At 41.6% G+C, this 230,686-nt stretch carries 179 protein-coding genes and 1 tRNA gene (2 of these 180 only partly in view); 87 read left to right on the plus strand and 93 right to left on the minus strand.

The window, feature by feature from the left end; genetic code table 11:
- The 4 genes in view from moaA to TOL2_RS24035 are tightly spaced (at most 6 nt apart) and all read right to left on the minus strand, a layout consistent with a single transcriptional unit that may run on beyond the window.
- Positions 1 to 316 carry the start of a GTP 3',8-cyclase MoaA gene (gene moaA, locus TOL2_RS05805; protein WP_014956581.1) on the minus strand. 668 nt of this gene lie to the left of the window's left edge, so only the first 316 of its 984 coding nucleotides appear in the window; it begins with the start codon at positions 314 to 316; its stop codon lies off the left edge, out of view.
- A gap of 2 nt (positions 317 to 318) precedes the next feature.
- Positions 319 to 1,851 carry a uroporphyrinogen-III C-methyltransferase gene (gene cobA, locus TOL2_RS05810; RefSeq protein WP_014956582.1) on the minus strand — a complete coding sequence of 511 codons (1,533 nt, stop codon included), beginning with the start codon at positions 1,849 to 1,851 and terminating at the stop codon, positions 319 to 321.
- Positions 1,841 to 2,773, minus strand: coding sequence for a hydroxymethylbilane synthase (gene hemC, locus TOL2_RS05815; protein ID WP_014956583.1), 933 nt, complete (start codon positions 2,771 to 2,773; stop codon positions 1,841 to 1,843). Before hemC ends, cobA begins: the two co-directional genes overlap by 11 nt.
- 6 nt (positions 2,774 to 2,779) lie before the next feature.
- Positions 2,780 to 3,019 carry an FmdB family zinc ribbon protein gene (locus TOL2_RS24035; protein ID WP_083863478.1) on the minus strand — a complete coding sequence of 80 codons (240 nt, stop codon included), beginning with the start codon at positions 3,017 to 3,019 and terminating at the stop codon, positions 2,780 to 2,782.
- A gap of 186 nt (positions 3,020 to 3,205) precedes the next feature.
- Here TOL2_RS24035 and TOL2_RS05820 point away from each other — a divergent pair, with 186 nt between their 5' ends.
- From TOL2_RS05820 to TOL2_RS05835, 4 genes are all read left to right on the plus strand, one after another.
- Positions 3,206 to 4,666 (plus strand): sensor histidine kinase, encoded by a 1,461-nt coding sequence (locus TOL2_RS05820; protein WP_232508083.1) that lies wholly within the window; start codon positions 3,206 to 3,208, stop codon positions 4,664 to 4,666.
- Positions 4,667 to 4,779: 113 nt separating this feature from the next.
- Entirely contained in the window at positions 4,780 to 5,175 is a 396-nt protein-coding gene (locus tag TOL2_RS05825) for a hypothetical protein (RefSeq protein WP_148278064.1), read from the plus strand.
- 67 nt (positions 5,176 to 5,242) lie between these two features.
- On the plus strand, positions 5,243 to 6,601 hold the full coding sequence (locus TOL2_RS05830) for a sigma-54-dependent transcriptional regulator (RefSeq protein ID WP_014956586.1): 1,359 nt from the start codon (positions 5,243 to 5,245) through the stop codon (positions 6,599 to 6,601).
- A gap of 454 nt (positions 6,602 to 7,055) precedes the next feature.
- Positions 7,056 to 7,862, plus strand: coding sequence for an N-acyl amino acid synthase FeeM domain-containing protein (locus tag TOL2_RS05835; protein ID WP_014956587.1), 807 nt, complete (start codon positions 7,056 to 7,058; stop codon positions 7,860 to 7,862).
- 123 nt (positions 7,863 to 7,985) lie between these two features.
- Here TOL2_RS05835 and TOL2_RS05840 read toward each other — a convergent pair whose 3' ends face one another.
- From TOL2_RS05840 to TOL2_RS05860, 5 genes are read right to left on the minus strand one after another with little or no spacing between them, the layout of a single operon-like run.
- Positions 7,986 to 8,930 (minus strand): hypothetical protein, encoded by a 945-nt coding sequence (locus tag TOL2_RS05840; protein ID WP_014956588.1) that lies wholly within the window; start codon positions 8,928 to 8,930, stop codon positions 7,986 to 7,988.
- Entirely contained in the window at positions 8,923 to 9,492 is a 570-nt protein-coding gene (locus TOL2_RS05845; RefSeq protein ID WP_014956589.1) for a D-sedoheptulose-7-phosphate isomerase, read from the minus strand. Before TOL2_RS05845 ends, TOL2_RS05840 begins: the two co-directional genes overlap by 8 nt.
- A 25-nt stretch (positions 9,493 to 9,517) precedes the next feature.
- Entirely contained in the window at positions 9,518 to 10,744 is a 1,227-nt protein-coding gene (locus tag TOL2_RS05850; protein ID WP_014956590.1) for a tetratricopeptide repeat protein, read from the minus strand.
- On the minus strand, positions 10,741 to 12,150 hold the full coding sequence (gene selA / locus TOL2_RS05855; RefSeq protein WP_014956591.1) for an L-seryl-tRNA(Sec) selenium transferase: 1,410 nt from the start codon (positions 12,148 to 12,150) through the stop codon (positions 10,741 to 10,743). Before selA ends, TOL2_RS05850 begins: the two co-directional genes overlap by 4 nt.
- A gap of 4 nt (positions 12,151 to 12,154) precedes the next feature.
- On the minus strand, positions 12,155 to 13,516 hold the full coding sequence (locus TOL2_RS05860) for an HDOD domain-containing protein (RefSeq protein ID WP_014956592.1): 1,362 nt from the start codon (positions 13,514 to 13,516) through the stop codon (positions 12,155 to 12,157).
- A 262-nt stretch (positions 13,517 to 13,778) separates the two neighbouring features.
- Between TOL2_RS05860 and TOL2_RS05865 the strand changes: the two genes are divergently transcribed.
- The 5 genes from TOL2_RS05865 (at position 13,779) to pyrF (ending at position 22,851) form a co-directional block, all read left to right on the plus strand.
- The gene (locus TOL2_RS05865; protein WP_014956593.1) at positions 13,779 to 15,173 is read left to right on the plus strand and encodes an efflux transporter outer membrane subunit; all 1,395 of its coding nucleotides are present in this window, start codon (positions 13,779 to 13,781) and stop codon (positions 15,171 to 15,173) included.
- 95 nt (positions 15,174 to 15,268) lie between these two features.
- Positions 15,269 to 16,453, plus strand: a complete 1,185-nt coding sequence (locus TOL2_RS05870; protein ID WP_014956594.1) for an efflux RND transporter periplasmic adaptor subunit — start codon at positions 15,269 to 15,271, stop codon at positions 16,451 to 16,453.
- A complete protein-coding gene (locus TOL2_RS05875) occupies positions 16,450 to 19,578 on the plus strand; it encodes an efflux RND transporter permease subunit (RefSeq protein WP_014956595.1) in 3,129 nt (1,042 codons plus the stop codon). The genes TOL2_RS05870 and TOL2_RS05875 overlap by 4 nt, the downstream gene beginning before the upstream one ends.
- Positions 19,579 to 19,590: 12 nt before the next feature.
- Positions 19,591 to 22,023 carry a bifunctional acetate--CoA ligase family protein/GNAT family N-acetyltransferase gene (locus TOL2_RS05880; RefSeq protein WP_014956596.1) on the plus strand — a complete coding sequence of 811 codons (2,433 nt, stop codon included), beginning with the start codon at positions 19,591 to 19,593 and terminating at the stop codon, positions 22,021 to 22,023.
- A 96-nt stretch (positions 22,024 to 22,119) separates the two neighbouring features.
- On the plus strand, positions 22,120 to 22,851 hold the full coding sequence (gene pyrF / locus TOL2_RS05885) for an orotidine-5'-phosphate decarboxylase (protein WP_014956597.1): 732 nt from the start codon (positions 22,120 to 22,122) through the stop codon (positions 22,849 to 22,851).
- An 82-nt stretch (positions 22,852 to 22,933) separates the two neighbouring features.
- Here the strand turns inward: pyrF and TOL2_RS05890 are convergent, their stop codons facing one another.
- The 4 genes from TOL2_RS05890 to TOL2_RS05905 form a co-directional block, all read right to left on the minus strand.
- Positions 22,934 to 24,157 carry an aspartate kinase gene (locus tag TOL2_RS05890; RefSeq protein WP_014956598.1) on the minus strand — a complete coding sequence of 408 codons (1,224 nt, stop codon included), beginning with the start codon at positions 24,155 to 24,157 and terminating at the stop codon, positions 22,934 to 22,936.
- A gap of 23 nt (positions 24,158 to 24,180) precedes the next feature.
- Entirely contained in the window at positions 24,181 to 24,645 is a 465-nt protein-coding gene (gene tsaE / locus TOL2_RS05895) for a tRNA (adenosine(37)-N6)-threonylcarbamoyltransferase complex ATPase subunit type 1 TsaE (RefSeq protein WP_014956599.1), read from the minus strand.
- Positions 24,642 to 26,246 carry a bifunctional ADP-dependent NAD(P)H-hydrate dehydratase/NAD(P)H-hydrate epimerase gene (locus tag TOL2_RS05900; protein ID WP_014956600.1) on the minus strand — a complete coding sequence of 535 codons (1,605 nt, stop codon included), beginning with the start codon at positions 26,244 to 26,246 and terminating at the stop codon, positions 24,642 to 24,644. The genes tsaE and TOL2_RS05900 overlap by 4 nt, the downstream gene beginning before the upstream one ends.
- A 104-nt stretch (positions 26,247 to 26,350) precedes the next feature.
- The gene (locus TOL2_RS05905; protein WP_014956601.1) at positions 26,351 to 26,914 is read right to left on the minus strand and encodes a DNA-3-methyladenine glycosylase I; all 564 of its coding nucleotides are present in this window, start codon (positions 26,912 to 26,914) and stop codon (positions 26,351 to 26,353) included.
- Positions 26,915 to 27,196: 282 nt separating this feature from the next.
- Here TOL2_RS05905 and TOL2_RS23475 point away from each other — a divergent pair, with 282 nt between their 5' ends.
- The 5 genes from TOL2_RS23475 (at position 27,197) to TOL2_RS05930 (ending at position 37,627) form a co-directional block, all read left to right on the plus strand.
- Positions 27,197 to 30,265 carry a PAS domain S-box protein gene (locus TOL2_RS23475; RefSeq protein ID WP_014956602.1) on the plus strand — a complete coding sequence of 1,023 codons (3,069 nt, stop codon included), beginning with the start codon at positions 27,197 to 27,199 and terminating at the stop codon, positions 30,263 to 30,265.
- Positions 30,265 to 31,683 (plus strand): sigma-54-dependent transcriptional regulator, encoded by a 1,419-nt coding sequence (locus TOL2_RS05915; protein WP_014956603.1) that lies wholly within the window; start codon positions 30,265 to 30,267, stop codon positions 31,681 to 31,683. The genes TOL2_RS23475 and TOL2_RS05915 overlap by 1 nt, the downstream gene beginning before the upstream one ends.
- Positions 31,684 to 32,065: 382 nt before the next feature.
- The gene (locus tag TOL2_RS05920) at positions 32,066 to 32,578 is read left to right on the plus strand and encodes a chemotaxis protein CheW (RefSeq protein ID WP_014956604.1); all 513 of its coding nucleotides are present in this window, start codon (positions 32,066 to 32,068) and stop codon (positions 32,576 to 32,578) included.
- A gap of 70 nt (positions 32,579 to 32,648) precedes the next feature.
- Positions 32,649 to 34,610 (plus strand): methyl-accepting chemotaxis protein, encoded by a 1,962-nt coding sequence (locus TOL2_RS05925; protein ID WP_014956605.1) that lies wholly within the window; start codon positions 32,649 to 32,651, stop codon positions 34,608 to 34,610.
- 182 nt (positions 34,611 to 34,792) lie between these two features.
- Positions 34,793 to 37,627 (plus strand): cache domain-containing protein, encoded by a 2,835-nt coding sequence (locus TOL2_RS05930; protein ID WP_051012286.1) that lies wholly within the window; start codon positions 34,793 to 34,795, stop codon positions 37,625 to 37,627.
- Here the strand turns inward: TOL2_RS05930 and TOL2_RS05935 are convergent.
- Together TOL2_RS05935 and TOL2_RS05940 are read right to left on the minus strand one after the other, a co-directional pair.
- A complete protein-coding gene (locus TOL2_RS05935; protein ID WP_014956607.1) occupies positions 37,565 to 40,669 on the minus strand; it encodes an efflux RND transporter permease subunit in 3,105 nt (1,034 codons plus the stop codon). The genes TOL2_RS05930 and TOL2_RS05935 overlap by 63 nt on opposite strands.
- A gap of 82 nt (positions 40,670 to 40,751) precedes the next feature.
- The gene (locus TOL2_RS05940) at positions 40,752 to 41,816 is read right to left on the minus strand and encodes an efflux RND transporter periplasmic adaptor subunit (protein ID WP_158406063.1); all 1,065 of its coding nucleotides are present in this window, start codon (positions 41,814 to 41,816) and stop codon (positions 40,752 to 40,754) included.
- Between the two features lie 208 nt (positions 41,817 to 42,024).
- On the opposite strand from TOL2_RS05940, the gene ispF reads away from it, so the two are divergent.
- Both ispF and cysS read left to right on the plus strand, forming a co-directional pair.
- Positions 42,025 to 42,528 (plus strand): 2-C-methyl-D-erythritol 2,4-cyclodiphosphate synthase, encoded by a 504-nt coding sequence (gene ispF, locus TOL2_RS05945; RefSeq protein WP_014956609.1) that lies wholly within the window; start codon positions 42,025 to 42,027, stop codon positions 42,526 to 42,528.
- 117 nt (positions 42,529 to 42,645) lie between these two features.
- A complete protein-coding gene (cysS, locus tag TOL2_RS05950) occupies positions 42,646 to 44,109 on the plus strand; it encodes a cysteine--tRNA ligase (RefSeq protein ID WP_014956610.1) in 1,464 nt (487 codons plus the stop codon).
- A 4-nt stretch (positions 44,110 to 44,113) separates the two neighbouring features.
- On the opposite strand, the gene TOL2_RS05955 is transcribed toward cysS, so the two are convergent.
- From TOL2_RS05955 to TOL2_RS05975, 5 genes are all read right to left on the minus strand, one after another.
- The gene (locus TOL2_RS05955; RefSeq protein ID WP_014956611.1) at positions 44,114 to 45,862 is read right to left on the minus strand and encodes a glutamine--tRNA ligase/YqeY domain fusion protein; all 1,749 of its coding nucleotides are present in this window, start codon (positions 45,860 to 45,862) and stop codon (positions 44,114 to 44,116) included.
- Positions 45,863 to 46,109: 247 nt separating this feature from the next.
- Positions 46,110 to 47,723 (minus strand): ABC-F family ATP-binding cassette domain-containing protein, encoded by a 1,614-nt coding sequence (locus TOL2_RS05960; protein WP_014956612.1) that lies wholly within the window; start codon positions 47,721 to 47,723, stop codon positions 46,110 to 46,112.
- Between the two features lie 103 nt (positions 47,724 to 47,826).
- Complete coding sequence (locus tag TOL2_RS05965; protein ID WP_041279839.1) at positions 47,827 to 49,593, minus strand: adenine deaminase C-terminal domain-containing protein; 1,767 nt, start codon at positions 49,591 to 49,593, stop codon at positions 47,827 to 47,829.
- Between the two features lie 125 nt (positions 49,594 to 49,718).
- Positions 49,719 to 50,672 (minus strand): alpha/beta hydrolase family protein, encoded by a 954-nt coding sequence (locus TOL2_RS05970; protein WP_014956614.1) that lies wholly within the window; start codon positions 50,670 to 50,672, stop codon positions 49,719 to 49,721.
- 20 nt (positions 50,673 to 50,692) lie between these two features.
- On the minus strand, positions 50,693 to 51,055 hold the full coding sequence (locus tag TOL2_RS05975) for a CoA-binding protein (protein WP_014956615.1): 363 nt from the start codon (positions 51,053 to 51,055) through the stop codon (positions 50,693 to 50,695).
- Positions 51,056 to 51,307: 252 nt separating this feature from the next.
- On the opposite strand from TOL2_RS05975, the gene uvrB reads away from it, so the two are divergent.
- From uvrB to TOL2_RS05990, 3 genes are all read left to right on the plus strand, one after another.
- Positions 51,308 to 53,299 (plus strand): excinuclease ABC subunit UvrB, encoded by a 1,992-nt coding sequence (gene uvrB, locus TOL2_RS05980; RefSeq protein ID WP_014956616.1) that lies wholly within the window; start codon positions 51,308 to 51,310, stop codon positions 53,297 to 53,299.
- Positions 53,300 to 53,304: 5 nt separating this feature from the next.
- Complete coding sequence (uvrC, locus tag TOL2_RS05985) at positions 53,305 to 55,128, plus strand: excinuclease ABC subunit UvrC (protein WP_014956617.1); 1,824 nt, start codon at positions 53,305 to 53,307, stop codon at positions 55,126 to 55,128.
- 141 nt (positions 55,129 to 55,269) lie between these two features.
- Entirely contained in the window at positions 55,270 to 56,739 is a 1,470-nt protein-coding gene (locus TOL2_RS05990; protein WP_014956618.1) for a 30S ribosomal protein S1, read from the plus strand.
- A gap of 14 nt (positions 56,740 to 56,753) precedes the next feature.
- Here TOL2_RS05990 and TOL2_RS05995 read toward each other — a convergent pair whose 3' ends face one another.
- The gene (locus TOL2_RS05995) at positions 56,754 to 57,647 is read right to left on the minus strand and encodes an alpha/beta hydrolase (RefSeq protein WP_014956619.1); all 894 of its coding nucleotides are present in this window, start codon (positions 57,645 to 57,647) and stop codon (positions 56,754 to 56,756) included.
- A 99-nt stretch (positions 57,648 to 57,746) separates the two neighbouring features.
- On the opposite strand from TOL2_RS05995, the gene TOL2_RS06000 reads away from it, so the two are divergent.
- Positions 57,747 to 58,613: an HAD-IIB family hydrolase gene (locus TOL2_RS06000; RefSeq protein ID WP_014956620.1), complete on the plus strand. Its 867-nt coding sequence runs from the start codon at positions 57,747 to 57,749 to the stop codon at positions 58,611 to 58,613.
- A gap of 14 nt (positions 58,614 to 58,627) precedes the next feature.
- Here TOL2_RS06000 and TOL2_RS06005 read toward each other — a convergent pair whose 3' ends face one another.
- The 7 genes from TOL2_RS06005 to TOL2_RS06035 all read right to left on the minus strand — a co-directional run bounded on the left by TOL2_RS06005 (position 58,628) and on the right by TOL2_RS06035 (position 65,954).
- Positions 58,628 to 59,056: a response regulator gene (locus TOL2_RS06005; RefSeq protein WP_014956621.1), complete on the minus strand. Its 429-nt coding sequence runs from the start codon at positions 59,054 to 59,056 to the stop codon at positions 58,628 to 58,630.
- Between the two features lie 115 nt (positions 59,057 to 59,171).
- Positions 59,172 to 59,840 (minus strand): sensor histidine kinase, encoded by a 669-nt coding sequence (locus tag TOL2_RS23480; RefSeq protein ID WP_014956622.1) that lies wholly within the window; start codon positions 59,838 to 59,840, stop codon positions 59,172 to 59,174.
- Positions 59,837 to 60,208, minus strand: a complete 372-nt coding sequence (locus TOL2_RS06015; protein ID WP_014956623.1) for a response regulator — start codon at positions 60,206 to 60,208, stop codon at positions 59,837 to 59,839. The genes TOL2_RS23480 and TOL2_RS06015 overlap by 4 nt, the downstream gene beginning before the upstream one ends.
- A gap of 4 nt (positions 60,209 to 60,212) precedes the next feature.
- Positions 60,213 to 61,937 (minus strand): sensor histidine kinase, encoded by a 1,725-nt coding sequence (locus TOL2_RS06020; protein ID WP_014956624.1) that lies wholly within the window; start codon positions 61,935 to 61,937, stop codon positions 60,213 to 60,215.
- A 22-nt stretch (positions 61,938 to 61,959) separates the two neighbouring features.
- Complete coding sequence (locus TOL2_RS06025) at positions 61,960 to 63,186, minus strand: response regulator (RefSeq protein WP_014956625.1); 1,227 nt, start codon at positions 63,184 to 63,186, stop codon at positions 61,960 to 61,962.
- A gap of 27 nt (positions 63,187 to 63,213) precedes the next feature.
- Entirely contained in the window at positions 63,214 to 65,349 is a 2,136-nt protein-coding gene (locus TOL2_RS06030) for a SulP family inorganic anion transporter (RefSeq protein ID WP_014956626.1), read from the minus strand.
- The gene (locus TOL2_RS06035; RefSeq protein WP_014956627.1) at positions 65,349 to 65,954 is read right to left on the minus strand and encodes a TetR/AcrR family transcriptional regulator; all 606 of its coding nucleotides are present in this window, start codon (positions 65,952 to 65,954) and stop codon (positions 65,349 to 65,351) included. The genes TOL2_RS06030 and TOL2_RS06035 overlap by 1 nt, the downstream gene beginning before the upstream one ends.
- A gap of 366 nt (positions 65,955 to 66,320) precedes the next feature.
- Here TOL2_RS06035 and nhaD point away from each other — a divergent pair, with 366 nt between their 5' ends.
- Positions 66,321 to 68,186: a sodium:proton antiporter NhaD gene (gene nhaD, locus TOL2_RS06040; RefSeq protein WP_014956628.1), complete on the plus strand. Its 1,866-nt coding sequence runs from the start codon at positions 66,321 to 66,323 to the stop codon at positions 68,184 to 68,186.
- 178 nt (positions 68,187 to 68,364) lie between these two features.
- Here nhaD and TOL2_RS06045 read toward each other — a convergent pair whose 3' ends face one another.
- The 5 genes from TOL2_RS06045 to TOL2_RS06065 form a co-directional block, all read right to left on the minus strand.
- Positions 68,365 to 69,366 carry a response regulator gene (locus TOL2_RS06045; protein ID WP_014956629.1) on the minus strand — a complete coding sequence of 334 codons (1,002 nt, stop codon included), beginning with the start codon at positions 69,364 to 69,366 and terminating at the stop codon, positions 68,365 to 68,367.
- Positions 69,367 to 69,434: 68 nt separating this feature from the next.
- A complete protein-coding gene (locus TOL2_RS06050; RefSeq protein WP_014956630.1) occupies positions 69,435 to 70,154 on the minus strand; it encodes a pyridoxine 5'-phosphate synthase in 720 nt (239 codons plus the stop codon).
- A gap of 110 nt (positions 70,155 to 70,264) precedes the next feature.
- Positions 70,265 to 70,738 carry an rRNA maturation RNase YbeY gene (ybeY, locus tag TOL2_RS06055; RefSeq protein WP_083863481.1) on the minus strand — a complete coding sequence of 158 codons (474 nt, stop codon included), beginning with the start codon at positions 70,736 to 70,738 and terminating at the stop codon, positions 70,265 to 70,267.
- Positions 70,626 to 73,004, minus strand: coding sequence for an HD family phosphohydrolase (locus tag TOL2_RS06060; protein ID WP_014956632.1), 2,379 nt, complete (start codon positions 73,002 to 73,004; stop codon positions 70,626 to 70,628). Before TOL2_RS06060 ends, ybeY begins: the two co-directional genes overlap by 113 nt.
- Positions 72,979 to 73,929 carry a PhoH family protein gene (locus TOL2_RS06065; protein WP_014956633.1) on the minus strand — a complete coding sequence of 317 codons (951 nt, stop codon included), beginning with the start codon at positions 73,927 to 73,929 and terminating at the stop codon, positions 72,979 to 72,981. Before TOL2_RS06065 ends, TOL2_RS06060 begins: the two co-directional genes overlap by 26 nt.
- Positions 73,930 to 74,036: 107 nt before the next feature.
- Between TOL2_RS06065 and TOL2_RS06070 the strand changes: the two genes are divergently transcribed.
- Positions 74,037 to 74,543 (plus strand): CvpA family protein, encoded by a 507-nt coding sequence (locus tag TOL2_RS06070; protein WP_014956634.1) that lies wholly within the window; start codon positions 74,037 to 74,039, stop codon positions 74,541 to 74,543.
- A gap of 3 nt (positions 74,544 to 74,546) precedes the next feature.
- On the plus strand, positions 74,547 to 75,332 hold the full coding sequence (gene mazG, locus TOL2_RS06075) for a nucleoside triphosphate pyrophosphohydrolase (protein WP_014956635.1): 786 nt from the start codon (positions 74,547 to 74,549) through the stop codon (positions 75,330 to 75,332).
- Here mazG and TOL2_RS06080 read toward each other — a convergent pair.
- The 4 genes from TOL2_RS06080 to TOL2_RS06095 all read right to left on the minus strand — a co-directional run bounded on the left by TOL2_RS06080 (position 75,320) and on the right by TOL2_RS06095 (position 78,022).
- Positions 75,320 to 75,778, minus strand: coding sequence for a hypothetical protein (locus TOL2_RS06080; protein ID WP_041279312.1), 459 nt, complete (start codon positions 75,776 to 75,778; stop codon positions 75,320 to 75,322). The genes mazG and TOL2_RS06080 overlap by 13 nt on opposite strands.
- A gap of 161 nt (positions 75,779 to 75,939) precedes the next feature.
- A complete protein-coding gene (locus TOL2_RS06085) occupies positions 75,940 to 76,239 on the minus strand; it encodes a flagellar biosynthesis anti-sigma factor FlgM (RefSeq protein ID WP_014956636.1) in 300 nt (99 codons plus the stop codon).
- A 13-nt stretch (positions 76,240 to 76,252) separates the two neighbouring features.
- Positions 76,253 to 76,675 carry a DVU0524 family FlgM-associated protein gene (locus TOL2_RS06090; protein WP_014956637.1) on the minus strand — a complete coding sequence of 141 codons (423 nt, stop codon included), beginning with the start codon at positions 76,673 to 76,675 and terminating at the stop codon, positions 76,253 to 76,255.
- A gap of 57 nt (positions 76,676 to 76,732) precedes the next feature.
- Entirely contained in the window at positions 76,733 to 78,022 is a 1,290-nt protein-coding gene (locus tag TOL2_RS06095) for a class II fructose-bisphosphate aldolase (protein ID WP_014956638.1), read from the minus strand.
- Positions 78,023 to 78,322: 300 nt separating this feature from the next.
- Here TOL2_RS06095 and TOL2_RS06100 point away from each other — a divergent pair, with 300 nt between their 5' ends.
- From TOL2_RS06100 to TOL2_RS06115, 4 genes are all read left to right on the plus strand, one after another.
- On the plus strand, positions 78,323 to 78,907 hold the full coding sequence (locus TOL2_RS06100; RefSeq protein ID WP_041279313.1) for a TetR/AcrR family transcriptional regulator: 585 nt from the start codon (positions 78,323 to 78,325) through the stop codon (positions 78,905 to 78,907).
- A gap of 127 nt (positions 78,908 to 79,034) precedes the next feature.
- A complete protein-coding gene (locus TOL2_RS06105; RefSeq protein ID WP_014956640.1) occupies positions 79,035 to 81,098 on the plus strand; it encodes a (Fe-S)-binding protein in 2,064 nt (687 codons plus the stop codon).
- 86 nt (positions 81,099 to 81,184) lie between these two features.
- Positions 81,185 to 81,970: an electron transfer flavoprotein subunit beta/FixA family protein gene (locus TOL2_RS06110; RefSeq protein ID WP_014956641.1), complete on the plus strand. Its 786-nt coding sequence runs from the start codon at positions 81,185 to 81,187 to the stop codon at positions 81,968 to 81,970.
- A gap of 2 nt (positions 81,971 to 81,972) precedes the next feature.
- A complete protein-coding gene (locus tag TOL2_RS06115) occupies positions 81,973 to 82,938 on the plus strand; it encodes an electron transfer flavoprotein subunit alpha/FixB family protein (protein ID WP_014956642.1) in 966 nt (321 codons plus the stop codon).
- A gap of 77 nt (positions 82,939 to 83,015) precedes the next feature.
- Here the strand turns inward: TOL2_RS06115 and TOL2_RS06120 are convergent, their stop codons facing one another.
- The 3 genes from TOL2_RS06120 to TOL2_RS06130 are packed head-to-tail and all read right to left on the minus strand — an operon-like array spanning position 83,016 to position 86,711.
- Positions 83,016 to 84,260 carry a nickel-dependent lactate racemase family protein gene (locus TOL2_RS06120; RefSeq protein WP_014956643.1) on the minus strand — a complete coding sequence of 415 codons (1,245 nt, stop codon included), beginning with the start codon at positions 84,258 to 84,260 and terminating at the stop codon, positions 83,016 to 83,018.
- A gap of 52 nt (positions 84,261 to 84,312) precedes the next feature.
- A complete protein-coding gene (locus tag TOL2_RS06125; protein ID WP_014956644.1) occupies positions 84,313 to 85,260 on the minus strand; it encodes a hydrogenase iron-sulfur subunit in 948 nt (315 codons plus the stop codon).
- Between the two features lie 17 nt (positions 85,261 to 85,277).
- Positions 85,278 to 86,711 (minus strand): FAD-binding oxidoreductase, encoded by a 1,434-nt coding sequence (locus TOL2_RS06130; protein ID WP_014956645.1) that lies wholly within the window; start codon positions 86,709 to 86,711, stop codon positions 85,278 to 85,280.
- A 225-nt stretch (positions 86,712 to 86,936) separates the two neighbouring features.
- Here TOL2_RS06130 and TOL2_RS06135 point away from each other — a divergent pair, with 225 nt between their 5' ends.
- From TOL2_RS06135 to gatB, 13 genes are all read left to right on the plus strand, one after another.
- Positions 86,937 to 88,877 carry an ASKHA domain-containing protein gene (locus TOL2_RS06135; RefSeq protein WP_014956646.1) on the plus strand — a complete coding sequence of 647 codons (1,941 nt, stop codon included), beginning with the start codon at positions 86,937 to 86,939 and terminating at the stop codon, positions 88,875 to 88,877.
- The gene (locus TOL2_RS06140) at positions 88,874 to 90,418 is read left to right on the plus strand and encodes an ASKHA domain-containing protein (protein WP_014956647.1); all 1,545 of its coding nucleotides are present in this window, start codon (positions 88,874 to 88,876) and stop codon (positions 90,416 to 90,418) included. Before TOL2_RS06135 ends, TOL2_RS06140 begins: the two co-directional genes overlap by 4 nt.
- Before the next feature lie 356 nt (positions 90,419 to 90,774).
- On the plus strand, positions 90,775 to 91,080 hold the full coding sequence (locus tag TOL2_RS06145) for a hypothetical protein (protein ID WP_148278067.1): 306 nt from the start codon (positions 90,775 to 90,777) through the stop codon (positions 91,078 to 91,080).
- A 246-nt stretch (positions 91,081 to 91,326) separates the two neighbouring features.
- Positions 91,327 to 92,943: a transporter substrate-binding domain-containing protein gene (locus TOL2_RS23485; RefSeq protein WP_014956648.1), complete on the plus strand. Its 1,617-nt coding sequence runs from the start codon at positions 91,327 to 91,329 to the stop codon at positions 92,941 to 92,943.
- A gap of 60 nt (positions 92,944 to 93,003) precedes the next feature.
- Entirely contained in the window at positions 93,004 to 93,450 is a 447-nt protein-coding gene (locus tag TOL2_RS06155) for a response regulator (RefSeq protein ID WP_014956649.1), read from the plus strand.
- Positions 93,451 to 93,454: 4 nt separating this feature from the next.
- Positions 93,455 to 94,402: a GGDEF domain-containing response regulator gene (locus tag TOL2_RS06160; protein ID WP_014956650.1), complete on the plus strand. Its 948-nt coding sequence runs from the start codon at positions 93,455 to 93,457 to the stop codon at positions 94,400 to 94,402.
- A gap of 322 nt (positions 94,403 to 94,724) precedes the next feature.
- The gene (ftcD, locus tag TOL2_RS06165; RefSeq protein ID WP_014956651.1) at positions 94,725 to 96,347 is read left to right on the plus strand and encodes a glutamate formimidoyltransferase; all 1,623 of its coding nucleotides are present in this window, start codon (positions 94,725 to 94,727) and stop codon (positions 96,345 to 96,347) included.
- A 45-nt stretch (positions 96,348 to 96,392) separates the two neighbouring features.
- Positions 96,393 to 97,577, plus strand: a complete 1,185-nt coding sequence (locus tag TOL2_RS06170) for an ATP-grasp domain-containing protein (RefSeq protein ID WP_014956652.1) — start codon at positions 96,393 to 96,395, stop codon at positions 97,575 to 97,577.
- A gap of 382 nt (positions 97,578 to 97,959) precedes the next feature.
- Complete coding sequence (locus TOL2_RS06175) at positions 97,960 to 99,126, plus strand: thiolase C-terminal domain-containing protein (RefSeq protein WP_014956653.1); 1,167 nt, start codon at positions 97,960 to 97,962, stop codon at positions 99,124 to 99,126.
- Positions 99,127 to 99,129: 3 nt separating this feature from the next.
- Positions 99,130 to 99,561 (plus strand): Zn-ribbon domain-containing OB-fold protein, encoded by a 432-nt coding sequence (locus tag TOL2_RS06180; protein ID WP_014956654.1) that lies wholly within the window; start codon positions 99,130 to 99,132, stop codon positions 99,559 to 99,561.
- A gap of 149 nt (positions 99,562 to 99,710) precedes the next feature.
- Positions 99,711 to 101,831, plus strand: a complete 2,121-nt coding sequence (gene aspS, locus TOL2_RS06185) for an aspartate--tRNA ligase (protein WP_014956655.1) — start codon at positions 99,711 to 99,713, stop codon at positions 101,829 to 101,831.
- Between the two features lie 160 nt (positions 101,832 to 101,991).
- Positions 101,992 to 103,227, plus strand: a complete 1,236-nt coding sequence (locus tag TOL2_RS06190) for an amidase family protein (protein ID WP_014956656.1) — start codon at positions 101,992 to 101,994, stop codon at positions 103,225 to 103,227.
- Positions 103,228 to 103,229: 2 nt separating this feature from the next.
- The gene (gene gatB, locus TOL2_RS06195) at positions 103,230 to 104,657 is read left to right on the plus strand and encodes an Asp-tRNA(Asn)/Glu-tRNA(Gln) amidotransferase subunit GatB (protein WP_014956657.1); all 1,428 of its coding nucleotides are present in this window, start codon (positions 103,230 to 103,232) and stop codon (positions 104,655 to 104,657) included.
- A gap of 170 nt (positions 104,658 to 104,827) precedes the next feature.
- Here the strand turns inward: gatB and TOL2_RS06200 are convergent, their stop codons facing one another.
- From TOL2_RS06200 to hisJ, 4 genes are read right to left on the minus strand one after another with little or no spacing between them, the layout of a single operon-like run.
- Positions 104,828 to 105,298: a ferritin family protein gene (locus tag TOL2_RS06200; protein WP_041279316.1), complete on the minus strand. Its 471-nt coding sequence runs from the start codon at positions 105,296 to 105,298 to the stop codon at positions 104,828 to 104,830.
- Entirely contained in the window at positions 105,282 to 106,037 is a 756-nt protein-coding gene (locus TOL2_RS06205) for an RNA methyltransferase (RefSeq protein WP_014956659.1), read from the minus strand. The genes TOL2_RS06200 and TOL2_RS06205 overlap by 17 nt, the downstream gene beginning before the upstream one ends.
- 30 nt (positions 106,038 to 106,067) lie before the next feature.
- Positions 106,068 to 106,514, minus strand: coding sequence for a D-aminoacyl-tRNA deacylase (gene dtd, locus TOL2_RS06210; protein WP_014956660.1), 447 nt, complete (start codon positions 106,512 to 106,514; stop codon positions 106,068 to 106,070).
- 18 nt (positions 106,515 to 106,532) lie between these two features.
- Positions 106,533 to 107,381 (minus strand): histidinol-phosphatase HisJ, encoded by an 849-nt coding sequence (gene hisJ / locus TOL2_RS06215; RefSeq protein ID WP_014956661.1) that lies wholly within the window; start codon positions 107,379 to 107,381, stop codon positions 106,533 to 106,535.
- Between the two features lie 263 nt (positions 107,382 to 107,644).
- On the opposite strand from hisJ, the gene TOL2_RS06220 reads away from it, so the two are divergent.
- Complete coding sequence (locus tag TOL2_RS06220; protein ID WP_014956662.1) at positions 107,645 to 108,088, plus strand: DMT family transporter; 444 nt, start codon at positions 107,645 to 107,647, stop codon at positions 108,086 to 108,088.
- A 125-nt stretch (positions 108,089 to 108,213) separates the two neighbouring features.
- Here TOL2_RS06220 and TOL2_RS23490 read toward each other — a convergent pair whose 3' ends face one another.
- The 4 genes from TOL2_RS23490 to TOL2_RS06240 all read right to left on the minus strand — a co-directional run bounded on the left by TOL2_RS23490 (position 108,214) and on the right by TOL2_RS06240 (position 113,955).
- A complete protein-coding gene (locus tag TOL2_RS23490) occupies positions 108,214 to 110,559 on the minus strand; it encodes a response regulator (RefSeq protein ID WP_014956663.1) in 2,346 nt (781 codons plus the stop codon).
- A 48-nt stretch (positions 110,560 to 110,607) separates the two neighbouring features.
- Positions 110,608 to 111,480 (minus strand): phosphate/phosphite/phosphonate ABC transporter substrate-binding protein, encoded by an 873-nt coding sequence (locus TOL2_RS23495; RefSeq protein ID WP_051012288.1) that lies wholly within the window; start codon positions 111,478 to 111,480, stop codon positions 110,608 to 110,610.
- Positions 111,481 to 111,975: 495 nt separating this feature from the next.
- Positions 111,976 to 112,332: a hypothetical protein gene (locus TOL2_RS06235; RefSeq protein ID WP_014956665.1), complete on the minus strand. Its 357-nt coding sequence runs from the start codon at positions 112,330 to 112,332 to the stop codon at positions 111,976 to 111,978.
- A gap of 333 nt (positions 112,333 to 112,665) precedes the next feature.
- Positions 112,666 to 113,955, minus strand: a complete 1,290-nt coding sequence (locus TOL2_RS06240) for a radical SAM protein (RefSeq protein WP_014956666.1) — start codon at positions 113,953 to 113,955, stop codon at positions 112,666 to 112,668.
- A 212-nt stretch (positions 113,956 to 114,167) separates the two neighbouring features.
- Between TOL2_RS06240 and TOL2_RS06245 the strand changes: the two genes are divergently transcribed.
- The 11 genes from TOL2_RS06245 to TOL2_RS06300 all read left to right on the plus strand — a co-directional run bounded on the left by TOL2_RS06245 (position 114,168) and on the right by TOL2_RS06300 (position 127,206).
- Positions 114,168 to 115,262: a tRNA-queuosine alpha-mannosyltransferase domain-containing protein gene (locus TOL2_RS06245; RefSeq protein ID WP_014956667.1), complete on the plus strand. Its 1,095-nt coding sequence runs from the start codon at positions 114,168 to 114,170 to the stop codon at positions 115,260 to 115,262.
- 259 nt (positions 115,263 to 115,521) lie between these two features.
- Positions 115,522 to 116,637, plus strand: a complete 1,116-nt coding sequence (locus TOL2_RS06250; RefSeq protein ID WP_014956668.1) for a (Fe-S)-binding protein — start codon at positions 115,522 to 115,524, stop codon at positions 116,635 to 116,637.
- A 44-nt stretch (positions 116,638 to 116,681) separates the two neighbouring features.
- Positions 116,682 to 119,717: a CoB--CoM heterodisulfide reductase iron-sulfur subunit A family protein gene (locus TOL2_RS06260; protein ID WP_148278068.1), complete on the plus strand. Its 3,036-nt coding sequence runs from the start codon at positions 116,682 to 116,684 to the stop codon at positions 119,715 to 119,717.
- Between the two features lie 12 nt (positions 119,718 to 119,729).
- Complete coding sequence (locus tag TOL2_RS25235; RefSeq protein WP_198408357.1) at positions 119,730 to 120,149, plus strand: hydrogenase iron-sulfur subunit; 420 nt, start codon at positions 119,730 to 119,732, stop codon at positions 120,147 to 120,149.
- On the plus strand, positions 120,149 to 120,292 hold the full coding sequence (locus TOL2_RS24795; protein WP_158406064.1) for a hypothetical protein: 144 nt from the start codon (positions 120,149 to 120,151) through the stop codon (positions 120,290 to 120,292). The genes TOL2_RS25235 and TOL2_RS24795 overlap by 1 nt, the downstream gene beginning before the upstream one ends.
- A gap of 3 nt (positions 120,293 to 120,295) precedes the next feature.
- Positions 120,296 to 120,463, plus strand: coding sequence for an FAD-dependent oxidoreductase (locus TOL2_RS06270; protein ID WP_014956672.1), 168 nt, complete (start codon positions 120,296 to 120,298; stop codon positions 120,461 to 120,463).
- Between the two features lie 15 nt (positions 120,464 to 120,478).
- Positions 120,479 to 121,840 carry a 4Fe-4S dicluster domain-containing protein gene (locus tag TOL2_RS06275; protein ID WP_014956673.1) on the plus strand — a complete coding sequence of 454 codons (1,362 nt, stop codon included), beginning with the start codon at positions 120,479 to 120,481 and terminating at the stop codon, positions 121,838 to 121,840.
- 16 nt (positions 121,841 to 121,856) lie between these two features.
- Positions 121,857 to 123,530, plus strand: a complete 1,674-nt coding sequence (locus tag TOL2_RS06280; protein ID WP_014956674.1) for a CoB--CoM heterodisulfide reductase iron-sulfur subunit A family protein — start codon at positions 121,857 to 121,859, stop codon at positions 123,528 to 123,530.
- Positions 123,531 to 123,639: 109 nt separating this feature from the next.
- Entirely contained in the window at positions 123,640 to 124,077 is a 438-nt protein-coding gene (locus TOL2_RS25240) for a hydrogenase iron-sulfur subunit (RefSeq protein WP_014956675.1), read from the plus strand.
- A gap of 166 nt (positions 124,078 to 124,243) precedes the next feature.
- Positions 124,244 to 125,047, plus strand: coding sequence for a 4Fe-4S binding protein (locus tag TOL2_RS06290; protein ID WP_014956676.1), 804 nt, complete (start codon positions 124,244 to 124,246; stop codon positions 125,045 to 125,047).
- 119 nt (positions 125,048 to 125,166) lie between these two features.
- Positions 125,167 to 127,206, plus strand: a complete 2,040-nt coding sequence (locus TOL2_RS06300; protein WP_014956677.1) for a formate dehydrogenase H subunit alpha, selenocysteine-containing — start codon at positions 125,167 to 125,169, stop codon at positions 127,204 to 127,206.
- A 74-nt stretch (positions 127,207 to 127,280) separates the two neighbouring features.
- On the opposite strand, the gene TOL2_RS06305 is transcribed toward TOL2_RS06300, so the two are convergent.
- The 4 genes from TOL2_RS06305 to drmB all read right to left on the minus strand — a co-directional run bounded on the left by TOL2_RS06305 (position 127,281) and on the right by drmB (position 133,649).
- Positions 127,281 to 128,873: an NERD domain-containing protein gene (locus TOL2_RS06305; RefSeq protein WP_014956678.1), complete on the minus strand. Its 1,593-nt coding sequence runs from the start codon at positions 128,871 to 128,873 to the stop codon at positions 127,281 to 127,283.
- A 149-nt stretch (positions 128,874 to 129,022) separates the two neighbouring features.
- Entirely contained in the window at positions 129,023 to 130,618 is a 1,596-nt protein-coding gene (locus tag TOL2_RS06310; protein WP_014956679.1) for a hypothetical protein, read from the minus strand.
- 3 nt (positions 130,619 to 130,621) lie between these two features.
- The gene (locus tag TOL2_RS06315; protein WP_014956680.1) at positions 130,622 to 131,761 is read right to left on the minus strand and encodes an AAA family ATPase; all 1,140 of its coding nucleotides are present in this window, start codon (positions 131,759 to 131,761) and stop codon (positions 130,622 to 130,624) included.
- A gap of 25 nt (positions 131,762 to 131,786) precedes the next feature.
- Complete coding sequence (gene drmB, locus TOL2_RS23500) at positions 131,787 to 133,649, minus strand: DrmB family protein (RefSeq protein WP_014956681.1); 1,863 nt, start codon at positions 133,647 to 133,649, stop codon at positions 131,787 to 131,789.
- A gap of 345 nt (positions 133,650 to 133,994) precedes the next feature.
- Between drmB and TOL2_RS06325 the strand changes: the two genes are divergently transcribed.
- Positions 133,995 to 134,849 (plus strand): DUF4405 domain-containing protein, encoded by an 855-nt coding sequence (locus tag TOL2_RS06325; RefSeq protein ID WP_014956682.1) that lies wholly within the window; start codon positions 133,995 to 133,997, stop codon positions 134,847 to 134,849.
- A gap of 160 nt (positions 134,850 to 135,009) precedes the next feature.
- Here TOL2_RS06325 and TOL2_RS06330 read toward each other — a convergent pair whose 3' ends face one another.
- Entirely contained in the window at positions 135,010 to 138,387 is a 3,378-nt protein-coding gene (locus tag TOL2_RS06330) for a helicase-related protein (protein WP_014956683.1), read from the minus strand.
- Between the two features lie 439 nt (positions 138,388 to 138,826).
- On the opposite strand from TOL2_RS06330, the gene TOL2_RS06340 reads away from it, so the two are divergent.
- From TOL2_RS06340 to TOL2_RS06350, 3 genes are all read left to right on the plus strand, one after another.
- Positions 138,827 to 139,771 (plus strand): methyltransferase domain-containing protein, encoded by a 945-nt coding sequence (locus tag TOL2_RS06340; protein WP_014956684.1) that lies wholly within the window; start codon positions 138,827 to 138,829, stop codon positions 139,769 to 139,771.
- Positions 139,772 to 139,878: 107 nt separating this feature from the next.
- Positions 139,879 to 142,089: a molybdopterin-containing oxidoreductase family protein gene (locus TOL2_RS06345; RefSeq protein ID WP_014956685.1), complete on the plus strand. Its 2,211-nt coding sequence runs from the start codon at positions 139,879 to 139,881 to the stop codon at positions 142,087 to 142,089.
- Positions 142,090 to 142,226: 137 nt separating this feature from the next.
- A complete protein-coding gene (locus TOL2_RS06350) occupies positions 142,227 to 143,243 on the plus strand; it encodes a type I glyceraldehyde-3-phosphate dehydrogenase (protein ID WP_014956686.1) in 1,017 nt (338 codons plus the stop codon).
- A gap of 112 nt (positions 143,244 to 143,355) precedes the next feature.
- Here TOL2_RS06350 and TOL2_RS06355 read toward each other — a convergent pair whose 3' ends face one another.
- From TOL2_RS06355 to TOL2_RS06385, 7 genes are all read right to left on the minus strand, one after another.
- Positions 143,356 to 144,138, minus strand: a complete 783-nt coding sequence (locus TOL2_RS06355) for an ATP-binding protein (RefSeq protein ID WP_014956687.1) — start codon at positions 144,136 to 144,138, stop codon at positions 143,356 to 143,358.
- A gap of 69 nt (positions 144,139 to 144,207) precedes the next feature.
- Entirely contained in the window at positions 144,208 to 144,501 is a 294-nt protein-coding gene (locus TOL2_RS06360; RefSeq protein WP_014956688.1) for a hypothetical protein, read from the minus strand.
- Positions 144,502 to 144,652: 151 nt separating this feature from the next.
- Entirely contained in the window at positions 144,653 to 145,558 is a 906-nt protein-coding gene (locus tag TOL2_RS06365; protein WP_014956689.1) for a dihydropteroate synthase, read from the minus strand.
- An 82-nt stretch (positions 145,559 to 145,640) separates the two neighbouring features.
- Positions 145,641 to 146,981, minus strand: coding sequence for an acetyl-CoA decarbonylase/synthase complex subunit gamma (gene acsC / locus TOL2_RS06370; protein ID WP_014956690.1), 1,341 nt, complete (start codon positions 146,979 to 146,981; stop codon positions 145,641 to 145,643).
- Positions 146,982 to 147,073: 92 nt separating this feature from the next.
- Entirely contained in the window at positions 147,074 to 149,287 is a 2,214-nt protein-coding gene (gene acsB / locus TOL2_RS06375; protein ID WP_014956691.1) for an acetyl-CoA decarbonylase/synthase complex subunit alpha/beta, read from the minus strand.
- A 73-nt stretch (positions 149,288 to 149,360) separates the two neighbouring features.
- Positions 149,361 to 151,397, minus strand: coding sequence for an anaerobic carbon-monoxide dehydrogenase catalytic subunit (gene cooS / locus TOL2_RS06380; protein ID WP_014956692.1), 2,037 nt, complete (start codon positions 151,395 to 151,397; stop codon positions 149,361 to 149,363).
- A 75-nt stretch (positions 151,398 to 151,472) separates the two neighbouring features.
- Entirely contained in the window at positions 151,473 to 153,020 is a 1,548-nt protein-coding gene (locus TOL2_RS06385; protein ID WP_014956693.1) for an acetyl-CoA decarbonylase/synthase complex subunit delta, read from the minus strand.
- A 485-nt stretch (positions 153,021 to 153,505) separates the two neighbouring features.
- On the opposite strand from TOL2_RS06385, the gene TOL2_RS06390 reads away from it, so the two are divergent.
- The gene (locus tag TOL2_RS06390) at positions 153,506 to 155,281 is read left to right on the plus strand and encodes a formate--tetrahydrofolate ligase (protein WP_014956694.1); all 1,776 of its coding nucleotides are present in this window, start codon (positions 153,506 to 153,508) and stop codon (positions 155,279 to 155,281) included.
- 165 nt (positions 155,282 to 155,446) lie between these two features.
- Here the strand turns inward: TOL2_RS06390 and TOL2_RS06395 are convergent, their stop codons facing one another.
- Both TOL2_RS06395 and TOL2_RS06400 read right to left on the minus strand, forming a co-directional pair.
- Complete coding sequence (locus tag TOL2_RS06395) at positions 155,447 to 156,304, minus strand: bifunctional 5,10-methylenetetrahydrofolate dehydrogenase/5,10-methenyltetrahydrofolate cyclohydrolase (protein ID WP_014956695.1); 858 nt, start codon at positions 156,302 to 156,304, stop codon at positions 155,447 to 155,449.
- Between the two features lie 13 nt (positions 156,305 to 156,317).
- A complete protein-coding gene (locus TOL2_RS06400) occupies positions 156,318 to 156,950 on the minus strand; it encodes a cyclodeaminase/cyclohydrolase family protein (RefSeq protein WP_014956696.1) in 633 nt (210 codons plus the stop codon).
- 432 nt (positions 156,951 to 157,382) lie between these two features.
- Between TOL2_RS06400 and TOL2_RS23505 the strand changes: the two genes are divergently transcribed.
- From TOL2_RS23505 to TOL2_RS06465, 13 genes are all read left to right on the plus strand, one after another.
- Positions 157,383 to 158,714, plus strand: a complete 1,332-nt coding sequence (locus TOL2_RS23505) for a sensor histidine kinase (protein WP_014956697.1) — start codon at positions 157,383 to 157,385, stop codon at positions 158,712 to 158,714.
- On the plus strand, positions 158,711 to 160,432 hold the full coding sequence (locus TOL2_RS06410) for a sigma-54 dependent transcriptional regulator (RefSeq protein ID WP_014956698.1): 1,722 nt from the start codon (positions 158,711 to 158,713) through the stop codon (positions 160,430 to 160,432). The genes TOL2_RS23505 and TOL2_RS06410 overlap by 4 nt, the downstream gene beginning before the upstream one ends.
- Before the next feature lie 408 nt (positions 160,433 to 160,840).
- Positions 160,841 to 162,751, plus strand: a complete 1,911-nt coding sequence (locus TOL2_RS06415) for a methyl-accepting chemotaxis protein (protein ID WP_014956699.1) — start codon at positions 160,841 to 160,843, stop codon at positions 162,749 to 162,751.
- A 329-nt stretch (positions 162,752 to 163,080) separates the two neighbouring features.
- Entirely contained in the window at positions 163,081 to 165,207 is a 2,127-nt protein-coding gene (locus tag TOL2_RS06420) for an acetate--CoA ligase family protein (RefSeq protein ID WP_014956700.1), read from the plus strand.
- Between the two features lie 29 nt (positions 165,208 to 165,236).
- Positions 165,237 to 165,776 carry a 4'-phosphopantetheinyl transferase family protein gene (locus tag TOL2_RS06425; protein WP_014956701.1) on the plus strand — a complete coding sequence of 180 codons (540 nt, stop codon included), beginning with the start codon at positions 165,237 to 165,239 and terminating at the stop codon, positions 165,774 to 165,776.
- A 24-nt stretch (positions 165,777 to 165,800) separates the two neighbouring features.
- Positions 165,801 to 166,103: a DUF1844 domain-containing protein gene (locus TOL2_RS06430; protein ID WP_014956702.1), complete on the plus strand. Its 303-nt coding sequence runs from the start codon at positions 165,801 to 165,803 to the stop codon at positions 166,101 to 166,103.
- Positions 166,100 to 166,978, plus strand: a complete 879-nt coding sequence (gene ispE, locus TOL2_RS06435) for a 4-(cytidine 5'-diphospho)-2-C-methyl-D-erythritol kinase (RefSeq protein ID WP_014956703.1) — start codon at positions 166,100 to 166,102, stop codon at positions 166,976 to 166,978. The genes TOL2_RS06430 and ispE overlap by 4 nt, the downstream gene beginning before the upstream one ends.
- 32 nt (positions 166,979 to 167,010) lie before the next feature.
- Positions 167,011 to 167,085, plus strand: a tRNA-Gln gene (locus tag TOL2_RS06440).
- 44 nt (positions 167,086 to 167,129) lie between these two features.
- Positions 167,130 to 168,068 (plus strand): ribose-phosphate diphosphokinase, encoded by a 939-nt coding sequence (locus TOL2_RS06445; RefSeq protein WP_014956704.1) that lies wholly within the window; start codon positions 167,130 to 167,132, stop codon positions 168,066 to 168,068.
- A 56-nt stretch (positions 168,069 to 168,124) separates the two neighbouring features.
- Positions 168,125 to 168,772 carry a 50S ribosomal protein L25 gene (locus tag TOL2_RS06450; RefSeq protein ID WP_014956705.1) on the plus strand — a complete coding sequence of 216 codons (648 nt, stop codon included), beginning with the start codon at positions 168,125 to 168,127 and terminating at the stop codon, positions 168,770 to 168,772.
- A gap of 11 nt (positions 168,773 to 168,783) precedes the next feature.
- The gene (pth, locus tag TOL2_RS06455; protein WP_014956706.1) at positions 168,784 to 169,365 is read left to right on the plus strand and encodes an aminoacyl-tRNA hydrolase; all 582 of its coding nucleotides are present in this window, start codon (positions 168,784 to 168,786) and stop codon (positions 169,363 to 169,365) included.
- Positions 169,366 to 169,893: 528 nt separating this feature from the next.
- Positions 169,894 to 170,418, plus strand: coding sequence for a CarD family transcriptional regulator (locus tag TOL2_RS06460; RefSeq protein WP_014956707.1), 525 nt, complete (start codon positions 169,894 to 169,896; stop codon positions 170,416 to 170,418).
- Positions 170,419 to 170,484: 66 nt separating this feature from the next.
- Positions 170,485 to 171,417, plus strand: a complete 933-nt coding sequence (locus TOL2_RS06465; RefSeq protein WP_014956708.1) for an RluA family pseudouridine synthase — start codon at positions 170,485 to 170,487, stop codon at positions 171,415 to 171,417.
- Positions 171,418 to 171,498: 81 nt separating this feature from the next.
- On the opposite strand, the gene fdhF is transcribed toward TOL2_RS06465, so the two are convergent.
- Entirely contained in the window at positions 171,499 to 174,267 is a 2,769-nt protein-coding gene (fdhF, locus tag TOL2_RS24050) for a formate dehydrogenase subunit alpha (RefSeq protein ID WP_083863495.1), read from the minus strand.
- A gap of 208 nt (positions 174,268 to 174,475) precedes the next feature.
- Between fdhF and TOL2_RS06480 the strand changes: the two genes are divergently transcribed.
- Together TOL2_RS06480 and TOL2_RS06485 are read left to right on the plus strand one after the other, a co-directional pair.
- Complete coding sequence (locus tag TOL2_RS06480) at positions 174,476 to 176,548, plus strand: FAD-dependent oxidoreductase (protein WP_014956711.1); 2,073 nt, start codon at positions 174,476 to 174,478, stop codon at positions 176,546 to 176,548.
- Positions 176,549 to 176,604: 56 nt separating this feature from the next.
- A complete protein-coding gene (locus TOL2_RS06485; protein ID WP_014956712.1) occupies positions 176,605 to 178,566 on the plus strand; it encodes a hybrid sensor histidine kinase/response regulator in 1,962 nt (653 codons plus the stop codon).
- 209 nt (positions 178,567 to 178,775) lie between these two features.
- Here the strand turns inward: TOL2_RS06485 and TOL2_RS06490 are convergent, their stop codons facing one another.
- The 25 genes from TOL2_RS06490 to TOL2_RS06610 form a co-directional block, all read right to left on the minus strand.
- A complete protein-coding gene (locus tag TOL2_RS06490; protein ID WP_014956713.1) occupies positions 178,776 to 179,696 on the minus strand; it encodes a manganese-dependent inorganic pyrophosphatase in 921 nt (306 codons plus the stop codon).
- 177 nt (positions 179,697 to 179,873) lie between these two features.
- Positions 179,874 to 181,547, minus strand: a complete 1,674-nt coding sequence (locus TOL2_RS06495) for a radical SAM protein (RefSeq protein WP_014956714.1) — start codon at positions 181,545 to 181,547, stop codon at positions 179,874 to 179,876.
- Positions 181,548 to 181,550: 3 nt separating this feature from the next.
- Positions 181,551 to 182,801 carry a cell division protein FtsZ gene (gene ftsZ / locus TOL2_RS06500; RefSeq protein ID WP_014956715.1) on the minus strand — a complete coding sequence of 417 codons (1,251 nt, stop codon included), beginning with the start codon at positions 182,799 to 182,801 and terminating at the stop codon, positions 181,551 to 181,553.
- 17 nt (positions 182,802 to 182,818) lie between these two features.
- On the minus strand, positions 182,819 to 184,045 hold the full coding sequence (ftsA, locus tag TOL2_RS06505) for a cell division protein FtsA (protein ID WP_014956716.1): 1,227 nt from the start codon (positions 184,043 to 184,045) through the stop codon (positions 182,819 to 182,821).
- Between the two features lies 1 nt (position 184,046).
- Positions 184,047 to 184,931: a cell division protein FtsQ/DivIB gene (locus TOL2_RS06510; protein WP_014956717.1), complete on the minus strand. Its 885-nt coding sequence runs from the start codon at positions 184,929 to 184,931 to the stop codon at positions 184,047 to 184,049.
- Positions 184,900 to 185,856 carry a UDP-N-acetylmuramate dehydrogenase gene (murB, locus tag TOL2_RS06515; protein WP_014956718.1) on the minus strand — a complete coding sequence of 319 codons (957 nt, stop codon included), beginning with the start codon at positions 185,854 to 185,856 and terminating at the stop codon, positions 184,900 to 184,902. The genes TOL2_RS06510 and murB overlap by 32 nt, the downstream gene beginning before the upstream one ends.
- A gap of 9 nt (positions 185,857 to 185,865) precedes the next feature.
- Positions 185,866 to 187,233 (minus strand): UDP-N-acetylmuramate--L-alanine ligase, encoded by a 1,368-nt coding sequence (gene murC / locus TOL2_RS06520; protein ID WP_014956719.1) that lies wholly within the window; start codon positions 187,231 to 187,233, stop codon positions 185,866 to 185,868.
- Positions 187,234 to 187,237: 4 nt separating this feature from the next.
- On the minus strand, positions 187,238 to 188,344 hold the full coding sequence (murG, locus tag TOL2_RS06525; protein ID WP_014956720.1) for an undecaprenyldiphospho-muramoylpentapeptide beta-N-acetylglucosaminyltransferase: 1,107 nt from the start codon (positions 188,342 to 188,344) through the stop codon (positions 187,238 to 187,240).
- Positions 188,341 to 189,456, minus strand: a complete 1,116-nt coding sequence (gene ftsW, locus TOL2_RS06530; protein WP_014956721.1) for a putative lipid II flippase FtsW — start codon at positions 189,454 to 189,456, stop codon at positions 188,341 to 188,343. The genes murG and ftsW overlap by 4 nt, the downstream gene beginning before the upstream one ends.
- 4 nt (positions 189,457 to 189,460) lie before the next feature.
- Positions 189,461 to 190,816, minus strand: a complete 1,356-nt coding sequence (gene murD, locus TOL2_RS06535) for a UDP-N-acetylmuramoyl-L-alanine--D-glutamate ligase (protein WP_014956722.1) — start codon at positions 190,814 to 190,816, stop codon at positions 189,461 to 189,463.
- A 6-nt stretch (positions 190,817 to 190,822) separates the two neighbouring features.
- Positions 190,823 to 191,902, minus strand: a complete 1,080-nt coding sequence (gene mraY / locus TOL2_RS06540; RefSeq protein ID WP_014956723.1) for a phospho-N-acetylmuramoyl-pentapeptide-transferase — start codon at positions 191,900 to 191,902, stop codon at positions 190,823 to 190,825.
- 22 nt (positions 191,903 to 191,924) lie between these two features.
- Positions 191,925 to 194,888 (minus strand): UDP-N-acetylmuramoyl-L-alanyl-D-glutamate--2,6-diaminopimelate ligase, encoded by a 2,964-nt coding sequence (locus TOL2_RS06545; RefSeq protein ID WP_014956724.1) that lies wholly within the window; start codon positions 194,886 to 194,888, stop codon positions 191,925 to 191,927.
- Positions 194,885 to 196,618 carry a peptidoglycan D,D-transpeptidase FtsI family protein gene (locus TOL2_RS06550; RefSeq protein ID WP_014956725.1) on the minus strand — a complete coding sequence of 578 codons (1,734 nt, stop codon included), beginning with the start codon at positions 196,616 to 196,618 and terminating at the stop codon, positions 194,885 to 194,887. Before TOL2_RS06550 ends, TOL2_RS06545 begins: the two co-directional genes overlap by 4 nt.
- The gene (locus TOL2_RS06555; protein ID WP_014956726.1) at positions 196,618 to 196,935 is read right to left on the minus strand and encodes a hypothetical protein; all 318 of its coding nucleotides are present in this window, start codon (positions 196,933 to 196,935) and stop codon (positions 196,618 to 196,620) included. Before TOL2_RS06555 ends, TOL2_RS06550 begins: the two co-directional genes overlap by 1 nt.
- Positions 196,936 to 196,938: 3 nt before the next feature.
- The gene (gene rsmH, locus TOL2_RS06560) at positions 196,939 to 197,877 is read right to left on the minus strand and encodes a 16S rRNA (cytosine(1402)-N(4))-methyltransferase RsmH (RefSeq protein ID WP_014956727.1); all 939 of its coding nucleotides are present in this window, start codon (positions 197,875 to 197,877) and stop codon (positions 196,939 to 196,941) included.
- 3 nt (positions 197,878 to 197,880) lie between these two features.
- Positions 197,881 to 198,321, minus strand: coding sequence for a division/cell wall cluster transcriptional repressor MraZ (gene mraZ, locus TOL2_RS06565; protein WP_014956728.1), 441 nt, complete (start codon positions 198,319 to 198,321; stop codon positions 197,881 to 197,883).
- 502 nt (positions 198,322 to 198,823) lie between these two features.
- The gene (locus tag TOL2_RS06570) at positions 198,824 to 199,855 is read right to left on the minus strand and encodes a DUF4340 domain-containing protein (protein WP_014956729.1); all 1,032 of its coding nucleotides are present in this window, start codon (positions 199,853 to 199,855) and stop codon (positions 198,824 to 198,826) included.
- Between the two features lie 13 nt (positions 199,856 to 199,868).
- Positions 199,869 to 202,064 carry a GldG family protein gene (locus TOL2_RS06575; protein ID WP_014956730.1) on the minus strand — a complete coding sequence of 732 codons (2,196 nt, stop codon included), beginning with the start codon at positions 202,062 to 202,064 and terminating at the stop codon, positions 199,869 to 199,871.
- 9 nt (positions 202,065 to 202,073) lie between these two features.
- Complete coding sequence (locus TOL2_RS06580) at positions 202,074 to 202,778, minus strand: ABC transporter permease subunit (protein ID WP_014956731.1); 705 nt, start codon at positions 202,776 to 202,778, stop codon at positions 202,074 to 202,076.
- A 5-nt stretch (positions 202,779 to 202,783) separates the two neighbouring features.
- Positions 202,784 to 203,764, minus strand: a complete 981-nt coding sequence (locus tag TOL2_RS06585; protein ID WP_014956732.1) for an ABC transporter ATP-binding protein — start codon at positions 203,762 to 203,764, stop codon at positions 202,784 to 202,786.
- A 268-nt stretch (positions 203,765 to 204,032) separates the two neighbouring features.
- Positions 204,033 to 204,608, minus strand: coding sequence for a hypothetical protein (locus TOL2_RS06590; protein ID WP_014956733.1), 576 nt, complete (start codon positions 204,606 to 204,608; stop codon positions 204,033 to 204,035).
- A 143-nt stretch (positions 204,609 to 204,751) separates the two neighbouring features.
- Complete coding sequence (locus tag TOL2_RS06595; RefSeq protein WP_014956734.1) at positions 204,752 to 205,507, minus strand: energy-coupling factor transporter transmembrane component T family protein; 756 nt, start codon at positions 205,505 to 205,507, stop codon at positions 204,752 to 204,754.
- Positions 205,495 to 206,250 (minus strand): energy-coupling factor ABC transporter ATP-binding protein, encoded by a 756-nt coding sequence (locus tag TOL2_RS06600; RefSeq protein ID WP_014956735.1) that lies wholly within the window; start codon positions 206,248 to 206,250, stop codon positions 205,495 to 205,497. The genes TOL2_RS06595 and TOL2_RS06600 overlap by 13 nt, the downstream gene beginning before the upstream one ends.
- A 26-nt stretch (positions 206,251 to 206,276) precedes the next feature.
- The gene (locus TOL2_RS06605; RefSeq protein ID WP_014956736.1) at positions 206,277 to 206,807 is read right to left on the minus strand and encodes a biotin transporter BioY; all 531 of its coding nucleotides are present in this window, start codon (positions 206,805 to 206,807) and stop codon (positions 206,277 to 206,279) included.
- Positions 206,808 to 206,817: 10 nt separating this feature from the next.
- On the minus strand, positions 206,818 to 207,765 hold the full coding sequence (locus TOL2_RS06610; protein ID WP_014956737.1) for a biotin--[acetyl-CoA-carboxylase] ligase: 948 nt from the start codon (positions 207,763 to 207,765) through the stop codon (positions 206,818 to 206,820).
- Positions 207,766 to 208,096: 331 nt separating this feature from the next.
- On the opposite strand from TOL2_RS06610, the gene TOL2_RS06615 reads away from it, so the two are divergent.
- From TOL2_RS06615 to TOL2_RS06645, 7 genes are all read left to right on the plus strand, one after another.
- Positions 208,097 to 209,650: a sigma-54 interaction domain-containing protein gene (locus TOL2_RS06615; protein ID WP_014956738.1), complete on the plus strand. Its 1,554-nt coding sequence runs from the start codon at positions 208,097 to 208,099 to the stop codon at positions 209,648 to 209,650.
- 274 nt (positions 209,651 to 209,924) lie between these two features.
- On the plus strand, positions 209,925 to 211,427 hold the full coding sequence (locus TOL2_RS06620) for a BCCT family transporter (RefSeq protein ID WP_014956739.1): 1,503 nt from the start codon (positions 209,925 to 209,927) through the stop codon (positions 211,425 to 211,427).
- 81 nt (positions 211,428 to 211,508) lie between these two features.
- Entirely contained in the window at positions 211,509 to 212,930 is a 1,422-nt protein-coding gene (locus tag TOL2_RS06625) for a trimethylamine methyltransferase family protein (RefSeq protein WP_014956740.1), read from the plus strand.
- A 54-nt stretch (positions 212,931 to 212,984) separates the two neighbouring features.
- A complete protein-coding gene (locus TOL2_RS06630; RefSeq protein ID WP_014956741.1) occupies positions 212,985 to 214,439 on the plus strand; it encodes a trimethylamine--corrinoid methyltransferase in 1,455 nt (484 codons plus the stop codon).
- A 139-nt stretch (positions 214,440 to 214,578) separates the two neighbouring features.
- Positions 214,579 to 216,135 carry a BCCT family transporter gene (locus TOL2_RS06635; protein WP_014956742.1) on the plus strand — a complete coding sequence of 519 codons (1,557 nt, stop codon included), beginning with the start codon at positions 214,579 to 214,581 and terminating at the stop codon, positions 216,133 to 216,135.
- A 763-nt stretch (positions 216,136 to 216,898) separates the two neighbouring features.
- Positions 216,899 to 217,507, plus strand: coding sequence for a flavin reductase family protein (locus TOL2_RS06640; protein WP_014956743.1), 609 nt, complete (start codon positions 216,899 to 216,901; stop codon positions 217,505 to 217,507).
- A 255-nt stretch (positions 217,508 to 217,762) separates the two neighbouring features.
- A complete protein-coding gene (locus TOL2_RS06645) occupies positions 217,763 to 218,308 on the plus strand; it encodes a hypothetical protein (RefSeq protein WP_014956744.1) in 546 nt (181 codons plus the stop codon).
- Positions 218,309 to 218,311: 3 nt separating this feature from the next.
- On the opposite strand, the gene TOL2_RS06650 is transcribed toward TOL2_RS06645, so the two are convergent.
- The 3 genes from TOL2_RS06650 to TOL2_RS06660 are packed head-to-tail and all read right to left on the minus strand — an operon-like array spanning position 218,312 to position 221,191.
- Entirely contained in the window at positions 218,312 to 219,091 is a 780-nt protein-coding gene (locus TOL2_RS06650) for an ATP-grasp domain-containing protein (RefSeq protein WP_014956745.1), read from the minus strand.
- A gap of 16 nt (positions 219,092 to 219,107) precedes the next feature.
- On the minus strand, positions 219,108 to 220,130 hold the full coding sequence (gene galE, locus TOL2_RS06655) for a UDP-glucose 4-epimerase GalE (protein WP_014956746.1): 1,023 nt from the start codon (positions 220,128 to 220,130) through the stop codon (positions 219,108 to 219,110).
- Positions 220,127 to 221,191, minus strand: a complete 1,065-nt coding sequence (locus TOL2_RS06660; protein ID WP_014956747.1) for a hypothetical protein — start codon at positions 221,189 to 221,191, stop codon at positions 220,127 to 220,129. Before TOL2_RS06660 ends, galE begins: the two co-directional genes overlap by 4 nt.
- A gap of 150 nt (positions 221,192 to 221,341) precedes the next feature.
- On the opposite strand from TOL2_RS06660, the gene TOL2_RS25870 reads away from it, so the two are divergent.
- Positions 221,342 to 221,659: an IscA/HesB family protein gene (locus TOL2_RS25870; protein ID WP_193787656.1), complete on the plus strand. Its 318-nt coding sequence runs from the start codon at positions 221,342 to 221,344 to the stop codon at positions 221,657 to 221,659.
- Positions 221,660 to 221,713: 54 nt separating this feature from the next.
- Here the strand turns inward: TOL2_RS25870 and TOL2_RS06670 are convergent, their stop codons facing one another.
- Entirely contained in the window at positions 221,714 to 222,544 is an 831-nt protein-coding gene (locus TOL2_RS06670; RefSeq protein ID WP_014956750.1) for a ribonuclease H-like domain-containing protein, read from the minus strand.
- 150 nt (positions 222,545 to 222,694) lie between these two features.
- Between TOL2_RS06670 and TOL2_RS06675 the strand changes: the two genes are divergently transcribed.
- A complete protein-coding gene (locus TOL2_RS06675; protein WP_014956751.1) occupies positions 222,695 to 223,543 on the plus strand; it encodes a flagellar basal body-associated FliL family protein in 849 nt (282 codons plus the stop codon).
- Positions 223,544 to 223,612: 69 nt separating this feature from the next.
- Here the strand turns inward: TOL2_RS06675 and TOL2_RS06680 are convergent, their stop codons facing one another.
- The gene (locus tag TOL2_RS06680; RefSeq protein ID WP_014956752.1) at positions 223,613 to 224,248 is read right to left on the minus strand and encodes a thiamine diphosphokinase; all 636 of its coding nucleotides are present in this window, start codon (positions 224,246 to 224,248) and stop codon (positions 223,613 to 223,615) included.
- Positions 224,249 to 224,342: 94 nt separating this feature from the next.
- Here TOL2_RS06680 and lptF point away from each other — a divergent pair, with 94 nt between their 5' ends.
- The 6 genes from lptF to waaF all read left to right on the plus strand — a co-directional run.
- Positions 224,343 to 225,524, plus strand: coding sequence for an LPS export ABC transporter permease LptF (lptF, locus tag TOL2_RS06685; RefSeq protein WP_014956753.1), 1,182 nt, complete (start codon positions 224,343 to 224,345; stop codon positions 225,522 to 225,524).
- A 3-nt stretch (positions 225,525 to 225,527) separates the two neighbouring features.
- The gene (gene lptG, locus TOL2_RS06690) at positions 225,528 to 226,604 is read left to right on the plus strand and encodes an LPS export ABC transporter permease LptG (RefSeq protein WP_014956754.1); all 1,077 of its coding nucleotides are present in this window, start codon (positions 225,528 to 225,530) and stop codon (positions 226,602 to 226,604) included.
- A 125-nt stretch (positions 226,605 to 226,729) separates the two neighbouring features.
- Complete coding sequence (locus TOL2_RS06695) at positions 226,730 to 227,983, plus strand: 3-deoxy-D-manno-octulosonic acid transferase (RefSeq protein WP_232508084.1); 1,254 nt, start codon at positions 226,730 to 226,732, stop codon at positions 227,981 to 227,983.
- Positions 227,934 to 229,103 (plus strand): tetraacyldisaccharide 4'-kinase, encoded by a 1,170-nt coding sequence (gene lpxK, locus TOL2_RS06700; protein WP_232508151.1) that lies wholly within the window; start codon positions 227,934 to 227,936, stop codon positions 229,101 to 229,103. The genes TOL2_RS06695 and lpxK overlap by 50 nt, the downstream gene beginning before the upstream one ends.
- Positions 229,103 to 229,999, plus strand: coding sequence for a lysophospholipid acyltransferase family protein (locus tag TOL2_RS06705; RefSeq protein WP_014956757.1), 897 nt, complete (start codon positions 229,103 to 229,105; stop codon positions 229,997 to 229,999). The genes lpxK and TOL2_RS06705 overlap by 1 nt, the downstream gene beginning before the upstream one ends.
- A 21-nt stretch (positions 230,000 to 230,020) precedes the next feature.
- Positions 230,021 to 230,686 carry the 5' portion of a lipopolysaccharide heptosyltransferase II gene (gene waaF / locus TOL2_RS06710; protein WP_014956758.1) on the plus strand. The gene runs 384 nt beyond the window's last position, so the window shows 666 of its 1,050 coding nt (coding positions 1-666); its start codon is at positions 230,021 to 230,023; the stop codon falls past the right edge of the window.

Consider the following 230,686-nt stretch of genomic DNA (forward strand, 5'->3'; position numbering starts at 1 on the left):
CTTTTATTTTTTCCCTGGTCAGCAATGATCCATTGGTGGTAATGGAAATATCTTTCAGGCTTTCAATGGCACACAATTTTTTCAGGAATGAAAAGATGTTCTTTCTTACAAAAGGTTCTCCCCCGGTAATCCTGACTTTTGTTATGCCAAGTTCACAGGCAAGCCTGGTAATTCTTAGGATTTCTTCATACCTGGCAATTTTTTCATGTTCGATCACATGAAAGGGTGTGGATGGAACGCAGTATCGGCACCTGAAGTTGCACCGGTCTGTGACTGATATACGAAGATAATTAATGGTACGGTTTCCGGCAATCATTTTTATTCACAGCTTTCATAATATGATGACAATGAATCCACAAGCCCTTGAATGGTATACTCTTTGGCTTCAATGTCCGGTTTGATGTCAAGTAATCTTGCCGTGTCCGATGTGATGGGTCCAATGCTGGCTGTCACGACATTTGCTAAAAGTTTTTTGGCGTCTTTTGATTCAAGCAGGGACATGAAGTTGGATACTGTGGAAGAACTGGTGAAGGTTACTGCATCAATTTCATTTTTTTCCAGAAGGGATATCAACTCTTTTTTTCCTCCCTTTGCAAGCCGGGTTTCATAGGCAATAACCTCATCGACCCTTGCACCCATTTTTGTCAGCTCTTCAGGCAGGATTGTCCTGGCTTTCTTTGCTCTTGGGAGCAATATTTTTTTGTTGTTTATCTCAACAGAGGAGAATGCATCAATTACACTTTCGGCTCTATAGGTTTTTGGCAAAATATCACTGATAATGCCGTAATCTTTCAGCCTTTCTTTGGTTACAGGACCGATACAGGCGAATTTAAGGTGTCCCAGCACTCTCACGTCTTTGCCCATGTCAAACAAAGTATCAAAAAAGAATTTAACCCCATTGACACTGGTAAAGATAAGCCAGTCATAATTTTTGATATTTTCAACGGATGCTTTTAATGGTGAGGTATCTTCAGGAGCGGTAATTTGGATGGTCGGAATTTCAATACAGTTGGCCCCAAGTTTTGAGAGCTTTGAAACAAGATCGCTTGCCTGGGCACGGGCCCTGGTGATCACAATTCGTTTGCCGAACAATGGCCTTTTATCAAACCAGGCCAGTTCATTCCTCAAAGAGACCACATGGCCTATGATGATAATGGATGGAGATTTGAGCTTTGCCTGCTGTACCTGTTCAACAATTGTTTCAAGGGTGCCGGTAACGGTCTGCTGACGGGCCGTTGTTCCCCATCTGACCAGAGCAATGGGTGTGTCGGATGGTTTGCCGTGTTCAATCAGGTTTTTTACAATATTTGCAAGATTTTTAACTCCCATCAAAAACACAAGGGTTGCATTGGATTTTGCATACACATCCCATTGCATACTGGTGTCTTTTTTGGTGGGATCTTCATGGCCTGTAATAAATGATACAAAAGAGGTGTGGTCTCTGTGGGTTACCGGAATTCCTGCATAGGCGGGTGCTGCGATTGCAGAGGTAACCCCTGGAACCACTTCATAGGGCACCCCGTGACCCAGAAGCATCTGAGCTTCTTCTCCCCCACGGCCAAACACGAACGGGTCACCGCCTTTAAGCCTGGCCACATCAAATCCCTGTTTGGCTTTGTCCACCAGCAGCTGGTTGATTTTATCCTGGGAAAGAGTGTGATCGCCCCCTTTTTTCCCTACATAAATAATCTGGGCATCTTTTCCGGCGTAATTGAGTAAAAAAGGCGATGCAAGATAATCATAGACCACAACATCTGCGGTTTCGATACATTCTTTTGCCTTAATTGTTAAAAGACCAGGATCACCGGGACCTGCACCAATCAGATATACTTTGCCAGTCTTATGCGTCATTTGAATTCAAACTCTCCAATATTTTTTTTCCGCCTTTTTCAAGAACCTTGTCGGCAAGTATTCGGCCATTTAGTTCCATTTTATCCATTGGGGAAACAAGTTGCTCTTTAATCAGTTCTTTGCCGTCTTCAGAAGCGACGACCGCAGTCAGAACCACGTTATTGTTCTCAATTTTACCAAAACAGGCCACCGGGATGTGGCAGGAACCCTCAATTTGTTTTAGAAATGCCCGTTCGCCGGTCACACATATTCTTGTGTCATAATGGTCGAGTTTTTCCATGATCAATGCAATGTCGTCATCATTTGCTCTTGTTTCAATGCACAAAGCACCTTGTCCCACAGCCGGTATCATTATGGTTTCGTCCAGGTATTCGGTGATTTGACTTTCCTGTTCAAGGCGGATAAGACCTGCTGCTGCCAGTACAATGGCATCATATTCGCCGGATTTCAGTTTTTTGATCCGGGTATCCAGGTTACCCCGGATGGATTCAATGGTCAGATCAGGACGGATATGCTTTATCTGGGAGGCGCGCCTGAGACTTGAAGTGCCGATTTTTGCCCCTTTTTTATACTCGGCAAGCATGCGGCTGCCGTTTGAAATGAGAACATCAAACGGGTTTTCTCTTTTTGGAATAGCACCAATGATAAGCCCTTGGGGGAGTTCACCCGGCATGTCTTTCATGCTGTGGACGGCAAGATCAATATCGTTATTCAAGAGTGCAGTTTCGATTTCCTTGACAAACAACCCTTTTCCTCCCACCATGGCAAGGGGCCGGTCCGTGATTTGGTCCCCGGTTGTTTTAATGATTTTTAATCCAACTTCCAGATCAGGGAAAAGGCGCTCAATTTCTGATTTTATAAAATTGGCCTGCCACAAGGCAAGCATGCTTCCTCTGGTACCGATGCATATGTTTTTTTTCATGAAAGCCTAACCTATCCCGCAGGAAGAACAATTGGAAGAAGAACAGCCGCTGCATGCAGATGAAGCAGAAGATTTGACCTGGGTTTCACCGCCAGGCCCGGATGATTTTGAAACAAAACCGCAGGCAGACATCAATCTTGATAGATCCTGACTGTCACAAGAGGGGCATTCAGGTTTTGTGCTGCCCATCACAAGAGTTTCAAAGTTATTGCCGCAAGTGTTGCACTTATATTCATAAATTGGCATTTTTTTACCTCATGTTATTCCTGTTTACGTAAGCTTTCTAATATAAGGATTTATTTGAATATTTTCAAGTCTTGATCTTTCTTGCAAAAATAATATTTTTTGTTTATTCTGTGATTCCTGATAAACAAATCTGTAGCCCTCAATAAATAATTTTTGTTTCCCGATGGATATTAAACTAATTAATTTATGATGCCATTTACTATATTTAAACGCCTGGTGATCGGAAATATTATCATCCTTTTGCTTATTTTTACGCTTGGCAGTGTTGTGCTTTTCAATCTTACCAGACTTCAGAAACTTACCCGGGAAATTGTCGTTAAAAATCAGGAAAGCCTCATTGTTGGTGATCGTCTTCTGGATTCGTTTGCTTCACTTGTCAAATTCGGTGAAAAATATTTTGTATCCAGGGATATTGATTATTACAATAGGTTTGTAGAAGTAAAAATAAATCTGGAAAAAGATTTCCAAACAATTGCAGATATTATGGAGACAGACGAACAAAAACATCTGCTTTCCGAATCTCTTGCATCGTTTGAACGTTATTTGGAACGGTTTGAGGAAAACGCAGGACAGGTGATAATCGGTAAAAAAATCAATATTGATTTTTTTTTAACGCAAAATGGACCGGATATTAACACCACAGCCGGGGATTTGAAAAAAATTCTTGCCATTACCAGGAGTATTATTACCGACAAAACAAATTTGTCCAGCAAGATGACCCATCAGATTATTATTGTCACGGTTTTTACTACGGTGTTGACCGTTTTTTTAGGGATGATAATAACAACTTTCAACACTCAGTCAATTACTAAATCCATCACTCGCCTTCAAAAAAAAATCGAAAAAATTGCCCAGGGAGATTTCGAGGAAATCCATACGATCAAAGGCCCGAAAGAAATTCAGGATTTGTCATTGCATTTTAATGCAATGTGCTGCAGGTTAAAAGAATTGGATAGCTTAAAGGCTGATTTTGTAAGCCATGTGTCTCACGAGATGAAAACACCGGTCACTTCAATAAAAGAAGCGTCCGCAATGCTGTCCAAGGGATTCTACTCGGATGACCCACAAAAACTAAAGGAATTGTTTTGTCTGATTCATGAAGAATGCAACCGGCTTTTAAACTCGGTTATGAGAATTCTGGATTATTCTAAAATGGAAGCAAACCGTATGGAATACAATTGTGTAAGGCTCAGTTTGCCTGATGTTGTCCGCAAATCAATTTTGAAACTTGCACCATTGTCACAAAAAAAACAGATTGACCTTGAATTTTTTCCACCTTTACCGAATATTCCGGACGTTTATATTGATGAAAACAGGATTATAGAAGTTTTGGATAACCTGATCGGCAATGCCCTGAAATTTACGCCGGTAAAGGGTAAGGTCGATGTCCAATGCTTTTCTCAGGATTCAGGTAAAAATCTGATGTTAACTGTAGAGGATAACGGGCCTGGAATAAAACCTGAAAATCTTGACAAGATTTTTTATAAATTCAAACAAATTGACAATGGTCTTGGCACTCGAATGGGAACAGGGCTTGGGCTTTCGATTTCAAAATATATCATCAAGGCACATGGGGGAAACATATGGGCGCAAAGCCGGTATTCAAAAGGTACGAAAATATTGGTTACTTTGCCTGCTGCATTGTGATTGGCTTGTTTTTATCCGGTTGTCTGCATGCTGTCTTTTTGCGGGAATTGCCATATTCCATTGATACTAATGAAAAAAAATATCTGATTGCTACACAGAGGTTGGTTTCGGACATGGATTTTCAATCAGCTGAAAGGGAAACTCAACGCATTTTGGAATACTACAGCAGTGTTTCCGGTATGAATGATATTATTTTATCCAATTATATTGAAAATACACGGATCATATCCGACCTGCTGACAAGGATCATGGAGGATGAAAAAAAAAAGCAGGCTTTTATCAGGGAACTTCTTTTAAAGGAAGAGAAGATAAAGGCTTTGACCCTGAAGGCAGGGTCTCTTAAAAAGAAAGCAGATGTTCAACAAGAACAACTGGATGATATGGAGAAGGTGTTTGAAAAATTAAAGCTTCTTGAAAATGAAAAAAAACGCCTTCAAAAGCAGATTGAGCAGTTAAAGCAAATTGATTTGAACCCGAATAAGATTATCGATAAACCTGATCCGGCCTGACCTATATCACCCGGCTAAAAAATTTATACCGGTGATTAACAAAACTTTATAACTTTGGGATTTTAAATTGGAAAACATATTAATAGTAGATGATGACCTTTCTTTGCTCAAAGTGCTTAAAATGAGGCTTGAGGCGGAAAAATACAGGGTGACTGATGTATCAAACGGGTCGGATGCCCTGGGGGCGGCAACTGATGATTCTTTTGACCTTGCCATTATTGATTATCAATTAAAAGATGAAAACGGCGTTGAACTGATGGAAGCGCTCAACAGAATCGACCCAGATCTGCCCGTAATCATATTGACGGCCTACGGCACCATCAACAAGGCTGTATCTGCAATTAAAAAAGGAGCTTACAGTTATCTTACAAAGCCGTTTGAAGATTCTGATTTGATTCAGCATGTCAAAAGATGTCTTGAAAAAAACAAATTAACAAAGGAAGTCAAAGAGCTGCGCGGCATGGTATCTGAAAAGTTCGGGTTTGAAAATATTATTGCCAAAGATGAAAATATGAAAACCGTTCTCAAAAAAATTGTTCAGGCAGCCGGGACAGATTCCAATATATTGATTGAAGGTGAAAGCGGCACCGGCAAAGAGCTGATTGCCAAATCCATTCATGTGTCAGGGACCAGGGGAAAAGGTCCTTTTATTGCCATCAATTGCGCTGCTATTCCTGAATCTTTGTTTGAAAGTGAACTTTTCGGCTTTAAAAAAGGGGCGTTTACAGGTGCTGTAAAAAACAAGAAAGGTTTTTTGCAGCAGGCCCGGAACGGGACTTTTTTCTTTGATGAGATAACGGAAATACCGGTATCCATACAGGCCAAGCTGCTCAGGGTGTTGCAGGAAAATGAATTCTATTCGCTGGGGGGTAATGAAAAAATCAAATTTGAGGCCCGTATCATTGCTGCCACCAATAAAAATTTATTTGATGAAGTATCCAAAGGAAATTTCAGGGAAGATTTGTATTACAGGATTCATGTTATTCCAATAACCCTGCCTCCGTTGAGGGAACGACGGGACTGTATTCCAATCCTGGCCCATTTTTTTTTAAATGAATTCAGGCAGCAGATGAAAAAAAATGTCAGCCAGTTTTCATCGGCTGCCATGAAAAAACTTGTTAACGCGCCTTGGCCCGGGAATGTCCGGGAATTGAAAAATGTTGTGGAATATTGTGTTGCCATGTCCAAAAATCCTGTCATCTCACAGGATCTGATCATGCTGGACCCGGAAGACCTTTGTGATGAACTAAAACCGTTTAAAGAAGCAAAATTGGATTTTGAGAGAAATTATATCATCCAGCTGCTTCGGCTGACCGGAGGAAATGTGAGCCGGGCAGCAAAGCTTGCCGGTAAATACAGGGCGGATTTTTATGACCTGATGAAAAAATGCGGGGTAAAGGCCGAAGACTTCAGGGATATGGTGTAGTGATTTCCATACATGTTTACAAAATCCGGCTCTCTGCAATTGATTGCCGGGAATAATGTCACACAGCGGTTTTTGTATGTATTGTTTTTCATACGCTGATTAATATATAGATATTATTAATATTTTCAAGTATTTATACCAATAATAGGATGAATTGGATTGTTTTTCATACGCTTTTGAGAAAATTTCTTGTTTTCCATCTGTCCTTTTTTCCTGCTTCCTGAAATGTTTTTATTGTCAGCTCTTCTTTTAACTGTCTGAAATCATAATATCTTAATTTAAACATAACAAGCCTTTTCTAAGTTTTATGCATCGAATCAACCTTCTGGTATTGTTATTGCTATAATGTAATATCAAGCTTTGAACAATGTCTTTAAGACAAATATCGGATTCGGGAAAATACCGTTTCACAAGGCTCTGGTTACAGATTAACAAATCAAGGGAAAAGGTAGTTATGACTAAATTTAATAAAGAATCATTTCAAAATGCGGACTTGAGACAACTGATCAGGATAGATGAATTTAAAATGGCTCAATATTATTTTAAACCTGCAAGTTGTATCAAAGACTATTTTGCCGCATTAAAACTCGTTCAGGATGTATATATTGAAGAGGGGTATGTTAATGCTGATGATTCATCCTGTCCATGCAGAATCCTTGAAAATCATTTTTTTGAGAAAACCATTGTATTTATAGGTAAAAAAAAGGAACAAGTGGTTTTTACGGTCAGCCTTTTTCCTGATTCATCAAACAGATTGCCCATGGACCGGATTTATAAAAAAGAACTGGATCATCTGAGATCTCAGGGCAGAATGATCGGTGAGGTGGGATGCCTTGCCACACATCCTGAATTCAGGGACGGATCACAAAATATTTTAATGCACGGCAACAAGATCATGCTCAAATATGCCATGGAACATCTTAAACTGGATGATCTGGTAATTACCGTTAATCCGAAGCATGCGCTGGTCTATAAAGAAATTTTGCTGTTTGAAGAAATCGGGCAAGGAGAAATCAAGGCACACCCCAAAGTGAACGGAAATCCTGCCATTGCAATGAGGTTAAACCTGCATGAGGTGGAGGAAAAATGCAGGCATTTTTATCAGAACAATCCGTTGGAATCAAATCTTCATCATTTTTTGTTTGTCAAACAAAATGATACCCTTCAGCTTCCGGAAAACAACGCAGACCAGTGCAATAATTACTCCCGGTTTTTAGCTCCGCTTATCAGCCAAAGCACATACAACAGCCTGTCTATCTGAACATTACCGTTTATTAATAGGTAAAAATGTTTTTTTATCTGAAAGTCGTAAAAAAATCATACAAAGACTTTCAATTTTTGTTGTGGGCAAATCTGAGCGAAAGACCAGGTCTGCCCGTGTCTGTTATATGGACTCAATGATGCCTGCTGCGATAAGGGGTATCAGGATTTCATGGTGCCCGACAATGCTGAACCCCTTGCCTTTGCCAAGGGTGGGGCGGTTCACCACATTGGTCATGGGCCTGTAATGGCGGATAAAATCAAGATTGAGTGTTGTAAAATCATCCAGCGTATGGCCCAGGTTTCTGACCAGGGTCACGGCCTTCAGAAAAACTTCAGGCATGATGACGGCAGATCCGGCATTGATAAACACGCCTTTTTCAAGACCTGTTATCTGTGAGGCAAACAGCTTGAAATCATAATGGGAGGCTGCGCCACAGGCCGCTGCATCAAAATCGGGATGCATATGTATGATATCAGTGCCAATGGCCACATGAACGGTCACGGGAATATCAAGGGCAGCTCCGGATGCTGTCAAACTCAAATGTTTATAGGTAAGGTCTTTTTCAAGGATCAGCTCTCCTACAGCTTTTCCCAGTCCAATGCCATGTTTTGCTGCATTTTTTATGGCCTGGTTGAGAAAGGCTGATGTCTCTTTTGCCATTCCAAAACTGCCGTTGCCGATTGATTGTGCCACATCTTCCGAAGTCATTCCCGTCATGGCGGTTTCAAGGTCATGGATAATGCCGGACCCGTTCATGGAGAGCATGGTAAAAACATTTTTTTTCATCAGATCAATCACAATGGGAGACATGCCGGTTTTGATGACATGACCGCCCATGGCAAAACAGACCTGTTTGTTCTGTTTTGCAGCACGGCTGATGGCGTCTATCACGGAGCGCAGATCATTTCCGGCCAGAATGGAGGGAAGACCTGCAAGAAAATCTGAAAAATTATTGCCTTTTTTCCACGGTATTGAAAAGTCCTTTATATTCACTTTACTGTGTCTATTCTTGATGGAATAGGTTTTAAGCCTGCCAAAATCCAATTTTTTGAATGAATCACTCATTGAACATTATCCTTTCCGTCAGGTCGCACAGTATGTGGGCCAGCAGGATATGGACTTCTTGTATCCTTGCTGTTGTGTCGCAATCAACACAAAAACAAATATCTGTCAATTGTTTTAATTTGCCATTGTTTCCTGAGAAACCAACACTCAAAATCTCCATTTGCTTTGCTTGCCTAACCGCTTTGATAATGTTTGGAGAATTTCCGGAAGTTGAGATGCCAAGGGCAATATCTCCTTTTTTTCCAAGGGCCTGTATCTGTTTGGAAAAAATATCTTCATAAGAATAGTCATTGCTGATACTGGTGATAACGGATGTATCAGTGGTCAGGGCAATGGCTGCCAGCGGTTTTCTTTCCATCCTGAATCTGTTGACAAATTCTGCGGCAATATGCTGGCAGTCTGCTGCACTGCCGCCATTTCCGAATAAAAGTATTTTTCTGCCTTTTTTCAGAGCTGCTGCCATTATGGAGGCACAGGATTCAATGTTTTCAATATTATCGGAGAAAAATTCTTTTTTTACTGTGATACTGTCGTTAACAGATTGTTGAATAAGATTCTTCATAATTGACTGATTCTTTCAATAAGTGTTATGATGCGGATTTAATTTTTTCTTCCTGACTGGCGTGAACTTCAATTTTTTTCATTATTGCTTTTAATCTGTCTTTGAACAGGCTGTTGGCCGGTTGAATGGCAATGCTTTTTTTTGCAAGGCTAATAGCAATGTTCAGGTTTTTATCCTGAAGCAACATGGATTTTGCATACCCTGACAAAGCAACAGCATCCAGAGGATTGAGTTTGACGGCTTTGTTAAATTCAATCCCGGCTTTTTCAGGCTGATTTTTAGCCAGATAAATTTCCCCCTTTATCCTGAAAACAAGGCCTGATTCAGGATTTATCCGGCTTGCCGCTTCAAGATGAGCCATGGCCCGGTCAAACTGCTGAATTTTAAACAGCAGCTTTCCCAGAAGAAATTCAACTTCAAAAACACAATCATCAATGTCATGGGCTTTGTGCAAACACTGAATTGCCTGGTACAGATTGCCGTTAATCTGGTAAAGAAGGCCTGTATTATAAATGACCATCACTTCATTGGGATTGATTTTCAAGGCTTTTTCAAATTCAAGTTTTGCATTGTCCAGCTTTCCCATGACCCCGAAACAGACCCCCAGGCTGTTGATCAGGTTAATGTTATTGGGTTCTATTTCAAGGCCTTTTTTATATTCTTTGATGGCCATGTTGTATTTGTTCAGCTGATAAAGCCGGTCTGCACTGATATTAATGGATACAGCATCAAAGTGAATCAGGGTGTCAGGCCCGAAAAAGGCTGCGTGATCCGCAGCTTTGAGAGCATTGACAACTGTTTGGGGTTTTGAAAAATCATGACAGGGAAATTTTGCCACCCCCATAAGAATCTCTGTTCTAAAGGCTGTAGATAGCTTTTCTTTTAATGAAACAAGGCGATTTGCAGCTTTTTTTTCACTTTCATAGCCACAGAATGCCATAATAAATGATGTTTTGCTTAAGCATTTCCAGATGCCTTTTTTATGATCAGGAAAGGAGTTAAAAAAGGTTTCAAGTGTCTCTTTTTTGTTCTTTATGATTGATTCAGACCTGTCCGAATTAAGCTCAAGTACTGCACACAAAAAATTATTCCAGGATATGGTGACTTCGGACAGCTTTTTTTGAAAGGCTTTGATCCGGTTTTTTTTTGTCAAAAGCAGATCACTGAAATATGTTTCAGGTGGCTTGATCTTGAAATTATCAGAATCTTTTTTCAGAAAATGAATTTCTTTTGAAGAGAATTTGACAGTCATTTTTTTTTCAATATTTTTGTTAGATTTGACGAGATAATTGCCTCCTGACCATTTTGAATCGTTCTTGGATCCAAAATATATTTATTATCCTCGATCCTGGCGATAACAGCCGGTGTTGACAGGCGCATATGGAGTTCAAGTTTGGATACAGACATATCTTTGGGTTGAATTGTAATACACCTGGTCGGAAGATTCAGTGCAGGAAATGACCCGCCTCCCGGTCTTGAATTCATGTCTGCAACATCAATGTCTGCAAGCATTCCGATATCCTTTTTAATGGTTTTAAATAAAAGATCGGCTTTTTTACTGATTTCTTTAAAGGGCAGGGTAAGCATCCTTAACGTGGGGATTTGCCGGATGGCTTTTTTTTCATCCCTGTAAAGGCTTAAGGTTGATTCAAGAGCTGCAAGGGTAAGTTTGTCAATTCTCAATGCACGGGTTAAAGGGTTGCGTTTTATCTGATCGATGATATGTTTTTTTCCCACAATAATGCCGGCCTGGGGTCCTCCCAGAAGTTTGTCTCCGCTGAATGTGACAACATCCGCACCCGAACCAACCGAATCAGAAACAGTTGGCTCCGGGGGAAGACCATATTTTGAAAAATCAATCAAGGTTCCGGAACCTAAATCTTCCATGACCGGGATGTTTTTTTCTTTTCCCAGCAATACCAGATCTTTTAAGGCAACGCTTGCCGTAAAACCTTCAATTTTATAATTACTGGCATGAACTTTTAAAAAAAGGCCGGTTTCATCAGATACCGCACTCTCATAATCTTTTAAGTGGGTCCGGTTTGTGGTGCCGACTTCCTTTAGGATGCATCTGCTTTTTGACATCACGTCCGGCACCCGGAAAGACCCTCCGATTTCAACAAGTTCACCCCTGGATACAACAACCTGTCTGTCTTTGGCAATGGTGTTCAATGCCAGTAAAACAGCACCTGCATTGTTGTTGACAACAATTGCACTCTGGGCACCGGTCAGTTCGCAGATCAGTTCATCCACTGCTTCATATCGGATACCGCGTTTGCCTGTTTCAATTTTCAGCTCAAGGTTGGAATAGGATTGCGCAATGGTTTTGATATTTTTTAACGCTGCATCACAAAGAAGCGCACGTCCAAGATTTGTGTGGAGAACAACTCCGGTTGCATTGATGACATGGACAAGCCTGGATTTGATTTTGTCTTGTGCAAGTATGCCTGCCTCATCAAGGATTGTTTCATCTGTTATGGGGTGTTCAATATTTTCCGACAGGATATCTTTTCTAGTCCGGTCAAGCGCTTTTCTTATGGAATCAAGAATAACACTTCGGGGGATATCCATTAATTGATCATCTTTTTTTGCAAGTTCCAGAAGATGATCAACTCCCGGCAAATTTTTAAGGAGGTTATGTTTGTTGGAATTCGTCACTTTTTTACCTTTGTGTGGTTAATATATCATCGTCATTGCTGAATGTATTGATGGGAATGACATCAACCAGTTCAGGCAGATCCGCCATTTTAAATCCCAGTTGGTCAAGGGCATTTTCAAGGCTTTGAGTCTGCATTTTTTCAAGGTCAAATCCTACATGAAATTTTTCCATGAGAAGGTCTGAAAGATAGATGATATAAACAAGATCTTTGTTTTTTTTTGCTTTTTCCGGGGTGTGATGCAATTGAATGACTTCAGATAATCCATCTGAAAAGTTCCATTTTCTGGCCAGAAGAGCGCCTGCCTCACCATGGGTAATCCCCAATAGTTTTTTTTCAGCATTTATAAAATTTTCATTTTTTTGATACAGGCTTCTGAAAAAAAGAGGTGATCTGATGGAGACAAATTGATCCAGAATGACTTTGCCGATATCGTGAAGAAGTCCTGCCGTATAAGCCTCTTTTAAAAGGGGACGGCCTGATTTTTCTGCAATTTTTTCAGCAAAGGATGCCACTCCCACTGCATGGAAAAAAAGCCCGCCTTTGCAAAGAGAATAGCCGGATGTCCCTATTTGGTTGTAATACATATCAACCGCAGCGGTGATCACGGATTTGATCAGCATGGTTTCGCCTAATAAAAGCACGGCCTCTTTGAGTGTATCAATTTTTACAGTCCCGGCAAAAAGTGCTGAATTGCATAGCTTTAAGGTTTGTCCTGAAAGAACCTGATCCTTGGAAAGCTCTTCGGTAATATCCGTAATATGGTGTCGGGAGAACTGGAACATCCTGAATATTTTTAATGCTATCTGAGGAATCGGCTTTAATTGATCAATGGTGTTTAAGATCTCGTCCATTGACGGTGCTGTAAAACGGTTTTGTGACTTAAAAGTGTCTTCCAGAGCAGGATTTATAAAGGTTTTGCCCGTGGCCATATTCAATTCAAGAGTGCAGGTAAAAAATCCACCGGTTTCTGATTTTATGGTTTTGATTTTGTAACTTCTAAGTATTGATACGGCAATATCCATGGATCTTCCGCCAATATCAAGGTTTATATCCTGCTGGGTGACTGGCCCTATAAGCGCACCTCCGGCAATTGTGGCCTCTAAATTTTCAGGTTTTGCACCCAGTTTTATCAAATGGTTTATGAGCAGGGGAACACCGGTCGACGCATATTTTTCTGAAAATACTGCACTTGCGATTCCGGTGGGTTCGGGCAGCAGGATATGGATCATTCCTCCAACCTGTGTTGACGCGTCATACAGGGCAATGCCCAGGCAGGTTCCAAGATAGGCCTTGTATATGCTTGATTGTTCTTTGCCGACTTTAAATTGACCTGCTGAAATATGTTCGATTTTCTGATAATTCATTTGAAAATTATAGTTTCCAGTTTTTTCTTATAAGAAAGTCTTTAAAAAATCATACAGAGACTTTCAATTTTTGTTGTGGGCAAACATGGATGAAAGGCCAAGTCTGCCCGTGGCAGTTATATAAAATATTGTTTAGATATCATTAATTATCTAAAGGTTTCAACTATATTTAAAAAACTATTATATCTTTATAAGATCAGTATTGCCTTATCAGTGAATTTAAATTATTTTAAGGGCTTGATACAAGAGGAAAAAATGAATAATGAAGTCTGTTTTTTTTGTTATGCTGGCAAGTGTGGTGATCTTTTCCGGTTGTAAGACCCTTAAACCGGAACCTGGAACTCTTCTTTCCCTGAAAATTCCTGATCGTTTTTCTGTTGATGCAGGCGACAATGATTCCATTGAAAACTGGTGGTTTTTATTTGAAAGTGATGAACTCACTTCATTGATCAATCATGCAGTGGACCACAATTTTGATTTGAAAATTTTAAAAACAAAGGTAATTCAGGCAAAAGCTAACCTTGAAAAAGAAGAAGCATCTTTTTTTCCTGAACTTGGGTTTTCATTTGGAGGGCAGAAAAAAGAAACCCGGGTTAAAAATACATACAGCAGCCCTTCTGACTATGATGGCAGCCATTCATGGGACGGATCATTGAGAGGGGCTTATAATCTTGATGTATGGGGGCAGTCAAATGCCGGGAAACAGGTTGAAATTTTAAGCCTTAAGGCTGCCGAACAGGATTTAAAGTTTTCCACCCTTGAATTGACGGCACAAATTGCAGAAAACTGGATTGATATCATTGCGGCCCGGCATAAGAAGAGCATATTGGGCAATCAGATCAAAATAAACAACACCCTGCTGGAACTTCAAACATTAAGATTTGTGAATGGAAAGGCAAATGCTTTGGATGTGTCTCAGCAGCGCGAAGTTCTGGCAGAGGCAAATTCCCAGTTGCCTTTGCTTGAAAAGCAGGAAAAGTTGTTGTTGAATAACCTGGCCTTTTTATCCGGGAAAACAGATCTTAAGCCTGTTGAAATGACCACCAAAATTCTTCCTGATCCATTGCCCCTGCCCAAGGTCGGGATTCCGTCCGATCTTTTAGAAAATCGGCCGGATATACAGGCGGCTGGAATGCGCTTGTCGTCAGGCCAATGGGAAATTACGGCTGCCAGGGCAGATCGTTTGCCTTCATTTGATTTGACAGCTCAGGCCCTGTTTTCAAGTGGAAAGCTGGATCTTTTGTTTCACAACTGGGTTTCAACCCTTGCCGGCAGCATTGCCGGGCCGATTTTGGACGGGGGGCTCAGAAAAGCGGAAATAAAAAGACTCAAAGCTGTTGCAGACGAACAATTGACCCTTTATGCCAGGACAGTTGCCAAAGCCATTGTCGAGGTTGAAGACAGCCTGGTCAGCATCGACAAACAAGCGGCTTATATCCGATTGCTTGAAGAAGAGCTGGCCGTGGCAAGGTTGACCTTGAAAGATGCCGGGGTGCAATATCAAAATGGCCAGAGCAGTTATCTGGCTTATCTTACTGCCTGGACTCATATTGAGCAGCTGGAAAGAAAATTGGTGGGTGAGCGAGCAGCACTTATCAAAGAAAGGATCGGTCTTTACAGGGCACTTGGCTGGAATCCGATTCCTGGAACAACATAAATCAAGGACACATCTGATTATGGCTTAAGTTTTAAATTTGAGTTAATAACTTAAATCGGTTTGACGATATCAAAATGTTATGGAGTAAGCTTAAGATGAGTGGTTTAAAAAAAAGGGGGCGCGCAGTCAGACTGATGATAAAAATCGTTCTGCCACTTTGTCTGATTCTGGCAGGCGTTTCAGGTTGGAATTATTTTAAGGCCCAGGAACCGAAAATGAAAAGAAAACCACCTGAAAAACAGGCCGCTGTGGTGGAGACCATTTCCATGGAACCGGGCAATTATCAAAGTTCGGTTATGGTTATGGGGACTGTCATGCCGGACAGAAAGATCATATTAAAGTCCAAAGTCGCAGGAGAAGTGGTTGCCATCTCCAAAAAGTTTGTTCAAGGCGGGTTGATAAAAAAAGGAGAGACGCTTTTAACTCTGGATGATTCAGATTATCGAATAGAAGTTTTAAAAGCCAGGAGTGCTTTTGATAAGGCGTTATCAGATCTTGCCATTGAAAAAGGCAGCCAGATGATTGCAAAAGAGGAACTCAAATTAATCAACCAGGCTTCCCAGGGCGAATTAAAAGCCACGGATCTTGCCTTGCGAAAGCCCCAGCTTGTCAAGGCTAAGGCCGCAGTGGACAGTGCCGGAGCTGACCTTGAAAAAGCACAATTGAACCTGTCCCGGACAAAGGTAATTGTTCCGTTTAATGCACTTATTCTTGAAAAACAGGTCAATTTAGGGTCTCTTGTGACAATACAAGGAGTCCTGGCTACACTTGTGGATGTTGATGCCTACCTGGTGGAAGCATTGGTTCCGCCTGACCGGCTGGCTTCCATCATGATCGGTGAGACAACCGGCAGCAGGGCCATTATTCAGTCCCAATATTCAAACCAAACCTGGCAGGGAAGAGTGGTGCGAACTACCGGAAAGATAACCGGCAAAAGCCGTATGGCAGGCGTGATTATTCTAGTATCCGATCCCTTAGGATTAAACCGCAGGGAAAATATACCTCAATTATTGCTGGATGATCATGTGAATGTGCGGATTATGGGCGAATTGTTTGAAAATGTTTTTTCCATGCCCAGATCAGTATTGAGGGATAACAATACTGTGTGGGTTATTAATTCAGGTATTCTTGAGATCAAGGAAATAACTCTTGCCTGGAAGGAAGACGGGAGGGTTTTTGTAAAATCCGGTATCAGGGCCGGGGATACCGTGATTACATCAGACCTGCCGGCTCCGGTAAAAGGGATGGCCCTGCAACAGTCATCAGGAGACCGCTCATGAGCCATGATACGGATCAAAAGATAACAAAAGGCCCGATTGCCTGGATGGCAGGCAATAGCGTTGCGGCCAACCTTATCATGGCAGTGTTGCTTGTTGGCGGACTTTACATGGGATTTAATATCAAGCAGGAGGTGTTTCCGGAATTCAGCCTTGACCTGGTTAATATTTCAGTGGCTTATCCAGGTGCAAGCCCGGAAGAAGTGGAAAACGGAATTTTGCTCGCCATTGAAGAGGCTATCCAGGATCTGGAAGGAATTGACGAAATTACGGCCACGGCCAGTGAAGGCATTGCCTCCATCAGTGTGGAAGCAATGGAAGGAACCGATATCAACCGTTTGTGGCAGGAGATCAAAAGTGAGGTTGACCGCATTGGAACCATGCCGGATGAGGCTGAAGAACCCCAGGTGTCAATTGCAGCCAGAAAAAGAGAAGTCCTCAGACTTGCCCTGTACGGGGATGCAACGGAAACCACAATGCGTGCCCTGGCAGATCAGATTCGAGATGAGCTGCTCATGGATGACGGCATAACCCAGGTGGAGCTTGACGGGGTAAGGGACCGGGAAATCCAGGTGGCTGTTTCAGCACAGACCCTGAGGCGCTACGGCATTACCCTTCAGGATGTGGCACTTACCTTGTCAAGAGCTTCTGTGGAGCTGGGCGGCGGCAGCATCAAGACCCTGGGAGGAGATATCCTGTTGCGGATCAGGGATAGAAAAGACACGGCCCGTCAGTATGCACAGCTTCCCGTCATTACATTGGAAGACGGCTCAAGGGTTCTGCTTGAAGATATTGCAACGGTTACCGAGGGGTTTGAGGCGTCTGATAACTGGGCCTCTTTTAACGGAAAAAGGGCTGTTATCATAGAGGTTTACCGGGTGGGAGATCAGACTCCAACCCAGGTTGCAACAGCCGGGAAAGCAGTGGTTGAGCGCATCAATGCGTCATTGCCGGATGGAGTGGCACTGACCGTTTTAAGGGATCTTTCCAAAATTTTTGCCCAGAGAGCGGATCTGTTGCTTCGCAATGCCTATTTCGGGCTTGGACTGGTATTTTTTTTTCTGGCTCTTTTTCTTGAAATCCGGCTGGCCTTCTGGGTAAGCCTCGGGATTCCCATTTCCTTTCTGGGTTCTTTTCTTTTTCTTGCTCCGACCGTGTTTTCCATTAATATGGTCAGCATGTTTGCCTTTATCGTTACCCTGGGCATTGTTGTGGACGATGCCGTGGTCGTGGGAGAAAATATTTATTTTTGCAGGCGGCAGGGAATGCCGGTGCTGGATGCTGCAGTCAAGGGAACCAAAGCCGTTGCCATACCCGTTGTGTTTAGTGTGATCACCAATATGGTTGCCTTTGTTCCTTTGATTTTTATCCCTGGTTTTATGGGAAAAGCGTTTAAAACCATCCCTTTTGTTGTGATTGCTGTATTTGCTGTTTCCCTGATTGAAAGCCTTTATATTTTGCCTGCCCATTTGGGTCACAACCGCCGTAGGCCCTTGTTTTTCCCCTTAAATTATCTTGAAAAATGGCAGGAACGGTTCAGCATGTTTTTTGAAACACTTGTCAAAAAATATTATGGCGGATTTTTATTTTGGCTGTTGGATCATAGGTATACGGTTATTGCCTTTGGCATTGCCCTGCTCATGACAACTGCTGGCTTTGTCTCTTCCGGCAGGATGGGCATGGTTATGTTCCCCAAAGTGGAATCTGATTATGCATTTTGTGAAGCTTTTTTACCCTATGGCACGCCTGCCCAAACCTTAAAAAATGTTGAACAGCATCTTGTTCAAAAGGCCCGTGAGGTGGTTGAAGAAAATGGAAAACAAGGCCTTTCCACTGGGATTTTTTCCCAGGTCAGCGACAACCGTGTCCGGGTTAGAATTTATTTGACTGATCCCGAAGAGCGACCCTTAAATACGTCACAAGTAACCAATATCTGGCGAAACAAAACAGGTACGATTCCCGGACTTGAAACCATTACCTTTGAGTCTGACAGAGGAGGGCCGGGGTCAGGGAAAAATTTGACTGTGAGCTTAAGTCACAGGAATAAAAATATGCTGGACAGGGCAGGGGAGGATCTGGCCAAAAATCTTTCCGGGTATCCCATTGTCCATGATATTGATGACGGATCAGCCAAAGGTAAAAAACAATTTGATATTACAATGACTCCGGCAGGAAAAAGGATGGGATTGACCTCCAGGGAAGTGGCCAACCAGATCCGTCATGCCTTTCAGGGAGTGACTGCCTTAAAAAACCAGCGGGGCAGAAATGAGGTCACCGTAAGGGTATGGCTGCCTGAAGAAGAAAGAATGTTGGAATCTACTTTTGAAGAGTTGGTTCTTCAGGCACCTCAAGGAGAGGTTCTGCTTCGAAATGCTGTGGAAACCATTACAGGCAGGGCCTATACAACCATAAAAAGGACGAATGGAAGGCGGGAAATTTCTGTCACAGCCAATATCAGACCCCCTTCCCAGGCAGAAAATGTTTTAAGGGACATGAAAAAAGAAATTCTGCCGGATCTTTTAAATAAATATCCCGGACTTTCCTATAGTTTCAAAGGACGCCAGGCAGATATCCGGGAAAGCATAACAGCTCTTTTAAAGGGTCTTGGCATTGCTTTGTTCTGTATTTTTGCCCTTTTGGCCATACCTTTTAAAAGCTATCTTCAACCTTTTATCATTATGTTCTGTATTCCTTTCGGTATAATCGGTGCAATTGCAGGTCACATTATAATGGGATACTCTCTTTCCGTCATGAGCCTTTTCGGACTGGTAGCCATGTCCGGTGTGGTGGTGAATGATTCGCTGGTGCTGATTGATTTTGCCAACCGGCGGTATCTTCAGGGGGTGCCCGTCTTGTATGCAGTTCATTCAGCCGGGATACAGAGGTTCAGGCCTATTTTATTGACTACATTGACCACTTGCGGGGGGCTGGCCCCCATTATTACGGAAACATCACGGCAGGCAAGATTTTTAATTCCCATGGCTATTTCCCTGGGGTTTGGTATTTTATTTGCCACTTTCATTACTCTTATCATGGTGCCGTGTCTGTACATGATTCTTGAGGATATTAAAGGTATTTTTGAATCAAAAGAAAATCAGCAAGAAAAGATATATTTAATGGAAGAATAGGAAATATAAATAATGAGTACACTTAATTTAAACCGGGTGATAAATCCAGGATCAGTTGCTGTTATTGGTGCCAGTACAAAAAAAGGCAGTGTGGGTGCTTCCATTATAAAAAATATGTTGGCAGGCGGATTTAAAGGGAATATTTTCCCTGTGAATCCAAAGTATAATAGTATCTTTGGAATTAAAACCTTCCCGGATGTAGAAGATCTTCCAAACGATATCGACATGGCGGTTATTGCCGTCCCCCTTGCCAGTGTGCCGGATATTCTTAAAACCTGCAGCCAACAGAATATGGGGGGAGCCGTTATTATTTCTGCAGGGGATGAGATTCCCGGCGGGTTGAGGGAAAAAATTGAAGCTCAGATTAAAAATATTTCTCAAAAAACAGAACTGCGGATCATCGGTCCTGACAGTGTCGGGATAGTAAATACGGCTTTGGGAATGAACGCAAATTTGATGCACAGGATACCGCTTCCCGGAAAGGTTGCATTTTTATCCCAGAGTGGCGCAGTCTGTTCCGCAGTTTTGGATATGGCCATGCGTGAGAATGTCGGGTTTTCTCATTTTGTGAATCTCGGGTCCATGCTGGATGTTTGTTTTGCGGATATGATTGATTTTCTCGGGTCAATATATGAGGTGGAAAGTATTGTTATGTATGTGGAAAGTCTTGTGGATATGCGTAACTTTATGAGCGCTGCAAGAGCTGTGTCCCGTGTAAAACCAATAATTGCATTGAAATCAGATCGTTCAGATCCCTATTCGCCGACATGTGAAAATGATATCTATGATGCGGCATTCAAGCGGGCTGGTATTCTTAGGGTAAAAGAATTTGAAGAACTTTTTGATTGTGCTCAATTTCTTGCAAAGCAACGTCGTCCCAGAGGGGCGAGGCTGGGCATTGTTTCCAATGGCAGCGGGATTGGTGTGATGGCACAAGATGCCCTGGTCGAACATGGACTTAAGCCGGCACAGCTTTCAAGGCAGACGGTTATCTCTCTTGAAAAGGTGTTAAAGGAAAAGTGGAGCCGGACCAATCCAATTGATCTGTCAAGAGCTTCGTCAGACAACCAGTATATTGAGACTGTAAAAATATGCATGAATGCCCCTGAAATTGATGGTTTACTGCTGTTGAGTTCTCCTGTGGGTGCCTATGACTCCGAACCCCTTGCAAGAGAATTGGCAATGCTTTTAAAAACAAGTCCCTGTCCTGTATTTACTTCCTGGATGGGCGGACTGGATATTGATCGTTCCAGACAGATTTTCAAGCAGGCAGGCATGGTGACTTATGAAACGCCTGAACGTGCCGTACGGGCATTTATAAATCTGTATAAATATGGGAAGAATATAGAAATTCTTCAGGAAATTCCGTATCGTAAGGACAAACGGCTTGAAATAAACCGGTCCAGGGCGAATCAAATAATTGAGCAGGGCATCATAAAAGGCGGGCGGCTTCCGAAACATCTGGCAAGAGATCTGGTTGCATCTTATGGGATTCCCGTGGGTGATACCAGGGTTGAACAGGACTCGGATTATGAACTGAACATAAAAACAATCCGTCATAAAATATTTGGTCCTGTTATTCGGTTTGGCGTGGGCGGTATCATGACGGATGTGTTCAAGGATTTTTCCATGTCATTGCCTCCCCTGAACCGTCAGCTTGCCGTGACAGCCATAGCAGAGACACGGATTTCAAAAGTGTTTCAAGGGTGTAAGAATATTGAAAAACTGGACGTGGCATTGCTTGAAGAACTATTGATTCGTCTGAGCCGCCTGGTGACGGATTTTCCAGAGATAAAAGCACTGGATATCAATCCTGTGCTGGTGAAAAATGGGCAGATCAGGGCTGTGGATGGTCATGTGATATTGGATAAGACAAACTTGAAATCTCCGGCTCACCTTATTATCAGTCCTTATCCCTATTGGCAGGAAACAACATTCAGTATCGGGGATGATGAAAATATTTTTGTCAGGCCGGTACGGCCAAGCGATGGTCAGCTGATGTTTGACCTGTTTTTTGATCTGTCTCCTGAAACCGTTTATTTGAGATTTTTTTCCCCCATTAAAAAGATATCCAAACCCATGCTCATTAAATTGACCCAGATTGATTATGACAGGGAAATTGCCCTGATCGCATTTTCAGGGTCAAGTCAGAAGAGAAAAATAGTGGGCGTATCCCGTATCATATTTGTGCCTCACCAGAAAAAAGGGGAGTTTTCCATTGTTCTGGCCGATGCATTACAGGGAAAGGGTCTGGGAAAAAAATTGCTTTGGCATGCCTTGGTATGTGCCAAGCGCTTTGGGCTTGAACAGGTCTGGGGACCGGTTATTACAACCAATACTGGTATGCTCAGGCTGGGTCAGAAACTGGGGTTCCGCGTTGAAAGAGATCCTGATTCTTCAGAATATAAATTGACCATTGATCTTGAAGACCTGGATAAAGTTTGAGGACATTTGTTTTTCAGAGAGACTTTTTGAATCGACTGTAAAAACCGGAACAATTTTAAAAATCGGAACGACTGCAAAAAAAAGAAAGGTGAAGTGATGCAAAAACAAGGTAAGGATTATATTGTTTTTCCGTTGGATTTTTCTTCCTTAAAGCAAGCAAAAGAGTATGTGAAGCTTCTTGATGGAAATGTGGGAATGTTTAAAATCGGTCTGGAGCTGTTTATTGACCAGGGGCCTTCCATTATTCAAATGGTTAAACAAAACAGTGATGCAAAAATATTTCTTGATCTCAAGCTTCATGATATTTCCGCCACGGTTCAAAGAGCCATGGGGCGGGTGGCAAATCTGGGGGTGGATCTTGTGACTGTGCATTGTTCATCATCCATGGCAATGCTTGAACGGGCAGTTGCAGGAGGAAACGGGAAAACCAACGTTCTGGGCGTTACTCTTTTAACGGATAATGATGCTGCTACGGTTGAGGCTGCCGGGTTTAAGGATGAGTTTGTAAAAGACACCGATCTTCTGGTCATGCACAGGGCAAAGATGGCATATGCGGCCGGGTGTAAAGGTGTGGTCTGTTCTGGAAAAGAAGTTCAACAGATAAAGACTGTTTTTGGAAAAAAATTTCTGGCAGTAACACCGGGGATCAGGCCTGCATGGTCTCTGCTTGAAAATGATGATCAAAAAAGGGTAACCACACCTGGTCAGGCTGTTGCACTTGGCAGCGACCTGATTGTCATTGGCCGGCCCATAAGGGATGCCAATGATCCTGTCAGGGCTGCCCAAAACGTCATTAAAGAAATTGAAGCAGCCCTGAATCTGTCTTGACCTGAACCTGTCGTTATTGGATAAGCTTGAGCAGTAAGGCACTCAAAATCCAATTTATTTTTCCTGGTTTATTTTTCCTGGTTTATTTTTTTTGGTCAAGTCCAAATGCTGAGTGAAGCGTTCTTACCGCAAGCTCGGCATACTTTGCCAGGATGATGCAGGATATTCTGATCTCGGAAGTGCTGATTAACCGTATATTTATATTTTCAGATGCCAGGGCCTGGAACATAGTGGCTGCAACACCTGAATGACTTTTCATTCCCAGTCCGATAACCGAAACCTTGGCAATATCTTCTTCAGCCGTGAGAATCTCAGTAGCCCCAACTTCCTTGCCCACTTTTTGTGAAATCTCTTTGGCCCGTTCAAAGTCATCTTTGGTAACCGTAAAGGTCAAGTCTGTCTCACCACCGGAACGGGTGTTCTGGATGATCATGTCCACACCTATTTCCGCTTCTGCAAGCGGCATGAATATTTTTGCGGAAACACCTGGTTGATCCGGAACCTTTCTCAAGGTTATTCTTGCCTCATTCATATCACAGGTAATACCTGATACAACAGCGCTTTCCATATCAGCACTCTCGTTGACGACCATAGTTCCTTCCTCCTCGTTAAATGATGACCTGACATGCACGGGCACATTATATTTTTTTGCAAATTCAACCGAACGGATTTGAAGAACCTTGGCACCCAGTATGGCCATCTCAAGCATTTCTTCATAGGATATTCTGTTGATTTTTCTGGCATTGCTGCAGATTCTCGGGTCTGTTGTATAGACACCGTCCACATCTGTAAATATTTCACATACATCGGCTTTCAGGGATGATGCAATGGCAACTGCTGATGTGTCTGACCCTCCCCTGCCAAGGGTTGTGATGTCGCCGTTTTCATCTGCACCTTGAAATCCTGCAACAACGGCAATATATCCTTTTTCAAGGGATTGCCGGATGCTTTTGCCGTCAATTTCCTGTATTCTTGCCTTGCCCGAGGTTTTATCTGTTTGAATTCCTGCCTGAAACCCTAAGAAAGATTTTGCCTTGTATCCCCTTGACTTGAGGATCATGGCAAGAAGGGCCGCCGTTGTCTGTTCGCCAGTGGCAAGAAGTACGTCAAGTTCCCTTTTGTCAGGCGTTTTTGAAGCTTGTTTCGCAAGGGAAATAAGACTGTCGGTCACACCTGACATGGCAGAGAGGACAACAACAACCTTGTCTCCTTGATCGTATGCTTTCTGGACCCTGTCTGCAACATTATTGATTCGTTCAATGTTTGCAACCGAGGTTCCACCATATTTTTGTACTCTTAAAGCCATAACAACTCCGATATTGGTAACTATTATAAAACTAATTTATCTAACAAATTTGATCCTGGTTGTCCAGATGCAAAAAAGGATATAATTCTATTATAGTGTTCATCAAATTTAAAATTTATTTCAAGATCAAAGCTAAATAATACATCCTTTAAAATCTGGGGCCATTCAACAACCATAATATGGGTGTCATCAACAAGGTCGTCAAATCCTATATATTCGAGTTCATCTGCAGATCCAAGCCGGTAAAGATCCAGGTGACAGAGGGTAAACAAACCTGCTGGATACTCATTGATGATGGTGTAGGTTGGACTTGTGATATAGTATTTTTCAGATACGCAAAGTCCTCGGGCAAGCCCCTGGACAAAGGTTGTCTTGCCTGCGCCCAGATCACCGATAAGGGCAATTGATATTCCCTGGGAAATGTTTTGCCCCAGGGCCATGCCCAAGTTATGCGTTTGTTTTGAACTTTTTGATGTCAGTATTTTCATATTTTGGCGGGGATTGATTTTAAATGTGTCCCCTTTCCCAAGACGTATTGATGAATGGTTTTTGGAATGGTTTGGATTATATCTGTGGCAATAAAACCAAATCCGCCCATGTCACGGCAAAGAGTGTCAGCACACAGGCCATGAATGTAAACGCCTGCAAGGCTTGCGTTTTCAGGAGAAAATCCCTGGGCGCAAAAACCTGCGATCATACCGGTCAGCACATCGCCCATTCCGCCGGAGGCCATGCCTGGATTGCCGGTGGGACAAATACAGGATCTGCCGTCCGGGAAGCTGACAATGGTCTGGGCTCCTTTTAAGATCAAAATTGTATTAAATTCACTGGCAAATCGTGAAGCAGTACCGATCCTGTCTGCCTGGATATCAGAAGGGCTTGCCTTGCACAGCCTTGCCATTTCACCCGGGTGGGGGGTCAAAATGGCTGGTACTTTTTTTTGCTTTAAGATGTTTGAGTCGTCTGCAATGCAATTGATGGCATCTGCATCAATAATAAGGGGAACTTGACTTGTTTGAATAAGCTTTTTGACAAGTTGTTTCGTACCGGCCCGGGTGCCGATACCAGGGCCAATGGCAAGTGCCTGTTTTCCTTTTAAAAGTGTTTGAATCTCATCAAAACAATGATCAGATAAAAATCCTTTGTCCTGTTCCGGTAACGGATGGGTCATTGGTTCTGCGACCAGCGTTTCAATGTTCTGATTGAGGCTTTGGGCAACCCCAAGGGTGACCAGGCCGGTTCCGCACCGCATGGCGGCATTGGCGCAAAGGGCGGCAGCCCCTGTTTTTCCAACAGAACCTGCAATGACCAGCAGATGGCCGAAGCTGCCTTTATGACTTTGGAACTTTCGTGGAGTAAAGCAGGCGGCAACCTCTTTTTTTTCAATCAATGAGAGCTGAATGGACTGCTCTTGGGCAATAAAATTTGGAATACCGATATCAATGACCTTAAGATCACCGGTGTAAACATTTCCCGGATACAGAACATGGCCCGGCTTGGCCAAAGCAAATGTGGCTGTGGCATCTGCCTTGACTGATGCACCAAGGGGCTGTCCTGTATCCGAATGAAGGCCCGATGGGATATCCACTGAGAAAATAGGTTTTGAGGAAGTATTCATCACTTCAATGGCATCCTTGAAAAATCCCCTGACATCTGAATTCAGGCCGGTTCCCAAAATGGCATCAATGAAAAAATCATGATGGAGAATTTTGACTCTTTGTGCTTCAAACGCCTCTGCATCAGGAATTTCAACAATGGAACAGGTTTGGGAGAGGTTGCATAATTTTTGAGCAAGATCCATATTGGCTTTTGCATCCCCGGTTACCTTTTTTTTTGAAGATAATAAAAAGATGGTCACGGCAATTTTTTTTTCCATTAGATATCGTGCAATGACAAACCCATCACCTCCGTTGTTGCCTCGACCGGCCATAACGGCAATTTTTTTTGCTGTAAGATTTTTAAATTTTTTGAGCAGGAAATCAAATGCGCCCTTTCCCGCGTTTTCCATTAAAACGCGTCCGGGAATACCAAAAGATTCTATGGTCTGTTTGTCCATATCCCTCATTTGATTTGCCGTAACAAGAATCATGCTATTGCTCCTCCATTTATTTGAATTTTATTTTAAAAAATACCCCTGACCCCATACCTGAAACAATCTTACACGATTTTATTTAAATTAAAAGCCCATTGTCTTTATGTCATGACCTCTTTATGCCTGAAGCAGGAGACAAGATGATCATTGACCATGCCGACGGCCTGCATATGTGCGTAGATGATGGTTGAGCCGACAAATTTAAATCCCCGCTGTTTAAGATCCTTTGAGAATGCGTCGGATTGCTTTGTGTTTGCCGGCACTTGATCAGGCGTTTTAAAATGGTTTATTTTGGGTTTATTGTCAACAAACCTCCAGGAATATGTGTCAAAAGATCCGAATTCTTCCTGGATTTTAATAAATGCCCGGGCATTTGTCACAGCCGCATTGACTTTGAGTCTGTTTCGGATAATACCCGGGTCCGAAAGAAGATATTTGATTTTTTCAGGAGTGAACCGGGCCACTTTTTCAACATCAAAATCAGCAAATGCTTTTCTGTATCCCTGTCTTTTTTTGAGTATAGTCAGCCAGGAAAGACCTGCCTGCGAACTTTCAAGTATAATAAATTCAAAGAGCTTTTTATCATCATGTACCGGCACTGCCCATTCCTCATCATGGTATTTGATATATGCCGGATCACTTGTTACCCATCCGCATCGTTTCATTTTAATTCCTTATGTTTGTCAATGGTTTTATTCTAATAGCTTGTGTGGTTATGCTATATTCTTTTTGAAAAATAAACACATTGTTTGAAGAACTGACACATCCGGATCTGGTATTTCTGTTTGGTTGCTCGCAACAAAACATGAAAGTTATAGTTTGGGTTTTAGAAATGTTTATTATCAAGCAGATTCAAGCCCTGACATCCTGAATTAAATTGTTTTTGCAAATAATTGAATTGGTATGATATAGGAATTTAAAATATCGCAAACAGGAGTTTCCAGATAATGACTGAAAAACTTGATTATGAAGTATTGGAAAAGCGCATTCAGGAACTGGAAAAGGAAAATTCCACCTTGCGTCTCTTTAAATTCGCAATTGATAACCTGTCTGATTCCAGGTGTGCCATCGTCAACAGGGACTGTCGTTTTGAAACGGTGAGCAAAGGGTATTATGAGGCATTTAACAAGAATGCCGACCAGATTGCTGGAAAACACATCAGCGAAATACTGGGCAATCAGATGTTTAAAACCATTGTTAAGCCTAATTTTGACAAGGCGTTAGCGGGTGAAATTGTTAATTTTTCAGGCTGGTTTGATTTGCCGGGCGGCAAAAAAAAATTTATGGATATTCAATATTTTCCTGTTTACAGTGGGGATCAAATAAATTCTGTTGCAATTTTAGTTCATGATCTTACCCGGATCAAGAAGGCCGAAGGATTATTGCGTGAAAGTGAGGCTAATCTTATAAAAGCCCAGCAAATTGCCCATATCGGAAACTGGAATTGGGATATGACAGAAGACAGGATATCATGCTCCAAAGAGTTTTATAGGATTTTGGGTATAGTTCCTGAATGTTTTTGTCCAACCTATGAAGGCTATATGAAATATGTCCATCCTGAAGATCTTGAGATGTTTCAATATTCCGTTAAAAAAGCTTTAACAGAGACAAAGTCCAAAACTATAAAATATCGCATTGTCCGGCCGTATGGCATTATCAGGACTGTCCATGAACGGGCTGAGGTTACGGTTGATTCTGCAGGCAATCCAATTAATGTTTTTGGAACAATTCAGGACATCACAGAGCAGGTTCAGGTTGAAGAACAATACCAGACAATTCTCAAGCTGGCTATTGACGGGTTCTGTCTTGTTGACAAACAGGGGCAATTGTTTGATGTAAACGATTCGTATTGCAAAATGCTGGGGTATGAGCGAGATGAACTCCTGAAGTTGAGTATTTCAGATATTGACGTTGTTCAAACATTGGAACAAAGAGTTCAGCAGTGTAAAAAAATCATTAAAACCGGTCAGGACCGCTTTGAAACAAAACACAGATGCAAAGATGGAACACTCATTGATGTTGAGATAAACACCCAGTACTCAGATATGAAAAAAGGGATGTTTATTTGTTTTATACGGGATATTACAGAAAAAAATAAAATTCGTGAAGCGCTTAAAAAAGGTGAAATACGCTATCGAAACCTGTTTGAGGGTGCGCCGGTGATGTATGCGATAATTAAAAACCAAAAAGAGTCGACAATTATTACGGACTGCAATAAACAATTTTTGACTACATTGGGATACAGCCGCTCCGAGGTGATCGGAAAATCCATATCTGAGTTTTACACTCAAGAATCACAAAAAAAATTAATCAAGGAAGAGAGCTTCAGGCGGTCTATGGAAAACAATTTCACCGCTTCAGAAAGGGAACTGATTGGTTCTGACGGACGGATCATCAATACTTTGATTCAAGCCGTGCCTGAATATGATGTACAAGGAAATATAATCGGAGGCCGTTCCATGTATATTGATACAACTTCCCAGAAAAGGGCGGAAGAACAGCTAAGAGAAAACCACGAATTGCTCCTGATGATTGTTGACGGAATTTCAGACCCCTTGATGATGGTGGATGAAAAAATGAATCTGATGATGATGAATGCTGCGGCGGAAAATTATTTTAAAAAAAACAATGAGACTTGTCTGGGCCGAAAATGTTACCAGGTATTCAAGATGCGCCAAAGTCTGTGTGAAGGTTGCAAACTGGCCAAGGCAATTTCAAAGGGCCGGCAGAAGAGTTTTGAAAGAAAAGGCCTGATGAACCCTGAAAAGCTTGAAAGAGTTTGTGTATATCCTGTCAGGAAGAAAGGGGATAACATAAGGACGGCTATTCTCAGGATAAGTGACATTACAAGGGTAAAGCGAATAGAAAAAGAATTGATCCAGGCTGATAAGATGATTTCACTGGGGGTTCTGGTGTCAGGTGTAGCACATGAAATCAACAATCCCAATCATCTTATCATGTTGAATACCCCTATCTTGTGGGAAGCATGGGAAGATATTGTTCCGGTTGTGGAAAAATATTATCATCAAAATGGTGATTTCAGTCTTGCCGGCGTCTTGTATAGCGAGATGAGGGACGAAATTCCCTTGTTGTTTGCCGCAATAAAAGAGGGTGCGGTAAGAATTCAGCGGATTGTTCAGGACCTGAAAGATTTTTCCCGGCAGGATGATACCCATATGGACCAGCTTGTAAATATCAATCAGGTTATTGAAAATTCCATTCGGCTGACTGAAAATCTTATTAAAAAACACACGGAACATTTCAAAATTGAATACAGTCAAAACCTGCCAATGGTCATGGGGGATCAGCAAAAGCTTGAACAAGTTATGATAAACCTTATCCAGAATGCCTGCCAGGCCGTTTCAGATAAGAAAAAAGCAATTTTTATAACCTCATTTTTTGATGAAAAAAAAGCAATGATTGAGGTTGAAGTGCGGGATGAAGGCGTGGGGATTCCTCAAGAGATGCTTGATCGTATCATGGATCCTTTTTTTACCACAAAGCGAAGTAAAGGAGGGACAGGCCTTGGCCTGGCTGTATCATCAAACATTGTCAAATCTTTTGGCGGAAAAATAGAGGTGGAAAGTGATCTTGGTAAGGGATCGGTTTTCAAGATTTTCATACCCACAAGAAAGTTTGAATATCCTGTTAAAATCCTTGTGGCGGATGATGATCCTTTTTTCAGAGAATATCTCCATAAAGCTCTTGGGGAAACTGAACGTTATTCTCTCCGGGAGGCTGTTAACGGGAAAGAGGCGTTTTTAAAAATAGGCCAGGAGTTGCCGGATCTTTTTATTCTTGATATTCAAATGCCGGATATGGATGGGCTGGATGTTTGCCGGTTGCTCAAAGAGAAATCCGAACTTTCGGATATCAAAGTGATTATTATTACCGGATTTCCTGAATCTTTTATAGTGGATGAAATCGTAAAAATGGGATTTGATAAGATATTGGCCAAACCGTTTACCATTATAGAGTTAAAAAAAACAATAGAAAAGGTTATGGAGGTTGAATAATGAAGGCATCTCTTTTTCCTCTCAATCCAATTTTGCTGGTGGATGACGAGCCTGATATCCTCAGGGGATATAAAATGACATTAGGGTCTGCCGGTATAAATAATCTTGTGTTGTGCCGTGACAGCAGGGATGTTATTCCAATCCTGCTGGAAAATAAAATTGAAGTGATCCTGCTGGATTTGATCATGCCCAATATTTCCGGTTATGAGCTTTTATCCATGATAGCCGATGATTTCCCTGATATACCGGTAATTATTATTACGGGAAACAACAAAGTTGACATGGCTGTCCAGTGTATGAAAACAGGCACCTTTGATTATATGCTCAAGCCCATTGAAAAAAATCGCCTGATATCAGGCGTAAAGCGTGCCATTGAAATCAGAGGGCTTCAAGATGAGAACCGGTTGCTCAAAGAACATATTCTTTCAGGAGAACTGAAGAATCCTGATGCATTTTCAGATATTAAAACACAAAACAGGGCTATGCTGGGCCTGTTTCAATATGCCGAGTCCATCGCTAAAAGTCACCAGCCTGTAATGATTACCGGAGAAACCGGAGTTGGCAAAGAACTCATGGCAAGGGCTATTCACAAACTCAGTTATCGCAATGGCGCTCTTATCACAATAAATGCTGCAGGAATTGATGACAATGCTTTTTCAGATACATTGTTCGGGCATGTAAACGGTGCATTTACAGGTGCTGACAAGGCTCGAAAAGGGATGGTTGAAAACGCCTTTGGGGGCACTTTGTTTCTGGATGAGATCGGTGATCTGAGTCCTGATTCCCAGGTGAAACTTTTAAGGCTTTTGCAAGAGCGTGAATATTTTCCCCTGGGAGCTGATTTGCCTAAAATAGCAGATGTGAAAATTATTGTTGCCACGAATCGTGACCTTTCGGCATTGCAGGAATCAGGCGGATTTCGTAAGGATCTGTATTACAGGATTTGTTCTCATCACCTTGACATTCCTCCTCTTCGTGAACGTTTGGATGACTTGCCCCTGCTGGTTGACTATTTTGTTGAAAAGGCAGCTCTGGAATTTGATAAAAAAATACCTTCGTGGCCGTTAGAGTTGATTACCCTGTTATCCAATTATCATTTTCCCGGCAACGTAAGGGAAATCAAATCCATGATCTATGATGCCGTTGCAGGTCATAAATCAAAGATCATGTCTCTTGAACGTTTTGAAGTCTATATCAAGAAAAATTCATCTGTTGACGGCATTGCAACTGAACAGTCTTTTGCTAAGCATGACATAGGGCTTTTCGGGTTCAAATCAATTCCTACTCTGGATCAGGCAACCCGCCTTCTTTTTTTGGAATCCATGAAACGAACCGGCAATAATAAAACCATGGCTGCCAGGTTATTAGGGATATCACGGCAGCGGTTAGGCCGGTATTTAAAAAATATTTCCAAATAAAATTTAATATTACTTGTTTCTTGGCTTTGTTTCACATTTGCGAAACAAAAGAGTGTAACGTTTTGTAACTTAGGGTTATGGTGTAACAAGTTGTTTGATGTTCTGTCTATCAAGGGTTTTGGCGGGCAACCCATCAAATATGTTATAAAACGAAACACCCTTTTAATCTTATTCGATCTGGTTGTTCTTTTTTATATTGTTTTGACATAACAGTTGCTTATAATCTCAAATATTACTTGGTACGGTATTTGCATTTATTTCATCCGTTTGTGTTATGTGTAACACCAAAATTTTTAAAATGCTAATTTTGAAATACTATTATGGATACAAGGCTCAGTTCATTAATTTGTGATGTTAACAATGGAAAAGGAGAACATTAAAAATGGCAACGTTGTTGAAAAAAATGGACCAGGCAATTCAAACCACAACAATTCAAACTGGTAAATACCTTACATTTACTTTGCAAAATGAAGAGTATGGGATTGGGATTCTCAAAGTTAAGGAGATCATTGGGATGATGCCCATCACATCTGTTCCAAGAACCCCGGAATTTGTAAAAGGTGTTGTCAACCTGAGAGGCAAGGTTATCCCTGTCATTGATCTCAGGGTTAAGTTCAGCATGGAATCAATTGATTATTCGGAACGTACATGCATTATTGTGGTGGAAGTTGATTCGGAATCAGGGACTATCCTTCTCGGAATTGTTGTTGATGCTGTATCGGAAGTGTTGAATATTAAGGAGCAGGAGATTGAAGAAACCCCGGCATTCGGCACCCGTCTGAACACGGAATATATTCTGGGCATGGCTAAAATGGAAGGCGGGGTCAAGATTTTGCTTGATATTGATAAAGTTCTCAATCCACAGGAAATCCAAGGGCTTGGTAAAACCGTTTAATCTATAGTTGTATTGATGTGAACTGACCGAATTTGTTACCATTTTGAATATTTAATCAACGGAGTGAAAAATGTTTAAAAACATGAGGGTAGGAACAAAGATTGTGAGTGGTTTTTTTGTAGGCATTCTTTTATCAGTTATTCTTGGTGTTACAGGTGTCTATAATATCAGTAAAATCGGTAAAGTTGTTAACCGGCTGGCAACACAGGGAATTCCTGAAGCGTCTGCCGTGATTGAGACTGAGCGGGCAACCTGGAATACACTTGTTATGTCATATGAATTTGGTTTAAAACAGGATGAAAAAAGCAGACAAGAATGGTTCTCTTACAGTGAAGAAATAAACAAAGGCCTTGATAAACTTGTTCCCTTGGCTACGGCTTTGGATCATAAAGAAATATTAAAGGCAGTTGATGAAATTAAAAATATGCTGGGGGATTACTCAAAAAGCAGTGAAGAATACACATCCCTGGCCCTGGAAAATAAAGAAATCGAAAACCAGCTGAAACCGTGTGCATCCATTACTGATAAACAATGGACTGATTATATTGAAGATCAGCATATCAAAATTGAAAAAGCTCTTGCAAACAAGGATGTTGAAGATGTAATGACAAGGGTTTTAAAGATAAAAACCGCCAATGAGGGTATGAATACATTTGATGATGTACTGAAAAGCCAATTTTTATATTCTCTTTACCAGCAGGGTGAACATGCCCTGGCAATAAAGGCAAGCATGGATAAACTGATTGCCATTACTAAGGATGTGATTAAAATTTCTGCAGATCCGGTAGATATTAAAAGAATCGAGACTGTGCTTTCGGTTGAGGAAAAAGCATATAAGCTGTTGGGCAGTTGGCTGCAAAACAAGAAAAAACAGGCAGATCTTTTGGCCAGCTTGGATAAGAATGCAAGGGCAATTATCAAGCTTACAACGAAAACAGCATTGGAGGCGGACAAAACTGCCTATGACATGGGAATGAAAACTACAGGGCTTGTCTCAAATGTCAGGATTCTGCTTGCTGTCATTTTAGTATGTGCTGTCATCATTGGATTGGGGTTGGCTATTTTTATCACTCGTGGTATCACCAAACCATTAAATATTGTTATTAACGGGTTGCAGGAAGGGGCGGATCAGGTTTCTTCCGCTTCAACACAGGTTTCATCTTCAAGCCAGTCTCTTGCCGAAGGTGCTTCCCAACAGGCTGCTTCCATTGAAGAGACTTCTTCATCAATGGAGGAAATGTCTTCAATGACAAAGAAAAATGCTGAAAATTCAAGTCATGCTGATCATCTTATGAAAGAAGGGGCTCAAGGGGTAAAAATTGCCAATGAATCCATGGATCAACTCATCCGATCTATGGAAGATATTTCAAAGGCAAGTGAAGAGACTTCTAAAATTATAAAAACCATAGATGAAATAGCGTTCCAAACCAATTTACTTGCGTTAAATGCAGCAGTTGAAGCGGCCCGGGCAGGAGAAGCAGGCGCAGGATTCGCAGTTGTTGCAGATGAAGTCAGAAATCTTGCCATGAGAGCTGCCGATGCTGCAAAAAATACAGCCGAGCTTATTGATGGCACGGTTAAAAAGATAAATGAAGGGTCAAGGCTGGTTTCAACCACCAATGAAGCTTTTTTCAAGGTCGCTGAAAGTGCAGGCAAGGTGGGGGATCTGGTTGCTGAAATTTCAGGTGCATCAGATGAACAGGCAAAAGGTATTGAACAGGTAAATACAGCCATTGCCGAAATGGACAAGATTGTTCAGCAGAATGCAGCCAATGCTGAAGAATCCGCCTCTGCATCCGAAGAGATGAGTGCTCAGGCAGAGCAGCTTAAAGAATTTGTCGCAGATCTTGTTATGATGACAAACGGTGGAAAAGAACAGGGGGCACACAGCGTTTCCAAAAGAAAAACAACTATTTATACTTCCCATCCAAACCCGGCAAGTCAAAATAAAAAACTGGCATATAAAAGAGATGAGATCAGACCGGATCAGGTAATTCCTTTTGATGATGACGACGATTTTAGGGATTTTTAATCAAATTTATTATAGTATGATATTGGACCCCGTGTTTCATACAAAGAAGCATTGAAAGTATTATACTCGGGTATTTAAAAATTTAAGATAGGGTGTTATAAAATAAAATAAATATTTTGGCAGTGACGGAGATTTAATAAGGGGTGATATCATATTCAACTTACTGTGGGAGATAAAATGTAATGACCCAAAATACTGTTCTTGATATAACCTCTGGAAAGTCGACTGCAGGATCATTTAGAATTATTATTCCGTTGTGTCTTACATTTGTTTTGTTTACCGTGAGTATTTTTTTTATTTTTGTTCCTTCATTGAAAAAAAATATGATGGATCAGGAAAAGGAGATGCTCCGTGAATTGAATGACAGCAGTGTAAGTTTGACCTGTAGCTTGCTGTTAGAGTATGATCAGAGTGTTATATCAGGAGAACTGACCCTTCAAGATGCTCAAAGCAGGGCGAAAAAACGTATTCGAAATTTGCGTTACGGCCCTGAAGATCAAGATTATTTCTGGATAATTGATATGCAGCACAGGGTACTCATGCATCCTTTTCTGCCCGATATTGAAGAAAAAAACTGTAAGGATTTTGTTGATTCCAACGGTAGATATTTTGTTGCTGAATTTGTAAAGACTGCCGAACAAAAAGGTTCCGGTTATGTTGAGTATACATGGCAATGGAAAGATGATTCGGCAAAGATAGTTCCGAAAATTTCTTATGTAAAGCTGTTTGAGCCTTGGGGCTGGGTTATAGGAACCGCTGTGTATGTGGATGGAATAGATTCTGAAATACGATTTATCACCCAGCGGTTATTTAAAATTTTTACAGGGATATTGATCATTGTCTTGATTTTATCTTTTTATGGCAGTTCCCAGGCTGTGAAGATTGACAAAAAACGCTCTATAGCGGAAAAAGCCCATCGTCTGGATACCTTGCGCTTTGAAAAACTCAGGGAATTGAATCAGATGGCAGAGGCTTCCCTGGAAGAATTGATCGGCTTTGCCCTTGCAGAAGCGATTGAGTTGACTTTTAGCAGTATCGGATACCTGGTATTCTTAAATGATGATGAAATCGGGATTTCCCTGTATACCTGGTCAAAGGGTGTTTTGGAGGAATGTCGTATAAAGGACAAAGAAAGTCTATATTATGAGGAACAAAAAAAAGGATGTAAGGAAGCTGTCAGACAAAGAAAAGCCGTCATTATCAATGAGGTTCAAAACCTCGGGTATGATAAAGGCAAAGAACTTGCGGACGGTCATGTAAACATAATACGGTATATGCATGTTCCTGTGTTTGATGGCAAAAAGATAGTTGCCGTTGCAGGGGTGGGCAATAAAATTGAGAATTATGATATGTCGGATGTCCGTCAATTGAACCTGTTAATGGATGGTATGTGGAAAATGATTCAGCGCAAACGCTCCGAGGTTGCATTGCGGGAAAGTGAACAACGTTATCGGTTGCTTACGGAAAATGCCAGTGACAATATCTGGACTTTGTGCTTATCGGATATGCGTATTTTATATGTCAGCCCTTCTGTAGAGAATATTCTGGGATATACTCCTGAACAGATTAAGGAGCTTCAGTTCAAGGATTATATGACTGAAGATTCTTTGAACAAGATGTTCATGGTCGTTGCCGAAGAATTGAAAAAAGAAGAACAGCCGGGTGCAGACCCTAAACGGTCCAGGGTAATCCAGCTGGAGCAGATCAAAAAAGACGGATCAAAGATATGGACGGAAATTACGGCAAGCTTTTTACGGGATGAAGCAGGAAAGGCCTACGGGATAATTGGGGTCACCCGGGATATTAATGAGCGAAGATACATGGAGCGGCAAATTCAGCAATCGCAGAAGATGGAGGCGATTGGAACATTGGCAGGTGGTATTGCCCATGATTTTAATAATATCCTGTCGTCTGTTTTAGGGTTTACAGAGCTCGCAAAAATGATGTGTGACGGGAATCCGGAACTTGAAAAACATCTGGACAAGGTTTTCAGCGCCGGTATCAGGGCCAGGGACCTGGTCAAGCATATACTGGTATTCAGCCGTGAACAGGATGTTCACAGGGATTCTATACTTATAGTTCCCCTTATCAAAGAGTGTTTGAAATTTATCAGGGCTTCCGTGCCCAGAAGCATTGATATTATCCAGGATCTTCATGCCTCGGATTGCACGGTATTAGCCGATCCTACCCAGATCCATCAGGTTATTATGAATTTGTGCATCAATGCGGCCCATTCCATGAAAGGCGAGGATGGACTGCTTGAGGTGTGTCTGAAAGCTGTTGAAATCCGGAACAGGGACATACTTCACGCCAAAGAACTGAAACCGGGCAAGTATCTTAAATTAACGGTTTCAGATTCCGGGTGCGGGATCCCGAAATCTGATATCGGCAGAATTTTTGAACCGTTTTTTACGACAAAAAAGCGGGGTGATGGTACTGGAATGGGGCTTTCTATTGTTCACGGCATTGTAAAGGATATGGGGGGTGCAATTTCCGTATACAGTGAACTGGGCAAGGGCACAACTTTTCAGCTGTTGTTTCCGGTACACCGGGACAAGGCAATGGAAAAGATTTCTTTAAGGCCTTTTTTGATAAAGGGAACGGGCAGAATCCTTCTGGTGGATGATGAGGAAAATATTGTTATTTCAGGCCGGCAGATATTGATGAAAATGGGATATGAGGTAGTCGGCTTAACGGACAGCCTGGAAGCCCTTGAAGTTTTTAAAAAAGAACCCCATGCATTTGATCTGGTTTTAACAGATGTGACAATGCCTAAAATGACAGGTATTGAGTTGTCAAAAGAGATCATAAAGATCAGACAGGATATTCCCATTGTGCTGTGTACAGGTTTCAGTGAAGGATTAACATCAAGTATGGTTGAGAATATCGGTATTGTTGATACGGTAATGAAACCAATGATTGCCGGTGAACTTGCCGATGTGATCCATAAGGCTTTAAATCGTTTTACTGGTTTCAAAACCAATAATAAAAACGAGCAGGGAAGGGATCACAAATAGGGTAAAGACCGTAGACAGTGCAAGGCCACCCAGTAAAATTGATCCCAGGCCCCGATACAATTCGCTGCCTGAACCGGTTGACAACACCATGGGAAGCATGGCCAGAAGGCTGGTTGTAGCACTCATGAAAATGGGTCTGATCCTGGTTTTGACGGCATCTGCCACCGCATATTTCCCCGCAAGTCCGTTATAGCGGACATTATTTAAAGATTGGTGGACAATGAGAATGGCATTGTTGACAACCGTACCGATTAAAATGATAAATCCCAGCATACTCAGAACATCAAACCCCTGGGGAGCAATAAAGTTGTTGACGGCCCAAAGCCCGACAAGACCGCCTGCCGCAGCCAGAGGAATGGTAAAAAGAATGATAAAGGGATATAAAAAGTTTTCAAATAAGGCCGCCATCAAAAGATAGGTGATTATCAAAGCCAGAAGCAGGTTCCATTGAAGGGCCTTGCGGGTTTCCACAAGTTTATCTGCATTGCCGCCCACAGACACATTAACGGTTTTCAGTGTTCCTGTTTCTTTTACAGAAGGAATAATCTCATTTTCAATGAGTTCCATGGCGCTTTGCAGGGCCAGATCGGCAGGCGGTGTTACCTGGAGGGTAATGGTCCTGTTTCGTTCCAGGTGATTTATCTGTGGCATTCCCTCGCTGTATGATACTTGTGCCACATCCCTGACCCGGATCAGGTCTCCAAAGCTGTTGACAATGGTGCTGTTTAAAATATCCTCTGGTGAGGTGCCAAACGAATCCCTGCCTTTGAGTACCAGATCAACCTGTTTGATTCCCTCTGGACGGTATTCTTCGATTTTACGGCCATCCATTAGAATATCGACATAAACACCCAACTCTTCCGGTGTAAGGCCGTTGGCTGCAAGTTTTTCTTTGTTTGGGATGATTTGCACCTCGGGATAGCTGGCTTCAAGGGACGGAACCGGGCGGACCTGTGTGTTTTGCATTTTTGATTGTATGGTGCCGAACAGGGCATATGCCGCCTGGAGAATATCTTGAATGTTTTCTCCTGAAATATTGACATCCACGGTTCTGCCTTTTCCAATATCTGATTCAAAAATACCGGTTTGAATACTGACGCCGAAAACCCCCGGAATGTCCCCCATTACCCTGGTAAAAAGAGGGATCAGTTCCCTGGCACGGGTTTCATGGGTGCTGATCCCGCCAAACAGCGTGATACGGTCAGCGCCCACAAAAAACATATGCTTGATCATGGGAAATCCTTCTTTGTCGTCTTCTTCAAAATACGGCTGGGTTTGCTTGTATATGTTTTTGCCCATGCTTTTGAGTTTTTCCACTGAATAACCAGGTGGCGGAATGAGAATATTCAAAATAAGATTTCTATTGCCCTGGGGCAGATATTCTGCACTGGGAAGCAGCCATGATGTCAGGCCAATGGACAGGCTGGTAAACACAATAATGGTTGCCAGCCGGGTAATGGTGTTTTTCATGCTCAGGTTGCTGAGTTTCATTATTATGCCGGACAGAAAAGGGCCTACAATGCTTTTTTGCAGACGGTTGGTCTTGATGTCGTTTCTTTTTTTGTAAAACAGGTGAAACAGTGTGGGAATAACGGAAACAGAAACAATGAGACTCAGGAAAATGGAAGATGTAATGGCAATGGCGATGTCACGGAACAACTGCCCTGCCTCTTCCTGGATAAAGATGACCGGTAAAAATACGGCAACAGTTGTGGCTGTGGAAGCAAGAACCGCGCCCCATACCTCTTTTGTCCCTTCATATGCGGCGTCAAAAGCGCTTTTGCCGGTTTTGCGGTGCCGGTCTACATTTTCAAGCACCACAATGGAGTTGTCCACCAGCATGCCCACGGCAAATGATATTCCCGCCATGCTCACAACATTAAGGTTTCTTCCCAGCAGCCAGAGAAAGATAAAACAGCCTATAGCTGAAATGGGAATTGCAATGCCTGTGATCAGCGTTGTCCTGACACTTCTTAAAAACAGCAGAAGAACACCGATTGCCAAAAGACTTCCGATGACTATATTGCGTTTAACCAGGTCGGTTGCTGTATTAATGTAAGGACGTTGATCATATACTATTTCCAGGTTCAGGTTGTTGTCGGCAAGGATGGTGCTGTTCAGCTTTATAACAGCTTTTTCCACGGCATCTGTCATGCTTAAAACATTGGCCCCTTTTTCCTTTTTTACACCCACTACAATTACCTGCACTCCATTGGTCAGAACTGAAGCAGCTTCTTTTTTATACCCTTTTTCAACCTTTGCCACATCCCGCAGATAGACCCGTTTGATTCCGTCATCAAAAATAACCACATCAAGGGCATCCTCAGGAGTTTGAAACTGGTTTATGGTTCGGATGCGGTAATTTTTTTTGGACATGCCGAGAATGCCTGCGGAAATATTCTGGTTTGCATAGCGTATGGATGTGATGATCTGGTTTATGGACACATTATAGCGGGCCATTTTCTGGGCATCAATAATTACATCCAGAGTGGTGTCAGTGCCGCCAAATACCAGAAGGGAGCCTACACCGTTAATACGTTCCAGGTGTTGCCGGACATTATCCTCAAAAAATGTTTTGAATTGATTGATATGATTCTTGTTTTCATGTGTTGTTTTAAGGGTCATCCAGATGATGGGCGAGCTGTCAGCCCCGGAAGATTCTATGATGGGTTCGTTTACGTTTTCCGGATAATTGCCGACCTCTGCCATTTTATTGGATACTCTGAGCAGCGCGTCATCCAGGTCTGTACCGATTTTAAAGGACAGGGTGATTTCACCTAAGCCGTTGTAACTGGAACTTTCCATTTTGGTGAGTCCCTGCAGACCTTTCAGTACTTTTTCCTGTTTTTCAATGATTTCTTTTTCAATTTCATATGGTGTTGCGCCATACCAGGTCGTATTCACGGTAATCAAAGGAGTTTCAACATCCGGTGTCAGCTGGACCGGAAGTCTTTGGAGTCCGATCAGTCCGAACATGACCGTCATGATAACGCCCACTGCCACGGTTACCGGTTTGTTGATAAAAAAACTGATGATATTCATTTGATCTTCTCCGGCAATTTTGATTTTTTAAATAATTTCAGGTTATTTTGATTCAGATTGTTTCAACTCAGGCTGTTCTGATTTAATTGGTTCCGACAATGACAACAGACTGGCCCGGCCGAAGCCTTTCATTTCCCTCAACAATTATTGGCAGGCCATCTGTAAAATGTGCATTGTTAGCGCCAACACTGTTCCCCAGATAGGTCACTATGCTGACCGGCAGCATGGCTGCTTTTTTTTCCCTGATGGTATAAACAAAATCATTTCCCTGGAATTTTATTAATGCATCTCTTGGGATCATGGCCAGTTTTTGCGGGGTGCCGGTGGAAATAAACACCGTGGCCGACATGTTCTGGGCCACTTTTTCCAACATGGGAATGCGTATTTTCAAGAATACGTTTTTGGTTTTTGGATCTGCTATGGGAATTAGATTATCAATGGTTCCGGTGAGTTTTTTGTTATAGGCATTGATGGTGACCGGTACTTTTTGACCCACAAAAATAAATTTTAACAAGGTTTCAGCTATTGGTACTTTGATAAAAAGATCATTGACCGACCCGATACTGATCAAAATTTTTCCCTGCTGAACCCAGTCACCTGAATCCACATTTTTTTCAAGAATAATGCCGTCAAACGGCGCATTAATAACGCTTTTTCTTTTTTGGATCAGCAGTTTTTCCAGGGTTTTTTGTGCAGCGTATTTTTTTAAAACAGCCTCTTGATAAACAAACTCTGCATCATCATAATCTTTTTCCCTGATCGTGCTTTTTTTATACAAAGACGCCATTCGCTGATAATTTTTTTTTGAATGATTGATACTAAGCTCTGCCTGCTCAACTTGATTTTGATGGAGGACAATCTCTTTTTCAAGTATTTCAGTGTCCAGGTGAACCAAAGGGCTTGTTTTGGTAATCCTGTCACCTGTACTGACATCAATACGGGTGACCAGCCCTGAAACTTCTGAAGATACATAGCTTATACGTTCATAATAAAGTGTGCCGATAAAAGAACGGTTTTGGGCTACTTCTTGAAACATGATTTTTGAGATGACTACTTTTGCAGGGGGCGGCTCTTGAGCATAAACCATTGAACCATGGATAAAGGCCATAATCAACAGGAGTTGTAAAATACGCATAGATCCTCTCATAAATCCTCTCATAGCTTAGGGTGAATAGAGTACGGTGAAAATTATATAGAACCTATTTTTTGCCGGATTAAAAGTCAAGGTTAAAAGTAAAGGTTAAAAAAAATGCCGGTGTGAGTTTTTGACTTTTCAAGTAAAAGTGACTATATTATGCTTCACTTTTTTTGGGGGGATGGGTAAATGATGAACAAAAAGGCTCACTTTTTAAAATATGACAATACCCGGAATTAAAATAGGATCAGGATATGATGTTCACAGGCTTGTGCCGGACAGAAAGCTGATTATCGGCGGTGTGAATATTGAGTTTCATTTGGGTCTTGAAGGCCATTCAGATGCAGATGTGTTGATTCATGCGGTGTGTGATGCTGTTCTGGGTGCTGCAGGTCTTGGTGATATAGGAGATCATTTTCCTGATACAGATCAAAAATACAAAGGGATTTCAAGTATGACCCTGCTTGAAATATGTTCTGCAAAGCTAAATAAGGCAGGATATGAAATATCCAATATGGATTGCATAGTGTTTGCACAGGTTCCCAGGATCAGTCCGTACAAGAAAAAAATGGAAGCAAACATTGCAAGGGTGTTGAACATGGATTCAAACCTTGTAAATGTAAAGGCTACCACAACTGAAAAGTTGGGGTTTGTTGGAAAAGAGCAGGGCATTGCCGCCCAATGTACTTTATTGGCAATCAGTAAAACAAAAATAGTAAAATAACACAGTAAAACAAAAACAAAAAAAGCCATTTCCCGGAAAACCTAACAGGTTAAAATATAACTGGGGAAAACATAACAGACTAAATATAACAGGCTAAAATATAACGGGAAAATACAAATGAGTTTAAAAGTATACAATACATTACATGGCAGAAAAGAAGAATTTGTACCCTTGAATGAAGGCAAAGTAAAAATGTATGTATGCGGCCCCACCGTATATGATACAAGCCACATCGGCCATGCCCGTTCCGTTGTCGTGTTTGACACGATTCTCAGATGGCTTCAGGAACTTGAATATGAGGTCACTTATGTCAGGAATTTTACAGATGTGGATGATAAGATCATTAAAAAATCCAATGAGACAGGTGAAGCTTGTTCTGCCATTACAGAAAAATATATTGATGAATTCCACAATGAAATGGATGCTCTCAACGTATTAAGGCCCACTGTTGAACCCAAGGCCACCGAGCATATCCGGCACATTATTGATTTTATTCAGATGTTGATTGATAAAGGCAAAGCCTATCCTGTTGAGGGCGGAGACGTCTATTTTTCCATTGATTCTTTTAAGGAGTATGGAAAGCTTTCCGGCAGGAATCCCGATGACATGAGGGCAGGGGCCAGGATTGCCGTGGATGATAAAAAAAAGAGTCCTCTGGATTTTTCTTTGTGGAAGCCGGCAAAGCCGGGAGAACCTTGCTGGGAAAGCCCATGGGGCAAGGGACGTCCAGGTTGGCATATTGAGTGTTCTGCCATGAGTTATGAATATCTGGGAGAAGGGTTTGATATCCATGGGGGCGGCAAGGATTTGATTTTTCCCCACCATGAAAACGAACTGGCACAGAGTGAGGCGGTATTTGGCCGTCAATTTGTTAAATATTGGATTCACAACGGGTTTGTGGACATCAACAATGAAAAAATGTCAAAATCCCTGGGCAATTTCACCATGATCAAGGAAGTTCTGGATACCTATTCTCCCGAGGTTATCCGAATGTTTCTTTTGTCCAATCATTACAGAAGTCCCATTGATTACAGCGAAGATTCCATGCGGGAAGTTTCCATGGGTCTGGACAGAATTTATGCTTTTCTGGAGAGACTGGAAAATGCCGGTGTCAGCCTTTATGAGTCTCAACTTGACGGCTCTCGGATTGACGGCTCCCGGAAAGGAGAGCTGTGGAATGATTTTTGTGCTGCCATGAATGATGATTTTAATTCAGCCAAGGCCATAGCCTGTGTCTTTGAAGCGGTTAAAAAAGGTAACAGGCTGCTGGATGATGCAAATGACAGTCCTGGTGCAGATCTTCTTGAAACCTTGAATCTTTTCTATAACGACATTCATGCCATTTCCAATGTTCTGGGCATATTTTTACTGGATTCTAAATCCTATTTTAAGGCTAAAAAAGAAAAGGGTATGGCAGATATGGCCATTGATCCAGCTCAAATTGAAGCGTTTATTCAGGAGCGGGTGGATGCCCGTAAAAACAAGGATTTTGCAAGGGCGGATGAGATCAGGGACCATCTTCAAAGCATTAATGTTGTCCTTGAAGATGGCCCTCAGGGAACCACATGGCGATTTGAATAACGCTTTATTTTTTTTTCATCTTTGCCCAGGCATCCCTTAAAGTCACGGTCCTGTTAAACACGATCTGGCCGGTTGCGGCATCGTTTGAACCCGGATGTTCGGCGTCCGGGTTTTTATTATTCTGATTTTCAGAATCCGGATCTTTAGCGTCCATACTTTTAGAATCAGGGCAAAAGTATCCCAGACGTTCAAACTGGTATACGGTTTCAGGGGTTGCCAGAGCAAGAATTTTTTCCAGTTTGCAGGATTCAAGTTCTTCCAGGGAATGGGGATTTAAGTTTTCAATAAAATCCTGTTTGTCCTGTTCCGGGTTCTCATCTTTGAACAGACGGTCATAGAGCCGTACCTTTGCCTCAATGCAGTCATTGGCATTGACCCAGTGAATGGTGCCTTTGACTTTTCTTCCGTCAGGGGCGTTTCCCCCTTTTGTTTGCGGATCATAGGTGCAGATCAATTCTATTACATTGCCTGCTTCGTCCTTTACAATATCCTTGCAGGTCACAAGATAGGCATATCGTAACCTCACTTCCCGGCCTGGACCCAGGCGGAAGAATTTTTTGGGCGGATTTTCCATGAAATCATCTTGTTCCACATAGATGGTTTTGGAAAAAGCTATGGTTCGTGTGCCCATTTTTTCATTCTGAGGGTGATTTTTAGCTACAAGCTCTTCTGTCAGGTCATCGGGATAATTTTCAATAGTGACTTTCAAGGGTCTTAATACACCCATGACTCTGGGGGCTTTTTCGTTCAGGTCGTCTCTCAGGCAGCTTTCCAAAAGCCCCATATCAATTCGGCTGTCTTTTTTGGAAATGCCGATAATATTGCAGAATTTCCTGATGGATTCAGGCGTATATCCTCTCCTTTTCATGCCTTCAAGAGTTGGAAGCCTTGGGTCATCCCATCCCTGGACATGGTTTTCTTCCACAAGCCGCTGAAGTTTGCGTTTGCTCAAAATGGTAAAGTTGATATTCATTCTTGCAAATTCAATCTGCCTGGGATGGCATGGGGTTTCAAGTTCATCTAAAATCCAGTCATACAAGGGCCTGTGATCTTCAAATTCAAGACTGCACAAAGAGTGGGTAATGCCTTCCATGGCATCGGAAAGACAATGGGTAAAATCATACATGGGGTAGATGCACCACTGATCCCCTGTCCTGGGGTGGGAGGCTTTTTTTACCCTGTAAATGATTGGATCACGAAGATTGATGTTGGGCGAAGCCATATCTATTTTTGCCCGCAGGGTATGCTCACCCTCATCAAATTCACCGTTTTTCATCCGGGCAAACAGTCTTAAGTTCTCTTCAATTGATCTGTCCCTGTAAGGGCTGTTTTTACCTGGTTCTGTCAGGGTGCCTCGATATTCTCTGATTTCGTCTGCCTTAAGGCTGCACACATAGGCTTTGCCTTTTTTAATCAGCTGAACAGCGAAATCATGAAGCCTGTCAAAATAGTCGGATGCAAATAAAGGGGTTCCAAATTCAAATCCCAGCCAGCTGACGGTTGATTTGATGGAATCAATATAGACCTGTTTTTCTTTTGTCGGGTTGGAGTCATCAAATCTTAAATTACATTTGCCGTTAAACTGACTTGCCATATTGAAATTCAGACAAATGGATTTTGCATGCCCGATATGAAGATATCCATTGGGTTCAGGAGGAAAACGTGTGAGTACTTGACCGTTATTTTTATTGTTTTTTATATCTTCTTTGATAATCGATTCGATAAAATGTGTTTTTTTGATTTCTTCTTCCATTATCTTGGTATCCTTAAGCTTTTGTGATTAAATAGGAGCTTTTTAATTATCACATATTTGATTTGTGAGGCAAACACTAATACCCTGTGCTAAATAATTTACAGAGGCTTGATCACAACATCGGCCATTGGCATATTAACATCAGCAACAAACACCTCATGCTTAAACAGGCAAGGTGTTTATAAAATTTGGTAATGCCGTATTCTTGAAAAATCGTTTGCTTGAGCTTGATCGGTTTTTTAGAATTTTAGATCATGGATTCCCTGATTTTTGCAACTTCATTGCTTTCAATATATTCGTCAAAGGTCATTAGGCGATCAATAACCTCGCCTGGGGTTATTTCGATAATTCGGTTTGCCACGGAATTGACGAACTCGTGGTCGTGGGAGGTGAAAAGAATCACCTCCTGGAATTTGACCAGGCTGTCATTTAATGCCGTTATTGATTCCAGGTCAAGGTGGTTGGTGGGTTCATCCAGTATCAAGGCATTTGATTGGGAAAGCATCATCTTTGAGAGCATGCAGCGTACCTTTTCTCCACCAGAGAGCATGCTGATTTTTTTTAAGGCTTCTTCCCCGGAAAATAGCATGCGTCCCAGGAATGTCCGGGCAAAGCTTTCACCTTCTTTGGGTGGGGCAAACTGCAACAGCCAGTCGATAAGGCTCTGGTCGCCTTTGAAATAGGTGCTGTGTTCTTTGGGAAAATAAGACCGGGTGATGGTTATACCCCATTTGAACGTACCGCTGTCCGGTTCCATCTCTCCTGCCAGGATCTGGAAAAGAGTTGTCTTGGCCGGGCTGTTTTGGCCCACAAAGGCAATTTTATCACCGCCGTTGACTGTAAAGCTTACATTATTCAATACTTTTTCACCATCAATGGTTTTGGTGAGGTTCTCCACTTCCAGAATCACATTCCCGCATGACCGTTCCGGCTTAAAGCAAATAAAAGGGTATTTTCTTGACGACACCGGCATGTCTTCTAAAGTGAGTTTTTCTAAAAGTTTTTTACGGGAGGTGGCCTGCTTTGATTTGGAGGCATTGGAACTGAATCGCTGGATAAAAGCTTTAAGTTCATTGGCCCGGTCTGTGACCTTCTTGTTTTCCGCCTGTTTTTGTCTCAGGTTCAGGCGGCTTGCCTGATACCAGAAGTCGTAATTTCCCACATAAACACAGATTTTACTAAAATCAATGTCTGCAATGTGGGTACACACCTGATTCATGAAATGACGGTCATGGGATACCACGATGACCGTGTTCTGGAAACGGTATAGAAAATCCTCAAGCCAGGCAATGGATTTGATGTCCAGGTTATTGGTGGGTTCATCCAGAAGCAGGATGTCTGGATTCCCGAACAGGGCCTGGGCAAGAAGAACCCTTACTTTTTCCCCGCCTTCGAGTTCTTTCATCTTTTTTTCATGCAAATCTTCGCTGATTCCCAGGCTGTTTAAAAGAACTGCGGCTTCAGATTCTGCCTCATAGCCGTTCATCTCCCCGAATTCTATCTCAAGCTCACCGGACCGTATTCCGTCTGCTTCGGAAAAATCGGGTTTGGCATAAATCGCATCTCTTTGTATCATGATTTTATACAGTTTTTCATATCCCATGATAACCGTGTTTAAAATCGTTTCTTCATCAAAGGCAAAGTGATCCTGCCGTAACACTGCGATCCTTTCCCCGGAACCAACTGAGACGGTTCCTGTGTCTGATTCAATATCACCTGAAAGAATTTTTAAGAATGTTGACTTTCCTGCACCATTGGCACCGATAAGTCCGTAACAATTGCCCGGTGCAAATTTTATATTGACATCTTTGAACAGAACTCTCTTGCCATAGGCGAGGGTGACGTTGGTTGTGCAAATCATTATTGGTTTATTTCCTTTTTATTAAACAAAAAACCACAGGAATTAATCCTGTGGTTTGAAAATTGGCTGTATTTTATCATTTTTTTGGATTAAAAGGAAATTTTTATTTGACAAAAAGCCCGATGGTTTTTCCATCTTTCAGGTTGACAAGGCCTTCCTCGCATATTTTTAAATAGGGAATGGCCGGGCTGGTCATTGTGATCAGGGATAATATGGGATCTTCAAAAACAACTCCCAGCTCTTTGGCAGCCTGGTTGACCTGTTTTGTGCGCCCGGCAATCTGTTCAATGGAAAGATCCGACATAATGCCCATGATGGGCATGGGAAGCTCGGCCAGCACGCGGCCATTTGAACAGACAACAACTCCGCCCTGCAATTGACCGATCCTGTTCACCGCCAGGGCCATATCTGCTTCATCGGCTCCCATAACCGTGATGTCCCGGGTATCCCAGGATGCACTGGCGGCAATGGCACCCTGTTTCATTCCCACACCGGAAACCAGGCCGGTAAAGCATTGGTTTGACTTTTTTACCCGGTCCACTGCCGCAATTTTAATAATGTCCTTTTCAATATCCACTTGTATCTGGTTATTCTTCACGGGCATGGACAGAATCTGTTCCTTGGTCACAAGCTGGGTTATCTTTTCAATGATTCTCACCTCTGCCTTTTTGGTTCCCGTTGGTGCCTGTATCTGAAAATCATTTTGTGAAAATGTTTTTTTCAGGTTCACACTGTTCAGACTTTTGGGGGAATAGGTATGGACTCTTGGTAAAACTTTGCATTCCCCGTCCCTGGCAATGACTTGTCCATTGCTGATTACCCAGGCAGGTTTAATAGTCCTGATGTCCGGAATAATGCACAGATCAGCAAACCGTCCAGGTGCAATGCCTCCGACCATATGATCAATCCCGAAATGTTCTGCTACGTTCAAGGTCACCATCCTGACCGCATCCACCGGGTCAAAGCCTAACTTAATGGCTTTCTGGAGTACATATTCCAGAGTCCCGTTTTTCATCAAAAATTCGGGTGACACACTGTCTGTGACCAGGATCAACCGACGAAGGTCGATTTCCAGGTCTTTTATTGTGGAAATCGCTTCAAGATCTTCTCGAACACCGCCTTCCCGTGCCATGACATAGATCCCCATTCTCAACCGTTCCAGGGCCTGCTCCATGGTAATGGGTTCATGGCAGGATGATACCCCCGCCCCCACATAGGCAGCAAGTTTTTCACCCCTGGCTCCTGCGGAATGGCCTTCCACGGTTTTTCCCATAGCCAGTGTCATGTTCATTAGCGGCAGGATGCGTTCCGGATACTGGAGCATGGATTGCCAGTACACCTCGCCCAGGCCCAGCACGTCCTCCCTTTTTAAAAGCTTTTCCAGCTCATCTTCAGGAATCCCGTTGGTGGCTTTGCTGATGGACACCATCACGGGAGCCGTGTTGAAAACCTTGACCGGCTGGTCCTGGTAAGATTCAATGAAATCTATTACACCGTCAATCCCTGCAACCGGATAGGCCTCTGTGGTTTCCGTCACCATGCAGGTGGTTCCTCCGGCAATGGCATAGGGTAGAAACTGGGTTGGTGAAAAATAATTGGCCAGATGGGTATGTCCGTCAATCAACCCTGGAATAACCGTCATCCCTTTTGCATCAATCACCAGGGTATTTGGCCCTGTTTGTGCATCTGCATCCTGGCTGATACAGGCAATCCATTTGTCCTTGATGCAAATGGAATGGTCATCCATTATTTCGCCTGTATAGACATTTAAAATTTTGCAGTTTAAAATTACCAGATCCGCTTTTTGAATCCCGGCAGCAACATCCATCAGCGTTTGTTTGTTTTGATTGAAAAACATCTTTTTTTTCATGGGATTTATCCTCCAGTCTTTTTTTTGTACGCTCCCTGCCGGTCTTTCCTTTTTTACATCTGTTTTTTTTGTTCGGTATATTCCGGTAAAGTTTGCACAGGACATATTGATTTTGTTTGCAATGGTCATTTCCATTGCCATGCATCTTTTTTTTTCAGCACTGAATTTGGGCCATCACCATGAAGCCATGCGTCTGCAGAAACATTTTCGCCCAGCCAGGTGTCCCAAAAAGCCGTACTCAGAGCAACTATAGCCTGATTATAATGCAGATTTGTTGCTTTTGTGTTTTTTGATAAAGAACGAATGCTAAAATCCGAGTGTTTAGCCTCGTAAAGCACAAGTTCGTATTTGCCCCCGGGCGGCAATGCCGGGAACACTGCCAGACGCGATTTCATGTCAACAGTACCAATGGGAGCAATATCTTTTGTGCCGGTTATCAGCATCCACGGTATTTTTACATTGCCGAACATCTGCGTGGTGTCCTCTCCATGGGGAGTGCTGGGGCTGAAGATGATGGCGGCTTTTATTCGTAAGTCGGTAAAAGACGCATTACCTAAGCTTGTTGTTTGCCCGCTTACTGCCTGTGTGGTCATGGCACCAAATGAATGTCCTGACATGCCGATCCGGTCAAGGTCCATGCGTTCGTGTAAAGCATGTCCTTTGGTGGTGTTCCATTTTTCGAGCTGATCCAGTACCAATGGGATATCCTTTAACCGCAGCATGAAGTTCCGGGGGCTGGCTGCTCCTTTCAGGGCTGTTATCCGCTCATCCGGTGCTTTACCCTTCCATATGGAATCATCACTTCCCGGATGCTGGATAAATATGGCCATGTAGCCGTTTGCAGCCCAGTGTTGACCCAGGTAGGCATTGTCTTTGCATGATCCTCCCAAGCCATGGCAGAACATTACTACAGGTGCAGGTGAATATTGTGCCGGAAGATAGACAAGAACCGGAACAGCGCGATACCTTATTGGGTCATTGACCACAAGTTCAAGTCTTTCTGGGTTTTGTTGATGAAAAATCATTGCAGGGTCATAGGCATTGATTTGTTCCTGAACAGGTGCTTGGAATGAAATCATGGGAAAAAGCTGTTTTGTCCTTAATACTGATTGGTTTTCAGCAGCACAAGGGTGCAGGCTTCAACTACATCAATGCCGGCCTGTTTTAATTGATCATATACGTTTTTGTTTTCCGTGCCGGGATTAAAAATGATTCGTTTGGGGGCTAACTGAATGATGTCCTTGATGATGGATTCCTGTCGTGCCGGGCCAAGGTACAGGGTAACAGTATCTATTTTTTCAGGAATATCTTCAAGGGCCTGATACACTTTTTTGCCTTCTATCTCTTTGTGTTTTGGTGCAACCGGTATGGGGGTATGGTTATATTCAATCAACATTCGGATGGCTTTGTTTGAATATCTGTCCTGGTTTGGACTGGCACCAATGACTGCAACATTTTCCATGTCAAAGTTCCTTGTTTCGGGTTATATTTTTATCGCAGGTATCATCATTACACATTGTTTGAGGAGTTTCAACTTGATAAAATGAAAATTTGGTCTTAACTTGAAGGAAAAAGAATGCTTATGATTGAATTTTGTCCGATTAACGGCCAAGGCAGATTGAGCTGCCACAATAAAAAACGAAAGAATTTTGATTCCAAGCGGTTATAAGTTCTTTTATATTAAGATTTTGTTTGAGGTGATACAAATAATATTATGGGGTTATTTAATTTAGTTTCAGATTTTTCTCCCACAGGCGATCAGCCGGGTGCCATTGAATATCTTTCAAAGGGTGTTTTGAATAATGAAAAGCATCAGGTATTGTTAGGGGTGACCGGTTCCGGCAAGACATTTACCATGGCAAATATTATCGCAAGTGTTGAAAAACCAAGCCTGATTATCGCCCCCAACAAAACCCTGGCAGCCCAGTTGTATAACGAATTCAAGGGGCTTTTCCCGGATAATTGTGTGGAATATTTTGTTTCCTATTATGACTATTATCAGCCGGAAGCTTATCTTCCTTCCAGCGATACCTATATTCAGAAGGATTCATCCATCAATGAGGTTATAGACAAAATGCGGCATTCTGCCACACGATCGGTGCTTGCCAGAAAAGACGTGATTGTGGTGGCCAGCGTATCCTGCATTTACGGCCTTGGAGCGCCCGAGGATTACCTGGCTTTAAGGATTACACTGGATGTTGATCAGGAAATTTCACGGGAAAAGGTATTGGAGGAATTTGTTAATATCCAGTATACCCGCAATGATACCGATTTTCATCGCGGGGTGTTCAGGGTCAGGGGAGACAGGGTTGAAATTTTTCCCGCTTATGAAGAAGAAAAAGCAGTGCGGATTGATTTTTTCGGGGATACAATTGAAGGCATTTGTGAAATTGATCCCTTAAAAGGAGATGTACTCAAGCGTTTTGACCAGATGGTTATTTATCCGGCCTCCCATTATGTCACCAAGCAGCAGACGCGTCAAAGGGCCATGAAAGGCATTGTTGAAGAGTTGAAAATGAGGCTTGAGTATTTTTACAGTAACAACAAGCTTGTGGAAGCCCAGCGCCTTGATGAAAGAACCCGGTATGATCTGGAAATGCTCAATGAAATAGGCTATTGCAACGGAATTGAAAATTATTCCAGGCACCTGACCGGGCGTAAATCAGGAGAGCCGCCGCCAACACTTCTGGATTATATGGATGAGGACTTTTTGCTTTTTTTTGATGAAAGCCATATCTCTGTTTCACAGTTAGGTGCCATGTACAAGGCTGACCGGTCAAGAAAAACAACCCTTGTGGAACACGGATTTCGCCTGCCGTCAGCCATAGACAACCGTCCACTTAAATTTGAAGAATTCAGACAAAAAAGTCCCCAGGTGATTTATGTGTCTGCCACACCTGCAGACTATGAGATGGAAAAGGCAATGGGAATGGTGGCCGAACAGATTGTACGGCCAACAGGACTGCTTGACCCTGAGGTTGAAATCAGGGATGCTGAAACTCAGGTGGATGATCTTTATGAAGAGATCATGAAACGTGTTGAAGCCGAAGAACGGGTTCTTGTAACCACTTTGACCAAGAGAATGGCGGAAGATCTGACCGATTATTATGCAGATCTGGGGATAAAGGTAAAGTATCTTCATTCAGATATCGCTACAATGGAACGAATTGATATCATACAGGATCTTCGCAGAGGATTGTTTGATGTGCTTATAGGAATCAATCTTCTCAGGGAGGGGCTTGATATCCCGGAAGTCACACTTGTGGCCATACTTGATGCGGACAAAGAAGGCTTTTTAAGGTCTTACAGGTCCTTTATCCAGATTTTCGGACGGGCTGCCAGAAATGTTTACGGAAGGGTTATCATGTATGCCCAAAAAAAGACCGCGTCCATGAACAGAGCCATTTCAGAGACCCGGCGGCGGCAAAAAATTCAAAAAGCATATAACGAAAAGCACCATATTGTGCCCACAACCATCAAAAAACAACTAAATTCAGCTGATTATTCTGCCAGGGCCAGGGTGACTGTTCTTGAAGGGTCTGTAAACGAAGACATTAAAGCATATGAGGCAGGAGAATTGAATTTGGAGGATATTGTCAAAGATCTGGAATATAAAATGAAACTGGCGGCTGAAAACCTTGAGTTTGAAAAAGCTGCAGAGTACAGGGATAAAATCAAGGAATTGATGGAGATACAACGATTTTAAATTCCATGACATCTGCAATACTGGAAAAATACCGGCAAGCCCCTCATCTACCCGGCGTTTATCTTATGAAGGATGTCAAGGGTAAAATTATTTATGTGGGCAAGGCCAAGGATCTGAAAAAGCGGCTGTCATCGTATTTTGTAAAAAAAAATAATCATGATGCAAAAACAATGGCACTTCTTGAAATGATCAAGGATTTTGAAATTATTATCACCTCTTCGGATCATGAAGCTTTTATCCTTGAATCAAACCTGATCAAAGAATACAATCCAAAATATAATGTGATTCTCAAGGATGGGAAAAATTATCCATTGCTTTGCATTAACATGAATGAGATGTATCCGGCCATTCAAAAGGTCAGAAAAATAAAGGATGACAAGGCTTTGTATTTTGGTCCTTATTCATCCGGTCGCAGCGTGAACAAGACTCTGAATCAGATTCAAAAAATATTTAAGCTTAGAAAATGCAGAAACACCCAGTTTAAAAACCGGTCCCGGCCTTGCCTTAATTTTCAGATCAAGGCCTGCTTAGGGGTTTGCTGTAATGATATTTCTTCTGTGGAATATAAAAAACATGTGTGGGATGCAATCCTTTTTTTAAAGGGAAGATCAAAGCAGGTGGTAAAAAAACTCAAAAAGCGTATGATAGAGCATTCTGCATCCCTGGAGTATGAAAAAGCAGCACAGATAAGGGACTCTATCATTGCCATTGAAAACATCATGGAAAAACAGGTGGTGGTAAGCCCTGACATGCAAGATCGTGATGTACTTGCCTTTGCTGCAGCCAGGGGCAGGGCGGTTATAACCGTAATGCAGGTTAGATCAGGGCTTTTGATTGATAACGCCCATTATCCTTTTGACCTGGGGTTTAAAGAGCCCCATGAGATATTGTCCGCATTTATGGTGCAATATTATAGAAATACTGGTTTTTTACCATCGTTTATCCTGTTGAATCAGGCTATTGAAAACAAGGCTTTGCTGGAGGACAGGTTTTCTGAAAAAAAAGGGAAAAAGGTGGGCATCCATGTCCCTGTTAGGGGGGAGAAAAAAAAGCTGGTTGAGATGGCCTTTGTCAATGCATCCGGAGAACTTGAAAAAAGATTGCTCAAGGAAGAAGAAGAAAGGGCCTCCATTTCCATGCTCAAGGAACTTTTGGGAATGGAAAAACTGCCTTCAAGAATTGAATGTTTTGATAATTCCAATCTTTCCGGGCAGGACCCTGTGTCTTCCATGGTTGTGTTTAAAGACGGAAGAGCCTTTAAAGACGGGTATCGAAAATTTATTATCCGGGATTTGGATTTTCAGGATGACTATGCATATATGTTCCAGGTTTTAAAACGGCGGTTTTCACATGATCCTTCTCAAATGCCTTACCCTGACCTTTTAGTGGTTGACGGGGGCAAAGGTCAGCTTTCAATGGCATTGGCCGTCATAAAAGAATTGAATATTGAAAATAAATTTATGGTGGCAGGGCTTGCAAAAAAGAATGCACAAAAAGGTGAGGCATTTGATAAGATTTATATTCCGGGGCGATCCAACCCATTAAATACCAGTCAGGCTAAAAAAGCACTGTATCTGCTGCAGCAGGTCAGGGACGAAGCCCACAGAGTTGCCATTACGTTCCAGAGAAACCGTCGTGAAAAACGGGCAGGACTGTCCGTTCTTGACGGTATCCCCGGCATAGGGCCTAAGAAAAAGAAGGTTTTGCTGAACCATTTCAAGGGGCTTGTTCGGATGAAGGCAGCTACTGTTGATGAGATTGCCGCACTTCCCGGAATGAATAAATCCCTGGCGGAAAACCTTATACATGCGCTTAATCAAAACAACTGAAGCAAGTATCCGGCAATCTCGCCATAAATACCGTGTTTGTTAAAAAAAACAACTTTCATTGTTTTTTTTAACTTTACACTTTGACCGGTAACGTATAGTACAGAATGCAAGAAAGAAAAATAAGTCTTCAGGAGAATAAAAATGACAGATCCGATTGATGATAATGCCAATGATAATAAGGGTGATAACACCGATGAAATGAGCTTTGCCGAACTTTTTGAATCATATGATACAAAAATAGGCCGTGAGCTGAGTCAGGGAGATATGGTTGAAGGAGAGATCATTTCCATTGGCAGCACAAATGTCTATGTTGATACTGGAACCAAAAGTGATGGTGTTGTGGCAAAAATTGAACTTTTGGATGAAAATGGAGAATTTGTATATAAAGCCGGTGACAAGCTAAAGCTTTATGTGGTCTCATTAAGTGAGAGTGAAGTCATATTGTCCAAGGCGCTTTCAGGTGCCGGTAAAGCCGCTATGCTTCAGGACGCATCCCAGGACGGAACTCCTGTGGAAGGAAAGGTTACCGAGGTTATTAAAGGTGGTTTCAGTGTGGATATCATGGGCAAGAGAGCCTTTTGCCCCGTCAGCCAGATGGATGTTAAATATGTGGAAAACCAGGAAGAATATATTGGGCAGACTCATCATTTTTTAATTACCCGGTATGAGGAAAACGGAAGAAATATTGTTGTGTCACGCCGGGAATTGCTCAACGAAGAAATCAAAGAAAAACAAAAAATTTACTTTGAAAAAGTAAAAGAAGGGGATCTGGTTCAGGGTACGGTCACCAAGCTGATGTCTTATGGTGCATTTATTGAACTTATTCCGGGTGTTGAAGGGATGGCACATATTTCAGAGTTGTCCTGGTCCCGTATTGAAAAACCCGAAGAGGTGCTTCAGCCGGGTGATGTGGTTACGGTAAAATTATTAAAAATAGAGTCTGCAAAAGAATCGGATAACCTGAAAATTTCCCTGTCAATGAAACAGACCTCCGCCAATCCCTGGGACAGCATGGAAAGTTCTTTTAATACCGGAGATCAAGTGACCGGAAAAGTTGTCAGGCTGACCTCTTTTGGGGCATTTGTGGAAATTGTGCCGGGTGTGGACGGTCTGGTTCATATCAGTGAAATGAGTCATACCAGAAGAATTCTCAAGCCTGACGATGTGGTACAGGTGGGAGAACAGGTCCAGGTTGTGATCAAATCCATTGATATGGACAGTAAAAGAATTTCCTTGAGTATCAAGGATGCTCTGGGAGATCCATGGACAGGGGCTGCTGCCAAATATGAAATCAATTCAATTGTAGAAGGCCGCCTGGAAAAAAAAGAAAATTTCGGTCTTTTTATTAATATTGAACCGGGTGTGACCGGTTTGATGCCGGCATCCAATATCAGTAACGCTGCAAATTCTTCGGATTTTGAAAAATTAAAACCCGGAGATTCGGTCCAGGTTATGATTCAGGCGGTTGATGAGGAAAACAGAAGACTTACTTTGACATCACCTGATCAAAAAGACGGTGACAATTGGAAACAATTTGCAGGCAGCAAAAAATCATCGTCCCTTGGAACCATGGAGAGTTTGTTTCGTGAAGCCATGAAAAAGAAAAAATAGGCCTGGGTCTTTTATCAGGAATATTGTTGAATAAAAGCACCTGTTTTTTGAATCGCCTGTCTTCCCTCGGAAAGATATTTGGCAAAATAGTGCCACACATGAAACATATCTTCCCAGATCTCCAGTTTGACTGTTGCACCTGATGCTTTTAGTTTCTGTGCCAGTATTCTGGAGTCGTCAATCAGTATTTCATGTTCTCCTGCCTGGATCAGTATGGGGGTTATTCCTGAAAAATTATTGTTAATGGGAGATATCAAGGGATTTGAAAGGTCTTGATCCGTATAAAGACGGGCTGTTTTTTTTAATACGGATTGAGTGAGCATGGGGTCTTTTTCCTGGTTTTTAATGTGAGACTTGTTTTTACACTCAAGGTCAATCCAGGGAGATATCAATACCGAACATACCGGCAAAGGGGATTTTTCCATGAGCAGGCCTGACAAAAGAGCAAGTGTTAGGCCTGCACCTGCGGAATCGCCTGCAAGGCTTATCTTATGCGTGTTCCCATAGTTGTCCAGCAGCCATTGATACACGGTTTTTACATCTTTAAGCCCCTGGGGAAAAGTATGCTCAGGGGCCAGGCGGTAGTTGAAAATTAAAAGTTTTGCACTGCAGGCGGTTGCTATGCGTGATGCAAGATCCCTGTGGGAGTTGATGGAGCCGGCAATGTATCCTCCCCCGTGGGTATACATGACAATCCGGTTTTCATGGTGATGCAACGGAATAAGCCATTCAGCGTCAATGGTTTTGATGCGAACAGGTACACGGTTTACGGATTTGTCCGGTTTGAATGCAATAGCACTTTTTTCAAGAAGCAGCCTGTAGTTGTCAACCCCAACCGATTCATAGGTGGGACGTGATCTTAATTGCTTGAAAATGGCTGATAATATGTGTGATGTCCGTTTGTTCATAATGTACCCCCATGTTTTTAACTGGTGTAAAAAAACATAAAAAAAGAGGTATCACAGTTTGCTGGAAAACCAAATGTTTTTTATAAAAAGGAGACTGATTTGAAATCTGTCCCCAAAGTAAAACAGCTGTTTGTTACGGATTTTGATGGAACCTTGTTAAAAGACGACAAAACCATTTCACATGAAGATTTTACAACGCTTGAAAAGCTCAGGCAAAAAAAAGTGGTGACTGCCATTGCCACCGGCCGGTCTCTGGGTTCATTTATGAAAGCTTTGACGGCTATCGGTATGGATAGCGAAGACCGATTTTTGCCAGTTGATTATGTTATCTTCTCAACCGGTGCCGGAATAATGCAATTTCCAAGCTGCAAGATAATCTGGCAACGGTCTTTGTCACCGTTGGATGTTAAAAAGATAACCCGTTATTTTGATCATCAAAAATTTGACTATATGGTGCATCAATCCATACCCGATACAATCCGGTTCCTCTATAAATTTCATGGCAGTCACAATCCTGATTTTCATGCCCGGCTTGCGCTTTACAGGGAATATGCCTTTCCTCTGGCAGGAACGGATTTTGATTTTGGAGCAGCCACTGAAGTATTGGCCATTATACCGGGCCAAGCGGATATGGATGTCATAGAGCTTATAAAAAAAGATTTATCAGAGTTCAGTGTTATTCATGCCACATCTCCTCTTGATCATCAATCTGCATGGATAGAGGTTTTCCATAGGGATGTATCTAAAGCCAAGGCTGTTTCCCGGCTTGTTTTAAAGCTTGGCATAAGCCGGGAAAATGTTGTTTCAGTGGGAAATGATTATAATGATCAGGACCTTCTGGCCTGGTCAGGTATCGGATTTGTTGTGGAAAATGCACCCGGCACTCTTAAACAGCAATATAAGACTGTACCGTCCAATAATCAAAGCGGCATGACAAGGGCGGCAAGAGAGTCGGGATTGGTGTAGCCGGTTCAAATCATTTACCAACCCTTGCTTCCCATAATGTCCTTGATTCGTTCTTCGGATTCTTTTTCAACGATAATCATTTTTTTTGCCTGGGCCTTGTGAATTTTTTCTGCCAGTACTGACAGATCAGTCGGTTTTTCCAACAGATCCATAGCCCCTAGCTTCATGGCTTCAATTCCCTTTTCCAGAGTGGCGTGTGCCGTCAGTAAGATAACCTGAATTTCCGGTCTTTTGGCTTTTAATATTTTTAACGTTTCCAATCCATCCATTTCAGGCATTTGAAGGTCTAAAACAACAGCATCAAATGACTTTTCTTCCACAAGATGCAATGCTTTTGAAGGTGATGTCTCTGCTGTGACATCCATTCCTCTTACCCGCATCCGTTCTCCTAATGAGTCGATGAAATCTTGTTCGTCATCAATGATCAATACTTTTTCTTTCATGGCGATTCTCCTTTTTTAGAACAATTATATCAAGTTATTTAACATTATTTCCAGATTTTGTTTTTTATATATGAAAGTTTTTAAAAAACCAAACAGTGACTTTCATAACTGATATTTATCCCTGCGTCTTTTTGGCAACTTTTAATATTATCTCATTGTCTGTTTCGCTGAAAATTAGTTGGGCTGAAAGTGTTTTCATTGTTTTTTGGGCGGCTTGTGAACATAGTATGCTTTCAAATCCTTTTTTGATATTGCCCTGAGAACAAAAGCTGATTTTTAATTCGGAAATTTGATCAACGGGTTTTATTTCCATTGTTTTGTCAGGCCCTACAGCTGTCATTGTCGAATCCATAATTAGCCACACAAGGTGGAGCAAAAAGAAAAACTGTGTGGAAAGAAAAATTTTATGTTTGGGGAGAATCAGCTTGATTTCTATCATTCGATTAGAAGCAATTCGTGAGCCAAGCAAAACAGCTAAATTGAGAACCTCCCCAACATCAATTGTTTTTTCCGGTAAATCAACACTATGTGAGAATACATTCATTCTTTTGGTGATATCATCAATCCGGTAAATTTGTTTTGTAATTCTATTGGAAATTTGATCAATTTGATTCAGGTCAAGCTGTCTTCCTGTTTGTACGGCTGCCAATAAATCCTGAAGTAACCCTGCATTTTCATTCATTATTGCAAGACAATTTTTTATTTCATGGGATATGGATGCCGTCATATCACCGAAATAACGCAATCCTCCCTGATTGATAATGTCCCATGATTCAGTATTCATAATTTTCCTTTTTGAGCTAATACTTTATTCATTTTTTCAACAAGCTGGTCGATTTGAACCGGTTTTACCAGATAAAATTCCTCTCCGGTTTCCGTACACCCGATGTCATAACATTCTTCCGAACCATGGCCGGTCATGAAAATATATTTCAATTTTGGTGAATACTCCTGCAGTTTTCTTTTGAGTTCAAAACCATCTATCCCTGGCATTTTTACATCCAGTACAGCAATATCATAGATTTTTTTTTGAGTCATGACAATGGCATCATCAGGCGTTATTGCCCAATCGGCTTCGATTCCCCGGTAACCCAATCGCTCTGCAAGTGTTGATACCAGTTCCTTTTCATCATCAACCAAAATTACGCGCATGCTATTATTCCTTTTTCTTAACCATCATTGGTAAAAAAATTGAAAATTTTGTTCCATCATTAATAACACTTTCCACCTCGATACGTCCACCGAGTTCCTGTACCAATCCATATGTGATGGATAATCCAAGTCCGGTTCCACCCTCGGACGTTTTGGTGGAAAAAAATGGTTCAAATATATCCTTCAGGTTCTCCTTGGAAATCCCACAACCATTGTCTTCAATATCCATTTTTATCATATCTTTTGAAGTCTCATTTGCTGTTATTTTCAAACATCCTTCAGGATCCATTGCTGAAAATGCATTATTTATAATGTTCAGTAAGATCTGCTGTAATTTTCCACGGTCACATATAAATTCAGGTATTGTTTCAGATATGTTGATTAAAACCTGAATGCCCCTGAATTCCGCTTCTTTTGTCAGAAAGATCAGCACTTCATCCAGTACGGATTTTAAGTTGATGGTTTGCAGTTTGATCTCCATGTGGCGGCCAAAACTCAGCAATTGATGTGTTATCCGGCTGCATCTTTCAACGGAATTTAATATAGTGTCAATAATTTCAATGAGCCTTGGGTCATTTTGGTAAGCTTTTTTAAAACGAAACAGGTCCTTTATCAGGCCTCCTTTTTCATTGATTATGGCCAGGGGATTATTGATTTCATGTGCTACACCTGCGGCAAGCCTGCCAATAGATGCCATTTTGTTTGCATATTCGGCCATGTGAAAATATTTTACCCTTCTTCTGTCAATAATTTTCAAACGGTTAACCAGGTATGTTGTAATGCCCCAGATCCATAGCAGAATAACCGTTATGCTGACAGACAGATATTTAATAAGGTCTGTCCGGCTCTGTTGCCAGGTGGCCATAAATTTTTTTTTGCTTTTAACGACCATCAGTATGAACGGGGTATTGGGTATATATCTGTAGGCAATAATGGAATCCTCTCCAAAAGTTTTTCCTGGGTTTTCAATTATACTGGTTTCATCCGTCTGAGAGGGAACCCTTATGGGCGTTTCTTTCAGCACATCGCCATAGAGCCTGGAACTGGTTTGCAGAATCCCGTTTTTATTGATCAAAAATGTATCACCGGAATCTATGGTTTTTACCTGTGATAAAATTTGTGTTAACTGGTCCTCAATGGTTGCCCGTAAGATATAGAATTTTTTATCCGGCAATTCATGTTTGATGGCAATAGAAAGGTGAGGTACTTGTCTATAACCTAAAAACACTTCACTGATAAAGGTTCCGTGTTCCATGACTTTTTTAAACCAGGGTTGCCGGCTGTAATTTTTCCCTTCCAGGCCATATGGTCCAACATATGTCTTCTGATTCCCCTTTGCATCAATAACGCCTATGTCAACAAAGCCACTAAAGCTTTTGTTCAGATTTGTTAATATTTCTGATAATCGTTCAGGAGTTGTTAATACTTCAAACGAGTTATCCTTCACAACATAGTTTAATGCATTTTTTCGTTCATTAAGGAAAAAAGAAACGGATCGCCAGGTATTTGAGGCCAGTCGAGAGGTTGTTGCAACGGCATCCTGTCCCATTGACCGGTGAGTAAGGTTGTAGTCGATAGCCGCAAAAAAACACACCGGTATGATTGCAAACCCGGAGGTAAGAAGAAAAGAAAGCAGCCAGATGAGTCGAAAATTAAAAAGTTCTCCTGTTAAATAAGGTAAAATTTTTCCAGAAGAAATGGGAATACTGTTTTTTTTCTGTCTTGCCACCAGGTTTATCCTTTTCAGCTGATTAGGATTTTTGTTTTTTTGCGTCTTGAATTTTTTTGTTTGCAGCTTTTAATGCCTGGCTTAGCAGGTCAATATCCACAGGTTTTTGAAAGTATGCATAAGCACCAAGCTGCATGCAGATTTCTTTGTCTGCTTCAGACCCATGACCTGTTAATATGATTACCTCTATATCAGGCTGGGTTGTTTTTACTTTTTTCAGCACTTCGATACCATCTATGCCCGGCATTTTTAAGTCTAAAATCATCACATCAGGTTCATCTTCAGCAACAAGATTTAATGCCGATTCACCGTCATAAGCAACGGCCGATCCCATATCACGCATTTGCAAACGTTCTGAAAGCGTTTGAACAAATTCACGTTCATCGTCCACCAGTAAAACCTTTGAAGGAACTTGAAAATCATATTTCCGGTAAATGTCAGCCTTATAAAAACCTTTTCCGATTCGAGTCTCCACCGTATTAACCCCTTCAACCTTGCCGGCAATTGATTTTAATTCTTCTTCAAGCCGGCTCAACAATAAAACATTTGTATGTATTGTTAAGGTGACATGTCCATCCCGCACACTTACATCAACCGCATGTCCTTCATTTGATAAGGCAACTTCCACATGGGCGGCCTGTAAAAAATCTTCTGCTGCTTTCATTGATGCCTTTGTGGGCTGGATGACCTCACTTTTCAAGTTGCTGTCTATCAATGAAATAATTTCTTTGTCGGTCATTTTATCTGTGGGGATTATGATGTCATAAAGCGAGGTATCCCAGGGGTCACTCATTTTATAAAGACTGTCTATCCATACACGAAAGACGTCGTCATCTTTTTGGATATGAGCGCAAGCCTCTTTTTCACTCATCCTTTTTTCTTTCATTGCCTGTGCAATTCTGTGTTTCATATCTGCAATCAAACAAATTCTAAGCACATGACTTACTGAATGTGGAATTAAAACACCTGCAAACCCGTCAATTAAAAAATTATTGCCTGATAAAGCCTGTGCCAATGCTAATCTTAAATAAGCTAAAGAGCGTTCCTTTTCATGGGTGAACCTGTTAAATACAGAGGTTTTGTTAAAAAAAACATTGTTAATTTTTTGTCCCGGGATACCTGAAAGCTGACTTGCGCGATCAATCAAATCCTGGTCTGATAGAATATTATAACTGCTTTTTTTTAAAATTTTTTCAATAATTATTTCTTTCCCGCAAAATGTTCCGCTTAAAAATGTCATGGCCGACATGGAAAGTCTCCTTTTTATTCTATTGATTTATAGACCCTGTCTTAAACAGGTCGTCAACAGGGGGCATTTTTTTTCTGAAGCGCCCTCATGTGTGTGTTGATGAACTTTTGCAATGGCTTTTTCCATGGTTGGATAAATGTTATGCTCACCTATCTCTTCAAGAAGATGAGTGCGTTTCATAACCTTATAGACGGATTCATTAACACCACTCAGAGAAATGCCATACCCGGCACTGCGCAACCATTGAACTATCACTGCCAGCATTTCTTCCCCGGATGCATCCATATCGTTTATTCCATTGGCTGCGATAATGATATGGCGCAATTCAGGGTTTTTGTTTATTCTGTCATTAATCTCATCTTCCAGATAGCTCGCATTTGCAAAAAAAAGTGGGCCCTCAAAACGTATCAGGTCAATGTGTTTACAGGTCATTAATTGATTCGTTTCTGAACATCTTAATGCCTTGTCTTCCGCCCTTGATAAATAGGAAACCTTTGGGCGCATACTTTTGTATAAGAATACTCCCAAGGAGAGTGCAACTCCGATATAGATGCCTTTTTCAAGATGTGGAGCAAGCAAAAGTGTTGCAACAAAAGTGATAACCGAAATAAGTCCGTCATACCATTGAGCCCGCCAGGCATGAACAAATCCTGATATGTTTACAAGTCCGATAACCGCCATCATGATTACTGATGCCAGAACCGCCTGGGGCAGATGGTATAAAAGGGGGGTGAAAAATAAAAGGGTTATAATGACAATTAAACTTGTAATAACACTGGATAAACCTGTTAAAGCACCTGCCTGTAAATTTACCGCGCTTCTGGAAAATGATCCTGAAACAGGGTAGCTCTTTCCAATGGCCCCAATCATGTTGGATATCCCCTGACCAATCAATTCCTGGTTCGGATCTAACCGCTGCCCGGTTTTGGCTGCCATTGCTTTTGCAATGGCAATGGCTTCCATAAAGCCCAGAAGAGAAATGATGACGGCAAAGGGAAAAAGCTGGATAAAAACGGAGAAGTTCAGTTGGGGTATGCTCAGTGAGGGAAGTCCCTTTGGAATATTTCCGACGACCGCACCTCCTCCCATTAACGACAGCTTTTCCGTATCAATTGGTTTGTTCCCGATTTTAATATGATAAACACGACCGTCTGATTCAACAGGCTTAAACGATTTTGAAGCAGGATAAAATAACTCCTGACCGGAAGGCGTTTTTACTGCTGTAAATTTAACCTTTCTCAAATTTGATCTGAGTTGGCCAGCCTGTTCTTTAAACTGGTTTATTTTTGATGTCATCAAGTTGATTTCAAAATTTTCTTCTAATAAATTTAAAGATTTTCCTTTGTCTGAGTGCATTGAATCAAGTTTTGATGTTGCAATTGCCCTGTTTTTGCTTAATTCTTCTATTGACATTAATGTTGCATTAAAATTTTTAATTTGATGACGAATATCAGTCGCCTCAATTTGTTCAATGGGTACTTTGACATTATGCTCAAACCCGGTTGACCATGAAATCAAGGTGGTTGTTACTACGGCTGCAAGGACATAAGGGATTTTAGGATTTAATCGCTTAAGTCCTATCATGATACCAATCGACAAAAGACCTATAAAAAGCGTTGGCAGATGTGTAAAATCCATTGCAGCCACGATAACCCTGTAAATGGTTTCATAATGGTGATTTGCTTTATCAACATATACTCCAAACATTTTTGACAACTGGGATGAAGCAATTATAATCGCAGCAGCATTTGTAAAACCGTTTACAACAGGATGAGAAAGAAAATTTACAATCAATCCCAATCTTAATACACCCAATAAAAATTGAAAAATTCCCACGGTCAGTGCCAGCATTATGGCATACGCAATGAACGCTTCACTGCCTGCCGTGGCAAGGGGTTCTAAGGATGCTGCGGTCATGAGGGAGACGACGGCTACAGGTCCGGTTGCAAGCTGCCTGCTTGATCCGAACAAAGATGCCATCATTGGGGGTAAAAAGGCTGCATAAAGTCCATAATATGCTGGTAATCCGGCCAGTTGGGCATAAGCCATAGATTGGGGGATTAACACCAAAGCAACCGTTAATCCAGCCAGGAAATCAATTCGAAATTTTCCTATTGTATAATCTTTAAACCACTCCAAAAAAGGAAAAAATTTGGTAAGCATCAGTCTATACCTTCCATGTTTAAGTTGTTTGATTTTAATATTTTTTTACAGGCAATGATCATATCATTGAACAAAGCACTGGCATCATATAAATTATAAGTTTTGAACCTTACCACTCCATCCACCATGGAAAAAATGATTAATGCTGTTTTTCGTGAAGGCATAAAATCAATTGATCCGTCTTTTTGTCCGGTTTCTATGGCATTTTCGTATATGCTTACCAGACAATCATAAATTGCTTCTAAATTCCGGCGACACTCTGGAAACTCTTGAGCCATCTGATACGGATAATAACGATGCAGCAAAAGAAACTGATTTTCCATTTTTCCGGCCAGATAAAGGTGGAATGCAATCGAACTTTCAATCATATTCATTCCGTTTTTGAACTGCTGTTTTTCCATATAGTTTTCAAATTCCTCAAGAATCATTTCCCGGGTATGTTCAAGCACCGACAGAAACAACGTTTCTTTGTTTTTGAAATGATAAAAAATAGTCCCCTCAGCAATGCCAATAATTTTAGACAACTCTGCAGTTGAAGTCTCTCTGTATCCATTTCGAGAAAATAAAATTGTTGCAGTTTCTAAAATTGCCTGTTTGCGTTTCATTGCACATATCCCATATTGAGTATTCACTCAGATAAACTGAGTATTTACTCAGGAATAGCGCCTTTTGTTTGTGTTGTCAAGATTTTTTTGATGGATTATTTCAATTATTGTGATTTTTTTTGTTTCAGGAAATAATCTTTAATTTAAGACAATCAGGTAAAATTAAAAATTGCTTTTTTGTAAAAGATCTATTATTCAAAGGCGGTGTTTTTATATTAAATTTTTATCAGCGCCTTGGATTTGCTTTCAGGAATTGGCATGACCTAATTATAGAATTAGGAGGTCATTTTTCTTATGGTTTGACCCCCTGACGGCTTGACCCTGAAGGCTTAATATGGGGTGCTGGAATTGAAAAGGAATTATGAAATGAAGAAATTGTTTTTGGCATTGCTTGCCCTGTTGGCTGCCCCGGTTTTGGTTTGGGCATCGGGTGGAGATACCGGTCATTCGGAATTAATAGATTTTACAAAAACCACATATGGCTACCTGGGTATCGGCCTTTTTGTGGCGGCATATGCATTAGTGCCCCTTGAGAATACCATTCACCTTCGCAAGAGCAAACCCGTACTTCTTGCCGCCGGTTTTATCTGGGTACTGGTCGCATTTGCCTATATGAGCGTCGGGGATACACATACGGCTCACGAAGCCATTAAAGACAGTTTGCTTGAGTATGCAGAGTTGTTTTTGTTTCTGCTTGCTGCCATGACTTATATAAACTCCATGGAGGAGCGGAATGTGTTTCAGGCCCTGAGGGCCTGGCTGGTTTCAAAGGGATTTTCCCTTAGGGTCTTGTTCTGGATTACCGGACTTCTGGCTTTTGTCATCTCGCCGGTGGCCGATAACCTGACCACGGCACTTCTTATGGGTGCAGTCATCATGTCTGTTGGCGGTGATGACAAAAAGTTTGTCGCCCTGGCCTGTGTTAATATCGTTATCGCGGCCAATGCAGGGGGTGCATTTTCTCCGTTTGGGGATATCACAACCCTGATGGTGTGGCAGAATGGCAAGGTGGCCTTTACTGAATTTTTTCATATCTTTGTTCCCTCCCTGGTCAACTGGCTTGTGCCTGCTATCTGTATGAATTTTGCCGTTGCCAAGACTTCTCCCAAGAAACTGGATGAGAAGGTTGAGATGAAATACGGTGCCAAGGTTGTTATGGCTCTTTTTCTTTTGACCATCATCACTGCTGTCAGCTTTCATAATTTTCTTCAACTCCCCCCTGCAGCAGGTATGATGCTTGGACTTGGGTATCTTGGTTTTTTCAGTTACCATATCAAGCGCAAAGAAGGGAGGATGCTTTATTATGACAATATTCTTGGTTCCAGAAGCAAGAGTTCTGCAACAAATGCACTCTCTGCTCTGCAGGGCAAGACCCATGATGAGATCACCGGGCTGGTCAATGATCTTCCAACTCCCGCTTTTATTCTTGACAAAGAGCATGTGATAACCCATTGGAACACGGCCATGGAGAAGTTGACCGGTGTTTCGGCCAAAGATAAGATCGGTACTAAAGATCAGTGGAAGCCGTTTTATCCAAAAGAAAGACCCCTTCTTGCCGATATGGTTCTGGAAGGCGATTCAAAGAAATTGATTGACAAGTTTTATCATGGCAAAAACATGCTCAATAATTTTCTTGAATCTGCTTATGAAGTGTCGGATTTTGATCCTTCTCTTGGAGAAGAGGGCAGGTGGCGTTATTTTACGTCAGCACCCCTTAAGGATAAAACAGGCCAGGTGGTGGGTGTTATCGAAACCATTGAGGATATGGAAAATGTCCAGGAGACAAAGAAGTACTTTGACATCATGGAAAGAATTTCCAGGGCGGAATGGGACACTCTGCTGTTTTTTTACGGGGTAACCCTTTGTGTCGGAGGCCTTGGCCAGTTTGGTTATCTTAGTCTTGTATCTAATTTCATGTACGGTGACCTTGGACCAACAGTGGCAAATTCCCTTGTTGGGGTGTTATCTGCCATTGTTGATAATATTCCGGTCATGTTTGCAGTTCTCAAGATGGATCCTGTCATGTCCCACGGCCAGTGGTTGCTGGTTACCCTGACAGCTGGTGTAGGAGGAAGTCTTCTCTCCATAGGTTCTGCGGCAGGCGTTGCCCTGATGGGAACCGCCAGGGGGGTTTATACCTTTGGCGCCCATTTTAAGTGGGTTCCGGTTATAGCGCTTGGCTATGTTGCAAGTATACTGGTTCATCTTTTGATTAATGCCAAATTTATGTAGTCTGGTATTGTTAAAATAAATTGATAGAGGTATGGCTCGGTCTTTGGCTGGGCCATATCTGTTTTTGCAGGTAAGCACAAGAGAGTTTGTCTGCAAGCGTAATAGTATGTTTAGCCCAAATATTTGACGACTTTTGTTGTTGGTATGGATTGTTTAATATGCTGCTTGCACAGGGCTTTTAGAGGTCATTCTCGTTCTTATCCAAGACTGAGAAGTCAAATCCAGGATATAATTTTTCACAGCATGCAGGGCATATACCGTGGGAAAACACAATGGTTGAAAAATAATCTTCAACCTGCACCCAATTGTTTTTTTCTATTTTGATGCTTTTGCAATTTGCACAGATAGGGAGAATATCCTTTGAATTTGAATCTTTTTGCAAGAGAAATCTCTGGAATTTTTTTCTAAGCTCAATGAATTTTGTGATATCCCGGACAACTGAGATAGACCCTTTGTATATGTTTGTGTCACTCCAAATAGGGCTGCAGGCCAGTTCCACGTGAACAGGATGGTTGCTTTTATCAAATATTTGTATCTCATACCTGCTGCTTAATCCGGTTTTTCTGTTCTGGGTTTGTTGTTGAATAATCTTAAAATTGTCTTCATCAGAGAGATCTTTGATGTTTTTTTTCAGTATCTCATCACTTGAATACCCTGTCATGATGCAAAATGCCTGGTTGGTATAGGTAAAGTTTTCATGTTCATCCACTGTGAAAACACCCTCAACAATATTTTCCGTAATGGTTCTGTACTGGTGTTCACTTTTTTCAAGCTGCTTTCGATATCGCTTGTTTTCTTCAAACAACCTTTTGTTTTCAAGAACCTGCTTAACAGTATGGCTTATCATGTCAAGATCTTCAACGGGTTTTGTAATATAATCTTTGGCCCCCATGCGCAGAGCCTTGATAATATCTTCTTTTTTCCCGGCCCCGGATATCACGATCAATGGCGTATCCGGTTTTGATTTGTGAATAGTTTTCATGACTTCAATGCCATCCATTCCAGGCATCCTTAAGTCAGTGATAACAATATCAACCTGGTTATTGAAAAAAATATCCAGGCCGCTTTCACCATTTTCTGCAGAAAAGACAAGATAGTCCTCATCTTCAAAAAAAGATTTCAGACTATCTCTAATGGTTACTTCATCGTCAATTATTAATATCGTTTTTTGATCGGTCATTATTGCTTTTTAAAATTTAAGAGGTTTTATGTTGATAACTTTTCAATCTACCATAATTTTAAAAATTTTTAAAGTGCTCCAATTAATTGTTTCATATCCCTGACAGCCTGGTCCATTCCTGTCAGGATGGCTCTTGCAACAATACTGTGTCCGATGCTGAATTCACTGATTTCGCTCAGTCCTTTAAAGGCTTGGATGGTATTGTATCCGATTCCGTGGCCGGCGTTTACTTCAAGTTTTAACTTGGTTCCGATTTTTGCAGCATCAACGATTCTTGAAAATTCACTTTGCTTCTGGGCATCGTTTGTGGCATCGCAAAAAGCACCTGTATGGATTTCAATCATGTCAGCATCAATTTTATGTGCAAGTTTGATCTGGTCAAGATCCGGGTCGATAAAAATGCATACGGCAATACCTGCATTTTTCAAGGTTGCTATGGCTTGTCTTATGTTGTTTTCATGGGTGATAAGATCCAGCCCCCCCTCGGTGGTGAGCTCTTCTCTTTTTTCAGGGACAAGGGTAACACAGTCAGGCTTGACATCAAGTGCAATTCCCAGCATTTCACTGGTAGCACCCATTTCCAGTATGAGTTTTGATTGTACGATTTTTCTCAGCAGCCTGACATCTCTTTCGTTGATATGTCGCCGATCTTCTCTTAAATGAACAACTATTCCGTCAGCCCCTGCTGTCTCGGCAGCAACAGCAGCGGCAATTGGTTCAGGAAATGTAACTCCCCGGGCATTTCTCAAGGTTGCCACATGATCTACATTTACAGCAAGTTGGGCCATTTGTTCTGCTCCTCCATTTTTTATGAAAATTTTAAAAAATTAATACAGTGACTTTTAATTTTGTTGTGGGCAAATCTAAAGGAAATACAAGATCTGCCCATGGCAGTTGTTTAAAAAGCATTTAAATTTTTATTTGTCTCAATCTCTCTTAACAGTTCAAGGCTTTTATCTTCCATTTTTTTTGAATCTGCCGGGCTTGTTTCATGATCAAAGCCCATTAAATGAAGAATTCCGTGGATCAAAAGCTGGGACATTCTTTCCAAAAGAGTTATATCAGACATATCCGCCTCTTTTTGAGCTGTTTTACAAGAGATGACAACATCCCCTAAAAGGCCGGGTGTTATATCGGCAAACCGGCCCTCCTGCATGGGAAAAGCCAGGACGTTTGTGGGTTTGTCAATGCTTCTATAGGTTTTGTTGAGCTGTTGAATTTGGTTATCATCCGTAATGACAATGGATATTTCATGGGCATCACAACCCAAGGCGCTTAAGATCTGTTTTGTCTTTTGGCGGATGGTGTCCGTTGGTATTTTCTTTTTTTGCTGATTGTCGATCAGTATCTTTAGGTGATCCGTTTTTTTCATTTTTCTTTTCCTGGGCTTTGTCCGGGTATTCTATACGGCTGTGATAAATACTTGTTAAAATATTATTAAAGCTTTTTGCAATCTGGTGCAGATCTTTTAAGGTCAGTTCGCATTCTTCTAATTGTCCGTCTGCAAAAATATCATTAATCAGTTCTTTGACCCTTCCCTGGATTCTTGCAGGCGTGGGGCGTTCCAGTGCCCTGACGGCAGCTTCCACAACATCGGCCAGCATGACAATCCCGGCTTCCCGAGTCTGGGGTTTTGGGCCGGGATATCTGAAATCTTCTTCTTTTACCGTATCATTACCGCTATTTAAACTTTTTTGATAAAAATATTTGATCAGGGATGTGCCGTGATGCTGAATAATTCCTTCAATGATTTCATTGCCTAATTTATATTTTTTTGCAAGCTCAACACCTTTTTTCACATGACCGATTAAAACAAGGGCTGACATGGAAGGCGAGAGTTTATCATGCCTGTTTTTACCGTCTGCCTGATTCTCAATAAAATATAATGTTTTATCCAGTTTTCCGATATCATGATAATACCCCATTACTTTTGCCTTAAGCGTGCCTGCATCAATCGCCGATGCTGCGGCTTCCGCAAGTGTGGCAACAATGATGCTGTGATTATATGTGCCGGGTGCTTCAATCATCAGCTTTTTGATCAGGGGTCTGTCCAGGTTTGAAAATTCCAGGAATTTTGAGTCTGTTGTGTAATCAAAAAGAATCTCAATCAAAGGGGTGAACCCGACGGTAAAAGTAGCTGAAAAAAGACCTCCGCAAAAGGCCAGCATCATTTCTTTTGTAATAATAACAACATCGGGGCGGGCAAGAGAATAGAACCCAAGGGAAAGGGCCAGGACTGCATTGAACACGGCAAGCTTGAAACCGGCCATAATGAAATTTTTTCTTTCCTGTTTTTCCTTGATCCACCAGGCAGCAGTAATGCTGGATAAAAAGAAAAATATAAAAACCTCAAAGCTTCCTGAAAAAACAAGACTTGTGAGCAAAGAAAGAATAACTGTAAAAATAACGGCAATATCAAAACCAAGGAACAGGCAGGTCAACATGGCCGCTGCCGGTATGGGAAGAATCATGAAAAATGACATGGAAGAGATATCCCATGGAATTTCAGGATTGGCAGACTGGGCAATTTGGGTTGAAAATTTGGCAAAGGTGAGATACAGAACAAGTCCCAATGCCAGGAAAAAAATATGTTTATTATGATCTGTTTTTAACTTTTTGTTGTCTTTTAAAAACAGGGTATAGATAACCAGGACGGAAAAAAAAGTGATTAAGGCTATTCCCGTACTTGAAATAAAAATATCCTTTTCTTCTATCTGTTCTTTGAGGGCAAGCAGTTTTACCAAATGAACTTTGTCAACACGTTCGCCTTCCCTTAAAATCATTTCACCGGCTTTGATCTTATAGAGGATCGGTTTGATTTGATCCTCGGTATTTCGTATTCTTTTTTCGGTTTCATTTTTATTCAAGGTAATATTGGGTTGCAGCAATCTCTGGCAAAGATCAACGATCAGGTTGGAAAGATTATAGTTGATATCCTTTAATATGGGTTGCCCCTCGATTCGAACCATTGTTTTAGCCTGATCCGGACCGTAAAAAATTTTTAAATTATTGACCGTTCGCTCTTTTTTCGAGTCGATATTTCGAAGAATAATTCCTTTGTGGGCTTCCTTGAGTAATATTTCCTTGTTTGCCACAACCCCGTTTGTAAGAATGTTTGTAATAATGGTTTTAATCTTCATGGAAATGTCAGGAGAGAATTGGTGTTTATATAAGATAGAATAGGCCCCTTTGCTGACTTCAATACCCAGTTTTTCTTCAAATTCAGGTTGGGTATCCAGTACAATTTCAAATGTAGGAGCCGGTTCAAGGTTTTGTCGCTCTGCTTTCTTGAACAATTCCTGGGGGATTTTCATTGCTGAATCAATATTGGAAGAGATCTTTTTTATCAGGTTGGCATCAAAGTCATATACATTTTTAACGGATTCTTTTACTTCATTTTTTTTCAGATTGGTTGCTTCCTTGTCTTCAATAAAGAAGTTTTTAGGCGCTTTGATGTCCCTTTTTGCCACATCCCCGATCGTATAAAAATGGGATATTTTATTTTGTATCGGGTAATGGGTTATGGTAATGGTAAAGACAATTGTGAAAATAATCAGCAAAATCCACAATATGGAAGGTTTGGTCAAAAAGAATTTTTTTGCCTGCCTGATCTTATTTTCGTTTTTGCTTTTTTTCATAGGCGTCTATAATATTTGATACAAGTTTATGCCGGACAACGTCATCCTTTGAAAAATATATAAATTCAATTCCTTTTATATCTGTCAGGATCTTTTTTGCTTCAATCAGACCGGATTTTTTGCCGGATGGAAGGTCGACCTGGGTGATATCACCTGTTACAATAGCTTTTGATCCATATCCGATTCGTGTTAAAAACATTTTCATTTGTTCGGATGTGGTATTCTGTGCTTCATCCAGAATAATAAAGGCATTGTTTAATGTTCTGCCCCGCATGAATGCAAGGGGGGCTATTTCAATGGTATCCTGTTCAATGAGTGCTTTTGCTTTTTCAAATTCCATCATGTCATACAGGGCGTCATACAGTGGCCTAAGGTAGGGGTTGATTTTCTGGGCCATGTCTCCGGGCAAAAATCCCAGGGCTTCGCCGGCTTCTACAGCCGGTCGCGTCAATATGATTTTTTTGACTCTCCCTTTTGAAAATGCCGCCATTGCCATGGCCATGGCAAGGTAGGTTTTGCCTGTCCCGGCAGGGCCGATGGAAATAACAATGTCATTTTTATTGACAGCCTCGACATACTTTTGCTGGGAAGGATTTCGAGGGGTAATGGCTTTGTTTTTGATCGTTTTAAAGACTGTTGTCAGGAAAATTTTTTTTAAATGGGAGTTGTTGTTGTTTTTTATGGTATTAATGGCTGCATCAATATCAGCTTCCTCAAAGGTGAAGTTATCTTCTAAAAGCTGATATATTTGGTTGATCAGTTTTTCAGCAAGATTGATATCCTGAGGATTGCCGTCAACCAGTATGGCATTGCCCCGGGTATGGATTTCAACCTTAAATGCCTGACAAATTTTATCCAGGTTATGGTTATGGTGTCCGAAAAGTTCGCGGGTGAGATCAAGATTTTTAAAGGTTATATTTTTCATGCCCTATAGGGTGCAATTTATTTGGTTAAAGGTCAATAAAAATCTTGACTCAAAAACGACTTAATTGTTATTGAAAAGGCTCATTTAATCAGGGGAAAAGGGGGAATATGAACGCTTTTGATATTGTCGTTATTGTGATTGTCTCATTTTGTCTGATACGGGGGCTTTTCAGAGGATTGATCGGAGAGGTTTCCGGAATCATCGGTGTTGCCGCAGGGTTTTATGGTGCCTATACATACTATCCCTTGATAACCCCTTATGCTGAATCATGGATTGAAAATCCCGGAATCAGAAATATTGCGGTTTTTTTTCTTTTGTTTTGTGCTGTTTTAATCGCCGTCAGTATTGCTTCGGTATTGATCCGGAAATTTCTGAACCTTGTTTTTTTAGGGTGGATAGACAGAACCTTTGGTCTTGTTTTTGGGGCTGCCAAAGGGATTTTGATTGTATCGGTTCTTTTTATTATGATCACAACATTTTTGCCAAAGGATTCAAGCTTTTTGGCCGGCTCAAAATTTTTGCCTTATGTTGCACAAGTATCTAAAACCATGACTGTGTTTGTATCCCAAAATACTAGAAAAGATTTTTTAAAAAAGTTGGAAGGAATTCTTTAAGATTTGGAAACGATAGATGCACTGTTTAACATTATCCGAACATTAAGAAGCAAAAACGGGTGTGCGTGGGATCAAAAACAAACCCCTGAAACCATGTGGAAATGCCTTGCAGAAGAATTATATGAACTGGAAGAGGCAATTGCAAAACAAGACCTGCAAAATATATGCGAGGAATTGGGGGATGTTCTGTTTCAATTGATATTTGTTTTGGAGATTTTTCAGGAAAAACAACTGTTTACGTTTTCAGAAGTGGTGGACAAGGTCTCAAAAAAGATGATCCGCCGTCATCCCCATGTATACGAAGATGCCAGTATATCAAATGAACAAGAGTTGAATCAACAGTGGGAATCAATCAAAGCTCTTGAGCATGAAGAAAATGGACAGATAAGAGCATCTGTGCTGGATTCGGTTCCCAAAGGGATGCCATCTTTGATTCGGGCCTTGAAAGTATCCAAATGTGCTGTAAAAGAAGGATTTGACTGGGATAATATACATGAAGTGCTGGATGCGGTCAAAGATGAAATCAATGAGTTTGAAGAAGCCTTAAGATCCGGGAGTAAAAACGAGGCAATGATGGAATTTGGCGACATTTTGTTTACTCTTGTCAATGTGGCAAGGGTTGCAGGGTTTCATCCTGAAACTGCTCTTGCCGGTTCTACGGCAAAGTTTGAAGGCCGGTTCAGGTTGATGGAAAAAGAGTTAAAGGAGAAACAGGTCAACCTTAAAGATCTTTCAAAGAATCAAAAAGAACTGTTTTGGAACCGGGCAAAACAATCCTATGACAGATAATCTCCCCTTTGAAATTTAAGGTATTCTGTTTGTGCAGTTATAATCGTCCGGGTTGCAATTTTTTTCAGATTGGAATCCACATCTGTCAGACGTTCCGTCTCTTTTAACAGGTTGCCTGCCTGATCTTTTATTTTTTCCAGAACCGGGGCAATATTTTTCAAGGAAACATTTTGGTCATCAAGCTTTGATGAGTATGAGTCAAGCATTTCCAGAAGTTTGTCGGTTTTTCCAGACACTATATCGGATGAAGTCATGATATTCAGACCTTTAGATGCAATTTCCTTTAAAGCATTGGTTGACTCAAGTTCCATTTCAGGTTTCTTTGTTCTATCAAGGGCTTTATCAAAGGCAGTTTCAAATGCGCCTGTCTTTTGACTTTTCGAAATCCTGGGATTTAGAGCAGCAAGAGATTGCGCGGATTCATGTATTGAATTTACATTGGTCATAATGGCCTCCTTTTTTTGTTTAAAGTTTAAAATTGCAAAAGGTATGCCATTGATTATATTTTTTATGTTAGTAAGAAAGTGTTGTTAAATAGGAAGGTTATGATTTTTAGCAGTGGGGGTTATACATAAGATAAGAAAAAAATGCCGGGAAAATATTTCCATTAACCGACTTCATTTAAGATTGAACCAGCCATCTTTTCGGCAATGGCATCAGCATTAATAGTGTATTGATTAGTTTCAAACTTTTGTTTGATATCTGACACATATTTTTTCCTGTCTGCCGGATCAGTTTCCATGGCTTTGGACATTTTTTGAAGATTTTTAGTCCGGTCGGAAAAATTAATTCGGTCGATATTTTTATTAGCATCTAAATCGTCATTTTTTTGTGTTTTAATGTTTTTAGCGGTTTTGTTGGAATACATCTTATTGATATAACCGGGAGTAGAATTTAATATTTTCATAACTTGTGTCTCCTTATAATTCCATATTGCTGTCTGCTACTTCCCGAGCTAATTCCGTCATTCGTTTAACAACGAAATTTGAATCTTCAACAGATAAGGTATGGGTTGCTTTTTGATTGTCTTCATCAATCACGGTATATGTGAATTGATTTTTGTTTTTTGTGAAATCAATTTTTTTCCCTAATTCTTTTTCAATCTGACTGGTGATATCTTCTTCGTTTTTTGCTTTAGGCCCTTCAGTAATAATTTTATCTACAATACTCGTGGCGACTTTATCAATAATGGTCTGTCTTTTTCCTTCAGAGGATATGGTCACACTGTCGGCAGAACTTTTATTGGTGACACCGAATTTGTTTTTGTTCAATATTTTGCCCTGGCTCAACTGGCGTGAGTAAGTCTTTAGGACATTTTTTATTTGATATGAAGGTATTTGCATTTAATTTCCCCCTTGAACACAATTATCGGTCTGAGAAAATTAAAACTTTAATTTTTTTTAATCATCAAAATTTCCCTCAGGCCCCTTGTCTGTGTTCATCATTGAGGCGGTTTCCATTATTTTTTCTGTTGTCCAGTTGTTTTTTTGTTCAATTTTTTCAGCCTTGAAACCGGGATCATGGGATCTGTTTTTTAAAATTTCATCAATCACTATCCGGGCTGTGTCCGTGGTGTTAAATACATTGGTTAACAGACCGAATACAAAGTCTTCGACATCTTTTGCCATTCTGTCCCGGATTTCTTTTGGCTGTGCCAGTAATTTGTTTTCAAAGGGAAGGTTCAGCTTTTTGAAGTTTCCGCCTTTTATATCATTTGCGTTTGCAAAGGCTTGCATTTCCTTCCACAGCTGTTCTGAAACACCCCGTTTTTTTTGTTTGATAAACTGACCGTTGTTCAGGATGGCGTTTCCATAATCATTGACCTCAACACCCCAGGAGATCATTTGCAGGGCGGTTGCCACGTTGGCTTTGGTTGTACGGGTCTTTGAGGCAATATCTCGAAGTCTTTCGGAATTGTTGCCGGAGGTGCCGTGCTGTGCGCCGGAAATCTTGTATTTGGAAAGTGCTTCATGAATTTGAGTGGTAAGTTCGACATTGATACCGGTATCGCTGGCTTCAATGCCATGGGTTGTGCCATTGTTCAAAGCGATCCAATCAGGGAAAATATTGTGGGCATTAAGTCCTTGAATAAGAAAGAGCGCTTCTTGGGCGGTTGAAAGTCCGAGTTTGCCTTTTATCTCACCGACTTCTGTCTCAAGACCGGCCCATTCCGGCACAAAGGGGTATAATTCAATGTTTGCCAGAAGATTTTGGGCATCCGGCATATGGGAGGCGTCTATGGCAATGGAAGTGATGCCGGCATCAAACAGGGAAGGGATTTGAGTTTTTGCAGGCTCTATGTCTTCTTTTGTTTTTATCCCAAAATGATCCGCATGGATGGCAACGGGAATAGTAATGCCAAGTTCGTTCATGAAGGCATCTGTCTGTCTGGCAATGTTCCATAGGTTAACTGCGCAATAGGCGGCTGTTCCGCCCTCTGATCTGGCAATTTCAATAATAATTGCGGCATTTGCGCGTTGGGCAGCTGCAAGGGCTCCCCTGATCACAAAAGCGTTACGGCCGTTTGCAGCTATGGTCATGCAGTTTTTCTTGATCAACATGGCACGGTCTATATATTTCCCGCTTACAATCAGTGCTTTGGAATTAGGAAACAGTTGTTTTATATTGGGGGGTCTGCCAAGATCAAGAGCAGTTTCAAAGTCTGAAGAATATATTAATGGTTTTGTCATGCCACCTCCCTGATTTTTTTTGGATTATTTTTTTTAAATATGAAGTATTTTTTGCATGAAAATTATTTAAAATCAAGGAATATCGAATAATGAATTGATATTCATTAATGCCTGCTCAAAATAAAATCATAATAATTATTGAAAAAAATACATATTTTATATCTAAATATCTGTAAAATTAAATTAAATTTATGATTATTCAATATAAATTAATGATATTATTGTTTCTTGACATTTGTAAAACTCTTTTGTTAGATGATGAGTCTTTGTTCATTTTTTCTAAGAAAGGGTGATGCAGGCTTGCAGAAAAATAAATCGGAAAAATACAATAAAATATTAGACAGTGCAGGTGCCGTATTTGCGCAATTTGGATTCTACAAGGCAACCATATCCCAGATCGCATCAAGGGCAGGTGTGGCAGACGGTACAGTATATTTGTATTTTAAAAATAAGGAAGATATCCTTTATCAGTTTATCAGTTTTAAAACCAATTCCGTATTTAAAAAAATAAATGCTGCCGTTGAAAAGGGTCGAAATGCCGAGGAAAAATTGCGTCAATTAATTCGATCTCATATGGATGAATTTCAAAAAGATAAAAATATGGCCATTATTTTTCAGTCGGAAGTCAGATACTTCAGAGATATCCAATTTCAAATTAAAGATATATCAAAAATGTATCTGGAGCTTTTGTCGGATATTATTGAACAGGGGCAGATCGAAGGAGCCTTTCGACAGGATCTGTTTGTCGGTCTGGTGAAACGTTTTATTCCGGGTGCTGTAGAAGGTGTCATCAGCACCTGGGTATCTGCTGATGGCGGATATGACCTTGTTTCAATGGCAGATCCTCTAGTGGATCTTTATTTGACAGGGATCAGAGAACAGTGAAAGTGATTTGATATATTGAACGATATAATTTTATTGAATGACGTTTTTTGCTTGACGTGATCTTTTATGTTTATTAAAGCAGTTAAATTTGTATTCATAAGCTAAAAATTTTTGGGAGGTAAGAAGTATGACTTCAATAATCGGACCGGCAAGTTTTAAATTTTTCGGGATATTTCCCGCTGCAATCTTGTCATTTATTATACCTATCATCGGGATAGGATTATTTACCTATATAATGGCAAGGCGTATTGCGCCCCTGGTGAGAGCGAATCCGGATAACAGGTTTGATAAAATCGGCACGCGTGTAAAAAATCTTATCGTTGTCTGGCTTGGGCAGGTACGGCAGCCAAGATACATGCTGGCAGGTGTGCTTCACATTGTTATTTTTGCAGGATTTTTAGTTCTGTCCATTCGTTCATCATCACTTGTTATTATTGGTTTTGCAGACGGATTTGTGTTGCCCGGCTTTGGTGGGGTGGTAGGCGATGTCTATAATTTTTTCAAAGACTATGCTGCAACATTTGTTCTTATTGCATGTATTATTGCCGCTGTCAGAAGAGGTATCTATAAACCCAAAAGATATGCTGTTCCTGAAAAATACGGCAAGGACCATACATCGGAAGCTGTTTTTGTCCTGGGCATTATTGCAACACTCATGTTATCGGAAAGTCTTTTTGAAGCATCCGAGCTTGCCTATGAATTCCAGAATACCGGACAGGAACATTTTTTAGCTCCCTTGTCTCTGGTATGGATATTTAAAGGTATGCTGGCATCCGTGTCGCCCAATATCCTTCAAGGACTTCATATTATCACCTATTATATTCATGATTTCACCTTTTTCTTTTTTCTTTGTTTTTTACCCTTAGGCAAACATTTTCATGTTATTACATCTGTTTTTAATGTGTTTTTCATGCGGGTTGAAAAAGGAAACATAAAACCTGTAAGACATGGTATTGCCGATGACAAGCTGGATGATCTTGAGTCTTTTGGTGTAAAAAAACTCGAAGATTTTACATGGAAGCATATGCTGGATTTTTATTCTTGTGCAGATTGCGGAAGGTGTTCAGACCAATGTCCTGCCAATGCCGTTGGCAGACCATTGTCCCCAAGGTTTATTACCATCAAGGCCAGGGATTTGATATTCAAAAATTATCCGTTTTCAGGAAAAATTTATAAAAGCAATTTATTGGTGGAAGATATTTATACAGAGGATGAAATCTGGTCCTGCACCACCTGTGGTGCCTGTGAACAAGAGTGTCCGCTGGGAATTGAATATATTGACAAAATAGTTGATATGCGCAGGGGGATGGTGGATGAAGGCATGGTGCCCCAGTCTTTGCAAAAACCCTTGAAAGCCCTTGAAAAACGTGGAAATCCCTATGGGAAAATGGAGAAAAAACGCGCAGACTGGGCAAATGATAAAGAGTTCAAGGCAAACTGGCAGGTTAAAGATCTTGCCAAGGATGAAGCCGACACTCTCTATTTTGTAGACAGTATTACATCCTATGACGATAACATCCAGGAAATTGCCAGACGGACATCAATTATTCTGACAAAAGCAGGCGTTGATTTTGGTGTTCTGGGTAAACAGGAAAAAGACAGTGGAAATGAAGTATTACGCTTTGGTGAGGAAATGCTGTACCAGGATTTGAAAGAACAAAACACCGAAGCTATTAAGGATACCGGGGTAAAACAGATTGTAACGGCAGATCCCCATGCCTATAATGCATTGAAAAATGATTATAAAGATCTTCCGCCGGTTAAACATATCAGCCAGATTGTTGCCGAGAAAATAACTTCGGGAGAACTTGAGCTTAAACCCTGCCAGAATCCTGATGCGGTTTATGTCTACCATGATCCTTGTTATCTGGGACGGCATAACGGGATATATGAAGATCCCAGACAGGCTCTTGATGCTATTAATGGATTAACAAGGGTAGAGCTTGAAAAGAGCCGTGATCGATCCTTTTGCTGCGGCGGCGGTGGTTTGATGCTTTTTTATGAACCTGAAGAAGAAACAAGAATGGGAGTTTTAAGGGTTAATATGGCTGCTGAGGCCGGAGCAACAGTTATTGTAACTGCCTGTCCTTTCTGCCTGGTGAATATCCAGGATGCGATCAAGGTCGCTGGAAAAGAAGGAGAGATGGAAGCATTGGATTTTACAGAACTAATTGAACAGCATCTTGCATAAAATAAATGCGTTACCGATTACTGAAGGTTTCAGGATTATAGAAATCTTATAATCGGTAACAGACTATTGATTTAAAGGAGACAAGAATGGAAATTTTAGTATGTGTCAAGAGAGTGCCTGATACTGCTGAGAATGAGTTTGAACTCAACAGTGCCGGAAATGATCTTGATCGAGACGACTTGGTTTATTCAGTGAACGAATGGGATAATTATGCGGTTGAAGAAGCAATCCAGATTGTAGATAACGTTGGTGGAAGTGTAACGGTTATCGCTGTGGGTGATGATGAGTCGGAAGAAGTGTTGAGACGTGAAATGGCAATGGGTGCAAATAATGGTATCCTTCTTTCCGATGATGCATTTGTAGCATCTGATGGCAAGGGCATTGCTACCATACTTAAGGCGGAAATTGAAAAAGGCAGCTATGATCTGATCATGACCGGTGCCCAGGCAGATGAAGGGGCAGGTCAGGTAGGTGGAATGCTGGCTGCAATGCTGGATATGCCTTATGCATCACTGGTAAATAAAATCGAACCAGGAGATGGCAAAATCATAGTGGGCAGAGAAATTGAGGGTGGCAACCAGGAAATGAATGAAGTACAGCTTCCATGTGTTGTTTCTATCCAGACTGGTATTAATGAGCCCCGTTATGTTGGTATCCGCGGTATCAGAAAAGTTGCCAGTGTTGATATCCCTGTAAAGGGTGCGGGCGATCTTGGTATTGATGCCGGCAGTGTGGGTGATGCAGGTGCAAAAACCAAAAGAGTAGATTATTTTGTGCCCGATATGGGTGATGGTGCTGAGATGCTTGAAGGCTCTACAGGTGAGATCATTGAAAAGCTGATTGAGAAGCTTAAAGCAAAAGGAGGGCTCTAATCATGACAAAGATTTTTGCATATATTCCATTTAAAAACGGTGCTGCCGAAGATGTGGCATTAGAGTTCCCTTCAGTTGCCAAAAAAATTGATGAAAGTGCATCCCTGACCGCAGTTGTGACAGGTTCCGGTGCGGATCTTGATAAAGTGGCCAATGACATGACCGCTGTTTATTCTGAAGTTATTAAAATTGATAACGCAGATCTTGCTTATCCAAATGCTGAAGTTGTCAGAAAAGCCCTTGTGAATGTTCTTCCTGCTGATGCAGTTATTCTTGTGGGTCATGATACTTTTGGAATGGATCTTGCTCCCGGTCTTTCCGTAAAAATGGATTCAGCGTATGCCGCAGATATCGTTGATTTTGAGGGAATAGAAGGAAGCACCTTGAAAACAATTCGTCAGGAACTGGGCGGAGCTGTTTACACCCATGTGACCGTTGATATCTCTTCCGGGGCTGTTATGACTATCAGGCCAGGATCTTTTGCTCCGGTTGAAGGTGGTGCAGGTGGGTCAGTTACGGATAAATCCGCTGATGCAGGAGATCTTTCCGCAAAAAGAAAATTCCTTGAAATTGTTGAAGCTGAAGTGGGTGATGTTGATATCACAAAATCCGATGTACTGGTATCCATTGGCCGTGGTATTGAAGATGAAGACAATATTGAAATTGCCCAGGAACTGGCCGAAGCAATGAAAGCTGTTGTATCCTGTTCAAGACCCATTGTTGATGCCAAATGGCTGGAAAAATCACGTCAGGTTGGAACATCCGGCCAGACTGTTAAGCCCAAGGTGTACATGGCTATGGGAATTTCCGGCTCTTTTCAGCATATGGGCGGTGTCAAAGGCAATCCATTCATCGTTGCAGTTAACAAGAATCCCAAAGCCCCAATTTTCCAGGTGGCTGATGTCGGTATTGTAGAAGATATTCTTGAGTTTATGCCCGAGCTTGCCGAAGCAATTAAAGATCTTTAAGATCTTATAAATAGCGTGTTTTGAAAAAAAAGGGATCTGATCCAAGGAAAAGATCCCTTTTTTATTTGATCTTTTTTTTATTTTATTAAAGGAACTGTAAGTCCGCCATCCATTAAAAACAGGACACGGGCATCCTGGCCTTTTTCTTCAAGGGCCTTGTCAATGGCCGTCTGAAGATCACTGAACGGCTTGATAAACAGCTTGGAGATGACCTGAGGCTCCACATCCGTTACCCCCCACATCTGTGCCCAAAGCCCTATTTCAGCCATTTTTGCCGCTTTGTGATACCCTAAGACATATCCTTTTTCAATGGTTTCAAGGGCTTTTTTGGGTGTGCTGCTTGAACCTAAAAGATCTGCAAAGGCCTTGCCGCCGATACCGCACCTGCATTTTGCCACAAGTATCATGATTCCGTCGTCTTTCAGGGCGAGTTTTGCATTATCAATGCCTTTCTGGGCCTGGTACAGGTCAATATCCTGGGGAAATTTCACCACGGATACGACAATGTCGGCTTTTTCTTTTAAAGGGGCTGCAAACACCTCGTTGGCAAGGTCAATGGCAGCATGAAAAGAGTCATTGATATGGCCGCAGCAGGCTCCATATACCTTATGGTATTTATCCAGGACCGTCATGATGGAAAAAATTTCCTGTTTAACGGTTTTAATGGCATCCATCATATCTTCATGTACAGGGTTGCCTTCAAGGGACAATGCCTTTGCTGCCGGAGAAAGCGCAAGTTTATGGTTTTGCTCTATAGTGTCATATCCGGCAATTCCGGGCAGATAGGATTTGCGCCCACCTGTATATCCGGCAAAATAATGGGGTTCCACAGAGGATATGATAATGATCTTATCCGCCTCAACCCCGGCCTTGTTGACACACATCGGCGTCCCATTGGTGGAGGTTCCCAAAAACACCATGTCTTCTTTAGCCCTTGCATCATGCACAATAATCCGGTTTTTTATCTTTTCATAGTAGTAGCCGAAAATCTGAAGATACTCTTCATCTGACGGTCCCCTGTGGGCACCGGTGGCAATGATGAAATTAAAATTTGTCTGTTTTAAGTCATCATAAATAAATTCAAGGATTTTTTGGGTGGGAGTGGGTCGTGTGGCATCGTTGACAATAACCAGCACCTTTTTTGCGTCACTTAAAAATTCCTTAAAGGTTTTGCTGTTGATCGGTGTATGAATGCCATTTTTTATGGTTTGCTCTTCATCACCGATTTTGACATCATTGGCTTCAAGAAAATCGACCTTGATGTCATCACTTATCCGGACCGGCATGGAGCCTTTTCTCCCATAGGGAACATCAATTTTCATAACAGCATTCCTTTGTTCATAACATCACTTGCTCTATTCATAACACCACCCTTTAGCGGATGGGACCCATTTTATTGAGATCTGAAACAAATGTATCAATCTGCGCCTGGAATAATGCCTTGTCTCCCGGTGGGATCTGGACAAGCTGAATTCGTTCCGGATTAATATCAATGCTTTTGAATGTGTTGCGAAGGCTTTCAACTGTTTTTTTGGCTCTCAGGTTGCCGTCATGGCGACACTCGTTGTCTGTGCAGCAGGCTGCCATCACTCCCCAGGCATTTTGAAGAAAGGGTGCCATCAACATATGGGCTTCAAGGCGTCCGCCACACATGTTCACCAGGATTTCATACTCTTTATCTTTTATTTCTGATTCCGGGAGTATGGATGCCTGAAGCTCCGGGTAATAGGACCAGTTGCAGGCAAAAATAATAGCCTTGGCAGAGTCATGACTTGTTAAAAAATTAGAGGCCTTTTCAATCAGCTCAATTTTAGCGGTTCCAAAATGTTTTTCAATATCGGCTGCCCCTGCTGGACAAACTTCAATACAGATGCCGCATGACTGGCATTTTGACGGGTCCGTGACAATCGCGTTTCCGTCAAAAAACCTGGCTTCATGGGGGCAGGCCTTTACGCAGATAAGGCAGCGGGCACAATTTAATTTGGTTGTCGAGGTTGTGCCGGGCCCTTTGAAGTTCATTTCAACAAGGTCTTTTCTGGCATCCGTAAAAATTTGGGTTAAGGTAACGCCTGATGAACATGCCGCTTCGCACCGTCCGCAAAAAAAGCATGAAAACATTTTATTCGCAGCGGATTCTGACAATTCAACCTCTCCTGACAACAGGCCGAAAGCAGTTATTATTTTTGCCCTGGGTGCGTCGGATTCCCAGCCGGTATGCTTGAACATGGGGCAATGTTCATAACAATATCCGCACCGGATACAATTTGCCAGTGTAGCGTGCCATTTTTCAAGATGCTTGAATTTTTTTGTTTTATTTTCCATTTCAATCGCCTTTTGATTTAGCAGTTCACGGAATATCTCAAGTTGGTGGCGGTCACCCAGTTTTCAGGGGCCTGCATGAGTTTTCCCGGGTTTAAAATATTATTGGGGTCCAGTGCTTTTTTTATGCAGGCCAGAAGCGTTAAAGAGTCTGATTTCTCAAGTTTAAAGGCTTGGGCCTTGGACAGCCCGATGCCGTGTTCTGCACTGGTGGTCCCGTTAACCGACCGGACATAGTCATAGACCTCAGAGATGGCTTTTTTTGCAGATGCCCACTGGTCTTTTCGTTTTGTGTCCATAAGGATTTTGGTGTGCATGCATCCTGAACCGCAATGACCGTAAGCAGTCATGATAATATTATTTTTGTCGGCTATTTCATGGATTTTTTCAGCCATTTGCGCCATTTTCGAGTAGGGCACAGCCATGTCGTCGGCAAGGGCTGTGCTGGCAAGATTGTCGTCATACTTTGAGAGAGCGGGAAACAGTTTTTTGCGGCCCAGGAATATTTTTTCCCGTTCTTTTGGGTCATAGCTTGAATAAATGTCCTGGCCGTTGTGTCGTTCACAGATGGTTCTCATGTTGTTGATTTCATAATCCACAGCTTCTTTTACCATGCCGTCTGCTTCAAAAATCAATGCAGCTGCAACCTCTTTGAGACCCAGATTCATGGTCTTGTTTACAGCTTTGATGGCAACCGAGTCCACAAGTTCAAGCATTGACGGAATAGCCCCGGAGGCCATGATCGACCCGATGGCTTCTCCGGCGTCTTTGAGAGAGTCAAAATTGGCCACCCCCATGCACCTGAACTCAGGCAGGGGAACAAAGCTCAAGGTTGCCTCCACCACAATCCCTAGGGTGCCTTCAGACCCCACCATGAGTTTGTGAATCTGGTAGCCGGAAGCTTCAACCCGTGTATGGGAGCCAAGAGTGACCAGTTCGCCGTTTGCCATCACAACTTTCATGCCAAGAACGGCATCTCGTGTTGCACCGTATTTTACTGACCTCACACCGCTGGCATTATTTGCAATTTCACCGCCAATGGTGGCAATCCTGCTGGACGCAGGTGTCGGGGGGTAAAAGACCCCGTAAGGCTTCAGAGCAAGGTTGAGATCATCATCCACAACACCCGGTTGAACCCGGCAGTAGACATCTTGGGGGTTGATTTCAAGAATTTTGTTCATTCCCTTCATGTCAAGGACTATTCCCCCCTGGATCGGAACGGTCTGGCCGCACATTCCCGAACCGCCGCCCCTTGCAATAACCGGGATTATATTTTCATTGGCATATCTCATAATTTCCTGTACCTGTGCGGTTGTCTGCGGTCTGACAACGGCCCAGGGCAGTGCATGATGAACAGAAGAGTCAGATCCGTACACATACAGGTCACAAGGGTCGGTTTTAATGTTGCGTTCCCCGACAATATTTTTTAATCTGGCTTCATCAATTTTTTTCATCCGGCTCCCCTTTTGATGAATCTATTATATTTACTAGACGGTTTTTAGTGGTAACCCCCTAATAATTCCATAAAAAAGTGAAAAATTCAATGGGAATCCAAAAGTCCTTGTATAATTGTACTAAAAATAAAGATTGTGTTAACTTGCCAAATCAGTGAGAGAATGTTTATACTTCTTTTCAATTTTTTAAATTCAACAAACACATTCAAAAAAGGATGTAATATAATGACATATTCAGTAAAATTTTTGCCTCATAATGTAAGCGTTGAGGTTGATGATAATGAGAGCCTGATCCGGGCTGCAATGGAGGCCGGCGTTCACATCAACGCCTCATGTGGCGGTGGCGGTGTCTGTGGTAAATGCAGGGTATTGATAGAAGAGGGTAATGTGGAAGGCGGTATTTCAGAACAACTTTCCGCTGAAGACCAGGACAAAGGGTATCGACTGGCCTGTATGTCCCAGATCGCCTCTGATATTGTGGTGAGAATTCCCATTGAATCCGAGATTGACACCAGCCGTTTGAATCAAATGACCGGCAGCCGTCATACGGCAAAAGCCGTATATGCAAATGTGGATGAACTGCGGCAGGACGGCTTGTTTATTCCGCCGGTGGAAAAGATTTATCTTGAACTGGAACCTGCAACCGCTGAAGACAACCAGGCTGATGTGGCAAGGCTTATCAATCATCTTCGTTTAAAACACGATGAACACCGCCTGACCATGAATTTGGCGTTGATCAGAAAAATAGCCGATATTATCCGGGAAGGAGAATTCAAGGTCACGGTAACGATCATGAGGCCTGTAAGGGAAGACGGCAAAAATGAAATTGTCAATATTGAACCTTTTGATACCACTGACAGGAATTTTGCCATTGCCGTTGATATCGGAACCACCACTGTTTTTGGACAGGCCCTTGATCTGCAGACAGGAGAGGTACTTTCCCAGCACGGTGAATTCAACAGCCAGATCAGCTATGGGGAAGATGTGATTTCCCGGATTATTTTTACCGAAAAGGGTGACGGGCTTGAAATCCTTCATCAAAAAGTTATTGAAACCATTAATACGATCCTTGATAAAATTGTTAAAAAAGCCGGTATCGGTCGGCATGAGGTGACCACCATTACCCTGGCCGGAAACTCCACCATGACCCAGCTGCTGCTGAAAATCAATCCCAGCTATATTCGTCGGGATCCCTATGTGCCGACATCGGTCATGTATCCGCCGTTCCATGCAAGTGAGATTGGCATAGCCCTGGCAGACCATACCGTTGCTTTGATATATCCCGGAGTCTCAAGCTATGTGGGCGGTGATATTATTGCCGGTGTCATGGCCTCGGGCATGTATCGGTCCAGTGAGCTGACCTTGTACATGGATATCGGGACCAATGCGGAAATCGTCATCGGCCATAAGGACTGGATGGTCTGTGCAGCAGCCTCAGCCGGTCCTGCTTTTGAAGGTGGCGGCGTAAAATTCGGCATGCGGGCATCCAAAGGGGCCATTGAGGATTTTTCCATTGATCCGGAAACCTATGAACCAATGATCATAACCGTCGGCAACAAAAAGGCAAAGGGAATCTGCGGTTCCGGCCTGATCATACTTGCAGCAAAACTTCTGGAAACAGGCGTCATAGACTCCAGGGGAAAATTCAACCGGAATCTGGATATACCGAGAATTCGAAAGACCGATGATATCTGGGAGTATGTTCTGGTGTACAAGGAAAATACCCAGATCGACCGGGATATTACCATTACAGAACCTGATCTGGACAACCTGATCAGGGCCAAGGGGGCCATGTACAGCGCGACATTGACACTGCTTGAAGAGATAGGGCTGACAATCCATGATCTGGAAAGGGTTATTCTTGCTGGCGGGTTTGGCAGTTATGTGGATCTGGAAAGTGCCATTACCATTGGGCTGCTGCCTGAAATTGAACCTGAAAAAGTGACTTATCTGGGCAATGGTTCCCTTTTGGGCTGCAAGATCAATTCCTTGACCAATGCTCTTCGACGTGATGTGGCAAATGTGGTCAATATGATGACAAACTTTGAACTGGCTTCAACTACTTCGTACATGGATCATTATATGGGCGCATTGTTCCTTCCCCATACGGAACTCAATTATTTTCCAAAAGTAAAGGCGCGTCTGGAAAGGTTGCGCAAATTATGAAGAAAAAAGGTTTTGTTCGCACCGTTTTGGTTGAACGCCCGAGTTTAAATGATAACACGGCAGATGCCCAGAGACTGGAAAAAAGTCTTATGGATGAGCTGGAGGCGGATCAGATTCTGATTCCGTTACATGTGCTAAAACACCTGCCTTCAAATTTAAGATCCTGGGGCTTTCAGGCAAAGGCTGTTCTGTTTAAAAACCGGCACTCCTGGATACTGCTGGATCTTTTGAATCCCGGGTATGACAACCCGGTTCTGGGAACAGCCATTGATATCGGCACCACCAGAATTGTGATGTCGCTGATAGATCTTGAAACAGGACAGCAGATCGGAGAACAGGGGTTTGATAACCCCCAGGCAGGCATCGGGCCGGATGTCCTGGCAAGGATTCATTATGCCAATCAGCCAGGCGGGCTGGATGAATTGAACCGCCTGGTGATAGAGGCCGTGAATCATAATATAGCGGCCCTGTGTGAAGAGAACGGCTGCAGTAAAGAAGACGTCTATCTGGTTACCGGAGCCGGTAACACCGCCATGACCCATCTGTTTTTAGGGATTGAATCTTTTGAGATCATCAAGGAACCCTATATTCCCTGTGTGAATATCCCGGATACCCAGCCGGCGGGAAATTTGAAACTGGATATCAATGACAGAGGGGCGGCATTTTTGTTTCCCAATATAGGTTCCTATTTTGGCGGAGATCTGATTGCCGGTATTCTTTATTCGGAACTGGATAAAAAAGAAGAACCCTGTCTAATGGTGGATGTGGGAACCAATGCGGAAATAGTTGTGGGAAACCGTGACTGGCTTATTGCCTGTGCCGGTGCTGCAGGACCTGCTCTTGAAGGCGGGGTCAGTAAAATGGGCATGACGGCAAAACCCGGTGTCATAGATCGGGTCTGGATTGATCCGGATTCTTCTGACCTGAAAATACATACCATAGAGGATCAAAAACCCATAGGTATCTGCGGGTCCGGCATGATTGATCTGGCAGCAAGCCTGTTTTTATCCAAACGCATTGATATTCGGGGCAAGTTTTCCAAACAGGTCTGTGGTGACAGGCTGTTTGAACGAGAAGGAATCATGGAGTTTGTCCTTGTGGATGAAAGCCATTCCGGAACCGGGAAACCCATCTGCTTAAGCCAGGTGGATTTGAACTCTTTGACCAGCTCCAAGGCAGCCATGTACACCATATTGGAAGTGATCGTGAAGAATACGGCAGGGCTTGAGTTTGAAAAGTTGCAAAAGTTTTATGTGGCAGGAACATTCGGGTCTTTTATCAATCCTGTGTCCGCCATTTCCATCGGCATGCTTCCGGATATTCCCATCTCAACATTCGAAGTCCTGGGCAACAGCTCTCTTGGCGGGGCAAAGGTTTTATTACAAGACCCGGACGCCTTTGAAAGGATCATGACCATCAGGCAGTCTATCACCTATATTGAACTGAACGTCAACCAGGAATTCATGAACATGTTTTCCGGTGCCAAATTTTACCCCCATACCGATGCGTCCCGGTTTCCGTCCCTGAAAAATAAAATTTAAAATAAAATCAGATGAGGCTCTTGTTTGAGCCTCGTCAAACAACTTTTGAGCCTCGTCAAACAACTGAAGACAGTGAAAATTGACTGTTGATAAGTGGTTATGATATAGTCAATGTCTTTTAATTTATATGATCAAATAATTTTTAACCTGTTGGAATAAGATTTGTTTTGTTTTTTGTTGTGGCAGGTCAATCTGCCATGGGCGTTATTAGTGAATAATGGACAACGGTCCATAATTTTATTTGTAAAATGGATCAACAAGTGGAAAATATACAGAAGACTTTTTGCCTTCTAAAGTCAGAGGCTTATATTACAGGAAAAAATGTTTTTATTGAGCAAAGAATAAAGGAAAGCGGATTGGTTATTTCTGAAAGATGGAAAGTTCGCCTGACCTTTAGTGATATTTTTAGACTGTACGACGGTTGGATACCGCGAATCGCCTCAACAATGCGTTTTCCTCCACTTTTTAAGCTGGATATGTATATTCTTGAAGGAGCAAATGCCATAAATCGCATGTACAGCTTAAAGCATAAGATTCGGTATGAGATTTGGGGCTGGGAATACAAAAAAGGCGGATTCTTGCATGCTCCTGATACCGTAGAGGAAGCCTGCAGACACGAATCAATAATCGCAAACCGGATAATTGAAGTGTTTCCAGTGTGATGCAGTCTTTTGATGGCATGAAAATGCCGGTGTTCCCATGTTGGCATCACGCAAGCGGTTTTTCAAAGATTATTATTACCAACCGAAGAAAGGCGGAAATTGTTAGTTTACAGTCACAGTATGGAATGATATAACGCATAAACTCTTATTTTAAGGAAATCTATAGTGTTTCTTGTTGATATATCCGTCTCTTCTTGTTTGCATCCTTTCCGGAAGATATCCTTAGTTCCTTTGGTGATGTGTTTTATGATTTTCGTTTCCCCTGCACACCTCTATGGCTGGGTGTCCGATGCCGGCATTCAATCCAAACGGTTGAGTACCATTATTGTTGATAATTATTATCCTTATACCTTTGTAAACAAACAAGGAGAACCGGACGGTTTCAGCGTTGATCTGATAAAAGCGGTTACACAGGCAATTGACCTGGCGCTTGACATCCGGGTTGATGATTGGAATAAAGCCGTGGAGAGCCTTAAAGCCGGGAAAGTTGACCTTTTGCCCATGATGGCTTATTCCAAGGATCGGGATGTATATTTCGATTTTTCAGTTCCGCATACCATTGCCTTTGATGCTTTTTTTACAAGAGAGGGTGAGCAAAAAATAGAATCCATGGAAGACCTTTATGGCAAGACCATTTTTGTGATGAAACAGGACCAGGCCCATAATTACCTGCAATCCATTGATTCTATATCACCGGACCGGCTGATTCTGACTAACAGTATTCCAGAGACTCTTGAAAAATTGTCATCCGGGAAGGGGGATGTTGCGCTTATACCAAAATTGGTCGGACTTATATTTCTCAAAAAGATGGATTTAAAAAAGATTGAAATATCACCAATGGTTATGGAAGCTTATAAAAGACCTTTCAGCTTTGCTGTAAAACATGGCAATCAGGTTCTTTCAGAACAATTGACCCAGGGTCTTCTAATTGTTAAGGAAACAGGTCAATACCGCACGATATATGAAAAATGGTTCGGTGCTTATGACCCTGTTGAGATTTCCATGGGTCAAATCCTGAAATCTCTTATAGGCTGGGTTGCTGGTATTATAGCTCTTTGCGGAATACTGCTGTTATGGTCCCTGTCCTTGAAAAAACAGGTTACATTAAGAACAAAGCATCTTGAAGAAGAGATAAAGGTCCGCAAAAAGGGTGAGAAAAAATTGAAGGAATTAATGAAAGATTTAACCCGGCGGAATGAGGAACTGGATGATTTTACCTATATTGCCAGCCATGATTTACAGGAACCGTTGCGCAAGCTGACCGCTTTTTCCAGTCTTCTGAAAAAGGATTTGGGGGAGGACCTGCCGGAAAACGTTGAAAAAGATCTTGACTTTATTTCAGATGCTGCATCCAGGATGCAAAAATTGATACAGGATCTGCTGGCTTTTTCCCGTTCAGGACGAAAGGATATGAATATTGAGAAGATCAATTTGGACAAATGTATTGATGATGCTTTGTATGCACTTTCAACTCGTTTGGAAAAAACTCATGCACATATAGACCGGAAAGAGTTTCCTTTGGTTATCGGAGACAGGGCTTTGATTACACAGCTTTACCAGAATCTTATCGGCAATGCCGTAAAGTTCACCCAGGGGACCCAGCCCAAGATACGCCTTACGGCAGAAATCACTGGATATGGTGTCGAATTAGGGGTTAGGGATAATGGTATCGGTATCAGACCGGAATATCAGACGCAGATTTTTCAGCCCTTTAAACGCTTGCATGGAAGAAGTGAATATGACGGTTCCGGTATCGGACTCGCCATCTGCCAGAAAATTGCAGAACGTCATGGCAGTAAAATTAGTGTAAAATCCGAGCCGGGAAAAGGCAGTCTGTTTGTTTTTACTTTGAAAAAGGCTTAATAAAAAGCCGTGTTAAAAATTTTTTATGATCATAATGAAGATGGAATCAGGAGATAGAGGATGGAAAGACCTGCTGTAATACTGTTGGCGGAAGATGATCTAGGGGACCAGGAATTAACTCGGCGCGCTCTGGCAGAGGGGAAAATTAAAAATGAACTCCATATTGTCCAGGATGGAGAAGAAGCCATTGACTATCTTTTCCGGCGCGGCAAATATACAGATCCTGAAACATCACCATGGCCGGATCTTTTCCTGCTGGATCTGAATATGCCTAAAATTGACGGACGAAGGGTTTTGGCCGAAATCAAGACGCGGAAAGACCTGCCCCACCTGGCAATTGTTGTCCTTACCACTTCAAGCCAGGAAGAAGACATCCTTCGCAGCTATGATTTGGGGGTTAAATCTTTTATAACCAAACCGGTTGATTTTACGAAATTTATTGATCTCATTCATGCTTTGGAAAATTATTGGTTCCAGGTGGTTGTATTGCCAAAGCGGGGTGAATAATTCAATGGGCGAACAAACATTGAAGTTGCTGGTCATTGATGATGATCCGGCAGATATTGAATTGTTGCGCAGGAACATAGCTGATATTCCCGATATGAGCGTGGAATTCACGAGTTTGTCAACCTCGATAAAAGATCAGGCCGTCCTTTCCAGCCAGTCAGCCGACCTGGTTTTTATTGATTATCTGCTCGGCAGTCATACGGGGATTGATGTTTTTCAGGCCATGAAAGAGGCTGGCTGCTGTCAGCCAATGATCATGCTGACGGGAATGGGGAATGAATTTATAGCTGTGGAGGCTATGAAAGCAGGGTTTGCCGATTATATTGTCAAAGAGGCCATGGAGCCGTCTCACCTTCGTCGTGCCATAACCTATGCACTGGAAAAAGCATCTTTGATGCAACAGCTTGAAGAACAGCGCAAACAGCTTGAGAAGCTTGCCAGGATAGATGATTTGACAGGGCTTTATAACCGGCGTTATTTTTTTGAGCGATTTACAATGGAAGTGAGCCGGGCGGTCCGTTATGGACAGCCGTTTTCAGTGCTGATGATTGATCTTGATCATTTTAAACATGTAAATGATACCTACGGTCATCTCTTTGGTGATGAGGTTTTGGCCAGGACAGGCAAGAATATTCAGATCCATACCAGGAATACGGATATCTCAGGCCGGTATGGGGGTGAGGAATTTTGTATCGGGCTGAGCAGCACCGGGCTTGCAGGTGCGGAAGAATTTGCGGAACGAATGAGGCAGCGCATTGAAAATGAAAAATTTATCGCCCCTGATGGCCAGACGGTTCAGGTAACCTGCAGTATAGGAATTGCTTTGGTTGATGAATACGATCAGAATGTCTCAAGATCGTTGGATTGTGCAGATCAGGCTCTTTATGAAGCTAAATCTCTGGGTCGCAACAGAGTCGTCGTATGGAAGGCCTTCAATGATCTGAAAAAGTAGCTTGCTATATGAAGCTTTTGATTTTCATGTTTTGCCTGGCAAGATAAATTTTAAACTGTTTTTTAAATGAAAATTATAAATTTGATTTTATATATAGTGCCGGGTTGTTTGCTTTATGCTAATAATGATCGACAAAATAATTCTTGGAACTGCAAATTTAATTAACTCATAATAGGTAAATAATCCTATCACAATGATAGGTATAATAGCTTAACCGTTAAATGGTTTGATTACAGGTATCAGCCAGAATATTTTTGGGTTTTATTAAATACTAAGTTTTTATTGTCAATATTGTCAATCACGGTAAAGGAAATGTTCAGGTATGAAAAAAATAGTGGAGTGTGTGCCTAATTTCAGTGAGGGCAGAAATAAAAAAACTATAAATGCCATAGCCGATGCCATCCTACAGACCAAAGGCTGCCGCCTTCTGGATATTGATGCCGGAAACTCTACCAATCGAACGGTTTATACTTTTGTGGGGTCTCCTGAAGCGGTTGTGGAAGGAGCCTTGAGTGCGGCTGTTGTGGCAAGACAAAAAATCGACATGCAGACCCATCAAGGAGAACACCACCGTCTGGGTGCCTTGGATGTGTGTCCGTTTGTTCCTGTCGCCAATGTTACCATGGAGGAGTGTGTTGATATTTCCAAAGAATTCGGCAGGCGGTTGGCAGAAAATATGGGCATTCCCGTTTATCTGTATGAGGAATCAGCAAGTCTTGAGTATCGTAAAAAACTTTCCCAGATCAGAGACGGTCAGTATGAAGGGTTAAAAGATAAAATTATCACAAAAGAGTGGAAACCGGATTTCGGGCCTGCCAAATTTATACCCGGGTGGGGGGCAACGGTCACCGGGGCAAGGTTTTTTTTGATTGCCTATAACGTCAACCTTCTTTCCACGCCCAACCAGGCCCACCGAATTGCTTTGAATCTGCGGGAAGCCGGCCGGGGTAAAGATAAACCCGGAAGGCTTAAGGCCGTCAAAGGCATGGGATGGTATGTGGACGACTATAATCTTGCCCAGGTTACGGTAAACCTGGACAATTATAACGTTACACCGCCTCATCTGTTGTTTGAAGAAGTTAAAAAAGATGCAGACAAGCTCAATATTGCCGTTGCAGGGTCTGAGATCGTTGGCCTGGTTCCTTTGGAAGCCATTCTCATGGCGGCTGAGTATTATATTGAAAAAGAACATCTTTTTGTATTAGAGGAAGATCAGAAAGTAAGACTTGCCATTGAGCGTCTGGGCCTGAATTCTGTGGCCCTGTTCAACCCAAAAGAAAAGATTATCGAATATATCATTGCCGAAGAAAAAAATGAGCCTCTGGCAGGCTTGACAGTGAGAAAATTTATTGAAGAGGTTGCTTCAAGAAGTTCGGCTCCGGGCGGCGGTTCTGTTGCGGCCACTGTTGCCGCCATGGGTGTTGCTCTTGGTTCCATGGTGGCAAAGTTGACCCTGGGGGTTCGAAAATTTGAACACCTTGATATAAAAATGCGAGACCTGATTCCTCCTCTTCACCATGCGGCCAAAGCCCTGATTCCCTTGATTGATGACGACACCCATGCTTTTAAAGAGTATGTGCAAGCCCTTGGCCTTCCTGAAGAGACCCGGGCGCAAAAGGATTTTAAACTTGAAACACTGCAACAGGGTCTGAAAACAGCCGTAGAGGTTCCTTTTACAACAATGAAGATTGCCGACGCTGCCTGGGAAGCCATGATCGAGACAGCCAGGTATGGCAATATGGCATCAAAATCAGATGTTCAAGTCGGGGCAATGGCTTTAAAAACAGGCATCCTGGGGGCTTATCAAAATGTTGTGATTAACCTTCCGGACATAATGGATAAAAGTTTTAAAGATAAAACCCTGAAACAGGCAAAAGATATGAAAATAAGGGCGGAACATAAATGTAAAAAGATTTTGGAAATTCTGGATAGCCGGACGTCGTAATTTTTTATCACTTTAATAATTATTGATAATAATGGATCAAAAAATATGTTTTTTGTAGACAAACCCTATATCTCTGAGTTTTTTAAAACAACCCTCAGGGACAATGCCATTCCTGTGGTTGCTACGGATATGGCAAAACAGTTAGATCTGTATGGCCAGACAAAATTGATCAGTGAGGATGAGGCTGTTAAAATAGTCCAAGACAAGGACGATACTATCATTTATACCACATCTGAAAATTCAATAGGTTGGATATCCAAGCATTTAAAATTCAATTGTCTGCCCCAAAAAATAGCCTTGTTTAAAGACAAAGTGAAATTTAGAGAGCTGACCCGGTCAATCTTTCCTGATTTTTATTTTAAAGAGGTTTTGATTGAAGATTTGAAGAAAATCCGGTTTGATCAACTTCCCTTGCCCTTTATTATCAAGCCCAGTGTCGGTTTTTTCAGCATGGGGGTGTACAAGGTTTCAAATTATGCGCAGTGGGGTGATACGATTGAGTCTATTTTTGTACAAATAGAGCAAATCAAAGATTTATATCCTCAACAGGTGTTAAGTACACGCTCTTTTATTATTGAACAATGTATTGACGGCGATGAGTTTGCTGTTGACGCTTATTATAATTCAATTGGTGAACCGGTCATTTTAGGCATCCTCAACCATACGTTTGCTTCGGACACAGATGTCAGTGACAGGGTTTACAGTTCATCCAAAGTGATTATTGAAAATAATCTTGAAGAATTTACGGATTTTGCCGGGAAAATAGGCAAGCTTGCCGGGGTAAAAAATTTTCCTGTACATATTGAACTTAGACGGCAAACAAATGGAACCTTATTGCCCATTGAGGTCAATCCCATGCGGTTTGGCGGCTGGTGTACCACTGCTGATTTATCCTTTCTGGCCTATGGATTTAATCCTTACCTTTATTATTATCAGCAAAAAAAACCGGATTGGCATGAGGTTCTCAAAGGAAAAGAAGGCAAACTATTCAGTGTTGTTGTATTGGATAATTCCACGGGCATAGACGTGGAAGATATCTCATCGTTTGATTATGACAAGCTGGTTTCAAATTTTGAAAATCCCTTGGAATTAAGAAAAATTGATTATAAAAAGTATCCTGTCTTTGGGTTTTTGTTTACGGAAACCAGGGAAGATAATTTTATTGAACTCAAAAACATACTGGATTCAGACTTGAACGAATTTATATCAACCAATGCTAAAATGGCATGATTTTTTGGATCATATATGCACACTCATCTTGGAACATGTGAGTACCCTGTATGGAAGACATTGATAGAGCCTGCCATGTCGGATGGAGAAACCCCAATAAGTTATGATTAATTAAAGTAGGAGGGGCTTGGATATAAAAAAACATTTAATATGATCAGTTATTGAACTGAGCATATTAAATGAATATCAATCAATTTCCCTTTTAGCTTGACCCATAAGTTTCCATGCCATATACTCGTTTACCATTTAAGATTGCTTAATTTAATTGCGGCTATTTGCTTGTTAGCTTGCAACTGTTAGTTTGCAAAGCATTGATAACAAATCCGAATTTTGGATTCCGGCAAAGGCTGTAAAATTTCCAATACATTTTAGGAGGTTACGTATGGGTAAAGTAGGAGTTATTGGAGTAGGCCAAAGTTCCTTTGTTCGAGGCTACCCTGGTTCGATCAAAGAACTGGCTTTTGAAGGTTTCAGTGACGCTTTAAAGGATGCGAATATTAAAACAACAGATATAGCTGCTTCTGTTGTCTGTTCTTCTCCGGAATATGATAAACAACGTTCAGCTGCAGGCGTAATGGCAGAATATCTGGGTCTGACCCCTCAGCCAACATTTTATGTGGAAACTCTTTGTTCTTCAAGCAGCACGGGCGTAAAAGTTGCTTATTCTCTCATTGAATCCGGTCTTCATGATGTTGTTGCAGTTGTTGGTTTCCAGAAGATGTCGGAAATCACATCAGCCGAATCACAGGAAAGAATGGGACGTGGAGCTGATATTCAGTGGGAAAGCCCGTTTGGGACAATGATGCCCGCTTATTATGCCATGTATGCCCAGGGACATATGGCAAAATATGGTACTACGCCTGATGATCTGGCACTTATCAGAGTTAAATCATCTACATATGGACAAATTAATGACCGGGCAGTATATCGCAAGCCCGTAACATTTGAAATGTTCAAAGATCCCAAAAGCCCCATGTCAAATCCAGTTGCAAGCCCTCTTCGGGTAGGAGATTGTTGTGCAAACGCTGACGGCAGCTCATGTATTATCCTGGCAAATGAGGAAAAAACAAAGCAGTTCGCTAAAAAACCTGTATGGATCAGGGGTATCGGTGCTGCATCCACTACGGTAAATCTTGCCGGAAGAGACGTTTTTTCAGGCCTTACAGCCGGTGAAATGGCAGGTGCCGAAGCATACAAAATGGCAGGTATCACACCTCAGCATATTGATGTTGCAGAAGTTCATGACTGTTTTACCATTGCAGAGATGATGGCCTATGAAAATCTTGGTTTTGCAAAACCTGGAGAGGGAAAAGACCTGATCAAGAGCAAGGAAACCTACAAAGAGGGAAGCATCCCTGTTAACGTAGACGGCGGACTGCTCTCAAAAGGACATCCCATCGGAGCCACAGGCGGATCACAAATAAGAACTATAGTTCTTCAGCTGAGAGGCGAAGCAGGCGAAATGCAGGTAAAAGATCCTGAATTCGGATTGGTCCATAACATTGGTGGCGTAGGCCTGTATGGTAATGTCACCATTTTTGGGAGGTAAGAAATGGGAAAAAGAGAAGTAGACGATAGATTTAAAAAATTTGGAACGGTTAGTTTTACCTCCATAACAAAGGTGAACGATTTTGTAACCAAACTTGAAGAAGGTAAAGTAAGCGGAACCTGCTGCAAAGGATGCGGAGAAAAGTATTTTCCTCCCAGAGCAGACTGTGCCAAGTGCCTTTCAAGAGAAATGGACTGGTTTGATGTTCAAGGAAAAGGCATTTTGCGTACTTACAGCAAACTGGAATTTGCACCCATTGGTTTTGAGGCTGATGTCCCCTATTCAATCGCACTTCTTGACTATGGCGATTACAAGGTCTTTGGCAGATTAGACAGCTCCATCCCAGACGATGAAGTAAAAATCGGTATGGAGATGACTACGGTCACAAATGTACTGTCAAACGGTCAGCTTAATTATATCTTTAAAAAAGCATAACTTCTGATCTAAAACACTTAAGAGGCGGGGCGGATATTGATATCTGTTCCGCCTTTTTTTTTCTTTTCTCTTTACAAAAATTAAATTCTTTTCTATAGCAATCGGGAATATAGTGGCAGTTACTCCCATAGGAAAAGGAATCTTGCGTTATGCAGTACAATGACAGATCCAATTGCGGCCGACTGGGGTCGGCCGATATCGATAAAACCGTTCATCTTGCAGGCTGGGTTGATGCGCTTCGGGACCACGGGGAAGTACTTTTTGTCCATCTCCGGGACAAAAGCGGGATTGTGCAACTGGTTTTCAGCCCTGAATTTACCCCGGAAGAAATTTGCCGGCAATCCACATCCCTTAGAAGTGAATATTGCATTACTGTTTTTGGCAGAATCGTAAAACGGGCAGAGGGAACGGAAAATCCAAATATTGAGACCGGAGACATTGAAATCATCGTAACCGATATGACAATCCTTAGCCGGTCAGACAACCTTCCGTTTCCCATTTCTGAAAAAGCCATGATGGGCAGCACAAATGAAACCATAAGCCGCGAGCCGGTATCCGAAGATTTAAGGCTTCAGTACCGCTATCTGGATCTTAGACGTCCTGGTATGCAGCAGTTTCTCATCAAACGGCACAAAATCAACGCCTGTGTTCGTGAGTTTCTGGACCAAAATGAGTTTATCGAGGTTGAAACACCGATCCTGACCCGGAGTACGCCGGAAGGCGCAAGGGATTATCTGGTTCCCAGCAGAGTTAATCCAAAGCATTTTTATGCCCTGCCGCAGTCCCCGCAGCTGTTCAAGCAGCTGCTCATGGTGGCTGGCTTTGAGCGATACTACCAGATCACCCGGTGCTTCAGAGATGAAGACCTGCGATCCAATCGCCAGCCCGAGTTTACCCAGCTGGACCTTGAAGCATCTTTTATTGATGAAGAGTTTATTTTTAATCTTATAGAAGAATTGTTGTGCCGGATGTTTGAAATCGGTGGAACAAATCTTCCAAGGCCGTTTCCCCACATGACCTGGCAGGAAGCCATGGACAAAACCGGATCAGACCGGCCTGACCTGCGGTTTGAAATGTATTTTGTCGAGGCAACCGATATCTTTACACAGACACGCTACAGCATCTTCAAACAGATCCTTCAGCGGGGCGGGGTGATCAAGGGAATTAACGTCAAACAGGCCTCTGAGAGCCTGAGCAAAAATGTTCTCCAGAATGAATACGCAAAACAGATAGTTCCAGGCTTTGGTGCCAAAGGCATGACCTGGATGCGGGTGACTGGAGATCAGCTTGATTCCAATATTGTTCAGTTTTTCAGCAAAGAAGAACAACAAACCATAATCAAGCGATTTAATGCCTCGGATGGAGACGTGATTCTCATCATAGCAGATCCTTCTCTGGAACTTGTCAATTCGGCTCTTGGGCGTCTCAGGCTCCATGTTGCGGATCGCCTTGATATGATTCCCAAAGATAAATTCGTACCTGTCTGGGTTACGGATTTCCCATTGTTTGAGCCCACGGAAGAGGGAGTCACCTCCAGCCATCATCCGTTTACCGCACCGGATCGAATTGATTTTGATCCCGCTGACCAGGAAGACTTGCTATCTCTTTTATCCCGTTCCTATGATATTGTTGTCAATGGTGAGGAATTGGGCGGCGGCAGTATCCGTATCCATGATCCGGCTACCCAGCAGAAGGTTTTTGCAGCCCTGGGACTTTCACCGAGTGAGGCAGAAGAAAAATTCGGGTTTTTTCTCCGGGCCCTTGATTTTGGTCCACCGCCCCATGGCGGACTTGCCCTTGGTATGGACCGGGTGGTGGCAATGATTATGAAAACCCCATCCATACGGGAAGTAACGGCCTTTCCCAAGAACAGAAGCGCTTTTTGTCCCCTGACCCAGGCACCATCCCTGGTGGCTCATGAGCAGCTGGCTGAACTGGGCCTGCTGGATCTTGGAAAAGCAGAATCATTGCCGGGTTCCGATCAGGAGCAGGATACCATTGACTACCTTTCATGGGTTTCCAGGATCGGTTTTGAGGACAATGAACGTCCCATGATTGAAAGCGCGCTTGACGATGCAGTGAAAATGGCTCAAGCTGTCTTTGGCATTGCACAGGAATACGAGCCTGCCATCTCGGTTGTCCGGGGGCAAAATTGTTTCAGAAAGGGCAGTTCAGCAACTCGATCTTCATTCGTTGAAACCGGGGCGCTGTTAAAAAATGCACCTTCTGTAAAGGGAGATTATTTCAGGGTTGCAAGCATACTTGAGTAACTGCTGCTGGCAAACCAAGGTAAAACACCACGTCTGCCCTTGGCAGTTTATATGAAAGACCTTTTAACCTGCTGAAATTAAATATCTTTCATTATTTGTTGTGGCAGAGTGATCTGTCATGGCCGTTATATAAAAATTGGGAAACACAAAAGGATTTTTAATGGAATCTAAGATCTTTACCTATATAAATACCTCAACCCTGCCAGCGGCGGATGGCCCTATGGCTGATACCCGCGTGGCGGTTGAGTCCAACATATCCGTAGAAAACTGGCCCACGGATGCCCAATCCATGGCCCTTGAAAATTATGTGGCCCTTGAAGACGCTACGCTTATAGCACGCTTGCGCGATGCAGGCGCATACCTTAAAGGTAGAACCGCCATGGGCGAACTGGGTCTGGGCCTTGACAAGGATACAGGTGGTGATGCCGTAAAAAGCGACCTTTGTGATGTCGTACTCAAGACCGACACCACCGGGGAAGCAAGAATAGCAGCGCTAAGATCAGGTTGCTTTGGATTTAAGCCGAGTTACGGCCTTATTTCCCGTTGCGGCCTTATAGGCCTTGTTCCTTCAATGGAAAGCTGCGGCATACTTTCAAATTCTCTTGAGACGATTTCAACAACAGCCCGCACCATGGCCGGAGTTGATGAGCGTGATCCGTCCATGGATGAAGCCGGCATTGAGAAGGCCTTGTCCCAATTTCGTCAGCCTGAAGCATTTCAGGACAGTCCCATGACCATGGGTGTGATCTTAGACTGGAGTACGGCCATGGGTCAGGATGAAAATAAAGAGTTTGAACAGGCAGTTGAAAAACTGGACACGGCAGGAGTCAAGAGCAAGACAGTTGATATCAAGGATTTTTCTCTTGCCGGAACAGTTCACAACGTGATCGGAACAGTGGAAGCATCGTCCAGTGCCGGCAGGTTTGACAGTGTCAGGTACGGCCACAGAACAGGAACGTCGGTAAAAAACTGGAATGATATGTACATTCATTCCAGGGGCGAATCCTTTGGCCCGCTGGTCAAAGCCTATCTTTTCCAGGGAGGATATTTTCAATATCAGAACTATTCAGCATTTCTGGATGCCTGCCGCATCCGGGCCAGGCTAATTGAATCCGTTGAAAAAGCCTTTGAAACCGTGGACATGATTGTTTTGCCCGTGTCGGGCAGATTTGGACAAACGCCTGAAAATCCAAACATTGTATCTGAGTTTTATGATGCTTTTTCATTGACCCTCCTTGCCAACCTGACCGGGAATCCGTCGATTTGCATCCCAGGGTCTGTCAATGGTGATGCCGGAGGTCGGCCAGCCCTTCAGCTGATCGGTAAACGGTTTGATGACGCAAAATTGCTTGCCCTTGCAGGACGCGTATCCGATATCCATACAGGAGGGATGTAATCATGAAATATGAAGCAGTAATAGGTCTTGAAATCCATATACAGCTGAATTCGGCCACCAAAATATTTTGCGACTGCGCCAATACGCCGGGTGATGATCCAAACACCAATGTCTGTCCTGTATGCCTCTGGCTGCCGGGAGCCCTGCCGGTTTTGAGCCGGGAAGTACTGGAAAAGGCGACCCTTGCCTGTCTTGCCCTTAATTGTGAGATTCAGAGCGAAAGTGCCTTTGATCAGAAAGTCTATTACTATCCTGATCTTCCCAAGGGTTTTCAGCTTTCCCAGGCACATAAGCCCCTTGCCAGAAAAGGCTGGGTGGAAATTCAGGACGAACAGGGTAATCCCAAAAAATTGCGGCTCCACCATGTTCATATGGAGGAAGATGTGGCAAAACTGGTTCATGAAACCGAAGGCCGTCTTCCCATAAGTCTGGTGGATTTCAACCGCGCAGGCACACCCCTTGTCGAAGTTGTCACTGAACCCGAGCTTAAAAGCCCTTATGATGCCATGGAATTTTTAAAGGCCATAAGAAACCAGGTGCGGTATACGGGCTGTGCCGAGTGCAGCATGGAATCTGGAACCATGCGGTGTGATGCAAATATTTCCATTCGGCCGGAAGGCAGTGATCAGCTCAATACCAAGGTGGAAGTTAAAAACATGAATTCCATCCACCATGTGGGCGATGCCATTGCCTATGAGATCAAGCGTCAGATCGAGGCTGTCAACAACAATGAACCCATTATTTTGCACACCCGGCTGTGGGACCCTGAAAAACATGTTACCACGGCCATGCGGGCCAAGTTTGAAGGCCCATGCATTCCCGATCCTTCGGTTCCGATGATAGTCCTGACCGACTCCTGGCTTGAAAAGATAAAAGCCCTTCTTCCTGAGATGCCCGGCCACAAGGTAAAAAGGTTTGTCCAGGACTATGCATTAACCCGGGACGAAGCAGTACTCATGAGTTCCGAACGGGGAATTTCCGAGTTTTTTGAATCAGTTGTTACTCTTGGCGCACCTGCCCGCATGACCGCCGGTTGGATGGCAACCCAGCTGCTTCCTGCATTAAAGGCCCACGGACAGACCCTGGCAGATACCAGTGTCACGCCTGAAAGATTTGCAGGCCTGATCCAAATGCTTGAAAAAAATGAGATCAATTCAAATTCAGCCAAGTCTGTGCTGGAAAAACTTTTTGATACTGATGGAACACCTCAGCAGATTGTTGATCAATTTGGTTTCAGACAGGTCTCTGATACAACTGAGCTTGCAAAAATAGTCGACAAGATTATTTTTGACAATGAGTCTGCAGTGACCAACTATAAAAACGGAAATAAAAAATCCATGGGATTCCTTGTGGGGCAAGCCATGAAAGTTTCCAAAGGCAAGGCCAATCCCAAGCTTGTCCAGGAGATGATCAAGGAACAGCTAGCGTAAAAAAAATATAATATATTTTAAGATTTACCGTTTTGAATACCAGGCGCTTCATTCTTGAGCGCCTGGTATTACAACAAATATTTATATGCAAGTCTTGAAAAATCCAAACCTTGACTTTCATGTTTTTTTGTGGGCAAACCAATGTGAAATAACAGATCTGCCTGTGGCAGTTATTCCGGGGGCAAAGATGCAAGCATGGACTCTAATTGATCAACATGGCTTTTTTCTTCCAGGATAATTTTTTTTAACCCTTCCAATACGGTTTTATCCTCGATAAACATTTCAAAAAGCTCATAGAACAAGATTGTTTCATTTTCAAATTTGATAAAAGTCTCCAGAAGTTTGGAAAGTGTTTTTATCTTACTGAAATCAACATCATCAAGGGAGAGAGTTTTTTCTCCCATCATGTCCTGCAACACCTGTGGAACCATTTCTTTCAGCTCGGCTTCTTCCATTTCAAGAGAAAAGCTGTTTTTCAGGTCTGTGAACCATTTGCCGTGGGATGCCTCTTCATTGGCCATCCATTTGAGCATGGATTTTAAATCCTTGTTTTTGACTTCTTTAATGGAGGTGTTGTAAACGGATTCTCCATTTTTTTCCATTGTTATTGCTACTTCCAGAAGATCATCCATTGTGAACATTGCTATATTTCCTTCTTTGTTTTTCCGTCCAGTCGATGCGGCTCATCATTCCCCGGATGATTCTGACATCCCTGGAGGTGAGTCCTGCCGCACCAAAGAGCCGTCTGAATGTGCGTAAAAGGTGATCAGGGTTCTTTTTATCAAGAAAATCAATCTGTACAAGGCTTTTTTTCATATGGGCAAACATATGTTCAATTTCATCTCCGGCAGCAAGTTTTTTGGGTTGAGGATCAAAAAACTTTTTTCCTTTATCAGATTTTAAAGAAACTTCGTACAACAGCACGGCAAGGGCATGGCTCAAATTCATGGACGGATAGGCATCATGGGTGGGGATGGTAATAAAATGATGGCAAAGATCCAGATCCTTTGTCTCAAGCCCTGTGTCCTCCGGACCCAGTACCAGGGCGCAACTTGTGTTATCATTTGTTTGCCCGAGTTTTTCTGCAGCCCCGGACGGGGTGAAAAAGTTTTTTCGATACTTGCCGAACCTACGGGTGGTGCCAAAGGCGATCTGTATATCTGAAAGGGCGGATGAAAGATCATCAAAAATTGCGGCATTTTCAAGAACGGTAAATGCGCTTAAGGCCATTTTTTTTGCCAGAAGTGATTTATAGTGTTTTGTGGGGTTTACCAGGCGAAGTTGGGTAAATCCAAAATTCATCATGGTCCGGCAGACAGAGCCGATATTAATCGGTCCCTGGGGTTCAACAAGAATAATGGAAATATTTTCAGGTTTCATTGTTATCTTTTTTTATTGGTTGGCTTTTTATTATTTTTCTTGTGTGTCCAAAAGAAGTGTGACTGGTCCCTGGTTGATCAAGGAGACATCCATCATTGCCTGGAAAACACCCGACTTTGTCGCAATGCCAAATTTTAGTGCCTGGCTGATAAAATATTCGTAAAGTTCAATTGCCTTTTCAGGAGGTGCGGCTTTTATGAACGAGGGCCTTCTGCCTTTGCGGCAATCTCCCAGCAGGGTAAACTGGGATACTACCAGAAGTTCTCCTTTTACATCTTTAAGAGAAATGTTCATTTTACCGTTATCATCTTCAAATATGCGCAGGTTGATGACTTTTTCCACAAGAAAATCCGCATCTTTTTGCGTGTCATCCTCCTGAACCCCCAGCAACACCAAAAGTCCGTTGCCAATACTGGAAACAATTGTATTATCAATTTTTACCTGGGCTTTTTTTACCCGCTGAACCACAGCTTTCATCTGGTTTCCTTTTAAAGTTTAAGCTACAAGCACAGGATCAGGCCATTTTGTATCAAATCCCATTTTTTTTAATCTATGGATTGCCATATCAACATGGAGACCGGCTTCATTGACACCATGGGAATCATCTCCCGGAACAAGTCGAATCCCCATTTTTTTTGCAGTTTTCAGGATTGATTCTGTGATATAGGGTTCTTTTTTTCCCTTTGCCAGGGGCCGCAGGTTAAAATCCAGGACAAGCTTCAAGGACTTGATAAGCTTTAAATTGCGTTTGATTTTTTTATCGACAGCCGGCATTAAAATCCGTTTTTTATAATCTTTGTCATAGATTCTGATCAGATCAAAATGTCCTATAACAAAGGGCTTAAGAGTTTTTATCATATCATATTGCAGGTCGAAATATTTTTCATACACGGCATCATGAGAACCGCAAATGGACACAATTTTGTCATAGTCTTCTTTGGAATAATCAAAACAGATATCATTAACATGATGGACAGAGCCGACAATATAATCGGGTTGAAATGTTAAGATCAATTCTTTGATATGATCGGCATAGCCCGTATATGTTTCGGTCTCCATCCCGGCAAATATTTTGATGGTTTGTCTGTATTTTTTTTTCAATGTCGCCAGCTGATTAAAGTAAGCTTTAAACCTTTGATATAGATCAGCAGCTGTGAGATGGAGTGCTTTTTCATCCGGGTATAAAAACATGTCGTTCAACGGTGGGACATGTTCTGTAATTCCTACGCGGGTAAATCCAAGTTCGATATAACGCTGGATGATATCTTCAAGCAGATCCCTTGCATGGTTGCAATACTGTCCGCTGTGACCCCCGTGAAGAGAGATAAGGTCTGTTTTATTCATGAAAAGGAAATTAGCATCATCAAAGGTGTAAAATCAAGTGTTTCAATAGTATCTGAACTGGATTTTTCCCATTTTTTTTAATCTAATGGAAAAAAAACCGGTACAAATGGGTTGTGAACGAACAGATATTTGAACATTGAATAGGCGCTTGTTTTATTTTAATCGGTTTATACTAATCAGGGGATGAAAAAAACAGGGCTTGAATAAATATTCCTGGCTGGGGTATGTTATGACAATATTTAAATCGGAGATAAAGATATTTCATGAAATTTTTTTTATTGTTTCTTGCCCTGGTTGCAGGAATGCTTGCACCTATACAGGCCGGGCTGAATGGTAAAATAGGACGTGCTGTTGGAGATCCTGTATATGCGGCATTGATATCATTTGCAGTTGGATCGGCAGCCCTTTTTTTTTATGCCGTGGTGATCCGGGTGGATTTTTACAGTATCCGGCAGGCTTTTGGTCTTCACTGGTCTGTATGGTCGGCAGGCTTTCTGGGGGCCTTTTATGTTACAGCGGTTATCATTTTGACACCAAAACTTGGGGCAACTCTTACCTTTGGCCTTGTGGTGGCAGGACAGATGATAATGGCGGTTTTTATGGATTATTACGGTCTTTTGGGCGTGCCCGTACAAGCTTTTTCCATTCAGCGCCTGGCAGGGATTGCTCTCATAACGGCAGGTGTTATCCTTATTAGAAAATTTTGAACCAATGTGAACCAATGTGAACCAATGGCTTGCTTGTGTTATTGTGCTTTTAGCAACGTCTTGATCATAAAGAATAATTTTAACAAAGTGCCAATATTGCAAGCCTGATCAACTATATGCAGCTGTTATTTCTCATCCAGCACGTCACGAATCAAGGCTGCCAGTTTTGTTATCAATACTGGTTTTTGAAGATATTTGCGGATACCCATTTCAATTGCCTCAGTTTTGGTAAAATTTTCACTATATCCTGTACACAGGATGATGGGTAAATTTTTTCTAATGTTTAACATCCTGGCTGAAAGCTCATCGCCTTCCATTTGAGGCATGGTCATGTCCGTGATGATCAAATCAAACCGGCCAGGGTCTTTTTTGAATTCTTGAAAGGCCTGTACCCCGTTTGGAAAAGAGGTTACATGATAACCCAATTCTTTTAAAAAATCCCTGGTTGCTGTTCGAATATCCTCTTCATCATCAACAAGCATTATTTTTTCCGTTCCCCTGTTTAACGGCTTTTTTTTCTCTTGCTTCAGTATTCCATGTCCGGGTTTTGCTTCTGTTATGGGAAGATAAATATTGAAACTGGAACCTTTCCCGGGCGTGCTATAGGCTTTTACATAACCATCGTGTTTTTCAACGATTGCCTGAACTAAAGCCAATCCGAATCCCGTGCCTTTTCCAACATCTTTGGTCGTGAAATATAGATCAAATGCCTTTTCCAGGGTTTTTTGATCCATGCCATGCCCTGTATCTTTTACTTCCAGTTTAATAAAATTACCGGACAACAGGTTTGAATCGGGCAGAGCATTTTGTTCGGACATTTCAATTTGAGTTAATTCCACAGTCAAAATACCGCCTTTTTCACGCATTGCATGATAGGCATTAGTGCAAAGATTCATTATGACCTGATGAATTTGGGAGGGGTCGGCAGTCACCATTGCTCTTGAGACAATGTTTTCTTTTATTTCAATGCTGGCGGGTATTGAGGATCTCAGTAATTTGATTGTTTCTTTTACCATGCTATAAAGTTGCAGGGTTTGTTTTTTATATTCGGTTTGCCTGCTGAAGGCAAGTATTTGTTGAACCAGGTCTGCCGCCCGTTGAGCGCCTTTAATTATTTGGCCGATATGACACTTTGCTTGTTCAGGATGTTCAATATGTTGTTCAGCCAAGTGAGAATATGAAAAAATCGCAGAAAGAATATTATTAAAATCATGGGCAATACCGCCTGCAAGAGTTCCCATTGCCTCCATTTTCCGGGATTGAAGCAGTTGCGCCTCAAGTTGTTTGCGTCTGGTCACATCGTGATAAATCACAACACTGCCTTTGGGAACACCGTTTTGCCCTCGCCACACATCAAAGCTGATGATGACATCCAGGATTTCACGCTTTTTATTGTACCGGTGGGTTTCAAATTCATGGTAACTTTTACCTTTTTTAATCAGGTCAATCATCTGAAGGGTTTTGGGCAAAGCATCTTCTGGGACATAATTTATTTTTTTTCCTTGTAATTCTTCTAAGGTCCATCCAAACGTCCTGGTAAAAGCCGGGTTGATATAAATTGTATCTCCTTTCATGTCATAGACGGCTATTGGGACAGGTGAAGCTTCCATGAGCTTGTGATAATTTTCTTTGTCTGCAGCCCGTTTTTTAATTTGTTTTTTAAGCTCAGCCGTTCTTTTTTCTACGCGAATTTCCAGTTCATCCCGGGAGAGTTGACTCTTTTTTTCTGCCAGTTGACGTTTGTAGGATTCTGTTTTTAAAGTGTCAGTCATTTTATTAAATGACTGTGTCAATATTCCTATTTCATCTGAAGAGGTGACATTGATTTTGTAATTTAAATTGCCCTGGGAAATTTCTTTGGTTCCCTTGACCAGGTTCTTTAAAGGGTCGGTTAACAGCTTTGACATGTAGATTCCCAACAAGACTGAAAAAAATATCATGCCGATGCAAATCAAGAGAATATCTTTTATTCTTTCAGTTGCCTGGTTTTCTATGGTTTTTAATGAGATGTCTATTTTCAGCAAATATATCACTTTTCCCAGTGCTGTAACAGGATTGACAAACTCCATCACCTTTTGGCTGTTATAGCTGGTTTTTCTATGATTTGTTTTTGTGCTGCTTATGACATTCTGATAAAACTCATCAAATTTTATGATTCCGGATACATGCTGATCCGTGCTGATCCACACCCTTCCCGTGGTATCCATGACGGTAACCAGAAGAATATCGCTGTCTTCAATAAGCTCGTTGGCATTATCCAGAAATGTTATGTAATCATTTTCAAAAATATAGGCTGTGCCCATCTGGGTGAATGTTTTTAAAATTGCCGTCCCATGTTTCCGGGTTTCCATTTGCAGGGCATTGATGGTGCGGAAATAGGAAGTAAATGTAAAAATGGCGATGATAACAGACACTATCACAAGAAAGGAAAAGACAATTTTCAGACGGATACTGGGCCTTAAAGATAACATGGTTGACCTTTTGTCATGATTAAGAGGTGAAAATTAAATTTAAAATAATTATGAATCCTGTTTGGATTTGAGCTTCATTCGTTTGGCAACGTCACGCACATTATTGTAATCACTGTCAAGGCCCCTCACAAATCCCTTGGTAGTTAATCCATTAAAGATTTTTTCTGCATCTTTGTGCTGAGTCATCTTTAACATTGCCTTTTGAATCTTGAAAAATTGTTTGTCCGGCATATCCTTTTGCGCTACCCATGGACCGCGATAGATGGCATCTGATTCCCATAGGATTTTTATGTCATTATAATTGATATTAATTTTATCGATTGCAGTATATGAGGTGGCACCTGCGTGTGAATGTCCGTTATAAACGGCAAGAAGGGAATTTACATGTCTTTTTAAATATTGAGTCTGTGAAAAATCTTCCAATTGAATGCCTGCTTTCATCAAGCCTGCCATGGGAAACAAAAAACCTGAAGTTGATTTAGGGTCGGTAAAGGCAAAGCTTTTCCCTTTAAGATCTTCAAGGGTATTGGAGCCTGAGTCTTTTCTTGTAATGATGATGCTGTGATAAAATTCAATTGAATTTTTACTCATGGTTCGGCAAATTAACCGGACCCCGAAATTGTCCTGGGCTTCCACATAAGCAAAGGGACCCAAATAACCAATATCTGCTTGTCTGGTTTTAAGTTTTTCAATCACATCACTATAGGTTTTGCTTCCTATCCACTGGAAATTGATCCTGGTTTCTTTTTCCAGCAATTGTATGAATACACCATATGCATGTTCATTGCCCAAATTGGATCGATGGGGAATAATTGCCAGTTTTAAAGTCTCTTCTTGAGACTGGGCATAACAGTTATGATGTAAAACAACAGAATGAAACAGAATATAAAAAATCAGTGATATCCAGTTAGATTTTTGCATGATCCTCTTTATTGTTTGACAACCCTTTTAAATTGTTTTTCTTTGAAAACAGCATTGAAACTCAATTTTTGCGCAAACTATATATCATGAGATAAAGTCAGTCAAATTTTATGAAATAGATTCAGGGTGAACGCATAGAAAACTGGCATGATTTTTGATTTCAATAAATTCAAGCAATTAAAATATATAGCTTTTTGAAAAGAGAATAAAAGCTGAAATAACGCTTTGTAATCCATTGAATTTATTATAACCGAAATTTTAATGCGTTTGCCCTGGTCTGAATATAAACACTGACCTGAAAAATGATAAATTTTAAAACAATAAATTTTAAAAAAAGGGTGGACAATTCAATGCGAATAAGTTGTCCACCCTTTTTGCTGCTTTGTAAACACCTGGACACAAGTTACTTCCTGTACATAGCAATGAATTTTGCTGTCGGAAAAAATTTTAGTCCAAGTGCTTAAAAAAAATGAAGTCTGTTTGATTATTGAATTTTTATTCAATCACTTCTGCGATATCAACAATAATCGTGTCCATTGTTTCACCTTCTATTAGCTCTCCGCTGACGAGAACTTTTTGTCCAATCAGCTCTTCAAGATTTTCGCCTTGAAGCAGATAAACCTCTTCTCCGTCCAACAGTGTATACCAGTTCTCTGTTGTATTAACAATTCCTTTATACTCATGATTTATAACCATGTCGGTATTTTTATGACTAATTTCCAAAGTTGTTTTCTGGCCTGCTTCTTGATCCTGAGCAAAGGTTATATTGCCGATTCCGATTAATCCAATGATCAGTGATGCTGTTAAAAATGCTCTCATGTTAGTTACTCCTTTTTTTGATTTTAATTCCATAAAATTTTTCTCCAATAAGCCCGGATGATTAATAAACCCGGGGTATGGAAAAAATTAACCTTTAATTGGAAAATTTATTTTTCATCTCCAATGGTTGGAATCCTATTAGAGCAAACCCCGTGCCAACTATGTAACTATTTGTAGTTTAAGCATTGTTCGATTTTACAGATAGTTTTAAGAATTTTGCAGTTACAAAAAAATCACACCTGGTTACAATTTTTGCACTTTTTGAAAATCATAGTGGTAAAAACAAAAGCTTGAAACAGATTCGGATGACCAGGAAAATCAGGAATTGACGCAAAAAAAATGGTTTTTCAACAAATATAATGTGTTTTACAGCCGCTGAATCAGATATAAAAATGTTGGAAAACGGCTCATGGATTTGAGTTTGTAAAAATCATAGAGTACCTGCCGGGAGGGACGGCCAAACGTTAAGGGGGACAGATAAACAGATCCTTTGGGTTTTGTCCGGTTGACGCTTTCTCTGACCAGGGACATTAATGCTGTATAATGGGACTTTGGAAGGGTTTCATCCATGACAAAATTGCAACTGATTTCTATGTTGGCGGCTGTGTTGTTTATCAATTGTATCTTTTGAAATGCCAGGCCCACCTTTTCAGAAGTGATTGGTTTGCCTAATATATCCAGGGTTGACTGATCATATGATTCAAGACCGATATTGATAAAGGTTTGAAAGGGCAGGCAATTGAGGGTTTCAAAAAAGGCCTGGTCTGCATTTAAAAAAGAGTCCACACTTCCAAACATGAACAGGTAATTTTTTTTCATAACCGATGTCTGGAATTCAAATGCATCATAGGCATCCTGTGCGGTTTTTAGAATAAGATCACAAGGAGAGTTTAATGCATCATGTTCTCCTAAAAACAGGGCATTGAAATTGATGAGATCTTTATCATACAATTGCCTGAGTTGTTTGATCTGGGTGTCAATATCCTGTTTGGATCGAACAGCGAATTTTTTTTTGTTTTTTATCTTGCAAAACCGGCATTTATACAGACACCCGTCGGAAATGGTCAAAGGAATAATATTATAGTCAACATGCCGGGCATCGGGCGGCATTACCGTTACCCGTGAACCTGATATGTCAAACAATTGCTGCGCTTTTTTCTGCAAGCCTTCCGGGGTTTGCTGCTGTATGGCGTCAATCCATCGGGAAAACCGGTCCGGCATATGCGTTTCAGGTAATTGGCAAATCATTTGATGCCAGTTCTTGACGATTTCATCAATTGCCTTTTCGTTAAACGGTTTTCCGCCGAGCAGGGAATTGGTCTGATACATCAGGTTGGGCAGATAGTATTCGCCCAGAGCTTCATATACCCCTGAATAACCGCCGCTCGAATAATACACCCAGTCATTTCCCATGGTTCGCTTGAGCCATTCCGAAGGATGAATCCAGTTTTTCTTTTTTGATTTTGCATGTCTGATCTCATGATTGAGATTGAATTCAAAAATATAATCTTGGGTTTCAAGCCGTGAAAAAACGCCGTATTTTAAAGGGTAACTGACCTTTGTATATTCATTGTTTGCCTGACAATTTAACTCAATTGAAAAATCACCGGTTTTAAAGATTTGACTTTCATCATCTTTTGTTTTCAATCGTTCCATGATTTCCACGCAGGGTTTTCTAAGGTTTGCATATTTTTAATACAGACTTGTTTACAACTCAAATTCAAACTTGGCAATGATTTTTTAAAAATGGTGTCTGAGGGCATCAATATTTGAAACAACAGAGGCTGACGGGTCTTGACCTTGTTGTTTAAATTCACTATCCCTTTTAAATTTAATCTTTTTAAATTTAACCATGGGGATGCAATAGTATGAAAATTCTTTTTCTTGAACCTTTTTTCGGCGGCTCTCATAAAGATTTTGCATTGGGGTTTCAAGCTCACTCTTGTCATGAGGTGGACCTTGTAACGCTCCCGGCAAGATTTTGGAAATGGCGTATGAGAGGAGCTTCTCTTTATTTTGTTGATCAAGTCAAAGATTTTTCCTGCTATGACGCAATCATCACAACGGATATGATGGATTTGACGGATTTTATGGCTCTTGCAGGCAATAATCTTCCACCTGTCTTGATGTATTTTCATGAAAATCAATTGTCCTATCCATTGGAACCCGATCAAAAACGGGATTTTCATCTGGGCTTTACCAATATTATTTCTGCTTTTGCTGCGGATCAGGTTTTGTTTAATTCTGAATTTCATTTTAATGAGTTTATCGGTGAGGCAAGCAGGTTGATCAAACAGATGCCGGATTTGCGGCCCAAATGGATTATTGAGCAAATCAGAAAAAAAAACCGGGTGGTTTATCCGGGTTGCCGGTTTGAAAGCGGTGCAATTGATCTGCAAAACAGGGATGTTAAAAAGCCTTTAATCATCTGGAATCACAGATGGGAATATGACAAGAATCCAGAATATTTTTTTGATGTTCTGAGTCGGTTAAAAAAGAAAAATATTGCTTTTTCCCTGGCACTGCTGGGAGAAAAACTTGATAGATTTCCAAAGGTTTTTGACCGTGCCTTGGAAAAATTTAAAGATGAACTTCTGGTTTACGGATATGTTGAATCAAAACAAGAGTACCTGTCCTGGTTAAAAAAAGGAGCGATTGTAGTCAGTTGTGCAAACCAGGAGAATTTTGGTATTGCCGTTGTGGAGGCCGTAAGATATGGCTGTATCCCATTGCTTCCTGACAGGTTGTCTTATCCTGAAATTATGCCGCAGGATATCCATTCCAAGGTTTTATATCAGACAAAAAAAGACCTTATGGTAAAGCTTGAACACCTGCTGTTGAATTATAATACTTATTTGCCGCTGCAGAAAAGATTGTCCGGAGAACTGGAGCAATTTTCATGGGAAATCATAGTAAAACAGTATGATAGGATTTTGGATAACTTAAAATATACCCTTGACTAAAAGATATTTTACCATTACATTATAGCTTTTTTCTAGCTTTAAAGGCTGAATCTTTTGATTTTTAAAGGCTCGTTTGTTGATTTTCAAAATTAAGAGTGGGAAAATTTAAGACTGGAAAAATTAAAAAAGGTTTATACCAGAAAACGATTCTTTTTGGAAGATATTTTTTTGAGAAAGGATCAATACTTTGGGGTTGGTTTTTTAAATAAATCAAAATTTTGATTTATATTTATATTAAATATTTTTGGATATTAATAATATGCAGCTTTCAAAACAACAAATTGATTACTGTATGGAGTGCGGGGTTTGTACAGGCAGTTGCCCTGTTGCCATGGAGCTTGATGGATTTTCACCGCGTCAGATGATTAAACGGACATTGGGTGAGCCTGAAGGGGATATCCTACAAAGCAAGGATATCTGGGCATGTCTGTCCTGCTCAAGATGTTCGGACCGGTGTCCGGTCGAAATCGACTTTCCCGCATTTATCCGTACATACCGTAACAAAGCAAGACAAGAAGATAATTTGCCTAAATTGAGTCACCACGGCATGTTTCATACCATTACCAGTATACAGGCCACGGGTGTGCAACAAGACAGAATAGGGTGGGCAAAAGAGGCTGGAAAGATTGCGGAAAAAGGGGATTATTTTTATTTTACCGGCTGTGTTGCTTTCTATGATATTGCTTTTCAATATTTAGATCTTCATATGATTGAATCCGCTAAAAACAATCTGATGCTCTTAAATAAAATGGGTATTGAACCTGTGATCAGCAATGATGAGTGCTGTTGCGGACATGATGCATTTTGGAGCGGTGATGACGACACCTTTTTAACCCTTGCAAAAAAGAACATTGAAACCATTGTGGCAACAGGGGCTAAAACAGTTATATTCGGCTGTCCTGAAGGATATTCCATGTTCAGGGAAGCTTATACACAACAGCTTGGTCCGTTACCCTTTGAGATTATTCATATTACGGAATTTCTGGCAAAAGAGCTGCCCAATTCAGATGTTTGCTTTAAGAACGGGAGTTCTGCAAAGGTTACTTTCCAGGACCCCTGCCGGCTGGGAAGGCGTTCCGGAATCTATGACGCACCAAGAGACCTGATTTCTCTTGTTCCCGGATCTGAGCTTGCGGAAATGGAACATAACCGTGAGAATGCCGTGTGCTGTGGAACAACCGCATGGATGGAGTGTTCAACCTGTTCAAAGGTCATGCAGATGCAACGGCTCAAAGAGGCTGAAGCGGTTGGTGCCCAGGTTATGATTACGGCATGTCCTAAATGCCAGATTCATTTGACATGTGCAAAGAAAAATACAGACCACAATATTGATATTATAGACCTTGTATCCTATCTTGTTGCAAACATTGAGTAAAGATAAAAAATCAAGGGTTTTTATAATAAAACTGGAGTTAATCAATGGGAAAAAATAATCAAATTCACGGTTCGGTCATGGTAGTGGGTTCCGGTATTGCAGGAATGCAGGCTGCCCTTGATCTGGCGGATTCAGGGTATTTTGTTCATCTGGTTGAAAAAGCCCCTTCCATCGGCGGGGTCATGGCCCAGCTGGACAAGACATTTCCTACCAATGACTGTGCCATGTGAGTCATCTCACCTAAACTGGTCGAGGTCGGCCGGCACTTAAACATTCAGCTTCACACCCTTTCCACAGTTCAAGACATTCAAGGAGAGGCGGGTGATTTTACCGTGTCCATTAAAAAGGCTCCCAGGTATGTGGATATGGACAAATGCATAGCCTGTGGAGAATGTACAAAAAAATGCCCTGGAAAAACTCCGGATGAGTTTAATGAAGGGCTGGATAAGAGAAAGGCCATTTATGTGCCTTATCCCCAGGCAGTACCGTTAAAGTATGTCATTGATCCGTCAAAATGCTTGAAAATTCTCAAGGATAAATGCGGTACTTGTGCAAAAGTATGTCCTGCCGGTGCTATCAACTATGATGACAAGGAAGAGAACCTTACGCTGAGCGTGGGATCAGTTATTATGGCTGCCGGGTTCAAGCCTTTTGATCCTTCAGGGCTTGATAATTATCAATATTCAAAATTTCCCAATGTGGTTACCAGTATTGAGTTTGAAAGAATTTTGTCTGCTGGCGGGCCAACGCATGGCCACATTGAATGTTATCCTGACAAGACAGAGCCTAAAAAGATTGCCTGGCTGCAATGTGTGGGGTCAAGAGATCAGAACAAATGCGATAATAAATATTGTTCTTCTGTCTGCTGCATGTATGCGGTTAAAGAGGCCATGATGGCCAAGGATCACATTCACGGCGAGTTTGAGGCATCCATCTTTTTGATGGATATGAGAACCTATGGAAAAGATTTTGAAAAATATTATGAACGGGCAAAAGATGACGGGGTCAGGTTTGTCCGGTCAAGAATTCATACCATCACAGAAGATAAAAATAACGGTCTGGTATGTACATATGTAACCGAAGACGGAAAAAATATTGAAGAAACCTTTGACATGATGGTTTTGTCCGTGGGTATGGAAACACCACACGATCTTGTTCAAACCGTTAAAGATATGGGTATTGAACTCAATGCCAATAATTTTGTCGTCACATCGGGTTTCTCACCTGTTGAAACATCCCGTAAAGGGTTTTATGTGTGCGGCGCTCTTCAGGAACCCAAAGATATTCCCCTGGCTGTAATGGAAGCCAGTGCCGCAGCTTGTGATGCAGGAACCAGTTTGTCCCCTTCAAGGGGAAGCCTGACCCGGACCAAGGAATATCCGGCAGAGGTTGATGTTATAAGCGAAGATCCTAGAGTGGGTGTGTTTGTCTGCAATTGTGGAACAAACATCGGCGGGATCGTGGATGTGCCGGCTGTTGCCGAATATGCAAGGACCCTTCCCAATGTTGCCTTTGTTGAAGAGAACATGTTCACCTGTTCCCAGGATACTCAGGACAAGATGAAAAAGGTGATTGAAGAAAATCATTTGAACCGGATCGTGGTTGCCGCGTGTACTCCAAGAACCCATGAAGCGCTTTTCCAGGAAACTTTAAAGGATTCGGGCCTGAATAAATATCTGGTTGAAATGGCCAATATCCGAAATCAGTGTTCCTGGGTTCATTCAAAAGAGCCGGAGCTTGCCACGGCCAAATCAAAAGATCTTGTACGGATTGCCGTTGCAAAAGCAACGCTGATGAGACCCTTGCCCCAGCCGTCTGTTGGTGTCGTGCAAAAGGGATTGGTCATTGGTGGCGGTGTTGCAGGTATTACGGCAGCGCTTGGACTTGCCAGACAGGGTTTTTTCACCACTTTGGTTGAAAAAAATGATGTGCTGGGCGGCAATGCCCTTAGCCTGAATCATACCTGGAATGGTGAATCAATTACTCAAAATGTGAGAGCCCTGATCAGTGAAGTTCAGGAACATCCCATGATTGATGTGTTTACCGGGACAAGTGTGTCTGCAACTTCCGGTTTTATCGGTAATTTTTCGACCACTATTGCCACGGGTGAACAAGAACAGGTCATTGAGCATGGTGCGATTATTGTCGCCACCGGTGCAAAGGAAAGAAAACCCACAGAATACCTGTATGGTGAAGATGACAGGGTTTTGACCCACCTTGAGCTTGACAGGAAAATAGCAACGGATGATGCTTTTGTTAAGAACATGGATACGGCAGTTTTTATTCAATGTGTCGGATCAAGGGAGCCTGAACGGCCTTATTGTTCAAAGGTATGCTGTACGCATTCGGTAAAGTCCGCACTTGCATTCAAAGAGCTGAACCCGGATATGGAAGTGTATATCATTTACAGGGATATCAGAACTTACGGGCAAAGAGAAGAACTCTACAAGGAAGCCAGGGATAAAGGCGTGATTTTTATCCGGTATTCCCATGACAAAAAACCCGTGGTTAAAACACAGGATAATGAGGTTTTAGTACGGGTTAAAGATCATGTGCTTGACCTTGACCTGGAGATCAGTACCGATCTTGTGGTACTGGCATCCGCAATTGTTCCGGAAGATAATTCAGCGTTGGCCCAGATGTTCAAGCTGTCGTTAAATGATGACAACTTTTTCATGGAAGCTCATGCAAAGCTTCGTCCGGTGGATTTTGCCACGGATGGTATTTTCCTGGCAGGTATGGCCCATTATCCAAAACCGATTGAAGAGAGTATTTCCCAGGCAAAAGCTGCTGTTTCAAGGGCAACAGTTGTTCTGTCCAAAGAAACCGTCACGGTTGACGGTGTGGTATCCCAGGTGAATGAAGCTTTGTGCCGGGGCTGTTGTGCCTGCGAAGAAGCGTGTGCTTTCGGGGCCATTACGGTTAACGAGCAGGAAAACGGGGTGAAAATCGCCACGGTTCAGCAAGCTCTTTGCAAAGGATGTGGCGGATGTGCGGCAGCTTGCCCAACTGGTGCTGCAAGTGTTTTCCATTATGATAATGAAGTGCTGGCCATGGTTGAGACAGCACTTGAACAATAGAAAGGATTGAAGATGTCAAAAGATTTTAATCCGCGGATTTTAACATTTGCCTGCAACTGGTGTTCATATGCAGCAGCAGATCTTGCAGGTGTCAGCCGGTTTCAGTATCCGCCCAATATGAGAATTATCAGGGTTATGTGTTCAGGCGGTATCAATCCCAATTATATTTTGAAAGCATTTGAAAAGGGAGCAGACGGTGTTCTGGTTTCAGGCTGACACATTGGTGATTGTCATTACCTGGACGGTAATGTAAAGGCTCAGAAAATGTTTAAAATGACGGGTGAATTTTTAAAACTTTTGGGAATTGATTCACAAAGAGTCCGTATAGAATGGATTTCTTCTGCTGAAGGAACAAGGTTTGCAGAAGTTGCCAATGAATTTACTCAAACCATAAAAGCCTTGGGGCCTGCCAATATACAAAAGGTGGCCTGATGGGTGATAGTTTATATGAAAGTCCCGGTAAAGCCGGGATTAACTTTCAACCTTTGTTGCGGGCAAATCAGGGCGACCGGATTTTTGTGGAAAATGGTCAGGTTTGCCCCGTGGCAGTTATAAAAAGCGGTAACAGGAGGTAGATTGTGACAAAGGATATACTTGTCCTTGGCGGAGGAATTGCCGGGATTCAGTCTTCACTGGATCTGGCGGAGATGGGGTTCAAGGTCCACCTTGTGGAGAGCCTTCCTTCCATTGGCGGGAAAATGGCTCAGCTTGACAAGACGTTCCCTACCAATGACTGTGCCATCTGAATACTTTCGCCCAAGATGCTGGATGTCGGTCGACATCCCAATATAAAACTTCTGGCGTATAGTGAACTTGAGAAAATAGAGGGTGAAGCAGGAAATTTTACTGCAACTGTAAAAAGAAAAGCAAGATATGTGGACGAAAACAAATGCACGGGCTGCGGTGCCTGCGCACAAGCGTGTCCCACACCTGTTCTGGATTTGTATAATGAAGGGCATGCACAAAGAAAAGCCATATATTCATGGTTTGCACAGGGGATTCCATCCACCCATGCTATTGACCCGGATCATTGCCGGGTATTGACAGGAAAAAAATGCGGGATCTGCCAGAAAAAATGTGAAGCAGATGCCATTGATTTTGAGCAAAAAGACGCTATTCTTGAACTTTCAGTGGGTGCAATCATTGTGTCAACAGGGTATGATGTGTTTGATCCGGCTAAAATACCTGAATATCGGTATACCCAATTGGACAATGTGATAACCGCAATGGAATTTGAAAGGTTTTTATCTGCTTCCGGCCCTACGGCAGGGCATATTTACCGTCCTTCCGACCGGAAGGTAAAAGCAACCATATCGGATCTTGAAAAAAAGGTTAAAAAATCCCAAAAAGCATTGGACCGGTTTGAAAAGAACCATGGTATAAAAAGCGATGAATTTTATTCAGCCTATAAGGCCGGCAGTTTGAATCCGGGTGAAGATCTTGAAAAAGATCAGGACAACTGGGCTAAAAAATATGCTGCTCATCTTGAGAATGCGATTCCCCTTGAAGATTTAAAAGAAAAAGCCAAAGGATTTACAACCGCAAAGAATATCGCCTTTATTCAATGCGTGGGATCAAGGGATTTAAGGTTTTATCCGTTTTGTTCCGGATATTGCTGCATGCATTCCATCAAAGAGGCTATTATTGCTCATGAACATGACAATGACACCCATTCGGTTATTTTTGGAATGGATATCAGGGCAGTCGGTAAAGGTTTTGAAGAGTATAAAATTCGCGGGGGCAATAATTCCAATGTCTCCTATAAACGGTCCAGGGTAGCTGAAATTACAAAGAATGCAGATGAAAGTCCGGTTCTGATTTATGAAGATACCCAGAAACAGAAAGTGGAAAAACAGGCCTTTGATCTGGTTGTTCTGGCCACTGCCTGTGGGCCTGTAAAAGGAGCTCAGAAAATTTCAGATACATTGGGGATTGATCTTGACCGGTATGGATTTTTTAAAACCGATCCTGCAAATCCTCTGGATACATCCAAAGAAGGCATTTATGTCTGCGGGTGTGCCCACAGCCCCATGGATATCCCTGAATCCGTTGCCCAGGCAAGTTCTGCTGCTGCAAGAGCAGCTCAGACTGTGATAAAAAAAAATGATAAAAAGGCATCATAAAGAAAGGTTGCCAAAAATGACTATAAATAATTTAACACCTTATGAAGAGCCTCGCATCGGTGTCTTTGTTTGTGACTGCGGTTCAAATATTGCCGGACATATGGATTGTACTGATGTTGCGGAATATGCCAAAACTCTTCCTCATGTCGTGTATGTAAAGGAAAATCTTTATACCTGCTCTGAAGCCGGGATTGGGGAAATTAAAAAAGCCATCAAAGAGCAGAATCTGACCCGGGTTGTCGTGGCATCATGTTCACCAAGAACCCATCATCCTTTGTTTTCAAGTTCCTGTGCTGAAGCAGGTTTAAATCCTTATCTTTTTGAGATGGTCAATATCAGGGACCAGTGTTCCTGGGTCCATATGGGAAAAAGAGAAGAGGCCACTCAAAAGGCCAAAGAGCTGATTGCCATGGGTGTTGCCAAGAGTGCCGGGTTGGAGCCTCAAAAAGAGATTGAATCTTCTTTGATCAGAAAAATTCTGGTTATTGGCGGGGGGATTGCAGGGTTATCTGCTGCCCAGGCATTGTCAGACATGAATCTGGACATCATCCTGGTGGAAAAAACCCCCAGTCTTGGAGGTCTTTTAAGACAGGTTCATCATCTTGATACAGGGGGAAGTGCTGAGCAAACCCTTTCTGAAATTGTTGATGATATTCAATCAAAATCCAATATTACCTGTTATACCAGTGCAACAGTCAAAGAAACGGGCGGATATATTGGTAATTATGATATTAAAATAGAGACACAAGATGGTCTGATTGAAGAACATGTCGGCTGTATAGTGGTTGCCACTGGTGCAGTGCCGCTCATCCCGGAAGGCCTTTATGGGTATGACGGTAAAAATGTCATCTCATTAATGCAGCTTGAACAATTGCTTAAAAAAGATGAGCTTGCTGCAAAAAGGGTTGTTTTTATCCAGTGTGCAGGAGCCAGGACCAAAGAAAAAGAATATTGCTCAAGAATCTGCTGTACCATTGGGGTTAAAAATGCCATGCTGATCAAAGAAAAATTTCCTTTGACCGATGTCAGGGTTCTTTATCGAGACATGCAGATGTATGGTACTCATAAAGAGCAGATGCTCTGGGATGCCAGGGGAAAAGGTATCAGGTTTGATGTGTACGGCCCTGATAATCCACCACAAGTGAAAAATGGAAAAGTGACGTTTTTTCAAGCTGTTACCGGCAAGAATGTGGAAGTTGATGCAGATCTTGTTGTCCTGTCCACCCCCCTTGTGCCGAGAAGTGATTCAGGGTCCCTGGCTAATATGTTGCGTGTTCCCACGGACCAGAATGGATTTTTCCTGGAAGCCCATGCAAAGCTTCGTCCCCTTGATTTTGCTGCAGACGGTATTTTTGTCTGCGGATCAGGACGTTATCCTGCCACATCCACTGAAGCCAGAACTCAAGGCATTGGTGTGGCTTCAAGGGTGGCAGCCATTTTATTCAAGGAAAAACTGGTAAAAAGTGCAATTGTGGCACAGATTGATCCTGATTCTTGTGTGGGGTGTATGGCATGTCTTTCCATGTGTCCTTATGAAGCCATTACCTATAATGGGGATAAACATATTTGTGAAATCAATGAAATTCTTTGCAAAGGATGCGGGAATTGTGCAGCGACCTGTCCGTCCCATAGTGCGCAGCTTAGAGGTTTTAAACCCGATCAATTGATGGCACAGATCGGGGCGGCGTAACAGCCTGAACGGTCAGTCCATCGTATCAATGGTTGATCATAAGTTGAAGGTTGATCGCAAATTGGACCCAAAGAGTGGAAACTTTAAATATATATAAGGAAAGAAGTAAATGAGCGACAATAATTTTGAGCCCCATATAGTATGTTTCCTGTGTACCTGGTGAGCATATGCAGCTGCTGACCTGGCTGGGGTCAGTCGTATGCAGTACCCGGCAAATATCCGTATAATCCGGGTAATGTGTTCAGGGAGCGTGTCTCCCCATCATATGCTACGCGCCTTTCAACAAGGTGTTGACGGTGTTTTTGTGGGTGGTTGACATTTGAGCGAATGCAATTACCTGTATGGTAATTATTCTACGGAAAAAAGAGTAGCGGTTCTTTCCCAGATGCTTGATTTCTGCGGTGTTGAAAAAGAGCGGCTTCGGGCCAGATGGGTATCCTCAGCAGAAGCACCTGAATTTGTTGAGGAGATCAACCATTTTATTGATACCCTTAAGAAACTTGGACCGTCACCATTAAAGAAAAAGTCATCTAAAAATGTTGCTTAACAGTTATCAAAAGGCTCATGACTACATCATAATAAGATTTTTGTTGTAGCCGTTATGTTATAGCTGTTACCGGTATGTTATAGCTGTTATTGTTATAGCTGTTACCATTATAGCTGTTACCATTATATGTTAAGTGTTAACTAAAAAACTTGTCATAGGTGTTTTTATGATTGATAGAGTAAAACAAAAAATAAACGAACTTCTTTCAGATGATTCTGTAAAGGGCGTTGTTGCACTTGTAACAGCCAATGGCCATGTGGCGCCGTGTTTGTTTCAAAAAGGTGATGATCTGGATAAGCTTTGCCTTGGAGATACGGAAAAACCCGGGGATGCAAGGTATCCTTTGAATAAAGTTCTTGTTACCATTGCAAGACAATATCCGGAAGATGTGTTTGGGGTTCTGGTTCGCGGGTGTGACGAAAGAGGTCTTTATAGCCTGTACAGACTGAATCAGCTTGATCCTGATAAAGTTATCTCCATCGGTATTACATGCCCTGAATCTCTTGCTCAAGCTTGTGAATGCAAAAAACCGTATCCGGATGAAATTTCAGCCGGAGAAAAAGCGGAAGCCGCCTCTCAACAGGGTGTGACAGATATGGACGACAAAGATCTTTTAACGCGTTTTTCTTTTTGGATGGAGCAGTTTTCAAAATGCGTAAAATGTTATGGTTGCCGAAATATCTGCCCCATGTGTTTTTGCAAGGAATGCAGTCTTGAATGCGAAGAACTGGTATCAAAAGGTGATCTTCCAGTGGATATACCGGTATTTCATTTGACACGGGCCATGCATATGGCTGACCGGTGCATAGATTGCGGGCTGTGTGAAGAAGCCTGCCCGTCTGATATTCCCCTGAGGCTTTTATATAAAAAGACTTCTAAAATCATGAATGATGAATTCGGGTTTACATCCGGGATCAATAAAAATGAAAAATCACCCTTAAGCTTAATGGGTCCTGCACCTGAAAACTAATGGGTTAATATAAACTGCCGCGGGCAGACCTGGTATTTTCACTTTGGTTTGCCCACAACAAAGGTAGAAAGTCAGTACTGGGTTTACCAGGACTTTCATATAAAAAAAGAGGAAAGATAATGGATTACAGGAATACGCTTACAACCTGCACCTATTGCGGGTGTGGATGCAACTTTTTTCTTGAGTCCCTTGATGGCAAACTCACCGGTACAACCCCCTGCAAGACCAGCCCGGTCAATGAAGGCAAACTTTGCATCAAGGGATGGAATGTCCATCAGTTTGTTCAATCCGACAAAAGATTAAAACAGCCATTGCTAAGAAAAGACGGGGAGCTGACCGAGGTTACCTGGAGTGAAGCTCTTGAGTTTACCGTATCAAAACTAAAGGAGATAAAACAAGCCAATGGGTCTGATTCCATCGGTTTTCTGGCATCAGCCAAAGTGACCAATGAAGAAAATTATCTCATGCAGAAGTTTGCAAGGGCAGCCATTGGTACAAACAATATTGATCATTGCGCCCGGCTGTGACATTCTTCCACAGTGGCAGGTCTTGCCGCATCTTTTGGCAGTGGAGCAATGACAAATGCAGTATCTGAATTAGAAATATCAGACACCATATTTATAATCGGGTCAAATACAGCAACCTCGCATCCTTTAGTTGCCACTCGTATTTTCAGGGCAATTGAAAACGGTGCAAAAGTTATTGTTGCAGATCCCAGAAAAAATCAGATTGCCGATTTTGCCCATCTGTATGTCCGGCATAATCCCGGAACAGATGTTGCCTTGTTAAACGCGATGATGAAAGCGATTTTGGACAAAGGACTTGAGGATAAAGACTTTATTGCTGAAAACACAGAAGAATTTGAAGGGTTTAAACAGCTTATTGATACTGTCAGTCTTGAAGAATCGTCAAACATTTGCGGTGTGTCTGTAGAAGATATCAAGGCTCTTGCCGAGGCTTATGCTAAAGCTGATAAAGCCTCCATTGTCTATTGCATGGGCATTACTCAGCATACGACCGGGGTTGATAATGTAAAGTCCCTGGCCAATCTGTCCATGTTGACTGGAAATATCGGAAAACTTGGAACAGGGGTCAATCCCCTTCGCGGTCAGAATAATGTTCAGGGTGCCTGTGATATGGGTGGTTTGCCCAATGTATATACCGGGTATCAGCCGGTTACCCTGGGGGATGCCAACAAAAAATTCTCCCAGGCCTGGGGTGTGGATTTTTTGCCGTCCAACATTGGTTTGACAATTCCGGAGATGCTTGCCGGTATTGAAAATGACGAAGTTAAAGCTTTGTGGGTCATGGGTGAAAACCCGGTTGTTTCCGATCCTGATGCCAATCATGTTGTCAAAGCCCTGGAAAAGGTTGAACTTCTCATTGTCCAGGATATTTTTCTTACCCCCACGGCAAAATTGGCAGACGTAGTGTTGCCAGGAGTGTCATTTGCAGAAAAGGACGGAACCTTTGTCAATACGGAAAGGCGTGTTACACGGGTTAGAAAAGCTGTTGATCCTGTGGGTGAGTCAAGACAGGATTGGGAGATCATCCAGGAAATTTCCAACCGGTTCGGGTTTGAAATGGCTTATGAGTCTCCTGAAGATATCTTCAATGAAATTGCAAGCCTTACGCCGTCATATGCCGGCATTACCTATGAGCGGCTTGAAGGGCCGGGGCTTCAGTGGCCTTGCCCCAGCAAAGATCATCCTGGAACACCGTTTTTGCACAAAGATGGAAAATTTACCCGGGGAAAAGGTCTTTTTCATGCCATTTCTTATATCCCGCCCAATGAAGTTGCCAATGATGAGTATCCATTCTTGATGACTACGGGCCGGGTTTATGCACATTACCACACCGGCACCATGACCAGAAATTCCGAGTCCCTTGATTTTGAAGCGCGGGAAGGATTTCTTGAGATCAATCCTGTTGACGCTCAAACGCTTGACATCTGCGATGGCCAGAAAATCAAAATGGCCTCCAGAAGAGGAGAGATTGAAACAAAGATCATGGTTACAGAGCGGGTTTCACCGGGACTTGTATTCATGCCGTTCCATTTTGAAGAGGCCAATGTCAATAAACTGACCAACCCGGCCTATGATCCAATTGCCAAGATACCGGAATTCAAGGTGTGTGCTGTAAAACTTGAAAAAGCCTAAATATTCATAAAATCTAAACATTCATCAGGCGGTTTTATTCTTAAAATCGCCTGATGGTATATCCAAATCCTTTTTTATTCGTGATCCCGATCTGATAAAATCAGGGAAAGGCTTGCTGTCGCTCTGCTCATCCCGACATATAAAAGCGGTAATTGTTTTTTGTCCTGATAATGATGATCAAGATCAATCAGGATGATGCATCTGTTTTCAAGTCCCTTGAAGTCTTGTATACGGGCATAGGAAATTTTACTGTTTGAATAAAAATTTTGAATTAAATTTTCATCCAGCACTTGGATTTTACTGCGGGATGAACGATTCAGCCGGGCTGCACAAGAATCCTTAAACGAAAAAGGGGATAAAATGGTTATGTCTCCAAGCGGAACGCCTTCCATAGTAACCAGGCGATTCAACTCTTTGGCAAGTAAGATCTCAGGTCGGGTATCGCAACGATGGATAACAACATCCGGCCCAAACCCTGTTCCATCCGTACCCGTATCATATTGAGTGAGGCTCTGGATTTTTTTTAAAATCGGTGTTGTGTTCCTGCAATTTTTTTTGAGTGGAATGCAGACAGGGTTCATACTCAACAGGTAGTCCAGAGCGGCTTTTTCGTAGCAGCCAAAAACGCCGGATTGATGGTTTGTATCATGAAAAACAGCCCAGCGACCGTTTATAAAACCCCCTTTTAAAAAAGATTCTATTTTTGCAAGATCTTTAAAATTAAAAAGATCCTGGCCTTCATCCACGATCAGCACATCAAAATATTGAATGCAGCTTTGTTTGGCTTTGAGTTCCAGTTGATCAATGGTTGAAATAGTTACATTCTGTTGTCTAAGCCGGGCATGAAGATATCGTTCAAGCCACAAAGATTTGCACACAAACAGGACATTTTTACAGGATTGAGCAAACCTTCGGCAAAGTTCCGCTGCCATAAAGGTTTTTCCGGTCCCAGCCCCACCGGCGCAGACAATCTTTTTGTTTGCCTGTGCAACATCCAGTAAACAAAATTGATCTTTGGTCAGTTTGCAAATCCGGTCATGGATAGTGTCTAACTGAGCGCAAAGAGCCGGAAGTGTTTCAAATGCAGGACGAAGATAGGTTTTTATTTGATCAATATCCTGATCACAAAGCATTGCAGCGGTTTTGCGCATGTCTTTGGACTTCCAGTAGTGAACAAAAGCATTCAGCCAGGCATCAAAAAAATCAAAATTTTTTGCATTCAACAGGGTTGTTTTATCCCATTCAAGGGTATCAACTTCTAAATTGCAATCAGGGAAAATAACTCCGTATCCTATGCACATGCGGTCGATCAAGTCTTGACCAAACTGCTTTTTCAGATCATTTTTAATGGAGTGCAGGGCTTCTTGGGCCTGTTCAAAAGGACTTCGTCTTTTTACATGGTCTTTCCCTTTTTTGTCTGTAAAATGCCATAGTCCCTCCATATCCCTTGATACTGATCCGCCTTTTACCTCAAAAACAAAAAGGCCATGTGCGCTTAAAAGTACAAAATCAGCTTCGCCGAACCGCTGTTTGATATGGTGGGGCAAGTTTAAGGAATGAAAACAAACGGATTCAGGGTCCAGGCAAGGAGCTTGAGAAAATTTTTCAAATACCCTGATCTCAGCTGTGCTGTTTGTGTCATAGGGTTGACAAGGTAACATTCTCATGGGAATTCAATTTCTTTTTTTGTTAAAAAGCTTAGGAATAAGAATTAAATTAATCATAATTTACCATGAAGGACTTGAAGACCATATAGAGCCTACGGCCGGAACAATTTTTTGTTCTTTGATTGTCCATGTTATTGAATTTGTGTTCCTTATGAATTAAACATAGTCTGAAAGTCCTTTTTTTCATCATCAGTCAATTGTGTCTTTTTTAAACTTGCTTTGAAATGATCTTTATCAATGGATTCTTTGAAAATTACGTTTCCGGTCAGCTTGATTTTTAATGTGCCGTCTTTTGAATAGTGTAAATCAAAAAGTTTTTCTTGCGGTACATTTATTTGCCATTGAAGCGAAGGCCAGTCTCTTGTTTTTGCCAATTGTACGGCACATTTTCCCAGTTTGTGATTGGTGTTCCAGGGTGTTTTCAGCAGCATTGCCTTTTCCCAGGAACTGCAATTTCCAGTCAGTTTAAAAGAAAAGTCAGCAGCAGAAAAAACATAGGCATGTTCTGCATAAAATTGATTGTGCCAGTCCGCCATAAAATTACAAACAGAATAACCCAGTTGTTTGTCCTGATGACGAATCTCTTCATCCATTCTTTTCCACCCCTGCCAGGCAGCATATAAAATATTGGCAAACAAAGTGATTTGCGGTGTTATCTCCCATTCTTTGATCATTTCTTTGTTTTTGCGAAAGCCGTATAAGTCTTTGGGATACAATAAAAAAAGCAACAGTCCTTTCATTATATTGGAGGCAATATCATGATTTTGGAAAAAAAATGCAGGATCATCAATGCCTTCAACAATGGTTGATATTTCACAAAATCTTTTTTCCAGTTTTTTGATGAGATCTTCATAGGAGCTTTTGGGGCTCTTTCGCAAGTCCTTGCTTTTTTTAAACTCTTGTTGCAGCTGATCTAAAAAAACAGAGGTGGTAATCCCGTCGTACGGGTCACAGGAAGACAAAAGATTGAGCAGATGCCACAAGAGTATCCCGTCAACATCGTCGGTTATTGCCGGTTTTTTCCAGATCCAGTGATAAAGGTATTTGATCTGTTCGGGCAATAGCGTCAGGTCAAAAGATTCCGGCGGCACTTCAATAACAGCTGCATCTATCAGTTTTTGAGACTCTGGCATTGGCGGCAGTGTTTGCAGCAGCATGGAAAGAACTCCGCCGCGGGCATCTGCCTGCAAAAAATCCTGGGCTTGGGGAATGTTTTTTGGGGCATCAATCTGCCTGGATTTGAAAACATCAAGGCTTGGGTTTTTATCAAAAATATCCTTGTCACTGCCTGTTTGATTAAAAATTTTTGCGTTAATTTTACAACTGAAATCATTGGGATGAAAATTGGCATATCTGAAATCAAGGAACCTGGTTTTTGCCTGTTTGGATTTAAAACAAATGTTTTTGATAGCTGTTACCGGAATCACACCTTGAAAAAAAACAATGTCTGCCAGGTAGTTTTTATCGAATTGCTCTTGCATCAGCAGACTTGATTTTTCCCAAGACAATTCAAGGGAAAGGATGACAACGTCAATATCATCTTCTTCTTGACACAGGTAAAGAAGCTCGGCAGGAATGGAATCTACGAATAAAGGGATAAAACCAGGACAAAAAGAAGAAAAATCTTTGTAATATTTTTTATATCCTTCCCTTGGACGGATGACGCCGGTGGTAATGATGCTTTTTAAATTTTCCGTGTTCGTGGCCATTAAAAATAGTTTTGAATCAAGTTTTGGTTTTGCCATAAATTAACACTCCTTTTGCTGCCATGTCTTTAAAACTTTTTTGTCATCCGGGAATTCATTCATGATTTTTTTTCTTTTATAGTCATTTGTATTGGCATCCATCAGAAAAAAAAGTCCTTTTCTCGCCCTTGAAATCAAAACATACATCTCTTTTCTAAATCGTTCATCTCCTGGAGCTGCAAGGGGAAAATTATGTAAATCAACGATAAAGACATCATCAAACTCCAGGCCTTTGGCACTTTTTGAATTGATAACAACAATACCTCCATGGTCAAATTCAATGGGCTTGTTTTTACTCCCCAGATGGTTTGCATATGTGTACAGACAATGGATGCCCAGTATTTCCAGTTGCCTGAAATAATACTGCCTGACCTTGTTGTTCGGCGTTATAATTCCGATCAAATGACCGGGATAGGTTTTGTGCCGACGGGCGATATGGCTGATCATGGCATTTAAGTTATTATATTCAAGCAATAATGGGATCTCGCCATTTTTCTCCGGCAACTTCGGTGGATCGGCTGTTGTAGCGCAATAAAAGTGTTCTGCCAACTCAGCTATTTGACGGGTGTTTCGATAATTTTTAGTCAGTAAAAAACATTGATCTTTCTCAACATCAAGCCGTTCTCTGATTTGTTTGATGGATGAATTCATCTCAACAATCTGCTGGTTTTCATCTGCCGATACAATTACTTTTTGAAAGGTTTCATCCATGAATTCATAAAAGCCGGGAGGCATATCCTGTCCCTCGTCAATTAAAATAAAGGTATTATGATCGGTTTTAAGGTCTATTCGATCCAAGATTTCCATGATCATATCCCAGTCATATTCAAAGCTTTTAATCTCAGGCGGCAGCATTTTAAACTGAAGTTTGAAAAAATGCCAGAACCAGCTGTGCCAGGTTTTTATGGAAATATCATTGGCCAGGCTCAAAGACATTTTTTCCAGAATTTTATTGTACAAAAGACATAAACACTCTTTTTTGTTTCGTTTTAATTTGTCCGCCAGAATAAGAAATATGACGGTTTTACCCGTTCCGGGTGCCCCATAGACAAGGGATCTGTCTTTTAATTGAGTTTTTCTCAACACCCGGTCCTGCTCTTTGCTCAATTCTTCGTATGTGGGAAGCCTGAAGTTGTTTTTCATTGAATCAATTTTTTTATATGATTGCTTATGGTTGATTTTGTATGAAACTGATAAATCCTTTCATGTGATTGACACCATTGCCAATAATAAATTGCCGGTCTAAAAGACAGTTGTTGTAAATACAGCTGACTTCCGGCAACAAAGAGCAACCGTGGCAGGCGGCCCTGTTTAACTGGTCGGGACCCTGTCCCTCATGTTCGGCACATATGGGGTCATAGGTGCAGTGGTCTGCTTTTGCCATGGCCTTGATCCAGAGTTTAAAAAAGCTGTCGGGTTTTCCATGTTCGGACAATCCCCCTAATGAACCCATTTTATTGGGAACGGCAACATAGATTAAAATACCATTGATGGTTTCACTGCAAAAGATTTTTTCTTTTATGGATGATACTGGATAACCTGATGTAAATTCCAGTTCTCTTATGATTTGATGAGCAATGGTATGCAAAAGAATAAACCTGGGAGTGGCTTTAACCTGATTTTTAACAAAGGCGGAGGTTTTCAGTCTTTTTTGTATTGTTTTTGCACGGTCGCGGCACAATGGATCTGATTCCCACTGGCTCACTTTTTTTTCATCCAAAGAAAAGAAAATGCCTTCTCCGTAAAGTTCACATGCTGGAAGCCAGTCTGTCTTTTTTCCCAGGGCAGGGCCGATCAGATTCCCTCTTGTGCCCACCTGCCGGGTAAATCCGCAAAACACCTGGATTTCCCTTAACCGGTTGATAATGATTAATTTTTCTATGGCTTTGCCGGTTTTAATGGTTTTTTCGGGGATATCCTCAGACTCCAGGTAATCTTTCCATTGAGCTGTCTGATGTTCGGTGATAAACCGCTCGTGTTGTTGAATATCTTTGTATTCAGTGCAGATGGCCTTATATTCCGCTTCAAGCATCTCATTTTCACTTTTAACTGTATCTGCCTGGATTCCATAGTTTGGCCATCCTTCATTGAGATCAGTCAGGGCTTTTTTTACTTCATCTTTGCTGGTTTGAAAATGCCTGGCAATTTTTTTGAGTGTGCGTTTAACGGTCCTTGAGTTATTGTTTTTCAGATCTTTGATAATCTGATAATCATCATGCTGTCTGATTTTTGCCCGGATATCGTGTTCATTGATTCGGGATTCCGGCGGAATATCCAATGCCGAAGCAATATCTGCAAAATGGATACGGGCATCTGTTAAGGGCATGGCAACGGGCGGGTCGTTTTCCAGATTTTTTCTTTCCAGCAGCCATGGCTGGCTGCGCATGGTCTGAACACGGTTGGTAAAAAAGTCTTTGTTTCTCAGGCCGCTTAAATTAAGGGGTTGCGACTGGCAGGCATCACATTTGAGGGTAAGGCGGCCATGGGGATCTCTTTTTAATGTCAGTTGATCCTTTGACCTGCAATTTTTATTTGCAGCTTCGTCATAATGGGCCATGTTCGCCCATGGCAGATCATCAAGCCAGCCGTTACCCGATACTAAAACCCAGGTTACAAATTCAAGTTTTCCGTTACAGATTTTTTTTGCACGGCTTGTATCACACTTGAGCTCTTCCACAGAGTTGCTTTTTTTTCCCATCCAGGGCAGGTAATGAAGACGGCCGCATTTCTGGCACACCATCCATGACGGAAACCGCACTACAGGAATTTTGTTTCCCAGCAGTTTGTTTTTAACATGGGTCAGTGTAGGGGGTTTTAACAGCTCAACATCTTGAAAGCCTTTGTGTTTGAGCCATATTTTTAAATGTTCCCGCACAATGGCGATGGGCTTTCCCAGAGGTTTTCCAGCCTTGTCTTTCCAAAAGCTTATGTCGCAAGGCACAAAGCATTCGCTGCCGGCCCTGCAAATAGCCCCCACCGAACACATCCCTATGGTTTTGGTCTGTCCCACTGTGATGGTGTTCTTATCCATTTTATTGCCTGCTTGTTTAAAAAGAACAGGATTTCTTGTTTAAGGTCGGTTAATTTGAGAAATAAAATGTTTATTTTAATCACACAAATCCATACAGTATCATATTATAATCCGTCAAGGAACTTTCAAAAATCAACAGCATAAAGGTTTGATTCTCATGTGTTTGGGTCAATCATCCTTTAAAATTGATTAAGGTGCTGTTTGAGGTCTTAAATAGTTGTAATAAATTTTAAAACTAGGGGTTTTTACCTATATACAAAGCTGATTTTGGATGGTAAAAATTTTTTATGGACTTTTTGAGTTGCATCTTACATGAATAATATTCATAGAATGAGGTAATTTTTAATGAGTATGAGAAGAATTATATCACTTACAGCTTTTTTATCATTTTTTGTTATGCTTCTGACAAGCGTTATTTTGTATATCGTTCCTCAAGGCCGTGTTGCCTATTGGGCTGACTGGAGACTTTGGACTCTCTCAAAAGATCAATGGGGAGCAATTCATATAAATGCTGGTTTTCTTTTGCTTTTGTCAATTATATTGCATATTTATTATAACTGGAAACCAATTGTTCTATATCTTAAAAATCAAGCTAAACAGATAACAATTTTTACAAAAGAATTCAATGCAGCTTTGATTTTAACTATAATATTGGTAGTTGGAACATATGTTGAAATCCCTCCTTTTTCAACAATCATAAATATAAGTGATGGTTTTAAAGAATCAGCGGCAAAGGAATATGGAGAACCTCCATATGGACATGCAGAACTGTCATCAATTAAAACTTTTTCAAAAAAAATGAATATTGATTTGAAAGCCGGAATCAAATTTTTGGAAGAAGCAGGTTATAAAATCAGTCAAGATACCCAAACCCTGAAAGAAATTGCCAAAGAAAATAACATTTCACCACAACAAATCTATTTGATTATCTCCCGAGAATCAAACAAAGAGTCATTATTTTCAGGAAAAACTACTACTCTGCCTGAAAACCCACCTCCAGGAACCGGAAATTTGACTTTAGCGGACTTTTGCAGTCAATACAATCTTAATATCAAAATTGTAACAAGGTCATTGAAAGAATCAAATATAGTATCAAAAGCTGATATGACCATCAAAAAAATTGGTGAAACAAACAAGATAAGTCCAACTGATATCTACGAACAGATAAAATTAATCACAAGCAAGAATCTTGAAAATTAATTTATAAAATTATTTGCAAAAATGTAATGATGAAAATTTGCAGAAAATGGTTGTTTTTCCTTGGTAAGGCAATAAAGCAAAGCCATATCAAGTCAAACAATTGGGAAACTAAAGTGGACACGGTAAGGTGCAGAACCGTCAGAATCTGCTGAAAAAAATATCAGCGAGGCACCATAAAATAAATCCCGCATTCATCATCCACCTGCCGCATGGATTGCAGTGTCACCCAGCTGTCATCATCTGTTTGCCCCATTTTTTTCTCATTGTGCCGTTTTAATAACGGTTTTTTATCTTTTGAATGGCTTTGATACTGGAGCGGTGCCTTAAAAAGGCCGTCTCCACCGCTCATGTCATTCCACTCATACAATAAATTTTCAATATGCTCTTTTGTTGTTTTACCCTTTTGAGGTGATGCCATGCTGCAGCGCCGTGTAAGGCAAAAAGCTGCATGCCTGATCTTGTCATCTTTAAGATTGATTTGATTCGCCATATTGTTGCCCATAAGACCTGCTCCATGGCGCATCACAATAACCAAGGCTGCATGCAAAGCTCTTTTCCGGGCAGGTGATGAAAACGGGGTTAAACTGGTCGGTTCAACAAATCTGTAAAAAGATTGATGATAGGCTTTGAAATTTTCAAAATGGGACATGTCCCGTGCATGATTGCGAAAATAGTGGGTCACCACGATCCCGGGGACATTGTTTCGTCCAACCCGGCTGCCGGCCTGTATATACTCGCCTGTTGTAAAAGGCTGGCCATTGATGACCATCAACCCCAGCCGGGAGATATCCAGGCCCACAGACACCATATTGGTGCATAACAGAACGCAAATAGCCTGGTTGTTTTCTTCTGAATAAGGAATCTCCAGATCATCCAGATATTTTCTGATTTCATTGGCATTTCTATTGCTGGTCAATTCGGCAATGCCGCTTTCCGTATATAGCCTTCTTGTGTTTAAAAATGCATTAATGATTTTTCTTTCCCGGTCGTCATCATTTTTGGATACTTTAAATTTTCTGCAAAACTCATGAAATCCTCTGGATAAGGGATCTGTTTGACCCTGTTCGTCATCCAATAACCTTCGGATATACAATTCCAGGTATTTTCTGACATCATCCCCGATTAAATTATGGGTGATTCCAAGTCCCCTTAAACTGCCGTGATAGGCTACCAGGGTCCACCATGCATCCTGAATGCTTTCATCCGAGTAGTTCCAAAGGGAAGGCGACAGCAAAAGAGCAGCACCCAATGGCGCAAAAGATTCGGTTCGTTTGAGTCCCGGAGAATAATAGCCCAGGTATAAGCGTCCTGGTTTTTCTTTGTCTACCCTGGCAAAAAAAGAATCTTTCCAATTGAGTCCAGGAGACGGAAAAATGTTCACATCACGGGCATAAAGCTTTTTAACCTGTTCTTTTGCATTGCGAATGGTTGCCGTGGATGCAATATATTTGGGACAGTGGTCTTTGAGTTTTAAAACCGTATCAAATCCGGCTTCGTACACACCTGCAATGGTTCCAATCTCTCCTGCGATCAGGTGCAGTTCATCTTGAATGATTAAATCCGGTGGCCGAAATGGACCGGTTCCCCGGGACGCATTACCCAGAAAGATGGTGGTATCCTTATTCCATGCAAACATGGCAAATTTGTCAATTGTGGCAAGCAAAAGCGTGGGCGGATGCTGATACAGGTGTTCATCCACCACATTGATCGGAAGAACCGGGTTGGTGCTGCCGCCAAAATCACAGCCGCTGTTGGTGCAGCAAAAGTAAAATTGTCCTTTATTTGCACAGAAACCCGATTTTGATATATCCGGGTTTAAGGAGAGTTTTTTTCCGCACCAGGGACATTGTGTGACGACAAATTTTTCAAGGCCTGTGCCATTGCCCTGTAATGCATCATCCAGTATTTTTTCGGCATCTTTAAAGTTGTTGGGTGAACTTGCTCCACCCACCCATAATCCGGCTGTTATGGGTTCTGACCCCAGCAGTTGAGGGTTTTTCCTGCGCAAGAGTTCAAGTGCGCACATGAGTATGGATGCCCGCTGGAATTGCTGTATGGTAAGAAGCCTTAATGTATATCTCATGATCACAGTGGTTCCTGCCCCGGCTTGGGGAAAGCGCATGCGCCGGTAGGTGACAAGAAATGCGATGATGGCAAGGTAGGCTTCTGTCTTGCCGCCTCCGGTCTGGAACCATAACAGATCAACCAGATCCCGGTCCGGATTGTTTTCGTCAATTAACGAGGGAAGGGTTAGCAACAGAAAACCAAGCTGAAAAGGGCGCCACAATGGTTTTTTTACCTTGCGCGTCTGCATATACGAAAGCATGGCTTCATGGGCAAAAGAAAACGCTTTTGCCACCATGGGATCATTAAGGCAGTTTATTCCTTGGTTCATTCTCTGTGCTGTTTTTTCAAGCCGCTTTAACATTGTGAAGGCTGTATTTTGCTGTCCTAAAGGCAGGGCCTTGGACTCTTTGTATAGCCCTGCTATCCAGGTTTCATAAGCTTTTGTAAACCCGGTCAAGTTTTTTTGAATTGTTTTTGGCTGGTGTTCGGTTTTGGCAAGGCAGGACAATTGAAGCACTGTATTGTCAATTACACCCACATCCGTTTTCATCAACGGGACTTCATAAGAAGGAATAAAACAGGCTTTGATTGAGGTTATGCAGCCATTGTTTTCGGACCAGTCCGGAGAAACGCCATGCCCGATGGCATAAACGGTTTTGTCTGCGTAAAGCAATTCAAATTCTTTGTCTTCTTGAGCCATTGTATCAATTTCATTGCCGGGATAGGGAAGAACCGTTCCTGCCTGAATATGGCAGTCAAAAGACAATTGGAACAGATGGGTTTTTTCCCAGGCTTCAGGATTGATTTTTTTTGCAACAGCACAGTTTACAATGGAAACCGTTAAAATATACCCATCCTGATGATTATTGTCGGGATAAGGCCGCCATTTCACATGAAGTTGAGCAGATGCTTGATTGTCCTGTTCAAGTTCTTGATGGTGCAGTATGGGGATGGGGGTTTCATCATTCAACTGCTGATCGTTTTCAGGCACTTTGAGTATGATGCAATCTTCGTGATTTGGGTTGTCGTCCGGCAAGGCACACCGTTCCCAGGTTTGCCCGGGTTCTTTTGTGTATCTGGCAGCCTTGAGAAGCACTTCTATGACAATGTTTTTGTTTACAAAAAAGCTGAGTCCTACGGCTGAGGGCGGTCGATAACGACAAACAGAGGAAGCCTTTTTGGCTTTGTTTTGTTCGATAGGGCTTTCTTCCACGCCAAACACCGGCTTTTCATCTGCCTGGTCATTTAAATCATCAACTGAACTACCAACTGAACTACCAACTGAATCACCAGGTGAGAACCATTCATTGGACGGGTCTTCCATGTGCCCGTACAATATACCGCAGGAATACAGGGAGGAAGGGCGTATCTGGTTTAATTGTTCGTTTGATTCATAAAAAGGGCCTACAAGGCATCGTTTAAGCCAATCTTTTATCTCTTTTCTTGCTTTTGTGAATGTGTTGTCAGGCATAAGAATAATAAAATTCTTTATTATTGATTTAAAAAGAACGCAATCCCTCATTGGACGGGGTTAAACTTAAAAAAAATAAAATCTTTGATTTTCAATCACACAAATCCATACAGTATCGTATTGTAATCCGTCAAGGAAATTGCAAGATTAACAGGTTTAATCGAAAAAATGAGAAAAAATCGCTAAATTAAAAAAGATGAGATGTTTTGATTCCTTCCGGGTTGACATTTGAAAAGCATAAATTTACGTTAAGGGTTTGATATCGGTCAAACAAAAGCAGAATTTTAGCCCTGGTTACTGGCTTGAGGTGCTGATGGAAAAGGTGAAAAGAATATGAAAAAGAAAAAATAATACACTGATGAACCAAAATTCAGAGCTGTTTGGCTCAATTTATTTCATTGGCGATTTTAACATTTTAAATATAAACAAAGGTATATGCATGAAAAAATGGTTGCAGGAACATTTGATATGTCCTGAATGTCTTGACTCACAAACAGCATTGACGCTTGAGATACAAGAAGAACACAATGATGATATACTTGAAGGAACATTAAATTGTCCGGGCTGTGGAAGCAGATATTTGATTCAGGAGGGCGTTGCCGTTATTGTTCCCCAAAAGACACTGCCTCATACCAAGGGGCATACAACATACAATTCCCAAAGCATGATGTCAGCCTATCTGTGGAGTCATTATTCTGAGTTTTTTAACGGTCCTGATGCCACGGATGCCTACCGAAAATGGGCGTCTTATTTCAAGCAAACAGATGGCTGGGCATTGGATATTGGATGTTCTGTGGGGCGCTTGTCCTTTGAGTTGAGCAAAACACACACCTATGTGATTGGAGTGGATACTTCGTTATCTTTTATCAAAAAAGCCCGTCAGCTTTTATCTGATAAAAAGCTTGAGTTTGATCTCATTGTGGAAGGGCATATCACAGAAGAGCGTGAATGTGAACTGGACCCGGAATACGATTATAACGCCACAGAATTTATTGTGGCCGATGCTCTGGCTCTTCCCTTTCGTTCCGATCTTTTTGCCACAGCTGCCTCTGTCAATATTTTGGAAAAGCTGCCTGATCCGATTCAGCATTTAAAAGAGGTAAACAGAATTTTACAAAAAGAGCAGGCAAACTTTTTATTCTCCGATCCTTTTTCGTGGGATGAAAGTGTTTCAAGTCCGGATCTTTGGATAAGCGGCCGCAACAAAGGCCCTGGCAAAGGCCGTGGCATGGATAATATTTGCCAATTGATAAAAGGAGAAAACAATGTGTTTGATCCTGGTTTTATCATTCAGGAAAAAGGGGATGTGCTTTGGAAAATCAGGAAAACTCAAAATTTATGGGAACATATCACATCCCAGTTTGTCATTGGTAAAAGAGATTAAAAAGAACTGCCACGGCAGACCCGTTATTTCATCCATATTTGCCAACAGCAAAGCATGAAAGTCATTGTTGAGATTTTTGAAGACTTTAATATAAAGGAGAGTTTGTTTTGGGAAGAAAGCAGGAAGGCATCTGCGGACTGTGTTTTCACAGCCCTGGTTGCGGAGTGATTGTTCATTTTGATGAAGATGATAAAATTGACAGATTGACACCTGATCCGGATGCTCCGTTGGGCAGTGTATTGTGTCCTATTGCCGACAGTGCAAAACAGGTTGTCTACTCTGAAAAAAGAATTCAACAGCCATTGAAACGGGTAGGGCCAAAGGGGACTTTGAAGTTTGAGCCGATCAGCTGGGATGAGGCCTATGATATTATTGTTGAAAATCTCAATAGCCTGAAACACAAATACGGCCCTGAAACCGTTGGATTTTATGCCGGAACCGGTTCGTATGAGCGCTCTTTTAAAGATATATACCAGTTGAAAGGGTCCAAGATCTATCTGGCCAGCAGTATTTTATTTCCTTTTGGATCACCCAATACTTTTGGAGTCGGTGCCCCCTGCTATACGTCTCTTGGTGTTCTGGCACCTCAATTGACCATGGGATGTCTTCATACTGACATGTTTTCAGATGTGGATAATTCAGATCTGATTCTTGTCTGGGGAACAGATCCTTCCACTTCCACGCCTCCTGAAATGTTTGGACGGCTTATCACGGCAGCCAATGAAGGTGCCCGTATTATCGTAATTGATCCCAGGCGCACAAATGCAGCCAGGCTGCCCGGCAGTGAGTGGCTGCCCATAAGGCCTGGATCTGATGGCGCTCTTGCACTGGGGTTATCCCATATACTGATCAGGGACGACTGGGTAGATGATGTTTTTGTTGAAGACTGGACATTGGGATATGATGAATTTGCAGAGTATGTAAAGGAATTTACTCCTGAATATGTGGCTCAATTGACAGGCATTGAAACTGATCGGATCGAACAGCTGGCTGAGGAAATAGCAGATTCTGAAGGGGCCAGCTATGTCATGTATACCGGACTGGAATATACCAAAAGCGGTGTCCAGAATCTTCGGGCTGTCATGGTACTCTGGGCCTTGGCAGGGCAATTTGATGTGGAGGGCGGCCGGTGTTTTGCCAGGCGGGAAAATTTGATTCCTATGGATAAAAGCTGTCAGATTCAAACTCCTGGATATGAAAAATCCATTGGAAAGGGCCATTTTCCAGTGTATTCTTATTTTTGCGGCGGAGAACCCCATGCAAACCTTCTGCCCAAAGCCATCCTTGAATCAGAACCTTATAAAATCCGATCTTTGTTTGTTCTGGGGGCTTCCATTTTGACATCATGGCCAGACCCGCAGTTATGGCAGAATGCGTTTGATGAACTGGATTTCATGGTTTCTATTGATCTGCAGCTCACAAGGGATGCTGCCTGGGCTGATATTGTTCTTCCCGCCACAACTGCGTTTGAGCAGGAATCCTATTGTTATTATGGTAATGCGCTGAGGCTAAGAAAAAAAATCATTGAGCCTGTTGGCCAGAGCAGGTCTTGTTATGATATCCTGGCTGAACTGGCAAATCGTCTGGAATACGGGCATCTTTATCCCCAGGACAGCAAGGCGCTTCTTGAACAGATAGTTCAAGGGACCGGGCATACCATGGAGGATCTGGAACAGGCTCCGAAAAATACAGTCCGGGGTAAAACTCAACCCATGGTGTATCGAAAGTGGGAAAAAGGATTGCTCAGAAAAGATGGAAAACCGGGATTTGAAACACCCTCCGGGAAATTTGAAATCAAGTCCACCATTCTTGAACAATTCGGATACAATGGTTTGCCAAAATATGAAGAGTCCATAGAAACTCCTGTCAGCAATCCGAGGATGCTCAAACGTTATCCCCTGATTCTCGGCACCGGCCCTTTTAAACCGGATATGAAGTCCTGCCTGAGAGCCATACCTGATTTTATGGAAAAATATCCTTATCCCATGGTCCAGATGAACCCTGAGGATGCTGCGGCACGAAATATTAAAACCAAAGATCCGGTAGTGATTAAAACAGCCAGGGGATCGGTTATGATGCGGGCCTATCTCACCGAAGATATCATGGAAGGATTTGTCTATGCTCCGGTTGGCGGCGGAGGCCCTCAGGGGACGGATGAATGGAAAAAAGCAAATGTCAATATTTTAACAGACCTTGAACAATTTGATCCGATTTCAGGATTTCCTGTTTATAAGACCTTGCTGTGTCAGGTTAAAAAGAAAAAACGTCAGCGCAGAGGCATTGCTGTTCAAGATCCCAGTCTGGGATGTGTAGGGTGATAAAATAAACTACAATGATGTTTTCAAAAATAAATCGTTCTTCAGGTAGTTTACCATTAAATTGCAGGAAGGTTTATGGTATAGATGCGTCAAAGATTTCGGGATAAGAAAATAACAATGGATAATATGATTTAAATATGAAAATTAATATTGCAATCAACGGGTATGGCAGAATCGGACGTTGTATTACCAGGGCTTTGTATGAATCTGAAAAGTTTTATGACAAAATTAATCTTGTGGCTGTCAATGAGATGGCCGATGCAAATACCATCTATCATTTGACCAAATATGATTCCACACATGGCAGGTTTCCTTTTAATGTTAAAAATGAAAAATCAGCTATGGTGATCAATGAAGATCACATAAAAATATTGCAGGAAAAAAATATTGTCAACCTTCCCTGGAAAGACCTGAATATTGATGCCGTACTTGATTGCACAGGAATTTATAATGACAGGCAGGCAGCAGAGCTGCATCTTCTTTCAGGAGCAAAAAAAGTTGTTTTTTCACAGCCGGCAGCAGATGAAATGGATGCTACCATTGTGTATGGAGTTAATCATCATATATTGAGAAAAGAGCATACTCTCATCTCAAACGCATCCTGCACCACCAATTGCATTATCCCTGTCCTTCATGTGCTTGACCAGGTACTTAAAATTGAAAGCGGGAGTATCACCACTATTCATTCTGCCATGCATGATCAACCCGTAATTGATGCTTACAATCCAGACTTGAGAAAGACCAGATCAGCCCTGCAGTCAATCATTCCTGTGAATACAGCCCTGGAAAAGGGAATTTCAAAAATATTGCCGTCCATGGAAGGAAGATTTGAAACACTGGCCATCAGGGTGCCCACAACCAATGTGTCCATAATGGATATAACACTTCTGGTAAATAAGGATACCAATATCCAGGCTGTAAATAATGCACTGACCCGCGCATCTGAAAACGACTTGAAAAATATTCTTGGGGTGACGGATGAACATCTGGTGTCATGTGATTTTAACCATGATCCGAGATCCTCTGTCATTGATCTTCACCAGACCCGGGTCAGCAAAAATAGGCTGGTTAAAATCCAGGCCTGGTTTGATAATGAATGGGGATACTCAAATCGAATGCTGGATACAACTATTGCTGCATTTGAAGCAAACTAGACTGTACTTGGATTCTTATCTCTGATTTTAGTGTTGTTTTGGCAAAAAAAATCAGAAAAAGAATCGTTGATTCGATCTTGTCCAGGTTAGGAATTAATTAAATCCGCAGTCCTTATGAAGACAGTTTGATCAATTTTTTTGTGATATCTTTTAATTCTTCCGGTATCTGGTTAATGTCATCAAAGGGCCGTGTTCCATTTCTGTCAGAGGTAACAATTTCATCCATTTCAGGAATAAATCCCAAAATCTGGTAGCCAGGCATACTGTCTTTGATCAATTGCCTGTCTTCTTCTGATTTTACCCGGTTTCCCAATACCACAATATTTTTAATCCCGATATCCTGGCCAAGTTTTCTTATTTTGTCAGCTGCCACCCGGCTTCTTTTGCCAGGGTTAACCACCACAATAAGTGCATCCACAGATCCTGAAGTGGCTCTTCCCAAATGTTCAACACCTGCTTCCATATCCATTATTACAACTTCATTTCTGGCTAAAACAAGGTGATTCATCAAGGCTTTTAAAATGGTTGATTCAGGGCATATACATCCTGATCCTCCTTGTTGAACCGTTCCCATGACCAGCAGTTTAACCCCGTCTTTTTCTATGGAAAACCGGTCAGGAATATCATCCACCTTTGGATTGAGTGTGAAAAATCCGCCCATGGTGCCGGGCTGAGCCCCGGTTCGTTCTGCAATCAGATCGGATAGTTCTGAAACCGGGGTGATTGGTTTTGATTCATCAATACCAAGACCGGCAGCAAGATTGGCCACGGGATCAGCATCAATGGCAATGACTTTTGTGTCTTTATCTAATGCGGCAATGCATCGTGCAATTAAAGAAGTGATTGTTGTTTTACCAACTCCTCCTTTGCCGCCAATAGCAAGTTTTAAGCTCAAAATAGGTCTCCTGAAATTTTAAAAAGTAAATTCTCCTTGATTTGATCCTGAATTCAATCAGGAATTCAGTCAGGATATTTTTTCCAATATGCTTCCCTTATGGTCCAATAAAAAAACGTCATATCCGTTTTTTTGAGCCTCATTCAAAAGGTCTTCTTTTATAATGGCCTGAGGCTCATATTTTTCGTTGATTATATCCTTGGGCATGATAAGGAAGCATTGCATTGCAATTTCTTTTGTTGCAAATGCAGGAATAAAAACAGCGTTTGTTTCTTTATCAGTATAACCCACAAATTGTTCGTCTTTAGTCCCGGGATTTTGAACAACAATATAATACCAGGTTTCTTTTGTCTGTTCAGTCAATTTTCTAAATTCCTCCTGAAAGGTTTGTGTCTTTCAAATATAAGCCTATTTTATACAAAATAAAGGTATAAAATAGGCAATACAAAGAAAAAAAGCCCCTGTCCTTCATACTGGATCAGGGGCTTTTAAAAGCTTTAGGGCTTAGGAGATACTAAATTTCAAGCCATGAATCAGAATAGAGTGTTTCGCCCATAATGACTTTATAGGTTTTTGCATAATCCTGCAGTTCTTTATCCAGGCCTGCAATATCAGGTTCATTGCCATCCATCATGCCGTAAATCAGGTCAACGATATCCTGACGCTGGCCTTTGGCAATAGCAGTCAATTGTTTGTCAAGGGGATCAGAAATGACGGATTTCATACCGTATTTTTCAAGCATAACCATGTAGGTCTGATTGAGAATGCCGCGAAGATGTTCCGGAGGTCCATTGGAGATATTGGAAAGACCGCAGGTAGACTTAGCACCCGGTGCAATCTCTTCAAGCATCATCTGGAAATTCATCAGACTCATCAACTGCTGCTGCTGGATATTGACTGGGGTTACAATACCGTCAACCCAGATCCGTTCATTTGCAACGCCCGCTTCGTTGGCAAAATAAATCAATTCAACGGCAAGGGCGGCTCTTTCATTTTCATCTCTTGGAAGACCTTCCGGACCCCACATCAGTGCAACAAAATCAGCATCGTATTGAGCAGCCAGGGGAACCATTTTTTCATATCTTTCAGGACGTGCCATAATAGAATTGATGATATGCGGCTGATCAGCAGGTTTACAAACTTTAAGTCCTGCTTCAATGGCATCAATGTTTGATGAGTCAAGAAGAAGGGGCATTCCCGGAACAGCTTCCTGAACAACATTGACAACCCATGGCATTAATTCGGTGCCGAATTTTTTTGCAGGCCCCAGGTTGATATCAATATAATCCATTCCCAGTTCTTTTTGTCTTAAAACTTCTTCCTGAATGGGTACTGGATTACGTTTGGCGGGATCTGCTTCTTTGAATTCTTTTCCAATAACTCTGGAAATGACATTCAGACTTTCACCAAATAGTATCATGTTCTCTTCCTTTTATAATTTAAGAATATTTTATTTTTAAAGCCGGGGCATTGATTGAAATTGCCCCGGCTTTTCGTGAGTCTTATTTTGATTTGAGGAATGCAGGCAGATGTGCCGCTTCCCTTGGTCCGACTGTAATGGTCCAGCCGGGCAGTTCTTCTTCAATATCACCTGCAATAGCTGCAGCATAACCCGGAATAATGAGTTCAGTGTGTTTTACCTTGTCCATTATGCCGCTTTTCTTAACAAACATGCCCACATCGTCACCGCCGAATTTACCGGCAGCCCATGCAGTCAGAACAGAAAGACCTTCAGAATCTTTGATTAATAACCATGCAGGAACTTTACTGGCTTCAATTTCACCTGAAACGATAAAATAGGTCAATGCAAAGTTAGTGGTTACAAGAACCGGAGAATTTTCATCCGGGTTCCCAATTTCAAAAATACCTTCAGTTACGGTCATGGGACGCTGGGGATCAGTATAGATATTGAGTCGTTCAAGCAACAAGGGGAACAAAGATTCTGACGTGAAATCAGACATCACAACAATACCGCCGTATTTTGCAACCATCATGCCGGCAATCAGTGTTTCCATATCAAGGTTGGAAGCCATTTCGCAGGGGAATGTAATGGTTGGGAAACCCAAGGCTTTGTTGGAAGCTTTAAGAGCAGCACGCCGGATGGCAACCTGATCTTCAAGAGCTTGTTTGATCTCTCTTGAACCCGGATCAAGGACAAGGTCTTTAAGTCCCATGCCCGTCAGTTTTTCCGTCAAAGGCTGGAGTGCCTCAACTGAATCGGCTTTCACTGCCAGGGGCAGATCATTGTCTTTTGCCAGAGCGCCCATTTCGTCAGCATTATCAGCAGTTGCAGCATAAAGCAGAGGACGTTTAAAACCGGCAGTTTCAACACCGGCTTTCATAACATCAATGTCCTGAGTCATCAGAACCAGGTTGAATTCCGATTCTTTGGCAATTTTACCTGCAACAGTTGCAAAAGCTTCAGCACCGTTACCCGCATCTTTTACAACCAGAAGCTCAGGTCTTAGATTAAGGCCTACACGCTCATACTGGAAAGCATTGTAAATTTTAAGGGTTTTATCAAGTTCTGCCGCATCAATGTCTGAAGATACAGTTGCTGCAAGAATTGTTGGGTTAAAAAATGTTTTTTCATGTCTGTAAAGAACTGTTTCTCCACCTGTTGTGGTTTTGCGGACACCTTTACCAAGTGCTACAGGCCGGATAGGTGGTGCTGATGCTTCAGCCAGTTGTTCTTTTGCTTCATCTGAAACATAAGGACAGCTATCAAGTTCAGCCTTTCCAGATGCAAGATTCATTGCAAAGGCAAGGCATGTAGGAACTCCGCACTCCTTACAATTTGTTTTGGGTAGGAGTTTGAATATCTGTATACCGGTTAATGCCATTTTTTTCTCCTTAAGTGTTAAAAACCTTATGGTAAAGGCCCGGCAGCATTATTTCTGGTGTGAAAAGCTGTCGGGCCTTTTTTGTTTAGTTATTATCCAACAATAGATTCCATATTAAGAGCAGGATGGCCTTTTTCCTGGAGGAACGGAAGAATCTCTTCTTCTGTAATTCCAACAGTTTCATCCGCGATCATGTCAAACAGACCTGGAACACCCATCTCTTCTCCACGGGCTACAATACGATCTTTGAGCTCTTCTTTGAGCATCTTGGGCATCCACACCATTCTCAAAAGACCACCATCACCTAAGATAAATTTACCCTGGGTGATATTGTGTTTGGAATGACCGACAAAGCCGGGTGAAGAAGCACCACCGCCCATAACACCGGCCAGTGTGGTAAATTTCATACCGCATGGAGTATCACCTGTGTAATCACGTCCAACAGTCATTACACCGTTACATGCAGGCAGCATGGCAGCAATACATTCGCAGCAGCCACAGGTGGTCATTGGATCATGAACCATTGAATAGAAGTTGTAATGGGTAACCATACCTCTGGAGGCTTTATAAATAAAATCATTTACCCCTTTAAACTGACCCAGTTTAGCATCAATGACCTCGCCCTTTTCGATGGGCTGATTTGGTCCGGTTGGGTTGATTTCATAGGCAGCCTTGCAGTCCATCCAGTTGTAAGCGCCGCACAGCCCTGTTCTTTCCGGGCTTACAGAGCAGACATGGCTGGGGGCAAAAGACTGGCAGAGTGTACAAGAGTAGAAGATATCCACATCTTCGTCTTTCATGGTGTCAACACGAGCGTCACGCAACTGGTAGTTCTCTCTTGCAGTGGCGGTCATCTTGTCAACATCTTCAGGATTGGTGTACAGGGTGACTTCAACCTTGTCCACAATTTTGGTGAAATCCTGATGGAATTTGGCATGGAGAACCGTACCAATATCTTTCAGAGTAAAACCTTTTTCAATTGCGGCTTTAGAAATACGGATCCAGGAGATATCCCTTTGTCCGATATGCATGATGGTCTGAATATAATTGATCAGATGATGAATCTGACGTTCCATGATGGGCTCAAAGTCTTCTTGGAATTCACGACCGGCAATTTGGACAAAAATTCCCAGTGGGAAAGTTCCGCCTTCTTTGATGCCGTCAAGATCAGGACCAACAAGATTTATCTTGCCGTCTTCGATTTCATTCATGTCCGCCATTTTAACAAGCTCTGTGCATTGGGTCTTTCCACCACCGCACTGGGCATAAAGGTCTGCGCCTCTTACACGCTCACCTTCATAAGCCGGACCAAATGCACATGGAATATCAATATCAGCAACCTGTACTTTAAGGCCCCTGACTTCAACTGATTTTTGTACCATGTCTTCATGGGCAACCGGTGCAACAACATGCTCATATGTACAGATACCTGTTGGTAAAATTTCAGGAATCGGTGTGTCAGCAATTGTCGGGAAACCCCAGTTAACACAACCGGCTGCTGCAACACCCCATTCGGTTCCAACATCACCCAGGGCGTTGACAAATGCAAATACCCTTTCTTTGTTGTATTTCAGGATGGTTTTGTAATCACCAGGCTGAACACCACCAAATGCCATGGCTGCTCTGTTGGCAAAACCAAGTGCAAATACGGCAGAAGAAATGTCCGGACCAAACGGTACGATACGGGTGTTCCATCCAACCTGCATTCCGGCATCCAGGCATTGCTCAATAATGGTATTGCCATTATGATTGGCAGCACAGAAGATATAAAGGGATCGTTTCTGGTAATCTTCAACGATCATTTTTGCAATTTCTTTATTGGGCGCTGCACCAACCATGGCTGCAAAACCGGGAGCTGAACCATCAACAAATTCAACACCACGTTTTCTCAAAATAGTATCATCAGCAGCACCAACCCAGAGTTTGCCGTTATCAACATCAGGATCTTCCTGAGCAATGTAGAAATCAGGATCATTCAGATATCTTAAAGCTTCTTTTACTTCATAAGCGATAACACCTGCCATACCGGCATCAAGAAGTGGCCCTAAGTACGGAAGCCAGTTTTTCAATTTCAAATGGGGTGGGAGAAGCCCTCTTGCAAACGCCAGAGGTGCTTTAAGGTCTTCTATAGTCTCTACTTTAAGTCCGGTCAGTGAATAGATTACCGGCAGATAGTATGCTGTGTTTGGGAATCCTACTTTTGTACTTGCATCATAGGTCTGAAGTGCTTTTTCAAGTTCACCTTCAACCTGGGCAACCACTTTGTAACCACCCTGAATGGCAGCAAATGCGATCAATTTTGACATATTCTGTTCCTCCTTCGTTGAGGATTTAATTTATTATTTTTCTGTGTAAACAGTTTTTTTCCTCTGAAATTAATTATGCTTCAAGGGCCTGACGGGATGCCATATCCATCATAACTCTTTCTCTTGCCTTATCAATGCCCAGTTCTTTTCTCTTTTTGTCAATATGGGCAATCATGAGTTGTGCATGTTTAACAGGATCCACTTCAAGATCCCATTTTCCGCCATAAATATTTTCCATTTCTTTGGAGATATAGTCATGGAATACAGGAGCGCCTGATGTGGGCAGAGTAACACCAAATACAGTGTATACACCTGAAGCAACAAAGTAATGACCAATGGAGATGGCTTTTTCACTCATCCATTCGGGCGCACTTCCTGCAACCGGAAGATCACAGATATCGTTGCCCAGTCCGCCTGCTTTTACAACTTCTGTTGCAGCAAGAAGGATACGGCTATTGTCTACACAGGAACCCAAGTGAAGAACCGGTGGAATACCAACAACTTCACAGATTTCAGCAAGTCCGGGACCACAGTGTACTGCAGCGGCTTCAGGAGTCAAAAGTCCTTCCATGGCGCAGGCAATAGCGTTGCAGCCGGTAGTAAGAACAATAACATCATTTTTGATCAATTCCTTGACCACTCTGACATGACCGTCATTGTGTTTTGTTCTGGCATTGTTACAGCCAACCACACCGGCAATACCACGGATACGGCCGTTGATGATATTGTCATTCAAAGTGTAGTAAGTGCCGCGGAATGTCCCGCCAAGGTGATACTGGATGGATTCAACACCAAAACCGGCAATCTGTGTGGTTTTGTAAGGCGGAATCACAACATCTGTGCCACGGTTTGCAAAATTGTCGATGGACATTTTAACAATTCGTTTGGCATCTTCCAGGGCATGATGTTCATCAAATTCAATATGGATGACATTATCCTGTTCCATTTTGGCAATAGGATGGGTGGTGATCAATTTTGTATGGAAACATTTTGCCACATTGGCAAGGTTCTGCATGATACACTGGATATCAACAACCATGGCATCACAGGCACCGGTAATGATGGCAAGTTCCTGCTGAAGGAATGTGGCAGCCGTGGGGATACCGTGGCGCTGGAGGAGCTCATTTGCTGTACAGCAGATACCGCCCAGCTGAATGCCTTTGGCACCTTTTTCTTTTGCATAATCAATCATTTCCTGGGACTGGGCAACAGCAACCAGTATTTCGGAAAGAACAGGCTCATGACCATGAACGATGATATTGACATGATCTTCTTTCATGATGCCCAGATTGGCTTCTGACTGAAGGGGATAGGGAGTTCCGAAAAGAACATCCTGAAGGTCTGTAGCCAGCATGGAACCGCCCCAGCCATCAGCCAGTGCAGCTCTTGTACCCTGTTTCATGAGGTTTTTATAATCCTGATCAACGCCCATGTGGGTTCTGTGCATGATTTCAACGATTTCCCGGTCAATGTTTCTGGGAAGAACGCCCTGTTTTTTCCATTTTTCATATAGAGCTTCAGGAGCTCTCTTCATATAAAGAAGTTCACCAGATGGTTTTCCCCATTCGGCCATAGCAACTTCACCAACTTCAAGAGCGATTTCATCAATATCTCTGTCTTTTGTTTCTCCATCCACTTCCACGGTTGTTGCAACGCCAAGGTGGGGAGCAATAGCCAGCAGTTTTTCAGTGTCTTTGATCTGATAGGCTTCTGTTTCTTTTCTGGCTGCTGATAGAAATACTTCTGCCACGCAACGGCCATGATCGGAATGAGCTGATGCACCACCGGCAATCATCCGGATAAAGTTTCTGGCTGCAATGGTGTTTGCAGTGGCACCGCAAAGACCTTTTCTATCATCTTCGCCCTCAATGCCGCCTTTGGGTAAGGGAAGTCTGCATGGTCCCATGGAGCAGTTTTTACAGCAGATACCCTGCATACCGATAGCGCAGGGTTTCATGCTAACGGCTCTGTCAAATACCGTATCAATACCTAATTTCTGGGCGCGAGCCAATAATTCCTGGGTTCCCAGGTCAATGGACGCTTCTTTGGGATCAGCCAGTTTGGGCGCTTTTACTGCTTTAGCAACTTTTGCTTTTTTATCTTCTGCCATTAGAGGTTCCTCCTCTTATTGATTGTGTAATGATTCTTAAAAGATGATCATTTGTGGTATGAATACCATACGTTATCATCTTCTATGAGTCCTGTTCAGGCTCTCCATGATTCTGTCAAGTTGTGTCATCTGGATGACTGCAGCCGTCATGCTGACGGTTGTTTTAGGTGCAGTCGCTCTTGCTGCCGCGGCTTTTTCTCTTTCTGCGGCACGTTTTTCCCGGATTGCCTGTTCTTCTGCTTCACGTTTGTTTACAGCGTCTTTTTCAGCCTTTTTTTCAGCTTCTATTTTCGCTTTGGCTTCGGCTTCAGCCTTTGCCTTTGCAGCTTCTTCAGCTTTGGCTTTTGCTTCTGCATCAGCCTTTGCTTTTGCTTCCAGGTCGGCTTTGGCTTTGGCATCGGCTTCAGCCTTTGCTTTAGCTTCTGCTGCCGGATCTATAGCAGGTTCTGCAGCAGCTTCTTTGGGAGCAGCAGCGGTTTCAGCTTTAGGTGCGGCTGCTTTCGGTGCCGGCGCTGCAGCTGCTTTGGGTGCTTCTTTTTTAGCGGGAGCTGCTTTTTTAGCAGGAGCTGCTTTTTTCTCTTCCTCAATTGTGAGGTCAGCTTCCGGTGACATGGCTGCAAAATCAATCTCAACATCATCAAGCCGTTTGGTAATTGGAGCAACGTCCATTGCAGAACCGCCGTCGGAGATCAAATCAATGAATGACTTTGCAAGTTTGATGGACTCGGGATGACGCATTATCAATATGCTGGAACCGGCCAGAAGATAGGATACTGCACCGACAGCTTCCATCAGAATAGCTCTTCTTTCAGGATCACCCAGTTCAGGTGCATCTGCAACCGTCTGTTTGGCTTCTTTACATTTCCAGACTTCATTTCCAAGGTTGTTGATCATGGGATTCTGGAGTTTGTCATCACCCTGGGTCATGGCTGCCTGTGTGAGGCGTTCCATTACTGAGTAGGAATATTCAAGACCGTATCCCAATCCGCCTGTGGTGGGATCGACAATTACTTTGTCAAGGGACATTCCAAGGTTTTCAAGAAGAATGTTAACCTGTTTGGCAAGGTTGACATCAATGGGAGAGGAGGAAATGATTGTGTGCCCATATCCCATGGCAGCAGCACCAATCCCTTTGTGGTTTTTTTCTTCTACCGGACCTATGATCAGGTTTTCACCCTCACACACCTCGGATATTTTTTTCAATACTTCTTCATCCTTGGCAGGGACGGCACATCCCCAGATAATCAGGGGAACATTGATTGCAGCTAAGACATTTTTAACGGTGGCTGCTGCATCATCCGCACTGGCATCCTTGTCATTCGGATCTGTGCTTTTTAATTGCAGAACAATGGCTTGGGCACCATATTCTTCAACGCATTTTTTTGCCCATGCCGCAGTGTCGGACACTACGTCTTTGAACGGTGCAAGGGCTGCTTCCGGCCAGTCTTCGGGGGTTATGTCCCAAATTTCCATTGCAATAACTGGTTTATTGGGCATATCTCCTTCGAACTGGTAGAAAGGATAACTGGTTTGGCCGCCGACGGTAAGGGTATTATCACCTTTTCCTATGGTGATGCCTTTGATACTGCCGGCATAGCTTTCTTTGGTTATTTCAAATCCCACTTTTACCTCCTAAGATTAAAGATAGTTATGAGTTGGGGGGGGTTAAGATTAAACTGACAGGACTTTATCAGAAAAGGACAAATACGAAATGGAAGAGCCAAATCAAACTCAGACAACACTAAATTGATATATAGTCCCATATAAATGTCCTTCATAATACACTTAAATTAATTATAATCAGGATATGATTTATAATCTGTAACTTTTTTTGTCAATAGATGAGTTGATTTAATGGTTTTTTGATTCAATCTCCAAAAACCTTTATGTGGCAGGCATTTTAAAGAATTCTTATAAGGGGCTAAATGGTTGAATGGAATTTAATTAATAAATTTTAATTGTGTCAGCGAAAAAAGTTGATTTTTTATATTTTATTTAATAGGTAGGATGTTCAGTTAGAATTTTTGATCAATAAAGTATATATTTGTTTCATCATTATTATACTGGCTCATGTTTTGAGTCCACAGCAATAAAAAAAGGAGTAAATCATGGCTTTAGATCCAACCAAACATTTAGATTGGGAAATTGCAGAAGATGCAGAAAAAACAATGCTGAAAATTTCTGAAATTGGTGAAAAACTGGGATTGACAAAAGAAGAACTTCTTCCCCAGGGTCACTATATTGCAAAAATAGATTTCCAGAAAGTACTTGAACGTCTTAAGGATAAACCCGACGGAAAATACATTGATGTAACCGCAATTACACCTACACCGCTTGGTGAAGGCAAGTCAACGTCTTCCATGGGGCTTGTCCAGGGGCTTGGTAAACTTGGAAAAAACGTTTGTGCTGCCATTCGTCAGCCCTCCGGTGGCCCTACCATGAATATCAAGGGATCTGCAGCCGGCGGCGGTCTGGCACAATGTATCCCTTTGACCCCGTTTTCACTTGGTTTCACCGGCGACATCAACGCCATTATGAATGCCCATAACCTGGCAATGGTTGCTTTGACCTCCCGTCTGCAGCATGAAAGAAATTATACTGATGAGCAGTTGGAAAGATTGTCCGGTATGAAAAGAATCGATATTGATCCCACAAAAGTTGAAATGGGATGGATTATGGATTTCTGCTGCCAGGCATTAAGAAACATCATTATCGGTATTGACGGTGTAAATGGCAAATCTGACGGTTTCATGATGAAATCAAAATTCGGTATTGCGGTTTCCTCTGAGGTAATGGCTATTCTTGCCATGGCCAATGATCTTAAAGATATGCGTGAAAGAATGGGCAAAATCGTTGTGGCCTATACCAAGAAAGGTAAACCTGTAACAACTGAAGATCTTCAGGTCGCCGGTGCCATGACAGCCTGGATGGTGGAGGCACTGAAACCTTCTTTGATGCAGACCCTTGAAGGACAACCGGTTATTGTTCATGCAGGACCGTTTGCCAATATCGCCATTGGTCAAAGTTCCATTCTTGCAGATAAGGTTGGTCTGAAACTCGCTGACTATCATGTTACGGAATCCGGTTTTGGAGCGGACATTGGTTTTGAAAAATTCTGGAATCTCAAATGCCGTTATTCAGGCCTTAAACCGGATTGTGCTGTTGTTGTCGCAACTATCAGGGCACTTAAATGCCATGGTGGTGCTCCTGTGCCTGTTCCCGGAAAACCCATGCCTGAAGAATACAGCACGGAAAATGTGGAATGGGTTGCCAAAGGATGCGCCAACCTGATTCACCATATTAGAAATGTCAGAAAAGCAGGTATTTCTCCTGTTGTCTGTATTAATGCATTTTATACAGATACGGACGCAGAAATCGCAAAAGTGCGTGAACTGAGTGAAGCAGAAGGTGCAAGAGTGGCCCTTTCCCGTCATTGGGAACAAGGTGGAGACGGTGCAATTGAATTTGCTGAAACCGTTATCGAAGCCTGTGAAGAGAAAACAGAATTTAAATTTCTTTATGAACTTGATATGCCGATTAAAGAAAGAATTGAGCTTATTGCCAAAGAAGTTTATGGTGCTGACGGTGTTGATTATTCAGCAGAAGCCGAACAATCTCTTGCCAGAATCCAGGCTGATCCTGAACTGGCTGGCCTTGGCATGTGCATGGTTAAAACTCATCTGTCTTTGTCTGACAATCCTACACTTAAGGGCGTTCCAACAGGTTGGAGACTGACCATAAGAGAAGTCCTCACCTATGGTGGTGCAGGCTTTATCGTTCCTGTTGCAGGCGCTATCAGTCTGATGCCGGGGACTGGATCAAATCCTGCCTTTAAGCGTGTGGATGTTGATGTGGAAACAGGTAAAGTACAGGGTGTATTCTAAATTAAGTTGATCGTGTAAAGAAAATAGCATGAAATAGAAGAAAATGGCGTTCAATCCAAGCTGGATTGAACGCCATTTTTATTTTTATATTAAAGAATTTATAACTTATTGAAATCAGATGTTTTTCATATCTTGTTGTGGCAGGTTAATCTGCCATGGCAGTTATTATGAATTCTGCATTTCACAGGCCATAATGGTATGTTTGCAAAGTACTGATGTGGTGACTGATCCTACTCCCGCCGGAACAGGAGAAATTTTTTCAACAATAGGTTCAGCGTCTGCAAAATTAACATCGCCACAGTATTTTCCAGGATTGTCAGGATCGGCATTTATGCCGACATCAATCACAATCTGGCCCGGTTTGACAAAGTCGGCTGTTACCATTTTTGCCCGTCCTACAGCAGCAACCAGAATGTCAGCATCTTTGCAGACATCAGGTAGGTTTTCCGTTCTTGAATGACAGATGGTTACTGTGCCGTGTTCCCTTAATAGCAGCATGGCCATGGGCTTTCCAACCACAAGAGATCGACCAAGGACTACGCATTTTTTGCCTTTGATAGGGATATCATAAAAATGAAGCATTTCCATACAGGCTGTTGGAGTGCAGGGGGGGAATCCTGTGGCATCATCTGTAAAAACTTTTGCGGCACCCCCGACTGTAAGGCAGTCCACATCCTTTTCTACAGGGATGAGAGATCTGATCTTCCTTTCATCAAGGCTTTTTGGAAGTGGAGAAAACATCAGTATTCCATTGACATCTTTTTTCGCACCAATTTCTGTTACAGCTTTTTCAAAAGAGGCCTGATCAATATCTTCAGGGTATTCAAATACCTCGGAATCCATTCCAACAATTTGACATGTTTTTTTTGCTCCACCTTCGTAAAACAGATCATCCGGACGGGCACCCACTCTTATAATTCCAAGTTTAGGTGTAATCCCTTTTTCTTTAAGAGACGCCACTTTTTCTGTAAGCTCAGCTTTGATTGCGTCCGCTACTGGTTTTCCTTTTAGACTTTCCGCCATTTTTTACTTCTCCCTATTTCGTTAATTTGGAAACCACAAGGTCAAAGGTTTCATCAGCAATTTTTGATCCGTCTTTGAGAAGTTGATTCATCTCTTCGCGGGTTTCTTTAACAAATGTCTGATCTTTTATTGCGTTTAAGTTAATAATTACGTTGAGGCTTCCTGAAACCAGGGCAGCTTTCATAAACGCAACACCGCAGCCTACATCAGAGATGGCGATCATGGTTCCAATCTGACCCATTCTTTCATGGATTTTTATGCCTTGATAGGCTTTTCTCATGATTTCCATGGGAACGGAACAGGCTGTCTTACAACAGTCTTCCATTGTTTTTTCTTTGTATTCGATCTCTTCGGGAGTTGATCTTGGCAGTCCATAAGCCTTGGAAAGCGGCTCAAATACTTCAGCATCCTTGTCAACAAGGGTTTCCAGTTCGGCAATAACTTTTGCACCGTTTTCAATCAATTCTTTTACTTCGTCTTCCACGTCAGCATATTTTTTTTTACCAACAGTAAGATTTCCAACCATGTTGGAAAGTGCCATACCAATAGCACCTCCCATTGCAGCGGCTCCGCCACCGCCTGGAACAGCTGCTTTTGATGCCAAAACATCGTTGAAATCTTTACATGATTTATCCAGCATAGACATTTTTCTGGTTCTCCTTTATATTTTATTGATGATAAGTTACTTTTTTACCCAGATCACCTATATCGAACCCCTTTTTATCTGTCAAATCAAATTTCACAAATCAAAGTTCGCCAAAAAATGAAATAGATCTGATTCAGCAGTTTGGAAATCCTTTTGTATAAGCTTTAACAGGCAGACCAGGTATTTCATTCGGGGTTGCTCACAACAAAGATTGACTTTCATCTTTGTTGTGAGTAAACCAAGGTGAAAGACTTGGTCTGCCTGTGGCAGTTATTAAAAAAAATGGGTGGAAAGCATTGAAACTATTATTCGGTTAAAAAACAAGGAGTATATCGCTTCGTCCTGAAAACAAGATTATTATGCGGTTTGTGGGTTCATTCAAAAGACATTCGTCGGTAATTTTAAGGAGAATAAGAATTTTTTGGGGTAACAATGAAATACAGTTTCAAAGAACTGTTTGATCTATCTAAAATGCAAAAGTTAATCAATGAATTTTCCAGGTTCACCTCAATCTCTTTGAGTATCATCAGTATGGATGGAGACGTTCTAATCTGTTCGGGATGGCAAAGGATATGTTCGCAATTTCATATGCAAGATCCACAGGCCAGAAAAGAATGTTTAAAAAGCAATACAAAGATCAGGAGAGAATTTAAGAAGGGAGTTCCTTTTGTTATTTACAATTGTCCGCATGGTTTGGTTGATGCATCGTTTCCAATTGTCATAGCAGGGAAACATCTTGCCAGTCTGGTTTCAGGTCAGATTTTTCTGGAACCGCCAGATAAAGCCAAAGAAAAACTCTTCAAAGAGCAGGCACGAAAATTTGGTTTTGATGAGGCATTGTATCTTAAACTGTTTAGTGAAATTCCGGTTTTTACAGAGGAAAAATTTCGATCTGTTCTTTTGTTTCTTGCACAAATAGTACAAATTATAACTCAATTGGGAACTTCCAGATTGAATGTGCTGGAAGCTGAAAAGCGTTTGAAATTGTGTGAAACCAAGTTGAAAAGTTCGTTTAAAGAATCTGCTGAAGCTCTTCATATAAGCCATTTGGCTTCCCTGGGTGAACTTTCCGCCGGAGTTGTTCATGAGATCAATAATCCGATTGCAGGTATCATCAGCATAGCAGAAATTCTTGTGGATCAATTCCATAAACTTGGCGGGGATAAAAAAATTCCAGAACGAATTGTCCATGAAGGAGAGCGAATTGCAAATATTGTAAAAAATATGCTTTCCTTTGCAACGGACAAAAAGGATGAACGCAATTTCGTATATATTTATGATATCCTTAAGCTGACACTTGAGCTTGTGGAAAAACAGATCATTAAGGACGGCATAAAATTGTCTGTGAATATCCTGTCTGATTTGCCCGGAATCAATGCATGCAGTCAGGAGATCCAGCAGGTTTTTTTTAATATTATCAGTAATGCACGTTATGCATTAAAGAAAAAATATCCAACCCCCCATGAGAATAAAATTTTTGAAATTAAAGGGAAAGTCATTATAAGTGAAGAAAAAAAATATGTGCGATTGATATTTTATGACAGAGGGCTTGGAATTCCCAGGGATTTTTTGGATAAAGTGACAGATCCTTTTTTTTCAACCAAACCCAGGGGTGAGGGAACCGGACTTGGGCTTTCCATAAGTCATGGCATTATCGAAGCCCATGGGGGAAAACTTTTGTTTGAAAGCAAAGAAGGTGAATATACAAAAGTCATGGTAGATCTTCCAATTCATAAAGTGCCAAATCCAGAAGAAAAATTATGAAATCAAAAATTCTTATAATTGATGATGAAGAAAATATCCGTTTTGGTTTTGAAATGATCCTGTCTGATCAGGGCTATGATGTGATGACAGCCAAAGATTATGATTCTGCGCTTAAGACTATTTCAGGTATTGAACCTGATTTGATAATTACCGATATCATCCTTGGGCGGCTTACGGGAATGGACCTTCTTGTTGAAGTAAAAAAAAGAAAATTGCTCTGTCCTGTTATCATGATAACGGGCGAACCGAACCTTGAGACATCAACAGATGCCGTCCGGCTGGGGGCATTTGATTACATTCCCAAACCCATTCGAAAAGAGACTTTGTTGCGCATCGCCGGTATGGGACTTCAACACAAAAAACTTCTGGACAATAAAAGGCAGTTGAAGTTGGAGAACATAAGGGTCCGCCGGAATATGGAGGCCATATTCAGAAGTTTAAAAGATGGAGTTATCACTGTTAATAATGATTTGCAGGTGATTGAAGCCAATGAATCCGTAAAAAAAATCTGCAGGTTTTCCATCAAAGAGATTGTTGGAAAAAATTTTGAAAAAATTCAAACCGATTGCAGCAGGTCTTGTCTTCCTGTTTTGAAAGAGACGTTGAGAACAAAAAAAAGCATTGGGGAATTTAGAGTTGAATGCAGACATCCCGACCAGCCCCGTCAAGTCGTTCTTTTGACCAGTTCTTCGCTTAGAAGCCATGCCACGCAGTCTCTTGGTGCTGTCCTGGTTGTCAGAGATATCACAAGGCTTACAACCCTTGAGCTTGAGTTAAAAGAACGTAATCAATTTCATGGAATTATCGGGAAAAGCAGCAAGATGCAAAATATTTATAACCTCCTGGAAAATCTTGCAGATACGGATACTACGGTTTTGATTACAGGCGAGACCGGAACAGGCAAGGAACTGGTTGCCCATGCCATTCATTATAACAGCCCACGCAAAGAAAATCCGTTTATAAAAGTGAACTGCAGTGTTCTGTCTGAAAATCTTCTGGAAAGCGAATTGTTCGGACATGTTAAAGGTGCCTTTACCGGTGCAGTAAAAAACAGGAAGGGCCGATTTGAAATGGCGGATCACGGCACTATTTTTTTAGACGAAATTGGTGATATTTCTCCTTTAATTCAGCTTAAACTTTTAAGAGTTCTTCAAGAAAGAGAGTTTGAGCGTGTTGGGGATTCAATCCCGATAAAAATTGATGTGCGTATCATTGCTGCGACAAATTGTAATCTAAAAGAAAAGATAAAGCTTGGAGAAATCAGGGAGGATTTATATTATAGAATCAAGGTTGTGGATATTCCTATTCCTTCGCTGAAAGAGAGGCGAGAAGATATACTTCTTTTGTCGGATTATTTTTTAGATCGTTTTAACAAGCGTTTTAAAAAACAGCTCAGCGGTTTGTCAAATGAAGTGGTTAATGCATTTATGAATTATGCTTGGCCTGGAAATATAAGAGAATTAGAACACGCAATAGAGCATGGGTTTGTTTTATGTCAGGGTAAAACCATGAGATTTGATCATTTGCCTTTGGAAATAAAAACTTGTTTAAGGACTGAAAAACCGGGGCGTTTGGGACAAGTTGCCGTCAATAAAGAAGATCTGATTCAGGCGTTAAAAAAAACCGGTTGGAACAAATCCAAAGCTGCGCGAATTTTAGGGGTAGGGCGCAGAACAATTTATCGCAAGATCGAACAATATAAAATTTCAATGCCGTAAATAAATGTGTCTGGCACAAGTATGTACGGCACACTTGTGTGCCACGCACACCTTCTTTGCTCTTCTTTGTCTTTTGTTTTGAAAAAAAATCTTAGCTTAACATATTGATATCGTAATGAAATTAATTGTATTTCACCCATCATGTCTGGGTGGCATGCAAATTGATATAAAATCCCCCGGTTTTATAAAATTTACGGAACGCCAATATGGTCGAAATACTTTTAGCCGATGATAAAAAAATTATCTTTCGGTTTTTTTTACCATGATAATTGCGGACACAGGGTTTTCAGTTGTATAGCCGGGATATTTGATGGTCTAAAAGACAAGTCGTTTTGTTCAAGTTATAAAATTTTTGATTTTTACAGTGCATTAACCATAATTGAATTTAAATCAAATAGGAGATTGGGGATGTTTAAAAAAATGAAGCTTGGTACGAAAATTTTTTCAGGGTTTGCGTTGGTACTTGTTTTTCTTTGTATAGTTACTTTTATTGGTTCTAAAAGTCTGTCAGGCGTTGTTGACAGGGTGGAAAAAGCCGATGATGTGAATCGCATAGTTAAAACTATTTTAGAAACACGACAACAGGAAAAGAATTATATTATCCGTGGGGGTGACACCTATATAAGCAAAGTTGAGGCCGACATAAAAAAGTTGCTTGAACAGGCCGCAGAAGCGAAAAATAAATTTACTCAGAACATCGACAAGGCCAATATAGATAAGGTGATTGAAAAAGCAACTGCTTATACCAGGGCCTTTAAAGAATATGTTGAACTGGATCATCAAAAGGATAAGGCCATGGAAGAAATGCGGTCCAGAGCAAGGGAAGTTCTGGCACAGAGTGAGGCCATCCGGGCAGATCAGAAGCAACAGCTGGCTGTAATAATGGACAACGGTGCTGATAATGATCGTATCAACGACAAACTTGAAAAGGCGGATGATGCCAATAGAATCATCAAATGGTTTATGGATGCTCGTAAAAACGAGAAGGAATTCATCATATCCAAGGGAGAAAATAAATGGCGAAAAAATGTTGAAACCGACTTGGCAAAGATTTTGGCCTTGTCAACGGATCTGAAATCACGGTTTAAGTTCAACAAAAACATTGAACAGATAAATGCGGTTATTGCAGGCATCCATGCCTATGATAAGGCGTTTGATGATTTTGAACAGCTTATGAAGACACAGGAAGCCGCTGATGCTGATATGGTCGCAGCCGCAAGGAGTGTCAATGTGATCTGCACGGCAGCAAGGGCGGATCAAAAGGCAAAAATGGAACATCAGATTTCAACTGCAAATCATATCATCCTCATGGCAACCTTTATTGCTATTTTTTTGGGTATTTTATTTGCATTTATCATTACAAGGGCCATTACCAAGCCTTTGAGCATAGTGATTCAGGGTCTGGGCGAAGGAGCCAACCAGGTTGCTTCAGCCTCAGGTCAGGTATCTTCCGCCAGTCAGTCTCTGGCTGAAGGTTCTTCACAGCAGGCAGCTTCAATAGAAGAGACCTCGTCTTCCATGGAGGAAATGTCTTCAATGACAAATAAAAATGCTGAAAATGCCAAAGAAGCCCAGAATAAAATGGCTCAAGCCCGCGAGATCGTGGGGAAAGTCAATAGCAATCTGGAAGAGCTGTTTAGCGCTATTAAGGAGATCAAAACGTCCAGTGATGAAACCGGCAAAATTGTTAAGACCATTGATGAAATTGCGTTTCAAACCAATTTGCTTGCCTTGAACGCGGCGGTTGAGGCGGCCCGGGCAGGAGAGGCAGGCGCAGGTTTCGCAGTTGTAGCCGATGAAGTCAGGAGTCTTGCCATGCGTGCTGCAGATGCAGCAAAAAATACAACTGAGTTGATTGACAGTACGGTTGCAGCAGTCACAAAAGGCGATAACCTCACAATTAAAACCCAGGAAGCGTTTAAGATTAATATTGAAATTGCAATGGCCATAGGAGAGCTTATTGATGAAATTTCAGGAGCATCAAGTGAACAAGCTATTGGTATTGAGCAGGTTAATATTGCCGTTGCCGAGATGGATAAGGTTGTTCAACAGAATGCTGCCAATGCTGAAGAATCTGCTTCAGCGTCAGAAGAGCTGAATGCCCAGGCAGAACAACTAAAAGATTATGTGGGTGATCTGACATCTCTTGTAACAGGTGAAATTAAACAAAAACACACACATTCTCCCGTCTGTATAAAATCCATACCGGTCAACCTTAAAACGGAAAGGGATTCCAGAACCAGGATGCTGCCTAAACCTAAAAATGAAATAAGGCCTGATCAAGTTATTTTATTTGATGAGAATTTTAAAGATTTTTAATATTTGATTTTCCGGTACTGGGTATTTTGCTTTGTCTGCCCTGTTTCTCTATTCCTGCTTTGCATTTCAAATGTGAATAATTTTCACGGGCAGACCTGGTCTTTCACCCATGTTTGCCCACAACAAATATTTAAAGTTTCTGTATGAATTTTTGAAGACTTTCAGATAAAAAAACTGCTTGTGATTACATTGCTGTATGAAAGCTTAACATTGCCGATAATTATTTATTAGATGATACTATGGACAGATAAGTTCTTTGTTTTATGTTAAGGGCGTTATGAAAGTTTTATAAATATAAATTTTTATTGATAGAATTATCTGGGGGGAGTATGGACAGGCTGGACGCAATTTTCGCACCTGAAACCATAGCGGTTATTGGGGCGTCAACACAAAAAGGCAAAGTAGGTCACGATATCTTTGCCAATATTTTATCCGGAGGGTTTAAGGGAACGCTCTATCCTGTTAATCCAAAAGCAAAATCGGTTTTAAGTGTAAAATGCTATACGCGTATTGCAAGCATTCCAGATCCCATTGATCTGGCAATGATTATTCTTCCTCCAAAAGCTGCTTTGCCTGCTGTAGCAGATTGTATTGCAAAAGGGGTTAAAGGGATTGTAATTGTATCTGCCGGGTTTAAGGAAGTGGGAGGAGAAGGTGCCAGGATTGAAAAAGAAATTAAAGCCTTGTGTGCCAACGCAAAAGTAAGACTGGTGGGACCCAATTGTCTGGGAGTGATCAATCCTTCTCCCAAAGTGTCGTTGAATGCCAGTTTTTCAGCACGCATGCCCAAGCCCGGAAATGTTTCTTTTATTTCTCAAAGCGGTGCGCTCTGCACTGCCGTGCTTGACTATGCAGCAGATAAAGGATTTGGTTTTTCAAAATTTATTTCAATTGGAAACAAGGCAGATGTGGATGAGCTGGATTTATTAAGATATTATTATAATGATCCTGACACGGATGTGGTGATGATATACATGGAAGAACTCTCTAGGAGCGCTGAAGAATTTATTTCAGAAGTCAGACAGATGACTTCTGGAAGCAATCCTACCCATGTGATTGCCATTAAATCAGGTTCCTCTGATGCAGGTGCAAGGGCTGCTGCGTCACATACCGGAGCCCTTGCCGGTTCTGACGCTTTGTATGATGCAATTTTCAGCATGTCCGGAATTTTGCGGTGTGCGACGGTGAATCAATTGTTTGATTATGCCCAGGCCTTTGCCGCAAACAAGTATCCAACAGGAGACAAAATTGCCATTATCACCAATGCCGGTGGACCCGGCATTATTGCGACAGACATGAGTGAACAGTCTGGTTTGAAATTGGCCACATTTTCTGATGAGACCGTTAAAGAATTGAAAAAATATCTGCCGTCCACAGCCAATTTTCATAACCCGGTGGATGTGATCGGTGATGCCGCAAAAGATCGGTATGAAAATACACTGGCTACTGTATTAAGTGATCGCGGAGTAGACGCTGCCTTGATCATTTTAACCCCGCAATCCATGACCGATGCCATTGGCACGGCCGAGGCTATTGTGAAGATTGCCAGGAACAGCATTAAACCTATTGTCTGCTCGTTCATGGGCGTTGTTGATGTATCTGATGGCGTCAAGCTTTTGCAGAAACATAAAATTCCCGTTTACCAGTTTCCGGAGAGTGCTGCCAGGTCTTTGGGTGCGCTCAGGGAAGGAATGAAGTGGATTTTCAGAAAAATTTTGCCACAATATGATCTGGTTTATGATACCGCTAAAGCAAAGCAGATCATTGAAAAATATGTGCAGGAAGGTAGGCTGGTTTTAGGTGAACTGGACGGAAATGAGATTCTTAAGTGTTATGGATTCAACACATTGCCAATGGAATTGTCTAAAAATAAAACAGAGGCCTGCACAATTGCAGACACACTCGGATACCCGGTTGTCATGAAGATTGTCTCTCCTGATATTCTTCACAAAACAGATGCCGGTGGTGTTGTGGTGGGGCTTGAAGACAGTGAGAGCGTTGCAGAAGCTTTTGAAACCATCATGGAAAAAGCCCGGGATTATAATCCTGATGCCGTGATAGAAGGTGTTCTGATTCAGAAGCTGGCCCCAAAAGGCAAGGAAGTTATTTTGGGATTGTCAAAAGATCCGGTTTTCGGACATGCTGTTATGTTTGGACTGGGGGGGATTTTTGTTGAAGTTTATAAGGATGTTGTATTCCGCTTGTCTCCCATGGGCAGAAACACAGCAAGGAGAATGGTTAAGGCGATAAAAGGATATCCGATTCTTGAGGGGTTGCGGGGTGAGAAGCCGTCGGATATTGAAATTCTGGAAAAACATATTGTTTCTTTAAAAGCTATGGCTGATAATCATCCCATGATAAAAGAACTGGATATTAATCCCCTGTTTGTACACGAGGAGGGCAAGGGCACAACGGTTGCCGATATTATTATCCGGCTGGAAAATCAGGAGAACTGATTATTTTTTTATATCCGGTTATTAAAAAGGTGCCTGAAGACATTCAGGTGTTGAAAAGAAAAAATAAAGTGGCTGCCTTGAGCCGGTTTGCCATGGAAAGCGCCAAAGCCTCTGCCCTTAAATCAACATTTTTAATAGACAGGTTTATTAAAGATGATCTGGGGGTGCCTGAACCATCAAATGGTTGTTTCTGGTCTGTCAGCCATAAGCCGGATTTTGTAGCAGGGGTTGTTTCAATTGAAAAAATCGGCATTGATGTGGAACAGATTAAAGATGTTTCTGAAGCATTATTTAAAAAAATTGTTGATCCTGATGAAGCTGGATGTTTTAGAGGTCAGGATAAAAAGATTATTTTCTTTCGGGTATTTACAGCAAAAGAAGCAGTATTAAAGAAAACAACAGACGGGCTTAAAGGGATGTCAAAAGTAAAAATAAAAAAGGTTCATGATGATAACAATATTATTCTTGAATATTTAAATACAAATTATTTAGTTGAAAATTTTTATTTTGACGGTTACCTTGCATCCGTTACAAAGGATCGTTTTGATGTCCAATGGGCATTGGAATAAGAAATTTATTCAAGGAGAAAGAAAATGGCCAAAGGAAACGGTTTCACAATGAGCAATGATTCTTCAGGCACCAAAGTCTCATTGCCGAAAGTTGATTTTTCAAGCTTTATCATGTCTTTATATTCATCAGGACTTGTTCAACTTGGCAAGGTTGAGGATCCTTCAACAGGAAAAAAATCCGTTAATTTTGACCTTGCAAGGCAAACAATAGATATGATTGCCATGCTGGAAGAAAAAACCAAGGGCAATTTAACCGAGGAAGAAAACAACCTGCTCAAGGCACTGCTTGTTGAGATCAGGATGGCATTTGTCGAGGCAAAAACTTGAGACAAAAGTATAAATCCTTTGCAAAGATAAACCTGTTTTTATATGTCACTTCCAGGCGTAAGGATGGATACCATAATCTTTATTCATTGATGACACAGATAGATCTGTGTGATGATATTTGTATTGATTTTTCACAAAGAACGATGTCGATTTCCTGTGATCATCCGGGTGTTCCGGCAGATGAATCAAACATTGCTTTTAGAGCAGCCAGGGTTTTTTATCATCAGTTGAAAATGAATGGGCGTGAAGAAAAAAATGGTCTGTCCATTGAAATTGTAAAAAAAATTCCCCCGGGCGGAGGGCTGGGCGGAGGAAGCAGCAATGCGGCAACTGTATTAACTGCTTTGAACACACATTTTAAGGCACCGTTTTCAAAAAAAGAATTGATGAAAATAGGTCTTAGTCTGGGTGCTGATGTCCCTTTTTTTATTTTTGGAAGACCGGCAATTGCCAAAGGTGTTGGGGAAAAACTTGAGAAAGCGCCAAATCTTAAATCCTGCTATATTGTATTATGTGATCCAGGGGTAGCTGCCTCAACAGCCAGGGTATATAAAAATATTGATTTTAATTTGACATCAGAACAAAAATATACTATAAATCCTGGTCTGAATGTGCCGTTACGGGGACAGGGATTTGATTTAAGGGGGCGGATGCACAATGATCTTGAAGAATCAGCGTGTCGTTTGTATCCCGAGATCAAGGAAACAAAAGAGGAGATGGAGTTGTTGTTGCAACAAAGGGTGTGTATGACTGGAAGCGGCTCATCTCTTTTTGCTCTTTTTTCAGAGCGTACAGCTGCAAAAAAAGGCTGTGAAATGCTTTTGGAAAAATGGGCTGGCAGTAAAAGAAAAGTGTTTCTTTCCTCGTTTAATTAAATTGTAGGTTTTAAGTGCTTAAGTTAGAATATTGGGGCGTCGTCAAGTGGTAAGACACAGGGTTTTGATCCCTGCATTCAGAGGTTCGAGTCCTCTCGCCCCAGCCAAATTTGTATAACCAGATACATAACGGGGAAAAAAGAGATTTGATATGAAAGGCTTGTCTATTTTTGCAGGAAATTCGAATCCCGTCCTTTCGGACATGATTTCGGGGTATCTTGCAAAACCGCTAGGAAGATTGAAAGTTGACCGTTTTAGTGACGGCGAAACCCAAGTTGAAATTCAAGAAAATGTCAGAAAACAGGAAATTTTTGTCATACAATCAACGTGTAATCCTGTGAATGACAATCTTGTTGAGTTGCTTCTTATGATTGATGCATTTAAAAGGTCTTCCGCCAGTAGAATTACCGCAGTTATTCCTTATTTCGGATATTCACGCCAGGATAAAAAAGTGTCTCCCAGGGTTCCTATCAGCGCTAAACTTGTTGCAGATCTTCTTGAGAATACAGGTGTTCACAGAGTGATTACAATGGATCTGCATGCCGGACAAATTCAAGGTTTTTTTAATTGTCCTGTGGATAATCTTTATGCCGCCCCGGTTATTATTGATGATATTAAGGCCCGCTATCCGGAAAACCTAGTTGTTGTATCGCCTGATGCCGGTGGTGTTGAAAGGGCAAGGGCATATGCAAAACGCCTGAATGCCGGTCTTGCCATTGTCGATAAAAGACGGAGTGCGCCGAACAAGGCAAAAGCAATGGCTATTATCGGAGATGTTCAAGATAAGATAGCTATTGTTATTGATGATATGGTTGATACGGCAGGAACATTGACAGAGGCTGCAAGTGTTATCGTGGACAACGGTGCAAATGCAGTTCACGCTTACTGCACGCATCCAGTGCTTTCAGGGCCGGCTATTGATCGAATAAACAAGTCATCTTTAAGTTCTCTTGTTGCAACAGATACTATCCCTTTGTCTGAAGAAGCAAAATTATGTGGCAAGATTGAGACGCTTTCCATTGCCAAGCTTGTCGGTGAGGCGATTGTACGCAGTTACAGGGGAGATTCTGTAAATTCTCTATTTGTATAAAATAATTGATATATTAGTCTTCTGCATGAATGCATGCAGTTATGGAGGAAATAGCTTTGGAATTAATTGAATTAAACGCAAAATTAAGAGAAAAAAGCGGTAAAGGCGTTGCAAGAAAATTAAGAAGAAATAATGAGATACCTGCGATTGTATATGGGGCTAAAAAAGATTCTATGATGCTCTCCCTTGACACTGTTGCCTTCGATAGGATTATTAGGAAAAACGGTTCAATGGGCCTTTTCTTTAATCTCAAGGTTGGTGGGGACTCCGGGGAAGAAAAAATGGTTATGCTTAAAAATATGCAGATGGATACATTTGGTTTGAAATATCTGCATATAGATTTGCATGAAATTGATATGGATAATCAGGTTAGCATCACTGTGCCGGTTGAAGCAGTTGGTGATAGCAAAGGTGTTAAAGAAGGCGGGCTTCTCCAGATTATAAGGCGAGAGCTTGATGTGCTTTGCAAACCGACTGACGCACCAGACAGTATTAAGGTTGACATTAGTGATCTTGATGTTGGAGATGCTGTTCATGTGGAGGATATTGATCTGGGGGAAGGTATTGAAATTCCTCATGAAGTTAACTTTACCGTTATAACCATTGTGGCGCCGAGTGTTGATGAAAAAGAAGCTGGAGAAGAGGAAGAAGATCTTGAGGAAGAAGATGTTAAGGCTACTCCGGCTGAGGCAACTGAAGAGTAATTTCATTGTAAATGTCATGTTCAAAATTTAAAATTATTGCGGGTTTGGGAAATCCTGGTAAAGGCTATGCTCAGACTCGCCATAATATCGGTTTTTTAGTTGTTGAAGCCCTTGCTTCAAAATCCCATCTTACGATTGATAAAACCCGTTTTGAGTCCCATTATGTGAAAGGCAGAATTAAAGACCAGGATGTCTTTATTATAAAACCTTTGACTTATATGAACCTAAGTGGGTTCTCCATCCATAGATTTGCCTCATATTATAAGGTTGGTATAGAAGATATTATTATTGTTCATGATGATATGGACCTTGCATTCGGAAAGATAAAGATTGTTAAAAGTCGTGGGCATGGTGGCCATAACGGTGTTAGATCAATCCTTGAGGTGTTTGGTAAAAAGGATTGTATCCGAATTCGCGTAGGGGTTGGCCATCCAGGGTCAGGAAAGGATGTGACCGGTCATGTCCTTGGTGGTTTTAGCCCGGATGAAATAAAAATTTTGGATCATTGTATTGATACTGCTTCAGATGCCTGTCTGTATGTCCTTGAAAATGGTGTTACTTCTGCCATGAATCTATTTAATACCAAATCTTAAAGTGGTTATTATGTTCATATAATAACCACTTTCTTTTATTATTCTTTTTTAGATATATCACAAAGTGGCCATTTGTTTATCCTAAAGCAAATGCGAGCCATTGTTGATGGTTCATAAAATTTTATGAACGGGCACTGCGTGAATCAAAAACTGATCAGATAATAGAATTGAAAATCTTAAAACAAATTTTTCAAATATGCTTGAAATTGTCGGCGCAGGATCAACTATGGAGTGTTTTTGGGCTTGAGCTGGATGAACTGTCTGTATTTGCTCAGGGCTTTTATGTTTATGTTGTAGGAAGGAATGATCTTTGTCTTATAACCAAAACTTGTGTTTGTTCAGGGAGTGATAGTGATGGAAAATGCATTTGTGCTGACGGAAAATAGTGTTGAAAAACTCAATTATTTCAGGGAAGAGATAGTTTTTCTTTGAGTTTCAATGAATTATTATCATTGACAATATTGTTAAAGTGTGGTTATCTGCCTGAGAATGGGATAATTGTTTTTATAAAAAAAGGTGGGAGATCTAATGGGTGAAAAAACCAATGTAATAAAGGCAGCATCAACCAAAAAAGAATTTTCCAAAGGAGACTTGGCGGTTTATCCTGCTCATGGAGTTGGCTGTATAGAGTCAATTGAGAGCAAGGAGATAAATGGCGACATCATGAATTTTTACATGATGAAGATTGTTGAAAATGGCATGGTGATAATGATTCCGACTTCAAACGTGGAATCTGTCGGCCTGAGGGAAGTGATATCTGAAACAGAGGTTCCACAAGTCTATAAGGTTATGCAGGAAAAGGCACAAGGTGCTGACAATCAGACTTGGAATCGAAGATACCGGGAATATATGGATAAGATTAAAACCGGTTCCATATATGATGTTGCTGAAGTTTTCAGAGATCTTTTTCAGTTAAAGCTTGAAAAAGATCTTTCTTTTGGCGAACGCAAGTTGCTTGATACGGCTCAAAATTTATTGGTTCAAGAGTTGTCTACTGCCAAGGATATAGATGAAAAAGCAATGATGCAGGAAATTGAGGATCTTTTCAACTAACCCAGTGTATTATCGTACTGATTTGAAAACCGGCTTGCAATAAATTGTTCGCCGGTTTTGTATGTTATGAAACTAATAATTCACATAGATGATAATTTAAAAGAAACCCGTTTTGATACAATAGTCGCCAATCACAGTAAAGCTTGCCCTAGAAACAAGGCCGCAAATCTTATACGCAATGGCGATATCCTCGTTAATGCTGAAAAAAAAAAGCCCGGATACAAGACAAAACAAGGTGATATCATTACCGGGATTATTCCTGATTCAGGTAATGAAGCCATGGTATTGCCGGAGAACATCGAGCTTAATATTAAATTCGAAGATGATCATATCATGCTGATCAATAAAAAGCCGGGCATGGTTGTTCATCCGGCACCAGGAAATTTTTCCGGGACTCTTGTGAACGCATTATTGTTTTATGATCCAAAAATAAGAAATGTTGGAGAAGACTGCCTTCGTTCAGGTATCGTTCACAGGCTTGATAAAGATACCAGCGGTTTAATGGTAGTTGCCAAAACAAAATCTGCACTGCATTTTTTGCAAAACGAATTTAAACAACGGAGGGTTGAAAAAAAATATCTGGCTCTTGTTTCAGGAAATTTTGCAGATGACCAGGGCGAAATAAATCTTCCTATTGCCCGGCATCCGGTGAAAAGAAAAATAATGGCCATAGCCCGTGAAAATGGAAAATTTGCCAAGACGTGCTGGAGAGTTAAGAAAAAATTTAAAACAGCATGCTTGGTGGAAGCGCTTTTAAAGACAGGAAGAACACATCAAATCAGGGTTCATTTTTATGCTATTGATCATCCATTAATTGGAGAGCTTGTCTATCAACCCAGAAGGTATCGTAAAAATAAGGGGATTGTTGCTCTAAGACAAATGCTGCATTCCTGGCAACTGTCTTTCAGGCATCCTTATTCCGGCAAAAGGATTTTTTTTGAAGCAGAATTACCTGAAGATTTTTTGCAGACACAGGCATTACTAGAATCAATTCAATAGAAGAGCAAAAAAAAGCCAGCAGGCAAGCAGGTATGACCATGCTGCCTATTGGCTTTTTTTAGGTACTTAAATTAAACCTGTTTAAATTTTGATAGGCTCAATTTTAATGGCGCAGACTTTAAATTCCGGTATTTTTGCTGTTGGATCCAGTTTTGCGTTTGTCAGTTCATTCGCTGCTGCTTTGGCAAAATGAAATGGAATAAAAACTGTTCCATCTACAGCTTTTGACGACACTTTTAGCTTGGCACTTATTTTGCCTCTGCGTGAAGATACATCCACTTCAGATCCTGTATCAATACCAAGTTTGCGGGCATCACCGGAAGAAATTTCCACAAAACATTCAGGAGACAGCATGTTGAGTCCGTTGGTTTTCATGGTCATGGTTCCGGTATGGTAGTGGTATAACACCCTTCCGGTTGTCAGAACATAGGGATAGTTTTTATCAGGCAGTTCTGCGGGTGGTCTGTGATCAATGGCATGAAAGAGTCCTTTTCCCCTGGCAAATTGAGAAGTATGCAAAATTGGGGTTCCTTCATGGTTTTCATCCGGGCATGGCCAGTGAATACCGATTTTAGAAATTCTCTCCCAGGTGATGCCTTTGTAGGATGGTGTAAGCGATGTGATTTCCTTGAAGATATCGCGGCTGGTCTCATAAGACATCTCATATCCCATTTTACTGGCAATCCCACAGATGATTTCCCAGTCCTGTCTGGCTTCTCCCGGAGCGTTCACCGCTTTTCTGACCCGTTGAACCCGTCGCTCCGTATTTGTAAAGGTGCCATCTTTTTCTGCAAAACAAAATGCCGGTAAAACCACATCTGCCACCTTTGTTGTTTCTGTCTCAAAGATATCCTGAACAACAAAAAAGTCCAGATTTGCAAGGGCTTTTTTTGCATGGTTCAAGTCAGGGTCGGAAATGAGGGGATTTTCTCCAATAACAAAAAGTGATCTAAGATCTCCTTCATAGGCTTTTTGAATCATCTCAGTAGCTGGCAAGCCAGGTTTTGCCGACATGCCGGTGACATTCCAGGCTTTTTCAAGTTCGCTTCTGACGTCATCATCGCCGACAGGCTGGTATGCGGTAAACACATTGGGCAATCCACCCATATCACATGCGCCTTGAACATTGTTCTGACCGCGAAGCGGGTTTACTCCGCCGCCTGGTTTGCCCAAATGTCCACAAAGCATAGACAGATTGGCAAGGGATTTGACATTGTCCGTACCACAGGTATGCTGGGTAATTCCCATGCAGTATAATATTGATGCAGCAGGCGCTTTGGCAAATTGCTCGGCAACTTCAATAAGATCTTCGGCCTTGATGCCGGTGATATTTTCCACATATTCGGGCGTATATTTTTCAACGGCTTCTTTGAGGGCTTCAAAATTCTGGGTTCTGTTTTCAATAAAATCTTTGTCTTGCAGATCTTTTTTAATAATGACATGCATCAGGCCGTTGATCCAGGCAATATCTGTGCCCGGTTCTGGCCTGAGCCATTTGTCGGCATGAGTCGCAAGTGTTACTTTTCGAGGATCAATGACATAGAGCTTTTTCCCCTTTGCTGCAGCCCGCTTAACAAAACTGGAGAGTACCGGATGATTCTCTGTTGTATTGGACCCTGTCACAAGTATCATGTCGGATGTTTCAATATCCGCTATGGTATTGGTCATTGCACCGCTTCCAAATGCTGCAGCCAGACCGGCTACGGTGGAGCTGTGTCACAGTCGGGCACAATGGTCAATATTGTTGGTTTTCAGTACGGCTCGGGTGAATTTATGGGCAATGTAATTGTCTTCATTGGTGATCCTGGCAGATGTCAAAACCCCGATACTGTCCGGTCCGAATTCATTTTTAATACTTGACAGCTTTTTTGCCACAAGATCCAGTGCTTCATCCCAGGATGCTTGAACCTGTTTTCCATTTTTTTTAATTAATGGTGTGGTCAACCGTTCGGAAGATGCAACAAATTCGTATCCAAACCTGCCCTTGACACACAGGCTTGCATTGTTAGGCGGAAGATCAATATCCGCTCCATCTATCTTAACGATTTTATTATCCTGAACAAACAGATCCATCTGACAACCTACGCCGCAGAACGAACAGGTCGTTCTGACTTTTTGGGTGTCTTTAAATCTGCCATCCCGGAATGATTTGTCCGGTATCAGTGCGCCGACAGGGCAGACCTGAAGGCATTCGCCACAAAAGACGCAGTTGGAATCTTTTAGTGCAGCATCTTCTTTTGCAATAATTTTACGATCTTCACCCGTGTAACCGAACTCAATGGCATTGTTTACCTGTATCTCCCTGCATGCTTTTACACATCTTCCGCAAAGAATACATCGTGAAAAATCCCTGATAATAAAAGGATTGGCACGTTCGGTTTCATATTTGCATTCATTTAGCGGCATACCACGGGTTTTAACTTGATACCGGTAGGCGAGGTTTTGGAGTTCACAATCGCCCCATACCGGACAAAGTTCATCTTTGCCGTCGTTTTTCAGGACACCCATCTGAAATGATGTCCAGTCCGTGGTGTCAAAATCTCTTATGGCACAATTATGGTTACCTGAAGCCAGCAGTTTGCTGATATTATCTCTGCGTGCTTCAATGACCTTTGATGATTCCGTAAAAATGATCATATCTTGTTCTGCTTTAGTTGCGCAAGATTCAACCAGACCCGGATATCCCTTTATTTCAACCAGACATATTCTACATGTCGTAGTTGGAATTGTGTTTTTTAAATGACACAGGGTGGGGATATCAATTTGATTGCGTTGTGCAACTTCAAGAATTGTTTCACCGGATTCAAAGGTCAGTTCATTTTCGTTTATTGTTATAATATTATGTTCCATGTTTATCCTTCCGGATATTGATGTTATAACAGTTTACTCATTTGCCCTGACAACGACTGAATAAATACACTGTAGTTGAAGTATTGTCAATGTGACAAAGAAATTTTGGTTGATAATATTGACTTTTCTTTTTCCAAAGGGTTATACAGTAAAGGGTATTTTGAGATTAAAACGATTTGATGAAAATACAAAATATAAGGATAGGGTCATGTTTCAATCTGTTTTAATGATGGGTGGTTTGGGTGTAGCTATTGGTACGGCTTTGGTGATTGCTTCTAAAGCATTTTATGTCTATGAAGATCCAAAGGTTGTTGCCATTGATGATGCCCTGCCGGGAGCCAATTGCGGCGGATGCGGGTATCCGGGGTGTAATGCCAATGCAGAGGCTATCGTCAATGGACTTTCCGGTGTGAATTCCTGTGTGGCTGCCGGTGATGATGTTGCAATGGCAATTGCACAGATAATGGGCGTGTCGGTTTCAGATACGGAACCTGAATTTGCCGGACCCGGGTGCTATTATGGCAAGGATGATGCAGACATGGAATATGACTATCTGGGTATAACCGATTGCAGGGCTGCAGCATTATTGTTTGGTGGGATGAAGGTCTGCCGGATCGGGTGTCTGGGACTTGGAAGCTGTGTGAAAGCATGTATGTTCGGAGCGTTGTCTATAGGCAGTGACGGGTTGCCTAAAGTTGATCAGGAAAAATGCACTGGATGCGGTGCCTGCGAGAGAATATGTCCTAAAAATATTATCCGGCTCACATCAGTTACCCGACGGATAATGAGAGAGTACACTACGGAAGAATGTGTGACACCCTGTCAGAGGGCTTGTCCCACTGGTATTGATATCAAAGAATATATCCGTTTGATCCGGGAGGGGGATTATGAGGCTTCTGTTCAGGTCATTAAAGAAAGAAATCCCTTTCCAACAGTTATTTCAAGGATTTGTCCAGCCCTTTGTGAGTTTAAATGCAGAAGACTTCTACAGGATGAATCGGTTGCCATCAATGATTTGAAACGCTTTGTCTGTGATTATGAAATGAATCAGAACAAACGGATATTGCCTTATAAAGCACCTGCAACAGACAAACAGGTTGCCATTATCGGCGGTGGTGTTGAGGGATTGTCAGCCGCTTATTTTACGGCAAGACTTGGGCATTCTCCAACTGTATTCGAGGCAACCGATGCCTTGGGAGGAATCCTTTGTAAGGCTATTGCAAGGGAAAGACTGGTCAAGGATGTGCTTGACTGGGATATTGAAGGAATAAAAGAAATGGGCGTGACTGTCAAAACCCATGTTAAAGCAGGTAAGGATTTTACAGTTGACGGACTTTTAAAACAAGGATTTCATGCTGTGTTTACAGCCACAGGTGGCTGGGATTCCAGGCTTGCCAGGGGAGGTGTCGATCAGGCGGAAACCGTTTTTCCCGGGGCCTATTTGTTGATTGATTTGTTAAGAAGTCAATCTGATAAAAATATCACAATTCCTTTGGGAAAAAATGTTGTGATTGCCGGTGGCGGAATCAGGGTGCCGGATGCAGTGAAGTTGTTAAAACAAAGCGGGTCAAATAAAATTACAATTGTTTCAAGAAAACAGCACGAAGACTCCTCTTTTGATCCTGCAGCCATTGATATTTTGGCCAAGGCAGGTGCAACTATTATATATAATGCAGGAGTCACAAGAGTTGTCGGTGAAGAAAGCAACTTGACGGCAATTGAATATGCAGCTCTTGATACGGGTGAAAAACAGATGATTGATGCAGATACACTGTTCATTGCTTCCGGAAGATTTCCGGAACTGGTCTTTGTGCCGGTTAGAGATGATGAGACTGATCATCCACAAAACGGTCAGGAAAAGATAGGGCCTTTGGTCTGGGAAGGTGTTGAACTGCAAAAAAAACCTGATACAAACATGGAATTGGGATTGCTTTCAAGTCAGGATGTGATCAGTGAATATCCTTCTGCTGTGGCATCTATCAATGGAGGCAGAAAAGCGGCGGCTGCTATGCATAATTTGATGTATGGCATCAAGTTTCAAGAATCTTCCAATTTTATTACAGATCAATCAATTCTTCAGGATGTTACAGTGCTTAAAAATGTGGATGTTTTGCCCAGAAACATCATTAAATTGAATAAAGAGCAAAAAGGTTCTGCGGGGGGGGGCCGGGTTTCAACCGGTTTTTCAACCGGGTTCTCAACCGAACAGGCCCAGGCAGAAGCTGCCAGATGCCTGAGATGCGGTCTTGTCTGTTATGAAAAATCAAAAATAGTCGGATAAGCATTTTTTTTAAAAAAATATTGCCTCTAACCCTTTAATTCAGATTCGGATAATATATGAGATCAGAGCAGATACTTGTTGTGGATGATGAAAAAAGGATTGTTGAAAATATTTCTTTTTGTTTGAAGAGAGAAGGTTTTCAAACGGTAGGAGGATATGACGGAGATCAAGCAATACGGATTTTTGAACAACAGAAGTTTGATCTTGTATTGCTTGATATGAATATGCCCGGAAAGAGCGGGTATGATGTCATGGAGCATATTTTAGGAGTTGATGAAGATGTTTTGATTATTATTATTTCAGGATATGCATCCATTGAATCTGCTGTCAAGGCTCTTAAATTAGGTGCCTGGGATTATCTTAAAAAGCCGTTTGAATATGCGGATTTGATAAAAACCGTAACAAACGCACTTGCTCAAAAGAAATTAATTAACGATAAAAAAGCTATATGTGCAAGACTTGAAGCATCTGAGAAACAATATGAATACATGGTGAACAATTCTCCTGATCTTATTTTTACTCTGGATCAGGATGGTTGTTTCACATTTGTAAATCATCAGTTTGAAAAATTGCTGGATTTTTCAAGTGAGGATTTGCTAGGAACCCGTTTTAAAGATATTCTTCACAATGGAGATATTTCAAAAGCAGCTGACCTGATTAGGTTTGAAAAATATGAACAGCAGATTAATGGCGGTCAATTTATGCATTTCAGGTTCAAAAAAGCAAAAACAGGAAATTTATGGTCTGATCCATACGAATCCTTTGCTTTTATGGAACTCAAAGCTACGCCGATGCATTTGCCTGCAGGTCATGGTAGAGATGAGTTCAATGGTGTATACGCAGTTGCCCGGGATGTGACGGAAAGGATAAGTCTTGAAGACCAGCTGCGGCAGGCACAGAAGATGGAAGCCATAGGAACCCTGGCCGGAGGAATAGCCCATGATTTTAATAATATTCTTATGGGTATTCAGGGTTACGCTTCTCTTGTGAGAAGTGGATTTGACTGTGACAGTGAAGAATATAAAAGGCTTGCTAATATTGATGAGTATGTTTTCAATGGTGCTGAAATGGCCAGGCAATTATTAGGGTTTTCAATGAAAACATATCAGGAAACCGGTCCTGTCAATTTGAATTACCTTTTAAAGATGTCTGCAAAAATGTTCGGCAGAACCAAAAAAGATATTGTAATTAATCAATACCTGGAAAAAGATTTATGGAGTACAATAGTTGATGAAGGGCAGATTAAACAGGTCTTGCTGAACCTTTTTGTAAATGCATGGCAGGCAATGCCGGATGGTGGTAAGATTACAATCAAATCTGAAAATATTGTTATGGATGACTGCGGGTTTGAAAATTTTGGTAAATATGTAAAGGTTACTGTATCAGATACCGGTATAGGAATGGATGATGAGATTATACCCAGAATTTTCGATCCCTTTTTTACAACAAAAAACAGGGGGCAGGGTACAGGGCTTGGACTTGCCACCGCCTATGGAATTATTAAAAGTCATAAGGGAATCTTCAAAGTTGAAAGTAAATCCGGAAAAGGCAGCTCTTTCATGTTTTTTCTGCCGGCCGAGAAAACTAAAGCCAACATTTGTAAAGATCCTGAAGAAAATAAAATAATTTTCAGCGGGAAGGGGTCTATCTTATTGGTTGATGACGAAAAAGGGGTGGTTGAAGTATGCTCAGAGATGTTGGAAAGCCTTGGATATCAAGTCAATGCTGTTTCAAGCGGTAGTGAGGCGATTGAGATTTTGAAAACCGGAAATTTAAAAATAGACCTTATTATTTTGGATATGATTATGCCTCAAATGAATGGCCGGGAGACCTTTGAAAAAATCAGAGAAATTGATCCTGAAATAAAAGTACTGATATCTTCAGGCTACAGCCGGGAATCTGAAATTGAAAAAATGATGAAGCACAGTTGCGATAGATTTATTTTCAAACCATTTGATATAACAACATTGTCTGAAAAACTCAATGAGGTGTTCAGCATCCCGGTGAAAAGTTTATAGATATTTTACAGCTTCTAATATCCTAAAGTAATGAGGGGCTGTTAAAAATTAAAAGGGGTTGGAAGATGTGCTTCCAACCCCTTTTAATTTTTTTGTTTTTCATATGAAAATCTTGAAAAATTTAAACAAAGACTTTCATATTTGTTTGTGGGCAAACCTAATATAACCAAATAGCTGTAGAAAATGGCCAGGCATACCTGTGGCAGTGATTAGCCAAATGTTTTTTCAAGATCAGGAACGATCTGTTTTTTGCGGCTCATAATACCGGGCAACCAGGCTTTTCCATCAGCAGGAGCTACGCCGAATGCTTTTTCCACAACAGAAGCATCATCGGAAGCAATCAACAGCTCCGTGCCTTCTTTCATGATATCCGTCAGCATAAGGAATACACTGTGATGACCTTTTTCGTCTTTAAGTGCCTGGATATCTTTTTCAAGATCTGCTTTGATACCGTCAACAATGGAAAGATCAACCAGTTCGAGTTGTCCTACACCAACGCCGTTTCCGCTCATGTTAAAATCTTTGTAATCACGGAAAACAAGTTCGCGAATCGGTGTGCCTTCTACAGCAGATTTTACCTTGAACATTTCGATTCCCAAGGCTTCCAGATCACTTTCACCACAGATTTCAGAAAGCTGTGCGCAGATTTTTTTATCTGCGTCAGTGCATGTGGCGGATTTAAAAATCACTGTATCTGAAAGAATAGCGCACAGCATGATGCCGGCGATATCTTTTGGTATTTCAACGTCAAAATAGTTGTACATGGACGCAATAACCGTGCAAGTGCAGCCAACAGGCCAGATCCAGCATTCAAGCGGCTGTCCGGTAGTGACATCGCCGAGTTTATGGTGATCGACAATGCCAAGAATATTGGCTTCGCCAAGGTCATCAGGACTCTGAGCAAGATCGGAATGATCCACAAGATATACATCTTTTCCAGCATATGATGTAACAACCTCAGGGCCTGCAACGCCAAATTTTTCAAGTACAAAAGTAGATTCAGGATTCAATGCTCCCTGCATTGCAGGAACAATATCTTCACCAAGTTTTTTTTTAAGATCTGCCAGTGCGATTGCTGCACAAACTGAATCCGTATCTGGATTTTTGTGACCAAATACTAAAGTTGACATAAAACCTCCTAAAATTTTTATTATTATTTTTATTGTCTGATGATCTTAAACAATTATGATCATCTTATGGTTTTAATTTTTTTAATACCCATTCAAAAACCGCAATATTTTATAGAATTAATTGGCAAGATAAACAAGGAAAATTTTAAAATTCATTCATCAAAGTCAATTCTTTTTTTAAATACATTTTTTGCAGGTTTTGCAGTCAATCATTGGGCAGGGGGGGGATTTTTTTTCTTGTTTTGCCTTTACAAATTCTTTGGCAAGGAACTGTTTTTTTATTCGATTGTCAAGAAAGTCCCATGGAAGGGGGGTCTCAACAGATTTTTCCTGATGGATAATCGAATGGCAATAGGCGCTGTTTACTTTTATGGCCGATGTCCAGCCTTTTTTTAAGGCTGATTCAATTATATCCGCAGTTTTTTGATCACCAAGGGAAAGCAAAGCATGAATTTTTGCCTTTCTCAGAGATTCAACATTCACCTTGACATTGGGGATCTTTTTTAAGCCTTGTTTGATAATGTTGACTTTGTGTTTTAATGCGGTTTGATCCTCCATGGCTGCCCATTGAAAAGGGGTGGATGGTTTGGGAATAAACGGGTTGACACTCAAGGTGATGGTTCCGATTTTTTTCTTTTTTTTTGATGTTTCAAGAAAAACGGATTTGATTTTTTTAGTCAATTCCACTATGGCGTGAACATCCTGATCCTCTTCAAATGGCAGTCCTATCATAAAATAGAGCCTTAAATTAATAATTCCTGAATTGACAAGCCTTTGGGTGGCCGAAAGGATATCGTGTTCATCAATATTTTTATTAATAATATTGCGCATTCGTATCGATCCGGCTTCCGGGGCAATGGTGGCTGTTTTAACTTTTGAGTTTGACATAGCACCAATAAGTTCATCAGATAGCTTGTCTGCCCTGAGTGATGAAAACGACAATTTGAAATTGTGTTTCAGTCCATAGTTGCAAATTTTTTTAATATCCGGGTGATCAGCAATAGCGGAACTGACAAATCCTATTTTATCTGTTTTTCCCACAGCTTTATCAATTGCAGCATAAATATTTTTTGCAGGATAAATTCTAGGAGGTCTGTATATAAATCCCGAGCTGCAGAACCTGCAGCCGTGGGGGCAGCCTTTAAGTGTCTCAATCAGAAAGGTATCCTTAAACGCGGTGCCGGAAGTCAGAATACTGGTACTGGTCGTAACCATGTCAAGATTTTCAAGGTATTGCACCTTGATTTGAAATGGGCTTTCCCGTGTGTGAAGGGCGGGGACATAGGCCCCTGGTATTCTTTTTTCCATGGTTTTTAAGAAAGATTTTTTGTCGATTTTTTTTGAAAACGCATCAAAAAAAGAATCCAGCAGGCATTCTGCTTCCCCCAGAAGAAAACAGTCTATAAAAGGAGCAATCGGTTCAGGGTTTAAAAAACAGACGACTCCCCCTGCAATTACAAGGGGGTGGGTGTGGTTTCGATTGCTTGATCTCAATGGGATCTCTGCTTCTTCAAGTAGCTGAACAAGATGTATAAAATCATTTTCAAATGATATTGAAAACAAAATAATATCAAACTGGTCAATGCTTAATCCGCTTTCAAGACTTTTCGGTCGCTGTACGTTCCGTTGCCCCGGTTCCGATAAAAAAACTCTTTCACACGCTACTGTATGTATCTGGTTTGCAATCCTGTAAACGGTTTGAAACCCTAATGATGACATACCAGCCTTATAAGAGTTGGGATAGACAAGGGCGGTTTTTATCAGCCCTCTGCCTTTTTTAATAATGGCCCCTTGTTCAATTACTTCATTTTCTGAGCCATAATTCCGGGGCTGTTTTAGCCGTTTTTTCATTTATTAATCAGCTTTTCGTCTGAGAAATGTCGGAACATCCAGGTCATCGTGGTCAAACGGCATTGTGCGGTAATTATGGACGTTTTCGTCGTCCACAGCTTGTTTGTTTTTTATGATGACAGGATTGTTTGTTTCATCCCAGTTTGCAAGTTCCTGTTGGGTCGGGTGTCTTAATTGTCCTCTGACAATTGGTTCAACCGGTTGAATAACATTCTGGGCTGCAACTCCCGGTTGCTGATATGTACCGGGTTGGCCCGGAGGATCAAATTGGCGGATAGTATTGGATATTTTGGAGTCTTTAGAATCAATACCAGTAGCAATTACCGTGATTCTCATTTCATCTCCCAGTGAATCATCAAAGGTCTGTCCCCAGATGATTTCGGCATCATCGCCTACTTCCTGGTATATCCGGTCAGATGCTTCCGTCATTTCATCAAGGGTAAGATCGGAACTGGATGTAATATTCATCAACACGCATTTTGCACCGGAAATAGAGATATCCTCAAGAAGCGGATGAGAAATTGCTCTTTCGGCCGCTTCAACCGCACGGTTTTCCCCGGAGGCAATACCGATACCCATCAAAGCCTTGCCGGCTTTCTGCATGGTAGTCTTGACATCAGCAAAATCCAGGTTGACATGGCCGGGCATCATAATCAGGTCGGTAATACCCTTTACGGAATGGTGAAGAATTTCATCCGCTTTAATGAACATATCCACCATTTTAGCACCTTTGGGAGCAATTCCTCTGAGGCGGTCGTTGGGAATTGTAATTACTGTATCTGTAATTCCGTGAAGCTTTTCAAGACCTTCAAGGGCCTGTCGTTCTCTTTTTTTGCCTTCAAAGGAGAATGGTTTGGAAGCCACCGCCACTGTCAGTATCCCCAGCTCCTTGCAGATCTCAGCAATAACAGGTGCAGCACCGGTTCCCGTACCGCCGCCAAACCCGGCCGTAATAAAAACCATATGGCTGTCCTCTAAAACTTCCCTCAGTTCATCCATGCTTTCCAATGCAGCGTCATGGCCTTTGTTTGGATCAGCGCCTGCGCCAAGTCCCTCTGTCAGTTCTTTTCCGATTTGAATCTTTATTTCAGCCCTGGATGCGTCAAGTGCTTGGATATCTGTGTTTACAACAATGAATTTTACACCTTGGAGTTTGGCATCAATCATGTTATTTACCGCATTTCCACCTGCACCGCCAACACCAATAACCTTAATTTTTGCTGAATTATCGCTTTCCACATAAGAAAAACTCATCTCAACCTCCCTAAAAATTAAATTATATCTTTAAACCACTGTTTCATTCTGTTTAATATTCCGATAAAACCTTGAGTGTCTATTTCCTTAAGATTTATTTGACAGCTTGCCTTGGAACCGAAAAGTACAAGCCCTACACCTGTGGCATAGGAAGGGTTTCTGACAATGTCTTTGAGTCCGCCGATTTTATTTGGTTCGCCGATCCTTACAGGTACGTTGAAAACAGATTCGGCAATTTCAGCGATACCGTCAAGAACTACGCTTCCACCAGTAAGGACAAAGCCTGCAGGGAATGAATTTTCAAGTCCGTTGGAGAACAGCTCTTTTTTTAAAAGAGAAAAAATTTCTTCTACCCTTGGTTCAAGAATTTCAGCCAGAATCCCCTTGGAAAGTTTTTTGGGGGCTCTTCCGCCGACAGCCTGCACATCAATTGTATCGCCGGTTTTTACATTTTGCGGAACACAGGTTCCGTGTTGAATTTTTATTTTTTCAGCTTCCGGAAACGGTGTTCGAAGGCCAATGGAAATATCATTGGTCAGGTTGTGTCCTCCCAGGGTGAGTTCATAGATGAATTTTAAATTGTTATCTTTGAAAATGGCAAGATCTGTTGTCCCACCTCCCATGTCTGCTATGAGACATCCGAGCTCCTTTTCTTCATCCGTTAGAACGGCTTCACCGGAGGCCAATGATTCAAGGGCAATATCACAAACTTCAAGGCCTGCTTTGTTGCAACATTTAACAATATTTCTGGCAGATGATACAGCACCTGTGACAATGTGAATTTTGGCTTCAAGCCGGATTGCTGTCATACCCACAGGATTTTGAATGGATTCCATGTCATCCACAATAAATTCCTGGGGGATGACATGAAGAATCTCTCTGTCTGTGGGAATAGCAATTGCTTTTGCGGCATCAATGACACGTTCAACATCCTGCTTTGTTATTTCACGGCCTTTGATGGCTATAATCCCATGGGAGTTAAGCCCTTTGATATGATTTCCCGCTATGCCCACATAAACGGAAGAGATATCACACCCAGCCATTATTTCCGCCTCTTCAACCGCTTTTTTTATTGAGTCAACAGTTGATTCTATATTTACAACCGTGCCTTTCCTAAGTCCGGTGGAGGGATGGGAACCGAAACCAATCACGTTGATATCGTTTTCAAACATCTCCCCGACAACAGCGGCAATTTTTGTTGTGCCGATATCCAGGCCCACGATTATTTTTTCATTTCCCTGCAAATCAAACCCCCTTTTCTAAATTGTTGTGCAGAGCTTCGTTGAGTTTTGTTTTGATAAATACTTTTTCAATATTAAAAAGATCCATGTCGCAAATTATTCTCTCAGGATAGTTTTTATCAATATACCCGCTTATTTTTTTTGCTTTATTCAGCTTTGCTTTAAAATTGTTAAATCCTAGTTTGATGTGAATGGTTCCGTGATTTTCAGATGGTATAGGGTTGTAAATATCATTGGATTCAATGGCAAGGCCTGTGTTTTTATCCGCTTTTATCTGATGGACATTGCCTATAATACCATCTGTTTTTAAAAAATCCATTATGGAGTTGAACAACGGGCCGCTGAATACATATTGGCCGTTTTCATTTGCCAGGCCAATTCCGGAAATAACCGGTAGATTTTCAATGGGGTCTTTTGAAGGTTCATATTCTTTAAACGGTCTGCCCCGGGTGTTAATTAAAATATCTGCCAGGCTTTCAATTTTTACAATGGCCAGAGCTTTTTGCTCAATAACAGATATAAAAAGAACGGACGGCAGCTCTCTTTTTACACAAACAGACTGAATCCAGGGGTGGGAAGCAATGCTTTTTTCAATGGAAAACACATTGATTTCAAAAATATTCTCTTCACCGGTTAAGCCAGCAATCTTAAGAAGGTCTTGTTTCTTAACCTGCTTTGTGCCTGAAATTTCAAGCGTTTTAATCTTAAAAAAGTCTGACTGGGTAATGAAATCATACACAAAGATGGATACAAGGCTTAAGACACTTATAAACGCCACGGTCAGGATGCATTTGAGGCAAAAATCAATGCCTGCCCCTGAGTCGGACTGAAATGCCTCCTCTTCTCTGTTTTCAGGTTTAAACCTGTTTGGTTTTATTTTCTTGTTCACCTTCCATCCTCACTTCTGTTTCCAGTTTGATTTGGTATTTTTTTTGTACGGTATCCTGAATCTGTTGTTGTAATAACAGGATATCTTCACATCGGGCATTGTTTGTATTTACAATATAGTTTGCATGAAGCCGGGATACCATGGCATCGTTTATTTTCATGCCTTTAAGTTCGGATTTTTCAATCAGTTCTCCGGCAGACATTCCATTGTCAGGATTTTTAAAAAAACATCCGGCACTTGCAAAGCAAACCGGTTGTGTTGCATTTTTATGATTCAGGTTGTGTTGAAAGGTTGCCTCTATTTTTTGGGGATCTGCGCTCTTTAAGGTTAATTTTGCTGCAACAATAATTCCGGACTGATTGAGATGCCGGTATGAAAAATCAAGATCTTTTTTTTCAATAGTTTCAATTTTCAGGGTATCTTGATTCAACACATCAATGGATTGAATAATATCTGAGATATTACCTGTGCTTGTTCCCGCATTCATTATAATCGCCCCCCCTATGGTTCCAGGGATTCCCGCTGCAAATTCAAGTCCTGAAAGCGAATGGCTAATGGCAAACCGGCAGATTGTTGATAACCGCTCCCCTGCCTCGACATAAAGGGCTTTTTCATTAATATTTGTTTCAATTATACGGATTTTAGATTTTAAACACCTTGTGATTATAACAAGACCTCGTATCCCCTTATCAGTAATTAAAATATTTGTGCCCCCCCCAAACAGGGTAACGCTGATATCAAGATTTGATGCTTCTTTTAATAATTGTTTCAACTCCTGTTTGTCTTTGGGCAGAGCAAGAAGATCTGCAGGGCCTCCAACCTTAAAAGAGGTGTGATTTTTCAAGGGCTCATCAATCAGAAGATCAAATTTTTTGGCCAGAAGGTCAAACCTTTCAGGCAAGTTTGAATGTTTTTTTTCCATCATTCGTTGCCGTTACAATATGTCAATTAATGTTTCTCCAAGGGTGTAGATATCCCCTGCACCCAGTGTCAGTACAATGTCATTATTTTTTACTTTGTGTGTAATCATTGATAGTGCCTGTGTAAAATCAGGAGCATAAGAGACATCTTTATGCCCATGCTCCATGATACTTTTGCATAGATGTTGTGCATCAACCCCTTTGATTTTTTTTTCACTTGCAGCATAAATCGGGAGTACAATCAGGATATCAGACTGATAAAAGGATCTGGTAAATTCATGAAACAATCCCTGGGTACGGGTATACCGGTGGGGTTGGAATACAACAATCAAGCGTTTGTCTTTATAGCTTTTCCTTATCGCTGTAAGGGTTGCCATGATTTCGGTTGGATGATGACCGTAATCATCCATTACCATGATTTCTTTTTTTTTGCCTTTGATCTCAAGCCGTCTTTTTACCCCCTCAATTTGTTCCAAGGCTTCTTTGACGGTTTTAAAGGGGATGTTAAGTTCAAGTGCCGTGGCAATTGCTGCAAGCGCATTGGAGATATTATGGCTCCCGGCAAGATTCAGGCTTATTTCTCCCAAGTGGTTTTCATGGTAAAATACCTGGAAAATGCTTTTGCTGCCATGAAAAAAGATTTCTCTTGCCTGCAGATCAGACTGGGCTGTCATGCCATAGGTGGTATACCGAACATTTATCCTGGGAAGAATATCTTGAATATGCTCATTGTCGAGACATAGAACGGCAAGACCATAAAAGGGAACAGAGTTGATGAATTGAACAAAATTATTTTTAATATCTTCAATGTCTTTGTAAAAATCAAGGTGTTCAAGATCTATATTGGTGACTGCTGCAATAGCCGGTGAATACTTTAAAAAAGAGCCGTCGCTTTCGTCTGCTTCGGCAATGATATACTCTCCTTTGCCATGCAGTGCATTGGTATCAAGTCCTTTGAGAAGGCCGCCAATGATTACTGTAGGATCTAAGCCCGCCGTGTTGAGGATCTGGGCAATCATGGAGGTGGTTGATGTTTTGCCATGGGCACCTGATACGGCAATGGAATATTTGATTCGCATCAGTTCAGCCAGCATCTCAGCTCTCGGGATAATGGGAACAGACAGCTCTTTTGCTCGAATCACTTCCGGATTTTCACGGGAAATGGCTGACGAGGTAACTACCACGCTGGCACCTGCCACTTGTTCCTTGCTGTGACCCTGGAAAATGATTCCGCCATTTTCTTCAAGCCGCCGGGTAATGGGGGAAAGTTTCAGATCAGACCCGGACACCTTGTACCCAAGATGTAAGAGAAGTTCTGCAATTCCGCTCATGCCTATGCCGCCGATTCCGACAAAATGGATATGGTAATTTTTTTGATACATTAATTTAGACTTTAATTTCCTTTGTTTTTAAAATACAACTTGCTATGTTTTCATCAGCATTGGCAATTGCAATGCGCTTTAGCATTTTCGCCATGCGTTCAAGCCTGCTTTTGTCACCAACCAAGCCTTGTATAGTTTTTTCCAGGGTTTGTCCAGTCAGTTCGTTATCCTTGATCATTACGGCTGCATCATGGTTTTCAAGCGCCATAGCGTTAAAGGTTTGATGGTCATCGGCTGCATGGGGGAAAGGAACCAGAATGGCCGGCAGACCCATGATACAAAGTTCAAAAACAGTTCCCGCACCAGCTCTTGTGATGGCCAGATCAGCCATCTTTAAAAGTTGCGGCATGTTATGAAAAAAAGCTTTGACAGTTGCTTTGATGTTCAGGTCATCATATTGTTGCTGAATAGCGGATTCATCATTTATGCCGGTTTGATGGATAATATTGAACCGGTCTGTATTTTTCATCATGGCGAGAGCATCCATAAAGGCTTTGTTGATACTGGCAGCCCCCTGGCTTCCGCCTGTGACAAGAAGAGTGATTTTGTCCGGATTAAAATTATTTGAAGTCAGGCTGGTTGCAGATTCAACGGAATCTGTTTGTCGAACAGGGTTGCCGACATATTTTACTTTTTTGTTTCCAACCAGTCCCTTTGTTTCTTTAAAAGAGGTAAAAATTGTTTTGGCAAATCTTGATAGCAAGCGGTTTGTCAAACCAGGGATGGCGTTTTGTTCCTGGATGGCGGTTGGAATGCCCATGCACCAGGCAGCCAGAACAACCGCAAAAGAAGAAAACCCCCCCACACCAAGAACAAAATCTGGTTTTATGCGTTTCATGATCATCATGGCCTGTATCAGGGAAACCAGAAGAATACCGATTGAAAATGCTTTTCTGAAAATACTGCTGCCTTTAATTGGTTTTGAGATGATACTCTTGTGGGCATATCCATATTTTTCAAGGGTCTGAACTTCAAATGGGGCGTTTGTTCCAACGAAAAGAACGTCTACATTGTCATGTAGTCTTTCAAGGGCTTGGGCAACGGCAATGCCCGGAAACAGATGCCCGCCTGTTTTCCCGCCGGCAATGATTATTTTAAACGGTTTATTCATTTTTTTTGCGATGCCCCTATATTCATTAAAATTCCCATGGCAGCCATATTAACCAGCAGTGATGTTCCCCCGTAACTGATAAACGGCAGGGTAAGCCCTTTTGTGGGAAGTGCCCCTAAGGCGACCCCAGTGTTGATGATAACCTGTATCCCGATATAAATGGTTATTCCGGAAGCAGTGATGGCCCCGAAAGCAGTGTCTGATGTTTTGGCGATATCAATCCCTTTTAATAATAAAACCAAGTACAAGGATAGAACCGTCAGTACACCTGCCAATCCGAATTCTTCTCCGATAATTGAAAAAATAAAGTCTGTGTGGGGTTCCGGAAGATAGTGCATTTTTTGCATTCCAAGTCCAAGGCCTTTTCCAAAAATGCCGCCCGAACCAAATGCCTTTAAAGAATGAGTGACCTGGTATCCTGCGTCAGAAGGATCATTCCATGGGTTTAAAAAAGTCATAATTCTTTCCATACGATATTCAACTTTATACACCCAAAAATAAATCACCGGGATCAGTAAAGGTGTAGGTGATAACAGGTGGATGATCTTGACCCCTGCAATAAACATCATTCCCCATGTGATCAGTCCCAATACCACAATGGTTCCAAAATCAGGCTGGAAAATAATTAAAACGGCAAGAAAAGAAAAAAGCAGAGCGTGGGGAAAAAATCCAATGAAAAACAATTTTATCATTTCTTGTTTTTTGGACAGGGAATATCCAAGAAAAAGAATCAGCAATAATTTTGTCAATTCAGCCGGTTGGAACGTGAACCCCCAAAGGTTCAGCCACCGGTTGGCTCCGCCGGCTTTCATATTCAGTTGTGGAACAAGTACAGCAACAAGGAGTGCAATGATAAAAAAAAAGATGAGATATGAAAATTTTTTATAAAGATTATAAGGCAAAGAGGCTGTGATAAACATTGCACACAAGCTTATGCCAAAGAAAAGACACTGTTTTTGCATATAGTAAATTGCTGAGTTGTGGTTTTCCATGCTGATGGCGGAGCTTGCGGAATACACCATGATTATGCCGATCCCTGAAAGAAGAAGAACTGGGAAAAGAACTTTTCCTTCACTGAAAAACGGATGTATGGTTTTTATTTTTTCCGCCATTTTATTAGTTTCCAAGCCGGGTTACACAATTTACAAAATCATCTCCCCTGCTGGCATAGTTTTCATACATGTCAAAGCTTGCACAGGCCGGGGAGAGAAGGATAATGTCGTTTTTTGCCGCAGAATCAAAAGCTTTTTGCACGGCATGGTTCATTGTTTGGGCCTTTTTTACTATACAGACAGTTTCAAATGTGTTTTTAATGTGTGTTTTGGATTCGCCAATGGCAACAATGGTTTTAACCTTTTGTTTCACAGCCTTAATCAGTAAGGAAAAATCCGTGTCTTTTTCTCTTCCTCCCAAAATGAGAATAATATTGTTATCAAAACACTCCAGAGCCCGGATGACCGCATCCGTATTGGTGGCTTTGGAATCATTATAAAAAGAAATTCCGTTAATGGTTTTAATAAATTCAATTCTATGTGCAAGATTTTTAAAGGTTTTCAATCCTTTTAAAATACCACTCATTTTCGCACCAGCGCCAAGGCAGGCAAGAACGGCTGCAGCAATATTTTCCCTGTTGTGACGGCCCTGAAGTCCTTTGACTTGAGCTGCTTTTATCTTGTGGCTCACATTTTTTGTGATAATATCAATGGTGTCTGAACCGATGTTGGCACCCCATTGTGTCTGAATGCTTTTTTGTGATGAAAATGCAAAAATCATGGACTTAAGTTTTTGGGACTTTTTATCAAATTCATTGACTGATTGATTTATTATTGCTTTGTCGGAAGCGTCCTGGTGTTTAAATATGCGCCATTTGGAATCTTTGTATGCGCTGTAACTATCGTATCTGTCCAGGTGATCTTCTGAGATATTTAAAAGCACGCCCACATCAGGCTTGAACCGTTTTGCAAGATCCAGTTGGAAACTTGAAATTTCAGCCACGATGATATCCGTGTTTTTTTTGTCCATCAAGTGATCAACCAGTGGAGTTCCGATATTGCCTCCCACAAAAGGATTCATGCCGCAGGCCTTGAGCATGTCGCCGATTAAGGTTGTGGTCGTGGTTTTGCCGTTTGTGCCTGTAATGGCAATTATTGGAAGATCATTGTACCGGGAAAAAATATCCAGTTCGCCTGTTATGCCAACACCATTGTCTGCCGCTGTTTTAATAAATTTATTGGTTAAAGGGATACCTGGACTTGGAACCATGACTTTGGCCCTGTTAAAGGTTTCCTGGTTGTGAAAACCGATTTGAGTTTTAATGCCAAGGGCATTGAGTTGTTTTGCAACATGGCTTCTGCTTGCGTCAATATCTGTGGCAACTACGTTCTTGCCCCTGGAGCTGAGAAATTTGGCCATGGAAAGTCCTGAAGTTCCAAGACCGATGATCAGAAAATATGGTGATGTTTTTGTTTTCATTGTCATTTACCTTATTTTCAATGTACTCAACGAGAGTAATGCCAGGGTAATGGAGACAATCCAGAACCGCACAATCACTTTTGATTCATGCCAGCCCTTAAGTTCAAAATGGTGATGCAGGGGGGCCATTCTAAACACTCTTTTTCCATGTGTCAGTTTAAAATAGCCAACTTGAATGATGACTGACAAGGCTTCAATGACAAAGATTCCTCCTACAATCAGCAGCAGGATTTCCTGTTTTGTGATAATGGCAATGGTTCCTAAAATACCGCCCAGAGGAATGGACCCTGAATCGCCCATGAAAATCTGGGCAGGATGGGCATTAAACCATAGAAATCCTAATCCTGCGCCTGCCAGGGTTCCGCAGATAACCGCTATTTCACCGGCAGAGGCAATATGCCGGACATGAAGGTAGTCGGCGATCTGGATATGCCCTGCAACATAGGCAAAGAACATATAAGTGACACTGGCAACTATATAGGGACCAATGGCCAGGCCGTCAAGCCCATCGGTCAGGTTTACGGCATTGGATGTGCCAACGATGACAAGGCAGGCAAAAGGAATATACCAGATTCCCAGGTCCGGGGAAATATCTTTTAAAAACGGAATCGTCAGGCTGGAATCAAAATCAGGGCAGAGATAGATAAGATAGCTGATAATAAAGCCAAATATTATTTGAATCAAAAATTTGCCTTTGGCCGTAAATCCCATGTTTCTTTTTTTTACCTGCATCAGATAATCATCTATAAATCCGATCAATCCGAAAAGTATCAGGGTTAGAAGAAGTATGTTTACATAGTGATTGGTCAGGTTTCCCCAGATCACTGTTGTGGTGAAGATGGAAAAAAGGATCAGGATACCGCCCATGGTCGGCGTGCCTTGTTTTCCCATATGTGATTGGGGCCCATCGGTCTGGATGATCTGACCGATCTGCATTTGGGAAAGTTTTTTAATGACAAAGGGTCCGAAAAGAAAACAAATCAAAAACGCAGTCAGACCTGCGTAAATTGTTCTAAATGTAATATATCGGAATATATTCAAGAATGTGTAATCAATATGGAATGGATATAAAAATTCGTAGAGCATACGTTTTCGCCTTACAGCCCCTTTAGTTTAATAGTGTTTGAAGTTTTTGTATGATGTTTTCCATGGCCATACCCCTTGACCCTTTTACAAGAATCCAGGTTTCCCGGTCTGACTGTTCCAATATTTTTCGGGCTATTTCATCTTTTGATCCGTGAAATATATTGTCTTCTGAAAATCCGTTTTCAACTGCACCGTCTATCATGTGCTTTGTCTGGTCTCCGAAAACAAATAATTTGGAAATGCCCGATAGAGCGATTTTTAGTCCGATTTGCCTATGCAGCCTGTCGGATTTTGTTCCAAGTTCCAGCATATCCCCGAGAACGGCAATGCTGTTTTTGCCGGCACTGACTCTTTGCAGGGTATTTATGGCCTGGGTGACGGAAGCCGGATTTGCATTATATGTGTCATCAATCATATGGATGGAATCCGACAGCCTGAAAATATTCATCCTGCCGGATACCGGGGTAAAGGCCCGGAGTCCTTTTTTTATACCTTTCCTGCAAATGCCTGCAATGCTGGCGGCGCAAATTGCCGCAAGACAATTATCCACCATAAACAGGGCAGGGGAGTTGATTGAACAGGCAATTTTTTGATCGTTAAATTTGGCGGTAAATTGGGTGGAACCTGCCAAGGTTTTAATATCAGCAGATTGAAAGTCTGCATCATATCCTGAGCCAAAAAAGAGAACTGTTTTTATGGCGTTATTTTCCCTGGCTTTTGCTTCAAGGATGCAGCGCCTTGGATCATCCGCAAAAAGGATTGCGGTTGCGTTTTTACGGATGCCTTCAAAAATTTCCGCCTTGGCAGTTGCCACATTCTCAACACTGCCAAGTCCTTCAAGATGAACTCCTGCGGTATTGGTTACCACGGCAATATCGGGAAGTGCGATCCGGCTCAGTCTGGAGATTTCACCCGGATGGTTCATGCCCATTTCCACGATAGCCCATTCATGAGCATGGGAAAGATTTAAAAGAGTCAGTGGTAAACCGATTTCATTGTTAAAATTACCAGTTGTGGCGTGGGTATGATATTGGGTTTTAAATATTTCCTGGGTGATTTTTCTTGTGGTTGTTTTTCCGCTGGAACCTGTAATTGCAATTAATTTGACGTTTGAGCGCAGCCTTTGATATCGGGCCAGCTGTCCTAAGCCGGTTAAGGTATCCCTGGTTTCAAAAATAATCAGACTGCTTTGAAAAATTTTTTTTCGAGTGTTTTGATCAAGAGTATCAACAAATCCTTTTTGGGTGATAAATCCTTTTATACCTTGATCAATAAGGCGTTTAATAAAAATATGTCCATCAAAAGTTTCTCCTTTAAGTGCAAGGAAAATATGGGTTTGAGCAATAGTTCTTGAATCAGTGGAGATTCCGCTAAAACTATGATTTTTTTTTATGTTTGAAAAAACAGGATCTGTATTCAATGCACGGGACAGATCTTCTGTTTTCCATGCAATCGGGGTGAATTGGTCTGCAAATTCAATGGCGGAGTTCTTTAGTTCTTCTTTGTCATCAAAGTGAAGGGTGCCTGTATTGGTAATTTGATAGGTTTCGTGTCCTTTTCCCGCAGCAACAATTATATCCCCTGGTTTTGAAATGAATACAGCCTTTTTAAGAGCTTTTTTTCGGTCAACTTCAACCATGTAGCCTTTTTTGAACGGATCAAATGAAAGATCGTTTTCAGAAAGTTTATCAAAAGTGTCCAACCCTTCACAAATATCATTTATAATTTCATCAGGGTTTTCGGATCTCGGGTTGTCAGAGGTTATAATGGTAATGTCACTTGTTTTGCAGGCAATGCAACCCATTAAGGGACGTTTTGAACGGTCCCTGTCGCCACCGCATCCGAAAACAGTGATAATTCTTTTGGGGGCCATTTGTTTGAGCGTGGTCAGAATGGATTCAAGTGCGTCAGGCGTGTGAGCATAATCGACAAATATATACCTGTCGATCGGGGTATTGATTTTTTCCAGCCGGCCCGGAACGGCAGGGCAGTTTTCAAGCCCCTTTTTTATCTGTTCAAGTTTGATATTCAAGGCATGGGCAGCACCGGCAGCACATAAAATATTTTCCAGATTAAATTTGCCGGTAAGCGATGTTGTTAAGTTGAATGAACCGCCGGGCAGACAAATGGTTCCTGACAACCCATGGATATCGTCTTTGACACTTTGTGCAAAAATATCTGTTTTTTTTTTTGTGCTGACAGCAAGGTTTGGACAGGCAAGAGAATTGAATAAGGATTCTCCTTTGGGGTCATCAATGTTCAGGATGGCAGGAGCATCGTTTTTTCCGTTTGACCCGAGAAACCGAGTGAAAAATCTTTTTTTGCAGTCAAAGTAGGCATCAATGGTTTTGTGATAATCCAGGTGATCCTGGGTCAGGTTTGTAAATACCCCGGCATCAAACCGGCAGAAGTCCACCCTGTTCAGGTCAAGTCCATGGGAGGAAACTTCCATGATGACATGGGTTACACCGGCCTGTTTCATGTTATAAAGGTTTTTTTGAAGATCAATGGAATCAGGAGTTGTTACAGGGGTATCAAAAGTCTGATCATTGTACCGGATATTTATGGTTCCAATGACACCGGTTGAAAATCCGCAGGCCTTGAAAATACTTTCCAGAAGCCAGGTGGTGGTGGTTTTTCCATTTGTTCCGGTGATGCCTACAAGGGTCAGGTCCTTTGACGGGTTGCCGTAAAAATTGGCTGCAATGGAGGCCATGGCAAGCCTCGTGTTTTCAACCAGTATAACATTATTTATATTTTTCGGATTGGTTTGGGCAATAACAGCCGCAGCCCCTTTTTCAAATGCCTGTTCAATATAATCGTGCCCGTCAGCCTCAAATCCTTTAATGGCAATAAACAGTCCGTTGGGCCTGATCTGTTTGGAGTTTGAAGAGATGAAAAAAATATCCGGGTCATGGATATCCATGTCCTCAAAAGGATCAGCTGCAGTCAGTGAACAATCTTTGATCAGAGCAGACAGTTTCAAGTTTTTTCTCCGCTTGATAATAAGGCGATCATATTCTTGCTTTTTTCAGGGGGTATATTTAAATAATTAAAGGATTCAGCCATAATGCTTTTAAAGGCTGGAGCTGCCACATCCCCGCCATAATATTGTTTTCTGGGTTCATCTACAACCACCAGAATGGCAAGTTCAGGGTTGCCCTGTGGTGCAAACCCCCCGAAAACCGAGATATAGTTTCTTTTTGAATATCCTTTGCGTTTCTCCATGGCTTTTTGAGCTGTTCCTGTTTTGCCGCAAACCGAATATCCGTTCATGGCTGCTTTTGTGCCTGTACCTTCTTCTTTTACGGCAAGGCTCATCATTCTTTTGACCTGCCCGGCAATTTTTGAGGATACTACTTGTCTGATTCTTTCAGGGTGATACACTTTTATATCTTTTCCTGTGTTGGATATGATTTTTTTTATCAACATGGGTTTCATAAGGTTCCCGTCGTTTGCAATGGCGCTGATACCGGAGATCAGCTGTATGGCGGAAACAGAAACGCCCTGGCCAAAAGATATGGCACCGGCATCAATATTAGACCATTTTCGATATGGGCTCAGGTTGCCCGATGTCTCTCCTGGACATCCAACCATGGTTTTATCCCCGAATCCAAAAGCCACAAGATGGTTGTGCAAGGATCTTTTTCCAATTGTTTGTACAATTTTTGCAGCACCTATATTACTTGAGAACTTGATGATCTGGTTGATGGAAAGCCAGTCATGGGGATGGGTGTCATGAATGGTAAATGTTCCGATTTTATAGTTTCCGTTTTCACAAAAAAAGATGGATTGTGGTTCGAAACCCTTTTCAAGTGCGGCAGCTGCAGTAAAGACCTTCATGACAGACCCCGGCTCAAACGCATCGGTGACGGCGCGGTTTCTGAAGACTGATCTGTCATGTTCTTTAAAATTGTTTGGGTTGAATTTTGGAAAATGTGCAATGGAAAGCAATTCACCGGTTTGAGGCCTCATCACCAAGGCTATTCCTGATTTTGCCCGGTGAGCCATTACGGTTTTTTCAAGGGTTTTCTCACTTAAAAATTGGATTTTTTTATCAATTGTCAGAACAATGGAGTTTCCTCTCAATTCAACTCTTTTTTTCTTGTCAAGATCAAGGTTGCCTCCATTTCCGTCCCGTTTCATATTTATTCTCGCTGAACTGCCTTTCATAACAGAGTCATACTTGAACTCAAGGCCCTCAAGACCGGAATCTTCAGCACCTGTAAACCCTATGACTTGTGCTGCAAGAGTCCTGTTGGGATAAAATCTTTTAGAATCAGTTTCAAAATAAATTCCCGTCAAATTTAATTGCCGAATTTGACCGGCCTGATCCGGGGAAATTTTTTTGGCCACCCAGGCGAACGTACGCTTGGATGAAAGGGTGTTTTGAAGTTCTTTTTGATTGATATCCAATATGTTGGAAATTTTTTCAGCAGCATCTTTCGGGTTTTTTATTTTTAAAGGACAGGCTGTAATGGAGACAGCATCAATGCTGGTGGCAAGTTTGTTCATGCTTCTGTCCAGAATCTGTCCTCGTTCCCCGTGAATTGTGAAATGTCTTGAATAATCGTCTTCAGCTTTTCGGGTCAGTTCTTTGGCCTTAAAAATCTGAATATCAAAGGATTTTGCTCCAAGAAAGAAAATTGATGCAACGATCAGAATTTGAACGATAATGATTCTGTGTTTCATATCTGTGTTAAAATCATTTGACATTAACCGTCTTCCCCTGAAAGATAAATGGTTTGGTCCAAGGTATGTGTTGAAAGGCTCAACCTGGTTTTTGCAATCCTTGTAATTCGATCGTCTGATTTGAGTCTGTCTCTTTCAACAGACAGGGCCTTTTGATAAGAAATTTTCTTTGAATACTCACCCTGTGCTTTGGAAACCCGTAAAATAGTATGGGTGGATTCCGTCCTGATCCAGGTGTGAACCAAAAGCTCACAGAAAATAAGGCAAATGATGATAATCCAGTGGAATCCGGCCTTTTGTATTTGATCAGCCTTTCTGTGTATGTTGTTTTTTAATGTCATTAGTTATATTTTTTGAGCCACCCTTAATTTTGAGCTTCTGGCCATGGGGTTTTGGTCTATTTCCTGTTTAGTCGGAATCAATGGCTTTTTGAAAATTGATTTTATTTGCGGAACAAATCCGCACAAACAGACTGGAAGACTTTTTGGACATGTGCATCCGTTCTCAAATTTTCGCAACGATTGCTTTACGATACGATCTTCTAAAGAATGAAAAGAGATGATACAAACCCGTCCATCCTTTAAAAGAAGAGAAGGTACAATTTTCATGAATTTTTCAAGCTGTTCAAGTTCCCTGTTTACTACGATCCTTAATGCCTGGAATACTCTTGTTGCAGGATGTATGCGCTGGCTGTATATGTTTTTTGCAGGGATGGCTTTTGTGATGATTTGTGCCAGTTCAAAACTTGTATGAATGGGGTTTTGCTTTCTTTGTTCAATGATCCGTTTTGCAATACGCCTTGAAAATTTTTCTTCACCAAACTTAAAGAAAATATCAATCAGTTCACTCTCCTTGAATGAATTGATAATCTCAAAAGCTGTCAGATCATTTCGCATGTCCATTCGCATATCCAATGGTTCATCCTTGTTAAAACTAAACCCTCGTCTGGCGTGTTTTAATTGGTTCAGTGAAAAGCCCAGATCAAGAACTATCGAGTTTACACCTTTGATTCCGTTAGCATCTAAAATTTCCGGAAGATCGGAAAAATTGTTGTGAAACAACAGCACATTTTTTTTGAACGGTTGTAAAATCTTTTCAGCATGATTAATTGCATCTAAATCCTGATCAATGCCGATAAGCAAGCCATCAGGAAGGATTGCCTTTAAGGTTGAAAGTGCGTGGCCTGCTCCGCCTAAGGTACAATCCACAGCAATGTTTCCTGGTTGAAGGTTTTGCTGCTCATGCACCTGCCGGGGCATTACAGAAGTATGCTCAAAGCCCATATTTTATAATCCAAGAGAGGCGATTTCCTCTCTTACTTCCTCTCTTTGGAGTTCCTGTTCCATTTGTTTGTTGATTTTTTCCCATTGATCCCGTGACCATATCTCAAATCGATCCAGATTGCCCACAAGAGCAATTTCTTTTTCAAGTCCTGCATAGTCTCTTAAATTTTTTGGGATCAGGATACGATCCTGCTTGTCACATCTGCATTCACAGGAGTTGCCCAGAAAAAACCTTCTAAAATTTACCATGGCACTGCTTTTTGCTGACAAAATCCTGTTTTCCACTTTTTCCCATTCGCTAAAAGCATAAGCGTATAAGCACCCGTCCTTGTTTGAAACCATGACCCCGTAAAATTTATCAGCCTTTAAAATATTCCTGAATCTTGATGGAATAATCACCCGGCCTTTGGAATCAATGGTATGAAAAGAGCTAGATCTAAACACTTAATTTAAGCCTTTATTAAAGATGAGCTTATCCACTTTTCAACCACTTTGCTCCACATTCTACGAAAAATAAGGACTAAGTCAAGAAAAAAATAAATTTTTGTTAGAAAAAACATGTATGGCTTAATTGTTATTTCGGAGTAAAAATTATAGATAAAAACTGGGTGAGTTGGTGCTGCTTATATTAATAAGGGCTGTTTAAAATAAAGGACGAATAGCCCTTTTATATAATGTTTTGACACATCAAGCTGGATGGAGCTGAAAGGGAAAAGGGGGAGAAAAGTGGAGTCCATGGATGTGATGACTTGCTTGCTTAATCTAATATTATATTAGACAAAACAAATACTTATAGCGGCAATAAAATGAACAGCCCTTTGTTTGAACATAAGTTTTATGAAAATACATATCAACCCGAGGAAAAATACCATAATAAGAACAAACAGAATGGTAATGATCCATTGATAGGGTTGATATGAAATTTTTAAAAAAAAGGTTCACTTTTTTAAGGGACAGGTTTTAAATTAGCCTCTTCCTTGCTTAAATCTATATCTTTCGGGCTTAAGTCGGCCTTTTCCTGATTTAACAGTTTTTCAATATTTGACACAATTTCTTTGCCGTTGAACTGGCTCAGCTCAAAGACATACTCATTCATCGAAGAAATTCCGATCAAATTATCAGGATTGTCGGTTTTAAAAAGTGTTAACTCTATTTCGGCTTCATTTTTAAGAGTTATCTTGCACAGGGGAAGGGATTTCTCCAGTTCGTTTTTAGAAGGAACAGACACATATTTTTTACATTCCAGAAACGCAACAGAGGACAGAAGATTTGACACAGCTTCTTTGTCGGCAGACGTTCCGTCTTCAGCCGTCCAGGTGATTTCTGTCTTTTTTTTGTTTGATTCTTTTGGGTCGGATTCTTTTGGACTCGATTTTTTTGGGTCCTTTTCATCTTCTTTTAAAATCAGTGTTTTGGATACCCCTTCTTTTTCAATGGTAAATTGTTTTATGGAGGCTTGCTTGAACTCCAATACTTTTTTATCTCTGAAATCATCCTGGGGCTTGTCAAAATAAGATTTAAAACTGCCGTTGGCATGATAGATGTTTTTATCATTTGCCAGCATGACAAACGTATGGTTAAAAGACGGCGCGGTTTTTCCCAGGGTAAATTCAAAAATGGTCTTTTCGTCTTGTACCAGTTTAACACGGATATGATGTTCATTATCAAGCTCGTATCTTTTAAGGTCGCCTTTTTGAGACACCAGGGCGGAAAGCTTAAAAGTTTTGATTGTATCCAGCATGTTTTCCACAGCAGGTGAGTCTGCAGGATATTCTTTGTCGGTCAGAACCCAGTTTTTTCCTTTTTTTGTAAATGCTATGGCTCCTTCTTTTTTATCCAGGGTGAGACTCGTGATTTTGGCAACATCTATTTGGGGAATTTCAGGCAGTGTATAATGGTCTTTGTTGCCTTTATAAAACAAAAGATATGCACCCAATATCAAGATGAGTGCGATCAGGATCATGTATTCTTTTTTCATGAGTTCATTCCTCTTAAGCGTTAAAACGGTTGGCGATTTTCTTTTTTCTGGCTGTTCTTTTGGCAAGCACACCCAGTCCGAACAAGATGACCAGAACAGGCAGGATAATAATATTAAACGCTTTGATAATGCTCCTGGCAAGCGGTGTGGTTTGGGCAACGGGATTCAATGTCTGTTGCTTGCTTCTCAGTTGGGCGATTTTATCGTCACCATTGAGATGATCAATAATGTTTAAGATAAAGGTGGCATTGGTTGATCGGCCCTGTGGGTCCAGCATATTGTCCTGAAGCATCTGTGAGCATGGAAGGATGAAAAGTTTGGCAGTCTTGGATGTTTCTATAAAGGTGTTTTCGGCGCTTAACCCTGTAAATTTATTGTTTTCCAGGGTGGACTCGGTATTGTTTTCTTTGTTGTCTTCATTAATATCTTTTTCTCCCATATCTTTTTCAGGTATGGCTTTGCCTTTAAAGAAACTTGTGAAATTGCCTTCAAGCAGATAGGCAAGATCATAGGATTTCATCTCATCCTCATTTGCCGGTGGCCGGATGAACATGGGGTTTAAATTAATAGAGTCTTCCATCAACCATGATTCATCAGATGAAGACAAAAGTTTTGTTGCTGTAACTTGTGTTGTATCAATGTTTTTTTCCACAAGCTCAAGAGGCGAAATCTGCATGGCAACAAGCCCTTTGATATTGTCCATGAATTGAGGTGTGTTGTTGATGGTATTTTCTTTTAACATGGGGGCAAAATATATGTTTTGTTCTCCGCCTCCCATATTTTGTGGAACTTGCTGTGTATAGGATTGTTTGTCCAATACATATGCTTTTTTTATTTTTATGCCGTAATGGTTTAATAGGGCTTCAAGTCCGGTGTCAATGGGCTCGTATCTTGGCGGCATACCCATTCCCATACTGTTTTGTTGAGGCATGATTTCATTAAAAGAGTCCGAGATAAACGCAATGTTTGTTCCTTTCATCAGTGCCTGATCAATCTGGAACAGTTCATAATCTGAAAATTTCTGGGTGGGCCTTGCAATAATAAGACAGTTTAACCCGTCCGGAATCGGCCCGTCTTTTAAATCAAGCTGTTTGATTGAATATCGTGAAGACACAAGCGTGTTAAGCACCTGCATGCCGCTTGAAGGCATTCCCTGCATCATGGCCAGTCTGTCCGGCATAAGGGAATGGGTTCCATGGCCTGATAAAAATCCGATATCCTTGTTAATCCCGATGAGTTTTTCCACAACCGAATTGAGTTCTTCTTCCAGTTCGCCCGGATTTGCCATTTGATAGGTCGTGCCGATAATGGGAAGTTCCAAAGCACTGATAAGGGGCAGTGTATTTGTTTTACCGTTAAATTCAATGACAAGACCTGCGGCTCCATGTCCGGCTGAAATGTTTTTTTCAGGAATAGCGGGCCATGAAAGTGCCATTAAATTGTATTTTTTACTCACAGTATCAAGATTTTTTTTGTCTGAAATATCAATATGTTTTAATTCAAGGATGCCAAGGATCTTATTATTGAGCTTTTCAATGGTATCTGCCACAGCTTTGTTCAGCATCGGCAGTTGGTCAAGCCCTATCAGGGGAGCTATGGTATTCAAAGAGTTTGATAAATACATATTGACTTGGACTTTGTCTTTGAGCTGCAACAAGGCGCTTACTTTGTTGTTCAGCTTCTGGATAGCGCCTGTAAGCTGGTATTCAAGACCATTTGTGGAGGTTATGGTTTCAATTTTTTCAATCAGGTCTCCGTGGATTATGACCAGGCCCATATAGGCATTTTTAAATTTAACCTCATCATTTTCCATAATCCTTATCTGAACCGGCTGTATCCCGTAATCTTTTGCCATGTCACGGTTTTCGTCGGTATTCTGGGTCAGGTCCCCTTCTTCCGGGGTGACATTATAAAAGGTATAGTTGAAAAATTTACCGCCTCTTGCAGCATATTCTTCCAGCAGATCCCTAAGATATCGTTCCGTATTGTTGTGTGGTGCGGGCAGGTCTTTTGAGAAAAACACCTTGATGGTCAAGGGTTCAGACAAGGTTGCCACAACATCCTTGCTGGCGGGTGACAGCGAATATAGTTTGTCATCTGTCAGGTCTGCCCTGAAAAAAAGGGTGATCCCTGCAAAGTTAAGCAATACAATGACTGCAAGATATAAAATAAATTTAAAGTAGTTTTCTTTCATTGAAAAATTACCCATTGTTTCTCCTTAGTTCTTCTCATGCATGACAATATAGGTTGAAAAAATAAAAATAAAGACCACGCTCACAAAATAAAGAATATCCCTGGAATCGATAATACCTTTGGAAATATTCGTGAAGTGGGAGTTGGCACCAATATATTCAACAATGGAAATGATTTTTGAAGGCATGAAAAATAAAAGCTTGTCAATAATGGTCAGGGTAAAGCACAGGGCGCAACCAATAATAAATGCAATGATCTGGTTGCGGGTTAAAGACGAGGCAAACAGACCAAGGGAGCAATAGGCAGCCGCAAGAAAAATAGCCCCAAGATATCCGCCGATTACAGGCCCCGGATCAACCTGGCCTATAAACGAGATAAAAATCGGATAGGAAATGGTTGGGACAAGCATGCATGCCGTAAACAGTGTGGCGGCAAAAAATTTTCCCAGGGCAATATCCGTAAACGATACCGGCATGGTTAAAAGAATTTCATAGGAGCCGATATTCTTTTCTTCTGAAAAAAGCCGCATGGTAATGGCAGGAATGATAAAAGAAAAAATAATGGGCAAAAGAGAGAAAAAATCTCTTAAATCAGCCCGTCCGAAAATAAAAAATGTGGAAAAGAAAAACCAGCCCGTTACAATCAGGAATAAAGATATCACAATATAGGCAATGGGTGAGATGAAATAATCCTTGAACTCTTTAATGGCAATAGTTTTTATCTGTTTCATGGGTTTTATGCCTCCTCCCTTGTCAATTTCCGGAATATTTTTTCAAGGGCCTGGGATTCTTTTTTGAGTTCTACAATGATCCAGTCCGTTTCTTTGATTTTAAGGTATATGTCTGATCTCAAATCCATGGCGTCAGAATTATTATATCTATTATTATCTGTACTGGTATCTGAATTGCCGATCTCAAAAGAGAGAGTGTCATCTTCACCTGACTCAACGGTTTTCACATCAAGATTTGAATGGATACCCTTTAAAAGTGAGATGGCATCGTCTTTTAACGCTCCTTTAAGAGATAGTTTGATCAAAGAAGTTTGTGCTGCATTTTGTTTGAGATGTGCAGTTGTATCATCGGCAACCACTTTTCCTTTGTTGATAATGGTGATCCTGTCGCAGGTGGCCTCAGCTTCACTCAAGATATGGGTGGAAAAGATAATGGTTTTCTCTTTTCCAATGGTTTTAATAATATCCCTTATTTCAACAATCTGGTTTGGATCCAGCCCTGATGTGGGTTCATCCAGAATTAAAATTTTTGGATCAGTCATCATGGCATGGGCAAGGCCTACCCTCTGTTTTAGCCCTTTTGAAAGATTGGCAATGGGTTTGTCCATAATGGCAGACAGTCCGCAAAGATCAGATAATTGCAAAAACCTGTCATACCTGGTTTCCTTATCATTGATTCCTTTTATCCTTGCAACATAATCCAAGTAGTCATAGACCAGCATGTTGTGATAAAGTGGAGCTGATTCAGGCAGATATCCGATTAAGGATTTGATCTGGATGGCATCTTTTGGCATTTGCAAGTCATTTATTTTTATGGACCCTGAGCTTGGTTTGAAATATCCGGTTAACATTCTTAAAGTAGTTGTCTTTCCGGCACCATTTGGACCAAGAAGACCTAAAATTTCACCTTTCCGGATCATCATGCTGATATTGTCCACAGCACAGAAATCTTTGTAGTACTTGGTCAGATTTTGAACTTCAATCAACTTGTCCTCCTTCATTATATAGTATTGAGAGTTGAGGGATGAGATTTTTTTGCATATATCAAACCTTATGTCTTGTTCTTTTTATATTAATACCTTGAAAAATCCAAACAAAGACGTTCTTGTTTTGTTGTGGACAAATCAAGTTGAGCAGATTGCAGTATGAAATGTCCAGGTCTGCCTGCAGCAGTTTATATAAAAGAACTTTTAACCTGCTGAAATTAAATATCTTTCATTGTTTGTTTCGGCAGAGTGATCTGCCATGGCATTATTAAAAATCTTCTAAAACTTTGCTTTTATCAATAAACAGTGCAAGGTCTTTTTCTGTTTTTTGACAGGCAAATACGGCTTTTTCAATACGCCGGCAAAAAGGATCATCTTTACCAAGTATATTAACAGCTTTCTGGTAAAGCTCTTTTCCCCGGTTGAAATGATTAATAACCTCTTTTTGCAGGACTTTTCGTTCTTTGTGCCTTAGTTTTTCAGAGTTGATAATGGATTCAAGCTTTTTGACCGAATATTCAACAAGTGCATCCCGGGGGGTTCCATAAGCCTGGGAAATAGTGCCAAGGGCGTCAATGGTTTTTCGGCTTAACACAAAGGTTTTCTGTTTCCTGGGAATTTTTTTAAATTGCCTGATGCGAATGGTTTTTGCAAGGCTGTCCAGGGCGTCCATGTCTTCTATGATGTGATCAAACAGAGATTTTTGTTTTATCCCCATATGGATGGCAACAAGCCCGATTGCATCAATGGCTTTCTGGGAGAGTTTGAAGGTAGCCCGGACGGATTGTTTTCCCCTGAGGTCAAGCATGTTTGAATCAGGGAATTGATCTTCTGTTTCTGACATAATGCGCTCCTTTCCGGAGATTGTATGATTAAATTTGTTCCATTCAAAATAGTAATGAAACTATATCATGGTTCGAATTTTATCTTAAAAAATTGTGATGATCAATGGGAAATATGAAAGATGACCGAAAAATAATTTTAAATTTATAGACAGGCAAGACTTAAAGACAAAATAAGACTGCCGGCAAGAAAATAGATTTCATTTCCAGAGGGCGTGAATTCAGGATCAGTCCTGTCATCGCTATAGCATCTTGATTCCATTGCAAGAACCAGGCTGTCGGCAGACAGGAAGGTTTTTTTCAGCAGTGGACAAACAAGACGGATGATTTTTTTTACAGGATTTTTTTGAAGATCTCCGCAGCGTGCTTTCTGGGCATCAGATATCTCTTTGGCCTGTTTTAAAATCACCGGCATAAATGCAAGCGACAGGCTGATCATGACAGCTACCCGTTTTTCAGGCACAAACGGGACGGGTTTTAAAAACCATTGAACCGCACTTTTCACGGCAGACGGTTTGGTGGTACAAGAAAACAGAAGTCCCGTCAACATCACTAAAAAAAATTTAAAGGCCACAAGCCCCCCTTCATTCATACCTTGTTCAGTGACTGACAGGCCGTAAAATGAAAAAATAACATGACCTTCCACGGTAAGTGCCCGGGCAAGGAAAATAAAAAAGAGCAGCAGTATGAAATATTTAATGCTGTTCAATAGTGAGAATAAGTCAAGCCCGGCAGCTTTAAAGAAAACAAGTAAAATTAAACCATAAACGCCACTGGCCAGAAGATGCGCAGAGACCATGGAGATGCTGATAAGGCAGATGATGAAAAATTTAACCCGGGCATCCAGTTTGTGAAGCATGGAGTGCCCCTGCCGGTATGTAAAGGGTATCAGGTCAGCCATGGTTGTATCCCCAGTCCGAATTTCGAAGAACAAGGCTCTTTGATACCGTATGATTCCAGGCATCGGATAAGATCACAGGGCTTGCCGTCTTGTTTGATCCGTGCATTTTCCATGATTATGAGTCGTGTTGCCTCACAAATAACAGTTTCCATATCATGGGTTGCAATTATAATGGTGTGGCCGGATTTATTCAGATCAACTATGGTGGAAAGAACCTGAATCGTTCCAGGATAATCCAGGTTGGAAAAAGGCTCGTCAAACACAATCACTTCAGGATCCATGACCAGGATTCCGGCAATGGCAAGTTTGCGTTTTTCTCCCCCGGAAAGATTGGACGGATTTTTATCCTTTAAATGAAAAAGATTCAGATCTTCTAAAACCCGGGTGACTGTTTCATTGATTTTTGCGCGGTTGAATTTTAAATTTTCAAGGCCGAATGCCACCTCATCAAACACGGTATCGCCGATAATCTGGGTGTCTGCATCCTGGAATACCATGCCAACGGTTTTTCTGGTTTGAACCAGATGCTTTGATACCTCACGGCCGTTTACCAGTATACGTCCCGAATCAGGCATCAACAGGCCGTTCAAATGCCGTAAAAAAGTTGATTTGCCGGACCCGTTTTTTCCGGCAAGAATAATAAATTCTCCTTTATAAATGGACAGGCAGATCTCTTTGAGTCCCACATAACCGTCTGAAAATGTATGGCAAAGGGTGTCTATATCGATTATTTTTTCCGGCATCTCAGCTGTTTTTTTCAAGAGTTTAATTACAATTTGATGACTGGTCTTAGGCTTTTTGCAATAAATGCCGCTGCAATGATTTTAAGAACATCACCGATCAAAAACGGAAACATGCCGACGGCAACAGCTTTTTCAAGGGTCATGGCAGTGGCAATTTTCAGCCAGAAAACCCCTGCTCCGTAAACAATCAAAGACCCTGTCACCATGGCAATCATGTCGGCTGACATTCTTTTGCCCAATGCTTTTGAAATTCCGGCAGTGACAAATACCGCAGGCAAGTACCCTAAAAGATATCCGCCTGTGGGCCCGAACAATTTGCCAATACCCGATGTTCCCCCGGCAAATACCGGCAGGCCGGCAAGACCGATCAACAGGTAAATGGCCACACAGGCAACAGCCCATACCGGGCCTAATATGATTGCTGCCAGAAGAACAAACATGTTCTGAAGCACGATGGGAACCGGTCCGATGGGGATGGCAATAAAAGCGCCAATGGCAATAAAGGCAACAAATAAAGATGTGTATACGGTCATTTTAAGCTGTTTTGAACTGTTCATATGTATTCTTTCAGGTGTGAAAACAATCGCCATAAATTATTTTTTTTATTTCCCCGGTGCTGTCCTGAAGCATCAAGGCACCGGTTTCGTCCACATCAACAGCCAGTCCTTCATGCATATCTTTTAATGTTTCGATTCTAACCCGGCTGCCAATGGTGGAGGTCTGTTCTTTCCAAAGGTCAATAATCTTATGGCAGTCTATGACTTGAATCCGGGATTTAAAATCATGCAGAAAAGTTTCCAAAATTAATTTCCGGGACACGGGTTTGCCTAATACGTCTTTTAAGGAAACAGCTTTGGGCTCATATTTTTGAGGTTGGTTATTGACATTAATGCCGATTCCGATATTGACAAATTCAACCATATCCCCACGGGTTTCCATCTCGGACAAAAGGCCTACAAGTTTTTTGCCGTTCAATAAAAGGTCATTGGGCCATTTGACGCTGACATTCACATCAAAGAGCCGTTTTAATGATGTTGAAAGACTCAGGGAGGCTGCAAAATTATAAATATAGGCCAGTGGCGGGGGGGTATCTGGTTTTAAAATCAGTGTAAACCACAGTCCGCCTTTTGAGGAAAACCATTTGCGGTTCAGCCGTCCCCTGCCCGTGGTTTGATTTTCTGCAATGACCACGCTTAAGTGGGGGGCATCTTTTTTTGCAATGGCCCTGGCCTTATCCATTGTGGATTCAAGTTCCTGGAAATGGAAGATGTTTGTTTTAAATTCTGAGGAAAAACAAAAAGGCAGCAACAGGTCGTCGGGGTTGAGCAGAGCATATCCTTTGGGACATGATTCAATCTCGAAACCGGTTTGCTTGAGTGCCTTGATATGCTTCCATACAGCTACCCTTGAAATATCCAGAGAATTGCTTAACCTGACCCCGGACAACGTGTCTGTCTTTGCCTGGTAGAGAATCTTTAATATGTCATGCTTGATATTTTTGTTTGTGTTAACCATATTGAAATGGAATAGTTAACAGAATTGAAATTTCAGGTCAAGAGATAAATATCAAAAGAAAATAAGGAGATGGCCTTGATATAAAAAAGGTTGACCCGTGTTCTTGTTGTCGGTAATCTAAAAATGATTTAACATGTTTACCATAAGCCTTTTGGGGATGTGATTTGTTTTCGGGTGTGGTGGTTTGTTTGGCGACAATTAACTGTGCCCCACAAGAAGAATTCCTAATAACGCCCATTGCAGATTGACTTGCCACAACAAAAAATAAAAGAGATTTGATTCCAACTGGTTAAGAGTTCTTTTGATAATGAAAATTACAAGGAAACCACAAATGTCCTTTGTTGAAAATTTTGATTCGTCCAGTTTGCTGGACATGGAACAAATTGATTTTTTATCGGTATTGAACCGGCTGGATGACGGGGTTATTATTGCGGACATTAACGGGGTCATCCTTTTTTACAATGCTGCACAGTCCAAGATAGACGGGTTGCCGGCAAAAGATGTGATCGGGCGCAAAGTCACCGAAATTTACAGGCTCAACAACCGTACCAGCATGATCATGCAAGCCATTGAACGTCATGCTGCCATCAAAAACAGGGCTTTTTTTTACCAGACCTGTTCCGGAAAAGTGGCCAACACCATTACCAGTGTTTATCCACTGTTAAAAGGGAAGACCATCAACGGTGTGATCTGTCTTGTCAAGGATTATGAATTGCTTTACAGGTCAACCCCCATGGCAGCCCTCACCGAATCCCGTCCGGATCTCGGCAACGGCACCAGGTACACCTTTGCCGACCTTATCGGCAAAGGATCGGATTTTCAGCGGGTGGTGGGGACAGCAAGAAAGGCTGCATCCTCTCCTTCTCCCATCATGATCCAGGGAGAAACAGGAACCGGCAAGGAACTCTTTGCCCAGTCCATTCACAACCACAGTCAGCGCAGGAAACAAAAATATGTGGGTGTCAATTGCGCTGCCATTCCCCGTGATCTGCTGGAGGGACTGCTCTTTGGTACTGCCAGGGGAGCCTTTACCGGTGCTATGGACAAGTTGGGCCTTTTTGAAATAGCCCATGGCGGCACATTGTTTCTTGACGAACTTCTGGCAATGCCCGTGGATCTTCAGGCAAAACTGTTGAGGGTTCTGCAGGAAAAATGTGTCCGGCGGGTGGGCTCTGCCATGGAAACTCCTGTGGATGTCAAGATTATCAGTTCCGTGAGCCGTGATCCCCGCACTGCCATCCGGGAAGGTGTGTTGCGCATGGATCTTTTTTACCGGCTGGGGGTGGTCATGGTCAAACTGCCCCCTTTAAGAGATCGGCAAAACAGCATGGGTGAACTGGTCAGCCATTTTATTGAGAAATACAACAACCGGCTGGGAACCCATGTGAGACGGATTTCCAGGGAAGTTCTTGAGCTTTTTTCAGCTTATCAATGGCCCGGCAATATAAGAGAGCTTGAGCATTTAATAGAAGGGGCCATGAACATGGCGGGCCGCGAGGAAATTATAGGAATCGAACATTTTACACCTGGACTGGATTGCCTGGAACAGGTCGATTTTACAAGCCCTGAGCCTTCGGATTTCATAGCCCCAGGCCCTGGTGTCCCTTCCTTTGGGGAACCTGACCTGACCCTTGATTCTGACCAAATTTTTGATCCTGCCCCCCCCCTTGATCCTGACCCACCCCTTGATCCTGCTCCAACCGGAAACCTGTCTCAGACTCAGGCCGACCGGGAAAAATCAGCCATCAAAACCGCCCTTTCCACAGCAGGGGGAAACGTAACCCTGGCGTCAAAAAAACTGGGGATTTCAAGGCAGTTGCTTCATTATAAAATTAAAAAACATGGGCTTTGCCGCCTGGACTTTATTTCTCGCCCGATCAGATAGTCAAATTTTTTTCATGTGAAAGTTTTTTTTCTTTTTTCTTGCCAGGATAAGTGAAAATTTTTTTTCTATCCAATTGTATTTAAAAATACCGGCTATCTTTAGAGTCAATATTTCATATAATATCAATTAGTTGTGCTATGTTATGAATATGGCAATATCAAGAACTGAACTCTGGCATGCAACCTGCAATTATCCCATATTAAGTCCACCGGCCTGATCGTATGAAGGGTCGTCAGGGTGGAGAGAATATAAACCGATTTTACAGGAGTTAAGTTTGAAAAAAGCCATGAATTCAACAAAACCATTTGATCCTTTTGTGTTCTGGGTTTCCGCCTCTGTGACCATCCTTTTTGTCCTTTGGTCCATCCTCTTTCCCAAGAATATGACCATCGTTATCAATGCTGTTTTCAGCTGGACCACCACCCAATGGGGCTGGCTCTATCTGTTGACCGTTTTTGTGCTGGTCATAGGCTGTTTTATGCTCATGGGACGAAAATACGGGTCCATGAAACTGGGACTTCCCGGCGACAGACCTGAATTTTCTAATTTTTCCTGGTTTGCCATGCTTTTCGGGTCTGCCATTGCCGCAGGCATTGTATTCTGGGGGCCTGCCGAACCAGCTTACCATTATATGAGTCCGCCTCCCTATTTTGGCACAGATGCAAACACCCCGGCCGCCGGTGCCAATGCCATGACCTACTCTTTTTTTCACTGGGGCTTGAGCGCCTGGTCCATTTATGCCATGCTGACCATTGCCATTGGGCATGCCTGCTTTACCAGAAATCTTCCCTTAAAGTTTTCCAGCGCCTTCTACTATGTCATCGGCGACAGAATTTACGGCACCTGGGGAAAAATTCTGGATATTTTTGCCGTGTTCGCAACCCTGGGCGGCCTTGCCACTACCACGGGATTTGTGGCACTTCAGCTGTCAGCCGGTCTTAAATATCAATACGGCTTGCAACTGGGGCCTTCCAGCACCTATGCCATTATAGGAGTTCTAACCGCCATTTTCACTCTGTCTGTATACACCGGACTTCAGAAAGGGGTAAAGTTTATCGGCGATATTAACATGTGGGTTTTTGTGCTGGTATGGTTTTTTATCCTGATCTTTGGTCCCACCATCTTCCTGATCAACCTGACCACCAATTCCCTTGGCCAGTATCTTCTTCATTTTGTTCCCATGAGCCTGTTTACGGCTCCGGGATTTGAAGGCAATTGGATCGGTTCCTGGACGGTTTTTTACTGGGCATGGTGGATGAGCTGGGCACCTTTTGTGGCTGTTTTTATTGCACGGATCTCCAAGGGAAGAACCATTCGCCAAACCGTTGCCGCCACCCTGATCCTTCCCACCCTGGGAAATTTTCTCTGGTACGGGGTTATCGGCGGTGCAGGCATTCATTTTAACGTCAGCGCCATCATGAAAGAACACGGTATGGAAAGCGCCATTTTCGCCATTGCCCAGAGCCTTCCCATGACCGGGATACTGTCTGTTGCACTGATTTTTCTTATCGGCACCTTCTTTTTAACCTCAGCCAATTCCGCAGCCATCTCCCTTGCCATGTTTGTTTCAGGCCATGAAAATCCGGGTCGGAACCTGAGAGCCTTCTGGGGAATTGCCCTGGGAGCTGTGGCAGCCGTTCTGGCCGGAAGCGGCAGCCTCAAAGCCATTCAGACCGCATCCATTGCAACGGCTTTTCCTCTGATGTTTTTGTTGCTGCTGGTACTTTACGGAACATTCAGGGGGTTGAACCAATACAAAAAAGACAACCCGGCATAAATCATCTTTTCCGGGCCTTTTTTCCGGCCCGGGAGCTTATGCATTGAAGTGAGGGGATTGACCCTTACAGGAGCAAAGACAATGTACGATCGAATGCAGGAACTGAGTGCAAAGAATATAAAAAAGATTCATGATGCCACCCTGGCCCTTCTGAAAAACAAGGGCGTTTCATTTAAGGATGAAGAGGCACTGGATATTTTTAAAGCAAACGGGCACAAGGTGGAGGGAACCATTGTGTTTTTTAAAGAATCCCATATTCAAAAAGCTTTAAAAACTGCACCCGGGCGATTCACAGTTCACGCCAGAAACCCGGAAAAAAGCATGATGGTCGGAGAAGATGATTTTGTCTTTCTGCCCGGATACGGCGCTCCTTTTATTATGGATGTCAATGGCAAACAGCGCCGGGCCACCATGGAGGATTATGATAATTTCTGCAAATTAATCCAGACATCTGCTTACATTGACATGAATGGCTGGATGATGGTGGAACCGGTTGATATGCCACATGAAACAGTTCATCTGGATCTGAACCTGTCCAATATGCTTTTGTGCGACAAACCTTTCATGGGCAGCCCCATCTCTCGCCAGGGAGCTTTGGACGGCATTGAAATGGCCGGAATCCTCTGGGGCGGCAAGGAAAAGATCATGGACAAGACCGTGTCTGTCTCTTTGATTAAAACCCAGTCTCCCTTGACTTTTTCCGGTGAAATGGCAGGTGCTTTTATCGAACTTGCCCGTCATAACCAGGCCTGTGCAGTGGCTTCCCTTGTCATGGCCAATGGTTTTGCTAACTTCAGCCTGGCTGGAATTCTGACTCTTCAGAATGCGGAAATCCTGGCTGGCATTACCCTGGCACAGCTGGTCAGACCTGGAGTTCCCGTGATCTATGGGGCCACTTCTTCTGTCATGGACATGAAAACCGGCACTCTGTCCATTGGAGCGCCCGAACTGTCCCGGAACATTCACCTGGTGGCTCAGATGGCAAGATTTTACAACCTGCCTTCCCGGTCCGGCGGCGGTTTGACCGATGCCTTGTGTGTGGATGCACAGGCAGGTGTGGAGTCAACTCTTGCCCTTTCTACGGCTGCCAGAAGCGGGATTAATTTTATCCTTCATTCCTGCGGTATTCTGGGTTCCTATATGGCCATGAGTTTTGAAAAATTTCTCATTGATGAGGAAGTCTGCGGAATGGTGCGAAATATGATCCGCCCCATGGTTCTTAACGATGATTCGATTGACCTTGGCCGGATCAAAGCCATGTGCGGCAACGATGCATACCTGACCCATCCCAAGGCTTTTCAGTTGCGCCGAACCGAATTTTTTGCCCCATCTCTAATGAATCGTAAAAATCCTGATGCCTGGGGCAGTCAAGGCAGGCAGCGGATTGATCAGATTGCAGAGGACAAGGTGGCCCAGCGCCTGGCATCATACGAGAAGCCGGACATTGATCCGAAAATTGAAAAACAATTGACAGAATATGTTGAAAACCGAAAACACACATAAATTTTTTTTCACGAACTTATTTTTTTTAAAACAAATCAAAAAGGAGATCAAACCATGAATGACAGGGCTAATGAACTTTTCAAAGAGGGATTAAAGCATGAAGAAAGTTACGATTTTGAATCTGCAAAAAAAGTATACAAAGAACTTCTGGCAAATGTTAAAGATTCAAAAACAGCAGAAAAAACAAGATCACGAATGGAGGATATGGATGACCTGATTGCTGAAAAAGAGATTTACAAACGCATTGATGAAAACGGCAAAAGGGTTTTGACCGATATTGGCATCAATATTGCCGAAAGCCAGGAATTGATGGATATTCTTGTTGAGGCCGATGCCATTGATTTTGAAAGTGATACAGCAGTATTTGTTCCGCTGAAAAGAGATTTTATCGACAGATGCCTGGAAAATATCCCCCGGGAAATGCCTGAAGACCCAGGAATGAACTGCTTTGGAACAGGTGCGACCCCTCCGTTTTTAAAGCGGCCCGGAGACGAAGAGCTGCGGGCGGCGAGCAAGGACGAATTTAAGCGTATTGTTCAGGTTGTGGGTGAACATTCCGATACTGCTGGGATTTTCAGTCTCCCTGTGGCTTTTGACAAGAGCATCTCCAGCTATGAGGTTGCAAAGCTCATGGAACAGGGGTTTGCGGGACTGAAAATGACCACAACCAAAGCCATGACCGATGATGAGATTCTTTTTTTAAAGGGTAAGGACCACTGGCTTGACGGAACCAGCCTGATTACCTCTCTTGCCCCCATGCCCACCATGGTTGACGCCTTTCTTCGAAGTGCCAGGACCGGCACAAATCTTCTTTTGCTGGATCTTACCATTGCAGGGGCTTCAGGGCCGGGAAGTCCGGAAGCTCTTCTGACCCAGATCCATGCCCAGGTTATGTTCATGATGGTATTGGCCCAGACGGTAAACCCGGGTGTTTCCTGCATGCACGGCGGTATTCCCGGAGTCGTTGAAACCGGCGGCGACCTGTCTTACAGTTCCCGGCATCAGCCTCTTATCAATGCTGCCATGGCAAGGTTGAACACATGGATTACAAAGTTCCCTTCAGCCCAGTCAGGGGGAAGCACAAGCATATCGGAAATGAATGAAACCGCTGTCATGGAATCTGAATTGAGCAGAAATACCTTGCGCAAATACGGGAGCCATATCATTCGTCATTCTTTGGGGGCAATGGGAAGCTTGAATTTTTTCAGTATTGAAAAATTTGTGGAAGATTGTGAACGGGAGAAAAGATCCTGTAAAATATTTAATGAAGCGCCCAAAGACAAGGGGATCATACCACTTTATTTTCCGGCTGATGACAAGACTCTGGACGGCATAAAAGAGATTGCTGAAAAAGGGAACCCAAAGAGTGCGGAACATACCCTGAGAAATGTTGAATCATTCATGAAATGGGAAAAAACCATTAATGATGCAGCAAGAAAAAAGCTCTACTATCCCCAGCTTAGCGACACGGTTATCGAACGTATCCGTAAAGGAGAAATGATTCCTTGATTTTCAATATGAAAAAGTAAAGGATAATAACGGCCATGGCAGATTGAGCCGCCACAACAAAGATTTAAAGTCTCTTTATGAATTTTTTAAGACTTTCATATAAAAATGGGCAAGCAAAGTTGAAAATACGGAGGATGATATGACGGATAAGAAAATCCCCGGAATCAAAAGACTTTTCGGAAAAGAAATTGACACAAGGGTTTTGTACGGTGCCACAGCGCTTGCCCTGCCTTTTATCATACTTGGATTTATTTCACCCGCCATGCTTGGAAAGGCCGGTTCGGCAGCCCTGGATCTGCTGACCGGCTCATTCAGCTGGCTTTATCTGATGAGTTGCAGCTTTTTTGTGGTTGCTGTGATTGGAATTGCATTGTCTCCACTGGGTAAAATAAAGCTTGGCCGGGATGATGAAACCCCTGAGTTTTCTTTTTTGAGCTGGTTTGCCATGCTTTTTTCGGCCGGCATGGGAATCGGGCTGATATTCTGGTCCTGTTCCGAACCCATGTATCATTTCATGTCACCGCCGGCAGGAGAGGCCGGAACGGCCGGAGCAGCACGACAGGCTTTTGAGATTTTTTTTTTCCACTGGGGGCTGCATGCCTGGGCCACATATATTGTTGTGGGCCTTCCAATGGCCTATTTCACATTTCGAAAGGGAAGGCCCGCCACCATTTCATCCTGCATTGGAACCGGGCCTGACCCTAAAAAAAATGTCGCCCTGGGCAACAGAACGGTTAACATCCTTGCCATCTGGGCCACAATAATGGGTGTTGTCACATCCCTTGGCATGGGAGCCATACAGATAAACAGCGGTCTTTCTCATTCCATGGGCATTTCGACAGGTCCGGTTCCAGCGGCGATTATCATTGCCGTAATCACGATTGTTTTTATTCTATCCGCACTGACAGGGGTTGCAAAGGGTATAAGAATCCTCTCTCTTATCAATGTGACCCTTATGGTCGTACTGCTGCTTTTTTTCTTTGTTTTAGGGCCGTTTAAGTATATTTTACATACTTTTTTCCAGGCGTTAACAGATTATGCAAAAGATTTTGTATCTCTTTCCACAAGCTTTGTTTTATTTGATAATCCGGGCTGGACAAAATCATGGACGGTTTTCTACTGGGCCTGGTGGATTGCATGGGCACCCTTTGTCGGTGCGTTTATCGCAAGGATTTCAAGGGGAAGGACAATCCGGCAGTTTATTCTGGTTATTTTGCTGGCACCCACGCTTTTTTCCTATGTTTTTTCAACAGCCCTTGGCGGAACAGCCATTTATCTTGATCTGTTTACGAATACCTCCATTGGGGAAGCTGTGAAACAAAGCGTTGAAGTCGCATTGTTTGAGACCCTCAGCCACCTTCCTCTTTATGGCCTCCTGGTTTTTTTTACCAATGTCCTGATCGCATCGTTTTTTATTACATCGGCTGATTCCGCAACCTATGTCATCAGCCGCTACTCAACCGCCGGGCTTGAGCCGGGAAATCCAAGGGCAGGGAAACGCCTGATTATTTTCTGGGGAACAATTCTGGGAGGGCTTGCCATTGTTCTGATTTTTTCAGGCGGACTTTCATCTCTTCAGACAGCCTCTATTGTCGGGGCCTTTCCTTTTCTTATAATTATGTTTATTTTGTTGTTTGTTTTGATCAAAGAACTGATCAAAGACTATAAATCCATTCCTCCCACCACCGTGATTTAAGAATTTAAGATGGATTTTATGCATGATGCAATGACTATGCTTAAATAATGACTATGCTTAAATAAAGAAAAAATTAAAAACCATTATGGACAGTTCAGCGTTAAAATTTAATACGGTTTACGTCAGTGCCGGACGCCGGGTGCTTCAAATCGAATTGTCTCCAAAAGATTTGGCCTTAAAAATAGGGGCGGCATATTATGACATCAGCAAATAGATAAATCAAAGGCTGATTTGATTTTTATTGAACCTGCACAGAAGTTTAAAACAGTTTTACCGTAAAAAAAAAATATGGATAATTGGATTGACATAATGGGTGTTATAATTTACATGATTCATCATGGAACAAATGATAATGTTTGATTTTTCCATTATTCGAAACCTCCGCATGAAGTGGGGACTAACGAAGGGATCAAGGCCAAGGTCATGGGCCGAGCCACTGAACTGGAAGATAGAATGGCTATCCGGTACAAGGCGCTTGATGAGCATGGTATATAAATTCTTGCCAAATCAAATTTTTTTTTGATCCATCACAATATGCCTTGATTATTTTTTTAAGCATTTTGTGTTTTATATGAAAGAAATTTTGACCTCTTGAAATCAGATATCTTTCATTTTTTGTCGTGGCAGGTTAATCTGCCATGGCCGTTATTGCGAACAGGCCACGAAGGTCACCATCCCTCAAAAAAACAGGGATAGATGATGCTTGTGGCCTTTTTTTATGGAGAAACGCTTATAATCTAAGGAAGTTGTAGAAGGAGAAAAAATGATATTCAAACCCTTTATGCGGGAAGGTTTTATGCCACTTCCCATTGCTTTTATCTCTACTCTCAGCAAGGATGGCGTGCGTAATATCGCCCCTTATTCTTGCATCATGCCGGTGCTGCGCCCCTTGGATCTGATCTGCCTTGCTTCGGCGGAAAAAAGGGATACCCTGACCAATATCCGGGATATGGACCAGTTCGTGGTCAATCTGGTTGGAGCTGATTTTTCAGACAAAGTGATTCCGACTGCCAAATTTTCACCTCCTGAGGCAGATGAATTTGAACTGGCAGGATTATCTGAAAAAGCTTCAAAAACAATTGCACCTCCCGGTATTAAAGGTGCTTATGCATGGATGGAATGTGAGTTAGCCACCCTTCACCAGGATAGAGGATATACGCTTATCATGGGCAAGGTCTGCCGGCTTGAAGTGGCGGATGAGGTCTTGACCCCGCAAGGTACACTGGATCTTAAAAAAGCTTGTCCCTTGATGATGATCGGAAGTGAAAAAGGTATGCATTATTGCACGGCAACCGACATGGATCAATTCACACCTTTTGGGCAGATGTTTCCTGACGGCAAGGATCCCCTGGAAAAAAAGTATGTGATTTGATCACAATATCAGTCTTTTATCATCAACTGATTATCAAGGATCTCCCATGATCACTCCTGTGAAGAGAGTATGGGCTGGACGATACAGACCTCAATGACTGTGAATTGACGAACCTGGGAAAAACCTCTATAGATATGATATTTGATTTTGGGAGTATATGGAAAATTTATTTGATTGGAATTTATTCTAAAAATAAGGAAATCACAAAAAAGAGTGGCAAAAAAGCCGGTCTGTTTTATTCAGGAGAATTTAAAAATGAGTGTTGATTCGGTAAAAAGAGAAATATTGCCGCATTTAAAGGATTTTAAGGCGTTCTGGAAAAACAGCGGGCCGTTTAAGTATGCATTAACCAGCAAAGACTTTCCACCGATACTGCTGGAACCTGAAGAGTGGATTTTTTCAAATGACATCACAGCACTCTTAAAAGCTTTGATGCAGTTTGATAAAAGGAAAATGAAAATTGTCAAAGCCCCTTTTAATCCTGAAAATAAAAGTATATTGAGGCCTGACCGCTTAAGTTCATGGAAGATAAACAATTTTCCCGAAGAGTGGAATGCTTGTGTTTGTGATGTTTTTGTTCCGGAAGGCCATTTGACACAGGTTGTGCTGGATACGATAGAAAAAGATGCGGACAAGATCCAAATAAAGGATGTTGAACAGGCTTTTTTTGATTGTCTTGAAACTTGTATTGATCAGCTTGGATATCTGTGTTTAAAACCCCAGGGGTCTTCAAAATACGCAGCGCTTAAGTCCTGCCTTGCAGAATGGGAAGAAGATGAACAGGATGCTGGCCTGTTGTGACCGTTAAATCCTGCCTTCCACGATGAGGTTTGCCAGCATCTTTTTATAATTGATACCGGCGAGGCAAAAACCTTTTGTTCCGTATTTCATGTTGCCTTCCAGGACATAGAAATTGCTGTCATGTTCAATAATATCTATTCCGACATCGTCCCATCCGCATTTTGAAGCCGTTATAAGTGCAAGATCAAGGGCTTTGGAGGGCAGGGGGTCAAAACTTGCAGTCCCGCCCTGGGAAATATTGGTTTTAAAATTGTCCGGGTCGGCAATGCGCCAATAGGCAAGCCGTATTTGATTGCCGATAATTATGATTCGCATATCCCGGTCAATGGGCAGATATTCTTGAATATAGGCTGGTTCTTTGTCCTTTAAATAGTGTGAAAGGTTATCTCTGTTTTGAATCAGGTAAACACCGGCACCTCTTGCAGATCCCCTTGCTTTTTTTGCAATAAATGGAAAATCAAAAAAATCAAGGATGGTCTGTTTTTGTTTTTTTCCGTAAAAAATTTTTGTCTTTGGATGGGGAATGCCAAGCATGTTAAATACTGCGGTCTGTTTTATCTTGTCCAGGGTAAATTTATAGGTATGGAAACTGGGGAATGTCTCTTTTCCCATGGCATTAAACAGGTCTGCATAAAAAGCTGTGGGATAATAGATTTTTTTTGCATTCAAAATAATCTGTTGCTCTTGAGCGGAATAGGCCTGGAAATCGGGTTTAAACCCAAGAGTTTGAATTGCCGGGTATTGTTTTAACCTTGCTCCCAGAGCAATCGGTCGTTTATCCAATGTGGTGTCCTTTTTTTTATTTTATGTTTTGCCGGTATCCGCTTGGATTTTTTTTCTGCCAGTTCCAGGTATCCTGGCACATGTCGGCAAGTGTTTTGCTTGCTTCCCATCCAAGCGCTTTTTTTGCTTTGGCAGGATCAGCCCAGCAGGCAGCGATATCACCGGGTCTTCTGTCCACAATTTTATAAGGAATTTTTTTACCGCTTGCCTTTTCAAATCCTTTGATCATTTCAAGTACTGAATAGCCCTGACCGGTTCCCAGGTTATAAATCATCAGACCCTTATGGGTCAACAGCTTGGGCAGGGTTTTGACATGGCCCAATGCCAGGTCCACCACATGGATAAAGTCTCTTACACCGGTGCCGTCCGGGGTGTCATAATCATTTCCAAAGACACTGAGTCGAGGTAAGAATCCCATGGCTACCTGGGCAATATAAGGTACTAGATTATTTGGAATGCCAAGCGGGTCTTCTCCGATATCACCGCTTTGATGGGCGCCCACAGGGTTAAAATATCTTAACAACGCAATGTTCCAGCTTTTATCCGAGTGGTAAAGATCTTTGAGTATCTCTTCTATCATCAGCTTTGTCCGGCCATATGGATTGGTTGCCGACAGGGGAAACTCTTCTGTTATGGGAAGGGAAGCCGGATCTCCGTAAACCGTTGCAGACGATGAGAACACAATGTTTTTTACATTAAATTCAGTCATGACTTCAAGCAGGTTCAAGGTGCCGGTGATATTGTTGTGAAAATATTTCAGCGGGATTGATACGGATTCCCCCACGGCTTTTAGTCCGGCAAAATGAATGACCGCATCTATTTTATGTTCAGCAAAAACAGCTGCAATCTGTTGTTTATTCAAAAGATCTGCTTTGTAGAATTCCAGTGATTTTTTGGTAATTTGTTTTACCCTGTTCAAGGATTCTTCAGAACTATTGGAAAGATTATCCAGGACAACGACATCATGGTTTTCATTTAAAAGTTCAACACAGGTGTGGCTTCCGATATATCCGGCACCACCGGTTACCAGTAGTTTCATAGATAGTCCTTATACTGTTTAAGTTTAAATGGTTTTTGTCTTGCTGTTTTTAAAAATAAATCACGGCACACATTACAGTTTTTGCAATTTTTTGTACAGCTTGTCAGCAGCTTAAAAAAGCCGGTGTCAAGTTTTTTATTTTCAATATGGTACACGTCGGATAACCAGTGGGTGGCATCCATGAGGTTAAACAGATTGCCGTTATATGATTTTTCAACATATGCGCTGATGCATTGGCACAGAAAATTTACCCCCAATGTTCTTCCGCAAAGTTTGATTGTATCGGCTGTTTGTGTATACATATCAATATCTTCGGGGCGAATAAAAGGCGATTTTAAAAAAAAAGCAGGTGTTTTGTAAAACCAGGCATGACAGCCAATGGTGCGGTTTGTCTGAAAGCTTTTATCCGGTATAAGTCCTGTGTTTGAAAACGAGATTTGAGCGTCATGGGTTAATTTGAACGGACAATGATATATGCAGCCTTCATTGGCAAGCAGTTCAATTTTGATTTGGTTGCAGGCTTTTTTGATTTCACTGCCGGTCTTTTCAAGCTGCCGGATGTTTCTGTTCAAGGAACGGTCAAGGACAATTTTTTCGGGAAATTTGAACCTTGTCTGCCGGATAAATTCAAACATTGACGCAGCTTTTTGATAAGAATCAATCATAAAATTGATGCCCGGAACCGCCTCAAGAAAGCCTGTTATATCTCTTTTTGTGGCGGATAGTGCATTCAGAAGGTATGCGTCACAAAAAACAATCCCGTTGATATTTGCATGGGAGACCAGGTACTCAAGTTTGTCCAGAGTTTGATTTAAAAATTGTGTGTCATGATAGAGACCGGGATTTATAAATCGGGAATTGAGCAAACAGTATTTTTTAACAGATTTAAGGTGCTGTAATCCTTTTGAAAGTTCATGGGGCGTGGCGTTTTTGCATCTCATCCTGGAGTCCAGAACCTGGTCTGAGTGAAGAGAAAAATAGACTGATTCAATATTCCGGGTTTTATTTTTCAGAAAATTTGTGTATTTTCCATCTGGTATGAACGGGACTGACAGTTTCATGCTCGGTATTTTACAATAACCGTATGATTCAAAGCAAGAGAAATAAAGGAAAACAGCCTCATAACATTGACAGGCACAAAGTGTATGGTTAAAATTAGAGTATTCAGGCAATGTATACCTGAAAAATAAATAAATAAGGAGAGTTGAACAATGATTGAGTTAACAGATCCTGCAAAAACGCAGATCAATGACTATTTCCAGGGCAGGGAACCCACTCCCATTAGAATTTTTCTTAACTCAGGCGGCTGAGGTGGTCCCTCGCTTGCTATGGCTCTGGATGAGCCAAAAGATACGGATGACAGCTTTGATGTTAAAGGCTTGAAATTTGTTGTTGATAAAGAATTTATGGAAAAAGCTGAAACTATTAAAATTGATTTTACCGGGATGGGATTTCATCTCGACTCCAATATGGATCTGGGACAATCAGGATGCTCCAGTTGCGGTTCTGGTGGTTCCTGCGGAGATTAGCGCTTTAGATTGTTCAAAAGAGAAGGTGTTTTCCTTGTGTGAACACCTTCTCTTTTAGTAGTATTTGTGTTTTAACCTTTGAATGGTTTTCAGATCTGCTTTAAACGGATTTTTTGGTTTGGGCGGTTCTTCTATCGTATGGGTGTTAAAAAACGGGGTGTTTTGGATGTTCAAATTATAGGATTTGATCATCAAAGTTTCAAGATTGATAACATCTTCAATATTATACGCTAACAGCGTTTCAAGTGCTTTATCATTGTTATTGAGTTGATACTCGTTCCATAACAGTATAGCAAAATATCCGTCCACACCATCCAGGTCTTCCCTGTCCATACCCAAAGCTTTTTCACATTTTTTTAATCCCCCTTTGAATCCGAGATGTTGCAGTATATACCGTAAGTCAATCTGGGCGTGGGGCAGTTTTACGTTAAAGTATTCTTCAATGAACGGAATATCAAAACTTCTGCCATTGTATGTGATAAGGATCTTGTAATTTTTAATTTCATCTAAAAAAGCGCCAAGATTTTTTCCTTGAACAAAATATTTGATATCCTTGCCGTTGTACAGGGCAATGGTTGTGATCTGTGAAGATGTTTCCAGGCCAGTTGTTTCAATGTCCAGGTAGGCGCAGGAGTGCCTGAATTCCGGAAACAGCCTGAAATGCTGATTTGAGGGGAGTTGTGCTTCAAAAAAGCCGGGGTGATTATTTTCCAGATGTTGAGTGGATTCTTTTGCAAATCTTTTTATATCTTCAATCTTTGAGACAGACAGGTTTAAACAAGAAAAACAGTTGTAATCCTTCCAGGTTAATACATTGGACTGCCATATTTTTTTTTCTGTTACAGGCCCGATCCCCGGGATATGAATAAATGTATTTACGAGCATAATCATTCCTTATTATTAAAGTGATTTTCTTTATATCCTGAATGGAGAAAATATAATAGTATGAAACAAAAATCAGGCTTGGGTTGACCATGAATTTTCATCATGGTAGCGTTGACAAAATTTTCAAATTCAATTGATCAGGATTTCGTCATGAAAAGATTTGTCTTTAATTTTGTTTTATTTTTGATTTGTGTTTTTTTTCTTATTTCCATTACCGCCTGCAAAGAGGAACAAAAAGTTCAAAATGAACTGGCTGTAGGAAATTGGGTACACGTTAAGAACAGAACCTATATTCTTTTGATTCTCAATCCAAAGGGAGAATGGCAATCTTCAATCAGGATTGCTGATGCAAGCTCAAAGATTGTTGAAGCCAAAGGGAATGCAAAAGGAATGTGGTATATTGAAAAAGAGCAGATGATTTTTACTGTTACAGAGTCGGATATTGAAGATGTCTGGGAAAAAAATGCCACCATTTTTTTTGATATTATTGAATTAACTGAAACGCTAATCAGGCTCAAGGATGAATCCGGCCGTATCTGGGTTTGGGGTCCTACAACTTCTCGCAAATCCGGTGCATCTGAAGATGATTTGACTTCAGTGATACCTATGGGAGTTGTTGCGGTCAATTTGAATAAAAACAGATCAAATGATAAAGACCGTTATTTGTGTTTAAACCTGAATCTGATACTCAAGGAACTTATGCCCGGCCAGAAAATGCCTCCCATTCATCCCAAAGCCCGTGAAGCTGCTATTATTTTTTTTAGTTCCCTTGTATTCAATGATGTTAAGGACTTTGACCGTATCAAACAGCAGATCGTAAAACTTATGGATGTTTTAAATCCTTACCTGGACGGTTTTGTTAAAGAGATTTCAATTGAACATGTTCTTGTGGCAACTGAAATTGACAAAGTGGAAGAATTCATCATAGAACATGACCTGACAAATGAACCGGTTTCTGAGGCGGGTGAAGAAGGAAAAGAAGGATCTGAAGGAAAATAATAAGAAGCGGCTTGTCGTTTAGATGGGTTTGCGGAATGGGGACAGATTTGAAATTTGTCTCTGCCTCGCCTAATCTTTTGATTTGGTTACGATCAAAATCCCTTTTTCAATGCAAACCGTTGCAGTTGTCTGCTTAAAACAATTGCTGATTCCAAGAGAAGATCCCATTTCAATGTTTGCATTTGTAAGAGGATACTCAAGTCCTGTAAGCGTTACTCCGGTTGCTTTTTCTGTAATGGGAATCACGGACAACAAGTCTCCTGGTTGTCCTTTCAGTTCTATAAAAGCTGTTACCATATAAATTTGATTATGTTTATTGATAATTCTGGCCAGGATATTTTTCCGGGCAAGTTTTTTTAAAAGAAAAATATTGGCCAGGGTGTGATCCAGACGGGTTCCGGTGACGCCTAACAAGGTTATGTCGGTTGCATTTTTTTCAAGAGCGTATGACACACAAAGCTCAGAATCTGTTTGGTTTTTTCTTGGGGGAAAGGGGAGTATTTTTACGTTTTGCTCTTTAAAAAATTGTTTATCATTTGGATTAACAGAGTCAAAATCACCTATCATGACATGGGGTAAAATATTCAATGCTTTTAAGTGCCCGGCCCCCCCATCGGCACAGATGATCATTTGAGCATCAGCAATCACGCGTGCAATATCGTTTGTGTATTCAAAATCACCATTGGCTATTATTACACATTTCATGGATAATTTAGTATCATGAAAAACATCATATGAAAACAGGCAATCTTTTGATCATACCTTGACTATTTGCCCGCTAACTTATATTTTCCTGGAAATGAAAAATTTTAATATTATAAACAGATATATTTTCAGGGAACTTCTGTCTCCTTTTTTCATCAGTCTGTTTTTTCTGACATTTGTTTTTCTGATGACACGGATACCGGAAATTACCAATATGGTTGTGAACTATAATGCTGATATTTCATCTGTTGGTCTTATGGTTGTTTATACGCTTCCAAGATTTCTGGAATTTACCATTCCCATGTCTGTTATGATATCAATTCTTTTGACGTTTATGCGCATGTCAGGAGAAAATGAGATTGTTGCATTAAAAGGCGCGGGTGTATCTCTTTATAAACTGCTGCCGCCGGTACTGTTATTTTGCTTGTCAGGGGTTTTATTGAGTCTGTGGATCACGGTCTTCGGGGTATCCTGGGGAAAATTATCTTTAAAAACAAAGATGATTGAAATTGCCGGATCAAACATGGATATAGCAATTCAGGAACGGCAGTTTAATTCTAAAATTGAAAATATCCTGATTTATGTTTCTCATGTGGATATGAGTACAAAAATAATGAAAGATGTTTTTATTGAAGACAGGAGAACAAAAGGTATTGTAAGCATCTGTGTTTCCCCTTCAGGAAAATTGATCCGGCCTGAGAATGGGCAGATCTATACCATAAGGCTTTATGATGGCGTGATCAATCAGGTGGATATCAATGAAAAAACGGTGAGCAATATTGAATTTGGAAGTTATGATATCAATATTGATTTGAACAGCTTGAACAAAGTAAATAATAAGATATCAAAAGACCTGGATGAGATAAGTCTGGTTGATCTGGTAGGTTCGATCCGGTCGGGTATTAAAGATAAGGCACTTCTGACTGAAGCCTTGATGGAACTTCATGAAAAATTTTCAATTCCCTTTGCCTGTCTTTCCTTAGGTTTTCTTGCCTTTCCTTTGGGGATTCAGGCAGCTTCCCTTAGAAGGTCTTCAGGATTCGGGCTGGGGCTTTTCTTTTTTTTTCTTTATTATTTTCTTCTGGCAGCAGGATGGTCAGCCGGGGAAACAGGAAATTATCCGCCAATTATCTGTATGTGGCTGCCCAATTTCCTGATTGGGGGCGTGGGTGTTTATTTTTTTGTCCGTAATGCAAAGGAAAAACCTGTCCAATTACCCGGATTTGTAAGAAAGGCTGGTCTGGTGTTAAAACAAAAATTTGCAAGAAAAATATAAGATATGACATGTCTGCATAAATACTGGTTAAAGGAATTTGCTAAATTTTTTTTTATCATTCAATTGGTGATTCTGGTGTTGTTTGTATTTATTGATTATCTGTCCAGAATGGAACGGTTTTTAAATTCCGATATTACACTGGTTGGCGCCCTGGGATATGTTTTATTGAAAGTTCCGTTCATGTTTGTGCAATTGACACCGGCAAGTATTTTGCTTGCAACAATAACGGTTTTTGGATTGATGAACAGAAACAATGAGCTTTTAGCCATCAGATCCAGTGGTATCAGCATTTATTTTTTTGTAAAACCGGCAATCCTGGTAAGTGTGATGCTTGCATTACTCATGTTTTTTTTCGGGGAAACCCTTATTCCAATTTCCATGGCCAGGGTAAATTATTTAAAATACCAGGTGATACAAAAAAAACACAATATATTGTCTGCAAGAAAAGATATATGGATAAAGTCTGAAAACAAAATGATCCACATCAATTTTTATGATCCGGTTCACCAGGCTGTTGCAGACATAACAATCACTTCGTTAAACAAAAATTTTGGTCTTGAATCAAGAATAGATGCTCAAAAAGGAGTTTTCAAGGATGGAAAATGGTTGTTTGAAAATATTATTGAGCAGATTCATGCAAAAAATTCAATGGAGTATGATGTAAAATTAAGTGATAAGAAGACCATTCCCCTGGCAGTTCAGCCGGAAGATCTTGTAGAGATTTTGAAAAAATCTGATGAGATGAGCTTTTCCGAGTTGAAAAAATATGTCGGCAAGGTTGAAGCAGAAGGATATGATGCAACAACTTATAAGGTTGATTTGAACGCAAAGATTGCCTTCCCCTTTATTTGTATCATTATGGCACTGACAGGTGCGGCCACGGGCATGCGCTCCTTTGTAAAGAATAATATTCCGGTGGCCATCGCCATCGGTGTTGTTATCGCATTCATGTATTGGATCATGTATGGATTTTGTCTCTCTCTGGGATATGGAACCATTCTGCCTCCGGTTATCAGCGCCTGGACAGCCAATCTTTTTTTCTTATGTCTTGGAATTCTTTATTTGATCAACACGGAATAATACGCTTAGAAAAAATTATGATGATATTTTTGTATAAAATAATATTGAATATTTTATTTGTCCTTTTCCTTCCGTGTTTGCCTTTTGTTTGTTTTTTTTCAGAAAAAAGACGGGCGACTTTGGGGTTGCGCTTCGGTTTCAGTACCGGTTTAACACCGAAACAGCCAGGCAAAAAAAGACTCTGGATTCATGCGCTTTCAGTGGGAGAGGTCATATCTGCCGTGCCATTTGTCAGGGCATTAAAAGAACATCGCATAGGCTTGGATATTGTTTTTACAGCATCAACCAAGACAGGGTTTGATATGGCAAATCAATTGTTTTTAAAAGACAATACCCGGTTGCCGGACCAATCAGCGGAGCAATTAGTGGATCAATTGGGATATTTCCCGTTTGATCTGGGGTATTGTGTAAAAAAAATAAGTCGGCAAATCAATCCTGATGCCGTGGTTATTGTTGAAACCGACTTGTGGCCTAATTTTTTATATGAAATGAAGAAAAATAAAATTCCGGTGATGTTAATTAATGCCAGGCTGTCAAAGCGCTCATTAAAGGGATATCTGTTGTTTAAAAATTTTTCATCCATGTTTTTTTCTTCTTTAATCGTGATTATGGCTCAAACCCCATTGGATAAAAAACGGTTTCAACGTTTGGGTATTGATGAGAAAAAAATATTGGTTGCCGGAAATATCAAGTTTGATCAACCCTTTGAAGATATGGATGAGCGAGGTTTAGACGCCATGAGGGACCGCTTTGGTATTCAAAAGAACACACAGGTGTTGGTTGCCGGCAGCACCCATGACGGAGAAGAAAAGCTTCTTTGCAACATATATAAAAAATCAAAGAAAAATTTCCCCGGGCTTTTGATGATCCTTGCCCCAAGGGATACCAAAAGATGTTCGGCCATAAAATCGTATTTTTTATCCCGTGAGGTTCATACAGTCTTTCTGTCAACACTGGACAGCCTTAAAGAAATGGATAATCCTGAAAAAATGAATGACACCAGGGATTGTCCGGATGTTGTCCTGGTGGATAAAATGGGAGAACTCTCCCGGCTTTATGCCATTTGTGATGTGGCATTTGTCGGGGGATCAATGGTTAGGCAGGGGGGGCATAACCCTTTGGAGGCAGCAGCTTTTTCCAAGCCTGTTCTTTTCGGGCCTGACATGTCGGATTTTCTGATGATTTCAACCCTGATGATGGATCACGGGGGAGCCAAAATGGTGGAATCTGAACAAAACTTAGGAAAAGAAATTGAAATCTTGTTAAAAGACAAGCAGATCCGGCAGCAGATGGGCAGACGAAATTTTGAAATTTTTTCACAAAATTCCGGTGCGGTTCAGCGAATCATACAGCAGATGGAGTGTCTTGATATTGTTTGAGAAGTGGTTGAATAAATTAGAACAAAGAGTCGGGTATATTTCAACCCGCAATTATCAACCCGGGATATTTTCTTTTGAGTGCTTTTTGGTTGGAATTTCATATCTATATGGTTTGGGGGTAAGGTTTCGCATCTGGCTTTATCAGAAGGGGATTTTGAAACAAAAAAAGTTGCCGTGTTTTGTGATTTCCGTTGGGAATATTGTTGTCGGGGGAGCGGGAAAAACACCCATGGCCATCTATTTGGCAAAAGTTTTAAAAGACATGGGAAAACAACCGGTTGTTGTCAGCCGAGGGTATAAAGGCAAATATAAAACCGACGCCGTGATTGTTTCCGATGGTGACCGGATCTTTTCCAATGCTGAAACCTCAGGGGATGAACCGTTTATGATGGCCCAAAGAAGAGCCTTCCCCGTGGTGGTGGGTAAAGACCGGTTCAAGGCCGGAATACAAGCCATTGCTGCATTTTCTCCTGATGTTATTATCCTTGATGATGGGTTTCAGCATTTGAAACTGAAAAGAGATCTTGATCTGTTGCTGCTGGATTATGAAAATCCTTTGGGTAACAAGCGGTTTCTTCCCGCCGGTCGATTGAGGGAAACCCCTGAAATTTCATCAAAAAGAGCAGACTCACTCATTTTCACAAGAAGTCCTGATAATGATAAAATCACAGGGGGTGTGAAAAATATTTTACGGTATTTTCCTGATTGCCCATGGTTTAAAACTTTTCATACCCCTTTTATCGTTAAACACATTGTCCATGACGAAAATTTAAAACAGGATATCAAAGATGTTGCCGGCTTAAAGGGAAAAAAGGTATTCTTGTTTTCAGGGCTTGCCAAAAACAGGTCTTTTAATCATTCCATGAAAGAATGCTGTGTTAATGTTGTGGATCATCTTGAATTCAAAGACCATTACAGATATAAAGACTCTGATATTTTAATGATTAACACATTAGCAAAAAAAGTTGGTGCCGGCCTTATTCTAACAACGGAAAAGGATTGGGCAAAACTTGATCCCGGTATAACATGGGCATTGGATTTGATTGTGATCGGTATCCAAATAGAGTTTGAAGATCCTCAAGGGTTTGAGTTTTTATTGAATTCAAGGTTGAAAAAATAATGAATAATGACATCATATACAAGCTGATAAAGCTGAGCATCACTATGTTTTCAATGCTCCCAAGAACAGTGTTAAGGTTTTTTTCAGATCTGTTGGGGCTTATCTGGTATAAGGCGGATAAGCGCCACAGAAATGTTGCGCTTGAAAATATTAATTTTGCCTATCCTGAACAGTTCTCCTCGGCACAAACTCAAAGATTTGTAAAGAATGTGTTTAAACATATTGCAAATATTCTTTTTGAGGTCATCTGGTCCTATCGGAAAACACGGAAGGATTTGTTTGAATATTTTACGGTTAAAGGTGTCAGGCATATTGAAAATGCTCAAAAAAAAGGCAGGGGGGTTATCCTTTTGTCCGGGCATATCGGCAATTTTGAACTTTGCAGTGCAGCCGTTGCAAAGGTGGGTATCGCACCCTATGGTGTTTATCGAAAATTTGATTTTCAACCTCTGGAAAGGTTTGTTCTCAAAGTCAGACAACGATTTGGAACGAAAATGATCCCTTTAAAGGGCGCTTCTAAAAAAATTGACATAATTTTAAAAAATAATGGTGTTGTCGGAACCTTGCTGGATCAGAATGTAGACTGGTATGATGGAGTGTTTGTCGATTATTTTGGAAGAACTACCTGTACTAATAAAGGCCTTGCAAAACTTGTTTTACGATCAAAAGCTGCTGTTATTCCGATGTTCATGGTCAAAAAAAATAAAAATTATATTCTGGAGTTTTTACCGGAAATTCCTTTGCAGATCACAGGGGATAATATCAAAGATCTTGAAAACAATACCCAGAACTATGTAGCTGCTATAGAGTCAATGGTAAGAAAATGCCCTGAACAATATTTCTGGGTTCACAATCGTTGGAAGACCAAATCTTACTGCAATTTTCCCCAAAAATAATCAAGACTGGACAACAATTAAATGGGACGTATAAACCTTAAAGACAGTTCGTCGGCAAAAATAATGATACGGGCTGCCAATTGGGTGGGTGATGCCATTATGACCACCCCTGTCATTCGAGCGGTCAGAAAAAATTTTCCAAATTCAACACTCACTGTTTTGGCAAAACCATGGGTAATTCCCGTGTATAAAAACAATCCCTATGTTGATAAGATTCTTTTATATGACAGCCATAAACGTCACAAAAAAGGATTTGGAACCCTGCGGCTTGCCAGGGATTTAAAAAAATATCAATTTGATCTGGCCATTTTGATGCAGAATGCATTTGAGGCAGGCCTGCTTTCTTTTCTTGCCGGCGTAAAAGAACGGGTCGGATACAATACCGATGGGAGAGCGCTTCTCTTGAGCCGGGGCATAAAACTGAACCCGGCCCTGAAAAAGGGTCATTTGATTGATTATTATATCGGGATTCTAAAGGGCGTTGGTCTGTTGGATTACGGCAGGGATCTTGATTTGTTTCTTTGTGAATCAGACAGAGCATTTGCAAATCATTTTCTGGAAAAAGAAAAAATTGATTTGTCCAGACCCGTTATAGGTATCAATCCAGGGGCAACAGGGGGGACTGCAAAACGATGGTTTCCCGAACGATATGCACAAATTTGCAAAAAACTGGCTGAAAAATTCAAG

It is taken from the genome of Desulfobacula toluolica Tol2, assembly GCF_000307105.1.
In the GTDB taxonomy this organism is placed as follows: Bacteria; Desulfobacterota; Desulfobacteria; order Desulfobacterales; family Desulfobacteraceae; genus Desulfobacula; species Desulfobacula toluolica.

Coding starts and splice junctions, on each gene's coding strand:
- cobA (WP_014956582.1), bottom strand. CDS start 1,851: ATGACGCATAAGACTGGCAAAGTATATCTGATTGGTGCAGGTCCCGGT.
- hemC (WP_014956583.1), bottom strand. CDS start 2,773: ATGAAAAAAAACATATGCATCGGTACCAGAGGAAGCATGCTTGCCTTG.
- TOL2_RS24035 (WP_083863478.1), bottom strand. CDS start 3,019: ATGCCAATTTATGAATATAAGTGCAACACTTGCGGCAATAACTTTGAA.
- TOL2_RS05820 (WP_232508083.1), top strand. CDS start 3,206: ATGATGCCATTTACTATATTTAAACGCCTGGTGATCGGAAATATTATC.
- TOL2_RS05825 (WP_148278064.1), top strand. CDS start 4,780: ATGGATTTTCAATCAGCTGAAAGGGAAACTCAACGCATTTTGGAATAC.
- TOL2_RS05835 (WP_014956587.1), top strand. CDS start 7,056: ATGACTAAATTTAATAAAGAATCATTTCAAAATGCGGACTTGAGACAA.
- TOL2_RS05840 (WP_014956588.1), bottom strand. CDS start 8,930: ATGAGTGATTCATTCAAAAAATTGGATTTTGGCAGGCTTAAAACCTAT.
- TOL2_RS05845 (WP_014956589.1), bottom strand. CDS start 9,492: ATGAAGAATCTTATTCAACAATCTGTTAACGACAGTATCACAGTAAAA.
- TOL2_RS05850 (WP_014956590.1), bottom strand. CDS start 10,744: ATGACTGTCAAATTCTCTTCAAAAGAAATTCATTTTCTGAAAAAAGAT.
- TOL2_RS05860 (WP_014956592.1), bottom strand. CDS start 13,516: ATGAATTATCAGAAAATCGAACATATTTCAGCAGGTCAATTTAAAGTC.
- TOL2_RS05865 (WP_014956593.1), top strand. CDS start 13,779: ATGAAGTCTGTTTTTTTTGTTATGCTGGCAAGTGTGGTGATCTTTTCC.
- TOL2_RS05870 (WP_014956594.1), top strand. CDS start 15,269: ATGAGTGGTTTAAAAAAAAGGGGGCGCGCAGTCAGACTGATGATAAAA.
- TOL2_RS05875 (WP_014956595.1), top strand. CDS start 16,450: ATGAGCCATGATACGGATCAAAAGATAACAAAAGGCCCGATTGCCTGG.
- TOL2_RS05880 (WP_014956596.1), top strand. CDS start 19,591: ATGAGTACACTTAATTTAAACCGGGTGATAAATCCAGGATCAGTTGCT.
- pyrF (WP_014956597.1), top strand. CDS start 22,120: ATGCAAAAACAAGGTAAGGATTATATTGTTTTTCCGTTGGATTTTTCT.
- TOL2_RS05890 (WP_014956598.1), bottom strand. CDS start 24,157: ATGGCTTTAAGAGTACAAAAATATGGTGGAACCTCGGTTGCAAACATT.
- tsaE (WP_014956599.1), bottom strand. CDS start 24,645: ATGAAAATACTGACATCAAAAAGTTCAAAACAAACGCATAACTTGGGC.
- TOL2_RS05900 (WP_014956600.1), bottom strand. CDS start 26,246: ATGATTCTTGTTACGGCAAATCAAATGAGGGATATGGACAAACAGACC.
- TOL2_RS05905 (WP_014956601.1), bottom strand. CDS start 26,914: ATGAAACGATGCGGATGGGTAACAAGTGATCCGGCATATATCAAATAC.
- TOL2_RS23475 (WP_014956602.1), top strand. CDS start 27,197: ATGACTGAAAAACTTGATTATGAAGTATTGGAAAAGCGCATTCAGGAA.
- TOL2_RS05915 (WP_014956603.1), top strand. CDS start 30,265: ATGAAGGCATCTCTTTTTCCTCTCAATCCAATTTTGCTGGTGGATGAC.
- TOL2_RS05920 (WP_014956604.1), top strand. CDS start 32,066: ATGGCAACGTTGTTGAAAAAAATGGACCAGGCAATTCAAACCACAACA.
- TOL2_RS05925 (WP_014956605.1), top strand. CDS start 32,649: ATGTTTAAAAACATGAGGGTAGGAACAAAGATTGTGAGTGGTTTTTTT.
- TOL2_RS05930 (WP_051012286.1), top strand. CDS start 34,793: ATGACCCAAAATACTGTTCTTGATATAACCTCTGGAAAGTCGACTGCA.
- TOL2_RS05935 (WP_014956607.1), bottom strand. CDS start 40,669: ATGAATATCATCAGTTTTTTTATCAACAAACCGGTAACCGTGGCAGTG.
- TOL2_RS05940 (WP_158406063.1), bottom strand. CDS start 41,816: ATGAGAGGATCTATGCGTATTTTACAACTCCTGTTGATTATGGCCTTT.
- ispF (WP_014956609.1), top strand. CDS start 42,025: ATGACAATACCCGGAATTAAAATAGGATCAGGATATGATGTTCACAGG.
- cysS (WP_014956610.1), top strand. CDS start 42,646: ATGAGTTTAAAAGTATACAATACATTACATGGCAGAAAAGAAGAATTT.
- TOL2_RS05955 (WP_014956611.1), bottom strand. CDS start 45,862: ATGGAAGAAGAAATCAAAAAAACACATTTTATCGAATCGATTATCAAA.
- TOL2_RS05960 (WP_014956612.1), bottom strand. CDS start 47,723: ATGATTTGCACAACCAACGTCACCCTCGCCTATGGCAAGAGAGTTCTG.
- TOL2_RS05965 (WP_041279839.1), bottom strand. CDS start 49,593: ATGAAAAAAAAGATGTTTTTCAATCAAAACAAACAAACGCTGATGGAT.
- TOL2_RS05970 (WP_014956614.1), bottom strand. CDS start 50,672: ATGATTTCATTCCAAGCACCTGTTCAGGAACAAATCAATGCCTATGAC.
- TOL2_RS05975 (WP_014956615.1), bottom strand. CDS start 51,055: ATGGAAAATGTTGCAGTCATTGGTGCCAGTCCAAACCAGGACAGATAT.
- uvrB (WP_014956616.1), top strand. CDS start 51,308: ATGGGGTTATTTAATTTAGTTTCAGATTTTTCTCCCACAGGCGATCAG.
- uvrC (WP_014956617.1), top strand. CDS start 53,305: ATGACATCTGCAATACTGGAAAAATACCGGCAAGCCCCTCATCTACCC.
- TOL2_RS05990 (WP_014956618.1), top strand. CDS start 55,270: ATGACAGATCCGATTGATGATAATGCCAATGATAATAAGGGTGATAAC.
- TOL2_RS05995 (WP_014956619.1), bottom strand. CDS start 57,647: ATGAACAAACGGACATCACACATATTATCAGCCATTTTCAAGCAATTA.
- TOL2_RS06005 (WP_014956621.1), bottom strand. CDS start 59,056: ATGAAAGAAAAAGTATTGATCATTGATGACGAACAAGATTTCATCGAC.
- TOL2_RS23480 (WP_014956622.1), bottom strand. CDS start 59,840: ATGAATACTGAATCATGGGACATTATCAATCAGGGAGGATTGCGTTAT.
- TOL2_RS06015 (WP_014956623.1), bottom strand. CDS start 60,208: ATGCGCGTAATTTTGGTTGATGATGAAAAGGAACTGGTATCAACACTT.
- TOL2_RS06025 (WP_014956625.1), bottom strand. CDS start 63,186: ATGTCGGCCATGACATTTTTAAGCGGAACATTTTGCGGGAAAGAAATA.
- TOL2_RS06030 (WP_014956626.1), bottom strand. CDS start 65,349: ATGCTTACCAAATTTTTTCCTTTTTTGGAGTGGTTTAAAGATTATACA.
- TOL2_RS06035 (WP_014956627.1), bottom strand. CDS start 65,954: ATGAAACGCAAACAGGCAATTTTAGAAACTGCAACAATTTTATTTTCT.
- nhaD (WP_014956628.1), top strand. CDS start 66,321: ATGAAGAAATTGTTTTTGGCATTGCTTGCCCTGTTGGCTGCCCCGGTT.
- TOL2_RS06045 (WP_014956629.1), bottom strand. CDS start 69,366: ATGACCGATCAAAAAACGATATTAATAATTGACGATGAAGTAACCATT.
- TOL2_RS06050 (WP_014956630.1), bottom strand. CDS start 70,154: ATGGCCCAACTTGCTGTAAATGTAGATCATGTGGCAACCTTGAGAAAT.
- ybeY (WP_083863481.1), bottom strand. CDS start 70,738: ATGAAAAAAACGGATCACCTAAAGATACTGATCGACAATCAGCAAAAA.
- TOL2_RS06060 (WP_014956632.1), bottom strand. CDS start 73,004: ATGAAAAAAAGCAAAAACGAAAATAAGATCAGGCAGGCAAAAAAATTC.
- TOL2_RS06065 (WP_014956633.1), bottom strand. CDS start 73,929: ATGAAAAATATAACCTTTAAAAATCTTGATCTCACCCGCGAACTTTTC.
- TOL2_RS06070 (WP_014956634.1), top strand. CDS start 74,037: ATGAACGCTTTTGATATTGTCGTTATTGTGATTGTCTCATTTTGTCTG.
- TOL2_RS06080 (WP_041279312.1), bottom strand. CDS start 75,778: ATGACCAATGTAAATTCAATACATGAATCCGCGCAATCTCTTGCTGCT.
- TOL2_RS06085 (WP_014956636.1), bottom strand. CDS start 76,239: ATGAAAATATTAAATTCTACTCCCGGTTATATCAATAAGATGTATTCC.
- TOL2_RS06090 (WP_014956637.1), bottom strand. CDS start 76,675: ATGCAAATACCTTCATATCAAATAAAAAATGTCCTAAAGACTTACTCA.
- TOL2_RS06095 (WP_014956638.1), bottom strand. CDS start 78,022: ATGACAAAACCATTAATATATTCTTCAGACTTTGAAACTGCTCTTGAT.
- TOL2_RS06105 (WP_014956640.1), top strand. CDS start 79,035: ATGACTTCAATAATCGGACCGGCAAGTTTTAAATTTTTCGGGATATTT.
- TOL2_RS06110 (WP_014956641.1), top strand. CDS start 81,185: ATGGAAATTTTAGTATGTGTCAAGAGAGTGCCTGATACTGCTGAGAAT.
- TOL2_RS06115 (WP_014956642.1), top strand. CDS start 81,973: ATGACAAAGATTTTTGCATATATTCCATTTAAAAACGGTGCTGCCGAA.
- TOL2_RS06120 (WP_014956643.1), bottom strand. CDS start 84,260: ATGAAAATTGATGTTCCCTATGGGAGAAAAGGCTCCATGCCGGTCCGG.
- TOL2_RS06125 (WP_014956644.1), bottom strand. CDS start 85,260: ATGGAAAATAAAACAAAAAAATTCAAGCATCTTGAAAAATGGCACGCT.
- TOL2_RS06130 (WP_014956645.1), bottom strand. CDS start 86,711: ATGAAAAAAATTGATGAAGCCAGATTAAAAAATATTGTCGGGGAACGC.
- TOL2_RS06135 (WP_014956646.1), top strand. CDS start 86,937: ATGACATATTCAGTAAAATTTTTGCCTCATAATGTAAGCGTTGAGGTT.
- TOL2_RS06140 (WP_014956647.1), top strand. CDS start 88,874: ATGAAGAAAAAAGGTTTTGTTCGCACCGTTTTGGTTGAACGCCCGAGT.
- TOL2_RS23485 (WP_014956648.1), top strand. CDS start 91,327: ATGATTTTCGTTTCCCCTGCACACCTCTATGGCTGGGTGTCCGATGCC.
- TOL2_RS06155 (WP_014956649.1), top strand. CDS start 93,004: ATGGAAAGACCTGCTGTAATACTGTTGGCGGAAGATGATCTAGGGGAC.
- TOL2_RS06160 (WP_014956650.1), top strand. CDS start 93,455: ATGGGCGAACAAACATTGAAGTTGCTGGTCATTGATGATGATCCGGCA.
- ftcD (WP_014956651.1), top strand. CDS start 94,725: ATGAAAAAAATAGTGGAGTGTGTGCCTAATTTCAGTGAGGGCAGAAAT.
- TOL2_RS06170 (WP_014956652.1), top strand. CDS start 96,393: ATGTTTTTTGTAGACAAACCCTATATCTCTGAGTTTTTTAAAACAACC.
- TOL2_RS06175 (WP_014956653.1), top strand. CDS start 97,960: ATGGGTAAAGTAGGAGTTATTGGAGTAGGCCAAAGTTCCTTTGTTCGA.
- TOL2_RS06180 (WP_014956654.1), top strand. CDS start 99,130: ATGGGAAAAAGAGAAGTAGACGATAGATTTAAAAAATTTGGAACGGTT.
- aspS (WP_014956655.1), top strand. CDS start 99,711: ATGCAGTACAATGACAGATCCAATTGCGGCCGACTGGGGTCGGCCGAT.
- TOL2_RS06190 (WP_014956656.1), top strand. CDS start 101,992: ATGGAATCTAAGATCTTTACCTATATAAATACCTCAACCCTGCCAGCG.
- gatB (WP_014956657.1), top strand. CDS start 103,230: ATGAAATATGAAGCAGTAATAGGTCTTGAAATCCATATACAGCTGAAT.
- TOL2_RS06200 (WP_041279316.1), bottom strand. CDS start 105,298: ATGTTCACAATGGATGATCTTCTGGAAGTAGCAATAACAATGGAAAAA.
- TOL2_RS06205 (WP_014956659.1), bottom strand. CDS start 106,037: ATGAAACCTGAAAATATTTCCATTATTCTTGTTGAACCCCAGGGACCG.
- dtd (WP_014956660.1), bottom strand. CDS start 106,514: ATGAAAGCTGTGGTTCAGCGGGTAAAAAAAGCCCAGGTAAAAATTGAT.
- hisJ (WP_014956661.1), bottom strand. CDS start 107,381: ATGAATAAAACAGACCTTATCTCTCTTCACGGGGGTCACAGCGGACAG.
- TOL2_RS06220 (WP_014956662.1), top strand. CDS start 107,645: ATGAAATTTTTTTTATTGTTTCTTGCCCTGGTTGCAGGAATGCTTGCA.
- TOL2_RS23490 (WP_014956663.1), bottom strand. CDS start 110,559: ATGTTATCTTTAAGGCCCAGTATCCGTCTGAAAATTGTCTTTTCCTTT.
- TOL2_RS23495 (WP_051012288.1), bottom strand. CDS start 111,480: ATGCAAAAATCTAACTGGATATCACTGATTTTTTATATTCTGTTTCAT.
- TOL2_RS06235 (WP_014956665.1), bottom strand. CDS start 112,332: ATGGAATTAAAATCAAAAAAAGGAGTAACTAACATGAGAGCATTTTTA.
- TOL2_RS06240 (WP_014956666.1), bottom strand. CDS start 113,955: ATGGAACGATTGAAAACAAAAGATGATGAAAGTCAAATCTTTAAAACC.
- TOL2_RS06245 (WP_014956667.1), top strand. CDS start 114,168: ATGAAAATTCTTTTTCTTGAACCTTTTTTCGGCGGCTCTCATAAAGAT.
- TOL2_RS06250 (WP_014956668.1), top strand. CDS start 115,522: ATGCAGCTTTCAAAACAACAAATTGATTACTGTATGGAGTGCGGGGTT.
- TOL2_RS24795 (WP_158406064.1), top strand. CDS start 120,149: ATGGGTGATAGTTTATATGAAAGTCCCGGTAAAGCCGGGATTAACTTT.
- TOL2_RS06275 (WP_014956673.1), top strand. CDS start 120,479: ATGCTGGATGTCGGTCGACATCCCAATATAAAACTTCTGGCGTATAGT.
- TOL2_RS06280 (WP_014956674.1), top strand. CDS start 121,857: ATGACTATAAATAATTTAACACCTTATGAAGAGCCTCGCATCGGTGTC.
- TOL2_RS06290 (WP_014956676.1), top strand. CDS start 124,244: ATGATTGATAGAGTAAAACAAAAAATAAACGAACTTCTTTCAGATGAT.
- TOL2_RS06305 (WP_014956678.1), bottom strand. CDS start 128,873: ATGAGAATGTTACCTTGTCAACCCTATGACACAAACAGCACAGCTGAG.
- TOL2_RS06310 (WP_014956679.1), bottom strand. CDS start 130,618: ATGGCAAAACCAAAACTTGATTCAAAACTATTTTTAATGGCCACGAAC.
- TOL2_RS06315 (WP_014956680.1), bottom strand. CDS start 131,761: ATGAAAAACAACTTCAGGCTTCCCACATACGAAGAATTGAGCAAAGAG.
- drmB (WP_014956681.1), bottom strand. CDS start 133,649: ATGGATAAGAACACCATCACAGTGGGACAGACCAAAACCATAGGGATG.
- TOL2_RS06325 (WP_014956682.1), top strand. CDS start 133,995: ATGAGTATGAGAAGAATTATATCACTTACAGCTTTTTTATCATTTTTT.
- TOL2_RS06330 (WP_014956683.1), bottom strand. CDS start 138,387: ATGCCTGACAACACATTCACAAAAGCAAGAAAAGAGATAAAAGATTGG.
- TOL2_RS06340 (WP_014956684.1), top strand. CDS start 138,827: ATGAAAAAATGGTTGCAGGAACATTTGATATGTCCTGAATGTCTTGAC.
- TOL2_RS06350 (WP_014956686.1), top strand. CDS start 142,227: ATGAAAATTAATATTGCAATCAACGGGTATGGCAGAATCGGACGTTGT.
- TOL2_RS06365 (WP_014956689.1), bottom strand. CDS start 145,558: ATGATACTATTTGGTGAAAGTCTGAATGTCATTTCCAGAGTTATTGGA.
- acsC (WP_014956690.1), bottom strand. CDS start 146,981: ATGGCATTAACCGGTATACAGATATTCAAACTCCTACCCAAAACAAAT.
- acsB (WP_014956691.1), bottom strand. CDS start 149,287: ATGTCAAAATTGATCGCATTTGCTGCCATTCAGGGTGGTTACAAAGTG.
- cooS (WP_014956692.1), bottom strand. CDS start 151,397: ATGGCAGAAGATAAAAAAGCAAAAGTTGCTAAAGCAGTAAAAGCGCCC.
- TOL2_RS06390 (WP_014956694.1), top strand. CDS start 153,506: ATGGCTTTAGATCCAACCAAACATTTAGATTGGGAAATTGCAGAAGAT.
- TOL2_RS06395 (WP_014956695.1), bottom strand. CDS start 156,304: ATGGCGGAAAGTCTAAAAGGAAAACCAGTAGCGGACGCAATCAAAGCT.
- TOL2_RS06400 (WP_014956696.1), bottom strand. CDS start 156,950: ATGTCTATGCTGGATAAATCATGTAAAGATTTCAACGATGTTTTGGCA.
- TOL2_RS23505 (WP_014956697.1), top strand. CDS start 157,383: ATGAAATACAGTTTCAAAGAACTGTTTGATCTATCTAAAATGCAAAAG.
- TOL2_RS06410 (WP_014956698.1), top strand. CDS start 158,711: ATGAAATCAAAAATTCTTATAATTGATGATGAAGAAAATATCCGTTTT.
- TOL2_RS06415 (WP_014956699.1), top strand. CDS start 160,841: ATGTTTAAAAAAATGAAGCTTGGTACGAAAATTTTTTCAGGGTTTGCG.
- TOL2_RS06420 (WP_014956700.1), top strand. CDS start 163,081: ATGGACAGGCTGGACGCAATTTTCGCACCTGAAACCATAGCGGTTATT.
- TOL2_RS06430 (WP_014956702.1), top strand. CDS start 165,801: ATGGCCAAAGGAAACGGTTTCACAATGAGCAATGATTCTTCAGGCACC.
- TOL2_RS06445 (WP_014956704.1), top strand. CDS start 167,130: ATGAAAGGCTTGTCTATTTTTGCAGGAAATTCGAATCCCGTCCTTTCG.
- pth (WP_014956706.1), top strand. CDS start 168,784: ATGTCATGTTCAAAATTTAAAATTATTGCGGGTTTGGGAAATCCTGGT.
- TOL2_RS06460 (WP_014956707.1), top strand. CDS start 169,894: ATGGGTGAAAAAACCAATGTAATAAAGGCAGCATCAACCAAAAAAGAA.
- TOL2_RS06465 (WP_014956708.1), top strand. CDS start 170,485: ATGAAACTAATAATTCACATAGATGATAATTTAAAAGAAACCCGTTTT.
- TOL2_RS06480 (WP_014956711.1), top strand. CDS start 174,476: ATGTTTCAATCTGTTTTAATGATGGGTGGTTTGGGTGTAGCTATTGGT.
- TOL2_RS06485 (WP_014956712.1), top strand. CDS start 176,605: ATGAGATCAGAGCAGATACTTGTTGTGGATGATGAAAAAAGGATTGTT.
- TOL2_RS06490 (WP_014956713.1), bottom strand. CDS start 179,696: ATGTCAACTTTAGTATTTGGTCACAAAAATCCAGATACGGATTCAGTT.
- TOL2_RS06495 (WP_014956714.1), bottom strand. CDS start 181,547: ATGAAAAAACGGCTAAAACAGCCCCGGAATTATGGCTCAGAAAATGAA.
- ftsZ (WP_014956715.1), bottom strand. CDS start 182,801: ATGAGTTTTTCTTATGTGGAAAGCGATAATTCAGCAAAAATTAAGGTT.
- murB (WP_014956718.1), bottom strand. CDS start 185,856: ATGATGGAAAAAAAACATTCAAACTTGCCTGAAAGGTTTGACCTTCTG.
- murC (WP_014956719.1), bottom strand. CDS start 187,233: ATGTATCAAAAAAATTACCATATCCATTTTGTCGGAATCGGCGGCATA.
- murG (WP_014956720.1), bottom strand. CDS start 188,344: ATGAATAAACCGTTTAAAATAATCATTGCCGGCGGGAAAACAGGCGGG.
- ftsW (WP_014956721.1), bottom strand. CDS start 189,456: ATGGCGGAAAAAATAAAAACCATACATCCGTTTTTCAGTGAAGGAAAA.
- murD (WP_014956722.1), bottom strand. CDS start 190,816: ATGAAAACAAAAACATCACCATATTTTCTGATCATCGGTCTTGGAACT.
- mraY (WP_014956723.1), bottom strand. CDS start 191,902: ATGCTCTACGAATTTTTATATCCATTCCATATTGATTACACATTCTTG.
- TOL2_RS06550 (WP_014956725.1), bottom strand. CDS start 196,618: ATGTCAAATGATTTTAACACAGATATGAAACACAGAATCATTATCGTT.
- TOL2_RS06555 (WP_014956726.1), bottom strand. CDS start 196,935: ATGACATTAAAAAACAACATACACAGAAAGGCTGATCAAATACAAAAG.
- rsmH (WP_014956727.1), bottom strand. CDS start 197,877: ATGGGCTTTGAGCATACTTCTGTAATGCCCCGGCAGGTGCATGAGCAG.
- TOL2_RS06570 (WP_014956729.1), bottom strand. CDS start 199,855: ATGAAAAAAGAATACATGATCCTGATCGCACTCATCTTGATATTGGGT.
- TOL2_RS06575 (WP_014956730.1), bottom strand. CDS start 202,064: ATGGGTAATTTTTCAATGAAAGAAAACTACTTTAAATTTATTTTATAT.
- TOL2_RS06580 (WP_014956731.1), bottom strand. CDS start 202,778: ATGAAACAGATAAAAACTATTGCCATTAAAGAGTTCAAGGATTATTTC.
- TOL2_RS06590 (WP_014956733.1), bottom strand. CDS start 204,608: ATGTCAGAAACAGAAGATCAATTCCCTGATTCAAACATGCTTGACCTC.
- TOL2_RS06595 (WP_014956734.1), bottom strand. CDS start 205,507: ATGGCTGACCTGATACCCTTTACATACCGGCAGGGGCACTCCATGCTT.
- TOL2_RS06600 (WP_014956735.1), bottom strand. CDS start 206,250: ATGCCGGAAAAAATAATCGATATAGACACCCTTTGCCATACATTTTCA.
- TOL2_RS06605 (WP_014956736.1), bottom strand. CDS start 206,807: ATGAACAGTTCAAAACAGCTTAAAATGACCGTATACACATCTTTATTT.
- TOL2_RS06610 (WP_014956737.1), bottom strand. CDS start 207,765: ATGGTTAACACAAACAAAAATATCAAGCATGACATATTAAAGATTCTC.
- TOL2_RS06615 (WP_014956738.1), top strand. CDS start 208,097: ATGTCCTTTGTTGAAAATTTTGATTCGTCCAGTTTGCTGGACATGGAA.
- TOL2_RS06625 (WP_014956740.1), top strand. CDS start 211,509: ATGTACGATCGAATGCAGGAACTGAGTGCAAAGAATATAAAAAAGATT.
- TOL2_RS06630 (WP_014956741.1), top strand. CDS start 212,985: ATGAATGACAGGGCTAATGAACTTTTCAAAGAGGGATTAAAGCATGAA.
- TOL2_RS06635 (WP_014956742.1), top strand. CDS start 214,579: ATGACGGATAAGAAAATCCCCGGAATCAAAAGACTTTTCGGAAAAGAA.
- TOL2_RS06640 (WP_014956743.1), top strand. CDS start 216,899: ATGATATTCAAACCCTTTATGCGGGAAGGTTTTATGCCACTTCCCATT.
- TOL2_RS06645 (WP_014956744.1), top strand. CDS start 217,763: ATGAGTGTTGATTCGGTAAAAAGAGAAATATTGCCGCATTTAAAGGAT.
- galE (WP_014956746.1), bottom strand. CDS start 220,130: ATGAAACTACTGGTAACCGGTGGTGCCGGATATATCGGAAGCCACACC.
- TOL2_RS06660 (WP_014956747.1), bottom strand. CDS start 221,191: ATGAAACTGTCAGTCCCGTTCATACCAGATGGAAAATACACAAATTTT.
- TOL2_RS06670 (WP_014956750.1), bottom strand. CDS start 222,544: ATGCTCGTAAATACATTTATTCATATCCCGGGGATCGGGCCTGTAACA.
- TOL2_RS06675 (WP_014956751.1), top strand. CDS start 222,695: ATGAAAAGATTTGTCTTTAATTTTGTTTTATTTTTGATTTGTGTTTTT.
- TOL2_RS06680 (WP_014956752.1), bottom strand. CDS start 224,248: ATGAAATGTGTAATAATAGCCAATGGTGATTTTGAATACACAAACGAT.
- lptF (WP_014956753.1), top strand. CDS start 224,343: ATGAAAAATTTTAATATTATAAACAGATATATTTTCAGGGAACTTCTG.
- lptG (WP_014956754.1), top strand. CDS start 225,528: ATGACATGTCTGCATAAATACTGGTTAAAGGAATTTGCTAAATTTTTT.
- TOL2_RS06705 (WP_014956757.1), top strand. CDS start 229,103: ATGAATAATGACATCATATACAAGCTGATAAAGCTGAGCATCACTATG.